This window comes from Enterobacter pseudoroggenkampii (genome assembly GCF_026420145.1).
In the GTDB taxonomy this organism is placed as follows: domain Bacteria; phylum Pseudomonadota; class Gammaproteobacteria; order Enterobacterales; family Enterobacteriaceae; genus Enterobacter; species Enterobacter pseudoroggenkampii.
Window position 1 is genome coordinate 626871 of sequence record NZ_JAPMLV010000001.1, and the last position, 228593, is coordinate 855463.

Annotated in this window: 212 protein-coding genes, 4 tRNA genes, 1 other RNA gene, 1 pseudogene and 2 riboswitches (2 of these 220 cut by a window edge); of the genes and pseudogenes, 122 read left to right on the plus strand and 96 right to left on the minus strand. The window is 56.5% G+C overall.

The window, feature by feature from the left end; translation table 11 throughout:
- From hcp to aqpZ, 3 genes are all read right to left on the minus strand, one after another.
- Positions 1-1047, minus strand: the 5' portion of a protein-coding gene (gene hcp / locus OTG14_RS03040; RefSeq protein WP_048990967.1) for a hydroxylamine reductase. 606 nt of this gene lie to the left of the window's left edge; the window shows 1047 of its 1653 coding nt (coding positions 1-1047); its start codon is at positions 1045-1047; its stop codon lies beyond the left edge, outside the window.
- A 144-nt stretch (positions 1048-1191) separates the two neighbouring features.
- On the minus strand, positions 1192-2091 hold the full coding sequence (locus tag OTG14_RS03045) for a LysO family transporter (protein ID WP_024907818.1): 900 nt from the start codon (positions 2089-2091) through the stop codon (positions 1192-1194).
- A gap of 171 nt (positions 2092-2262) precedes the next feature.
- The gene (aqpZ, locus tag OTG14_RS03050; protein ID WP_023335104.1) at positions 2263-2958 is read right to left on the minus strand and encodes an aquaporin Z; all 696 of its coding nucleotides are present in this window, start codon (positions 2956-2958) and stop codon (positions 2263-2265) included.
- Between the two features lie 291 nt (positions 2959-3249).
- On the opposite strand from aqpZ, the gene OTG14_RS03055 reads away from it, so the two are divergent.
- Entirely contained in the window at positions 3250-4908 is a 1659-nt protein-coding gene (locus OTG14_RS03055) for an ATP-dependent endonuclease (protein ID WP_024907817.1), read from the plus strand.
- Here OTG14_RS03055 and OTG14_RS03060 read toward each other — a convergent pair.
- Positions 4905-5861 (minus strand): VirK/YbjX family protein, encoded by a 957-nt coding sequence (locus OTG14_RS03060; RefSeq protein ID WP_024907816.1) that lies wholly within the window; start codon positions 5859-5861, stop codon positions 4905-4907. The genes OTG14_RS03055 and OTG14_RS03060 overlap by 4 nt on opposite strands.
- Before the next feature lie 159 nt (positions 5862-6020).
- Between OTG14_RS03060 and macA the strand changes: the two genes are divergently transcribed.
- Together macA and macB are read left to right on the plus strand one after the other, a co-directional pair.
- Positions 6021-7136, plus strand: coding sequence for a macrolide transporter subunit MacA (gene macA, locus OTG14_RS03065; protein WP_024907815.1), 1116 nt, complete (start codon positions 6021-6023; stop codon positions 7134-7136).
- Positions 7133-9073, plus strand: a complete 1941-nt coding sequence (macB, locus tag OTG14_RS03070) for a macrolide ABC transporter ATP-binding protein/permease MacB (RefSeq protein WP_090417551.1) — start codon at positions 7133-7135, stop codon at positions 9071-9073. The genes macA and macB overlap by 4 nt, the downstream gene beginning before the upstream one ends.
- Before the next feature lie 70 nt (positions 9074-9143).
- On the opposite strand, the gene cspD is transcribed toward macB, so the two are convergent.
- Positions 9144-9365 carry a cold shock-like protein CspD gene (gene cspD / locus OTG14_RS03075; RefSeq protein ID WP_006809408.1) on the minus strand — a complete coding sequence of 74 codons (222 nt, stop codon included), beginning with the start codon at positions 9363-9365 and terminating at the stop codon, positions 9144-9146.
- Between the two features lie 267 nt (positions 9366-9632).
- Here cspD and clpS point away from each other — a divergent pair, with 267 nt between their 5' ends.
- The 3 genes from clpS to OTG14_RS03090 all read left to right on the plus strand — a co-directional run bounded on the left by clpS (position 9633) and on the right by OTG14_RS03090 (position 12961).
- The gene (clpS, locus tag OTG14_RS03080) at positions 9633-9953 is read left to right on the plus strand and encodes an ATP-dependent Clp protease adapter ClpS (RefSeq protein ID WP_006174393.1); all 321 of its coding nucleotides are present in this window, start codon (positions 9633-9635) and stop codon (positions 9951-9953) included.
- Positions 9954-9980: 27 nt separating this feature from the next.
- Positions 9981-12260 carry an ATP-dependent Clp protease ATP-binding subunit ClpA gene (gene clpA, locus OTG14_RS03085; RefSeq protein WP_008499992.1) on the plus strand — a complete coding sequence of 760 codons (2280 nt, stop codon included), beginning with the start codon at positions 9981-9983 and terminating at the stop codon, positions 12258-12260.
- 251 nt (positions 12261-12511) lie between these two features.
- Entirely contained in the window at positions 12512-12961 is a 450-nt protein-coding gene (locus OTG14_RS03090; protein ID WP_267214570.1) for a hypothetical protein, read from the plus strand.
- 71 nt (positions 12962-13032) lie between these two features.
- Here OTG14_RS03090 and infA read toward each other — a convergent pair whose 3' ends face one another.
- The 5 genes from infA to trxB form a co-directional block, all read right to left on the minus strand.
- Positions 13033-13251 (minus strand): translation initiation factor IF-1, encoded by a 219-nt coding sequence (infA, locus tag OTG14_RS03095; RefSeq protein ID WP_002211347.1) that lies wholly within the window; start codon positions 13249-13251, stop codon positions 13033-13035.
- A gap of 284 nt (positions 13252-13535) precedes the next feature.
- Positions 13536-14240 (minus strand): leucyl/phenylalanyl-tRNA--protein transferase, encoded by a 705-nt coding sequence (gene aat, locus OTG14_RS03100; protein WP_248273099.1) that lies wholly within the window; start codon positions 14238-14240, stop codon positions 13536-13538.
- Positions 14241-14285: 45 nt separating this feature from the next.
- Positions 14286-16007, minus strand: a complete 1722-nt coding sequence (cydC, locus tag OTG14_RS03105; protein ID WP_248273098.1) for a heme ABC transporter ATP-binding protein/permease CydC — start codon at positions 16005-16007, stop codon at positions 14286-14288.
- Positions 16007-17773, minus strand: a complete 1767-nt coding sequence (cydD, locus tag OTG14_RS03110) for a heme ABC transporter permease/ATP-binding protein CydD (RefSeq protein ID WP_267214571.1) — start codon at positions 17771-17773, stop codon at positions 16007-16009. The genes cydC and cydD overlap by 1 nt, the downstream gene beginning before the upstream one ends.
- A gap of 114 nt (positions 17774-17887) precedes the next feature.
- A complete protein-coding gene (gene trxB, locus OTG14_RS03115) occupies positions 17888-18856 on the minus strand; it encodes a thioredoxin-disulfide reductase (protein ID WP_267214572.1) in 969 nt (322 codons plus the stop codon).
- Between the two features lie 545 nt (positions 18857-19401).
- Between trxB and lrp the strand changes: the two genes are divergently transcribed.
- From lrp to OTG14_RS03165, 10 genes are all read left to right on the plus strand, one after another.
- Positions 19402-19896, plus strand: coding sequence for a leucine-responsive transcriptional regulator Lrp (gene lrp / locus OTG14_RS03120; protein WP_000228469.1), 495 nt, complete (start codon positions 19402-19404; stop codon positions 19894-19896).
- A gap of 135 nt (positions 19897-20031) precedes the next feature.
- Entirely contained in the window at positions 20032-23703 is a 3672-nt protein-coding gene (locus tag OTG14_RS03125) for a DNA translocase FtsK 4TM domain-containing protein (RefSeq protein WP_267214573.1), read from the plus strand.
- Between the two features lie 128 nt (positions 23704-23831).
- Positions 23832-24446, plus strand: coding sequence for an outer membrane lipoprotein periplasmic chaperone LolA (gene lolA, locus OTG14_RS03130; protein ID WP_032639238.1), 615 nt, complete (start codon positions 23832-23834; stop codon positions 24444-24446).
- Between the two features lie 9 nt (positions 24447-24455).
- Complete coding sequence (gene rarA / locus OTG14_RS03135) at positions 24456-25799, plus strand: replication-associated recombination protein RarA (RefSeq protein WP_024907805.1); 1344 nt, start codon at positions 24456-24458, stop codon at positions 25797-25799.
- A gap of 92 nt (positions 25800-25891) precedes the next feature.
- Entirely contained in the window at positions 25892-27184 is a 1293-nt protein-coding gene (serS, locus tag OTG14_RS03140) for a serine--tRNA ligase (RefSeq protein WP_047071876.1), read from the plus strand.
- Between the two features lie 210 nt (positions 27185-27394).
- Positions 27395-29839: a dimethylsulfoxide reductase subunit A gene (gene dmsA, locus OTG14_RS03145; RefSeq protein WP_048990985.1), complete on the plus strand. Its 2445-nt coding sequence runs from the start codon at positions 27395-27397 to the stop codon at positions 29837-29839.
- A 10-nt stretch (positions 29840-29849) separates the two neighbouring features.
- Positions 29850-30467, plus strand: coding sequence for a DMSO/selenate family reductase complex B subunit (locus tag OTG14_RS03150; protein WP_021240882.1), 618 nt, complete (start codon positions 29850-29852; stop codon positions 30465-30467).
- 1 nt (position 30468) lies between these two features.
- A complete protein-coding gene (locus OTG14_RS03155; protein WP_267214574.1) occupies positions 30469-31332 on the plus strand; it encodes a dimethyl sulfoxide reductase anchor subunit family protein in 864 nt (287 codons plus the stop codon).
- 275 nt (positions 31333-31607) lie between these two features.
- On the plus strand, positions 31608-32756 hold the full coding sequence (locus tag OTG14_RS03160; protein ID WP_008499979.1) for an MFS transporter: 1149 nt from the start codon (positions 31608-31610) through the stop codon (positions 32754-32756).
- Positions 32757-32879: 123 nt separating this feature from the next.
- Positions 32880-33401 carry an anti-virulence regulator CigR family protein gene (locus OTG14_RS03165; RefSeq protein WP_267214575.1) on the plus strand — a complete coding sequence of 174 codons (522 nt, stop codon included), beginning with the start codon at positions 32880-32882 and terminating at the stop codon, positions 33399-33401.
- A gap of 35 nt (positions 33402-33436) precedes the next feature.
- Here the strand turns inward: OTG14_RS03165 and pflA are convergent, their stop codons facing one another.
- From pflA to ycaO, 4 genes are all read right to left on the minus strand, one after another.
- The gene (gene pflA, locus OTG14_RS03170) at positions 33437-34177 is read right to left on the minus strand and encodes a pyruvate formate lyase 1-activating protein (RefSeq protein ID WP_267214576.1); all 741 of its coding nucleotides are present in this window, start codon (positions 34175-34177) and stop codon (positions 33437-33439) included.
- Between the two features lie 203 nt (positions 34178-34380).
- Positions 34381-36663, minus strand: a complete 2283-nt coding sequence (pflB, locus tag OTG14_RS03175; protein ID WP_023310992.1) for a formate C-acetyltransferase — start codon at positions 36661-36663, stop codon at positions 34381-34383.
- A gap of 51 nt (positions 36664-36714) precedes the next feature.
- Positions 36715-37572, minus strand: coding sequence for a formate transporter FocA (gene focA, locus OTG14_RS03180; RefSeq protein WP_008499974.1), 858 nt, complete (start codon positions 37570-37572; stop codon positions 36715-36717).
- Positions 37573-37978: 406 nt separating this feature from the next.
- On the minus strand, positions 37979-39739 hold the full coding sequence (ycaO, locus tag OTG14_RS03185; RefSeq protein ID WP_090417532.1) for a 30S ribosomal protein S12 methylthiotransferase accessory factor YcaO: 1761 nt from the start codon (positions 39737-39739) through the stop codon (positions 37979-37981).
- A gap of 127 nt (positions 39740-39866) precedes the next feature.
- Between ycaO and OTG14_RS03190 the strand changes: the two genes are divergently transcribed.
- The 13 genes from OTG14_RS03190 (at position 39867) to OTG14_RS03250 (ending at position 54794) form a co-directional block, all read left to right on the plus strand.
- Positions 39867-40559 (plus strand): DUF421 domain-containing protein, encoded by a 693-nt coding sequence (locus OTG14_RS03190; protein WP_023310994.1) that lies wholly within the window; start codon positions 39867-39869, stop codon positions 40557-40559.
- A gap of 162 nt (positions 40560-40721) precedes the next feature.
- Positions 40722-41810: a 3-phosphoserine/phosphohydroxythreonine transaminase gene (gene serC / locus OTG14_RS03195; protein ID WP_024907796.1), complete on the plus strand. Its 1089-nt coding sequence runs from the start codon at positions 40722-40724 to the stop codon at positions 41808-41810.
- Between the two features lie 69 nt (positions 41811-41879).
- Positions 41880-43163 carry a 3-phosphoshikimate 1-carboxyvinyltransferase gene (gene aroA / locus OTG14_RS03200; protein WP_267214577.1) on the plus strand — a complete coding sequence of 428 codons (1284 nt, stop codon included), beginning with the start codon at positions 41880-41882 and terminating at the stop codon, positions 43161-43163.
- A gap of 185 nt (positions 43164-43348) precedes the next feature.
- Complete coding sequence (gene cmk / locus OTG14_RS03205; RefSeq protein ID WP_024907794.1) at positions 43349-44032, plus strand: (d)CMP kinase; 684 nt, start codon at positions 43349-43351, stop codon at positions 44030-44032.
- Positions 44033-44143: 111 nt separating this feature from the next.
- Complete coding sequence (gene rpsA / locus OTG14_RS03210) at positions 44144-45817, plus strand: 30S ribosomal protein S1 (protein WP_008499966.1); 1674 nt, start codon at positions 44144-44146, stop codon at positions 45815-45817.
- Between the two features lie 170 nt (positions 45818-45987).
- Positions 45988-46275 carry an integration host factor subunit beta gene (ihfB, locus tag OTG14_RS03215; RefSeq protein WP_008499965.1) on the plus strand — a complete coding sequence of 96 codons (288 nt, stop codon included), beginning with the start codon at positions 45988-45990 and terminating at the stop codon, positions 46273-46275.
- 214 nt (positions 46276-46489) lie between these two features.
- Complete coding sequence (locus tag OTG14_RS03220; RefSeq protein ID WP_267214578.1) at positions 46490-48754, plus strand: ComEC family protein; 2265 nt, start codon at positions 46490-46492, stop codon at positions 48752-48754.
- 36 nt (positions 48755-48790) lie between these two features.
- Entirely contained in the window at positions 48791-50539 is a 1749-nt protein-coding gene (gene msbA, locus OTG14_RS03225; RefSeq protein WP_024907792.1) for a lipid A ABC transporter ATP-binding protein/permease MsbA, read from the plus strand.
- A complete protein-coding gene (gene lpxK, locus OTG14_RS03230; RefSeq protein WP_267214579.1) occupies positions 50536-51513 on the plus strand; it encodes a tetraacyldisaccharide 4'-kinase in 978 nt (325 codons plus the stop codon). The genes msbA and lpxK overlap by 4 nt, the downstream gene beginning before the upstream one ends.
- Positions 51514-51557: 44 nt before the next feature.
- Positions 51558-52787, plus strand: a complete 1230-nt coding sequence (locus OTG14_RS03235) for a winged helix-turn-helix domain-containing protein (protein ID WP_024907790.1) — start codon at positions 51558-51560, stop codon at positions 52785-52787.
- A 45-nt stretch (positions 52788-52832) separates the two neighbouring features.
- Positions 52833-53015 carry a protein YcaR gene (gene ycaR, locus OTG14_RS03240; protein ID WP_006174474.1) on the plus strand — a complete coding sequence of 61 codons (183 nt, stop codon included), beginning with the start codon at positions 52833-52835 and terminating at the stop codon, positions 53013-53015.
- Positions 53012-53758, plus strand: a complete 747-nt coding sequence (kdsB, locus tag OTG14_RS03245; protein WP_090417527.1) for a 3-deoxy-manno-octulosonate cytidylyltransferase — start codon at positions 53012-53014, stop codon at positions 53756-53758. The genes ycaR and kdsB overlap by 4 nt, the downstream gene beginning before the upstream one ends.
- A 142-nt stretch (positions 53759-53900) precedes the next feature.
- Positions 53901-54794: a YcbJ family phosphotransferase gene (locus OTG14_RS03250; protein ID WP_090417525.1), complete on the plus strand. Its 894-nt coding sequence runs from the start codon at positions 53901-53903 to the stop codon at positions 54792-54794.
- On the opposite strand, the gene elyC is transcribed toward OTG14_RS03250, so the two are convergent.
- Positions 54771-55550 (minus strand): envelope biogenesis factor ElyC, encoded by a 780-nt coding sequence (gene elyC / locus OTG14_RS03255; protein ID WP_090417523.1) that lies wholly within the window; start codon positions 55548-55550, stop codon positions 54771-54773. The genes OTG14_RS03250 and elyC overlap by 24 nt on opposite strands.
- A 124-nt stretch (positions 55551-55674) precedes the next feature.
- Here elyC and cmoM point away from each other — a divergent pair, with 124 nt between their 5' ends.
- The 7 genes from cmoM (at position 55675) to OTG14_RS03290 (ending at position 66312) form a co-directional block, all read left to right on the plus strand.
- Complete coding sequence (cmoM, locus tag OTG14_RS03260; protein WP_032649174.1) at positions 55675-56454, plus strand: tRNA uridine 5-oxyacetic acid(34) methyltransferase CmoM; 780 nt, start codon at positions 55675-55677, stop codon at positions 56452-56454.
- A 3-nt stretch (positions 56455-56457) separates the two neighbouring features.
- Positions 56458-57780, plus strand: a complete 1323-nt coding sequence (gene mukF, locus OTG14_RS03265) for a chromosome partition protein MukF (protein WP_024907787.1) — start codon at positions 56458-56460, stop codon at positions 57778-57780.
- Complete coding sequence (gene mukE / locus OTG14_RS03270; protein WP_008499954.1) at positions 57761-58465, plus strand: chromosome partition protein MukE; 705 nt, start codon at positions 57761-57763, stop codon at positions 58463-58465. The genes mukF and mukE overlap by 20 nt, the downstream gene beginning before the upstream one ends.
- Positions 58465-62916, plus strand: coding sequence for a chromosome partition protein MukB (gene mukB / locus OTG14_RS03275; RefSeq protein ID WP_090417521.1), 4452 nt, complete (start codon positions 58465-58467; stop codon positions 62914-62916). The genes mukE and mukB overlap by 1 nt, the downstream gene beginning before the upstream one ends.
- A 178-nt stretch (positions 62917-63094) precedes the next feature.
- On the plus strand, positions 63095-64918 hold the full coding sequence (ldtD, locus tag OTG14_RS03280) for a L,D-transpeptidase (RefSeq protein ID WP_090417519.1): 1824 nt from the start codon (positions 63095-63097) through the stop codon (positions 64916-64918).
- Between the two features lie 174 nt (positions 64919-65092).
- On the plus strand, positions 65093-65644 hold the full coding sequence (gene mepK, locus OTG14_RS03285; protein ID WP_023335137.1) for a peptidoglycan L,D-endopeptidase MepK: 552 nt from the start codon (positions 65093-65095) through the stop codon (positions 65642-65644).
- Between the two features lie 20 nt (positions 65645-65664).
- Positions 65665-66312 (plus strand): MBL fold metallo-hydrolase, encoded by a 648-nt coding sequence (locus tag OTG14_RS03290; protein WP_267214580.1) that lies wholly within the window; start codon positions 65665-65667, stop codon positions 66310-66312.
- Between the two features lie 51 nt (positions 66313-66363).
- On the opposite strand, the gene aspC is transcribed toward OTG14_RS03290, so the two are convergent.
- From aspC to pncB, 4 genes are all read right to left on the minus strand, one after another.
- On the minus strand, positions 66364-67554 hold the full coding sequence (gene aspC / locus OTG14_RS03295; protein ID WP_024907783.1) for an aspartate transaminase: 1191 nt from the start codon (positions 67552-67554) through the stop codon (positions 66364-66366).
- A 184-nt stretch (positions 67555-67738) separates the two neighbouring features.
- Positions 67739-68830, minus strand: coding sequence for a porin (locus tag OTG14_RS03300; RefSeq protein WP_023615888.1), 1092 nt, complete (start codon positions 68828-68830; stop codon positions 67739-67741).
- A 606-nt stretch (positions 68831-69436) separates the two neighbouring features.
- Positions 69437-70837, minus strand: a complete 1401-nt coding sequence (gene asnS, locus OTG14_RS03305) for an asparagine--tRNA ligase (RefSeq protein ID WP_090417515.1) — start codon at positions 70835-70837, stop codon at positions 69437-69439.
- Between the two features lie 166 nt (positions 70838-71003).
- A complete protein-coding gene (pncB, locus tag OTG14_RS03310) occupies positions 71004-72206 on the minus strand; it encodes a nicotinate phosphoribosyltransferase (RefSeq protein ID WP_267214581.1) in 1203 nt (400 codons plus the stop codon).
- A 254-nt stretch (positions 72207-72460) separates the two neighbouring features.
- Here pncB and pepN point away from each other — a divergent pair, with 254 nt between their 5' ends.
- On the plus strand, positions 72461-75073 hold the full coding sequence (gene pepN, locus OTG14_RS03315) for an aminopeptidase N (protein WP_090417513.1): 2613 nt from the start codon (positions 72461-72463) through the stop codon (positions 75071-75073).
- Between the two features lie 49 nt (positions 75074-75122).
- On the opposite strand, the gene ssuB is transcribed toward pepN, so the two are convergent.
- The 5 genes from ssuB to ssuE are packed head-to-tail and all read right to left on the minus strand — an operon-like array spanning position 75123 to position 79363.
- Positions 75123-75893 carry an aliphatic sulfonates ABC transporter ATP-binding protein gene (ssuB, locus tag OTG14_RS03320; RefSeq protein ID WP_090417511.1) on the minus strand — a complete coding sequence of 257 codons (771 nt, stop codon included), beginning with the start codon at positions 75891-75893 and terminating at the stop codon, positions 75123-75125.
- Positions 75890-76681, minus strand: a complete 792-nt coding sequence (gene ssuC / locus OTG14_RS03325; protein WP_090417509.1) for an aliphatic sulfonate ABC transporter permease SsuC — start codon at positions 76679-76681, stop codon at positions 75890-75892. The genes ssuB and ssuC overlap by 4 nt, the downstream gene beginning before the upstream one ends.
- A gap of 9 nt (positions 76682-76690) precedes the next feature.
- Positions 76691-77836, minus strand: a complete 1146-nt coding sequence (gene ssuD / locus OTG14_RS03330) for an FMNH2-dependent alkanesulfonate monooxygenase (protein WP_024907776.1) — start codon at positions 77834-77836, stop codon at positions 76691-76693.
- Positions 77833-78795, minus strand: a complete 963-nt coding sequence (locus tag OTG14_RS03335; RefSeq protein ID WP_090417507.1) for a sulfonate ABC transporter substrate-binding protein — start codon at positions 78793-78795, stop codon at positions 77833-77835. Before OTG14_RS03335 ends, ssuD begins: the two co-directional genes overlap by 4 nt.
- Complete coding sequence (gene ssuE, locus OTG14_RS03340) at positions 78788-79363, minus strand: NADPH-dependent FMN reductase (protein ID WP_023335146.1); 576 nt, start codon at positions 79361-79363, stop codon at positions 78788-78790. Before ssuE ends, OTG14_RS03335 begins: the two co-directional genes overlap by 8 nt.
- A gap of 248 nt (positions 79364-79611) precedes the next feature.
- Here ssuE and pyrD point away from each other — a divergent pair, with 248 nt between their 5' ends.
- Positions 79612-80622: a quinone-dependent dihydroorotate dehydrogenase gene (pyrD, locus tag OTG14_RS03345; protein WP_267214582.1), complete on the plus strand. Its 1011-nt coding sequence runs from the start codon at positions 79612-79614 to the stop codon at positions 80620-80622.
- Positions 80623-80788: 166 nt separating this feature from the next.
- Complete coding sequence (gene zapC / locus OTG14_RS03350) at positions 80789-81331, plus strand: cell division protein ZapC (RefSeq protein ID WP_023311020.1); 543 nt, start codon at positions 80789-80791, stop codon at positions 81329-81331.
- Here zapC and OTG14_RS03355 read toward each other — a convergent pair.
- Positions 81328-82437 carry a YcbX family protein gene (locus OTG14_RS03355; RefSeq protein WP_267214583.1) on the minus strand — a complete coding sequence of 370 codons (1110 nt, stop codon included), beginning with the start codon at positions 82435-82437 and terminating at the stop codon, positions 81328-81330. The two genes, zapC and OTG14_RS03355, sit on opposite strands and share 4 nt — an antisense overlap.
- 98 nt (positions 82438-82535) lie before the next feature.
- Here OTG14_RS03355 and rlmKL point away from each other — a divergent pair, with 98 nt between their 5' ends.
- The 6 genes from rlmKL (at position 82536) to rmf (ending at position 90463) form a co-directional block, all read left to right on the plus strand.
- Positions 82536-84644 (plus strand): bifunctional 23S rRNA (guanine(2069)-N(7))-methyltransferase RlmK/23S rRNA (guanine(2445)-N(2))-methyltransferase RlmL, encoded by a 2109-nt coding sequence (rlmKL, locus tag OTG14_RS03360; protein ID WP_008499936.1) that lies wholly within the window; start codon positions 82536-82538, stop codon positions 84642-84644.
- Positions 84645-84656: 12 nt separating this feature from the next.
- Positions 84657-86564 carry an ABC transporter ATP-binding protein gene (locus OTG14_RS03365; protein WP_061715629.1) on the plus strand — a complete coding sequence of 636 codons (1908 nt, stop codon included), beginning with the start codon at positions 84657-84659 and terminating at the stop codon, positions 86562-86564.
- 13 nt (positions 86565-86577) lie between these two features.
- A complete protein-coding gene (gene pqiA, locus OTG14_RS03370; RefSeq protein ID WP_024907769.1) occupies positions 86578-87831 on the plus strand; it encodes a membrane integrity-associated transporter subunit PqiA in 1254 nt (417 codons plus the stop codon).
- A 4-nt stretch (positions 87832-87835) separates the two neighbouring features.
- Positions 87836-89476: an intermembrane transport protein PqiB gene (gene pqiB / locus OTG14_RS03375; RefSeq protein WP_061715628.1), complete on the plus strand. Its 1641-nt coding sequence runs from the start codon at positions 87836-87838 to the stop codon at positions 89474-89476.
- Positions 89473-90039, plus strand: a complete 567-nt coding sequence (gene pqiC / locus OTG14_RS03380; RefSeq protein WP_024907767.1) for a membrane integrity-associated transporter subunit PqiC — start codon at positions 89473-89475, stop codon at positions 90037-90039. Before pqiB ends, pqiC begins: the two co-directional genes overlap by 4 nt.
- A 256-nt stretch (positions 90040-90295) precedes the next feature.
- On the plus strand, positions 90296-90463 hold the full coding sequence (gene rmf, locus OTG14_RS03385; RefSeq protein ID WP_013097261.1) for a ribosome modulation factor: 168 nt from the start codon (positions 90296-90298) through the stop codon (positions 90461-90463).
- A gap of 71 nt (positions 90464-90534) precedes the next feature.
- Here rmf and fabA read toward each other — a convergent pair whose 3' ends face one another.
- The gene (gene fabA / locus OTG14_RS03390; protein ID WP_008499931.1) at positions 90535-91053 is read right to left on the minus strand and encodes a 3-hydroxyacyl-[acyl-carrier-protein] dehydratase FabA; all 519 of its coding nucleotides are present in this window, start codon (positions 91051-91053) and stop codon (positions 90535-90537) included.
- Positions 91054-91121: 68 nt separating this feature from the next.
- Positions 91122-92882 carry an AAA family ATPase gene (locus tag OTG14_RS03395; RefSeq protein ID WP_024907766.1) on the minus strand — a complete coding sequence of 587 codons (1761 nt, stop codon included), beginning with the start codon at positions 92880-92882 and terminating at the stop codon, positions 91122-91124.
- Between the two features lie 186 nt (positions 92883-93068).
- Between OTG14_RS03395 and matP the strand changes: the two genes are divergently transcribed.
- Positions 93069-93521 (plus strand): macrodomain Ter protein MatP, encoded by a 453-nt coding sequence (gene matP, locus OTG14_RS03400; RefSeq protein WP_248163785.1) that lies wholly within the window; start codon positions 93069-93071, stop codon positions 93519-93521.
- 63 nt (positions 93522-93584) lie between these two features.
- On the opposite strand, the gene ompA is transcribed toward matP, so the two are convergent.
- Together ompA and sulA are read right to left on the minus strand one after the other, a co-directional pair.
- Positions 93585-94640: a porin OmpA gene (gene ompA / locus OTG14_RS03405; protein ID WP_024907765.1), complete on the minus strand. Its 1056-nt coding sequence runs from the start codon at positions 94638-94640 to the stop codon at positions 93585-93587.
- 354 nt (positions 94641-94994) lie between these two features.
- Complete coding sequence (gene sulA / locus OTG14_RS03410) at positions 94995-95504, minus strand: SOS-induced cell division inhibitor SulA (RefSeq protein ID WP_024907764.1); 510 nt, start codon at positions 95502-95504, stop codon at positions 94995-94997.
- Positions 95505-95721: 217 nt separating this feature from the next.
- On the opposite strand from sulA, the gene OTG14_RS03415 reads away from it, so the two are divergent.
- Complete coding sequence (locus tag OTG14_RS03415; RefSeq protein WP_023311030.1) at positions 95722-96348, plus strand: TfoX/Sxy family DNA transformation protein; 627 nt, start codon at positions 95722-95724, stop codon at positions 96346-96348.
- Here the strand turns inward: OTG14_RS03415 and yccS are convergent.
- Together yccS and OTG14_RS03425 are read right to left on the minus strand one after the other, a co-directional pair.
- Positions 96305-98467 (minus strand): YccS family putative transporter, encoded by a 2163-nt coding sequence (gene yccS / locus OTG14_RS03420; RefSeq protein ID WP_157188863.1) that lies wholly within the window; start codon positions 98465-98467, stop codon positions 96305-96307. The two genes, OTG14_RS03415 and yccS, sit on opposite strands and share 44 nt — an antisense overlap.
- A 19-nt stretch (positions 98468-98486) precedes the next feature.
- The gene (locus OTG14_RS03425; RefSeq protein WP_032649128.1) at positions 98487-98933 is read right to left on the minus strand and encodes a YccF domain-containing protein; all 447 of its coding nucleotides are present in this window, start codon (positions 98931-98933) and stop codon (positions 98487-98489) included.
- Positions 98934-99056: 123 nt separating this feature from the next.
- Between OTG14_RS03425 and helD the strand changes: the two genes are divergently transcribed.
- Entirely contained in the window at positions 99057-101111 is a 2055-nt protein-coding gene (helD, locus tag OTG14_RS03430; RefSeq protein WP_248273074.1) for a DNA helicase IV, read from the plus strand.
- A 58-nt stretch (positions 101112-101169) separates the two neighbouring features.
- Here the strand turns inward: helD and mgsA are convergent, their stop codons facing one another.
- The gene (gene mgsA, locus OTG14_RS03435; RefSeq protein WP_023311034.1) at positions 101170-101628 is read right to left on the minus strand and encodes a methylglyoxal synthase; all 459 of its coding nucleotides are present in this window, start codon (positions 101626-101628) and stop codon (positions 101170-101172) included.
- 80 nt (positions 101629-101708) lie between these two features.
- The gene (gene csgI, locus OTG14_RS03440) at positions 101709-102371 is read right to left on the minus strand and encodes a curli synthesis inhibitor (protein ID WP_032638793.1); all 663 of its coding nucleotides are present in this window, start codon (positions 102369-102371) and stop codon (positions 101709-101711) included.
- Positions 102372-102544: 173 nt separating this feature from the next.
- On the opposite strand from csgI, the gene OTG14_RS03445 reads away from it, so the two are divergent.
- Positions 102545-102958 (plus strand): CoA-binding protein, encoded by a 414-nt coding sequence (locus tag OTG14_RS03445; RefSeq protein ID WP_008499920.1) that lies wholly within the window; start codon positions 102545-102547, stop codon positions 102956-102958.
- Between the two features lie 37 nt (positions 102959-102995).
- Here OTG14_RS03445 and hspQ read toward each other — a convergent pair whose 3' ends face one another.
- Together hspQ and rlmI are read right to left on the minus strand one after the other, a co-directional pair.
- Entirely contained in the window at positions 102996-103313 is a 318-nt protein-coding gene (gene hspQ / locus OTG14_RS03450) for a heat shock protein HspQ (protein ID WP_008499919.1), read from the minus strand.
- A 60-nt stretch (positions 103314-103373) separates the two neighbouring features.
- Entirely contained in the window at positions 103374-104564 is a 1191-nt protein-coding gene (gene rlmI, locus OTG14_RS03455; RefSeq protein ID WP_061715623.1) for a 23S rRNA (cytosine(1962)-C(5))-methyltransferase RlmI, read from the minus strand.
- 174 nt (positions 104565-104738) lie between these two features.
- On the opposite strand from rlmI, the gene OTG14_RS03460 reads away from it, so the two are divergent.
- The 3 genes from OTG14_RS03460 to yccX are packed head-to-tail and all read left to right on the plus strand — an operon-like array spanning position 104739 to position 106388.
- A complete protein-coding gene (locus OTG14_RS03460) occupies positions 104739-105296 on the plus strand; it encodes a kinase inhibitor (RefSeq protein WP_061715622.1) in 558 nt (185 codons plus the stop codon).
- A gap of 10 nt (positions 105297-105306) precedes the next feature.
- Positions 105307-106095 (plus strand): helix-turn-helix domain-containing protein, encoded by a 789-nt coding sequence (locus OTG14_RS03465; protein ID WP_267214584.1) that lies wholly within the window; start codon positions 105307-105309, stop codon positions 106093-106095.
- Positions 106096-106106: 11 nt separating this feature from the next.
- Complete coding sequence (gene yccX / locus OTG14_RS03470) at positions 106107-106388, plus strand: acylphosphatase (protein ID WP_024907755.1); 282 nt, start codon at positions 106107-106109, stop codon at positions 106386-106388.
- Here yccX and tusE read toward each other — a convergent pair.
- The 6 genes from tusE to OTG14_RS03500 all read right to left on the minus strand — a co-directional run bounded on the left by tusE (position 106385) and on the right by OTG14_RS03500 (position 112618).
- Entirely contained in the window at positions 106385-106714 is a 330-nt protein-coding gene (gene tusE / locus OTG14_RS03475; RefSeq protein ID WP_008499913.1) for a sulfurtransferase TusE, read from the minus strand. The two genes, yccX and tusE, sit on opposite strands and share 4 nt — an antisense overlap.
- Before the next feature lie 68 nt (positions 106715-106782).
- Complete coding sequence (locus OTG14_RS03480) at positions 106783-107334, minus strand: LuxR C-terminal-related transcriptional regulator (protein ID WP_267214585.1); 552 nt, start codon at positions 107332-107334, stop codon at positions 106783-106785.
- 10 nt (positions 107335-107344) lie between these two features.
- Positions 107345-108502, minus strand: coding sequence for a CfaE/CblD family pilus tip adhesin (locus OTG14_RS03485; RefSeq protein ID WP_267214586.1), 1158 nt, complete (start codon positions 108500-108502; stop codon positions 107345-107347).
- A gap of 1 nt (position 108503) precedes the next feature.
- Complete coding sequence (locus tag OTG14_RS03490) at positions 108504-111221, minus strand: TcfC E-set like domain-containing protein (RefSeq protein WP_267214587.1); 2718 nt, start codon at positions 111219-111221, stop codon at positions 108504-108506.
- A gap of 72 nt (positions 111222-111293) precedes the next feature.
- Positions 111294-111800 carry a CS1 type fimbrial major subunit gene (locus OTG14_RS03495; protein ID WP_061715619.1) on the minus strand — a complete coding sequence of 169 codons (507 nt, stop codon included), beginning with the start codon at positions 111798-111800 and terminating at the stop codon, positions 111294-111296.
- A 74-nt stretch (positions 111801-111874) separates the two neighbouring features.
- Positions 111875-112618 carry a fimbrial protein gene (locus OTG14_RS03500; RefSeq protein ID WP_248273068.1) on the minus strand — a complete coding sequence of 248 codons (744 nt, stop codon included), beginning with the start codon at positions 112616-112618 and terminating at the stop codon, positions 111875-111877.
- 309 nt (positions 112619-112927) lie between these two features.
- Between OTG14_RS03500 and OTG14_RS03505 the strand changes: the two genes are divergently transcribed.
- Both OTG14_RS03505 and OTG14_RS03510 read left to right on the plus strand, forming a co-directional pair.
- On the plus strand, positions 112928-113683 hold the full coding sequence (locus OTG14_RS03505) for a winged helix-turn-helix domain-containing protein (protein WP_048991044.1): 756 nt from the start codon (positions 112928-112930) through the stop codon (positions 113681-113683).
- Entirely contained in the window at positions 113680-114156 is a 477-nt protein-coding gene (locus OTG14_RS03510) for a hypothetical protein (protein WP_048991046.1), read from the plus strand. Before OTG14_RS03505 ends, OTG14_RS03510 begins: the two co-directional genes overlap by 4 nt.
- Before the next feature lie 53 nt (positions 114157-114209).
- On the opposite strand, the gene yccA is transcribed toward OTG14_RS03510, so the two are convergent.
- Positions 114210-114869: an FtsH protease modulator YccA gene (yccA, locus tag OTG14_RS03515; RefSeq protein WP_023335168.1), complete on the minus strand. Its 660-nt coding sequence runs from the start codon at positions 114867-114869 to the stop codon at positions 114210-114212.
- A gap of 269 nt (positions 114870-115138) precedes the next feature.
- Here yccA and OTG14_RS03520 point away from each other — a divergent pair, with 269 nt between their 5' ends.
- The gene (locus OTG14_RS03520) at positions 115139-116767 is read left to right on the plus strand and encodes an ABC transporter substrate-binding protein (protein ID WP_061715616.1); all 1629 of its coding nucleotides are present in this window, start codon (positions 115139-115141) and stop codon (positions 116765-116767) included.
- 130 nt (positions 116768-116897) lie between these two features.
- Positions 116898-116985 (plus strand) — tRNA-Ser (locus OTG14_RS03525).
- Positions 116986-117050: 65 nt separating this feature from the next.
- On the opposite strand, the gene OTG14_RS03530 is transcribed toward OTG14_RS03525, so the two are convergent.
- Positions 117051-117455 (minus strand): GNAT family N-acetyltransferase, encoded by a 405-nt coding sequence (locus tag OTG14_RS03530; protein WP_024907748.1) that lies wholly within the window; start codon positions 117453-117455, stop codon positions 117051-117053.
- 314 nt (positions 117456-117769) lie between these two features.
- Between OTG14_RS03530 and OTG14_RS03535 the strand changes: the two genes are divergently transcribed.
- A complete protein-coding gene (locus tag OTG14_RS03535) occupies positions 117770-118027 on the plus strand; it encodes a YjhX family toxin (RefSeq protein WP_021240841.1) in 258 nt (85 codons plus the stop codon).
- A gap of 106 nt (positions 118028-118133) precedes the next feature.
- On the opposite strand, the gene OTG14_RS03540 is transcribed toward OTG14_RS03535, so the two are convergent.
- The 5 genes from OTG14_RS03540 to OTG14_RS03560 all read right to left on the minus strand — a co-directional run bounded on the left by OTG14_RS03540 (position 118134) and on the right by OTG14_RS03560 (position 123175).
- Positions 118134-118970, minus strand: a complete 837-nt coding sequence (locus tag OTG14_RS03540) for an alpha/beta fold hydrolase (protein WP_024907746.1) — start codon at positions 118968-118970, stop codon at positions 118134-118136.
- Between the two features lie 155 nt (positions 118971-119125).
- On the minus strand, positions 119126-119344 hold the full coding sequence (locus tag OTG14_RS03545; protein WP_008499867.1) for an acyl carrier protein: 219 nt from the start codon (positions 119342-119344) through the stop codon (positions 119126-119128).
- A 17-nt stretch (positions 119345-119361) separates the two neighbouring features.
- A complete protein-coding gene (locus OTG14_RS03550) occupies positions 119362-120795 on the minus strand; it encodes an AMP-binding protein (protein ID WP_024907745.1) in 1434 nt (477 codons plus the stop codon).
- The gene (locus tag OTG14_RS03555) at positions 120792-121910 is read right to left on the minus strand and encodes an MBOAT family O-acyltransferase (RefSeq protein WP_208763905.1); all 1119 of its coding nucleotides are present in this window, start codon (positions 121908-121910) and stop codon (positions 120792-120794) included. The genes OTG14_RS03550 and OTG14_RS03555 overlap by 4 nt, the downstream gene beginning before the upstream one ends.
- 128 nt (positions 121911-122038) lie before the next feature.
- Entirely contained in the window at positions 122039-123175 is a 1137-nt protein-coding gene (locus tag OTG14_RS03560) for a D-alanyl-lipoteichoic acid biosynthesis protein DltD (RefSeq protein ID WP_267215187.1), read from the minus strand.
- 277 nt (positions 123176-123452) lie between these two features.
- Here OTG14_RS03560 and OTG14_RS03565 point away from each other — a divergent pair.
- Both OTG14_RS03565 and OTG14_RS03570 read left to right on the plus strand, forming a co-directional pair.
- A tRNA-Ser gene (locus OTG14_RS03565) sits at positions 123453-123540 on the plus strand.
- Positions 123541-124003: 463 nt separating this feature from the next.
- Positions 124004-124909 carry a LysR substrate-binding domain-containing protein gene (locus OTG14_RS03570; RefSeq protein ID WP_048989940.1) on the plus strand — a complete coding sequence of 302 codons (906 nt, stop codon included), beginning with the start codon at positions 124004-124006 and terminating at the stop codon, positions 124907-124909.
- Positions 124910-124956: 47 nt separating this feature from the next.
- Here OTG14_RS03570 and cobO read toward each other — a convergent pair whose 3' ends face one another.
- From cobO to glmS, 10 genes are all read right to left on the minus strand, one after another.
- The gene (gene cobO, locus OTG14_RS03575; protein ID WP_024907741.1) at positions 124957-125559 is read right to left on the minus strand and encodes a cob(I)yrinic acid a,c-diamide adenosyltransferase; all 603 of its coding nucleotides are present in this window, start codon (positions 125557-125559) and stop codon (positions 124957-124959) included.
- 9 nt (positions 125560-125568) lie between these two features.
- A complete protein-coding gene (locus OTG14_RS03580) occupies positions 125569-127221 on the minus strand; it encodes a class I fumarate hydratase (protein ID WP_267214588.1) in 1653 nt (550 codons plus the stop codon).
- A gap of 72 nt (positions 127222-127293) precedes the next feature.
- Positions 127294-128295, minus strand: a complete 1002-nt coding sequence (glsA, locus tag OTG14_RS03585) for a glutaminase A (RefSeq protein WP_024907739.1) — start codon at positions 128293-128295, stop codon at positions 127294-127296.
- A gap of 54 nt (positions 128296-128349) precedes the next feature.
- Positions 128350-129642: a dicarboxylate/amino acid:cation symporter gene (locus OTG14_RS03590; protein WP_024907738.1), complete on the minus strand. Its 1293-nt coding sequence runs from the start codon at positions 129640-129642 to the stop codon at positions 128350-128352.
- Between the two features lie 165 nt (positions 129643-129807).
- Positions 129808-130125 carry a DUF4387 domain-containing protein gene (locus tag OTG14_RS03595; protein ID WP_024907737.1) on the minus strand — a complete coding sequence of 106 codons (318 nt, stop codon included), beginning with the start codon at positions 130123-130125 and terminating at the stop codon, positions 129808-129810.
- Positions 130122-131492, minus strand: a complete 1371-nt coding sequence (locus OTG14_RS03600) for an acyclic terpene utilization AtuA family protein (protein WP_048989929.1) — start codon at positions 131490-131492, stop codon at positions 130122-130124. The genes OTG14_RS03595 and OTG14_RS03600 overlap by 4 nt, the downstream gene beginning before the upstream one ends.
- A 3-nt stretch (positions 131493-131495) precedes the next feature.
- Positions 131496-132737 (minus strand): methylaspartate ammonia-lyase, encoded by a 1242-nt coding sequence (locus OTG14_RS03605; protein ID WP_024907735.1) that lies wholly within the window; start codon positions 132735-132737, stop codon positions 131496-131498.
- On the minus strand, positions 132737-134182 hold the full coding sequence (locus tag OTG14_RS03610) for a methylaspartate mutase subunit E (RefSeq protein ID WP_024907734.1): 1446 nt from the start codon (positions 134180-134182) through the stop codon (positions 132737-132739). The genes OTG14_RS03605 and OTG14_RS03610 overlap by 1 nt, the downstream gene beginning before the upstream one ends.
- An 18-nt stretch (positions 134183-134200) precedes the next feature.
- The gene (gene glmL / locus OTG14_RS03615; RefSeq protein WP_267214589.1) at positions 134201-135589 is read right to left on the minus strand and encodes a methylaspartate mutase accessory protein GlmL; all 1389 of its coding nucleotides are present in this window, start codon (positions 135587-135589) and stop codon (positions 134201-134203) included.
- Positions 135589-136038, minus strand: coding sequence for a methylaspartate mutase subunit S (glmS, locus tag OTG14_RS03620; RefSeq protein WP_024907732.1), 450 nt, complete (start codon positions 136036-136038; stop codon positions 135589-135591). The genes glmL and glmS overlap by 1 nt, the downstream gene beginning before the upstream one ends.
- A gap of 518 nt (positions 136039-136556) precedes the next feature.
- On the opposite strand from glmS, the gene cobA reads away from it, so the two are divergent.
- Genes cobA through OTG14_RS03635 form a run of 3 tightly spaced genes read left to right on the plus strand, consistent with a single transcriptional unit; the run spans position 136557 to position 139088 of the window.
- A complete protein-coding gene (cobA, locus tag OTG14_RS03625) occupies positions 136557-137327 on the plus strand; it encodes a uroporphyrinogen-III C-methyltransferase (protein WP_267214590.1) in 771 nt (256 codons plus the stop codon).
- 38 nt (positions 137328-137365) lie between these two features.
- On the plus strand, positions 137366-138436 hold the full coding sequence (gene cobD / locus OTG14_RS03630) for a threonine-phosphate decarboxylase CobD (RefSeq protein ID WP_267214591.1): 1071 nt from the start codon (positions 137366-137368) through the stop codon (positions 138434-138436).
- A gap of 4 nt (positions 138437-138440) precedes the next feature.
- Entirely contained in the window at positions 138441-139088 is a 648-nt protein-coding gene (locus OTG14_RS03635) for a precorrin-2 dehydrogenase/sirohydrochlorin ferrochelatase family protein (RefSeq protein ID WP_248273056.1), read from the plus strand.
- Here the strand turns inward: OTG14_RS03635 and OTG14_RS03640 are convergent.
- Positions 139080-139946 carry an L-threonine kinase gene (locus OTG14_RS03640; RefSeq protein WP_267214592.1) on the minus strand — a complete coding sequence of 289 codons (867 nt, stop codon included), beginning with the start codon at positions 139944-139946 and terminating at the stop codon, positions 139080-139082. The genes OTG14_RS03635 and OTG14_RS03640 overlap by 9 nt on opposite strands.
- A gap of 453 nt (positions 139947-140399) precedes the next feature.
- Positions 140400-140575: riboswitch (cobalamin riboswitch) on the plus strand.
- A gap of 100 nt (positions 140576-140675) precedes the next feature.
- On the opposite strand from OTG14_RS03640, the gene OTG14_RS03645 reads away from it, so the two are divergent.
- From OTG14_RS03645 to cobT, 21 genes are read left to right on the plus strand one after another with little or no spacing between them, the layout of a single operon-like run.
- Positions 140676-142055: a cobyrinic acid a,c-diamide synthase CobB gene (locus tag OTG14_RS03645; RefSeq protein ID WP_267214593.1), complete on the plus strand. Its 1380-nt coding sequence runs from the start codon at positions 140676-140678 to the stop codon at positions 142053-142055.
- Positions 142052-143011 (plus strand): adenosylcobinamide-phosphate synthase CbiB, encoded by a 960-nt coding sequence (cbiB, locus tag OTG14_RS03650; RefSeq protein WP_148768688.1) that lies wholly within the window; start codon positions 142052-142054, stop codon positions 143009-143011. The genes OTG14_RS03645 and cbiB overlap by 4 nt, the downstream gene beginning before the upstream one ends.
- Before the next feature lie 12 nt (positions 143012-143023).
- Entirely contained in the window at positions 143024-143656 is a 633-nt protein-coding gene (locus OTG14_RS03655) for a cobalt-precorrin-8 methylmutase (protein WP_090417459.1), read from the plus strand.
- Positions 143653-144792 (plus strand): cobalt-precorrin-5B (C(1))-methyltransferase CbiD, encoded by a 1140-nt coding sequence (gene cbiD / locus OTG14_RS03660; RefSeq protein WP_267214594.1) that lies wholly within the window; start codon positions 143653-143655, stop codon positions 144790-144792. The genes OTG14_RS03655 and cbiD overlap by 4 nt, the downstream gene beginning before the upstream one ends.
- Positions 144786-145391: a cobalt-precorrin-7 (C(5))-methyltransferase gene (locus OTG14_RS03665; RefSeq protein ID WP_024907723.1), complete on the plus strand. Its 606-nt coding sequence runs from the start codon at positions 144786-144788 to the stop codon at positions 145389-145391. Before cbiD ends, OTG14_RS03665 begins: the two co-directional genes overlap by 7 nt.
- Positions 145381-145950, plus strand: coding sequence for a decarboxylating cobalt-precorrin-6B (C(15))-methyltransferase (locus tag OTG14_RS03670; protein ID WP_024907722.1), 570 nt, complete (start codon positions 145381-145383; stop codon positions 145948-145950). Before OTG14_RS03665 ends, OTG14_RS03670 begins: the two co-directional genes overlap by 11 nt.
- Positions 145943-146716 carry a cobalt-precorrin-4 methyltransferase gene (locus tag OTG14_RS03675; protein WP_024907721.1) on the plus strand — a complete coding sequence of 258 codons (774 nt, stop codon included), beginning with the start codon at positions 145943-145945 and terminating at the stop codon, positions 146714-146716. Before OTG14_RS03670 ends, OTG14_RS03675 begins: the two co-directional genes overlap by 8 nt.
- A complete protein-coding gene (cbiG, locus tag OTG14_RS03680; protein WP_267214595.1) occupies positions 146697-147752 on the plus strand; it encodes a cobalt-precorrin 5A hydrolase in 1056 nt (351 codons plus the stop codon). The genes OTG14_RS03675 and cbiG overlap by 20 nt, the downstream gene beginning before the upstream one ends.
- The gene (locus tag OTG14_RS03685) at positions 147752-148477 is read left to right on the plus strand and encodes a precorrin-3B C(17)-methyltransferase (protein ID WP_024908221.1); all 726 of its coding nucleotides are present in this window, start codon (positions 147752-147754) and stop codon (positions 148475-148477) included. The genes cbiG and OTG14_RS03685 overlap by 1 nt, the downstream gene beginning before the upstream one ends.
- Positions 148474-149259 carry a cobalt-precorrin-6A reductase gene (locus OTG14_RS03690; protein WP_048989906.1) on the plus strand — a complete coding sequence of 262 codons (786 nt, stop codon included), beginning with the start codon at positions 148474-148476 and terminating at the stop codon, positions 149257-149259. The genes OTG14_RS03685 and OTG14_RS03690 overlap by 4 nt, the downstream gene beginning before the upstream one ends.
- Before the next feature lie 10 nt (positions 149260-149269).
- Positions 149270-150064: a sirohydrochlorin cobaltochelatase gene (gene cbiK / locus OTG14_RS03695; RefSeq protein ID WP_267214596.1), complete on the plus strand. Its 795-nt coding sequence runs from the start codon at positions 149270-149272 to the stop codon at positions 150062-150064.
- Positions 150061-150774 carry a cobalt-factor II C(20)-methyltransferase gene (locus OTG14_RS03700; RefSeq protein WP_267214597.1) on the plus strand — a complete coding sequence of 238 codons (714 nt, stop codon included), beginning with the start codon at positions 150061-150063 and terminating at the stop codon, positions 150772-150774. The genes cbiK and OTG14_RS03700 overlap by 4 nt, the downstream gene beginning before the upstream one ends.
- Positions 150771-151508, plus strand: a complete 738-nt coding sequence (gene cbiM, locus OTG14_RS03705; protein ID WP_048989904.1) for a cobalt ECF transporter S component CbiM — start codon at positions 150771-150773, stop codon at positions 151506-151508. The genes OTG14_RS03700 and cbiM overlap by 4 nt, the downstream gene beginning before the upstream one ends.
- Before the next feature lies 1 nt (position 151509).
- Positions 151510-151791, plus strand: coding sequence for an energy-coupling factor ABC transporter substrate-binding protein (locus tag OTG14_RS03710; protein ID WP_024908226.1), 282 nt, complete (start codon positions 151510-151512; stop codon positions 151789-151791).
- The gene (locus tag OTG14_RS03715; protein ID WP_267215188.1) at positions 151778-152455 is read left to right on the plus strand and encodes an energy-coupling factor ABC transporter transmembrane protein; all 678 of its coding nucleotides are present in this window, start codon (positions 151778-151780) and stop codon (positions 152453-152455) included. Before OTG14_RS03710 ends, OTG14_RS03715 begins: the two co-directional genes overlap by 14 nt.
- Before the next feature lie 11 nt (positions 152456-152466).
- Positions 152467-153285, plus strand: a complete 819-nt coding sequence (locus OTG14_RS03720; protein ID WP_267214598.1) for an energy-coupling factor ABC transporter ATP-binding protein — start codon at positions 152467-152469, stop codon at positions 153283-153285.
- Positions 153282-154805: a cobyric acid synthase gene (locus tag OTG14_RS03725; RefSeq protein WP_148768636.1), complete on the plus strand. Its 1524-nt coding sequence runs from the start codon at positions 153282-153284 to the stop codon at positions 154803-154805. The genes OTG14_RS03720 and OTG14_RS03725 overlap by 4 nt, the downstream gene beginning before the upstream one ends.
- On the plus strand, positions 154802-155353 hold the full coding sequence (gene cobU / locus OTG14_RS03730) for a bifunctional adenosylcobinamide kinase/adenosylcobinamide-phosphate guanylyltransferase (RefSeq protein WP_024908230.1): 552 nt from the start codon (positions 154802-154804) through the stop codon (positions 155351-155353). Before OTG14_RS03725 ends, cobU begins: the two co-directional genes overlap by 4 nt.
- The gene (cobS, locus tag OTG14_RS03735) at positions 155344-156102 is read left to right on the plus strand and encodes an adenosylcobinamide-GDP ribazoletransferase (protein ID WP_061715598.1); all 759 of its coding nucleotides are present in this window, start codon (positions 155344-155346) and stop codon (positions 156100-156102) included. The genes cobU and cobS overlap by 10 nt, the downstream gene beginning before the upstream one ends.
- A 3-nt stretch (positions 156103-156105) precedes the next feature.
- Positions 156106-156714: an alpha-ribazole phosphatase gene (cobC, locus tag OTG14_RS03740; RefSeq protein WP_248163833.1), complete on the plus strand. Its 609-nt coding sequence runs from the start codon at positions 156106-156108 to the stop codon at positions 156712-156714.
- An 11-nt stretch (positions 156715-156725) separates the two neighbouring features.
- A complete protein-coding gene (gene cobT, locus OTG14_RS03745) occupies positions 156726-157781 on the plus strand; it encodes a nicotinate-nucleotide--dimethylbenzimidazole phosphoribosyltransferase (RefSeq protein WP_048989896.1) in 1056 nt (351 codons plus the stop codon).
- Positions 157782-157854: 73 nt separating this feature from the next.
- On the opposite strand, the gene OTG14_RS03750 is transcribed toward cobT, so the two are convergent.
- Positions 157855-158712, minus strand: a complete 858-nt coding sequence (locus OTG14_RS03750; RefSeq protein ID WP_267214599.1) for an AraC family transcriptional regulator — start codon at positions 158710-158712, stop codon at positions 157855-157857.
- A gap of 228 nt (positions 158713-158940) precedes the next feature.
- Between OTG14_RS03750 and OTG14_RS03755 the strand changes: the two genes are divergently transcribed.
- From OTG14_RS03755 to OTG14_RS03765, 3 genes are read left to right on the plus strand one after another with little or no spacing between them, the layout of a single operon-like run.
- On the plus strand, positions 158941-160779 hold the full coding sequence (locus tag OTG14_RS03755) for a DUF2264 domain-containing protein (RefSeq protein WP_267214600.1): 1839 nt from the start codon (positions 158941-158943) through the stop codon (positions 160777-160779).
- Positions 160776-162056, plus strand: a complete 1281-nt coding sequence (locus OTG14_RS03760; protein WP_090417435.1) for an oligosaccharide MFS transporter — start codon at positions 160776-160778, stop codon at positions 162054-162056. Before OTG14_RS03755 ends, OTG14_RS03760 begins: the two co-directional genes overlap by 4 nt.
- A gap of 13 nt (positions 162057-162069) precedes the next feature.
- Positions 162070-163260: a glycoside hydrolase family 88 protein gene (locus OTG14_RS03765; RefSeq protein ID WP_090417433.1), complete on the plus strand. Its 1191-nt coding sequence runs from the start codon at positions 162070-162072 to the stop codon at positions 163258-163260.
- Positions 163261-163400: 140 nt separating this feature from the next.
- On the opposite strand, the gene OTG14_RS03770 is transcribed toward OTG14_RS03765, so the two are convergent.
- Genes OTG14_RS03770 through hpxO form a run of 3 tightly spaced genes read right to left on the minus strand, consistent with a single transcriptional unit; the run spans position 163401 to position 166554 of the window.
- Positions 163401-164336 (minus strand): PDR/VanB family oxidoreductase, encoded by a 936-nt coding sequence (locus OTG14_RS03770; RefSeq protein WP_267214601.1) that lies wholly within the window; start codon positions 164334-164336, stop codon positions 163401-163403.
- Between the two features lie 11 nt (positions 164337-164347).
- Entirely contained in the window at positions 164348-165385 is a 1038-nt protein-coding gene (gene hpxD / locus OTG14_RS03775) for a molybdenum cofactor-independent xanthine hydroxylase subunit HpxD (protein ID WP_208763728.1), read from the minus strand.
- Positions 165386-165399: 14 nt separating this feature from the next.
- Entirely contained in the window at positions 165400-166554 is a 1155-nt protein-coding gene (hpxO, locus tag OTG14_RS03780; RefSeq protein WP_267214602.1) for an FAD-dependent urate hydroxylase HpxO, read from the minus strand.
- Between the two features lie 239 nt (positions 166555-166793).
- Here hpxO and uraD point away from each other — a divergent pair, with 239 nt between their 5' ends.
- Together uraD and uraH are read left to right on the plus strand one after the other, a co-directional pair.
- Positions 166794-167294: a 2-oxo-4-hydroxy-4-carboxy-5-ureidoimidazoline decarboxylase gene (gene uraD, locus OTG14_RS03785; protein ID WP_267214603.1), complete on the plus strand. Its 501-nt coding sequence runs from the start codon at positions 166794-166796 to the stop codon at positions 167292-167294.
- Positions 167291-167614 carry a hydroxyisourate hydrolase gene (uraH, locus tag OTG14_RS03790; RefSeq protein ID WP_267214604.1) on the plus strand — a complete coding sequence of 108 codons (324 nt, stop codon included), beginning with the start codon at positions 167291-167293 and terminating at the stop codon, positions 167612-167614. The genes uraD and uraH overlap by 4 nt, the downstream gene beginning before the upstream one ends.
- Here the strand turns inward: uraH and guaD are convergent.
- Both guaD and OTG14_RS03800 read right to left on the minus strand, forming a co-directional pair.
- Positions 167594-168910: a guanine deaminase gene (gene guaD, locus OTG14_RS03795; protein WP_267214605.1), complete on the minus strand. Its 1317-nt coding sequence runs from the start codon at positions 168908-168910 to the stop codon at positions 167594-167596. The two genes, uraH and guaD, sit on opposite strands and share 21 nt — an antisense overlap.
- 102 nt (positions 168911-169012) lie before the next feature.
- On the minus strand, positions 169013-170509 hold the full coding sequence (locus OTG14_RS03800; RefSeq protein ID WP_070533571.1) for an NCS1 family nucleobase:cation symporter-1: 1497 nt from the start codon (positions 170507-170509) through the stop codon (positions 169013-169015).
- A 144-nt stretch (positions 170510-170653) separates the two neighbouring features.
- Here OTG14_RS03800 and OTG14_RS03805 point away from each other — a divergent pair, with 144 nt between their 5' ends.
- The 3 genes and pseudogenes from OTG14_RS03805 to puuE all read left to right on the plus strand — a co-directional run bounded on the left by OTG14_RS03805 (position 170654) and on the right by puuE (position 173058).
- A complete protein-coding gene (locus OTG14_RS03805) occupies positions 170654-171370 on the plus strand; it encodes a GntR family transcriptional regulator (RefSeq protein ID WP_267214606.1) in 717 nt (238 codons plus the stop codon).
- Positions 171370-172238, plus strand: a pseudogene (locus tag OTG14_RS03810) (aspartate/glutamate racemase family protein); the annotation flags it as partial. The gene OTG14_RS03805 and the pseudogene OTG14_RS03810, both read left to right, overlap by 1 nt.
- The gene (gene puuE / locus OTG14_RS03815) at positions 172126-173058 is read left to right on the plus strand and encodes an allantoinase PuuE (protein WP_267214607.1); all 933 of its coding nucleotides are present in this window, start codon (positions 172126-172128) and stop codon (positions 173056-173058) included. The pseudogene OTG14_RS03810 and the gene puuE, both read left to right, overlap by 113 nt.
- 115 nt (positions 173059-173173) lie before the next feature.
- Here the strand turns inward: puuE and hpxZ are convergent, their stop codons facing one another.
- From hpxZ to hpxW, 4 genes are read right to left on the minus strand one after another with little or no spacing between them, the layout of a single operon-like run.
- Entirely contained in the window at positions 173174-173560 is a 387-nt protein-coding gene (hpxZ, locus tag OTG14_RS03820) for an oxalurate catabolism protein HpxZ (RefSeq protein WP_023311059.1), read from the minus strand.
- On the minus strand, positions 173557-174954 hold the full coding sequence (locus OTG14_RS03825; RefSeq protein ID WP_267214608.1) for an AtzE family amidohydrolase: 1398 nt from the start codon (positions 174952-174954) through the stop codon (positions 173557-173559). The genes hpxZ and OTG14_RS03825 overlap by 4 nt, the downstream gene beginning before the upstream one ends.
- Entirely contained in the window at positions 174951-175139 is a 189-nt protein-coding gene (gene hpxX, locus OTG14_RS03830) for an oxalurate catabolism protein HpxX (RefSeq protein WP_061715581.1), read from the minus strand. Before hpxX ends, OTG14_RS03825 begins: the two co-directional genes overlap by 4 nt.
- A gap of 10 nt (positions 175140-175149) precedes the next feature.
- Positions 175150-176733: an oxamate amidohydrolase gene (gene hpxW / locus OTG14_RS03835; RefSeq protein WP_267214609.1), complete on the minus strand. Its 1584-nt coding sequence runs from the start codon at positions 176731-176733 to the stop codon at positions 175150-175152.
- 142 nt (positions 176734-176875) lie between these two features.
- Here hpxW and hpxU point away from each other — a divergent pair, with 142 nt between their 5' ends.
- The 7 genes from hpxU (at position 176876) to hpxK (ending at position 183223) form a co-directional block, all read left to right on the plus strand.
- Positions 176876-177715 (plus strand): MurR/RpiR family transcriptional regulator HpxU, encoded by an 840-nt coding sequence (gene hpxU, locus OTG14_RS03840; RefSeq protein ID WP_023311063.1) that lies wholly within the window; start codon positions 176876-176878, stop codon positions 177713-177715.
- A 191-nt stretch (positions 177716-177906) separates the two neighbouring features.
- Positions 177907-178689 (plus strand): transporter substrate-binding domain-containing protein, encoded by a 783-nt coding sequence (locus OTG14_RS03845; protein ID WP_157188906.1) that lies wholly within the window; start codon positions 177907-177909, stop codon positions 178687-178689.
- 4 nt (positions 178690-178693) lie between these two features.
- Positions 178694-179359, plus strand: a complete 666-nt coding sequence (locus tag OTG14_RS03850; RefSeq protein ID WP_208763738.1) for an amino acid ABC transporter permease — start codon at positions 178694-178696, stop codon at positions 179357-179359.
- Positions 179359-180015, plus strand: coding sequence for an amino acid ABC transporter permease (locus OTG14_RS03855; protein ID WP_072034229.1), 657 nt, complete (start codon positions 179359-179361; stop codon positions 180013-180015). The genes OTG14_RS03850 and OTG14_RS03855 overlap by 1 nt, the downstream gene beginning before the upstream one ends.
- Positions 179996-180733 (plus strand): amino acid ABC transporter ATP-binding protein, encoded by a 738-nt coding sequence (locus tag OTG14_RS03860; protein WP_023327069.1) that lies wholly within the window; start codon positions 179996-179998, stop codon positions 180731-180733. Before OTG14_RS03855 ends, OTG14_RS03860 begins: the two co-directional genes overlap by 20 nt.
- A gap of 13 nt (positions 180734-180746) precedes the next feature.
- A complete protein-coding gene (locus OTG14_RS03865; RefSeq protein ID WP_208763739.1) occupies positions 180747-181988 on the plus strand; it encodes a pyridoxal-phosphate-dependent aminotransferase family protein in 1242 nt (413 codons plus the stop codon).
- Positions 181985-183223, plus strand: a complete 1239-nt coding sequence (gene hpxK, locus OTG14_RS03870; RefSeq protein WP_208763740.1) for an allantoate amidohydrolase — start codon at positions 181985-181987, stop codon at positions 183221-183223. Before OTG14_RS03865 ends, hpxK begins: the two co-directional genes overlap by 4 nt.
- A gap of 44 nt (positions 183224-183267) precedes the next feature.
- On the opposite strand, the gene OTG14_RS03875 is transcribed toward hpxK, so the two are convergent.
- Positions 183268-184269 (minus strand): magnesium transporter, encoded by a 1002-nt coding sequence (locus tag OTG14_RS03875; RefSeq protein WP_024909622.1) that lies wholly within the window; start codon positions 184267-184269, stop codon positions 183268-183270.
- Between the two features lie 60 nt (positions 184270-184329).
- A riboswitch (M-box (ykoK) riboswitch) is annotated at positions 184330-184499 on the minus strand.
- Between the two features lie 160 nt (positions 184500-184659).
- Between OTG14_RS03875 and OTG14_RS03880 the strand changes: the two genes are divergently transcribed.
- Positions 184660-185163, plus strand: a complete 504-nt coding sequence (locus tag OTG14_RS03880) for a DedA family protein (protein WP_208763741.1) — start codon at positions 184660-184662, stop codon at positions 185161-185163.
- 1 nt (position 185164) lies between these two features.
- On the opposite strand, the gene OTG14_RS03885 is transcribed toward OTG14_RS03880, so the two are convergent.
- Positions 185165-185914 carry an SDR family oxidoreductase gene (locus OTG14_RS03885; protein ID WP_024909624.1) on the minus strand — a complete coding sequence of 250 codons (750 nt, stop codon included), beginning with the start codon at positions 185912-185914 and terminating at the stop codon, positions 185165-185167.
- A 100-nt stretch (positions 185915-186014) separates the two neighbouring features.
- Here OTG14_RS03885 and OTG14_RS03890 point away from each other — a divergent pair, with 100 nt between their 5' ends.
- Complete coding sequence (locus OTG14_RS03890; protein ID WP_024909625.1) at positions 186015-186374, plus strand: winged helix-turn-helix transcriptional regulator; 360 nt, start codon at positions 186015-186017, stop codon at positions 186372-186374.
- A 1-nt stretch (position 186375) separates the two neighbouring features.
- Here the strand turns inward: OTG14_RS03890 and OTG14_RS03895 are convergent, their stop codons facing one another.
- Together OTG14_RS03895 and OTG14_RS03900 are read right to left on the minus strand one after the other, a co-directional pair.
- On the minus strand, positions 186376-187170 hold the full coding sequence (locus OTG14_RS03895; protein WP_208763743.1) for an SDR family NAD(P)-dependent oxidoreductase: 795 nt from the start codon (positions 187168-187170) through the stop codon (positions 186376-186378).
- Between the two features lie 125 nt (positions 187171-187295).
- The gene (locus OTG14_RS03900; RefSeq protein WP_047650821.1) at positions 187296-187739 is read right to left on the minus strand and encodes a winged helix-turn-helix transcriptional regulator; all 444 of its coding nucleotides are present in this window, start codon (positions 187737-187739) and stop codon (positions 187296-187298) included.
- Between the two features lie 152 nt (positions 187740-187891).
- Between OTG14_RS03900 and agp the strand changes: the two genes are divergently transcribed.
- Complete coding sequence (agp, locus tag OTG14_RS03905) at positions 187892-189133, plus strand: bifunctional glucose-1-phosphatase/inositol phosphatase (protein WP_208763744.1); 1242 nt, start codon at positions 187892-187894, stop codon at positions 189131-189133.
- Positions 189134-189168: 35 nt separating this feature from the next.
- On the opposite strand, the gene OTG14_RS03910 is transcribed toward agp, so the two are convergent.
- On the minus strand, positions 189169-189396 hold the full coding sequence (locus OTG14_RS03910; RefSeq protein WP_008499832.1) for a YccJ family protein: 228 nt from the start codon (positions 189394-189396) through the stop codon (positions 189169-189171).
- Between the two features lie 20 nt (positions 189397-189416).
- Entirely contained in the window at positions 189417-190013 is a 597-nt protein-coding gene (gene wrbA / locus OTG14_RS03915; RefSeq protein WP_024909629.1) for an NAD(P)H:quinone oxidoreductase, read from the minus strand.
- 391 nt (positions 190014-190404) lie between these two features.
- On the opposite strand from wrbA, the gene OTG14_RS03920 reads away from it, so the two are divergent.
- Both OTG14_RS03920 and OTG14_RS03925 read left to right on the plus strand, forming a co-directional pair.
- Positions 190405-190578: a con-10 family general stress protein gene (locus tag OTG14_RS03920; RefSeq protein ID WP_024909630.1), complete on the plus strand. Its 174-nt coding sequence runs from the start codon at positions 190405-190407 to the stop codon at positions 190576-190578.
- Between the two features lie 117 nt (positions 190579-190695).
- The gene (locus OTG14_RS03925) at positions 190696-191619 is read left to right on the plus strand and encodes a DMT family transporter (RefSeq protein WP_208763745.1); all 924 of its coding nucleotides are present in this window, start codon (positions 190696-190698) and stop codon (positions 191617-191619) included.
- On the opposite strand, the gene rutG is transcribed toward OTG14_RS03925, so the two are convergent.
- The 7 genes from rutG to rutA are packed head-to-tail and all read right to left on the minus strand — an operon-like array spanning position 191607 to position 197041.
- Positions 191607-192929: a pyrimidine utilization transport protein G gene (gene rutG, locus OTG14_RS03930; RefSeq protein ID WP_208763746.1), complete on the minus strand. Its 1323-nt coding sequence runs from the start codon at positions 192927-192929 to the stop codon at positions 191607-191609. The two genes, OTG14_RS03925 and rutG, sit on opposite strands and share 13 nt — an antisense overlap.
- Before the next feature lie 21 nt (positions 192930-192950).
- A complete protein-coding gene (gene rutF / locus OTG14_RS03935; RefSeq protein WP_024909634.1) occupies positions 192951-193445 on the minus strand; it encodes an NADH-dependent FMN reductase RutF in 495 nt (164 codons plus the stop codon).
- Positions 193446-193454: 9 nt separating this feature from the next.
- A complete protein-coding gene (locus OTG14_RS03940) occupies positions 193455-194045 on the minus strand; it encodes a malonic semialdehyde reductase (protein ID WP_267214610.1) in 591 nt (196 codons plus the stop codon).
- Positions 194046-194054: 9 nt separating this feature from the next.
- Positions 194055-194855, minus strand: a complete 801-nt coding sequence (gene rutD / locus OTG14_RS03945; protein WP_267214611.1) for a pyrimidine utilization protein D — start codon at positions 194853-194855, stop codon at positions 194055-194057.
- A gap of 7 nt (positions 194856-194862) precedes the next feature.
- Complete coding sequence (gene rutC / locus OTG14_RS03950; RefSeq protein ID WP_008499822.1) at positions 194863-195249, minus strand: pyrimidine utilization protein C; 387 nt, start codon at positions 195247-195249, stop codon at positions 194863-194865.
- Between the two features lie 11 nt (positions 195250-195260).
- Positions 195261-195950 (minus strand): pyrimidine utilization protein B, encoded by a 690-nt coding sequence (gene rutB, locus OTG14_RS03955; RefSeq protein ID WP_267214612.1) that lies wholly within the window; start codon positions 195948-195950, stop codon positions 195261-195263.
- The gene (rutA, locus tag OTG14_RS03960) at positions 195950-197041 is read right to left on the minus strand and encodes a pyrimidine utilization protein A (RefSeq protein ID WP_023617762.1); all 1092 of its coding nucleotides are present in this window, start codon (positions 197039-197041) and stop codon (positions 195950-195952) included. The genes rutB and rutA overlap by 1 nt, the downstream gene beginning before the upstream one ends.
- Before the next feature lie 245 nt (positions 197042-197286).
- On the opposite strand from rutA, the gene rutR reads away from it, so the two are divergent.
- Positions 197287-197925, plus strand: coding sequence for an HTH-type transcriptional regulator RutR (gene rutR / locus OTG14_RS03965; protein ID WP_267214613.1), 639 nt, complete (start codon positions 197287-197289; stop codon positions 197923-197925).
- Here the strand turns inward: rutR and OTG14_RS03970 are convergent.
- Positions 197922-198317 carry a lysozyme inhibitor LprI family protein gene (locus tag OTG14_RS03970; RefSeq protein ID WP_048989841.1) on the minus strand — a complete coding sequence of 132 codons (396 nt, stop codon included), beginning with the start codon at positions 198315-198317 and terminating at the stop codon, positions 197922-197924. The genes rutR and OTG14_RS03970 overlap by 4 nt on opposite strands.
- A gap of 51 nt (positions 198318-198368) precedes the next feature.
- On the minus strand, positions 198369-202331 hold the full coding sequence (putA, locus tag OTG14_RS03975; protein WP_267214614.1) for a trifunctional transcriptional regulator/proline dehydrogenase/L-glutamate gamma-semialdehyde dehydrogenase: 3963 nt from the start codon (positions 202329-202331) through the stop codon (positions 198369-198371).
- A 423-nt stretch (positions 202332-202754) separates the two neighbouring features.
- Here putA and putP point away from each other — a divergent pair, with 423 nt between their 5' ends.
- Together putP and OTG14_RS03985 are read left to right on the plus strand one after the other, a co-directional pair.
- Positions 202755-204263: a sodium/proline symporter PutP gene (gene putP, locus OTG14_RS03980; protein WP_267214615.1), complete on the plus strand. Its 1509-nt coding sequence runs from the start codon at positions 202755-202757 to the stop codon at positions 204261-204263.
- Positions 204264-204376: 113 nt separating this feature from the next.
- Entirely contained in the window at positions 204377-204796 is a 420-nt protein-coding gene (locus OTG14_RS03985) for a DUF3574 domain-containing protein (protein ID WP_032648964.1), read from the plus strand.
- Positions 204797-204868: 72 nt separating this feature from the next.
- Here OTG14_RS03985 and OTG14_RS03990 read toward each other — a convergent pair whose 3' ends face one another.
- Complete coding sequence (locus OTG14_RS03990) at positions 204869-206053, minus strand: NupC/NupG family nucleoside CNT transporter (RefSeq protein WP_024908972.1); 1185 nt, start codon at positions 206051-206053, stop codon at positions 204869-204871.
- A gap of 251 nt (positions 206054-206304) precedes the next feature.
- On the opposite strand from OTG14_RS03990, the gene efeU reads away from it, so the two are divergent.
- From efeU to phoH, 4 genes are all read left to right on the plus strand, one after another.
- The gene (gene efeU, locus OTG14_RS03995) at positions 206305-207138 is read left to right on the plus strand and encodes an iron uptake transporter permease EfeU (RefSeq protein ID WP_032648962.1); all 834 of its coding nucleotides are present in this window, start codon (positions 206305-206307) and stop codon (positions 207136-207138) included.
- A 40-nt stretch (positions 207139-207178) separates the two neighbouring features.
- Positions 207179-208306, plus strand: coding sequence for an iron uptake system protein EfeO (efeO, locus tag OTG14_RS04000; RefSeq protein ID WP_048989838.1), 1128 nt, complete (start codon positions 207179-207181; stop codon positions 208304-208306).
- A gap of 5 nt (positions 208307-208311) precedes the next feature.
- Positions 208312-209595 carry an iron uptake transporter deferrochelatase/peroxidase subunit gene (gene efeB / locus OTG14_RS04005; protein WP_090417395.1) on the plus strand — a complete coding sequence of 428 codons (1284 nt, stop codon included), beginning with the start codon at positions 208312-208314 and terminating at the stop codon, positions 209593-209595.
- A gap of 499 nt (positions 209596-210094) precedes the next feature.
- Positions 210095-210883 carry a phosphate starvation-inducible protein PhoH gene (gene phoH / locus OTG14_RS04010; protein WP_024908976.1) on the plus strand — a complete coding sequence of 263 codons (789 nt, stop codon included), beginning with the start codon at positions 210095-210097 and terminating at the stop codon, positions 210881-210883.
- Positions 210884-210925: 42 nt separating this feature from the next.
- On the opposite strand, the gene OTG14_RS04015 is transcribed toward phoH, so the two are convergent.
- From OTG14_RS04015 to OTG14_RS04035, 5 genes are all read right to left on the minus strand, one after another.
- On the minus strand, positions 210926-212755 hold the full coding sequence (locus OTG14_RS04015) for an NACHT domain-containing protein (protein WP_248273017.1): 1830 nt from the start codon (positions 212753-212755) through the stop codon (positions 210926-210928).
- Positions 212756-213277: 522 nt separating this feature from the next.
- A non-coding RNA gene (locus OTG14_RS04020) (RtT sRNA) lies at positions 213278-213415 on the minus strand.
- A gap of 44 nt (positions 213416-213459) precedes the next feature.
- Positions 213460-213547 (minus strand) — tRNA-Ser (locus OTG14_RS04025).
- Between the two features lie 137 nt (positions 213548-213684).
- Positions 213685-214362, minus strand: a complete 678-nt coding sequence (locus OTG14_RS04030) for an isochorismatase family protein (RefSeq protein WP_024908977.1) — start codon at positions 214360-214362, stop codon at positions 213685-213687.
- A gap of 20 nt (positions 214363-214382) precedes the next feature.
- Positions 214383-215243 (minus strand): pirin family protein, encoded by an 861-nt coding sequence (locus tag OTG14_RS04035; protein ID WP_267214616.1) that lies wholly within the window; start codon positions 215241-215243, stop codon positions 214383-214385.
- 109 nt (positions 215244-215352) lie between these two features.
- Between OTG14_RS04035 and OTG14_RS04040 the strand changes: the two genes are divergently transcribed.
- A complete protein-coding gene (locus tag OTG14_RS04040) occupies positions 215353-216258 on the plus strand; it encodes a LysR family transcriptional regulator (protein ID WP_024908979.1) in 906 nt (301 codons plus the stop codon).
- A gap of 132 nt (positions 216259-216390) precedes the next feature.
- Here the strand turns inward: OTG14_RS04040 and OTG14_RS04045 are convergent.
- Positions 216391-216478, minus strand: a tRNA-Ser gene (locus tag OTG14_RS04045).
- A 232-nt stretch (positions 216479-216710) separates the two neighbouring features.
- Here OTG14_RS04045 and ghrA point away from each other — a divergent pair.
- The 4 genes from ghrA to OTG14_RS04065 all read left to right on the plus strand — a co-directional run bounded on the left by ghrA (position 216711) and on the right by OTG14_RS04065 (position 219626).
- On the plus strand, positions 216711-217649 hold the full coding sequence (ghrA, locus tag OTG14_RS04050) for a glyoxylate/hydroxypyruvate reductase GhrA (RefSeq protein ID WP_267214617.1): 939 nt from the start codon (positions 216711-216713) through the stop codon (positions 217647-217649).
- Positions 217650-217733: 84 nt separating this feature from the next.
- Positions 217734-218471 (plus strand): phosphatase, encoded by a 738-nt coding sequence (locus OTG14_RS04055; RefSeq protein ID WP_024908981.1) that lies wholly within the window; start codon positions 217734-217736, stop codon positions 218469-218471.
- A gap of 21 nt (positions 218472-218492) precedes the next feature.
- Positions 218493-219047, plus strand: coding sequence for a TorD/DmsD family molecular chaperone (locus OTG14_RS04060; RefSeq protein WP_029740002.1), 555 nt, complete (start codon positions 218493-218495; stop codon positions 219045-219047).
- Positions 219048-219143: 96 nt separating this feature from the next.
- A complete protein-coding gene (locus OTG14_RS04065) occupies positions 219144-219626 on the plus strand; it encodes a DUF1097 domain-containing protein (protein ID WP_139210879.1) in 483 nt (160 codons plus the stop codon).
- Between the two features lie 43 nt (positions 219627-219669).
- Here OTG14_RS04065 and csgG read toward each other — a convergent pair whose 3' ends face one another.
- Genes csgG through csgD form a run of 4 tightly spaced genes read right to left on the minus strand, consistent with a single transcriptional unit; the run spans position 219670 to position 222011 of the window.
- Complete coding sequence (gene csgG, locus OTG14_RS04070) at positions 219670-220503, minus strand: curli production assembly/transport protein CsgG (protein WP_024908984.1); 834 nt, start codon at positions 220501-220503, stop codon at positions 219670-219672.
- A gap of 26 nt (positions 220504-220529) precedes the next feature.
- The gene (gene csgF, locus OTG14_RS04075) at positions 220530-220943 is read right to left on the minus strand and encodes a curli production assembly/transport protein CsgF (RefSeq protein WP_023311106.1); all 414 of its coding nucleotides are present in this window, start codon (positions 220941-220943) and stop codon (positions 220530-220532) included.
- 23 nt (positions 220944-220966) lie between these two features.
- The gene (gene csgE, locus OTG14_RS04080; protein ID WP_048991542.1) at positions 220967-221356 is read right to left on the minus strand and encodes a curli production assembly/transport protein CsgE; all 390 of its coding nucleotides are present in this window, start codon (positions 221354-221356) and stop codon (positions 220967-220969) included.
- 4 nt (positions 221357-221360) lie between these two features.
- Entirely contained in the window at positions 221361-222011 is a 651-nt protein-coding gene (csgD, locus tag OTG14_RS04085) for a biofilm master transcriptional regulator CsgD (protein ID WP_090417387.1), read from the minus strand.
- Between the two features lie 743 nt (positions 222012-222754).
- Here csgD and csgB point away from each other — a divergent pair.
- The 5 genes from csgB (at position 222755) to ymdB (ending at position 225232) form a co-directional block, all read left to right on the plus strand.
- Positions 222755-223210 carry a curli minor subunit CsgB gene (gene csgB / locus OTG14_RS04090; protein WP_048991544.1) on the plus strand — a complete coding sequence of 152 codons (456 nt, stop codon included), beginning with the start codon at positions 222755-222757 and terminating at the stop codon, positions 223208-223210.
- Positions 223211-223251: 41 nt separating this feature from the next.
- Complete coding sequence (csgA, locus tag OTG14_RS04095) at positions 223252-223704, plus strand: curli major subunit CsgA (protein WP_267214618.1); 453 nt, start codon at positions 223252-223254, stop codon at positions 223702-223704.
- A gap of 61 nt (positions 223705-223765) precedes the next feature.
- A complete protein-coding gene (gene csgC, locus OTG14_RS04100; RefSeq protein ID WP_267214619.1) occupies positions 223766-224098 on the plus strand; it encodes a curli assembly chaperone CsgC in 333 nt (110 codons plus the stop codon).
- 164 nt (positions 224099-224262) lie between these two features.
- Complete coding sequence (locus OTG14_RS04105) at positions 224263-224583, plus strand: type 1 fimbrial protein (protein WP_048991547.1); 321 nt, start codon at positions 224263-224265, stop codon at positions 224581-224583.
- Positions 224584-224689: 106 nt separating this feature from the next.
- The gene (ymdB, locus tag OTG14_RS04110) at positions 224690-225232 is read left to right on the plus strand and encodes an O-acetyl-ADP-ribose deacetylase (RefSeq protein ID WP_267214620.1); all 543 of its coding nucleotides are present in this window, start codon (positions 224690-224692) and stop codon (positions 225230-225232) included.
- 33 nt (positions 225233-225265) lie between these two features.
- Here ymdB and mdoC read toward each other — a convergent pair whose 3' ends face one another.
- Positions 225266-226405 (minus strand): glucans biosynthesis protein MdoC, encoded by a 1140-nt coding sequence (gene mdoC, locus OTG14_RS04115; protein WP_024908993.1) that lies wholly within the window; start codon positions 226403-226405, stop codon positions 225266-225268.
- Between the two features lie 254 nt (positions 226406-226659).
- Between mdoC and mdoG the strand changes: the two genes are divergently transcribed.
- Positions 226660-228213 carry a glucans biosynthesis protein MdoG gene (gene mdoG, locus OTG14_RS04120; RefSeq protein WP_021240787.1) on the plus strand — a complete coding sequence of 518 codons (1554 nt, stop codon included), beginning with the start codon at positions 226660-226662 and terminating at the stop codon, positions 228211-228213.
- Positions 228206-228593: the beginning of a glucans biosynthesis glucosyltransferase MdoH gene (gene mdoH / locus OTG14_RS04125; protein ID WP_157188919.1), read on the plus strand. 2141 nt of this gene lie beyond the right edge of the window; the window shows 388 of its 2529 coding nt (coding positions 1-388); it begins with the start codon at positions 228206-228208; its stop codon lies beyond the right edge, outside the window. Before mdoG ends, mdoH begins: the two co-directional genes overlap by 8 nt.

Sequence of the window (228593 nt, forward strand, 5' to 3'; positions counted from 1 at the left end):
GAAATCGTCGCCTTCGAGGTGGCTCACGCCCGGCCAGCCGACGATGCTGCGGGTCCAGATGCGGTCGTCATACGCGCCGACGGTAGGGTCGATGATGCAGTTAGAGGTCATCACGATAGGGCCCGGGAAGCGGGCGAACTCCACCTGCTGGTTCTGCCAGCCGCTGCCGTAGTTACCGATCAGATGCGTAAACTTGCGCAGCTCCGGGTAGCCGTGCGCGGGCAGCATTTCGCCGTGGGTATAGACGTTAACGCCGGTGCCTTCGGTTTGCTTCAGCAGATTGTAGAGATCTTTCAGGTCGTGGCCGGAAATCAGGATGCACTTGCCTTCGGTCGCCTTGACGTTGACCTGCGTCGGCGTCGGGTGGCCGTAGGTGCTGGTTTCACCGGCATCCAGAATGCTCATCACGCGGAAGTTCATCTGGCCGATTTCCATTGAGCACTCAAGCAGGGCATTCATATCGGCAGGCCAGGTGCCCAGCCACGCCATGATTTTGTGGTACTGGGCGTAAATCTCATTGTCGTATTGCCCGAGCACGTGCGCGTGTTCCATATAAGCCGCCGCGCCTTTCAGCCCGTACAGGCACAGCAGGCGCAGGCCGAGAATGTTCTCGCCAATCGCCGCCTTGTCTTTATTCGGGGTGAATTCTGCCGCCTGACGCTGGAGGTCGCCCAGATCGTCGCTGACCAGCTGAAGTTCTGACATCGGGTTTTCCACGCGAGCGCTGGCGTCCGCCTTCAGACACTGTGCTTTCAGCGTTTCACGCAGGGCAATCGCTTCGCGGGCATAGCCGACAATGCGCGGAGAGTCGAAGTTAACGTTGGTCAGCGTGGAGAAGAAGGCGCGCGGGGCGAAGCTGTCGACGTAGTGGTCGACAATACCGTATTCACGGGCCTTGAACGCCCAGGCGGAAAGGCCTTGCAGGGCCGCAATCAGCAGGTCCTGCAGGTCAGATGTTTCTGCGGTTTTGCCGCACATACCCTGTGCGTAAGAGCAGCCATTGCCTGCCGGGGTACGGATGGTTTGTTCACATTGCACACAAAACATAATCACACCTGTTAAAGTTATATTTGATATACATGTTTAAGGTTATGCCTGTGCCAGAACGGTGAAAAGGGCTTTCTGCTACAAAATAGAGGGAGATTGATTTAGCGCAATTTTGGCGGCAGGAAACCTACCGCCAAAGAAGTATCAGGCAGAGAAGAAGGCCATCAGGACCGGAACCAGCAGGCTTAAAATAAAGCCGTGCACGATGGCGGCGGGCACCATCTCCAGCCCCCCGGAGCGCTGTAGTACCGGCAGGGTAAAGTCCATCGACGTTGCGCCGCACAGGCCCAGCGCGGTAGAACGACTGCGGCGAACCAGGCTTGGGATCAGCATGATGGCAATCAGCTCTCGCGCCAGATCGTTAAAGAAGGCGGCGCTGCCGATCACCGGGCCGAATGATTCGGTCAGCAGAATACCGGAGAGGGAGTACCAGCCAAAACCTGACGCCATCGCCAGGCCGGTTTTCAGCGGCAGATCGAGAATAAAGGCGTTAATGACGCCCGCGACCATTGAACTGGCGACAACAATCACGGCAACCATCATTCCCCGACGGTTGAGGACAATTTGCTTCAGGGTCATGCCATTATTTCGCAGCTGAATACCGATCAGGAACAGCAGGAAGATAAGCGTATATTCGCTGGCCTCTGTCGCGTGCTGTAAAAATGCCCAACCGGTCAGTCCAAGAAGAAAACCGAGCACCACGACGCCGCACAGTTTTAATGATTCCAGCGCCATGGCAATTCGTGAAGGGAGTTTTTCCTGATGATGGTGATTTTTCCATGGAATAGTGCGTTCCAGCCACAGCAGCGCGGCAATATTGCACAGCAAAATAACCACCACGGTGACGACAGAATAATGGAGGATGGAGAGTAAATTCGCCGACAGGTTATCCAGGAATGCCAGGCTTATCCCCATAAAGAAAAGAATGACGTAAACAATCCAGCTGAGAAAACGGTTGATAAGCCGTAATGCAGATTCCTGATGCAGCGGGATAAGGTAGCCCACAATCAGGGGCAGCAGAATAATGAGGAGTCCTGAAAACATGAACAGCCGGTCCTTTTGAGTATCTGTTGAGCGCCAGAGACACTACCCAATAAAGGCTGTCAGGTAAAGGAGCAATAAAAAAGCCGGGTGGCGGCTACGCCTTACCCGGCCTACAAAGTGCACTCTAACGTAGGTCGGGTAAGCGTTAGCGCCACCCGACACCGCGCTCGATTAATCGCGTTTTTCCAGCAGGGTGCGGTACAGCACGCCGCCCAGGATACCGCCGATAATTGGCATCACCCAGAACAGCCACAGCTGTTGAAGCGCCCAGCCGCCCTGGAAGATGGCGACGGCGGTGCTGCGTGCCGGGTTAACGGAGGTGTTGGTGACCGGAATCGAAATCAGATGGATAAGCGTCAGCGCCAGGCCAATCGCAATCGGGGCAAAACCGGCTGGCGCGTGTTTGTCCGTTGCGCCGTGGATCACCAGCAGGAAGCCGGCGGTCAGCACAATTTCAATCACGATGGCAGACAGCATGGAGTAACCGCCCGGAGAGTGTTCGCCGAAGCCGTTAGAGGCAAAGCCGCTGGCCGCCGCGTCGAACCCGGCTTTACCGCTGGCAATCACGTACAGAACGCCAGCTGCAATAATACCGCCAACCACCTGCGCCACAATGTAGCCAATCACGTCTTTTGCCGGGAAACGGCCGCCTGCCCATAAACCTAATGTCACTGCCGGGTTAAAATGACCGCCGGAAATATGTCCCACGGCAAACGCCATGGTTAATACGGTTAAACCAAACGCCAGCGCGACGCCGACAAAACCAATACCCAATTCCGGGAATGCTGCTGCCAGAACGGCGCTACCGCAGCCACCAAATACCAGCCAGAATGTACCAAAGCATTCTGCCGCTAATTTTCTAAACATAACCACCTCAAAATAATTATCCGCACGCTTTCCCGCGCGCGGGATATATCGTCATAAAGGGATGACGACTCAAAGAGTCTCTATTCTAAAAAATAACAACACCCCTTCGCCACTTAAATAAATTCTGTTGGTTTGATTTTAGGCAATGCGATGTCAATCCTTGTTCAAATTAGCGGTAAATAGAGCATAGACTAATTCTCGCAAGGGTGAACGTTGTGCTGTCGTGACAGAACGCCTCCCGCTATACTGCTGATAACTTAAAGGAAAAAGTGTTCATTGCGCGGGGGATTTATGCTTCTCGAACGTGTGGAAATTGTCGGGTTTCGCGGTATTAACCGCCTGTCGCTGCAGCTGGAACAGAACAACGTCCTAATCGGCGAGAACGCGTGGGGTAAGTCCAGCCTGCTGGATGCGCTGACGTTACTGCTTTCGCCCGAAGACGATCTGTATCACTTCGTTCGCGACGATTTCTGGTTCCCGCCCGGCGACGTGACGGGGCGCGAGAAGCACCTGCATATCATCCTGACGTTCCGCGAATCCGAGCCCGGACGGCATCGGGTGCGTCGCTTCCGCCCGCTGTCACCCTGCTGGGTGCCGTGCGATGACGGTTTCCACCGGATTTTCTATCGGCTGGAAGGGGAGATGGCGGAGAACGAGGGGGTACTCACCCTGCGTGATTTTCTCGATGAGAAAGCCAACCCGATCCCGCTTGAGAATATCGACGATTTGGCCCGCCACCTGATTCGCCTGACGCCGGTGTTACGCCTGCGCGATGCGCGTTTTATGCGGCGTATTCGTAACGGTACCGTACCCAATATGCCGGACGTGGAAGTCACCGCCCGCGAGCTGGATTTTCTGGCAAGAGAGCTGGTGTCGCGTCCGCAAAATCTGACCGATGGTCAAATCCGTCAGGGGTTGTCCGCAATGGTGCAACTCCTGGAGCACTATTTTTCCGAGCAGGGAACCTCTGAGTCGCGTCATCGTCTGATGCGCCGCCGTTCTCATGATGAGCAGCGCAGCTGGCGTTACCTCGACATCATTAACCGAATGATTGACCGGCCCGGCGGTCGTACCCATCGGGTGATTTTGCTGGGGCTGTTTTCAACGCTTCTGCAGGCCAAAGGCACCGTTCGTCTTGACCGGGACGCCCGGCCGCTGCTGCTGGTGGAAGACCCGGAAACGCGGCTGCATCCCATCATGCTCTCCGTGGCATGGCATCTGCTGAATCTGCTGCCGCTCCAGCGCATTACGACCACCAATTCCGGTGAATTATTATCGCTGACGCCGGTAGAACACGTCTGCCGTCTGGTCCGTGAGTCCTCCCGCGTCTCCGCTTTCCGGCTTGGTCCGGGTGGTTTGAACGCGGAAGACGGGCGGCGCATCGCGTTTCATATTCGCTTTAACCGCGCGTCGTCGCTCTTTGCCCGCTGCTGGCTGCTGGTGGAGGGGGAAACGGAAACGTGGGTTATCAACGAACTGGCGCGCCAGTGCGGCCACCATTTTGATGCGGAAGGCATTAAGGTGATTGAATTCGCCCAGTCGGGACTAAAGCCGCTGATAAAATTTGCTCGCCGGATGGGGATCGAGTGGCACGTTCTGGTCGACGGTGATGAGGCGGGCAAAAAATATGCCTCGACCGTACGCAGCCTGCTGAATAACGAGCGTGAGGAAGAGCGCGACCATTTAACGATGCTCCCTGCGATGGACATGGAACACTTTATGTACCGTCAGGGGTTCGATGACGTCTTCCACCGCATTGCCATGGTGCCGGTCGATGTCCCGATGAACATGCGGCGCGTGATCGCCAAAGCCATTCATCGTTCGTCAAAACCGGATTTAGCCATTGAAGTGGCGACGGAAGCGGGAAGGCGGGGCGTAGAGGCGGTACCGACCCTGCTGCGGAAGATGTTTTCCCGCGTGCTGTGGCTGGCACGCGGGAAAGCGGATTAGCGTTGGGTCGCCTGTTTCACCTGCTGAATCAGGCTATCCAGCAGCTCGTAGCGGCGGCGATATTCGGAGCGTTTTTTGCTGGCGATCTCTTCCATCGGTTTACGCGGCATGACGAGCGGCAGCATAAAGTTACCGTTATCCTGTTTTTCACCGCCGATAGAGATCCAGAAACTGTCGTAATCGGCCAACAGCTTCCCCTCTTTTTTCTTGCGGTAGCGCCAGCTGCGATAAATATGGGTATCGTTACTGACGGCGATAATCTGTTCTACCGGGAAGGCGGTGCCGAGGGTCATGGCGGCCTCGACCAACAGACGTTTCGGGAACAGACCATGGCAGGCTTTCGTCGCACCCTGGATCAGCTCATGGGGAACATGCGCTTTTGCCCCTTGCAAACCGCCAATGAACAGCGTCGATTTTCCCTCAAACTGGCACAGGGTGAAGGTCATCTCGGCCAGCACCGTATTCTGATGGTCGCAGAAGGCGAGGGTGGCTTCCCCTTCTTTATCCAGAAACGCATCGGCGCACAGACGGACGGTAAATTGCTGTTCATCTTTGCCTGTTAAGGTCAGCAGGGTGAAGCCCTTCTTCGAAAAATAACCCGTTAGCAGCGTCACCGGAAGCTGGCGGCTCATCGTCTGATAGTGCCAGTTGAGGGATTCCAGCGCATGCTGTCGATCCATATTCACCGTCAACCAGGGACGATGCAACCGACACGGTAGCCCTGGTTGTACCTGCAGCATCTGCATCAGACGTGGTTGTTTTGCAAGACTTGTTAACAGGCGCGCAGTGCTAATGGGTGTCGCCAGTGAACGTAACATGAATTTACGTCGATAGGCGGGGTTTTGCCACGCCAGTCCTGGTTTGAGCTTACCGAAAGCCAGATTTTTGAAGAGCTGCCAGCCAGATTTAGGCTGAGGCAAGTTTGAAAAAGGTGTATCGACGATGGAAGACATGATAGATCCTGCTTCTTGATGAAGATCTCCATTTCAGCAGGCGAACGTTCAACGTCTCGTAAACAAATTGTGACGATTTCAAGAAGAAGGGGTTTCGTTGAGGAGTCGTTTAGATAGAATCAACACTTATCATTGCCAGAACATTTATTTGGATTATTTATGAACCTCAAGGGAAAACGCAGAACCCTGTTTCTGCTGCTGGCGGTCGTGGTTTTAGCCGGTGGATACTGGTTATGGCAGGTGCTGAACGCGCCGGTGCCGCAGTATCAGACACTGATTGTTCGCCCGGGCGAACTGCAGCAAAACGTCCTCGCGACGGGCAAGCTTGACGCGCTGCGCAAGGTTGACGTCGGCGCTCAGGTCAGCGGCCAGCTGAAAACGCTGTCGGTTGAGATTGGCGACAAGGTGAAAAAAGGCCAGCTGCTCGGCGTTATCGATCCAGAACAGGCTGAGAACCAGATCCGCGAGGTGGAAGCCACGCTAATGGAACTGCGCGCGCAGCGTGCGCAGGCGCTGGCAGAACGTAACCTGGCCCAGGTGACGCTAACCCGTCAGCAGGCGCTGGCTAAAACTCAGGCTATTTCAAAACAAGATTTAGATACCGCCACCACTGAACTGGCGGTGAAACAGGCGCAGATTGGCACGATTGACGCGCAAATCAAACGCAATCAGGCTTCGCTGGATACGGCGAAAACCAACCTCGACTACACCCAAATTGTGGCACCGATGGCGGGCGAAGTGACCCAGATCACCACGCTCCAGGGGCAGACGGTGATTGCCGCACAGCAGGCGCCAAACATTCTGACGCTGGCGGACATGAGCACCATGCTGGTCAAAGCCCAGGTCTCAGAAGCGGATGTGATCCATCTTAAGCCGGGGCAAAACGCCTGGTTTACGGTACTGGGCGATCCGCAGACGCGCTACGAAGGCGTGCTGAAAGACATTCTGCCGACGCCGGAAAAAGTGAACGACGCTATTTTCTACTATGCTCGTTTTGAAGTGCCAAACCCGCAGGGCGTGCTGCGTCTGGACATGACCGCACAGGTGCATATCCAGCTGACCGGCGTGAAGAACGTGCTGACCATTCCGCTCTCTGCGCTCGGCGAATCCGTCGGGGATAGCCGTTATAAAGTGAAAGTGCTGCGCAACGGCGAAACGCGCGAGCGTGAGGTCGTGATTGGCGCGCGCAACGACACTGACGTGGTAGTGGTGAAAGGGCTGGAAGAGGGCGAGGAGGTTGTTGTCAGCGAAAGCCTGCCCGGAGCCGCCAAATGACGGCGCTGCTTGAGCTGAATAACATTCGTCGCAGCTATCCCTCCGGCGATGGCCCGGTGGAGGTGCTGAAGGGCATCTCCCTGCGCGTGGAGGCGGGCGAGATGGTGGCGATTGTCGGCGCATCGGGTTCCGGTAAATCGACGCTGATGAACATTCTCGGCTGCCTGGATAAACCCACCAGCGGTACCTATCGCGTGGCCGGGACGGATGTCTCCACGCTGGATGGCGACGCGCTGGCGAAGCTGCGCCGGGAACACTTCGGCTTTATCTTCCAGCGTTACCATCTGCTTTCTCACCTCAATGCCGCGCAGAACGTGGAAGTACCTGCGGTCTATGCGGGCGTCGAGCGTAAAAAACGCCTCGAGCGCGCGCAGATGCTGCTGACGCGTCTGGGGCTGGCAGAGCGGTTGGAGTACCAGCCCTCGCAGCTTTCCGGCGGCCAGCAGCAGCGCGTGAGTATTGCCCGCGCCCTGATGAACGGCGGGCAGGTGATCCTCGCGGATGAGCCGACCGGCGCGCTCGACAGCCATTCCGGCGAAGAGGTGATGGCGATCCTCCATCAGCTTCGCGATCAGGGGCACACGGTCATCATTGTTACCCACGATCCGCAGGTGGCGGCGCAGGCGGAACGCATTATTGCGATCCACGACGGCGAGCTGGTCAGCAATCCGCCGCCGCGCGAGTCCAGAGCAGCGGCGCCGAAAGAAGCGCTCCCGACATCAACCGGCTGGGGACAGTTTTCCAGCGGCTTTCGTGAAGCGCTGACCATGGCCTGGCTGGCGATGGCGGCCAACAAAATGCGTACCCTGTTGACGATGCTCGGCATCATCATCGGTATCGCCTCGGTGGTGTCGATTGTGGTGGTGGGCGACGCGGCCAAGCAGCTGGTGCTGGCAGATATCCGCGCCATCGGCACCAATACCATTGACGTGTATCCCGGCAAAGACTTTGGCGACGACGAGCCGCAGTATCAGCAGGCGCTGAAATACGACGATCTGGCGGCCATTCAGAAGCAGCCGTGGGTCAACTCCGCCACGCCTGCGGTGTCGCAGAACCTGCGCCTGCGGGTGGGCAATGTCGACGTTGCCGCCAGTGCGAACGGCGTTAGCGGAGACTATTTCAACGTCTACGGCATGACCTTCAGTGAAGGCGCTACCTTTAACGCCGAACAGCTGGCGGGCAGGGCGCAGGTGGTGGTGCTGGACGCGAACTCGCGCAGGCAGCTCTTCCCCAATAAAGTCAATGTGGTAGGCGAAGTGATCCTGGTCGGCAACATGCCTGCCACGGTCATCGGCGTGGCGGAAGAGAAGCAGTCGATGTTTGGCAGCAGCAAGATCCTGCGCGTCTGGCTGCCCTACACCACCATCTCCGGGCGGATTATGGGGCAGTCCTGGCTCAACTCCATCACCGTGCGCGTAAAGGAGGGCTACGACAGCGCGCTCGCCGAACAGCAGCTTGAGCGGCTGTTAATCCTGCGCCACGGGAAGAAAGATTTCTTCACCTGGAATATGGACGGCCTCTTGAAAACGGCGGAAAAGACCACACGTACTCTTCAGCTGTTCCTCACGCTGGTGGCGGTGATTTCGCTGGTCGTCGGCGGCATCGGGGTGATGAACATCATGCTGGTGTCGGTAACCGAGCGTACCCGGGAGATCGGCATCCGCATGGCGGTCGGGGCCCGCGCCAGTGACGTGCTGCAGCAGTTTTTGATTGAAGCCGTGCTGGTGTGTCTGGTCGGCGGGGCGATGGGCATTGCGCTCTCGATGATGATCGCGTTTGCACTCCAGCTCTTTTTACCCGGCTGGGAGATTGGCTTCTCGCCGGTTGCCATTATTACCGCATTTTTGTGTTCGACCTTTACCGGCATTTTGTTTGGCTGGTTGCCCGCCCGCAATGCGGCGCGGCTGGATCCGGTGGACGCGCTGGCTCGGGAATAACCCGAAAATAAAAATGCCAGCCGATCGGGCTGGCATTTTGACTGCGGGATGTACACAATAAAACAGAGAGCTATGCAACCGTCTCTGCTTCAACGGGTACGATTAGGCTTGCATGATTGCCTTTTGGTCCCTGGTGTACATCGAACCGGACGGACTGCCCGGCTTTGAGCGTTCTGTAACCATCCATCTGAATGGTGGAATAGTGAGCGAAGATATCCTCGCCGCCGCCTTCGGGGCAGATGAAGCCAAACCCTTTGGCGTTGTTGAACCACTTAACAGTACCCATTTCCATGCTTCGACATCCTTCGTAAATCTTATAAGTTAAGATGGAATGAACCGGTGGTGGAGTGGGGGCTGTTCAAAACCTCGCCATCTCACGCTTGTACAATTTAGAGAAACGAAAGAAGTCGTCAAGCGTTTGGCGCTGGAGATGGGACAATAATCAACCAAAGTTTGAAGCAGTTAACGCTATTGCAATAGTTTGTGACAGACATCGCGGATGACAGTAATAGATGATTGTTATCTAACATCTGAGGTAGATTCAAAGTGGTTATGCATAATGGGTAAGACCAACGATTGGCTGGATTTTGACCAGCTGGCGGAAGATAAAGTGCGCGACGCGCTAAAACCGCCATCTATGTATAAAGTTATGTTAATGAACGATGATTACACGCCGATGGAATTTGTTATTGACGTGCTACAAAAGTTCTTTTCTTATGATGTAGAACGTGCAACGCAACTGATGCTTACCGTTCATTATCGTGGCAAAGCTATCTGCGGCATCTTCACAGCCGAAGTGGCGGAAACCAAAGTGGCGATGGTGAACGACTATGCGAGGGAGAACGAGCATCCGTTGCTGTGTACGCTGGAAAAGGCCTGATAAGGCATAAAATTGGGGGAGGTGCCTATGCTCAATCAAGAACTGGAACTCAGTTTAAACATGGCTTTCGCCAGAGCGCGTGAGCACCGACATGAGTTTATGACCGTCGAGCATTTACTGCTCGCACTGCTTAGCAACCCATCTGCCCGCGAAGCGCTGGAAGCCTGCTCCGTGGATCTGGTGGCGCTACGTCAGGAACTCGAAGCCTTCATCGAACAAACCACACCGGTGCTGCCAGCCAGTGAAGAAGAGCGCGACACGCAGCCGACGCTCAGCTTCCAGCGCGTGCTGCAGCGCGCGGTATTCCACGTCCAGTCTTCCGGACGTAGCGAAGTGACTGGCGCAAACGTCTTAGTCGCCATCTTCAGCGAGCAGGAGTCACAGGCTGCCTACCTGCTGCGCAAACACGAAGTCAGCCGCCTCGACGTGGTTAACTTTATCTCTCACGGAACGCGCAAAGACGAGCCTAACCAGGCATCGGATTCCAGCAATCAGGTCAATAACAATGAAGAGCAAGCAGGCGGGGAGGATCGTATGGAAAACTTCACCACCAACCTTAACCAGCTTGCTCGCGTTGGCGGTATCGACCCGCTGATTGGTCGCGATAAAGAGCTGGAGCGCGCGATCCAGGTGCTGTGCCGTCGCCGCAAGAACAACCCGCTGCTGGTGGGGGAATCGGGCGTGGGTAAAACCGCGATTGCGGAAGGGCTTGCCTGGCGTATTGTGCAGGGCGACGTGCCGGAAGTGATTGCCGACTGCACCATCTACTCGCTGGATATCGGCTCGCTGCTGGCGGGCACCAAATACCGCGGTGATTTTGAAAAACGCTTCAAGGCGCTGTTAAAACAGCTGGAGCAGGACACCAACAGCATCCTGTTTATCGATGAGATCCACACCATCATCGGCGCGGGTGCGGCCTCCGGTGGCCAGGTGGATGCGGCTAACCTGATCAAACCGCTGCTCTCCAGCGGCAAGATCCGCGTGATTGGCTCCACGACCTACCAGGAGTTCAGCAACATCTTTGAGAAAGACCGTGCGCTGGCGCGCCGCTTCCAGAAAATCGACGTGACCGAACCGTCCGTCGAGGAAACGGTGCAGATCATCAACGGCCTGAAGCCGAAGTACGAAGCGCACCACGACGTGCGTTACACCGCGAAAGCGGTCCGTGCGGCGGTGGAGCTGGCGGTGAAATACATCAACGACCGTCATCTGCCGGATAAGGCGATTGATGTGATTGACGAGGCGGGGGCGCGTGCGCGTCTGATGCCGGCCAGCAAGCGTAAGAAAACCGTTAACGTGGCGGATATTGAGTCCGTGGTGGCCCGCATCGCGCGTATCCCTGAGAAGAGCGTGTCTCAGAGCGACCGCGACACGCTGCGCACCCTCGGCAATCGCCTGAAAATGCTGGTCTTTGGTCAGGATAAAGCCATCGAGGCCTTAACCGAAGCGATCAAGATGGCCCGTGCCGGACTGGGGCATGACCACAAGCCTGTCGGTTCCTTCCTGTTCGCTGGCCCGACTGGCGTGGGGAAAACCGAGGTGACGGTTCAGCTCTCCAAAGCGCTGGGCATTGAGCTGCTGCGCTTTGATATGTCCGAGTATATGGAGCGTCACACCGTCAGCCGTTTGATTGGTGCGCCTCCGGGCTACGTGGGCTTTGACCAGGGCGGTCTGCTCACCGACGCGGTGATCAAGCATCCGCACGCGGTCCTGCTGCTCGATGAAATCGAGAAAGCGCACCCGGACGTGTTCAACATCCTGCTGCAGGTGATGGACAACGGGACGCTGACCGACAACAACGGGCGCAAGGCGGACTTCCGCAACGTGGTGCTGGTGATGACCACCAACGCCGGGGTGCGTGAAACCGAGCGTAAATCCATCGGCCTGATCCACCAGGATAACAGCACCGATGCGATGGAGGAGATCAAGAAGATCTTCACGCCGGAGTTCCGTAACCGTCTGGACAACATTATCTGGTTCGATCACCTGTCTACCGAGGTGATCCATCAGGTGGTGGACAAGTTCATCGTCGAGCTGCAGGTTCAGCTGGATCAGAAAGGCGTGTCGCTGGAAGTGAGCCAGGAGGCCCGCAACTGGCTGGCCGAGAAAGGCTACGACCGTGCGATGGGTGCCCGTCCGATGGCGCGTGTGATTCAGGACAACCTGAAGAAACCGCTGGCGAACGAACTGCTGTTTGGCTCGCTGGTGGACGGCGGCCAGGTGACCGTGGCGCTGGACCAGGCGAAGAACGAACTGACGTACGATTTCCAGAGTGCGGCGAAGCACAAGCCGGAAGCGGCTCACTGAGTTATAAGATAAAAGCAAAACGGCAACTTCGGTTGCCGTTTTTTTTGTTTTCTCCCTCTCCCCGTGGGAGAGGGCCGGGGTGAGGGCTACAGGCCGCAGAGGAATTTTGCGAGGCGCTTTCCAGTTTCTTTCGAAGTCAGTTGCTGGATAAATACACAGTAATAAAATGGCGGCGCACCTGCAAAATCAGGTGCCGGGATTGGCGTCCTGAAAGTGTGCACAAACAATCTTACGTGCATAAAGGATCACATATGACTGATATTAATAATTTCGCCCAACTTTACAGCGAACTCTCCCTCAACCCCGATCTCCCCACCCTTGCCGAGCGCTGCAAACTGCTCACCGAAATCCTTCTCGACTGCAAATCACTCCCTCAAACGCAGCCCGTATGCCGTTGCCTGGGGGCTTATCTGGAAGAGGTGAAAACCGGCCTCACGGAATCCATGCGTGATTTTCAGATACTGGAATTTGAGGAAGAAGCGGCACAGCCGCGGCAAAAAGAGTGGCTGCTGGAAGATACAGAAACGAAATGTGACTACTGCCGGGCGTTAAACCACGTGCTGCTGGTGTCGCATTTTGACCGCGATATGTTGCCGCATCTTACGGGATTACTTCACGACATGGCGCATTCTATGGCAGGAGATTTAATCGCTCCTGTACAACCATGGATGACAATACATCTTCCGACGCAGCAACACTAAAGCCATAAATAAAAAAGGCCGGAATAATCCCGACCTTTTAAATATTCATCTGCCATTACAGGCGAAAACAATTAGCGACTACGGAAGACAATGCGGCCTTTGCTCAGGTCGTACGGGGTCAGTTCAACAGTCACTTTGTCGCCCGTCAAAATGCGGATGTAGTTTTTGCGCATTTTACCGGAGATGTGCGCAGTTACCACGTGACCGTTTTCCAGCTCTACGCGAAACATGGTATTAGGTAACGTATCAAGTACGGTACCCTGCATTTCAATATTGTCTTCTTTGGCCATCTAATCCTCTGGGGTATCACTACCAAGTTTTGAACCGGCAAGATAATGCCGAAATTCATCAATTAAGTAAAGAATTGCGCGATTAAAACGCAGCAAAACAGTTTCGGCGCATTGCCCAAGCGTCACGGTACAACCGAACAGGAAGCGCATTCGTAAAGGGGAGACGACAGGATAAACGTCAGGACGTTATCTGAAGCGAGGGTCCCAAACGGCGGCGGGGCAACAGGCAGAAGCTACTCTGCGGCGTAATTATAACACCCTCACAAAAAATATGCGGAAAACATTTAGGCATTGGGCATAAAGAGCGTTCTCGGTATCCAGAAGTCGCGCGGGAGCTTCTCCTGACGGCTGGTATCAAGCTGTTCGATGTACTGGCGTCGCGGGATTTCAATAGCACCCAGGGAGGCCGTGTGCTCGTTGAGCACCTGACAATCGATCAGGCGTCCGCCGCGCTGGGCAAACGCCTCGCAGAAGACCAGCAGCGCAGTTTTTGAGGCGTTAACCGCACGAGAGAACATCGACTCACCGCAAAACAGCGTCCCCTGCGCCACGCCGTACATGCCGCCAACGAGTGCTCCGCCTTCCCACACCTCGATGGAGTGGGCGTAGCCAAGCTCATGGAGCTGGTGGTAGGCGGTAATGATATCGCGGGTTATCCATGTCCCTTCATAACGGTCTTCAGCACAGCCTTCAATGACCTGACCAAAGGCGTGGTTGAGGGTGACGCGGTAAGGTGATTTCGCATGGAAACGCTTCATGCTGCGGCTCAGGTGAAACTGCGCTGGCCACAGCACGGCACGCGGATCGGGAGACCACCATAAAATCGGATCGCCAGGGGAAAACCAGGGGAATATACCGCGCTGGTACGCCATTAATAGTCGAGCGGGACTGAGGTCACCACCGAGGGCCAGCAGCCCGTTGGGCTCACGCAGCGCCCCTTCCGGAGAAGGGAACGCGATGTTATGACGAGAAAGCTGGACCAGGCGCATGACAGCAAAACTCCAGTACGCGAGTGAGGACGCTACAAATATAGTCTACAGACGCTGTTTAAACTGGTAGTAGCGACCCTGTTTTGCCAACAGTTCTGTGTGACTACCTTGCTCAATAATGTGCCCGTTGTCCATCACAATTATCCGATCAAAGCTCGCCAGTCCGCGCAGGCGGTGCGTGACCATCAGCACGGTTTTGCCGGTCATGACATTCGCCAGTAAATCAAGGATTTGGCTCTCGGTCGTGGCATCCAGCCCTTCGGTGGGCTCGTCAAGCAGCATCAGCGGCGCATCGTGCAGCAGCGCGCGCGCAATCGCCAGGCGGCGCAGCTCTCCGCCGGAGAGCTGGCGGCCACCTTCGCCCAGCCAGCTGTTCAATCCCTCGTCCTCAAGCAGCTTTTGCAGTCCGACCTGCTCCAGCACGGCGCGAAGGGCATCATCAGAGGCCACTGGCGCGGCCAGCAGCAGGTTATCGCGCAGCGTGGCGCTAAACAGATGCACGCGCTGTGGAACGACGCTCACGGTCTTGCGCAGGGCCTGCTCGCTGAAATCAGTCAGCAACGTATTATTAAAACGAATATGACCGCGCTGCGGATCCCAGGCGCGGGTCAGCAGCTGCAGCAGCGTCGATTTACCGCAGCCGGTACGGCCGAGGATCGCAATCCGCTGTCCTGCATTAACTGACAGATTGATACCGTCCAGCGCGTTCTGCGCCTGTTTGTCGTAGGCGAAAGTGACCTCTTCAAGCGTTAGCGCAACCTGCTCAGGTACCACGGTCTGCCCGGAACTGAACGTGACTTCAGGCTCCTGCTCGGCAATCTGGGTGATGCGCAGAGCAGAGGCGATGACCTGCCCCAGATGCTGGAAGGCGCCCGTCACCGGGGCCAGCGCTTCAAACGCGGCCAGCGCGCAGAAGACGAAAAGGGCAATAAGCGGACCCGGCTGTGTATTTCCCCCGATATCGCCGGAGGCCAGCCACAGCATGGCTATTACCGCCACGCCGCCGATTAACATCATCAGCGCCTGAGAGAAGGCCGTCAGCTCCGACTGGCGGCGCTGGGCTTCATGCCAGTTCAGCTCCGTGCTTTCCATCCGCGCGCGGTAGCGCTTGCTGGCACCAAAAATGGTCAGCTCTGCCTGCCCCTGAAGCCAGGAGGTTAGCTGCTGGCGGTAGTCTCCGCGCAGACGCGTCAGGTTTTCTCCGGTGGATTTCCCGGCGCGGTAAAACAGCGGTGGCAGAATGATGAGCGTCAGCAGCATGATCCCGCCCAGCGTCAGCGCCACGGGAACATCCAGAACAGACAGCCCCAGCGTGACAACCACAATCACCACAAATGCGCCCACGATCGGGGAGATCACGCGCAGGTACAGGTGATCCAGCGTGTCGACATCCGCAACGACACGGTTGAGTAGCTCACCCTGACGAAAACGCGCCAGCCCGGCAGGGGAGAGGGGCAGCAGCTTGCTGAAAGTGTAGATGCGCAGGTGCTGCAGCACGCGGAAAGTGGCGTCGTGGCTGACCAGCCGTTCGAAATAGCGTCCGGCAGTACGGGTGATGGCGGTACCGCGAACCCCGGCAGCCGGAAGCATGTAGTTGAAGCTGTATAATCCGGCGAACCCCGCGACGGCCGAGGCCGACAGGAACCAGCCGGAAAGCGTGAGCAGTCCGATGCTGGCGAGCAGCGTGACAATGGCCAGCACAATCCCCAGCGTCAGCATCCATTTGTGGCGTTTATAGAGCGCAAGATAAGGCAGCAGAGCACGCATCAGATGTCCTCCTGACGGTTCGCCAGCAGGGCGGCAAACGGTCCCTGCGCGGCAACGAGAGAGGCGTAATCGCCTTGCTCAACAATACGGCCGTTCTCCATGACCCAGATCTGGTCCCAGTCGGCAATGCCTTCCAGCTGATGGGTGACCATCAGGGTGGTTTGCTGCCGGGAGGCGGCGTTCAGGGCTTCCATTACGCGCTGCTCGCTGTGGGCATCCAGGCTGGCGGCGGGTTCATCCAGCAGCATCAGCTGGCAAGGATTCAACAACGCGCGGGCAACGGCCACACGCTGCGCCTGTCCGACTGACAGCCCGGCGGACTGGTCACCGACCTCGGTATCTACCCCTTGCGGGAGCAGCGGCAGAAACTCGCTGACCCAGGCGCGGTCGAGAACCGATTGCAGTTCATCTTCACGCGCATCCGGGCGCGCCAGCAGGACGTTTTCACGCAGCGTAGCGGCGGGAAGCTGCGGGTTTTGGCCCACCCAGCTGAGCTGTTTACGCCAGGCGTCAGGATCGAGGTTACGCAGTTCGGTTCTGTTGATCCGCAGTGAACCCGTATAGGCCATAAATCCGGATAGCGCATTCAGCAGAGAACTTTTCCCGGAACCGCTGGTGCCGACGAGCACCACGCGTTGTCCGGCAGGTAAGGTAAAGTTCAGCGGACCCGCAAGCACTTTGCCTTCGGGTGACAGAATGGAAAAGTCCTGCGCTTCGATGGTCACGGGCTCTTTAGCATTCAGCGTCACGTCACCGCGCTCCGGGTGTGCCAGCGGCGTTTCCAGGAACGTTTTCAGGCTATCGGCTGCGCCAACCGCCTGGGCTTTGGCGTGATAGAAGGTCCCCAGATCGCGAAGCGGCTGGAAAAACTCCGGGGCCAGGATCAGCGCCAGGAACCCGGCAGAAAGGGTCACCGCCGTGCCGTAATGGCCGAAATCCAGCGCGCCGAGGTAGGAGAAACCGAAGTAGACCGCCACGAGGGCAATCGACAGAGAGGTAAAGAATTCCAGTACGCCGGAAGACAAGAAGGCGAGGCGTAACACTTCCATGGTGCGCTGACGGAAGTCCTGTGACGCCTGGCGAATGTTTTCGGTTTCCGCTTCACCGCGGCCAAAAATGCGTAACGTCTCCATGCCGCGCAGACGATCGAGGAAATGGCCGCTCAGGCGACCCAGTGCCAGGAAGTTACGGCGGTTGGCATCCGCTGCCCCCATGCCGACCAGCGCCATAAACAGCGGGATCAGCGGGGCGGTGCCCATCAGAATCAGCGCAGCCATCCAGTTCACCGGGAAGATGGCGATCACGATCAGCAGCGGAACGAAGACGGCAAGGGCCATCTGCGGCAGATAGCGCGCATAGTAGTCGTGCATATCGTCAATCTGCTCAAGGATCAGCGTCGCCCAGCTACCGGCTGGTTTACCCTGGATCCACGCGGGCCCGGCTTCCTGAAGCCTGTCGAGCACCTGACGGCGGATCTCGTAGCGGATGTGCTGTCCGGCGTGAAAACCGACGCGCTCACGCAGCCATACCACCCAGGCGCGCAGGATAAAAATCAGGATCAGGACAATAAAGGGCAGCAGGAGCGCTTCGCGTGGAATGTTCTCCATGATCATGTGATTAAGAATGCGGGCCAGCAGCCATGCCTGGGCAACAATCAACAGGCCGCTAACGAAACCCAAAAGACGGGAAATCGTAAGCCAGCGGCGGGAAATAACGCTTTGCTGTTTCAGCCAGCGTGTTAACTCTTGTTGACGGGTTTTTTCCATTGCGTACTTTGCAGGTGACGTTATTAGAAATTGGGCAGCGCAATGTTACAACGGGGAGACAATAAAGGCGACTTATCGCCGCCTTTATTTACGTTTGTTACTGACTTGTAAAGATTATTTACCTTGATCAGCCAGTCCATCGAGGTAGCGTTCAGCATCCAGCGCGGCCATACAGCCGGTGCCCGCAGAGGTGATCGCCTGACGGTAAATATGGTCCATCACGTCGCCGGCCGCGAACACGCCCGGGATGCTGGTCTGGGTCGCGTTACCGTGAATGCCGGACTGCACTTTGATGTAGCCATTTTCCAGCTCCAGCTGACCGTCGAAGATCGCGGTGTTCGGGCTGTGACCGATCGCCACAAACAGACCCGCCACTTCCAGCGTTTCGACGTTATCGGTGTTCTGGGTATCACGGATACGCAGACCGGCAACGCCCATCTGGTCGCCCGTCACCTCTTCCAGGGTACGGTTGGTGTGCAGCACGATGTTGCCGCTTGCTACTTTATCCATCAGGCGCTTGATCAGGATCTTCTCCGCGCGGAAGGTGTCGCGACGGTGGATCAGATGCACCTCAGAGGCAATGTTCGCCAGGTAGAGCGCTTCTTCCACGGCGGTGTTGCCGCCGCCGATGACCGCGACTTTCTGATTGCGGTAGAAGAAACCGTCGCAGGTTGCGCAGGCAGAAACGCCGCGGCCTTTGAACGCTTCTTCGGATGGCAGACCGAGGTAACGGGCAGAGGCGCCGGTGGCGATGATCAGCGCGTCACAGGTGTATTCGCCGCTGTCGCCCGTCAGGCGGAACGGACGGTTCTGCAGATCGACCTTATTGATGTGATCGAACAAAATTTCGGTTTCGAATTTAGCAGCATGCTCGTGCATACGCTCCATCAGCAGCGGCCCGGTCAGGTCGTTCGGGTCCCCTGGCCAGTTTTCCACTTCGGTGGTGGTGGTCAGCTGACCGCCTTTTTCCATGCCGGTGATGAGTACCGGGTGCAGGTTAGCGCGTGCAGCATAGACCGCCGCGGTATATCCCGCAGGTCCAGAACCAAGGATTAGCAGCTTACTGTGTTTGGCCGTGCCCATGAGATCCCCATTGTTGTTGGCAGACATTTGGCTGGATTGTAGGGAATTTGTTGTCGTAAAAAAAGAGCGCAGCAATTTTGATATCAATCTGTGTAATAGCCACGGACGATGAATAGCGCGCGATAACATCACGCTTTCTCCTGAAAACCGGTCGTTTGTAAGGCAATAAAATGAGGATTAATACCCTGCCGCAATGAATATCCGGCATGTTGTACTAAAAAACGATGTTTTGCTTTGACAATCCCCTGCGCTTTTGCGAAAACATTCAAGGAAGAAGAAAAAACCGTGTTAACCGTATGCCGCATAGGCATGCACGTAAATGCCATTTTTACCGGGTCAGTGAAATCTACGCATGGCGTGGACAGACGCCATACGTGATGTCGGTGACTGCCTTCGGGCAACGGTCTTCTTACCAACAGAACCCGAATCCGCATCGCGTCTAATACATAATCAGGCGATGTGATGACTAACGGGTACAGGCTCTGAACAGTGATGTGCACAGGGTCCAGGCAGGAGTAGGGAAGGAATACAGAGAGACAATAATAATGGTAGATAGCAAGAAGCGCCCTGGCAAAGATCTCGACCGTATCGATCGTAACATTCTTAATGAATTGCAAAAGGATGGGCGTATTTCCAACGTCGAGCTTTCAAAACGTGTGGGACTTTCCCCGACGCCGTGCCTTGAGCGTGTGCGTCGACTGGAAAGACAGGGTTTCATTCAGGGCTATACGGCTCTGCTGAACCCGCATTATCTGGATGCCTCACTTCTGGTATTTGTTGAGATTACTCTGAATCGTGGTGCGCCGGATGTGTTTGAGCAATTTAACGCCGCTGTACAGAAACTTGAAGAAATTCAAGAGTGTCACCTGGTATCCGGTGATTTCGACTACCTGTTGAAAACCCGTGTGCCTGATATGTCCGCCTACCGTAAGCTGCTGGGTGAAACCCTGCTGCGTCTGCCAGGCGTGAACGACACCCGTACCTATGTGGTGATGGAAGAGGTCAAACAGAGCAATCGTCTGGTTATTAAGACGCGCTAACACGGAACAGGTGCAAAATCAGCGTAGTTTGATTACACTCCTGTTAATCCATACAGCAACAGTGCCGGGGATTCCCGGCACTGTTGTCCGTTTTAGCAAACAGGCAGGATATGCCTGATACCTGGAGAGCCTTTCTTGAGCCAGGAATACACTGAAGACAAAGAAGTCACACTATCGAAGCTAAGCAGCGGACGTCGTCTCCTCGAGGCTTTGCTGATTATTATTGCCCTTTTTGCCGTCTGGCTGATGGCAGCCTTACTCAGTTTCAACCCCTCGGATCCCAGCTGGTCACAAACTGCATGGCATGAGCCTATCCATAATTTAGGCGGTGTCCCCGGTGCCTGGCTTGCGGACACGCTGTTTTTCATTTTCGGTGTGATGGCCTATACCCTTCCCGTCATTATCATTGGCGGATGCTGGTTTGCGTGGCGTCATCGTCAGAACGATGATTACATCGACTATTTCGCCGTGTCGCTGCGCCTGATTGGCGCGCTGGCGCTGATCCTCACCTCGTGCGGACTGGCCGCGATTAATGCGGATGATATCTGGTACTTCGCCTCGGGCGGGGTGATCGGCAGTTTACTCAGTTCTGCACTACAGCCGATGCTGCACAGCAGCGGCGGCACGCTGGCGCTGCTCTGCATCTGGGCGGCCGGGCTGACGTTGTTCACCGGCTGGTCCTGGGTGAGCATTGCCGAGAAAATCGGCAGTTTTATTCTCACTATTCTGACCTTCGCCAGCAACCGTACCCGTCGTGACGATACGTGGGTTGATGAAGACGAGTACGAAGAGGAAGAGGAAGATGACGCGCCTGTGCAGCGTCGCGAGTCTCGTCGTGCGCGTATTCTGCGCGGCGCGCTGGCGCGTCGTCAGCGTGTTGCTGAGAAATTTGCCAACCCGCTTGGCCGTAAAACCGATGCGGCGCTCTTCTCCGGTAAACGCATGGATGAAGACGAGCAGGTGGCGTATCGCGCGGCGGGTGTCGCCGTCGATCCTGACGATGTGCTCTTCTCCGGCAGCCGGGCCACGCCGGGTGACTTCGACGAATACGATCCGCTGTTAAATGGCCACTCGGTTACCGAGCCGGTTGCGGCAGCAGCCGCCGCGACGACCGCTGCGCAGGCGTATGCCGCGCCGGTCGACGCTGTGATGCCATCCGCGCCGGTTTCGCCGCCGGAATCCGTTATTCAGCAGCCGCAGGTTGACTGGCAGACTGCGCCCGGTGTTCACACGCCGGAGCCCGTTATCGCACCTGAACCTGAAAGCTACGTCCCTGTGCAGCAGGAGCAGTGGCAGCAGCCTTATCAGCCGCCGCAGCCTGCGTATGAACCGCAAAATTACCCGCACGATGAACAGCCGGTGGCCCAGCCTTATCAGGAGTATGTGCCTGAACCGGTTGAACCTGTGCAGCCTTATGTTGAGCCGCAGCCTGAACCTGAAATCGTGGAAGAGGTGAAGCCCGCCCGTCCACCGCTGTACTATTTCGAAGAAGTCGAAGAGCGTCGTGCGCGTGAACGCGAGCAGCTGGCGGCCTGGTACCAGCCGGTGCCTGAACCGGTGACGAAAGCGCCTTCTGTTTCCGTTCCACCGATCGACCCGACGCCTGCAGTCGCACCGGTAGCGGAAAGCGTGAAGCAGGCTACTGCGGCCGCTGCCGCACCTGTCTTTAGTCTGGCAACAGGGGGCGCGCCACGTCCTCAGGTGAAGGAGGGGATTGGTCCGCAACTGCCTCGCCCTAACCGCGTTCGCGTTCCAACCCGCCGAGAGCTTGCCTCTTATGGTATCAAGCTGCCTTCCCAGCGTATGGCTGAAGAGAAAGCGCGCGAGCCTGACTACGAAGATGACGCCGATGAAATGCAGCAGGACGAGCTGGCGCGCCAGTTCGCTGCGCAGCAGAATCAGCGCTACGGTGAAGAATACCAGCACGATGAACCGGTGCTGGAAGATGAAGAGGACGCGGCAGAAGCAGAACTGGCGCGCCAGTTTGCCGCCACCCAGCAGCAGCGCTATTCCGGTGAGCAACCGGCGGGTGCAAACCCGTTCTCGCTGTCTGATTTTGAATTCTCGCCGATGAAAGATCTGGTGGATGATGGCCCGAGCGAGCCTTTATTTACCCCGAGCGTGATGCCGGAAGCAGCGCCTCTGCGCCAGCAGCCAGCACCACAGACATACTCGCAGCCTCAACAACCTGTTCAGCAGCCGTATGCTCAACCGCAGCAGGCACCACAGCCGCCGCAGTTCCAGCAGCCTGCGCCTCAGCCGCAGGAGAGCCTGATTCACCCGCTGCTGATGCGTAACGGTGACAGTCGTCCGCTGCAGCGTCCAAGCACGCCGCTGCCGTCTCTGGATCTGTTAACGCCGCCGCCGTCAGAAGTGGAACCGGTCGATACCTTCGCGCTCGAACAAATGGCGCGTCTGGTCGAAGCCCGTCTGGCTGACTTCCGCATCAAGGCGGACGTGGTGAACTACTCACCGGGTCCTGTTATCACCCGTTTTGAACTGAACCTGGCGCCGGGCGTAAAAGCCGCGCGTATTTCCAACCTGTCCCGCGACCTGGCGCGTTCTCTGTCGACCGTGGCGGTACGTGTGGTGGAAGTGATCCCGGGCAAACCGTACGTTGGGCTTGAGCTGCCGAACAAGAAACGTCAGACCGTCTACCTGCGTGAAGTGCTGGATAACACCAAATTCCGCGATAACCCATCCCCGCTGACCGTGGTGCTGGGCAAAGATATCGCGGGCGATCCGGTGGTGGCGGATCTCGCGAAAATGCCTCACCTGCTGGTCGCGGGTACTACCGGTTCCGGTAAGTCTGTCGGTGTGAACGCCATGATCCTCAGCATGCTGTATAAAGCGCAGCCGGAAGATGTGCGTTTCATCATGATCGACCCGAAAATGCTCGAACTGTCGGTCTATGAAGGCATCCCGCATCTGCTGACCGAAGTTGTGACCGATATGAAAGATGCTGCCAACGCCCTGCGCTGGAGCGTCAATGAGATGGAACGCCGCTACAAGCTGATGTCTGCGCTGGGCGTGCGTAACCTGGCCGGTTATAACGAGAAAATCGCCCAGGCGGTGCGCATGGGACGTCCGATTCCGGATCCTTACTGGAAACCGGGTGACAGCATGGATGCCCAGCATCCGGTGCTCGAAAAACTGCCTTATATCGTCGTGCTGGTCGATGAATTCGCTGACCTGATGATGACCGTCGGTAAGAAAGTGGAAGAGTTGATTGCCCGTCTGGCGCAGAAAGCGCGTGCGGCCGGTATTCACCTTGTGCTGGCGACCCAGCGTCCTTCTGTGGACGTTATTACCGGCCTTATCAAAGCGAACATTCCGACGCGTATCGCCTTTACCGTATCAAGTAAAATTGACTCCCGTACCATTCTTGACCAGGGCGGTGCAGAGTCGCTGCTGGGTATGGGTGACATGCTCTATTCCGGCCCGAACTCCACCTCTCCGGTGCGTGTCCACGGTGCGTTCGTCCGCGATGAGGAAGTTCACGCCGTCGTCCAGGACTGGAAAGCGCGCGGTCGTCCACAATATGTTGACGGCATTACCAGCGATACGGAAAGCGAAGGCGGCGGCGGTGGCTTCGACGGCGGCGAAGAGCTGGATCCGTTATTCGATCAGGCGGTTAGCTTCGTTACCGAAAAACGCAAAGCCTCCATCTCTGGGGTGCAGCGTCAGTTCCGCATCGGCTATAACCGCGCGGCGCGTATCATCGAGCAGATGGAAGCGCAGGGCATTGTGAGCGAGCAGGGGCATAACGGTAACCGCGAGGTGCTGGCACCGCCGCCGTTTGATTAACCTTCAGCGATTGCAAAGAAGGGTAAATCAGCCAAAATTAAGCATTTTCTTCTGTCGCCTGCCTTCGGGCAGGTCCAGAATAGAAGACGGAAACCCCATATCGGGAAGACGTATTTTAAGGAATAACAATGAAAAAAATCGCCATCGCCTGTGCATTACTCACCAGTTTTGTCGCCAGCAGCGTCTGGGCTGATGCAGCCAGCGACCTTAAAAGCCGACTGGATAAAGTAAGCAGCTTCCACGCCAGCTTCACGCAAAAAGTGACTGACGGCAGCGGCAACGCGGTGCAGGAAGGCCAGGGAGATTTGTGGGTAAAACGCCCAAATTTGTTCAACTGGCACATGACCCAGCCGGATGAGAGCATCCTGGTGTCTGACGGCAAAACCTTATGGTTCTTCAACCCGTTCGTTGAGCAGGCTACGGCGACTTGGCTGAAGGATGCCACCAGCAATACGCCGTTTATGCTGATTGCCCGTAACCAGGCCAGCGACTGGCAGCAGTACAATATTAAACAGACGGGTGACGAGTTTGTCCTGACGCCGAAAGGCAGCAACGGCAACCTGAAGCAGTTCACCATTAACGTAAGCACCAACGGTACCATCAATCAGTTCGGCGCGGTTGAGCAGGACGATCAGCGCAGCAGCTACCAGCTTAAATCTCAGCAGAACGGCGCCGTTGATGCATCGAAATTCACCTTTACCCCGCCGCAGGGCGTAACGGTGGACGACCAACGCAATAAGTAAGAGGCGTGAGTGGGCAATCTGTCGCTCGATTTTTCAGATAACGCGTTTCAACCTCTGGCCGCTCGCATGCGGCCAGAAAATTTAGCGCAGTACATCGGCCAGCAGCACCTGCTGGCTGCCGGTAAGCCATTGCCGCGCGCTATTGAGGCCGGACATCTTCACTCCATGATCCTCTGGGGCCCCCCTGGTACCGGCAAGACCACGCTTGCAGAAGTGATCGCCCGCTATGCCAACGCGGACGTTGAACGCATCTCGGCGGTCACCTCCGGCGTGAAAGAGATCCGTGAGGCGATCGAGCGTGCGCGGCAGAACCGCAATGCCGGGCGGCGCACCATCCTCTTCGTGGACGAAGTCCACCGCTTCAACAAGAGCCAGCAGGATGCCTTCCTGCCGCATATTGAAGACGGCACGATCTTCTTCATCGGCGCGACCACCGAAAACCCGTCGTTTGAGCTGAACTCGGCGCTGCTCTCCCGCGCGCGCGTTTACCTGCTCAAATCGCTGACGACCGAGGATATCGAAAAGGTTCTTACTCAGGCGATGGACGACAAAGCGCGGGGCTACGGCGGGCAGGATATCGTTCTGCCTGACGACACGCGTCGTGCGATTGCCGAGCTGGTCAACGGCGATGCGCGTCGGGCGCTGAATACGCTGGAAATGATGGCCGATATGGCCGAAGTCGACGATGCCGGGAAGCGGGTGCTGAAGCAGGAGCTGCTCACCGAAATTGCCGGGGAGCGCAGCGCGCGTTTCGATAACAAAGGCGACCGTTTTTACGACCTGATCTCGGCGCTGCATAAGTCCGTGCGCGGCAGCGCGCCGGATGCGGCGCTTTACTGGTACGCGCGCATTATCACTGCGGGCGGCGATCCGTTATACGTCGCGCGTCGCTGCCTGGCGATTGCATCAGAAGATGTCGGCAATGCCGATCCTCGCGCTATGCAGGTCGCGCTTTCGGCCTGGGACTGCTTCACCCGCGTTGGACCCGCGGAAGGCGAACGTGCCATAGCGCAGGCGATTGTCTATCTGGCCTGCGCGCCGAAAAGCAATGCGGTTTATACCGCCTTCAAAGCGGCGATGTCCGACGCGCGCGAACGGCCGGACTACGATGTGCCGGTTCACCTGCGTAACGCGCCGACCAGGCTGATGAAAGAGATGGGTTACGGGCAGGAGTATCGCTACGCTCACGACGAACCCAATGCCTACGCTGCCGGGGAGGAATATTTCCCGCAGGAGATGGCACAAACGCGCTATTATCACCCCACAAACAGAGGTCTTGAGGGCAAGATTGGTGAAAAGCTCACCTGGCTCGCCGGACAGGATCAAAATAGCCCTATAAAACGCTACCGTTAGTTCAATCGTTGCGGTAATGTTGGCAATGTATCCTTGTGGCCGCAGGCTGTGGTCACATTTTCCTATTTTAATTCGATAAGCACAGGATAAGCATGCTCGATCCCAATCTGCTGCGTAATGAGCCAGACGCAGTCGCTGAAAAACTGGCACGCCGGGGCTTTAAGCTGGATGTAGATAAGCTGCGCGCTCTTGAAGAGCGTCGTAAAGTTCTGCAGGTACAAACTGAAAATCTGCAGGCAGAGCGTAACTCTCGATCGAAATCCATCGGCCAGGCGAAAGCGCGCGGGGAAGATATTGAGCCATTACGCCTGGAAGTGAACAAACTGGGTGAAGAACTGGATCAGGCGAAAGCTGAGCTGGACGTTCTTCAGACCGAGATTCGTGATATTGCCCTGGCTATCCCGAATATTCCTGACGACAGCGTGCCTGTCGGCAAAGATGAAAACGACAACGTTGAAGTGAAACGCTGGGGCACGCCTCGTGAGTTTGACTTCGAGGTGCGCGATCACGTGACGCTGGGCGAAATGCACGCGGGCCTGGACTTTGCGGCAGCGGTTAAGCTGACCGGCTCTCGCTTCGTGGTGATGAAAGGCCAGATTGCCCATCTGCACCGTGCGCTGGCGCAGTTCATGCTGGATCTGCACACCGAGCAGCACGGTTACAGCGAAACCTACGTACCGTATCTGGTTAACCACGATACGCTGTACGGTACGGGCCAACTGCCGAAATTTGCCGGCGATCTGTTCCACACCCGTCCGCTGGACGAGGAAGCCGACAGCAGCAACTACGCGCTGATCCCAACCGCGGAGGTGCCGCTAACTAACCTCGTGCGTGATGAGATCATCGACGAAGACGATCTGCCGATCAAACTGACGGCGCACTCTCCGTGCTTCCGTTCTGAAGCCGGTTCTTACGGTCGCGACACGCGCGGTCTGATCCGTATGCACCAGTTCGACAAAGTCGAGATGGTGCAGATCGTCCGTCCTGAAGAATCCATGGACGCTCTGGAAGAGATGACCGGCCACGCTGAGAAAGTGCTGGAGCTGCTGGGTCTGCCGTACCGTCGTATGGCGCTGTGTACCGGTGATATGGGCTTTGGCGCCTGCAAGACCTTCGATCTGGAAGTGTGGGTGCCTGCGCAGAACACCTACCGTGAAATCTCCTCCTGCTCTAACGTCTGGGATTTCCAGGCGCGCCGCATGCAGGCTCGCTGCCGCAGCAAATCTGACAAGAAAACCCGTCTGGTGCATACCCTGAACGGTTCTGGTCTGGCTGTAGGCCGTACGCTGGTTGCCGTGCTGGAAAACTACCAGCAGGCAGACGGTCGTATTGAGATCCCTGAAGTGCTGCGTCCATACATGAAAGGCCAGCAGTACATCGGCTAATATTTGTCTTAAAACAAAAAAGCGCCTCAGGGCGCTTTTTTTATGCCTTTGATTTGATACGAAGCAATAACCTCTCCCTCTAAAGTAGTAATACTCCTCCGAATGAAAGTCAGCACAAAAAGCTGATAACGAAGATATTCGTTATATATAAAACTACATAGCGGTATGCGCCGCCTCTCTTTTCTTTGTGAGCAACCAAAGTGAGTCTCTATGAAAATCAACGCGCCTGAAGCATTAATGGCTGCCGAGGTCACTCGCCGTGGGTTGATGAAAACCACGGCCATAGGCGGCCTGGCCGTAGCCAGCAGTGCCTTCACGCTCCCCTTTACCCGACTGGCGTCGGCGGCAGAGGCTCTGTCCCCGGCCACTGCCCCGGAAAAAGTGGTGTGGAGTGCCTGTACCGTAAACTGCGGTAGCCGTTGTCCGCTGCGTATGCATGTGGTGGATGGTGAAATTAAATATGTCGAAACCGACAATACCGGGGACGATAACTACGAAGGGTTACATCAGGTCCGTGCCTGCCTGCGTGGTCGCTCCATGCGTCGTCGTGTCTATAATCCGGACCGCCTGAAATACCCGATGAAGCGCGTCGGTAAGCGCGGGGAAGGGAAGTTCGAGCGAATTAGCTGGGATGAAGCCTACGACATCATCGCCACCAATATGCAGCGCCTTATCAAAGAGTACGGCAACGAATCCATCTACCTGAACTACGGCACCGGGACGCTCGGCGGCACGCTGACCCGCTCCTGGCCACCAGGTAAAACGCTGGTGGCGCGCCTGATGAACTGCTGCGGCGGTTATCTCAATCACTATGGTGACTACTCTTCGGCGCAGATCGCTGCTGGCCTGAACTACACCTATGGCGGCTGGGCGGACGGCAACAGCCCGTCTGATATCGAAAACAGTAAGCTGGTCGTCCTGTTTGGTAACAATCCGGGCGAAACCCGCATGAGCGGCGGCGGGGTGACCTACTACCTCGAACAGGCCCGCGCTAAATCCAATGCCCGCATGATCATCATCGATCCGCGCTATACCGACACCGGTGCCGGACGCGAAGATGAGTGGATCCCCATTCGTCCGGGTACCGATGCGGCGCTGGTCTCCGCCCTGGCGTGGGTGATGATCACAGAGAACCTTGTCGATCAGTCTTTCCTGGATAAATACTGCGTCGGCTATGACGAGAAAACCCTGCCCGCCAGCGCGCCGGCAAACGGTCACTACAAGGCGTATATCCTCGGTCAGGGCAGCGATGGTGTAGCAAAAACGCCGGAATGGGCGTCCACCATCACCGGCATCCCGCCAGAGCGTATCGTTCAGCTGGCGCGTGAGATTGGCTCAGCCAAACCGGCCTATATCAGCCAGGGCTGGGGGCCGCAGCGTCATGCGAACGGTGAAATCGCGACCCGTGCCATCTCCATGCTCTCCATTCTGACCGGCAACGTCGGCATTCACGGCGGTAACACCGGCGCGCGTGAAGGCTCATATGAAGTGCCGTTCGAACGTATGCCGACGCTGGATAACCCGGTTCAGACCAGCATCTCCATGTTTATGTGGACCGATGCGATCGAACGGGGTCCGGAAATGACCGCCCTGCGCGACGGCGTACGCGGCAAAGACAAGCTGGACGTGCCGATCAAGATGATCTGGAACTATGCCGGTAACTGTCTCATTAACCAGCATTCAGAAATCAACCGCACCCATGAAATCCTGCAGGATGACAAGAAGTGCGAGATGATTGTAGTGATCGACTGCCACATGACCTCCTCGGCGATATATGCCGATATCCTGCTACCGGACTGCACCGCCTCTGAGCAGATGGATTTCGCGCTGGACGCCTCCTGCGGCAACATGTCCTACGTGATCTTTACTGACCAGGCTATTAAACCGCGCTTCGAGTGCAAAACCATCTATGAGATGACCTCTGAGCTGGCGAAACGTCTTGGCGTTGAGCAGCAGTTTACCGAGGGACGTACTCAGGAAGGGTGGATGCGTCATCTGCATGAACTCTCCCGTAAAGCGATCCCTGACCTGCCGGACTTCGACACCTTCCGCAAGCAGGGTATGTACAAACAGCGCGATCCGGAAGGGCATCACGTAGCGTATAAAGCGTTCCGTGAAGATCCTCAGGCGAACCCGTTGACCACGCCGTCGGGCAAAATCGAAATCTACTCCGAAGAGCTGGCAAAAATCGCGTCGACCTGGGAGCTGCCGGAAGGAGACGTTATCGATCCGCTGCCGATCTACACGCCAGGTTTCGAAAACTACAACGATCCGCTGACGGCGAAATTCCCGCTGCAGCTGACCGGTTTCCACTACAAAGCGCGCGTGCACTCCACCTACGGCAACGTCGACGTGCTGAAAGCCGCCTGCCGTCAGGAGATGTGGATCAACCCGATGGATGCTAAAGCACGCGGCATCAGCAATGGCGATCGCGTACGCATCTTCAACGGTCGCGGCGAGGTGCACATTGAGGCCAAAGTGACGCCGCGCATGATGCCAGGCGTGGTGGCGCTGGGGGAAGGGGCCTGGTACAGCCCTGATGCCAACCGCATCGACCAGGCGGGCAGTATTAACGTGCTGACCACGCAGCGTCCGTCGCCGCTGGCGAAGGGCAACCCATCCCACACAAACCTTGTCCAGGTTGAAAAGGTTTAAGGAGTAGCCGATGACAACCCAGTATGGATTTTTTATTGATTCCAGCCGTTGCACCGGGTGCAAAACCTGCGAGCTGGCCTGTAAAGATTACAAAGACCTGACCCCGGACGTCAGCTTCCGCCGCATTTACGAATACGCCGGTGGCGACTGGCAGGAAGATAACGGCGTCTGGCATCAGAACGTCTTTGCGTACTACCTGTCGATTGCCTGTAACCATTGTGAAGATCCGGCCTGTACCAAGGTCTGCCCGAGCGGTGCGATGCACAAGCGCGAAGACGGTTTTGTGGTGGTGGATGAAGATGTCTGTATCGGCTGCCGCTACTGCCATATGGCCTGTCCGTATGGCGCGCCACAGTACAACGCTGCCAAGGGCCATATGACCAAATGCGATGGTTGCCACACCCGCGTAGCGGATGGCAAAAAGCCGATTTGCGTCGAGTCCTGTCCGCTGCGCGCGCTGGACTTCGGCCCGATTGAAGAGCTGCGTCAGAAACACGGTCAGCTCGCCGCCGTGGCACCGCTGCCGTCTGCGCACTTCACGAAGCCGAGTATTGTGATTAAACCTAACGCCAACAGCCGTCCTACAGGTGACACCACCGGCTACCTGGCAAATCCGAAGGAGGTGTGAGATGGGAAGTGGATGGCATGAATGGCCGCTGATGATCTTCACGGTCTTTGGCCAGTGCGTGGCGGGCGGTTTCATTGTGCTCGCGCTGGCGTTGTTAAAAGGGAACCTCAATGCCGAACAGCAGCAGCGTCTGGTGTTGAGCATGTTTGGCCTGTGGGTGCTGATGGGAATTGGCTTTATCGCCTCCACTCTGCACCTGGGTTCACCGATGCGCGCGTTCAACTCTCTAAACCGCGTGGGAGCCTCATCCCTCAGTAACGAGATTGCCAGCGGGGCAATTTTCTTTGCCGTCGGTGGTCTGGGCTGGTTGCTGGCCGCGATGAAGAAATTGCCTGCGGGTCTGCGCAGCCTGTGGCTGATCCTGACCATGGTGCTGGGCGTGGTGTTCGTGTGGATGATGGTGCGTGTGTATAACACTATCGATACCGTTCCAACCTGGTACAGCGTCTGGACGCCGATGAGCTTCTTCCTGACGATGTTTATCGGCGGGCCGCTGCTGGGCTACCTGCTGCTGCGCGTGGCGGGTGTCGACGGATGGGCAATGCGTTTGCTGCCCGCTGTTTCGCTGCTGGCGCTGGTAGTGAGTGCGATGGTCGCCCTGATGCAGGGTTCTGAACTGGCAACCATTCACAGCTCTATCCAGCAGGCCTCTGCCCTGGTGCCGGACTACGGTTCTCTGATGGCCTGGCGTATCGTTCTGCTGGTCGCTGCGCTGGTATTCTGGATTGCTCCTCAGCTCAAAGGCTATCAGCCTGCGCTGCCGCTGTTGTCACTGGCTTTTGTGCTGGTACTGGCGGGTGAGCTGATTGGTCGCGGCGTGTTCTATGGATTGCATATGACCGTTGGTATGGCTGTCGCCAGCTAACGTTGCATTTGGTTATATCAAGCCGGGCCAGAGTGCCCGGCTTTTTCTTTTTTCGATCATGAAATTTTTCGACTGTCGTGTTGTTTTAATTTTGCCCATTAATAAATGAAAACAGAGACATAATTAATATCTATAGCAGGCGTGGCATTAGCAGGATAAGTTTTTTAAATCGACAGGGAACATATTGTGCGAGGCGGCTAAATCAGTGGATTGACTTTGTTTTTGCCAGTGGCATGATGCGCACGAAATCTGAACTTCCTCACGGTTTTTAATCCATGACCACCTATACCCGGCCAGTGCTGCTGTTGCTCTGTGGCCTGCTTCTGTTGACCCTGGCGATCGCAGTGTTAAATACGCTCGTCCCGCTTTGGCTCGCCCATGAAAACTTACCGACCTGGCAGGTGGGTATGGTCAGCTCGTCCTTTTTTACCGGGAACCTGCTTGGTACGCTGGTGACCGGGAGCCTGATTAAGCGCTTTGGCTTTAACCGCAGCTATTATCTGGCCTCGCTGATTTTCGCCGCCGGGTGTGCCGGGCTGGGCCTGATGGTCGGCTTCTGGAGCTGGATGGCATGGCGCTTTATCGCTGGCGTAGGCTGCGCGATGATTTGGGTGGTGGTTGAAAGTGCGCTGATGTGCAGCGGCACCTCCCGCAACCGCGGACGCCTGCTGGCGGCCTATATGATGGTTTACTACGTCGGCACCGTGCTGGGACAACTGATGGTCAGCAAGCTGCCAACCGACCTGATGAGCGTTCTGCCGTGGGTAACGGGCATGGTGCTGGCCGCGATCCTGCCGCTGCTCTTCACGCGCATTGTGAACCAGAACAGCGAGCATCAGGAAGCGACACACGTCTGGCCAATGCTCAGACTCCGTCAGGCGCGTCTGGGCGTTAACGGCTGCATTATCTCGGGGATTGTACTGGGCTCGCTCTATGGCCTGATGCCGCTCTATCTTAATCATCAGGGCGTCAGCGATTCCGGAATTGGCTTCTGGATGGCGGTCATGGTAAGCGCGGGTATTGTCGGGCAGTGGCCGATTGGCCGTCTGGCGGATCGTTTCGGTCGTCTGCTGGTGCTGCGCGTTCAGGTCTTCGTGGTGATCATGGGCTGTCTTGCCATGCTCAGCAACGCCGCGATGGCGCCTGCGCTGTTTATTCTCGGGGCCGCCGGCTTTACGCTCTATCCGGTTGCGATGGCCTGGGCCTGTGAGAAAGTAGAACATCACCAGCTGGTGGCAATGAACCAGGCGCTGTTACTGAGCTATACCATCGGCAGTTTATTAGGGCCGACGTTTACCGCGATGCTGATGCAGAATTACTCTGATAATTTATTGTTTATCATGATCGCCAGCGTATCGTTTATTTATCTCTTAATGCTGCTGCGCAAAGCGGGCGAACACCCAACGCCTGTGGCTCATGCCTGATGAATTAAAAGCCTGTCGATGACAGGCTTTTTTGTCCCCACCACAACTCAGAGTTTTACTTATTGTTTGTTTATTGTGCCGGACGATAATTCAGGTGAGTCCTACCACAATAAGGCAGCAATCATGTCTATTCGTCGTTTTTCCACTACCGCACTGGCCGTAGTGTTGTCTTTAACGTTTGCAACGGCTCCGGTCATGGCTAATCCTGGCAACGGGAATGGCAATGGTCACGGAAACGGTGGCGGACAGGGTAACAGCGGCAGTCATGGAAACGGGAATTCTGGTAACCATGGCAATAAGCAAAATAACGGTCAGGATAACCCTGGAAAATCGGATAAGAGCGTTAAAAGCAGTAAAGATGTCGGTAGCGATGTCGACGCTCGCGTGAGTTTCGATCATGCCCGCCATCTGGCGCTGAATTATGGCTTAACGGGCTATAAGTCTCTGCCTCCGGGTATCGCGAAAAACCTGGCGCGTGGTAAGCCGTTGCCTCCGGGGATTGCGAAGAAGGCCGTGCCAGCCTCAATGCTGGACCAGCTTCCTTCCTATCCAGGCTATGAGTGGCGGGTAGTGGGTGACGACCTGGTCTTAATTGCACTGAGTACAGCTATTGTGACGTCCGTTATTAACGGCGTCTTTAAATAGAATATAAAAAGGCCCGGTTCTCACCGGGCCTTTCTTTAATACATTACCTTGTGGCCGTACTGTTCAAGAATATCTTTGACGCGTTCCATCGTCTCTTTCTTCGGCGGCTTCACGCCATCGAGTTTGTACTCTTCACCCATTGCCACCCACTTATGTTTACCCAGCTCGTGATAGGGCAGAAGCTCGATTTTCTCGACGTTGCCCATATCGCGAGTAAATTCCCCGAGGCGGTGCGCGGAGTCGTCGTCGTCTGACCAGCCAGGCACCACCACGTAGCGGATCCAGGTTTTAATGCCTTTATCGGCAATGTATTTGGCAAATTCCAGCGTGCGGTGGTTTGAAACACCAACGAGGTTCTGGTGGATCTCATCGTTCATCTGTTTGAGATCGAGCATCACCAGATCGGTCACTTCGAGCAGCTCGTCGATAACCGGATCGTAGCGACGTACAAAGCCGTTGGTATCGAGACAGGTATGAATGCCTTCTTTGCGGCAGGCGCGGAACCAGTCGCGGACAAATTCAGCCTGCAGAATGGCTTCACCGCCGGATGCGGTGACGCCGCCGCCGGAGGCGTTCATAAAGTGGCGATAGGTCACCACCTCTTTCATCAGATCGTCGACGGTGACTTCTTTACCGCCGTGCGTGTCCCAGGTGTCTCGGTTATGGCAGTACAGGCAGCGCATCAGGCAGCCCTGGAAAAAGGTGATAAAGCGGATACCCGGGCCATCGACGGTGCCACAGGATTCAAAGGAGTGAATACGACCAATAGTTGACATTGCGGTGATATCTCCATCATCGGCCCGTCCCGGGCCTGTGTATGCACAGCTCAAAGCCGGCTGTGTTAAGTCTGTTTTGGCTGTTATCCATTCAGTATAGATAGCGGACAAAAGAGACTGAGGTGGAGAGGGTGCTAAAAAGGCCCCACTGACGTGGAGCCTTTATTGTACGCTTGTTAACGCGTGATTTCAGTCAATTCCACTTACATGGACTGAGTGAAAGTACGGGTGATAACGTCCTGCTGCTGTTCTTTAGTCAGGGAGTTAAAACGTACTGCGTAGCCAGATACGCGGATGGTCAGCTGAGGATATTTCTCAGGGTGTTCCATCGCGTCGAGCAGCATTTCACGGTTCATAACGTTCACGTTCAGGTGCTGACCACCTTCGATGGACGCTTCGTGGTGGAAGTAACCATCCATCAGACCCGCGAGGTTAGTTTTACGCACTTCGTCGTCTTTACCCAGCGCGTTTGGCACGATAGAGAAGGTGTAAGAGATACCATCTTTCGCGTAAGCAAACGGCAGTTTAGCAACGGAGGTCAGAGAGGCAACCGCACCTTTCTGGTCACGACCGTGCATTGGGTTAGCACCTGGGCCGAATGGCGCGCCAGCACGACGACCGTCTGGGGTGTTACCGGTTTTCTTACCATACACAACGTTAGAGGTGATGGTCAGAACAGACTGAGTCGGGATAGCGTTACGGTAGGTAGTCAGTTTCTGAATTTTCTTCATGAAACGTTCTACCAGGTCAACCGCCATGTCATCAACGCGAGAATCGTTGTTACCAAACTGCGGATATTCGCCTTCGATTTCGAAGTCGATAGCCAGACCGTCTTCGTCACGAATTGGTTTAACTTTCGCATATTTGATTGCAGACAGGGAGTCAGCAGCAACGGACAGACCTGCGATACCACACGCCATGGTGCGGATAACGTCACGGTCGTGCAGCGCCATCAGAGAAGCTTCGTAGCTGTACTTGTCGTGCATGTAGTGGATAACGTTCAGCGCAGTGACGTACTGTTTCGCCAGCCAGTCCATGAAGTGATCCATGCGGTCCATCACTTCGTCGAAGTTCAGAACGTCGCCTTTGATCGGTTCAGACTTAGGACCAACCTGCATTTTCAGTTTTTCATCAACGCCGCCGTTGATTGCGTACAGCATGGTTTTCGCCAGGTTTGCACGCGCACCGAAGAACTGCATTTGTTTACCAACAACCATTGGGCTTACGCAGCAAGCGATAGCGTAATCGTCGTTGTTGAAGTCCGGACGCATCAGGTCATCGTTCTCGTACTGCAGAGAAGAGGTGTCGATGGACACTTTAGCGGCGAATTTCTTGAAGTTCAGAGGCAGTTTTTCAGACCACAGAACGGTGATGTTCGGCTCCGGAGAAGGACCCATGGTGTACAGGGTGTTCAGGAAGCGGAAGCTGTTTTTGGTCACCAGAGTACGGCCGTCAACGCCCATACCGCCGATGGATTCAGTTGCCCAGATTGGGTCACCGGAGAACAGCTCATCGTATTCAGGCGTACGCAGGAAGCGAACCATACGCAGTTTCATGACCAGGTGGTCAATCATTTCCTGAGCGTCTTGTTCGGTGATTTTGCCTGCTTTCAGGTCACGTTCGATGTAAGCATCCAGGAAGGTGGATACGCGACCGAAGGACATCGCTGCACCGTTCTGAGACTTAACTGCGGCCAGGTAGCCGAAGTAGGTCCACTGGATAGCTTCCTGAGCGTTGGTAGCAGGACCAGAGATATCGCAGCCATATTTAGCCGCCATCTCTTTGATCTGACCCAGCGCGCGGTGCTGTTCAGCGATTTCTTCACGCAGACGGATAGTCGCTTCCAGGTTTACGCCGTTTTCCAGATCGGACTGCAGAGACACGAACTGAGCGTATTTGTCTTTCATCAGGAAGTCGATACCGTACAGCGCAACGCGACGGTAGTCACCGATGATACGGCCACGGCCATACGCATCTGGCAGACCAGTCAGAACGCCAGATTTACGGCAGTTCAGAATGTCTTTGGTGTAAACATCGAATACACCCTGGTTGTGGGTTTTGCGGTATTCGGTGAAGATTTTTTTCAGCATTGGGTCCAGCTCGCGGTTATACGCTTTGCAGGAACCTTCAACCATTTTGATGCCACCGAACGGGATGATTGCGCGTTTCAGTGGTGCTTCAGTCTGCAGACCAACGATTTTCTCAAGGGCTTTGTTGATATAGCCAGCATCGTGAGAAGTGATGGTGGAAGCAACGGAGGTGTCAAAATCAACTGGCGCGTGAGTGCGGTTTTCCAGTTTAACGCCTTCCATTACGCTGTCCCACAGCTTGGTGGTCGCGTCAGTTGCGCCAGCCAGGAAGGATTCGTCACCTTCATACGGGGTATAGTTTTTCTGAATGAAGTCACGTACGTTTACTTCATTCTGCCAGTCACCTTTCGCAAAACCTTCCCAGGCTGTGGCTAACTTTTCATTAAGCTCGGACATGTAACACCTACCTTCTTAAGTGGATTTTTTATTTACTGCCTGAGAAAACCATCAATGATGATCGTCGCCACGCAGGTAAATGACCCAGTATGTCAACCCAACTAACAGACCCCCACCGATAATGTTCCCGATAGTGACAGGGATCAGGTTATCAGTAATGAAATTCATAATAGTCAGGTGAGAGAAACTTTCCGGGGATGAACCAACTGCGGTCCAGAACTCCGGGCTCGCAAAGTCGCGGATAACAATGCCCATTGGGATCATGAACATATTCGCGATACTGTGCTCAAAGCCGCTGGCAACGAACATCGCAACCGGCAGAACCATAATTAAGGCTTTGTCCATCAGGCTACGACCCGAGTAGCTCATCCATACAGCCAGGCAGACCATCAGGTTAGCGAGGATGCCGAGAGCAACGGCTTCGATAAATGTGTGGTGCATTTTGTGGTCGGCGGTTTGCAGGACGTTAAGGCCCCAGCCACCGTTGGCGGTCATGTACTCGCCAGAAAGCCACATCAACAAAACAAAGAGCAGACAGCCAACCAGGTTACCCACGTAGACGTTAAGCCAGTTACGTGCCAGCTGACCCCAGGTAATTCTTCCGCTGGCCTTGGCCACGACAATCAGCACCGTTGAGGTGAAGAGGTCGGCGCCGCAGATGACGCAGAGAATCAGACCCAGTGAGAAGCAAATGCCGCCAATCAGTTTGGCCATGCCGAAAGGCATTCCGGCTGTACCGGTGGTGGCGGTGATGTAGAAGACGAAAGCGATAGAGATGAACACACCAGCCGTGATCGCCAGATAGAACGTCTTCATCGGGTGTTTCGTTGCTTTATAGACACCCGCTTCTTCGGCAACTTTAGCCATTGCAGCGGGGAGTAAAAGATCAAAAGGGTTGTCAGCTTTCACACTAACTCTCTCTTTATTAAGTCGGCGACGAGATACTAACAAAGCATTATAGAAGAGAAATTGATATAGATCATATCTCGCCTGGCTTATAGGCCCGCAGTGTGTATGGTTTTACGACAAATGCGGAGTAAGTGCTTGATTATCCGTATAAAAATAAATTTTAAAAGTTATGAAAAGAGTTGAATTTTTTCGTTCAGCCACCTCTGAAGCAGTTAATTAATATGGAGTATTAACCATAAAAAGTAACAGTAAAGCCCAGATCAATATTATTATATTTACCCGTATTTAACTTTATTATTACAATCAACAATCATTGCCGAAGAAAATAAAAAACGGGGCAATGAAATTGCCCCGTAATATAGCCCAGACGATTGAATACGCCTACTGCTGGTAATGTTATGTGCGCTTATTTTGACCAGTAAGCGGCTTTTGCTTTCTGCAGCTTTTCGTAGGCCTTCAGCAGCGACTGATGCGCCGGGAAGGCTTTCAGATCGCTATCAACAGCCTGCAGGCCATAGAACGGCGCTTCGCCGCTCAGGGCCGCGCTGGCTGCTTCTACGGCTTCAGCACCGTACATACGCACGAAAGCATTCAGGTATTGCAGCGGTTCGCGATCCTCTTCCTGTGCAAGCAGCAGCAGGGTTTGCAGGCAGCGGTAATAGTTGGTGCGCTCGGCAGAGAAGACCGACTGGTTGAATTCCATGGTCCACTCGGTCCAGGCCAGAGCCTGATCCAAATCGCCACCCGCCAGGGCCAGCATTGCTTTCAGCTCACCGATACGCAGGGTATACCAGCCGTTGTCTTTACCGGTCGCCAGACCCAGCAGTTCGCGTACGCGGGTGAAGTCATCGTGGCCTTCTTCGTCCAGCTGGGCGATCAGGTTCAGATAATCTTCTTTCTCCCATTCGCTGCCCGGCAGTGCCAGCAGCGTTTCGCGCAGGTGTGCACCCATGCTGTTATTCGCCAGCCACAGATCTTCAGCAGGGTAGATGTCGGACATGCCCGGAACAATAATGCGGCACGCGTAGACGCCAAGATGCTCGTAATCGGCAATATACACTTCCTGATCTTCCGAGTTGAAGATCGCCATCAGCGTGGCGAACTCTTCTTCCGTGGTTCCGGCAAAGCTCCAGTCCACGAACGGATAGTCGGCGTCCTGCTTGAACATATCCCAGGAAATTAAGCCGCTGGAATCGATGAAGTGGGTTTCGAGGTTGGTATGCTCGGCCACTTCTTCGTCGTCAAACGTTGGCGGCGTAAACACGTCGAGATCTTTCAGGCTACGGCCCTGCAGCAGTTCGGTAACGGTACGCTCCAGCGCCACGCCGAAGTCCGGGTGCGCGCCGAAAGAGGCGAAGCAGGTGCCGTTGGTTGGGTTAAACAGCACGACGCAGATAACCGGGTACTTACCGCCCAGAGAGCCGTCATAGGCAAAGATTGGGAAACCTTCTGCTTCCAGTTTGGCGATGGATTCCACCACGCCCGGGTAGCGTGCCAGCACGTCTGCCGGAATTTCAGGCAGGCTGATAGATTCAGCGATGATGCGGTTTTTGATGTGGCGCTCAAAGACTTCAGACAGACCCTGCACGCGTGCTTCATTGCGGGTGTTACCGGCGGACATACCGTTGGACACATACAGGTTGCCGACGATGTTCATCGGGATATAAACGGTCTGCTCGTCAGACTGACGGGTAAACGGCAGGGCGCAGATACCGCGATCCTCGTTACCGGACTGCAGATCGATCAGCATGCTGGCGGTCAGTTCGTTGTCTGGATCGTAGAAGGCACGCAGGCGAGCGTCGAGAATACCTTTCGGCAGTTCGTCATCTTCGGTCAGCGGGAACCATTTTTCATTTGGATAGTGAACGAACGGGCCGTTAGCGATGGTCTCGCCCAGCCAGAAATCAGCGAAGAAATAGTTGGTGGACAGACGCTCAAAATACTCACCCAGCGCAGAGGCCAGTGCCGCTTTTTTTGTCGCGCCTTTACCGTTGGTAAAGCACAGGGCACACTCTTTGTCGCGAATATGCACGGACCAGACATGAGGCACCGGATTGAGCCAGGAGGCTTCTTCGATGTTAAAACCCAGGTCGGTCAGTTTCTGCTGGAAGCGAGCGATGGAATCTTCCAGGGCGGCGTCTTTGCCGGGGATAAACGTTTGAGTCATGGCGGTCACTTTTATCGTACGTAAAGCGCGCAATGATACGGGTTTTGCCTGACGGGTGCTATCTTCGGCGAAAATAAATGGCTGGACTATGCTTAGTGGCAGTAACTGACTGTTAAGGCATAGAAAAATGAAAGCATTTGATCTCCAGCGGATGGCGTTTGATAAAGTTCCTCCTGAATTTCTGGGCGAAGTGGCGCTGCGCAGCCTGTATACCTTCGTACTTGTCTTCCTGTTTCTTAAAATCACCGGCCGTCGCGGCGTACGGCAGATGTCGCTCTTTGAGGTGTTGATTATTCTGACGCTGGGTTCAGCGGCGGGGGACGTCGCCTTCTATGATGATGTGCCGATGGTGCCGGTGTTTATCGTTTTTGTCTCACTGGCGCTACTTTATCGTCTTGTCATGTGGCTGATGTCGAAAAGCGAAAAGCTGGAAGATCTGCTTGAAGGGAAGCCGGTCGTTATCGTCGAGGACGGACAGCTGGCCTGGGAAAATGTACAAAGCGCCAATATGACCGAGTTTGAGTTCTTTATGGAGCTACGCCTGAACAGCGTGGAACAGCTCGGGCAGGTGCGTCTGGCGATCATGGAAACTAATGGGCAGATCAGCGTTTATTACTATTCTGACGACGAGGTGAAGCCGGGGCTGTGTATCCTGCCGGATATGCTCATTGAGCGTTTCAGAACGGTGCCTGAATCAGGCGAGTATGCTTGCGTAAGATGTAGCCATGTTGTAGCGATGCAGCCGGGGGATCGTCAATTATGCCCTCGCTGCGCAAATCCGGAATGGACGAAGGTTAGCCGGGCCAAACGCATCACCTGACAGCCATTTTGTCGGTTTTGTCTTAACGAGGCGGCAGATTGTTTTGTGTGACGCGGGGCACATTTCACGGGTCATAAGTTTTAGACATTGCGGCGCGTGTCACTGAATGATAAAACCGATATCCACAGTTATAACTTATGGCTTTTAGCGTGGTGAGGGGAAATGGCTCAAGTCTTTAATTTCAGTTCAGGTCCGGCAATGTTGCCGGCAGACGTGCTTAAACAGGCTCAACAGGAACTTTGTGACTGGAACGGTCTCGGTACGTCGGTGATGGAAATCAGCCACCGGGGTAAAGAGTTTATTCAGGTGGCAGAAGAGGCAGAAAAGGATTTTCGCGATCTGCTGAATATTCCCTCGAACTACAAAGTATTGTTCTGTCACGGCGGTGGACGCGGCCAGTTTGCGGGTATTCCGCTGAATATCCTCGGTGACAAAACGACGGCTGACTACGTTGATGCGGGTTACTGGGCAGCAAGCGCCATTAAAGAAGCGCATAAATACTGCACGCCGAATGTGATCGACGCCAAAGTGACCGTTGACGGTCTGCGCGCCGTGAAGCCAATGCGCGAGTGGCAGCTTTCTGATAATGCAGCGTATCTGCACTACTGCCCGAACGAAACCATTGATGGGATTGCCATCGACGAGACGCCAGACTTCGGCAGCGATGTCGTGGTTGCCGCTGACTTCTCCTCCACCATTCTGTCTGCGCCAATTGACGTCAGCCGTTATGGCGTGATCTACGCGGGCGCACAGAAAAATATCGGCCCTGCAGGCCTGACGATTGTTATCGTGCGTGAAGATCTGCTGGGTAAAGCACATACATCCTGCCCGTCGATTCTCGATTACACCGTGCTGAACGACAACGATTCTATGTTCAACACCCCACCGACGTTTGCCTGGTACCTCTCCGGCCTGGTCTTCAAATGGCTGAAGCAAAACGGCGGCGTGGCGCAGATGGACAAAGTAAATCAGCAGAAAGCTGAACTGCTTTATGGCGTGATCGACAAGAGTGATTTCTACCGCAACGATGTGGCGAACGCTAACCGTTCCCGCATGAACGTACCGTTCCAGCTGGCGGACAGCAACCTGGACAAAGTGTTCCTGGAAGAGTCCTTCGCGGCAGGCCTGCACGCGCTCAAAGGTCACCGTGTCGTGGGCGGCATGCGCGCCTCCATCTATAACGCGATGCCGCTGGAAGGCGTTAAAGCCCTGACGGATTTCATGATCGACTTCGAACGTCGTCACGGTTAATTTGCTGTTTTTCACCCCCGCAGCGCCCCTGCGGGGTTTTTATTATGTTGAGTTGAGAGTTTAGTTTTCATGGAATCCCTGACGTTACAACCTATCGCGCGGGTAGATGGCACCATCAATCTGCCTGGTTCAAAAAGTGTCTCGAACCGCGCTCTGCTGCTGGCAGCTCTGGCAAACGGCACCACCGTCCTCACAAACCTGCTGGACAGCGATGACGTGCGCCATATGCTCAATGCGCTGAAAGCGTTGGGCGTTCATTACATTCTCTCCGACGATCGTACCCGCTGCGAAGTGACCGGCAACGGCGGCGCGCTGCGCTCGGGTGAAGAGCTTGAGCTTTTTCTGGGCAACGCGGGTACCGCTATGCGCCCGCTGGCGGCGGCCCTGTGCCTGGGAAGCAACAATATTGTGCTGACCGGCGAGCCGCGCATGAAAGAGCGCCCGATTGGTCACCTGGTGGATGCCCTGCGTCAGGGCGGCGCGCAGATTGACTATCTGGAGCAGGAAAACTATCCGCCACTGCGTCTGCGCGGCGGTTTTACCGGCGGTCACGTCGAGGTTGACGGCAGCGTCTCCAGCCAGTTCCTGACGGCACTGCTGATGACCGCGCCGCTGGCCCCGCAGGATACAGTTATCACGATTAAAGGCGAGCTGGTCTCCAAACCGTATATTGATATCACGCTGCACCTGATGAAAACTTTCGGCGTTGAGGTGGAAAACCAGTCTTATCAGCGCTTCGTGGTGCGCGGGGCACAGCAGTACCAGTCTCCGGGCAACTACCTGGTTGAAGGGGATGCGTCATCCGCGTCCTACTTCCTGGCCGCGGGTGCGATTAAGGGCGGAACGGTAAAAGTGACCGGTATTGGCCGTAACAGCGTGCAGGGCGATATCCGTTTTGCGGACGTGCTGGAAAAAATGGGCGCCATTGTCACCTGGGGCGATGACTTTATCTCCTGTACCCACGGTGAGCTGAACGCCATCGACATGGACATGAACCATATCCCGGATGCGGCGATGACCATTGCCACGGCGGCACTGTTCGCCAAAGGCACGACCACGCTGCGTAACATCTACAACTGGCGCGTAAAAGAGACGGACCGCCTGTTCGCGATGGCGACAGAGCTGCGAAAAGTCGGTGCCGAGGTGGAAGAGGGCGAAGACTACATTCGCGTCACGCCTCCTGCAAAACTGCAGTTTGCGGAAATCGGAACCTACAACGATCACCGTATGGCGATGTGCTTCTCGCTGGTGGCGCTGTCAGATACGCCTGTCACGATCCTTGACCCGAAATGTACCGCGAAAACCTTCCCGGACTACTTCGAACAGCTGGCACGCATTAGTACGCTGGCCTGATAACGCCTTGCCGCATCGCCCGATGCGGCATTTGCTTACGCTTCATTACGAACACCTCCGCTCATTTCTTCTACACTCTGCTTCAATCATTCCGTAATTTGCACGCAAAGGTAACAGTTGCGCACGTTGGCGCGTATAATGCGCGGCGTTCATGTAAACGGTATGCCTTATTTAAGGAGAAAAAGATGACGGCAATTGCCCCGGTAATCACCATTGATGGGCCGAGTGGCGCAGGGAAAGGGACTCTGTGCAAAGCGATGGCGGAAGCATTGCAATGGCATCTTTTAGATTCGGGAGCAATCTATCGCGTGCTGGCGCTGGCCGCGCTGCATCATCACGTGGATGTCGCGTCTGAAGAGGCGCTGGTTCCGCTGGCTGCGCATCTGGATGTGCGCTTCGTGTCAACCGATGGCAACCTGGAAGTCATCCTTGAAGGGGAAGACGTGAGCGGCGAAATCCGTACTCAGGAAGTGGCGAATGCGGCCTCGCAGGTCGCGGCCTTCCCGCGCGTTCGCGAGGCGCTGTTGCGTCGTCAGCGCGCGTTTCGTGAAGCCCCGGGTCTGATCGCGGACGGACGTGATATGGGAACCGTGGTCTTCCCTGATGCACCTGTGAAAATTTTCCTTGACGCCTCTTCGGAAGAACGTGCGCAACGCCGCATGCTTCAGTTGCAGGAAAAGGGGTTTAGTGTTAACTTTGATCGCCTTTTATCCGAGATAAAAGAGCGCGATGACCGCGATCGTAACCGCGCCGTCGCCCCACTTGTTCCAGCAGAAGATGCATTAGTTCTGGATTCAACCAGTTTAACTATTGAGCAAGTGATTGAAAAAGCGCTACAATATGCGCGCCAAAAACTGGCACTCGCGTAATCGCGACCGATTTAGCAGTACCCCCGCTGCAATGGATTGACGGCGGGTATGTGAAACAACCCCATCCGGCACGGAGCCAGGTGGACGTTAATATTAACCTGAAGATTAAACATGACTGAATCTTTTGCTCAACTGTTTGAAGAATCCTTAAAAGAAATCGAAACCCGCCCGGGTTCCATCGTTCGCGGTGTTGTTGTTGCTATCGACAAAGACGTAGTACTGGTTGACGCCGGTCTGAAATCTGAGTCCGCCATTCCGGCAGAGCAGTTCAAAAACGCCCAGGGCGAGCTGGAAATCCAGGTTGGCGACGAAGTTGACGTTGCTCTGGACGCAGTAGAAGACGGCTTCGGTGAAACCCTGCTTTCTCGTGAGAAAGCGAAACGTCACGAAGCATGGATCACGCTGGAAAAAGCTTACGAAGAAGCTGAAACTGTGGTCGGTGTTATCAACGGCAAAGTTAAAGGTGGCTTCACTGTTGAGCTGAATGGTATTCGTGCGTTCCTGCCAGGTTCTCTGGTAGACGTTCGTCCAGTTCGTGACACTCTGCACCTGGAAGGCAAAGAGCTTGAGTTCAAAGTAATCAAGCTGGACCAGAAGCGTAACAACGTTGTTGTTTCCCGTCGTGCCGTTATCGAATCCGAAAACAGCGCAGAACGCGATCAGCTGCTGGAAAACCTGCAGGAAGGCATGGAAGTCAAAGGTATCGTTAAGAACCTCACTGACTACGGCGCATTCGTTGACCTGGGCGGCGTTGATGGCCTGCTGCACATCACCGACATGGCGTGGAAACGCGTTAAGCACCCAAGCGAAATCGTGAACGTGGGCGACGAAATCACTGTTAAAGTGCTGAAGTTCGACCGCGAGCGTACTCGTGTATCCCTCGGCCTGAAACAGCTGGGCGAAGATCCATGGGTAGCTATCGCTAAGCGTTACCCAGAAGGTACTAAACTGACTGGTCGCGTAACCAACCTGACTGACTACGGCTGCTTCGTTGAAATCGAAGAAGGCGTTGAAGGTCTGGTGCACGTTTCCGAAATGGACTGGACCAACAAAAACATCCACCCATCCAAAGTTGTTAACGTTGGTGATGTAGTGGAAGTGATGGTTCTGGATATCGACGAAGAACGTCGTCGTATCTCCCTGGGCCTGAAGCAGTGCAAAAACAACCCATGGCAGCAGTTCGCGGAAACCCACAACAAGGGCGACCGTGTTGAAGGTAAAATCAAGTCTATCACTGACTTCGGTATCTTCATCGGCCTGGACGGCGGCATCGATGGCCTGGTTCACCTGTCTGACATCTCCTGGAACGTTGCAGGCGAAGAAGCAGTTCGTGAATACAAAAAAGGCGACGAAATCGCTGCAGTTGTTCTGCAGGTTGACGCAGAGCGTGAGCGTATCTCCCTGGGCGTTAAACAGCTCGCAGAAGATCCGTTCAACAACTGGGTTGCACTGAACAAGAAAGGCGCAATCGTAAACGGTAAAGTAACTGCAGTTGACGCTAAAGGCGCAACCGTAGAACTGGCTGACGGCGTTGAAGGTTACCTGCGCGCTTCTGAAGCTTCACGTGACCGCGTTGAAGATGCCACTCTGGTTCTGAACGTAGGCGACGACGTTGAAGCTAAGTTCACCGGTGTTGACCGTAAGAACCGTGCAATCAGCCTGTCTGTTCGTGCTAAAGACGAAGCTGATGAGAAAGATGCAATCGCAACTGTTAACAAACAGGAAGATGCAAACTTCTCTAACAACGCAATGGCTGAAGCTTTCAAAGCAGCTAAAGGCGAGTAATATCAGGTTCTCAGCATCAGTTGCGCTGTAACGCATTTACAGCGCGAAGGATGAGGAGCAAACTTGACAGATTGCAGGATTCGTCCTGTAATCAATAACAAAGGGCGGCTACGGCCGCCCTTGTTTAATGAGCTGTTCAGCTAATTGGTTTGAAAGGAACCGGAGGAATCATGACCAAGTCAGAATTGATTGAAAGACTTGCCAGTCAGCAACCGCATATCCCTGCCAAGGCAGTGGAAGATGCCGTAAAAGAGATGCTGGAGCATATGGCCTCCACTCTTGCCCAGGGCGAGCGCATTGAAATCCGCGGTTTCGGTAGTTTTTCTCTGCACTATCGTGCTCCACGTACCGGGCGTAACCCGAAAACTGGCGATAAAGTCGAGCTGGAAGGTAAGTACGTTCCACACTTTAAGCCGGGTAAAGAACTGCGCGATCGCGCCAATATTTACGGCAACTGAGTTTAGCCAGCCGGTTAAACTGGGTTCGAAAGAAAGCACCTGCGGGTGCTTTTTTTGTCTCTGTCGCTTTCATTCTGAAGGTGCCCCGCATTTTTCGTTTCGTTTTCTGCAACCCGTTAAATACCTTGCTGCGCTTGCTGTAAATCGCATCCTTCACACCTGACGACCCGCTCAACCTGCTTGCATACTGCCACCCTGAAACAGGGAGGTAGCAATGGGAATTCCCGCGCTTAGCGTCTGCGCCATTCTGGCGATAGTTCCGTTACTCTGGTTACCTGAACTGCCATCACCTTACACCGTGTGGGTCATGGTGGCTGGCGGGATAGTGATTGCTGCATGGCAAAACCATCGAGTGAAGTATGCTGGTATTACGCTGTTATTTTGTGCGTGGGGCATTCTGGCCGCACAGGAGAGCGTCTGGCCGATGCAGCATTTAACAACGGGGGCCGTGCAGGCCGAGGTAGAGCTCACCGCGACCGACGGCGCCACTCTGCATCAGGGAAACATTCGCCGCGTCGATGGCAAGCGCTGGTGGGCCTCCACCGGCGTAACGCTGTATGGCAATTATCTGCCCCAGAAATCGTGCGCCGGTCAGCGCTGGACCATGACGCTCAGGCTCAGGCCTGCCCATGGCGAACTGAACGACGGCGGATATGATTCTCAGCGCAGCGCTTTTGCCCAACATCAAACCCTAAGCGGGCGCTTCACCCGTGCTGAACTCGTCGATGGGCGCTGCAGCCTGCGAGCGCAATACCTGATGTCACTGCAAAACCGACTTTCGGCTTACCGCTGGGGGGCGGTTATCCTCGGACTGGGAATGGGGGAACGTCTGGATGTGCCCCGGGAAATAAAAGACCTGATGCGTGAAACTGGCACGCTGCATTTGATGGCGATTTCGGGTCTGCATATCGCGCTGGCAGCATCCCTCGTCTGGTTACTCGCACGTGGGCTCCAGTTTTTATTACCCAGCCACCGGGTCCACTGGCAGATGCCTCTCCTGGCCGGGTTGTGCTTTGCCGCTTTCTACGCCTGGCTTACCGGTCTGCAACCTCCTGCGCTACGAACGGTCATCGCGCTTGCTGTGCTTGCCATATTGCGGATCGCGGCCCGTCAATGGTCTCCCTGGCAGGTATGGGGGTGCTGTATCGCGGCGATCCTCATAAGCGATCCCCTAGCCGTACTTTCGCAGAGTCTGGCCCTGTCCGCATTTGCCGTCGCCGCGCTGATTTTCTGGTTCCAGTGGCTGCCTCTTCCTGACTGGCACCGGGCACGACGTATACGGCCGCTACTAAACCTGATCCATCTGCAGGTCGGCATGCTGATGCTGCTCATGCCGTTACAGGTCCTGATTTTCCATGGCTTCAGTATCTCCTCCCTGGTCGCGAATCTCTTCGCCGTTCCCCTGGTGACGTTTGTCTCCGTGCCGCTGATCCTGCTCGGTATGCTGCTTCATCTGCTGCCGCTGGCGGCACTGGAAAGCGTCGTCTGGTTCGCAGCAGATAAGTCACTAGCGTGGTTGTTCTGGCTCCTCATGCGCCTGCCTGACGGCTGGCAGAATGTCGACCAACGCTGGCAATACACGACATTACTGCCGTGGTTGAGCATCATTGCCTGGCGTTTTCGCGCATGGAAAACCCTTCCTGCCGTTTGTCTTGCAGGAAGCGTCTTACTGGCATTTCCTCTCTGGCGAACGGCAAAAAGCGAGAGCTGGACGCTGCATATGCTGGACGTGGGGCAGGGGCTGGCCATGGTCATTGAACGACAGGGAAAAGCCATTCTTTATGATACCGGACTCGCCTGGCCGGGCGGGGATAGCGCGCAGCGGTTAATTATTCCCTGGCTGCGCTGGCATCACCTGCGGCCTGAAGGCGTAATTCTCAGTCATGAACACCTCGACCATGCGGGAGGCCTCGCATCGTTGCAAAAAACGTGGCCTGACGTGTGGGTAAGAAGCCCCTTGCGCCAGGCGGGACATCGCCCCTGTTTTCGCGGACAGAGATGGCAATGGCAGGGACTTACCTTCAGCGTCCACTGGCCCCCTGAAAATTACCCGGCTCAGGGAAACAACCGTTCCTGCGTGGTAAAGGTGGACGACGGCAAGCAGAGCGTGCTGCTAACAGGGGACATTGAAGCACAAGCGGAACAGGCTATGCTTAGCCATTACTGGCGTTATCTGACGTCCACGCTCATACAGGTGCCCCATCATGGCAGCAATACCTCGTCTTCATTGTCGCTGGTCCAGCGGGTAGAAGGTCAGATCGCTCTGGATTCAGCGGCACGGTATAACGCATGGCGATTCCCGTCGGCAAAAATTGTCCGACGTTATCGAAAAGAGGGGTATATCTGGCATGATACCCCTCATTCTGGACAAATATCGGTGACATTCTCGCAACATCACTGGCAAATCCGGCGCTTGCGAGAGCAATATTTACCCGTTTGGTATCATCAGTGGTTTGGCGCGCCCGTCGATAACGGGTAGAATATGCGGCTATTTCAACGAATGCTGGTTTTTTGAATGCATAACGACAAAGATCTCTCCACGTGGCAAACCTTCCGCCGACTCTGGCCGATGATTGCGCCCTTTAAAACAGGCCTGATCGTGGCGGGAGTAGCGTTAATCCTCAACGCAGCCAGCGATACTTTTATGCTATCGCTTCTCAAACCGTTACTGGACGACGGTTTTGGTAAAACGGATCGCTCAGTGTTGCTATGGATGCCTCTGGTGGTTATCGGACTGATGATCTTGCGCGGCATCACCAGCTATATCTCCAGCTACTGTATTTCCTGGGTATCCGGGAAAGTGGTGATGACCATGCGCCGTCGCCTGTTCAGTCACATGATGGGGATGCCGGTCTCATTCTTTGATAAGCAGTCTACCGGGACGCTGCTGTCCCGTATTACCTACGACTCAGAGCAGGTTGCCTCCTCGTCATCAAGCGCACTGATCACCGTCGTGCGTGAGGGCGCGTCGATCATTGGCCTGTTCGCAATGATGTTCTATTACAGCTGGCAGCTGTCAATCATCCTTATCGTGCTGGCGCCGGTAGTTTCTATTGCCATCCGTGTCGTTTCAAAGCGCTTCCGCAATATCAGTAAGAATATGCAGAACACGATGGGACAGGTAACGACCAGCGCGGAACAGATGCTGAAAGGACACAAAGAAGTCCTGATTTTTGGCGGTCAGGAAGTTGAAACCCACCGCTTTGACAAAGTCAGCAACAAAATGCGTCTGCAGGGGATGAAAATGGTCTCGGCCTCTTCCATCTCAGATCCGATTATTCAGCTGATTGCCTCCCTGGCACTGGCATTCGTCCTGTATGCAGCAAGCTTCCCGAGCGTCATGGAGACGCTGACGGCGGGTACCATCACAGTGGTCTTCTCCTCTATGATTGCCCTGATGCGTCCGCTGAAATCACTGACGAACGTCAACGCCCAGTTCCAGCGCGGGATGGCCGCCTGCCAGACGTTGTTCAGCATTCTGGATTCCGAGCAGGAAAAAGACGAAGGTACACGCGAAATTGAGCGCGCCCGTGGCGATGTCGAATTCCGCAACGTTACCTTCGCCTATCCTGGTCGTGAAACGCCGGCGCTGCGTAATATCAATCTGTCCATTCCGGCGGGTAAAACTGTGGCACTGGTGGGGCGTTCCGGCTCGGGTAAATCGACCATTGCCAGCCTGATCACCCGTTTCTACGATATTAACGAAGGTGAGATCCTGTTAGACGGTCATGACCTGCGGGAATATACCCTGCAGTCGCTGCGTAATCAGGTGGCGCTGGTTTCCCAGAACGTGCACCTGTTCAACGATACCGTGGCTAACAACATTGCCTATGCGCGCACAGATGAGTACAGCCGCGAGCAGATTGAGAACGCCGCGCGGATGGCCTACGCAATGGACTTTATCAACAAGATGGATAACGGTCTGGATACGATAATCGGTGAGAATGGGGTACTGCTCTCCGGTGGTCAGCGTCAGCGTATCGCCATTGCGCGTGCGCTGCTGCGTGACAGCCCGATTCTGATTCTGGACGAAGCGACTTCGGCGCTGGATACGGAATCTGAACGCGCTATTCAGTCGGCACTGGATGAACTGCAAAAGAACCGTACCTCGCTGGTGATTGCGCACCGCCTGTCGACTATCGAGCAGGCTGACGAAATCGTCGTGGTTGAGGACGGCATCATTGTTGAACGCGGAAGCCATGCTGATTTGCTGGAACACCGCGGCGTTTACGCCCAGCTTCATAAGATGCAGTTTGGCGAATGATTGCACGCATCTGGTCCGGTGAATCCCCGCTGTGGCTGCTGCTTTTGCCGCTCTCCTGGCTATACGGCCTGGTGAGCGGCACAATCCGTCTGCTTTACCGTCTGGGGCTGAAGCGTGCCTGGCGCGCGCCGGTTCCGGTTGTGGTGGTCGGTAATCTTACGGCGGGTGGCAACGGTAAAACGCCGGTGGTGATCTGGCTGGTGGAGCAATTGCAAAAACGCGGCATCCGCCCGGGGGTGGTATCGCGCGGATATGGTGGTAAAGCGGCGCGTTATCCGCTGCTGCTGACGTCGGAAACCACGACCGCCGAAGCGGGTGATGAACCGGTATTGATTTTCCAGCGTACCGGCGCACCGGTTGCGGTCTCCCCGGTGCGCAGCGACGCCGTTCAGGCACTGCTTGCCGAACACGCGGTGCAAATCATTATCACTGACGATGGCCTGCAGCATTACGCCCTGGCGCGTGATAAAGAGATTGTGGTCATCGACGGCGTTCGCCGTTTTGGTAACGGCTGGTGGTTACCTGCAGGGCCCATGCGCGAACGCGCTTCGCGTCTTAAGTCCGTTGATGCGGTGATCGTGAACGGGGGGGAGGCGAAAACGGGTGAAATCCCGATGCACCTTCAGCCGGGTCTGGCGATCAACCTGGTGACGGGGGAACGCCGGTCGGTTGCTGAGCTGCCTTCACTGGTGGCGATGGCGGGGATTGGCCATCCGCCACGCTTCTTCGCGACGCTGGAACAGTGCGGTGCCCGGCTGGAAAAACGCGTTCCGCTGGCCGACCATCAGGCGCTGGTGGAAGGGCAGGTAGACGCCCTGACCGTACCCGGACAGGCGCTGATCATGACCGAAAAAGATGCGGTGAAATGCCGTGCCTTTGCGAAAGATAACTGGTGGTATCTGCCGGTTGACGCTGAACTCAGCGGCGAGCAGCCGGAACAATTGCTCAAGGAACTGATTGCGTTAGTGCAGTAAAGGCTTACGCGGTTCTGGTGGCGCTTTGACTGACAGGAAAACGCATGTCTTTACCGCAACTCTCGCTTTCAGCTGCACGTCATTTACACCTTGCCGCGCAGGGGCTGCTCAAAAAGCCCCGCCGCCGCGCGCAGCCTGCCGATATTCTCTCGACCGTTCAGCGCATGTCGCTACTTCAAATCGACACCATTAACATTGTGGCCCGCAGCCCTTACCTTGTCCTGTTTAGTCGCCTGGGGAGTTATCCTTCTCAGTGGCTGGATGAGGCGCTCAGCAAGGGGGAGTTAATGGAGTACTGGGCGCACGAAGCCTGCTTTCTGCCCCGCAGCGATTTTGCCCTGGTTCGCCACCGTATGCTTGCCCCTGAAAAGATGGGCTGGAAATACCGACAGGCGTGGATGCTGGAACATGCGGCCGAAATTGAGCAGCTTATCGCGCATATTCAGGAAAACGGTCCCGTACGCTCCGCCGATTTTGAACACCCGCGTAAGGGTACAAGCGGCTGGTGGGAGTGGAAGCCGCACAAACGTCATCTCGAAGGGCTGTTTACCTCTGGCAAAGTCATGGTGATTGAACGGCGTAATTTTCAGCGCGTCTACGACCTGACGCATCGCGTGATGCCGCACTGGGACGACGAGCGCGACCTGCTTACCCAGGAGGCGGCCGAGGCCGTTATGCTGGAGAACAGCGCCCGTAGCCTGGGGATTTTTCGCGCGCAGTGGCTGGCAGATTATTATCGCCTGCGTCAGCCCGCGCTAAAACCGCTGCTGGACATGTGGCAACGCGAACAGCGCGTCATCCCCGTCACGGTGGAAACGCTGGGCGAAATGTGGCTGCATGCGGATCTCCTCCCGTTATTGCCTCAGGCTCTGGAGGGGAAACTTCAGGCAACCCACAGCGCGGTATTGTCGCCTTTCGACCCGGTTGTCTGGGACAGAAAACGCGCCGAGCAGCTCTTTGATTTCAGCTACCGGCTGGAGTGTTACACCCCGGCCCCAAAGCGCCAGTATGGTTACTTTGTTTTACCGCTGCTGCATAAGGGACAGCTGGTCGGGCGCATGGACGCCAAAATGCACCGCAAGACCGGCACGCTTGAAATCATTGCGCTTTATCTGCAAGAGGGCGTCAGGGTGACGGCGAGCCTGGAAAAAGGATTAACGTCCGCCATTAGCGAATTCGCGCGCTGGCAGGGTGCCGACGACGTGACGCTGGGCCGGGTACCCGACGGACTGTTTACATCCTGTCGAAGTGGCTGGGAAACAGGCACGCCCTGAAAAGGGAATGTGTTAAGCTTTAGCGATTACCCATACGGAGGAACTATGGATCACCGTTTACTTGAAATTATTGCCTGCCCGGTATGCAACGGCAAACTCTACTACAGCCAGGACAAACAGGAGCTGATCTGCAAGCTGGACAGCCTGGCTTTCCCGCTGCGTGACGGCATTCCGGTACTGCTGGAAAATGAAGCGCGTTCACTGGTGGCAGAAGAGAGCAAACCATGAGTTTTGTTGTCATTATTCCTGCGCGCTACGCGTCTACGCGTCTGCCGGGTAAACCGCTGGTGGATATCAACGGCAAGCCAATGATTGTGCATGTCCTTGAGCGTGCAAGGGAATCTGGTGCCGACCGCGTAATTGTTGCAACCGATCATCCCGACGTCGCCCGTGCGGTTGAGGCGGCAGGCGGTGAGGTATGCATGACCCGCGCCGATCACCAGTCCGGCACCGAGCGTCTGGCGGAAGTGGTTGAGAAATGTGGTTTTAGTGATGATACGGTCATCGTTAACGTGCAGGGTGACGAGCCGATGATCCCGGCGGTGATTATCCGTCAGGTGGCAGAAAACCTGGCGCAGCGTCAGGTCGGTATGGCGACGCTCGCGGTGCCTGTTCACCATGCGGAAGAGGCGTTCAACCCGAATGCGGTGAAGGTGGTCATGGATGCCGAAGGCTATGCGCTCTATTTCTCCCGCGCCACGATCCCGTGGGATCGCGATCGCTTTGCGCTCTCTAAAGAGACCATCGGTGATACCTTCCTGCGTCATATTGGGATCTACGGCTATCGGGCCGGTTTTATTCGTCGATATGTGACCTGGGCGCCGAGTCCGCTGGAGCATATCGAAATGCTGGAGCAGCTTCGCGTGCTCTGGTATGGCGAAAAAATTCACGTTGCCGTTGCCAGCGAAGTGCCTGGTACGGGCGTTGACACGCCGGAAGATCTTGAGCGCGTTCGCGCTGAGTTGCGCTAATACCGCCTGCATCCCTCCTGACGGGGGGATGTTCCTCTCCTCGTTAATTTCCCTTTCTTTTCCCTAATTGATCTCTTCCGGGTGACATCTTCCTTCAGGACGCTCATTATAAAAGCAGTAGTCTTAATGGGGGTAATCTCATATGGAACAGCTGCGTGCCGAACTTAGCCATCTGCTGGGTGAGAAATTAAGCCGTGTCGAATGCGTGAGTGAAAAGGTCGATACCGCGCTTTGGTCGTTGTATGACAGTCAGGGCAACCCAATGCCGCTGATGGCCAGAAGTTTCACCTCACCGGGTGTGGCCAGGCAGCTTGCCTGGAAAATGTCGATGCTGGCGCGGGAGGGAACCGTCCGTATGCCGACGGTGTACGGCGTGATGACCCATGAGGAACATCCCGGCCCGGATGTACTGCTGATTGAGCGCTTGCGCGGCGTGCCCGTTGAAGCGCCCGCGCGCACGCCGGAGCGCTGGGAGCAGTTAAAAGACCAGATTGTCGAGGCGCTGCTGGCCTGGCACCGTCAGGATAGCCGCGGACTTGTCGGTCCGGTCGACAGCACTCAGGAAAACCTGTGGCCGCTGTGGTATCGCCAGCGGGTTGAGGTTCTGTGGGGGACGCTTAACCAGTTCAACAATACCGGTTTAACCATGCAGGATAAGCGAATTCTGTTTCGCACCCGCGAGTGTTTACCGGCGCTGTTCGACGGTTTTAATGACAACTGCGTGCTGATCCACGGTAATTTCACCCTGCGCAGCATGCTCAAAGACTCCCGCAGCGATCAGCTTCTGGCGATGCTGGGGCCGGGGATCATGCTCTGGGCTCCGCGCGAATACGAGCTGTTCAGGCTCAACGACAGCGGGGCGGCGGAAGGTTTACTGTGGCATTACCTTCAACGCGCGCCCGTTGCAGAAGCGTTTCTCTGGCGGCGCTGGCTTTATCTGCTCTGGGACGAAGTTGCGCAACTGGTCAATACCGGACGTTTTAATCGCGCAAACTTCGATCTGGCAACAAAATCACTCCTGCCCTGGCTCGCCTGACGATCCTTTCAGCCACTGCCAGAGGCGTCCGAGCGTCTCATAACCGACGCGATCGCTATGCATCAGCCACGCCGGGGACGGTATCGCCCGTTCCCACGGGTTGAGCGGCGCGTCGATAGCCATCTGGTTTGCCGGTGCGGGAAGCGGGTGCAGGCCTTGCTTCTCAAAGAAAATCATCGCGCGTGGCAGGTGCGAGGCGGAGGTCACCAGCAAGAACGGGACATCGCCAATCGCCTGCTTCACTGCGACAGCCTCTTCTTCGGTATCTTTTGGGCTGTCCAGGGTGATGATGGAGGAACGCGGTACGCCGAGCGATTCCGCGACTCTGGCGCCCGCTTCAGCCGTACTCACCGGGTTCGTTTTGGCCGCCGCGCCGGTGAAGATCATTTTTGATCCCGGATTCGCCAGCCACAGGCGAATGCCTTCGTTTAGCCGTGGCAGGCTGTTGTTGATCAGGTTTGAACTGGGGGCCCAGTCAGGATCCCAGGTATATCCGCCTCCCAGTACCACGATGTACGCCACTCTCTGATTTCCCTGCCATGTCGGGTACTTGTTTTCGATGGGGCGTAACAAACCATCCGCGACCGGTTGCAGGCTCAACAGCAGCAGGATAAACCAGCCGAGCGTGATAAGCGTTTTGCCACTCTTCTGAAAGCGACTGAACCACACCAGCGCCAGCCCCAGCGCGATGATGATGAGCAGCAGCGGAAGGGGAAGCATCATCCCTCCAATGTATTTCTTAAGGGTAAAAAGCATCCTTTTTGGTTCCTTTTTTGACCATATAGCAGGTGATTACCGGTGATATTACACCAGAGAGGTTCATTCTCCGCGCGGGTGTGACAAAATAGCGGTTTTGCAGTTAGCGAGTGGAACTCTCCCAATGCGGGATCGCAATTTTGATGACATCGCGGAAAAGTTTTCGCGCAACATTTATGGCACCACGAAAGGGCAGCTCCGTCAGACGATCCTCTGGCAGGATCTGGACACCATTCTGGCTACCTTTGGCGGTCAAACGTTGCGCGTGCTGGACGCTGGTGGCGGTGAAGGGCAGACGGCGATAAAAATGGCCGAGCGCGGTCATCACGTCACGCTTTGCGATCTTTCTGCTGAAATGGTCGCCCGCGCGACGCGTGCGGCAGAAGAGAAAGGTGTGAGCGACAACATGCATTTTATACAATGCGCCGCTCAGGACATCGCGCAGCATTTGGAAACCCAGGTTGATCTGATATTGTTTCATGCGGTGCTGGAGTGGGTTGCCGATCCGCAAAGCGTGTTACAAACCCTGTGGTCGATGTTGCGCCCGGGCGGCACGCTGTCGCTGATGTTCTACAATGCTAACGGCTTCCTGATGCACAACATGGTTGCGGGAAACTTCGACTATGTTCAGGTCGGGATGCCCAAAAAGAAAAAGCGCACGCTTTCCCCGGACTATCCGCGCGATCCACAGCAGGTTTATGGCTGGCTGGAAGCGATTGGCTGGCAGATTGTCGGGAAGACGGGCGTCAGGGTGTTTCATGATTATCTGCGTGAAAAACACAAACAGCGTGACTGTTTTGACACCTTAACAGAATTGGAAACGCGGTATTGCCGTCAGGAGCCTTTTGTCAGCCTTGGCCGCTATATTCACGTCACCGCGCACAAGCCGCAGATGCAAGGATAACCTATGAGTGAATTTTCCCAGACAGTCCCCGAACTGGTTGCCTGGGCCAGGAAAAACGATTTCTCCATCTCGCTGCCGGTAGACAGACTCTCTTTCCTGCTGGCGGTCGCCACGCTGAACGGCGAGCGGCTGGATGGTGAAATGAGCGAGGGTGAACTGGTGGATGCGTTCCGCCACGTCAGTGATGCGTTTGAGCAAACCAGCGAAACCATTAGCGTGCGTGCCAACAACGCGATCAACGATATGGTGCGTCAACGTCTGCTGAACCGCTTTACCAGCGAGCAGGCGGAAGGAAACGCCATCTATCGCCTGACGCCGCTGGGCATCGGCATCACCGATTACTACATTCGCCAGCGTGAATTTTCCACGCTGCGTCTTTCCATGCAGCTGTCGATCGTGGCGGGTGAGCTTAAGCGCGCCGCCGACGCGGCGGATGAAAACGGTGACGAATTCCACTGGCACCGTAACGTCTACGCGCCGCTGAAATATTCGGTGGCGGAAATCTTCGACAGTATCGATCTCACCCAGCGCCTGATGGACGAACAGCAGCAGCAGGTGAAAGACGATATCGCGCAGTTGCTGAATAAAGACTGGCGAGCGGCTATCTCCAGCTGTGAACTTCTGCTGTCAGAAACCTCCGGCACGCTGCGCGAACTCCAGGATACGCTGGAAGCCGCAGGGGACAAGCTGCAGGCTAACCTGCTGCGCATCCAGGACGCGACGCTGGCGCATGACGATCTGCATTTTATCGACCGTCTGGTATTCGATCTGCAGAGCAAACTCGACCGCATTATTAGCTGGGGCCAGCAGTCGATCGACCTGTGGATCGGCTACGACCGACACGTGCATAAATTTATCCGTACCGCGATTGATATGGATAAAAACCGCGTCTTTGCCCAGCGTCTGCGTCAGTCGGTGCAGACCTATTTCGATGCGCCGTGGGCGCTGACCTACGCCAATGCCGATCGTCTGCTGGATATGCGCGACGAAGAGATGGCGCTGCGCGATGAAGAGGTGACCGGTGAACTGCCACCGGATCTGGAATACGAAGAATTTAACGAAATTCGCGAGCAGCTTGCGGCGATGATCGAAGAACAGCTCGCTGTCTACAAAACCAGACAAGTGCCGCTGGATCTTGGGCTCGTGGTGCGCGACTATCTGGCGCAATATCCGCGCGCGCGCCACTTCGACGTTGCCCGCATTGTGGTAGACCAGGCGGTGCGCCTGGGCGTCGCGCAAGCAGATTTCACCGGACTGCCGCCGAAGTGGCAGCCAATTAACGATTACGGAGCCAAGGTACAGGCGCATGTCATTGACAAATATTGAACAAGTGATGCCGGTTAAGCTGGCACAGGCGCTGGCGAATCCGTTATTTCCGGCGCTGGACAGCCAGCTGCGTGCCGGTCGTCACATTGGCTTAGACGAGCTGGATAATCACGCCTTTTTGATGGACTTCCAGGAGTACCTGGAAGAGTTTTACGCACGCTACAACGTGGAGCTTATTCGCGCGCCGGAAGGGTTTTTCTACCTGCGTCCACGCTCCACGACGCTGATTCCGCGTTCCGTGCTCTCGGAGCTGGATATGATGGTCGGCAAAATTCTTTGCTACCTCTATCTCAGCCCGGAACGTCTGGCGAATGAAGGGATCTTCACCCAGCAGGAACTTTACGACGAGCTGTTGACGCTGGCAGATGAGAGCAAACTGCTCAAGCTGGTGAACAACCGCTCCACGGGGTCGGATCTTGACCGTCAGAAATTACAGGAAAAGGTTCGCTCTTCCCTGAACCGTCTGCGTCGTCTGGGGATGGTCTGGTTTATGGGCCACGACAGCAGCAAATTCCGCATCACGGAATCTGTCTTCCGCTTTGGCGCCGACGTGCGTGCGGGTGATGACGCGCGTGAAGCGCAGCTTCGCATGATCCGCGACGGTGAAGCGATGCCGGTGGAAAACCATTTGCAGCTCAATGATGAGCATGAAGAGAATCTGCCGGATAGCGGGGAGGAAGAGTAATGATTGAACGCGGTAAATTTCGCTCACTGACGCTGATTAACTGGAACGGCTTCTTTGCCCGAACGTTCGATCTGGATGAGCTGGTCACGACGCTCTCCGGCGGTAACGGAGCGGGTAAATCCACCACCATGGCGGCCTTTGTCACGGCGCTGATCCCTGACCTGACGCTGCTTCACTTCCGTAACACCACCGAAGCGGGGGCCACAAGCGGTTCCCGTGATAAAGGTTTGCACGGGAAGCTGAAGGCCGGCGTCTGTTATTCGGTTCTGGACGTCATTAACTCCCGTCATCAGCGTGTGGTGGTGGGCGTGCGCCTGCAGCAGGTCGCTGGTCGCGACCGTAAAGTGGATATCAAACCGTTTGCGATCCAGGGGCTGCCAACGTCCGTGCAGCCGACGGCGCTGCTGACGGAAACCCTGAACGAACGTCAGGCGCGTGTGCTGACGTTGCAGGAGCTGAAAGATAAGCTCGAAGCTATCGAAGGCGTGCAGTTCAAACAGTTCAACTCGATTACCGACTACCATGCGCTGATGTTTGATCTGGGCGTGGTGGCGCGTCGTCTGCGCTCGGCATCAGACCGTAGCAAATACTATCGCCTGATCGAAGCGTCCCTTTATGGCGGTATCTCCAGCGCCATCACCCGCTCCCTGCGCGACTACCTGCTGCCGGAAAACAGCGGCGTACGTAAGGCCTTCCAGGATATGGAAGCGGCGCTGCGTGAAAACCGCATGACGCTGGAAGCGATTCGCGTTACCCAGTCCGACCGCGACCTGTTTAAACACCTGATCAGCGAAGCTACCAACTACGTGGCGGCGGACTACATGCGTCACGCCAACGAGCGACGCGTGCATCTCGATCAGGCATTAGAATATCGCCGCGAGCTCTTTACCTCCCGTAAACAGCTGGTGGCCGAGCAGTACAAGCACGTCGAAATGGCGCGCGAGCTGGGCGAGCACAACGGTGCCGAAGGCGACCTGGAAGCCGATTACCAGGCCGCCAGCGATCACCTGAACCTGGTGCAGACCGCGCTGCGTCAGCAGGAAAAAATCGAGCGCTATGAAGCGGATCTCGACGAGCTGCAAATTCGTCTCGAAGAGCAAAATGAAGTGGTGGCCGAAGCCGCCGACATGCAGGAAGAGAACGAAGCCCGCGCCGAAGCGGCCGAGCTGGAAGTGGATGAGCTGAAAAGCCAGCTTGCCGATTACCAGCAGGCACTTGACGTGCAGCAGACGCGAGCGATTCAGTACACCCAGGCATTGCAGGCATTACAGCGTGCGAAAGAGCTGTGCCATCTGCCTGACCTGACGCCGGATAGCGCCGACGAGTGGCTGGACACCTTCCAGGCCAAAGAGCAGGAAGCCACCGAGAAACTGCTGTCCCTCGAACAGAAAATGAGCGTCGCGCAAACGGCGCACAGCCAGTTTGAGCAGGCTTATCAGCTGGTTGTGGCGATTAACGGTCCGCTGGCGCGTAACGAAGCCTGGGACGTTGCCCGTGAACTGCTGCGCGACGGTGTGAACCAGCGCCATCTGGCCGAGCAGGTTCAGCCGCTGCGGATGCGTCTGAACGAGCTAGAACAGCGCCTGCGCGAGCAGCAGGAGGCCGAGCGTCTTCTGGCGGAATTCTGCAAGCGTCAGGGAAAAAATTACGATTTCGACGAGCTTGAGGCCCTGCATCAGGAGCTGGAAGCGCGTATTGCGGCCCTGTCCGATACCGTATCAAACGCCAGCGAACAGCGTATGACGCTGCGTCAGGAGCTGGAGCAGATTCAGTCTCGTTCGAAGACGCTCTTGCAACGAGCGCCGGTCTGGCTGGCGGCTCAAAGCAGCCTGAATCAGCTCAGCGAACAGTGCGGCGAGCAGTTCGAATCCAGCCAGGACGTGACCGAATATCTGCAGCAGCTGCTGGAGCGCGAGCGCGAAGCCATTGTTGAGCGTGACGAAGTCGGCACGCGCAAGCGTGAAGTCGACGAAGAAATTGAACGCTTAAGTCAGCCGGGCGGTGCGGAAGACCCGCGCCTCAATGCCCTGGCCGAGCGTTTTGGCGGCGTGCTGCTGTCCGAGATTTATGACGACGTTGGCCTTGACGATGCCCCGTACTTCTCCGCGCTGTACGGTCCATCCCGTAACGCGATTGTGGTCCCGGATCTGTCACTGATTTCTGAGCAGCTTGCCGGCCTGGAAGATTGCCCGGAAGATCTCTACCTGATCGAAGGAGATCCGCAGTCGTTCGATGACAGCGTCTTCAGCGTCGACGAGCTGGAAAAAGCGGTGGTGGTGAAAATCGCCGATCGTCAATGGCGTTATTCCCGCTTCCCTGAGCTGCCGCTGTTTGGCCGCGCCGCGCGCGAAAGCCGCATCGAAAGCCTGCACGCCGAGCGTGAAACGCTGTCTGAACGTTTCGCGACGCTGTCGTTTGACGTGCAGAAAACCCAGCGCCTGCATCAGGCGTTCAGCCGCTTTATCGGCAGCCATCTGGCCGTGGCCTTTGAAGCTGACCCGGAAGCGGAAATTCGCAAGCTCAATACCCGCCGTGGCGAGCTGGAACGTGCCATTGCCAGTCATGAAAGCGACAACCAGCAGAGCCGCGTCCAGTTCGAGCAGGCGAAAGAGGGCGTCGCGGCCCTTAACCGCATTCTGCCGCGCCTGAATCTGCTGGCGGATGACACGCTGGCTGACCGTGTGGATGAGATCCAGGAGCGTCTGGATGAAGCGCAGGAAGCCGCGCGTTTCGTTCAGCAGCACGGCAATCAGCTGGCGAAGCTGGAGCCCGTCGTGTCTGTACTGCAGAGCGACCCGGAACAGTTCGAGCAGTTAAAAGAAGACTATGCCTGGTCACAGCAGGTGCAGCGCGAGGCGCGTCAGCAGGCGTTTGCCCTGACGGAGGTGGTGCAGCGTCGCGCCCACTTCGGCTACTCCGATTCGGCTGAAATGCTGAGCGGTAACAGCGACCTGAACGAAAAACTGCGTCAACGCCTTGAGCAGGCGGAAGCGGAACGTACTCGCGCCCGTGAAGCAATGCGCAGCCACTCCGCTCAGTTGAACCAGTACAACCAGGTGCTGGCCTCGCTGAAAAGCTCCTTCGACACCAAGAAAGAGCTGTTAAACGATCTTCAGAAAGAGCTTCAGGACATCGGCGTTCGTGCCGACAGCGGGGCAGAAGAGCGCGCGCGTATTCGTCGTGACGAGCTGCATGCACAGCTCAGCAATAACCGCGCGCGTCGTAATCAGCTGGAAAAAGCGCTGACCTTCTGCGAAGCGGAAATGGATAACCTGACCCGTCGCCTGCGCAAGCTGGAGCGCGACTACTTTGAGATGCGTGAGCAGGTTGTGACCGCGAAGGCGGGCTGGTGCGCGGTGATGCGCATGGTGAAAGACAATAACGTTGAGCGTCGTCTGCACCGTCGTGAACTGGCATATCTCTCAGCCGACGAGCTGCGTTCCATGTCGGATAAGGCGTTGGGTGCGCTGCGTCTGGCGGTGGCGGATAACGAACACCTGCGCGACGTGCTGCGTATGTCGGAGGATCCTAAACGTCCGGAACGTAAAATCCAGTTCTTCGTGGCGGTTTACCAGCACCTGCGCGAACGTATTCGTCAGGACATCATTCGTACCGACGATCCGGTCGAGGCTATCGAACAGATGGAAATCGAACTGGGTCGCCTGACGGAGGAGCTGACCTCCCGCGAGCAGAAGCTGGCTATCAGCTCCCGCAGCGTGGCGAACATCATTCGTAAAACCATTCAGCGCGAGCAGAACCGTATCCGCCAGCTGAACCAGGGTCTGCAGAGCGTGTCGTTTGGCCAGGTGAACAGCGTGCGCCTCAACGTCAACGTGCGCGAAGCCCACGCGACGCTGCTGGAAGTGCTGTCTGAGCAGCACGAGCAGCATCAGGATCTGTTCAACAGCAACCGTCTGACCTTCTCCGAAGCGCTGGCTAAGCTGTATCAGCGCCTGAATCCGCAGATTGATATGGGCCAGCGTACGCCGCAAACCATCGGTGAAGAGCTGCTGGATTACCGTAACTACCTGGAAATGGAGGTAGAGGTAAACCGTGGCTCAGACGGCTGGCTGCGTGCGGAATCCGGGGCGCTCTCTACCGGTGAAGCGATCGGTACCGGGATGTCAATTCTGGTGATGGTTGTCCAGAGCTGGGAAGATGAAGCGCGCCGTCTGCGCGGCAAAGACATCTCGCCATGCCGACTGCTGTTCCTGGATGAGGCGGCGCGTCTTGATGCCCGCTCCATTGCCACGCTGTTCGAGCTTTGCGAACGTCTCGATATGCAGCTCATTATTGCGGCGCCGGAGAACATCAGCCCCGAGAAAGGCACTACCTACAAACTGGTGCGTAAAGTGTTCCAGAACAGCGAACACGTTCACGTTGTGGGGCTGCGTGGCTTTGCGCCGCAGCCGCCAGAGTCATTGCCAGAAACCACAGCCGACGCTTCCTGAAGTATCTTCTGACCCGAAGCGGCGCCCTGGCGCCGCTTTTTTTTTAAACTTAACTTGTGCTTAGGGCTGCGTTATCTTTAAACTTCTTTACATAAGGTAAGGCAACAGCTTAGCCGTCTACCTATAATGAAAGAAAGCCCCAACGTGATGGGCATGTCGTGAAAACAGGGGGCAAGGGATGTTGCTTAAGAAAGAATGTGGTCGTCAGCTGTCGGCGCTAAGTTTATGCCTGGCAGTGATGTTTGCTCCACTGTTAACCGCCCAGGCCGACGAGCCTGAAATTGTGCCGACTGACAGCTCGGCAACGACAGGCGCACAGCCTACGTCGTTGTCCCAGCCGCTGGACCAGTCTCCGGCGACGGCTGTCATGGCCGGTATTAAACCGCTGCCGGAAGGCATCGATGCCGAATCGCTCAGTCAGCAGCTGCAGTCAGGGCTGCCGTCAGGCTACACGCCTGTCTATATCAATCAGCTCACGCTCCTCTATGCTGCCCGCGATATGAAACCGATGTGGGAAAACCGCGATGCCGTGCGCGCCTTCCAGCAACAGCTGGCGGAGGTCGCGATTGCAGGGTTTCAGCCGCAGTTTACAAAATGGGTTGAGCTGTTAACCGATCCTGCTGTCACCGGGCAGGCGCGGGACGTGGTGCTTTCCGATGCCATGATGGGCTACCTGCAGTTCGTGGCGGGTATTCCTGTCAATGGCAACCGCTGGCTGTACAGCGATAAACCTTACAAACTGGCGACGCCAGCGCTGTCGGTGATTAATCAATGGCAGCTAGCGCTGGATAATGGCGAACTGCCGCGCTTTATCGCCAGCCTGGCACCGACGCACCCACAATATGCCACTCTGCACCAGTCGCTCCTCGCGCTGGTGGGGGACACGCGTCCGTGGCCGCAAATGCGCGGTACCGCGACGCTGCGTCCGGGGCAGTGGAGCAGCGATGTGCCCGCCCTGCGCGAGATCCTGGTGCGTTCCGGTATTCTGGAAGGCGGGCCAAAGATTGCTCTCCCGGGTGATGATCCACAAAACGTCGCCGTCAGCCCGTCAGCGCCCGTGAAAGAGAAGAAAGCCGTTGTCCTGAGCGACAAACCCGCGGCTTACGATCGCGAGCTGGTTGCGGCCGTTAAGCAATTCCAGGCCGCTCAGGGGCTGGGGGCCGATGGCGTCATTGGCCAGACGACGCGTGACTGGCTGAACGTATCGCCTGCGCAGCGGGCAGGGGTGCTGGCGCTCAATATCCAGCGTTTGCGCTTGCTGCCGGGAACGCTCTCTACCGGGATTATGGTTAACATTCCGGCGTATTCCCTGGTCTATTACCAGGACGGTAGCGAAAAACTGGCATCGCGCGTGATTGTCGGGCGTCCGGATCGCAAAACACCGATGATGAGCAGCGCGCTGAATAACGTGGTGGTAAACCCGCCGTGGAACGTGCCGCCGACTCTGGCGCGAAAAGACATTCTGCCGAAGGTCTGGAACGACCCGGGTTATCTGGAACGTCATGGCTATACGGTGATGCGTGGATGGAACAGTAAAGAGGCCATCGATCCTTATATGGTCGACTGGTCGACGATCACAGCGTCAAATCTGCCGTTCCGTTTCCAGCAGGCTCCCGGGGCGCATAACTCTTTAGGGCGCTACAAATTCAATATGCCGAGTTCAGAAGCTATCTATCTGCACGATACGCCGAACCACAACCTGTTCCAGAAAGATACTCGCGCGCTGAGTTCTGGCTGCGTGCGCGTGAACAAAGCCTCGGAGCTGGCCAACATGCTGCTTCAGGATGCGGGCTGGAACGATACGCGTATTTCGGATGCCCTGAAGCAGGGGGATACGCGTTACGTTAATATTCGCCACAATATTCCGGTCAATCTTTACTATCTGACGGCGTTTGTGGGCGAGGACGGGCGTACCCAGTATCGTACAGATATTTACAATTATGATCTCACCGCGCGATCCGGCGCACAAATTTTGCCAAAAGCGGAACAATTAATCAGGTAAATGAAGCAGTTCGGGAAAAATGATTGTCGTAAGTTATGGTGAATAAGCGGCTATATCGCTGCAAGCCGCGTATTCACTGGGGTTGGGCGCCTTGACGTACCTGGTTTTGCCAGTTATGGTGCCCTTCGTGCGCTAAGCATATTACGATTTCTTTTACCTGTAGACCTGATTATCATGGACAAATTTGACGCTAATCGCCGCAAACTGCTGGCGTTAGGTGGCGTTGCGCTCGGCGCAGCGGCCATCCTGCCGACGCCAGCATTTGCCACCCTCTCGACACCTCGTCCGCGAGTTTTAACGCTCAACAATCTTCATACCGGTGAGTCGCTAAAAGCGGAGTTTTTCGATGGCAGAGGCTATATTCAGGATGAATTAGCAAGACTTAACCATTTTTTCCGTGATTTCCGCGCGAATAAAATAAAAGCCATCGATCCAGGACTGTTTGATCAGATTTTCCGCCTTCAGGGCCTGCTGGGCACCAGCAAGCCGGTGCAGCTCATTTCTGGCTATCGCTCGATTGATACCAACAATGAACTGCGCGCCCACAGTCGCGGGGTAGCGAAAAAAAGCTATCACACGAAGGGACAGGCAATGGATTTCCATATTGAAGGCGTTTCGTTAGCCAATATTCGCAAAGCTGCGTTATCTATGCGTGCAGGTGGTGTAGGATATTACCCCAGCAGCAACTTTGTACATATTGATACCGGTCCGGTTCGGCACTGGTAATAACGAAACACAGGAGCAGTATGAACTATCGTATTATTCCGGTTACCGCGTTCTCCCAGAATTGTTCATTGATCTGGTGCGAACAGACTAAACTGGCCGCGCTTGTCGATCCCGGCGGTGACGCTGAGAAAATCAAGCAGGAAGTCGCAGCAAGCGGCGTCACGCTGATGCAGATTTTGCTCACTCATGGTCATCTTGACCATGTAGGCGCTGCCGCTGAACTGGCTGAACACTACGGTGTGCCGGTGATCGGCCCGGAAAAAGAAGATGAGTTCTGGCTGCAGGGGTTACCCGCCCAAAGCCGCATGTTTGGCCTTGATGAGTGTCAGCCCCTGACGCCCGATCGCTGGCTGAACGAGGGAGAGCGCGTTAACGTAGGGAATGTGACTTTACAGGTGTTGCATTGTCCTGGGCATACGCCAGGCCATATCGTCTACTTTGATGACCAGTCTCGTCTGCTGATTTCCGGCGATGTGATCTTCAAAGGTGGCGTAGGACGCAGCGATTTTCCGCGCGGCGACCACGGGCAGCTGATTCAGTCGATTAAACAAAAGTTATTGCCGCTGGGTGATGACGTTACGTTTATCCCTGGGCACGGTCCGATGTCGACGCTGGGCTATGAACGGCTCCATAACCCGTTCCTTCAGGATGAAATGCCTGTCTGGTAACCCGAATAAAAAAAAAGCCTGCATAACGCAGGCTTTTTTTATGGGCGCAAATTACAGTACGGCGACAATCGCTTCGCACAGTGGCGCCATGTTGTCAGGCGTCATGCCTGCAACGTTCACGCGGCCAGAGGCCACGGCGTACACGCCAAACTCTTCACGCAGACGCAGAACCTGCTCTTTGGTCAGGCCGCTGAACGAGAACATGCCGTTCTGTTTGATGATAAAGCTGAAGTCGCGGTCTGCGCCTTTCTCAGCCAGGGTGTTCACAAACAGCAGGCGCATGCGCTGAATACGCTGGCGCATATCGTTCAGCTCTTGTTCCCAGATAGCGCGCAGCGCATCGTTGCTCAGGATAGTGGCAACAACAGACGCACCGTGTGCCGGTGGGTTAGAGTAGTTAGCGCGGATAACCGATTTCATCTGGCTGAACGCACGATCGACGGTCTCTTCGTTAGCAGCAACCAGCGTACAGGCACCCACACGCTCATTGTACAGACCGAAGTTCTTGGAATAGGAGCTAGCGACAATCAGCTCCTGATGCACGGCTGCGAACGCGCGCAGGCCTTCGGCATCTTCTTCCAGACCACGGGCGAAGCCCTGGTAGGCAAAGTCAAACAGCGGCAGCCAGCCGTTTTCTACGGACAGCTTCGCCAGGTGTTGCCACTGCTCAAGCGTCGGATCGATACCGGTTGGGTTATGGCAGCAGCCGTGGAACAGCACCACGTCACCCGCCTGTGCTTCGCTCAGGCTCGCCAGCAGGCCGTCAAAGTCGAGAGAGTGGTTTGCCGCGTCGTAGTAGGCGTATTCACGCACTTCCAGACCCGCAGAGTTAAACACGCTCTTGTGGTTCGGCCAGCTTGGGTTGCTCACCCAGACACGCTTAACAGAGGTGTTTTTCGCCAGGAAATCCGCCGCCACTCGCAGCGCACCGGTACCGCCTGGGGTCTGTGCTGTGCGGGCACGTTTGTCACTCACAATTGCACTGCCTTTACCGAACAGCAGCTCCTGGGTGCAGCGACCAAATTCAGGGATACCATCAATACCGAGGTAGTTTTTGGTGGTTTCGTTTTCCAGCAGATACTGCTCAGCTTTCTTGACGCTGGTCAGTACCGGAGTTTTGCCGGTTTCATCTTTATATACACCAATACCCAGGTTGATTTTGCCAGGGCGGTCGTCGGCACGAAACAGATCGGCCAGGCCCAGAATCGGGTCGGCAGGAGCGGCGGTAATGTTCTCAAACATGACGAAGTTCCATTGTGATTACAGAAGTGAAATCCGCTATCAGGTTAACGGTAGATTTACAAAATGCCAACCGTTTGCGACGAAAAGCGTGCGGCTTTTCAAAAGTCGCCATTATTTTCTATCACACATAAAAAAACAGGGCCGAAGCCCTGTTCATTAAGCATATAACAAAGTGGTGTTCTGATTAGAACTGGTAAACGATACCAACACCAGCCTGGTCGTCGGTAGACAGAGCTGTTGCACGGGTGTAATCATTCTCATCCAGCAAGTTGAACTTGTACGCAGCATAAACGTTCATGTTCTTGTTGAAGTAGTACCAGGTACCCACTTCGATGTATTTAACCAGATCAGCATCGCCACCTGCGAAAGTAGCACCGTTAGCAGTACGGCCTGTCAGGTCTTTACCCTTAGACTGCACATAGCCAATGGATGGACGCAGACCAAAGTCGAACTGGTATTGAACCACAGCTTCGAAGTTCTGCGTTTTGTTCGCGAATTCGTCATCGTTTTCACGAGTCATGTTACGGGATTCACCGTACATAACAGATGCGTATACGCTGTTCGCATCATATTTCAGTGACGTTGCCCAACCTTCAGCACGTTCACCTTTACCATCGGCAGTCTGCTTAGTGGAACGGTCAGAGTTGGTGTATGCCGCGGTTACGTTGAAGCCGTCTGCGAAGTCATAACCCAGAGAGTAGCTGCCGCCATCGCCGTTCTGGCGAGAAGTGGTGTGGCCGTTTTCATTTTTACCCTGGTACTGCAGGCCCAGTGCCAGACCATCAACCAGACCGAAGAAGTTAGAGTTACGGTAGGTAGCTAAACCGGTGCTACGTGAGGTCATGAAGTTATCAGTTGCGGCCAGAGAGTCGCCACCCCAGATAACCAGCATATCGGTTGAAGCCAGCGCATCATAGAACACACCGTAGTTACGGCCGTAATCAAATGAACCGTATTCACCCGCTTTCAGACCCGCGAAAGCCAGACGGGTTTTGGTACCCTGAGCACCTTCCTGAGAGGAAGCGTCCATGTTGTATTCCCACTGGCCGTAACCTACCAGTTGGTCGTTAACCTGGGTTTCACCTTTGAAACCGATACGGGCATAGGTGGTATCGTTGTTATTAGATGCACCGTTAGTAGTCCATTGATGCTCACCTACAGCTTTACCGTAGAAGTCCAGCTTGTTAGCGTTTTTGTTATAGATTTCTGCAGCGTTAGCTGCACCAGCTACCAGCAGAGCAGGGATAACCACTGCCAGAATATTGCGCTTCATCATTATTTATTACCCTCATTGGTTTTTTTATGACACTCGCCACTGCCGTCAATAAATTCTGTCAATAAATATTTCCGGAACTATTGATGAGAGTTTGGTGTCTTTATGTATCTGACAGGCATCTTTCCATTCGGCGAAGCGTTTCGCTAGCCTGAAAGTGCTACAATTCTCAAGATTAAGTAACCGAAAGAAAATATGTGTAACTAAATATTTATTTTTGGGAACTTTGTGAACCACCTCAAACTTCAGAGTGCCCTGGCGAATTAAGCGACAGGACATATCCTATATATATGAATTCCTTATGATTAATTGAGATAACGGCGATTCATATAAACAGAGGCTAAACGACTCAGTTTTTCTTATGACTGCAGAAAGACTTCTGGATGGCTGAAAAAGTGGTTGAAATTTGTGCTATCGCTTGAGGATGTAATAATCGCAATAAGAATGGGGTTTATTTTTTGTGGCTGGATATTTCGCGGAAACAAAACGTAACAGGTAGTGGTTGTGACGGGGTGAAGGTTTAAAGATGCTGACTTTGCGCTGACGAAAACTGACAATGCAGAATAAAATAATGGCCAGCACAGGCTGGCCATTTTAGTCTTTTACCGATTAGAAGCTGGCGTTACGTGGTGTACGTGGGAATGGAATCACGTCGCGAACGTTCTGAACTCCGGTAACGTAGGCGATCAGACGCTCGAAGCCGAGACCAAAACCGGCGTGCGGTACGGTACCGTAACGACGCAGATCGCGGTACCAGCTGTAGTCAGCTGGGTTGAGCCCCATCTCTTCCATACGCGCGTCCAGCACGCCAAGACGCTCTTCACGCTGAGAGCCTCCGATGATTTCACCGATGCCCGGCGCCAGGACGTCCATCGCTGCCACGGTTTTACCGTCTTCGTTAAGGCGCATATAGAAGGCCTTAATGTCTTTCGGGTAGTTTTTAACGACAACCGGCGCTTTGAAATGTTTCTCGGCCAGATAGCGTTCGTGTTCAGACGCCAGGTCAACGCCCCAGTAAACCGGGTTCTCGAACGTCTCACCGCATTTCTCGAGGATCGCCACCGCGTCGGTATAGTCCACCTGCGCAAAGTCGGCAGACACAAAACGCTCCAGACGCGCCACAGCATCGCTGTCCACGCGTTCTGCGAAGAATTTCATGTCGTCAGGACGCTCTTCCAGCACCGCTTTGAACACGTACTTCAGCATCGCTTCCGCCAGACCCGCAACATCGTCCAGGTCGGCGAACGCCACTTCCGGCTCCAGCATCCAGAATTCCGCCAGGTGACGGCTGGTGTTGGAGTTTTCGGCACGGAAGGTTGGGCCAAAGGTGTAGATCTTAGACAGCGCACAGGCGTACGTTTCGCCGTTGAGCTGACCGGATACCGTCAGGAAAGCTTCTTTACCAAAGAAGTCTTTGTCATAGTCCACTTTACCTTCCGGCGTGCGCGGCAGGTTTTCCATGTCCAGCGTCGAGACGCGGAACATCTCACCCGCACCTTCTGTGTCGGACGCGGTGATCAGCGGGGTAGACACCCAGAAGTAACCCTGCTCGTCGAAGAAACGATGCAGCGCCTGCGCAAGCGTATGACGCACGCGCGCCACCGCACCAATCAGGTTGGTACGTGGACGCAGGTGCGCCACTTCACGCAGGTATTCAATGCTGTGACGTTTTGCTGCCATCGGGTAGGTATCTGGATCTTCAACCCAGCCGGTGACTTCAATGGCTGAGGCCTGAATTTCGAAACTCTGGCCCTGGCCCGGGGATGCCACAACCACGCCGGTGACAATAACGGAACAGCCCGTCGTCAGGCGCAGAACGTCATCATTGTAATTGGGCAGAGAATTATTAATGACGGCCTGTACAGGATCAAAGCAGGAACCGTCATAGACGGCAAGGAAGGAGATGCCAGCTTTAGAATCTCGGCGGGTACGCACCCATCCGCGCACGGTGACCTGTTGGTCAACGGCGACACGGCCCTGGAGTACGTCGGCTACAGGCACAACGCTCATAATATTCTCTCTGTTAATAGTCGGAAAAAATAAACACTTGTCCACCCTTATGGGGGGATATCTATGTTACCTGCCATCCGCTATCAGACAAGTAAATTTCGCAGTCAAAAGAGAAGAATTAAGAAATAAATAAGAAGAGGGGAGCCATAGAGGCTCCCGTAAGCGCTTAACTGGCTTTTTTGATCTGAGGAAGATCGAAGGCTTTGCGCAACGCGCGAACAAACGCTTTGTCATGGCAGATGGTTTTGCCCGGGCTGTCGGAGAGCTTCGCCACCGGCTTGCCGTTACATTCCACCAGTTTGATGACAATATTCAGAGGTTTTACCTGAGGAATATCGCAGGTCAGACGGGTTCCGATCCCGAAGCTCAGGTTCACCCGGGTGTTGAAATGGCGATAGAGTTCGACGGCTTTCGCCAGGTCGAGATTATCGGAGAAGACCAGCACCTTGCTCATCGGATCAATGCCGAGTTTCTCGTAATGGGCAATGGCCTTCTCGCCCCATTCAACCGGATCCCCGGAGTCGTGGCGTAATCCCTGGTAACGTTCAGCGAACTCGGGACCAAAGTCGCGCAGGAAGGCATCCATCGTAATACAGTCGGTGAGGGCGATCCCGAGTTGATTCGGGTACTCCTCAAGCCATGCGGCCAGTGCCGCGCGCTGGCTGTTAGCCAGATCGGGGCTGATCTGCTGATGCGCCTGGAACCACTCGTGCGCCTGGGTACCCATTGGCGTCAGGCTGAGGCGACGTGCCAGATCGTAGTTACTGGTGCCTACAAACCACGGCTCCTGCTGAAGACGTTTAACGATGGCCTCCTGAACGTCGCGCGAGAAACGACGACGGGTGCCAAAGTCCATCAGGCGGAAGCGGGACATGTCTAACCCTTCGGTCAGCTTGGAGAAGGCCGCGAGTTTATTTTCCAGCGCGGCGACCGCCTGCTCGACGCCCGTTTCCGGCGAACGATAGCGGTGAGCCAGCTCACTGATCACCGCCAGAAGCGGCACTTCCCACATGATCACTGCCCGCCATGGACCTTCAAGGCGAATATCCAGCTTGCCGTTATCGTTAAGCACGGTGACCTGCTCCGGCTTATAGCGGAAATCGCGCAGCCAGTTCAGGTAGTCGGCTTTGAAGAAAGGCAGGCCAGAAAGCCACTGATATTCCTCGTCCTGCAGCGTCAGATGCTGCATAGCATTGACCTGTTCACGAATGGCGTCTGCGTAGATACCGAGCAAGTCGTCGCCACGGCAGCGGAATTCCGCCGCGACATGAACGTCATAGTAATGGTGGAAAACGGCTTGCTGCATATGCAGTTTATACGCGTCGGTATCCAGCAACGTATGCAGAACTGGAGAAGCGAATTGAGTCATAGGTGCGCAGTAGCATCCTCTCACAGGAGCGTTTAGTACAATAAACAACTCCGGAGTATACCTTGTTTAGTGATTTATTGAACCCCGATCACAACATAAGCGCGTTTTATGGTCGAGGGCATTTTGTGCCCCGTGTTATACAAATGTAGCAAAAAAAGGTTTTGACCCTGAAAAGATGAACATTCTGCATAGCGCGTTTTGCGCAACAGGAATATATTGAAACGTTACTCGACAAACGATGCATAAGGTTTTCTATGACACAACAGCCACAAGCCAAATACCGCCACGACTACCGTGCGCCGGATTACCTGATTAGCGAAATCGATCTGACTTTTGACCTGGATGCCACTAAAACCGTTGTCACGGCGGTAAGCAAGGTGACGCGCCACAGCGCAACTGCGGTGCCGCTGCGTCTGGATGGTGAAGACCTGACGCTGGTCTCCCTGCATATTAATGATGAAGCCTGGTCAGACTATAAAGAAGAAAACAACCAGCTGGTCATCGACAACCTGCCGGAACAGTTTACGCTGCGCATCGTGAATGAAATCAGCCCGGCTGCCAACACCGCGCTGGAAGGGCTTTATCAGTCAGGCGTGGCGCTGTGTACCCAGTGTGAAGCGGAAGGGTTCCGCCACATTACGTGGTATCTCGACCGTCCGGACGTCCTGGCGCGCTTCACCACCAAAATCATCGCCGATAAAACCCTGTATCCCTTCCTGCTCTCCAACGGTAACCGCGTAGGTGAAGGCGAGCTGGAGAATGGCCGTCACTGGGTGCAGTGGCAGGATCCGTTCCCGAAACCGTGCTACCTGTTTGCGCTGGTGGCGGGGGACTTCGACGTGCTGCGCGACACCTTCAAAACGCGCTCAGGCCGTGAGGTGGCGCTGGAGCTGTTTGTTGACCGCGGCAACCTTGACCGCGCGCCGTGGGCGATGACCTCCCTCATCAACTCCATGAAGTGGGACGAGGAGCGCTTCGGCCTCGAATATGACCTCGACATCTATATGATCGTCGCCGTCGATTTCTTCAACATGGGCGCAATGGAGAATAAAGGCCTGAACGTCTTTAACTCCAAATACGTTCTGGCGCGTACCGATACTGCAACGGACAAAGACTACCTCGATATCGAACGCGTCATCGGCCACGAATATTTCCACAACTGGACCGGCAACCGCGTCACCTGCCGCGACTGGTTCCAACTGAGCCTGAAAGAGGGCCTGACCGTCTTCCGTGACCAGGAGTTCAGCTCCGATCTGGGTTCACGCGCGGTAAACCGCATCAACAACGTGCGTACCATGCGCGGCCTGCAGTTTGCGGAAGATGCCAGCCCAATGGCGCATCCGATCCGCCCGGATAAAGTCATCGAGATGAACAACTTCTACACCCTGACGGTGTACGAGAAGGGCGCCGAAATTATCCGCATGATCCACACCCTGCTGGGGGAAGAGAACTTCCAGAAAGGGATGCAGCTCTACTTCGAGCGTCATGACGGCAGCGCGGCCACCTGCGACGATTTTGTGCAGGCAATGGAAGATGCCTCTAATGTCGATCTCTCTCACTTCCGCCGCTGGTACAGCCAGGCCGGTACGCCGATTGTTACCGTCAAAGACGACTACAATCCTGAAACCGAGCAGTACACGCTGACCATCAGCCAGCGCACGCCGCCGACGGCAGAGCAGGAAGAGAAATACCCGCTGCATATTCCGTTCAGCATTGAGCTGTACGATAACGAAGGCAAAGTCATTCCACTGCAGAAGGGCGGTCACCCGGTACACCACGTGCTGAACGTGACCCAGGCCGAGCAGACCTTTATCTTCGATAACGTCTATTTCCAGCCGGTGCCTGCGCTGCTGTGTGAATTCTCCGCGCCGGTGAAGCTGGAGTACAAGTGGAGCGATCAGCAGCTGACGTTCCTGATGCGTCACGCGCGTAACGATTTCTCCCGCTGGGATGCCGCACAAAGCCTGCTGGCGACCTACATCAAGCTCAACGTAAACCGTCATCAGCAGGGCCAGCCGCTGTCGCTGCCTGTTCACGTAGCTGACGCGTTCCGCGCGATCCTGCTGGATGAGAAGATTGACCCGGCATTGGCCGCAGAAATTCTGACTCTGCCGTCAGCGACTGAAATCGCGGAGTTGTTCGAGATTATCGATCCGATCGCGATCGTGGCGGTGCGTGAAGCGTTGACCCGTACGCTGGCTGCTGAGCTGGCGGACGAGTTCCTCGCCATTTATAACGCCAACAAGCTTGACGCTTATCGCGTTGAGCACGCGGACATTGGTAAACGTTCTCTGCGCAACACCTGCCTGCGCTATCTGGCGTTTGGTGAAACCGAGCTGGCGAACACCCTGGTGAGCAAGCAGTATCACGAGGCGGATAACATGACCGACGCCCTGGCCGCGCTGGGCGCAAGCGTTGCTGCCGAACTGCCGTGCCGCGATGCGCTGATGCAGGAGTACGACGATAAGTGGCATCAGGATGGCCTGGTGATGGACAAGTGGTTCATCCTGCAGGCGACCAGCCCGGCGGCCGATGCACTCAGCAACGTACGCAGCCTGCTGAAGCATCGTTCCTTTACCCTGAGCAACCCAAACCGCGTGCGTTCGCTGATTGGCGCGTTTGCCAGCAGCAACCCGGCGGCGTTCCACGCCGAAGACGGCAGCGGTTATCAGTTCATGGTGGAAATGCTGACCGAGCTGAACAGCCGTAACCCGCAGGTGGCGTCGCGCCTGATTGAGCCGCTGATCCGTCTGAAGCGTTACGATGCGAAGCGTCAGGCGAAGATGCGTGCCGCGCTTGAGCAGCTGAAAGGGCTGGAAAATCTGTCTGGTGATTTGTACGAGAAGATTGCTAAAGCGTTAGCGTAATATAAGTTAACCCTCCCTCTCCCTGTGGGAGAGGGCCTGGGTGAGGGCATCAGGCATTAGCCTTAGCTCGCTGTAACTCCGTGCTCCCGCGCTTCATCACTCGATCTAATACCTCAGCTTCGAGCTCCCCCAGTCTTGCCGAGCCCACGCGACGAGGCCGCGGAAGATCCACCGTCAGATCCAGACCTATTTTCCCGTCCTCTATTAACAGCACCCGGTCCGCCATCGCGACGGCTTCGCTCACGTCATGCGTCACCAGCAGTACCGTAAAGCCGTGCGCCTGCCACAGGGATCCAATCAAATCCTGCATTTCGATTCGCGTCAGGGCGTCCAGCGCGCCGAGCGGTTCATCAAGCAGCAGCAGGCCAGGACGGTGAATCAACGCCCGCGCCAGCGCCACGCGCTGCTTCTGCCCACCCGAGAGGGCGGCAGGCCATTCATCGGCTCGATTTTCCAGCCCAACGGCGGCCAGCGCCTGGCGGGCTTCATCCCGCCAGCTGCCCTTAAGACCGAGCCCGACATTGTCGATAACCGTTTTCCACGGCAGCAGCCGCGCGTCCTGAAACATCATGCGGGTATCGTCCTGAATATTCGAAAGCGGCGTTGTTCCTGCCAGAATGTCGCCGCCGTTAGGGGCTTCCAGTCCGGCCAGCAGCCTTAGCAGGGTACTCTTGCCGCCGCCGCTGCGCCCGACAACGGCCACAAATTGTCCGGCGGGAATATGCAGATCCAGCCCGTTAAGAATGGTGTTTTCGCCGTAGCGTTTGGTCACGCCGTTCAGCAGTAACGGTGTTCCCTGGTTCAGTCGTGCAGTATTCATGCTTTCGCCTCCTGAAGAGTGTAGGCCGGATTCCAGCGCAGCCAGCTGCGCTCCAGCCACTGGGCGCTAACGTCGGCGAGTTTGCCGAGAAGGGCATACAGAATGATGGCAACCACCACCACGTCCGTTTGCAGGAATTCGCGGGCGTTCATCGCCAGGTAACCAATGCCTGAATTGGCCGAGATAGTCTCTGCTACAATCAGCGTCAGCCACATCAGGCCGAGCGCAAAACGCACCCCGACCATAATGGAGGGCAGGGCGCCCGGCAGGATCACGTGTATAAAGAGAGAAAAACCCGATAAGCCGTAGCTGCGCGCCATCTCCACCAGACCGCGATCGATATTGCGGATCCCGTGCCAGGTGTTGATGTAGATCGGGAACAATGTGCCCAGCGCCACGAGGAAGATCTTGGCGCTCTCATCAATCCCAAACCACAGGATAACCAGCGGGATCAGCGCCAGATGCGGCACGTTGCGCAGCATCTGAATTGAGGTATCCAGCAGCCGCTCGCCCCAGCGGGAAAGGCCACTGATCAGGCCCAGAACCAGACCGATGCCGCCGCCGATGGAAAACCCAATCACGGCGCGCCAGGAGCTGATCGCCAGATGCTGCCACAGCTCACCGCTCACGCTCAGCGACCAGAACGCTTCTACGACGCCCTCCGGGGAGGGCAGAATGCGGCTCGACAGCCAGCCGGTGGACGACGCGAGCTGCCAGAGTGCCACAATGCCGACGGGTAAAAACCACGGCGCGGCGCGCAGCAGCCATTTTTGTGAGGTGGCAGACATGGTCACTCCTTAGCTCTGCGCGGCTTTGCGTGGAATAAACTCGTTCGCCACGGCTTCGCCCTGAAGCTGAAGCCGCTGCGGCTGTGGAATTTCCGGAATGGCGACATCCAGATGCGGGAATAACAGCTCGCCCACCTTGTACGCCTCTTCCAGATGCGGATAGCCGGAGAGAATAAAGCTGTCGATGCCCAGCTCGGCGTATTCATTAATTCGCGCGGCCACGGTCGGGCCGTCGCCAACCAGCGCCGTACCCGCACCGCCGCGCACCAGACCGACGCCTGCCCACAGGTTCGGGCTGATCTCCAGGTTCTCGCGCTTGCCGTTGTGCAGGGACGCCATTCGGTGCTGCCCGACGGAGTCGGTTTTGGCAAATGCGGCCTGGGCTCTGGCGATCGTTTCATCATCCAGATGCGAAATCAGGCGGTCCGCCGCCTGCCAGGCTTCTTCATTGGTTTCGCGGACAATCACATGCAGGCGAATGCCGAAGCGCACCTTGCGGCCATGGGCGGCCGCCTTAGCGCGGACCTGGGCAATTTTTTCTTTCACCAGCGCAGGCGGTTCGCCCCAGGTCAGATAGAGATCGACCTGCTCTGCCGCCAGATCCTGGGCCACATCCGACGATCCGCCAAAATAGAGCGGCGGGCGCGGCTGCTGCACCGGCGGGAAGTAGAGTTTCGCGTCGCGAACGTGGATATGCTTGCCTTCAAAGGTAACGGTTTCACCTTCCAGCAGACGTCGCCAGACGCGGGTGAACTCGGCGGAGGCTTCATAGCGCTCGGTATGGTCGAGAAATACCCCATCGCCCGCCAGCTCCTGCGGATCGCTGCCCGTCACCAGGTTAAACAGGGCGCGGCCGTTGGACAGTCTGTCCAGCGTTGCCGCCTGACGCGCCGCCACGGTGGGGGAGACAACGCTCGGGCGTAACGCAACCAGGAACTTCAGACGCTGGGTGACCGGGATCATCGACGCGGCCACGAGCCAGGCATCTTCACATGAACGTCCGGTCGGGATCAGCACCCCGGTGAAACCGATTCGGTCCGCCGCCTGCGCAATCTGCTGCAGGTAGCCGTGGTCAACCGGGCGCGAACCCTCTTCTGTACCAAGATAGTGTCCATCACCGTGGGTGGGTAAAAACCAGAAAAGATTCAGACTCATGATTTAGCTCCTTCTTTGCCTGCGGGCTGCCAGATGCGTTCGCGAATAGTGACCTGTTTCGGCACCAGGTGGTTTTGATAGAAAAGGTCAGCCGTTTGTTGCTGAAGCGCGGCGACGTGGGCGTCCACGGGCGTGATGGTGGTCGGTGGACGGTGGTTGAGATAGCTCGCGATCACCGGCTCAGGTAAGCCCATGGTTTTCGCCAGCAGGGTAATGCTCTCCTGGCGCTGGGTCTGGGTCAGCGCATCGGCCTGGGTAAAGGAATCCAGTACGCCCTGAATAAATGCGCCGTTCTTTTCCGCATAAGGACGCGCGGCCAGATAGAACGAACCGGTCTGCTTCAGCGTGGTGCCGTCTTTCAGCACGCGAACGCCGCCCTGCAGTAATGCGGCGGAGTAGTACGGATCCCAGATGGCCCAGGCATCAACGTTCTTCTGCTGGAATGCGGCGCGCGCGTCGGCAGGCGTCAGGTAAACAGGTTGAATGTCAGTGAACTTGAGTCCGGCTTCTTGCAGGGCACGCAGCAGCAGGTTGTGTGAGCTGGAACCTTTCTGGAAAGCAACTTTATGCCCTTTAAGATCGGCGACGCTTTTAATGTCGCTGTTTTCTGGCACCAGAATCACTTCGGCCTTCGGTTTGGGCGGCTCAACGCCAACATAGACGAGGTCCGCTCCCGCCGCCTGGGCGAATATCGGCGGAATATCACCCGTACTGCCGAGATCGATACTGCCGACGTTCAGGGCCTCCAGCATCTGCGGGCCAGCCGGGAACTCCACCCAGGAGAATTTGGTGTCCGGGAAGCGTTTTTCCAGAAGCTGGTGGCTTTTCGCCAGCACCATGCTGACGCTGCCTTTCTGATAGCCAATGCGTAAACTTTCCGGAGCCGTTTCTGCGGCATGGGCCAGCGAGGAAAGCGCCATCAGACCTGCCAGGCCGATACGGGTTAACGTTTTAAACATGTGCGACTCCTTGAGGCTGACCAAACGCCGGCGCCTGGATATCCCTGCGGTGCAGAGCATGCCAGAAGGTTTCCAGGGCAGTATCGAGGCGGGTTTGCAGGTTCGGCGTAAAATGAGGTTTATGTTGATAATCGATAACCTGGGAGTCATCGGCGAAAACGCCGTGGAGGATCTCCTGCGCTTTCAATGCGTTCAGCACCGGCTTCAGGGCATAATCCACGGCCAGTAGATGGGCAACCGTACCGCCTGTTGCCAGCGGCAGCACGACTTTGCCGTCCAGGGCACGTTCCGGAAGCAGATCGAGCAGGGTTTTCAGCGCCCCGGAAAAAGAGGCTTTATAAATGGGCGTTGCCACAATTAGGCCGTCAGCGCCGTTAAGCTGCTCGATGAGCGTTTTAAGCGCAGGGCTGTCGAAACGGGCATAAAGCAGATCTTCAGGTTCGAAGTTATGCAGGTTCCAGTGGCACACTTCCACATCTAGGGCATTGAGTTTTTCGCGGGCATATTCCAGCAGGGCGCTGGAGCGCGAAGGGAATCGTGGACTTCCGGCCAGGGTAATGACGCGCATACTTCCTCCTTATAACTAATTGTTTGCTTTTATCTAACATTCATAACAATTTTCAGGAGTGTGACACCGCGCGGTTATTCCACTAAATGATTTATCTGCAATTAAAATGCGAAAAAGTGCATAAGAAATAGACAGGGAGGTAAACGATTGCGTTTTACGCTGATTTTTTGCCGCAGGTCAATTCCCTTTCGCGCGTGGATCGCCCATAATCCCCTCCCGGTTTGCACACCGGGAATCCAGGAGAGTTCATGTACTACCCCTTCGTTCGTAAAGCTCTTTTCCAGCTCGACCCTGAGCGCGCTCATGAATTTACAATGCAGCAATTACGTCGTATTACCGGAACGCCGCTGGCCGCGCTGGTGCGCCAGCATGTCCCGGTAAAACCTGTGCAGTGCATGGGTCTGACCTTTAAAAACCCGCTGGGTCTGGCGGCTGGTCTGGACAAAAATGGCGAGTGTATTGATGCCCTGGGCGCGATGGGCTTTGGCTCTATTGAAATCGGGACCGTCACGCCGCGCCCGCAGCCGGGAAATGACAAGCCGCGCCTGTTCCGCCTGGTTGAAGCCGAAGGGCTGATCAACCGCATGGGCTTTAATAACCTTGGCGTTGATCACCTTGTTGAGAACGTTAAAAAAGCCCACTTTGACGGAATTCTGGGCATCAATATCGGCAAAAATAAAGACACGCCGGTCGAGCAGGGTAAAGATGACTATCTGATTTGTATGGAAAAAGTCTACGCCTATGCCGGTTATATTGCGGTGAATATTTCTTCACCCAATACTCCGGGGTTGCGCTCCTTACAATATGGCGAAGCGCTGGACGATCTTCTGAGTGCCATTAAAAATAAGCAAAATGAACTCCAGACGATCCACCATAAATATGTTCCGGTCGCGGTTAAGATCGCCCCGGATCTTTCTGTCGAAGAATTGATCCAGGTTGCCGACAGTTTAGTTCGCCATAATATTGATGGTGTGATTGCAACCAATACCACCCTCGATCGCTCCCTCGTGCAGGGAATGAAAAACTGTGACGAAGCGGGTGGGTTAAGCGGACGTCCGGTACAATTAAAAAGCACCGAGATTATTCGCGCCCTGTCTGCGGAATTAAAAGGACGCCTGCCGATTATTGGCGTCGGTGGCATCGACTCCGTGATTGCTGCGCGCGAGAAGATGGCGGCGGGTGCGTCACTGGTGCAAATCTATTCCGGCTTTATTTTTAAAGGACCGCCGCTGATTAAAGAAATCGTTACTCATATCTAATCTTTTCTCTTAATCAGACAACCAGGGCTTTATTTCCAGCCCTGGTTGTTTTATATTCCGTCACTGTTGCTTATTTAGACATTATAGTCTTTTATTAATGGTGTTATAAACGAAGCGGCGATCAGGACATTTTTAGTACAGGACGTTTCGGGGACGGGAGAGAAACATGCGAATTAAACCTGACGATAACTGGCGCTGGTATTTTTGCGACGAGCATGATCGAATGATGCTCGATTTAGCCAATGGCATGTTGTTTCGCTCTCGTTTCGCCCGCCGAATGTTAACCCCGGACGCGTTTTCCCCGTCGGGCTTTTGCGTTGACGATGCGGCGCTTTATTTCTCTTTCGAAGAAAAATGCCGCGATCTGGTGCTTTCTAAAGAGCAGCGTGCCGAGCTGGTATTAAATGCGCTGGTGGCTATCCGCTTCCTGAAACCGCAAATGCCAAAAAGCTGGCATTTTCTTGCGCACGGTATGAGCTGGACCCCGGCAACGGGTGACGCGGCGAGCGTCAATCTGAGCGATACCGCAGAAGAGGTAAGCCTGCTGGTGGTTGAGCCTGGTGAAAATGCTGCGCTCTGCCTGCTGGCCCAGCCCGGCGTAACCATTGCCGGGCGGACGATGCAGCTTGGCGATGCCATTAAAGTGATGAACGACAGGCTGAAGCCACAGCTGCGCGTAGATTCTTTCAGCCTCGAACAGGCGGTTTAAGCTTCCAGCTGTACGGACGTTTTCGGTATGCAGCTACAGCACAGAATTGTGCCGTCATTTCCAATTGCCGATTTTTTCAACGCACTTACTTCGCCATCCACCAGCCTGATGCGGCAGCATCCGCAAATGCCTGCGCGACAGGAATAGGGGACGCGAATACCTGCCTGCTCCAGTTGCTCCAGTAATACCTGCTGGTTGTTGCCACGGATGATGTTTCCCTGCCAGTGAATATCTACCGCAGAGGCGACATTCGTCACAACGTCGACCATTTCTTCTTCCTGACCTGAGCCGTACACTCTTGCAGGCCCTCGGGCAAGGATCTCTACCTCATCACCGACGCGGATTGCACCGCTGGAGCGCGGGATCAGGTTCTGACCGAAATCCACATCGCCGTTGTCCTGCGCGGTGCGGAATGACTGCAGCGTCTTCAGCGGTTCGCCGGAAGGGTGCTTCTGGCCTTTCTCCGGGCTCACCGTGGTGAAAATGCAGCGGCTACAGGGTTTTACGACATCAAAGATGACGCTGCCAATGCGGATCACTTTCCAGGTGTCTTCGTCCCAGGCGTCGACACCGGTCACCACCAGGTTCGGACGAAACTGTTCCATCTGAACGCTGGCTTTGCAGCGGCCTTGTAAATCACGCAGCGAGGCTTCGTTAGTCAGCAGGAACGGGAAGCCATCGGCGAAGGAGAGGGGAACGGCGTCGTGGCGCTTCACGCGTCGCGTCGGTTCAGGCCCAACCCAGCGCAGCTGCACGTCGCGGGAGAAGAAGCCGCTCAGCCAGCGGTTAATCTCATCCGGGGCGATGCGCGCGGTAAAATGGTTGCCCCACACTTCCGTTGGCGCATCGACGGGCGCAAAATCCGCAAAGCGAATCACCGCGCTGGAACCGTCCGGCGCGGTCAGGTGCAAACCGTCATGAAGCGGGGAAGGGGTAAAGCGAACCATCTGCGGGAACTGGCGTGCGGTAATGAACGTACCGTCAGGCTCGGTGACCATAAAAATACGATCGAAGGCGAATCCGCTCATGTCGGCCAGCGCGTGAGAGACGCCGATGCCGCGCATGGATTTCACCGGATGAATAAAAAGCCTGGATAACGTCGCCACTGCACACTCCCACAAATGAAAATAAGCCTTCAACTTTATGACATACACGCCATATTAGCTATAATGCGCGACAATTTTCTAAGAGTAAAAGTGACGATATGAATTCTCTGTTTGCCAGTACGGCCCGTGGGCTGGAAGAGCTGTTAAAAACTGAACTGGAAAGCCTGGGCGCACAAGAGTGCCAGGTGGTTCAGGGTGGTGTCCATTTTGAGGGCGACACGCGGCTTATTTACCAGAGCCTGATGTGGAGTCGCCTGGCGTCGCGCATCATGCTGCCGATGAAGGAGTGCAAGGTTTATAGCGACCTTGACCTCTATACCGGCGTACAGATGATCGACTGGACAGAGATCTTCACCCCGAATGCCACCTTTGCGGTGCATTTCAACGGCGTGAACGACGAGATCCGCAACAGCCAGTACGGTGCCCTGCGCGTAAAAGACGCCATTGTGGACTGCTTCACGCGTAAAAATAAGGAACGTCCGAACGTCGATCGTGAAAACCCCGATCTGCGTATTAACGTCTGGCTGAACGGTGACACGGCGAGCATCTCTCTTGATCTGAGCGGTGCAGGCCTGCATCTGCGCGGCTACCGCGATCGTACCGGTATGGCGCCAATTAAAGAAACGCTGGCGGCTGCCATTGTCATGCGCTCCGGCTGGCAGCCGGGCACGCCGCTGCTCGATCCGATGTGTGGTTCCGGTACGTTGCTGATTGAGGCGGCCATGCTGGCAACCGATCGCGCGCCGGGCCTGCATCGCGGTCACTGGGGCTTTAAAGGCTGGGCACAGCACGATGAAGCGCTCTGGAAAGAGGTCAAAGACGACGCGCAAACCCGCGCACGCAAAGGCCTGGCAGAGTACACCTCCCACTTTTATGGTTCGGACAGCGACCCGCGCGTCATTGAACGCGCGCGCAGCAACGCCCGTCGCGCCGGTATCGGCGAGCTGGTCACCTTCGAAGTGAAAGACGTGGCGAACCTGACCAACCCGTTGCCGAAAGGCCCGTACGGTACCGTGATCAGTAACCCCCCATACGGCGAGCGTCTCGACAGCGAGCCGGCGCTGATTGCCCTGCACAGCCTGTTGGGCCGCAATATGAAGGACCACTTCGGCGGCTGGAACCTGTCTCTGTTTAGCGCCTCGCCGGAGCTGCTGAGCTGCCTCCAGCTGCGCGCCGATCGCCAGTTTAAGGCCAAAAACGGCCCGCTGGACTGCGTGCAGAAGAACTACCATCTGGCGGAGAAGGCGGCCGACAGCAAGCCGTCCGGCGTGGCGGAAGATTACGCCAACCGCCTGCGCAAGAACCTGAAGAAATTTGAGAAGTGGGCGAAGCAGGAGGGCATTGAATGTTATCGCCTGTACGATGCCGACCTGCCGGAATACAACGTGGCGGTTGACCGCTACGCGGACTGGGTGGTGATTCAGGAATATGCGCCACCGAAAACCATTGATGCGCAAAAAGCGCGTCAGCGCATGCTGGACGTTATCGCGGCCACCATCGCCGTGCTCGGCATTGCGCCGAACAAGCTGGTGCTGAAAACCCGCGAGCGTCAGAAAGGGAAAAACCAGTATCAGAAGATGGGCGAGAAGGGCGACTTTATCGAAGTGGGCGAATACAACGCGCGCCTGTGGGTCAACCTGACCGACTATCTGGATACCGGTCTGTTCCTCGACCACCGTATCGCCCGACGCATGCTGGGCCAGATGAGTAAAGGCAAGGACTTCCTGAATCTCTTCTCCTATACCGGCAGCGCCAGCGTGCATGCCGGTCTGGGGGGCGCGCGCAGCACCACCACGGTGGATATGTCCCGCACCTATCTGGAATGGGCGGAGCGCAACCTTCGTCTTAACGGCTTAACCGGACGTCAGCATCGCCTGATGCAGGCTGACGTGCTGGGCTGGCTGCGCGACACCGACGAGCAGTTTGACCTGATCTTTATCGATCCGCCGACCTTCTCCAACTCCAAGCGTATGGAAGATAGCTTTGATGTACAACGCGATCACCTGCGCCTGATGACCGACCTGAAGCGCCTGCTGCGCAAAGGCGGCACCATTATGTTCTCGAACAACAAACGCGGCTTCCGTATGGATCATGACGGCTTAGCAGCCCTGGGACTGAAAGCACAAGAAATCAGCCAAAAAACGCTGTCTCAGGACTTTGCCCGTAACCGTCAAATCCATAACTGCTGGTTGATTACCGCGGTCTGAAAGGAAAAATAAATGTCTTTAATTAGTATGCACGGCGCGTGGCTCTCTTTCAGCGACTCACCGCTTCTCGACAATGCAGAACTGCATATCGAAGATAACGAGCGCGTCTGTCTGGTGGGCCGTAACGGCGCGGGTAAATCCACGCTGATGAAAATCCTCAACCGTGAACAGGGTCTGGATGACGGGCGTATTGTTTACGAGCAGGATCTGATTGTCTCCCGCCTGCAGCAGGATCCACCGCGTCACGTGACCGGCAGCGTTTACGATTTCGTGGCGGAAGGGATCTCCGAGCAGGCTGAATACCTGAAGCGCTATCACGAGATTTCGCATCTGGTGATGACCGATCCGAGCGACAAAAACCTCAACGAACTGGCGAAAGTGCAGGAGATGCTCGATCACCACGGTCTGTGGCAGCTTGAAAACCGCATTAATGAAGTACTGGCGCAGCTCGGTCTGGAACCCGATATGGAGCTGTCGGCGCTCTCCGGCGGCTGGCTGCGTAAAGCGGCCCTGGGCCGCGCGCTGGTCAGCGGGCCGAAGGTGCTGCTGCTGGACGAACCGACCAACCACCTGGATATCGAAGCGATCGACTGGCTGGAAGGTTTCCTGAAAACCTTCAGCGGCACCATCATCTTTATCTCGCACGACCGTTCGTTTATTCGCAACATGGCGACGCGCATTGTCGACCTCGACCGCGGCAAGCTGGTGACCTATCCCGGCGATTACGATACGTATCTGCTGGAGAAAGAAGAAAACCTGCGCGTGGAAGAGTTGCAGAATGCCGAGTTCGACCGCAAGCTGGCGCAGGAAGAGGTCTGGATCCGCCAGGGCATCAAAGCCCGTCGTACCCGTAACGAAGGCCGCGTGCGTGCCCTGAAGGCGATGCGTCGCGAGCGCAGCGAACGCCGTGAAGTGATGGGCAGCGCCAAAATGCAGGTAGAAGAGGCTTCCCGTTCCGGCAAGATTGTCTTCGAAATGGAAAACGTCAACTATCAGGTTGACGGTAAAGTGCTGGTGAACGATTTCTCCGCGCAGGTGCAGCGTGGCGATAAAATTGCGCTCATCGGCCCGAACGGCTGCGGTAAAACCACGCTGCTGAAACTGATGCTGGGCCAGCTGCAGGCCGACAGCGGCCGCATTCACTGCGGGACCAAGCTGGAGGTCGCCTACTTCGACCAGCACCGCGCGGAGCTGGATCCGGACCGTACGGTGATGGACAACCTCGCCGAAGGTAAGCAGGAGGTGATGGTAAACGGTAAGCCGCGTCACGTGCTGGGCTACCTGCAGGACTTCCTGTTCCATCCGAAACGCGCCATGACGCCGGTGCGCGCGCTGTCCGGCGGTGAGCGAAATCGCCTTCTGCTGGCGCGCCTGTTCCTTAAGCCAAGCAACCTGCTGATCCTCGATGAACCGACGAACGACCTCGATGTCGAAACGCTGGAATTGCTCGAAGAACTGATTGACGGCTATCAGGGGACCGTGATGCTGGTCAGCCACGATCGTCAGTTCGTGGACAACACCGTGACCGAGTGCTGGATCTTCGAAGGTGAAGGGCGAATTGGACAATACGTAGGCGGTTATCATGATGCAAAAGGGCAGCAATTGCAGTCTCAGGCGCAGAAACAGTCAAAGTCCAAAATAAGTTCTGAACCTGCTGTAACAAAAGCAGAAACTGTCAAGAAAACCTCGGCTAAACTAAGCTATAACCTGCAGCGCGAACTGGAGGGGCTACCGCAGCGTCTTGAAGAGCTGGAAGCCGCGCTTGAGGATCTGCAAAAACAGGTTGCTGATGCGTCATTCTTTACTCAATCGCATGACTATACTCAGAAAGTACTGTCAGAAATGTCCGCGGCTGAAAAAGCCCTGGAAGAAGCATTTGAGCGCTGGGAGTACCTTGAGTCTCTGAAAAACGGCGCATAAACAGGGATAACATATGTGTGACCAGCACCATGCCGACAGGCATATTTTATGCTCGCAATGCGATATGCTCGTGGCGTTGCCAGAGCTTGGTCACGGACATAAAGCCCTGTGTCCACGTTGCGGTGCGACGTTGACAACCGAGTGGGACGCGCCGCGGCAGCGTCCCACTGCTTACGCTCTGGCAGCATTGTTCATGCTGCTGCTCTCCAATCTCTTCCCCTTCATCTATATGAAGGTGGGGGGGATCACCAGCCAGGTAGATTTGCTTGAAATTCCGGGCGTGATGTTCTCGGAAGATTACGCCAGCCTGGGTACCTTTTTTCTCCTGTTTGTCCAGATAGTCCCGGCTTTTTGCCTGGTCGTTATCCTTTTGCTGGTCAACCGCGTCAGGATGCCGGCACCGCTGAAAATCCGACTGGCGCGTATCCTTTTTCAACTCAAAAGCTGGGGGATGGCCGAGATCTTTCTGGCGGGGATTCTGGTCAGCTTCGTGAAGCTCATGGCATACGGCGACGTGGGGATTGGCAGCAGCTTTATTCCCTGGTGTCTGTACTGCGTTCTGCAGCTGCGTGCCTTCCAGTGCGTGGACAGGCGCTGGGCGTGGGACGATATCGCGCCAGCGCCGACGCTTGCACAGACGGTGAAGGTCGGCGTACCCGGTATTCGTCAGGGGCTGCGTTCTTGCCCATGCTGCACCGCCGTGCTGCCCGCCGATCTCGACGTTTGTCCGCGCTGCGAAACAAAGGGGCACGTACGCCGTAAAAATAGCCTTCAGTGGACGATGGCGCTGCTGGTCACATCCATCATGCTGTATCTGCCAGCCAATATTCTGCCGATCATGATCACCGATTTGCTCGGTGACAAAATGCCCTCGACGATCCTCGCCGGGGTGATACTGCTCTGGGGCGAAGGTTCTTATCCGGTCGCCGGCGTCATCTTTATCGCCAGTATTATGGTGCCCACCTTAAAAATGATTGCCATTGCCTGGCTCTGTTGGGATGCGAAAGGGCATGGAAAACGCGATAGCGAACGCATGCACCTGATTTATGAAGTGGTCGAGTTTGTCGGACGCTGGTCAATGATTGACGTGTTTGTCATCGCCGTTCTCTCTGCACTGGTGCGGATGGGCGGTTTGATGAGTATTTATCCCGCGATGGGGGCTTTAATGTTTGCACTGGTCGTGATTATGACCATGTTTGCGGCCATGACCTTCGACCCTCGTTTATCGTGGGATCGTGAGCCTGAATCAAGCCATGAGGAAGAGTAAGAGCATGGAAAATAAGAGTGGAGAGGCGAAAGTGCAGAAGGTCAAAAACTGGTCGCCGGTGTGGATTTTTCCCATCGTGACTGCGCTGATCGGTGCATGGATCCTGTTTTATCATTACAGCCATCAGGGACCGGAAGTCACGCTGATAACCACCAATGCCGAGGGGATTGAGGGCGGTAAAACGACTATCAAAAGCCGAAGCGTGGATGTGGGCGTGGTGGAAAGTGCAACCCTGACCGACGATTTAACCCATGTGGAGATCAAGGCGCGCCTTAATGCCGGCATGGAAAAACTGCTGCACGGCGATTCCGTTTTCTGGGTCGTTAAGCCGCAGGTGGGGCGTGAGGGAATCAGCGGCTTAGGGACGCTGCTTTCGGGCGCCTACATTGAGCTGCAGCCTGGCGCTAAGGGTAACCAGCCAGCCAAATACCAGCTTCTGGATTCACCGCCGCTTGCACCACCTGATGCCAAGGGTATCCGCGTGATCCTCGACAGTAAAAAAGCAGGTCAGCTTACGGCGGGCGACCCGGTCCTGTTCCGCGGCTACCGCGTGGGATCGGTTGAGAAAAGCACGTTTGATCCGCAGAAACGCGCGATCAGCTATCAGCTCTTCATCAATGCGCCAAACGATCGGCTGGTCACCAGCAATGTCCGTTTCTGGAAAGACAGCGGGATCGCGGTGGATCTGACCTCGGCAGGTATGCGCGTTGAAATGGGTTCGCTGACCACGCTGTTTGGCGGCGGCGTAAGTTTTGACGTGCCGGAAGGCCTGGATTTAGGGCAGCCGGTCGCAGAGAACACCGCTTTCCGTCTCTTTGACGATCAAAAAAGCATTCAGGATGCGCTCTATACCGATCACGTCGACTTCCTGATGTTCTTCAAAGATTCTGTCCGCGGTCTGCAGCCGGGGGCACCTGTTGAGTTCCGCGGTATTCGTCTCGGTACGGTTGGACAAGTTCCGTTCTTCGTCCCGGGCCTGAGCCAGATGCTGGATGATGACTATCGTATTCCGGTGCTGATCCGCATCGAACCGGAGCGTCTGCTAAACCAGATTGGCGAAAATCAGGATATTGCTGCCCATATCTCTCAACTGATGGAACGCGGCCTGCGTGGATCGTTGAAGACGGGTAACCTGGTGACCGGTGCGCTGTATGTGGATATGGACTTCTACCCGAAAGCACCGCCGATTACCGGTATCCGTGAATTCGGTGGCTATAAGATCATCCCAACGGTGAGTAGCGGCCTGGCGCAGATCCAGCAGCGTCTGATGGAGACGCTGGATAAGATCAACAATCTGCCACTGAATCCGATGATTGAAGCGGCGACGAACTCTTTGAGCGAAAGCCAGGCAACGATGCGTCGTCTGCAAACCACGCTGGATAACATCAACAAGATTACGGCGAGCCAGAGCATGCAGCAGCTTCCGCAGGACATGCAGAAAACGCTGCGTGAGCTGAACCGCAGTATGCAGGGCTTCCAGCCGGGTTCAGCGGCCTACAACAAGATGGTGGCAGATATGCAGCGTCTTGATCAGGTCTTACGTGAACTGCAGCCGGTGCTGAAAACGCTCAACGAGAAGAGCAATGCGCTGGTGTTCGAAGCGAAAGATAAAAAGGATCCTGAGCCGAAGAGGGCAAAAGAATGAAAAAGTGGCTATTGATGGTTGGTGCTCTGCTGTTAACGGCGTGCAGTTCAGGAGTAGATAATAAAAGCTACTATCAGCTGCCTGTGGCGACCCATAGCGGTGGGCAAAGCACGGCCAGTCAGGGAAACCGTCAGCTGTGGGTTGAGCAGGTTGCGGTGCCGGATTATCTGGCAGGAAACGGCGTGGTCTATCAGACCAGCGACGTTAAATACGTGATTGCGACGAACAACCTGTGGGCCAGCCCGTTGGATCAACAGCTGCGCAACACGCTGGTGGCCAATCTGGGCAGTCAGCTACCGGGTTGGGTTGTCGCGTCGCAGCCGTTGGGTAACGACCAGGATACGCTGAACGTCACCGTAACGGGCTTCCACGGCCGTTATGATGGTGCGGTCGTGATCAGCGGGGAGTGGTTGCTGAATCATCAGGGGCAGCTGATTAAGCGTCCTTTCCATCTGGAGCTCAAGCAGCAGAAAGATGGTTATGACGAAATGGTGAAAGTCCTGGCTCAGGGTTGGGCACAGGAGTCGGCCAGCATCGCGAGGGAAATCTCCCGGCTGCCATAAGTAAAATTCATCATCAAAAACCGCAGTTGGCCTCTCGCTGATTGCGGTTTTTTTTTCGTTTTCACTTCAGTTTGTTACTTGTGCTGCGTCACAATTTTTGTACAAATGAACTTCCAGGTAGCTCACAAATATGACACCCGTATGAATTTTGAACATTGACGATGGGGCTAATTCGGGGTATTCGTTATCTGTGCCTGTACATTGAGTGCAGACACTGTTTTCTTTCCACCAGACAAAAGAATGAGGGAAACGAGGCATGAAGAGACAGAAACGAGATCGCCTGGAACGGGCTCATCAACGTGGTTATCAGGCCGGCATCGCTGGACGTTCTAAAGAAATGTGTCCTTATCAGACGATAAATCAAAGGTCACAATGGCTTGGAGGCTGGCGAGAAGCCATCGGCGACAGGGCACTCATAGCCTGATAACGTCTCTTTCAAAAAAGAAACCTCCGCAATGCGGAGGTTTCGCCTTTCCGGGGGTGCAAAAAGCACGATCAGAACGCAGAAGTATCCTGGAACAGGCCAACTTTCAGGTCGCTTGCGCTATAGATCAGACGCCCGTCTACCAGCACTTCGCCATCTGCCAGGCCCATAATCAGGCGGCGGTTAACGATGCGCTTGAAGTGAATACGATAGGTCACTTTCTTCGCTGTAGGCAGAACCTGGCCAGTGAATTTGACTTCGCCCACGCCCAGCGCGCGGCCTTTACCTTCGCCGCCCAGCCAGCCCAGATAGAAGCCAACCAGCTGCCACATGGCATCCAGGCCCAGACAGCCAGGCATTACCGGATCGCCAATAAAGTGGCAACCGAAGAACCACAGGTCCGGGTTGATATCGAGTTCTGCTTCTACGTAACCCTTATCGAAGTTGCCGCCGGTTTCGGTCATTTTCACGACACGGTCCATCATCAGCATGTTCGGGGCCGGTAACTGTGGGCCTTTTGCGCCAAACAGTTCACCGCGACCAGAGGCAAGAAGATCTTCTTTTGTATAGGATTCGCGTTTATCTACCATGTTCTCAGTAAGCCTTATTTTAGTGAAGGACGCAGGATAGCTAACACGTGTACGCTGAACAAGTCCGATCAGTTCGAACTAAACCAGCCCAGCCAGCGTAACGGCCATGGATAACGATGACGAGCATCCTGCTGTGTCGCCTGAGCAATGCGCTCCTGGATAGTCTGCATCAGGGTGGTTTGCCCTTCGCCATCCCATACCAGGTTTGTCAGTAAGGGTAGTGCATCCTCAATCCCTTCGATGGCCCAGATAGCGAACTGCTCTTGTTCCACCGCATCCAGAATTTCCTGACTGAGGCTTAAATGGCGTGCGTTGGGAGCCGGGATAATCACACCCTGCTTGCCGTTTAAACCGCGCTGCTGACAGATAGAGAAGAAGCCTTCAATTTTCTCGTTGAGGCCCCCCACTGGCTGGGCGCGGCCGAACTGGTCCACCGAACCGGTGATCGCGATGTTCTGATTGATGGGCACTTCCGCCAGGGCGCTGATTAAGGCGCACAGCTCGGCCATAGAGGCGCTGTCGCCATCCACTTCGCTGTAGGATTGCTCAAACGTCAGCGAGGCGGAGAAGGGGATCTGTTGCTCAAGCTGCAGCTCTGACATCAAAAACGCCTGCATGATCATCATGCCTTTGGCGTGAATGTTTCCGCCCAGCTCGGCTTTCCGTTCAATATCGGTGAACTCGCCATCGCCAATGTGCACAACGCAGCTGATACGGGATGGCTCCCCGAATGCGCGCGGATGGCCAGGAAATTCAATCACAGACAGGGCGTTAATCTGCCCGACGCGTTCGCCTTCGGTTTCCACCAGAATTTGTTCGAGCAGAATTTCATCCTGCATGCGGTCAGCAAGATAACCTTCTCGCCACTCACGCTGTGCCAGCATCTGAGTGAGCTGTTCGCCGGTGAACGCCCCGTCACCGCTAATCACACCCACTTCACGCAGCTGTTTGCCGATCCAGAGCGGGCAAAGCGGCAGCGTTTCCTGGTCACCGGTGTAGCGTACCGCTTCGCGGATTAAGCCCGGCCACGCGTCAGCCGCAGGGGTTGGCAGCGCAAAACGTTCGGCAACGGCCATCACCCACTGACACCACTGCGCCATATCGTCGGCGTCAGCAATCTGGATGTTGTCTTCGTATTCGCTATACACGGCCTGCTCAGCCAGTTCCGGCTCCATTTCCTGGAAGTCCGCCAGCGATTCACGGTCGCCCGTCAGCACGACGGTCAGCGACAGCGGCATAGAGGGAACAGAGACGGGCAGAGGACGAGACTCATCGTAGCCGACCCAGTCGAAACGCTGCTGGTGCACGATGGTTTTCAGACGCATCCACAGCAGCGGCTGCGAGAGCAGGGTGCGCAGTGAGATGATCAGAACACCGCCATTTGCGCGATGTACCAGCCCAGGCTGCAGCGAAAGCTCGCCGTTAAACTGGCGCAGACAACCAAAGAGTTGTTCAGCCTCGACCCAGTTAGCGGTAATCACCTCGCCCTTAGCGGCAAAATGGCCGTCGGCCTGTGCCGCCGGTTCGAAAGTGACATCATGTCCCGCGATACGATACTGGCCGCCAAAAACGGCGTTCGCTTCCGGCTTTAACTGACGCACGGCATCCCCGAACAACGTCAGGTATTCCGCTTCTTCCGGGGCTTTGAGCAGCATGAAAGGCGCAGTTGCCCATGGGCTTAAGACCTGCTCCAGCGCGTAATGCAAACGGGGCTGCGTATCGCTAAGGATGAATTCGTGTTCTTTTGCGAGTTCGGGCTGTGCAAACAGTTCCTGATAACTTTCGGTATCCGGAACAAGGTCACGCCATGCAAGTTTCGTAATGGTCAAAGTTGATGTTTTTTAGTCAGATGTAAAAGCGTGGAGTATACCGTAAGCGGGGGGCTGTACCCAAGCGGGATTGGGTATTTCGACAGGGCGATTGGCTGCATTCACTCACAGGATATGATTTCTTTTCAGCAGATTGCTAAAAAACTGATATTCTGAACAGAGTTACGTGGTAACACTGAGATCGCAATGAAATATCAACAACTGGAAAATCTCGAAAGCGGCTGGAAATGGAAGTACCTGGTCAAAAAGCACCGTGAAGGGGAGCTGATCACCTGCTACATCGAAGCCAGCGCTGCGCAAGAAGCCGTGGATATTTTGCTGACCCTCGAAAATGAACCGGTACAGGTTAACGGCTGGATTGAGAAACACATCAATCCTGCCTTGTTAAACCGGATGAAGCAAACTATCCGTGCGCGACGCAAACGGCATTTTAATGCTGAGCATCAGCACACTCGAAAAAAATCAATCGACCTTGAGTTCGTTGTCTGGCAACGTCTGGCTGGGCTGGCACAACGACGGGGTAAAACGCTTTCGGAAACCATCGTGCAGTTGATTGAGGATGCCGAACATAAAGAGAAGTACGCCAACCAGATGTCGACGCTGAAGAGCGACCTTCAGGCGCTGTTGGGTAAAAAGTAGATTTTTCTTTTCTTCAGACAATAAAAAACCCCGCATGGCGGGGTTTTTTTATAAGACGTTAACTTATGCCGCTGGCTGAGTTACAACGTCTTTGATGCCTTTAACTTCGATCTCTACGCGACGATCTGGAGCCAGGCAGTCGATCAGTGCAGCGCGAGCTTTCACGTTGTCACAGGTGTTGCCAGTAACTGGGTTAGATTCGCCCATACCACGTGGGGAGATCTTGTTAGCTGGGATACCTTTAGAGATCAGGTAATCAACAACAGACTGAGCACGTTTCTCAGACAGTTTCTGGTTGTAAGCGTCAGAACCGATACGGTCGGTGAAGCCCAGAACCACTACAGAACCGTCTTTAGGATCCAGGTTGCTCAGCTGAGAGTACAGCTGATCCAGTGCCTGCTGACCTTCTGGTTTCAGAGTCGCTTTGTTGAAGTTGAACAGAACGTCAGACTTCAGAGTGAAGTGCTTGGTCTGTACTTCTGGAGCTGGAGCCGGCGCTGGAGCAACAACTGGTGCTGCTTCTTCCTGCTGGCCGAAACGGTAGGAAACACCTACGCTCAGCATGCCGTTGTCTGGACGAACACCAACGGTGTTGCCGTCGCCGATGTTGTTAACCCACTGGTATTCCAGACGGGTAGCGATGTCACGGGTCATAGCCCACTCAACGCCACCAGCGAATACTGGGGAAACACCGGTGTCATGGTCGCTACCAACCTGGTTGTTGCTGGAGTCAGCGCGCCATACCATGCCGCCCAGACGGGTGTACACGTCCAGATCGTCAGTTACTGGGTAACCCAGTTTAGCGGTCAGCTGAACGCCCTGTGCTTTGAAAGCGCCGTTTACGGTGTCGCCTTTGTATGGCATACGACCTAACCAGTCGTAACCCATTTCAAAACCAACATACGGGTTAACCTGATAGCCACCGAACGCACCTGCACCAAGCTGGCTCTCGTGAGTCGGGCCATCGTTGTTCAGGTCTTTGTTGTACCAGCCGGTGTCGTGGAACTGAGACCAGCCCAGTTTACCACCTGCATACCAGGTATTATCTTTCGGAGCGGCCTGCGCTACGGTAGCGAAGCCAGCCAGTGCCACTGCAATCGCGATAGCTGTCTTTTTCATTTTTTGCGCCTCGTTATCATCCAAAATTCGCCATGAAAGTCTCAAGAGAGAATCACGGTTAAATCCTTCACCGGGGGGCGTGGTCAAATATAAATCTACCGATATCTTCGGCTTAGGCCGAGCACCCCTGGCGATGTAAAGTCTACAACGTAGCTGAAAACTTACAAGTGTGAAGTCTGTCAGGCATATGAAAAAAAAAGTTCCGTATACCGATTATTTAACATTTTTAGAACGAATTTTGTGCAATAAAATGAAGGAGAACCGCACCAGACAAGCCTTGCCGCAATTTTCAGACCGGGAACTTTAATGCCATCTTGTGGTCGAAAAAAATTCCAGGAAAAATCTTAATTTCACTCAATGATACAAATTTGAGTGAATTTTTAGCCCAGAAAGTTGTCCTCTGCGGTAAGAATCCGATCGAACCGGACGCATAATGAACCCGATCGCACTCCCTTCTTCAGCGGCTTCAGTCAGACGGAAATGTTCCTCTTCCGTCAATTCTTCGGGTAACCATCCAATTACCACGCTGTAATTTCCGGTGCGTAACGCGCGGATCATCGACTCAACGGTATCGCACGGTGAGAGCTGATTAATCTGCATGACCTTGGTCAGCGGAAGGCCAGCGGACTGAACCCACTCACGGCTCAGTTTTTGCTGAGGCGTTAGCCAAAGCTGCCAGCGCGATTGCTGACCAAGCTGTTGTAATAACGGCAACAACAGAAGTTGCGTCAACAGGGGCTGGTCTTCACGATAAACCACTTCACTGATAAGCCCTGTGGAAACACGCTCGACGGAATTCTGCGCGACATTGCCTGCGGCAGAAGAGAGAGAGATTGCGCGATTTGCATAGCCTGAAGTGTGCATATTCATTCCAGCCCTGTAGTTACTGTATGGATATACAGTAACCCCTGTATGCATAAAGATCAACCTCATTTTCGGAAAGCGACTCGCAAAATTCATTCAATCTTGATGCCCCTGGAAAAATCATCTTGCTCAACGGCGATAAGTTGCCTATTTTCCTGCTAACGGATCCGCTAGTAAGAAATTTCGTTGTTACTTTATGATTTTGAAGGGAAATATCATGAAAAAGATATCTTATGAACGGATTTATAAATCCCAGGAATACCTCTCCCCGTTGGGCGAGATTCATCATCGCGCGCTGTTTGGCGGCTACACCCTGGCGGTGGATGATGCGGTTTTTGCCATGGTGTCTGATGGCGAGCTTTATCTTCGGGCTTGTGAGGAGAGTGCGAAATACTGCGTAAAGAATGCCTCCTCATTTTTGACATTGATGAAGCGAGGCCGCCCGGTGCTGCTCAACTATTATCGTGTGGATGACGGATTATGGCAGGACAGGGAGCGGTTGCTTCAGCTCTCCTCGTTTGCGCTCAGTGCGGCAAGAAAAGAGCGCTATCAGCGCCATCAACGAAACCGACTCAAGGATCTGCCAAACCTGACCTTTCAGCTTGAAGTCTTGCTTTTTGAAGCCGGTATCACTAATGAGGAAACGCTGCGGGCGCTGGGCGCCAGAGCCAGCTGGCTGAAGATGCGGGCGAAAAATAAAGCGCTCAGTATTAAAGTCCTCTTCGCGCTCGAAGGGGCTATTGAAGGGCTGCATGAGGCGGCACTCCCGGCAGGCATTCGCCGGGAGCTAACGGAGTGGTTTAATGCGCTGCCTGAGCCACAGGAGAATCACTCCTCCAGGTAGCGATTTGCTGTTGCAGCCGGCAAATTTCAGGCAGCAGAGCGATAAGCAGGCCTATCTGCTGAAGAACCAGCGGCGCTTTGCTGTCGTTTCCCGGGTCAAGATGCGCAATGCGTTGCGCCAGTTCATTCAGCGCCTGTTGTACGCGCGGTTCATCGGCTGGGCGGTGATGAAGCGCGTCATCGACATAACAGACGGCGTCATCGAGCAGGTTGAGAATACCCGGGTTGGTGAGTTTCTCGCGGTGTGCACCCAGCGTCGAAATATAGCTGGTAAACGTATGGTTCAGGCAGAGCAGGCGGAACGCGGTCTCACGAATTTCCGCCGTGGCGCGAGGCTCCGTTGACATGTTAGAGACAACGGAGGCCAGTTCTGCATCACTGTTGTGCGCATCACGACGTGCTATCCGGTAAGCCAGGCGGTTATCGCGGCCCTGGTGGTACTGCTCCAGAATAGCGTCAAGGTAACGACAGTTGGCATTCATCGCCCTGTCGACCACGCGCGGCAAATTGCGGAAACGCCAGTCCGGCCAGATAAAGCTGACCGCGGCCCAGGCAATCGCGCAGCCTATCAGGGTATCGATCACGCGGGGCAGGGCGACTTCAAAGCCTTCACCCAGCAGGTTAAAGCAGAGCAGTACCAGCAGCGTGATAAACATGGTGGCGTGGGCATACTGCACGTTGCGAAACGCGAAGAACAGCACGCCGGTGATGACGATCAGAATCAATTGACCTTCGACGGAAGGCACGAAATAGAGCACCGGAAGGCCGATCGCGACGCCAACCAGCGTACCGATAATACGCAGCGCAAGACGATGTCGGGTGGCGTTATAGTTCGGCTGGCAGACGAACAGGCTGGTGAGCAGGATCCAGTAGCCGTGGTGCAGTCCGGTTATCTGAATAAAGGCATACCCCACGCACAGCACCAGCGACATTCTCACCGCGTGGCGAAAGAGAGCCGACTCCGGCGTAAAGTTCCGGCTCAGGCGTAGCCACATATCGCTAACGCCGTGCACGCTGTCATCAGCAAGCTGGTTTTCCACCTCACTGCCCGGCAGTGCCATCGCCTGTTCGGACTCAATGGTTGCCAGCTGTGCATCAATCGCCCGCAGGTTGTTCAGCAAAAAGCCCAGCGCTTTGATATGTTCCGGTGACGTTCCGCTGGCCTGAACGCGGTCGAGCGCCGCATCAAGGTGGCTGAATACGCGTTCAAAGCGGGGATCATGCTGATAGGGCGTGCGCAGCAGAATGGAGCGCGAGAGCCGCTGACACGCCTGAGACTGCATGGAGAGCAGGCGCTGGAAGCGGAACATCACGTCGCTGTAGCGGAATCTCTCGCGCAGGGCGGCATACTGAACGTGCGAGGAGCTGGCACGTTCATGAATATCCTGGGCGGCAAAATAGTAGTGTAAGGTCCTTCGCGTTCCGCGCTGACCGCGATCGCCGCGCAGACGGGTCAGCAGAGAGGCTTTTGTCTGGTTAAGGGTGGCAACCAGCTGGCCGTTTGCCAGCGCCAGATCGTAGAGCGGAGCCTGGCTTTCTTCCTCGATATCCGGGTCGAACAGCCGGGATTTCAGTTCCAGATAGTGGGCTAACTGCTCAAAGCTGCGGGCAAGATTATCCTGCAGAGGGCGAACCGGGAAGATCAGATGACCGGTTAGCGTCAGCAGGTTATACCAGATGGCACCCAGCAACAGCAGAACCGGCTGCTGGTACCACTGGTCGTACAGGGAAACGCCCAGCATAGTGTAGATGGCGATCAGCAATGCACCAAAAGCGATGGTGGCATAGCGCTGCCCAAGGCCACCCAGCAAAATAAACCCGCTGGTTGAGAGGGTAAGACCCAGGGCAAACAGCCAGGGCCACGGGAAAAGCAGCTCAACGGACGCTGACGCAATAAAAAAGCAGACAAGCGTAATGACCAGATTACGCAAACGCCCGGCCAGACGATCGTCCAGGTCCGCCAGCGCCCCGGCCACCACTCCCAGCGTGAGCGGAATAGTGAGTTTGACATCATTCAGCCACCAGGGCAGAGCAACCGTGCCGCAAAGCGCGATGAATATCCTGACGTTATAAAGCCAGGTGCTGTTCCAGGTATAACGGCGAAGCAGTGGGCTTAGCATAAACGCGGCCAGTCCTTATTTACTGAAAACGACGACGAGCGTTTGCTTCACGCGCCGCCTGGGCCACTTCTACCGGAACAACCCTGCGACCGACGGGCCAAAGGGCGATAGCGGCGATCTTAAAGTTCGCGATCCCCACCGGAATACCAATAATCGTGATGCACTGTGCAATACCGGCAAAAATATGCATGATGCACAGCCACCAGCCGAAGAAAATGAGCCACAGAATGTTCAGCAGGGTTCCGCCCGTATTCATCAGGGCGTTTTTGTTCTCCGGATTCAGCTCGTCAACGTGGATGGCTTCATTCCCGTAGGGGATTAAGGAGAGTTTTGTGATTTCCCAGCAGGAACGGGTCAGGGGAAGCGTGAAAATCAGGACGATGCTCACCAGCGTGGCAAAAAGCCAGGAAAGGGTGGTGGCAAAGCCGCCCAGCACAAAATTCAACACATTCAGAACGGTACGCATAAACCCTCACTTCCTTTCGATAAAATTAACGCCCAATGATTGTAACGTTTTTTTAGGCTGGAGCACCTTAAAACTGGCAGTTAAACTGTCAGGTAAATTATCTCTTCGTGGATTTGGCGGAACATGGAACTGAAAGCAACGTCGTTAGGCAAACGCCTGGCGCAACACCCTTACGACAGGGTTGTTCTCCTTAATGCCGGGGTGAAAGTCTCCGGGGAACGCCACGAATACCTTATTCCGTTTAATCAGCTTCTGGCTATCCACTGCAAACGCGGGCTGGTGTGGGGCGAGCTGGAGTTCGTTCTGCCTGACGATAAAGTCGTGCGTCTTCACGGCACCGAGTGGGCGGAAACTCAGCGTTTCCACCATCACCTGAACGCACTCTGGCAGCAGTGGAGCCAGGATATGAGCGTGATTGCCGCCCAGGTGCTCCAGCAGGTACTGGACGATATCGCGCAAAGCAACGCGCAACACGCGTGGCTAACCCGTCAGCAGACCGCCGGGCTGCAGCAAAAGATCCGACAGGCACTCTCGGCGCTGCCGCTCTCCGTGACGCGTCTTGACGAGTTTGACAACTGTCGCGACGCCTGGCGCCAGTGTCAGGCCTGGCTGAATGATAAGGATAAAAGCCGTCTCGCCCATAATCAGGCCTGGACGGACGCCATGCTCACCCAATACGCCGACTTTTTCAGTACGGTGGAATCGTCACCGCTCAATCCGGCCCAGGCGCGCGCGGTGGTCAACGGCGAGCAGTCGCTGCTGGTGCTGGCGGGGGCCGGTAGCGGTAAAACGTCGGTGCTGGTGGCGCGTGCCGGCTGGCTGCTTACGACCGGTGAAGCGGTAGCCGATCAAATTCTGCTTCTGGCCTTTGGCCGCAAGGCTGCGCAGGAGATGGACGAACGTATCCAGGAACGCCTGCACACCCGGGATATCACGGCCAGAACCTTCCATGCCCTTGCGCTGCATATTATTCAGCAGGGCAGTAAAAAAGTGCCTTCCATCAGTAAGCTCGAAAACGACGCGCAGGCGCGTCAGGCGCTGTTCATCAAAACGTGGCGCCAGCAGTGCAGTGAGAAAAAGGCGCAGGCAAAAGGGTGGCGTCAGTGGCTGGAGGAGGAGCTCAACTGGGACGTGCCGGAGGGCAGCTTCTGGCAGGATGATAAGCTGGCGCGTCGGCTGGGTTCACGGCTTGACCGCTGGGTCAGCCTGATGCGAATGCACGGTGGATCGCAGGCAGAGATGATTGAAAGCGCGCCGGAGGCGATCCGCGATCTGTTTTCGAAGCGGGTCAAGCTGATGGCTCCGCTACTGAAAGCCTGGAAAACCGCGCTGAAAGCGGAAAATGCCGTTGATTTCTCCGGCCTGATCCATCAGGCCATCATCATTCTTGAGAAGGGACGTTTTGTCAGCCCGTGGAAGCATATTCTGGTGGATGAGTTCCAGGACATCTCTCCGCAGCGTGCTGCGTTGCTCTCAGCGCTGCGGGCGCAAAATAAGCATACCTCTCTGTTTGCGGTGGGGGATGACTGGCAGGCCATCTATCGCTTCAGCGGGGCACAGCTTTCGCTGACGACCGCATTCCACCACTATTTTGGCGAAGGCGATCGCAGCGATCTGGACACGACCTACCGCTTCAATTCACGGATTGGTGAAATCGCCAACCGCTTTATCCAGCAGAACCCTCATCAGCTGGCAAAACCGCTCAATAGCCTGCGGGCAGGGGATAAAAAAGCCGTGACCCTGCTGGCGGACGATCAGCTGGAACCGCTGCTGGACAAGCTCAGCGGCTATGCGAAGCCCGATGAGCGTATCCTGGTGCTGGCGCGCTACCATCACCTCAAACCCGAGGCGCTGGAAAAGGCGGCCACCCGCTGGCCGAAGCTGCAGCTTGAATTTATGACGATTCACGCCAGCAAAGGGCAGCAGGCCGACTATGTGATTGTCATGGGGTTGAAAGAGGGCAGCGACGGTTTCCCGGCTCCGGCCCGCGAGTCGGTAATGGAACAGGCCTTGCTGCCGGTGCCGGAAGACTTCCCGGATGCCGAAGAGCGGCGTTTGCTGTATGTGGCTATGACCCGCGCGCGCCATCGCGTGTGGCTGCTGTTCAATAAAGAGGAGCCATCCGTGTTTGTCGATATCCTGAAGAGTATTGATGTGCCGGTAGCGCGTAAACCATAACGACGCCAGGCAAGGTTTTGTAGGCCGGGTAAGGCGTAGCCGCCACCCGGCAAAAAAGCTACTTCAATCTGTCGGAAAGATAACGCTGATAGTCCGGAATAAGGATATCAACCGGCGAGTTAAACTGCGGCGATTCGATGATGAAATCCGCCGTCGACAGGTTCGTCGCCACCGGAATATTCCACACCGTCGCCAGACGCAGCAGGGCTTTGACATCCGGGTCGTGCGGAACCGCGTTCAGCGGGTCCCAGAAGAAGATCAGCACATCAATCTTCCCTTCGGAAATCTGCGCGCCGACCTGCTGATCGCCGCCCATCGGGCCGCTCAGCATGGCATTCACCTGCAGACCCGTTTCGCGCTGGATCAGGTTACCGGTGGTACCGGTCGCCGACAGAGCGTGCTTTTCCAGCGAAGACTGATGGCGGCGAACCCAGTTAAGCAGCATTTGTTTACAGTGATCGTGCGCCACCAGCGCAATGTGTTTGCGTTCAGGCAGCGTGCGTGTTGTCAGTTCCATAATCATATCCATCAGGTTAACTGCCTACACGATGACGGGAACCGTCTGACGCTGCAAGAGAAAGGCGTAAAAAATGTGGCTTATGATGAAGGTTGTTGTTTTGCCCACTGTAAAAACCGGGCCCGCGTGTCGGGATCGGCCTGCTGGAACCAGAATTTTAGGCGCTGTTCCGTCAGGGTCTGGGACTGGGGAGGAATGACGTCCAGTTCAGAGACACCAGATAGCAGCGTACTGTCGTCAGCCATCATGGTGGCAAACTGAGGAAGCGACGCGCGTTTACCCGCTTTGTTATAGGTCTGGGTCGCGGCCTCGTAGTCCGGACCTTTTGGTGAGGTCGTCAGCGCCAGAATATCCAGCTTCACCGGAATCGGCATCGCATCCCCGTCCAGCAGTTCAATGCGGGGAGACGCGTCGAAGGCCGCCGATTCTTTCTCCGTTTCAAGACGAGGCAGGGTAATGTTCACCTGACTGATTTGCCGGGTATTAAAGCTGACGATCAGCGGCGGCGAGATATACATCCTTTGCTCGTGATTCGCCAGACCGATCGATTTTTCCACCCGGAATACCAGCTGATGCGGCCCGTTATCCAGCTCGATGCTGTCCGCACCGCGCAATAACGAACTGGAAACCTTTTTTCCGTCCAGTACCAGGAGATCAATATCGGTAGAGAGCCGGAGCGTGGTCGCAAAAACGCAGACCGGCATCACTAACGCAATCAGAGCAGTGGCAATACCGGTTTTCATAGAAGGCTCCCGTCAGAAATCCTGTCGCCGCATTAATGTATCTAAATTTTTCGAGAATCACGTTTACTAACATATAGACATATTTCGCCGTTTTGCCCTCATGCGTCGGTATGGGATGGATGGTTGAGATGTGCGGTTTGGCGTACACTTTTAAAAAAGCCAGGAGAAAAACCATGAAAGAGAACGATATTGCCGAGATTCTGACATCCACGCGTACCATTGCGCTGGTGGGCGCGAGCGATAAACCCGATCGTCCAAGCTATCGGGTGATGAAATACCTTCTCGATCAGGGCTACCACGTCATCCCGGTCTCGCCAAAAGTGGCGGGGAAAACCTTACTGGGCCAGCAGGGTTACGCCACGCTCGCTGACGTGCCGGAAAAAATTGATATGGTCGACGTCTTTCGTAATTCCGAGGCGGCGTGGGAAGTGGCGCAGGACGCTATCGCCGTCGGGGCGAAAACGCTGTGGATGCAGCTGGGCGTGATTAACGAGCAGGCTGCGGTGCTGGCGCGGGATGCGGGGTTAAACGTCGTCATGGATCGCTGTCCGGCGATCGACATCCCCCGTCTGGGGCTGGCGAAGTAATAAAAAAAAGCCCGTTCATCGGGCTTTTTTTACACGCTTAGTTCCGCAGGCGCGGAGCCTGTAACTGTTTGCGGATAGTCTGAGCAAGTTCATCCATAGTGGGTTGCTCCGGATGCTCTTCCTGCAGCTCGCTGCTCAGCTGCGCTTCAGCAAGATAGGTGTGAACGGGTTGTCCATCATCACCTTCCATCACCACATGGTACCAGGGCGCGGCGCGAAGCTCTGCATTCACCGCCAGCTCGTCTGCTGACGGTTCATCAAGGGAATACTCCGGGTCGATATCCACGACCACACCCAAATACCCGAGCAAAGTGTGGCGGACCTGCTGGCCGATACCGAATTTGCTGGCAATCATAGTCACCTCCCGGGAAATACGACTTACACGTTATGTGCGGGCAATATTTCTCTTTTCAAGTTACATGACGCGACAGGCAAACCCTTTCAGATACAGTCCTTCCGGGTAGGTAGCAATCACGGGGTGATCGGCTGCCTGACGGAACTGCTCTATAAATTGTACATCACGGCCAGCATCTATTGCGGCATCGGCGATGATTTTCTGAAATAAATCTGTGGTCATCAGGCCTGAGCAAGAGAAGGTGAGCAGAACCCCGCCCGGGTTCAGCAGCTGGATAGCCAGCATGTTGATATCTTTATACCCACGGCACGCGCCCATCAGCTGGCTTTTGTTTTCCACAAACTTGGGTGGATCCATCACGATGACGTCGAACTTTTCGCCCTGATCGCGATATTTACGCAGCAGCTTGAAGACATCATCACGCACAAACTCCGCTTTGCTCAGATCCAGCTTATTCAGCTCGACGTTCTGTTTTGCCACGTCGAGTGCTTCCTGTGAGGTGTCCACGCTGACCACCTGGGCACAGCCGCCCATCAGTGCCGAAACGGCGAAACCACCGGTATAGGAGAAGCAGTTCAGCACGCGTTTGTCGGCAACGTACTGACGCGTAGCCAGACGGCTGTCGCGCTGGTCGAGGTAGTAACCCGTTTTGTGCCCGCCCTGAATATCCACCAGCAGCTTCATGCCGTGCTCTTCAATCGGCAGCAGGGCAGGCGGCAGTTCACCCGTGACCGGACCCTGCGTCAGCTCCATGCCCTCTTTTTTGCGCACCGCCACATCGCTGCGGTCGTAAATGGCGCACTGCGGGAACAGCGTTTGCAGCGCGCTAATCAGCGCGGCACGCTGGTATTCCGCTCCGGCGCTCAGGAGCTGCAGGACAAGGAAGTTACCAAAGCGATCGATGGTCACGCCCGGCAGGCCGTCGGACTCACCGGCAATCAGACGGTAGCTGTCCAGCCCGTCGCGTTTTGCCAGCCAGTCGCGCCACTGCTGCGCCTGCTGCAGACGACGCACAAAGAAGTCGATGTCGATGGTTTCGTCTTTATCGAACGTCCAGACGCGCGCGCGGATCTGGGACGCTGGCGAGTAAGCGCCTCGCGCTAACCATTTCCCCTGATGGTCAACGATATCAATGGTTTCACCGAGGCTGGCTTTGCCTTCCATACGGGCAACCGCGCCGGAAAAGACCCAGGGATGACGGCGCAGTAATGATTTCTCGCGCCCTTTGGCTAACACTAAACGTACACTCATAATTTGCTGTTCTGTCGATTTCAGGGAAATGGCGCGTAGATTACCACATTCAGCAAGGCGCAATCATCTGCGGATGCCGTTGAGCGTTTCGGCACAAAATCAAATCGCTTAGGCACATTACGGGATTGCAGCAGGCTTTACAGTAGGGCCTCCAGTTCAGCAGAGGAAGCACCCATGAAAAAGCGCAGTGTCATCACAATAGCCGCTCTGACGGCAATGAGTTTTCAGGTTTTCGCAGCAACGTCTTTCAGCATGACCAGCCGGGATATTTCCGGCGATCGGCGGTTGGCGCAGCAGCAGGTATTTGAGGGATTTGGCTGCCATGGTGGGAATACCTCTCCCCAGCTGGCATGGAAAAATCCGCCCGCCGGTACAAAAAGTTTTGCCGTTACGGTCTATGACCCTGATGCGCCCACCGGCAGCGGCTGGTGGCACTGGACCGTAGCCAATATACCGGCGAATACAATGACGCTGCCCGCTGATGCCGGTAACCCGAACGGCGAGAAATTACCTGCCGGCGTGGTGCAGGGGCGCAATGATTTCGGCTATTCTGGATTCGGCGGCGCATGTCCACCTGCCGGGGACAAGCCTCACCGCTATCAGGTGACCGTCTGGGCGCTGGACGTGGATACACTGCCCGTCGACAAAAATGCCAGCGGCGCGCTGGTCGGTTTTATGATTAATAGTCACACTCTGGCAAAGGCTCAGTTAACAGCAACCTACAGCAGATAAGGATGACAGGGTGCAGGAGTTCCATTTTCGACATAAACATCTTACTGCGGGTGAAGTGACTGCCAGCAAAATGCATCGCCTGCACCAGGTTAAACTCTTCTTTCCGGCTATTTGTCATATCACTCACGGCAGTAAGGTGATTGTTCAGGACGATAACCGCCTGGAGGCGACACGGGATCAACTCATCATTATCCCTGCCAATACGGTGATGGAGATTATCAATCAGCCCGCGAACGGCATGTTTCGCTCGGACTTGCTCATGTTATCTCCGGAGATCGTTGCCGAGTTTAAAGCGCATTACCTGAAATCCTGGCCGCGCACGACGTTGCATTCGCTCTGCGCGCCGCTGAGCGAGGGGCTGGCGTTTATGTGGGATAACCTGCTGCACGCCGTGCGTCAGGATTTACCGGAGGCGCTGCAAAAACATCAGGCCTTCGGTCTGTTGCTGGCATTGCTGCATGACGGCGTGGCAGGTCCGCTGCTTATTGAGCGAAACAATAACCTGACCGAGCAGGTGCGACAGTTCATCATGCTGTCGCCCGCCAGAGCCTGGACCGCGCAGGATGTCGCCAGCCGTCTCGCATTAAGCGTGCCGACGCTGCGCAGGCGGTTACGCGAGGAGTCACAGAGTTTTCGCCAGATTGTGGAGGAGGTGAGGATGGGCGTTGCGCTGTCACAGCTACAGTCAACCCGATTACCGATTGGCGAAATCGCATTACAATGTGGGTATCTTTCCAGCTCTCGTTTCACCGCCCGTTTCCGGCAGCACTACGGCTGTTTGCCGAAAACGCTACGTTAAGGAGAAAAAGAATGTCTAAAGTCTGCACCATTGCCTGGGTTCACGGCGTTGTTCAGGGCGTGGGGTTCCGCTACAGCACTCAGCGCGAGGCCGTTCAGCTTGGGCTAACGGGATACGCGCGAAACATGGACGACGGCAGCGTTGAGGTGGTCGCCTGCGGCGAAGCGGAGCAGGTCGACAAGCTGGTGGCGTGGCTGAAAGCGGGTGGGCCGCGCAGCGCACGGGTTGATAAGGTCTTAACAGAACCGCATCAGCCCGGGCGGGAATATATGAACTTCGGTATTCGCTACTAAATGCACTTCACCGGTTTTGGCAGGCCGGCAATTTTGGTGGCCTGTTTTGCCGGGCCTTTCGGGAACAGACGATAGAGATAGCGGCTGTTGCCTTTCTCTTCACCGAACTTATTGGCCATCGCCTTGACCAGCATGCGGATGGCCGGAGAGGTGTTGAATTCAAGGTAAAACTCGCGGACAAAACGCACCACCTCCCAGTGTTCGGGGGAGAGGGTAATCCCTTCGTTTTCCGCAATTTTCTCCGCCAGCGGTTCGCTCCAGAGCGTCGTATCTTTCAGATAGCCTTCGCTATCGGTCTCAATTTCCTGGCCTGCAAAAATGAACATAATCTTCTGTCGTAGGTGAAAAATCGGCGACAGTGTAGCAAAAAAGCGGGCTCAGGATAAACCGTGACCTACAGGAGCAGCTGAAGCAGGTTGTTGGCATTGAGCTTCTTCAGCGCGTTGCATTTATGGGTTGAAACCTGTTTCTCCGACATGTGCGTCACGATGGCAATGTGGCGGACCGGCAACCCGGTCAGCATCAGATCGAGTACGTTGAATTCAGGAACGGTCAGGCAACAGTCCAGGCTTCGAACGCGGCGGGGCTCTTTTGCCAGCAAATACGCCGCATCGGCAACGGCGATCCGGTCGTCGATGATATAAATAGTTAACGTACTGAAACGCTTGCGTAAATGCGTCGCCAGCGCCCACCCCTTTTCGTTGCAGACCAGATAAAGGCTGCCTTTCCAGCGGGCGGCTTCAAGCCTGAGCAAAATGTTGATCAGCGCCTGATGCGTCGCCGCCACGGAAAAACGGCAGCGGACGACCACCACGCGGCGGGTAAGCAGCGTTGGCTGCCATTGTACGGTATCGCTTATGACCTCTGGCTGGACGCCCCGACGCAGCAGCGCATAGCGCAGTCCTTCGGCGTAAAATCGATTATTGTCGAGAATGGCGTAACTCACGGTGACCTCGTTATAACGTGCTGGGCGTATAGATAACGCGCAGCGTGCCGGTGTAGTCACCCGCGTTTTTGCTGCTGGCGGCAAACGCAGGGGTTTTCAGGATAATAGGTGCAGGAATGCACAGTACGCTCTCGCGCCCGCCGGGCAACACGACCTGGCGCAGATACTGCGGATCGTGGGTACCTTGCCAGACCAGGGTTTTACCGTTCGCGACGGTTTCGGTTGCGCCTGTGATGGGATTAGTGACGGAGACCCGATAGTCGAGTCGATCCCGCGCGTCGGTCTGGCTTCCTCCGCGCCGCCGGATAGAAAATGCGCCTTCGGCACGGTCCGCTGAGGGGAGTCCGTCGTCCTCAAAGCGAAGATAGGCGCGGGTGCTGGTACTGTTTTTGCCGTCGTACAGGCACATATCCAGCGTGTTTTCCCCCTGGATCTCGCTGCCCCCGGGGCGCCCCGGGAAGTTGGTCAGGTTGAGGTTAACGATGGGCGTGGAGTGCGGAAAGGCCGGCAGATAAATCTGCTGGTTTCCCGGGTCGACCACCTCAATGCGAATATTGGCCTGCCATTTGGCGATGGTGAGATAGCCCGGACAGCCGACATTCACGTCATTGAAGTTCCCGCCGCAGTCGGCGCTTCCCCACTGGCGCAGGTTCTGCTTCAGCGTGGCGGTCCAGATCCCCGGCAGGGTGAGCTTATCCAGTTCGCTTTTTACGATGTAGAAATCGAAGTAAGGCTCTCTGTTCCACGCTGGGAGGTCGACAGTTCCTCCAGTCACGAAGCTGGCGAAAGTAAACACTCTGTTATTGATAAACATGTAATGATCGCCATACACCTTGATATCCACCGTCTTGCTGGTGAGGGCATGCGTAAAACGCAAGTTGATGGCATAAGGCGCGGCCGGGTTCGCCGAGAACCAGACCGGGGCGTTCATGCAGGCGCCGTTCGTGGTGTCAGTCCGGGACTCACAGGTCAGGGTATTACGCCCCCACTTTTGCGGATCGGCGGGGTCATAACCGCCCGATTCATGAAACCAGATGTCAAAACGCGCAGGCGGTGCCATACGATCGAAGCTGATCCCAACGCTGGAGTTACGTCCCGCGGGGGCGCCCGCCAGCGTCTGGCCGGCCCACAGGCTTAACAGCAGTAAAATAAAGAGGCGTTTAATCACATCATTTCCCTTTAGTGAGGCTATCGGTATTCATGGCAGTCGGGCCAGCAGGGACCGACCGTCCGGCCAGCATCAGCTGCGCCTGCTGCTGGACTGCATCCGGCAGGGCGGAGAAGGTTAATTCCTTACAGGGAATCGAACCGACGTAACGCACGACGTCGCGCATGCTCTTCACGTTCAGCGCGCACTGATAAAATTGCTGCTGACGCACCAGGTAGAGGTTATGCAGCAGGGCGTCGCTTTGCGCGCTAAACCCGCCATTGCCAAGGTCGCTCCAGCCGTTCACGTTCAGCGGCACGCCGCCGATAAACGGCGAATGGCGCTCGTCGGTTAACTGGCCAAGCCAGGTGTAGCTTGCGGTAGTTTGCACGTCCCGGCGCAGCAGTTTGCCTGGCACCATAAACAGCGTTCTGCTGCCCGATCCTTGCGTGATTTCACTGCTGGCTCCCCGGGAGACGTCCAGCGATTCGTTAATCGTCAACGTCGTCTGCTGATAGCCCGGTACCGCGAAGAGGGCGCGGCTATTGCCCGGAATGTCTGCACTGCCGCTATTATCCAGCGATACGGCGACGCGCGGATCCTGAGCATCTTCCGGCGTGGCTACATTCACCGCGACGGCGGAAGCAGGGCGACCGTCGCTCCAGCGGCCCAGCCACAGGCCAGAACGGGACAGCGCGAGCGTTGAGCTGTAGTTACCGCTGCTGCTCAGCGTATGGCGCCGATCCTGTCGATCCCAGGCATCGCTGACCGTCAGGCTTCCGTTGCCATATCGTCCGCCCTGGCGCGTATAGGCTGAGGTATTCAGCGAGTCGCTGTTAATGCCCGACGCGCTCAGGCCATACTCATTTTCCCCGCGCGCATCGGCATACCAGTTATGCGCCACGCTGTAGCTCAGCTGGTTTTTTTCACGCTGCTGGTGCTGCCATGTCGCGCCCAGAGAGGTGTAGCTTGACGCATCACCCTGACGGTTATGCGCCATGGACAGGCTCACGCTCAGGTAGCCGCCTTTATCCCTGCCGTCGCGGGAGTCATCGTTACGCATAAACAGGTTAATGCTGCTGTTAATGTTCAGGCCATGGGTACTGAAGGCGTTGCTCAGGCCTCCCTGCCAGGCCCGCGTGCGCGTGCGGGTCATATAGACCGATTCCCACGGCAGACCCGCATCGTGGCGATCGTCGCTGTCCGGGAGCTCACGGCGTGAAACGTACCGGCCTTCGTTGCGGTTATCCGAATACCCCAGGCTCGCATACCAGGCGCCGACCGGGACGGAGAACATCACCGAGAGGGTGCGATAACAGCCGTTCACGGCGTCAAATCCCGCGCTTTGGGTGGTGCAGTTTTCAGCGGATAACGCGTTGCGATAGACGCTCAAAGAAAAACCGTCGTTGTAGCTGATTTGCTGAATATTGCCGCGCTGACCTTCGCTGCCGTAGAGGTAGCTAAACCGGGTACTCAGCACGCCATCGATCGGGCCCGCGTTGAAGCCCCGGCTCCAGTCGATCGCATTTTCTAGGAAACGCTGGTTTTTCTTGAACGTTGCGCCGCTGGTCAGCGCCAGCGTCGGGGTCACGGGCAGACGAACGCCCGCCTGCGCAACCGCGCGGCGTTCTTCGTTTTGATCGCTATTATCGGTTTCGCCCGCCTGCAGGAACCACTCGACGCGGTCGAATGGCGTAATGCCGGTTCGGGTAAACGGCACCTGCTCGGTGCGCGTCAGCCGGTTATTTTCATAGATGGAGAGCGTCACGGTGTAGCTCCCGTCCGGGAACGAACGCGTGTCCAGGGTTTGCGCCCCGGCATTCAGATAAAAGCTCGCCAGCAGCTGATTGCCCCGGCGGGCGTCGATACGCGCGTCATGGGAAAGCAGCACGGTCACTGGGGTTCCCTTCGACTGCTGAACCGGGTTCATCCATGCCCTTGTTGAACCCGTGCGCAGGCCGCGAATTTTGCCCAGCGGCAGCTGGCTGAGGTTGATATTCCCACCGGCGTTGCTGAACAGATCGCGGGTATCCATCTCGCCCAGCTGAACATAGTACTGACGCAGGATATCCTGGCGAAACCAGGCGTTGTTGACGGTGACCTCCTGCAGCTGCTTCTGCCGTGAACGCTGCCCCAGCCAGGTCCAGTCGAGATTCGCATAGCCGTCCTGCGTGAGCGCCAGCGCGCCGTTGCCCTGCACGGTTGCCGACTGATAATCCCTGTCGGCAACGAAGTTAATGTTTTGCTGATGGATCAGCGCATTTTCGGTGCCCTGAGTAGGCTGATACCATTGATTCTCTGCCGTCTGCTTAGGCAGAAATTTCTTGTCCAGGAACAGGTTAATGCGGGCGTTATTCTCGTCATAAATAATGGCCGCGCGGTCGGTATCGATGTAATCACAGCCCGCTGCGGAGCCGTTGCTGCTGCAGGCCAGGTTGCCGTTACGGGCAAGCGGAACGGCCAGAGCGGCAGACACGGTGGCAACAAGCGATGGGTCGTCATTAAACCGGCGTTTGATGGCCGCTACCACGGTTTCAGGTGCGACAAAGCTGACCGTTTCAAGCGTGATATCCGTTTCAAAAAGGCCAAGCGCCTCGCCATAGAGGTTCACCTCTGTCCACAGGCGCTGCGTCTTCGCCAGATCTTCAAAACCTGGCGGGACGGCCATTCCGGCGCAGGCGAGTTGGATGGAAGCGGGTAACAAAGCAACAAAGAGGAGGGTATTTCTGTGAAACGCCATGAACGAGCCTCGACATCATCCTGACGTCAGAGGGTGAGCACCCTCTGACGTTATTCCTTAGGTGCAGTGGTGTTACGCACCGCCTTCCGTGGTCGTCGCCTGCGTCAGCATCAGGCTGACAACGCCGCTGTACTGACCGGTTTTCAGAATGCCTTTGGTGGTCTGGGAAATGGTCAGCGGCAGTACCGCTGAACCGTTTTCAATGCTCCCCGGGAACAGTTCGGCGCCTGTATATTCCACATCTGCGGTAGAGAGGGTTTTATCACCCAGAATCACCGTCATTGGGATGGTCTCAGCACCGTCAGCATTCGCCAGCTTCGCGGCGCTAACCAGACGGACTTTTACGTTGCTGGTCGCGGAGTTAGACCACACCTTGGTATTCAGGCGGTAGCTTTCCAGGCCACGGCCAGGCAGGTACTGCATATCGATGCTTGCCGGCAGCGGTGTGTTATCGGCCTGGGTCATATCCAGCTGTGAATCAACGCTGGCGTTGACGGTAATATCTTTTTGAATCGCCAGCGCGCTAACGGACGTGGTCATCGCGGCAACAATCATCAGAGGTTTAAAATACTTACGCATTGATATCTCCATATTTACAAATGAGCACCCTGGCTCTTTAAACAAACCCTTTGGGTCTTTACGGTAACGTCGTGTTATTGCACGACGGGTAAATCAGCTTCTTCAGCGGTTTTATTCAGCCAGTTGAAGTAGCGGAATTTATATTTCTGGCCTTGTACCTTCGCGAGCGTTTTTAATTTCCGTTCGGTGTCCGGATAAATCGTCGCGTCTTCTTTAATCCATCTGCACGACGAATCCGCATCACAAATACCGATCTCTCTGAGCGGCACGCGCAACGTGCCGCTGTTTTTTAACGTTCCCCTCTGAGGGTCAATTGACAGCGCAACCACGCTTTTTTTCGGTGCGAGATGGATCAGGGCACCCCAGATCACATTGACGCCCAGCCTTGCCGTCGCAGCAGGGCTTTCTGCTTTGCCCGCAATAATGCTGTCAGGCTGCTTGACCCCTTCAAAATAGACGCGCCAGGTCGTCTCTTTTTCCGGGGGCGTAAGCGATACCAGGCGAACCACGCGCATTGCGCCTGCCGCAAGGGCGAATTTTTCCGGCGTGACAACAACGCCACCCTCTTTCCACGACGCCACATCAATTTCTTTTTCCAGGGCCGTGCCGGGATTAAGAATTTTCTTTTGCCTCACCCGAATGAACTGAATATCATCCGTTTTTGACGCCACCTTAATTTGCGCCGCACCGGACTTATCTACGTTAAGTTCCATGGGATACACGCTCATATTGGCCAGTGCCATTTCCGGGAAAAATGGCAGTGACAGCGCGGCGACATAAAGGGCGGTTGTGACGCTCACTCTTTTTTTCTGTTTCACAATCAAGTCTGCCTGCTCTGAGTTTAAAGGCGGCGCGTTAACACCAGGACACCGTCTGCTTTCGTATCGCTTCAGGGCAGGGAAACTTTAACCAGAACAGCGGTTTGTGAAAATTTGTATTAATTAACTCGTTATATACAGTTTTTTATCCTGATTTTCTGGCTTTAAGGTTGTATAGTTAAGCGAAAATACCGCGACCAGGGATGGGGAGAAAATTCCTTCTGATGAGAAAATAAGCAAGTCAGGAGAGGGTTTTCATGTCGATGTACCAGGGATTAAAAAGCATGCGGTAACAGCCGAGAATAAAAGATGTTTTTTATATGCAATAATTCGTTGTTATTTGATCCTGAAGCACATGCAATAAGTCTTGTTGGACAACCGGAATCTGTATTAACGCTTTCGGCACCCGCCGTTCGCCTTTTACAGGAATTTATTAAACACAAAGGGCATGACCTGAGTCGGGAGGAATTGATTACCCGCGTGTGGGAGGAGTTTGGCTTTACGCCATCGGGAAATAATCTCAATAAAGCGGTGAGCGAATTACGTAAAAGCTTCCAGGCACTGGGAGAGGGGTACGAATTTATCGTAACCGTACCTCGTTATGGGTTTCGTTTTGAGGCCGATGTGATTTTTCAGCCCGGAGAGAGTATTCAACCCGCTGAGCCGCAGCCTCCGTCTGCACCGCAAGTGGAAAAGCCTCAGCGCGCTTCCCTGAAAAGGTGGGGGATTCCGGCCATATTGATTATTGCTGCATTGGGGGCGAGCTTCTACTTTAGCCGGCAGCAGGGGATATTCGTCCCGGCGAAACTCATGCCGGTTAAGGAGAAAATCGCGCGTTGTCGTCTCTGGATTATCAACGATCACGGAAGACCGCTGGTGTTATCGAAATTAGCGGCGCAGCTGGCGGCCAATAACGTGGCGTGCGAACGTGAGGAGTACGACATTTATTATTTCAGCGCCCGTTTTTCTATTGCCGCCGCAGATGAGGTGTTCATTGGCGCCTGCCCGGTCAGTAAATCCAGCCTGTGTAAAACCATCCGTTATAAAAGCGGGGCCCAAAAATGAAAATAAAACTTCTCTTTGGTCTGGGTGGTGTGTTGGTCGGCAGTGCCCTGGCGCTGTTTTACTATTCCGGCTGTGTGTTTAAAAAGGATGTGCTGGCCTGTAGCACCGAATTTAACTTTACGCGCAATGAGGGAAAAACCAGCGAAGTGAAGGTCAATACCGTTGCCCAGTTCTATTTTCATCGGGACGGTACCGGAGTGACCACCTATAAAGGCGCGGCAAGGGCTGACGGGCAAAATCTGATCGTTGACAGGGACGTGGACTTTACCTGGCAGCAGCGGGACGATGATAACGTCATTGTATTGAGCTACACCGAAACCTGGCGTCGACACAACGACAATACGCCTGACGCCCAGTGGGGGAGCTTTGCCAGTCCGACTGCACGCTACTACCTCACGATCTCTGAACTCTCGCCTTCCGTGTGGCTGATTCAGGACCGGCGCTATCCGACCTATATTTGCCGGGGTGAGTAGGGCATAAAAAAAGGAGAATGCCGGGGCATTCTCCTTTTTCATATCCGTTGTGCTTAATCCCGACTGGCGAAGCCCAGGATGCTCAACAGGCTGACGAAGATGTTGTACAGCGACACATAGAGGCTCACGGTGGCGCGGATATAGTTCGTCTCACCGCCGCGAATGATGTTGCTGGTTTCAAACAGGATCGCGCCAGAAGAAATCAGAATAAACACGGCGCTGATCGCCAGATGCAGGGCAGGCAGCTGCAGGAAGATGTTTGCCACCATACCCACCAGCACAACTACCACACCCGCCATCAGCATACCGCCGAGGAAGGACATGTCCTTACGCGTGGTCAGCACGTAGGCCGAGCAGCAGAAGAACACCAGCGCGGTACCGCCCAGCGCCATGCCGATAAGATCGCCCATACCGGCAGACAGATACGCGTTCAGCATCGGCCCCAGGATGTAGCCCAGGAAGCCGGTGAAGGCAAACGCGGACAGAATACCGACCGGTTTGTCAGCGGTTTTGTAGGTCAGGAACATCAGACCATACATGCCCACCAGGGTCAGGATCAGCCCCGGAGACGGCAGCATCAGCACGGTGCTGGCGGTGGCGGTGATCGCCGAAAACGCCAGAGTCAGGCTAAGCATGAAATAGGTATTGCGCAGCACCTTGTGGGTACTGAGTAGCGATGTGCGGTCGCGCGAAGAAGTAATTATACGATCCATGAGTCACTCTCTTATGACAGATGTAATTAGCGGAAAGAATAGGAAACGGGGCGCCAGTCTCAAAGTGGTTTTACCCATCTTTACTCAGCACGTTAGCGCTGGAGGTGGTTATTTCTTCTGCAGAAGTGCGTTTCACCAGTATGAATAGCGGTTTGCGACAATTTACCAGATCAAGCTCTTATAGGTTACTGAAAAATATTGCGTTATTACCATTCGAACGCTAAGAGTTATTTCCGGATCGTCATAAAACAGACAATAAGGCGAAGGAAATGAAACCACAAACACGCACGAACTTTACGCTCTCTTTGTTAACCGCAGGGATCCTGTGCGCCAGCACGGCTGCCTGGGCGGCTAACGTGCCGGCAGGAACCGCGCTAGCCGATAAACAGGAGCTGGTCAGAAACAATGGCAGTGAACCGGCTTCGCTCGACCCGCATAAAGTCGAAAGCGATGTCGAATTCAATATTATCAGTGATTTATTCGAAGGGCTGGTCAGCGTCTCTCCTGCAGGAGAAGTCCAGCCCCGACTGGCGGAAAAATGGGAGAACAAGGACAACACCGTCTGGACGTTCCATCTGCGCCCGGGCATCACCTGGAGCGACGGCACGGCGATTACCGCAGAGGATGTGGTCTGGAGCTGGCAGCGTCTGGTTGATCCTAAAACCGCTTCTCCGTATGCCAGCTATCCAGGCAACATGCACATTGTGAATGGTGCGGATATTGCGCAGGGGAAAAAAGCCCCCGATACGCTGGGCGTGAAAGCGATAAACGACACCACGCTGGAAGTCACATTGACGCAGCCTAATGCGGCATTCCTGGCCATGCTGGCGCACCCGTCGCTGGTGCCGGTGGATAAAGTGCTGATTGGCCGCTTTGGCGACAAGTGGACCAAGCCGGAACATTTCGTCAGCAGCGGGGCGTATAAGCTGTCCCAGTGGGTGGTTAACGAACGCATCGTGGCGGAGCGTAACCCGCGCTACTGGGATAACGCGCACACTGTGATTAACAAGGTCACCTACCTGCCCATCACGTCCGAGGCCTCGGATGTGAACCGCTATAAAGCGGGCGAAATTGACATTGTCTACACGGTGCCGATTAACCAGTTTGCCCAGCTCAAGAAAACCCTGGGCAGCCAGTTGGACGTTTCACCTCAGCTTGCGACCTATTACTACGAATTCAATACCACCCGTCCGCCGTTCAACGACGCCCGCGTGCGCAAGGCGCTGAACATGGCGCTCGATAAAGACATCATTGCCGGAAAAGTATTAGGGCAGGGGCAGCGCCCGGCGTGGCTCATCAGCCAGCCGGATATTGGCGGCGTTAAGCTCCAGAACCCGGATTACGCCAGTTGGCCTCTGGACAAGCGCATCGCGGAGGCGAAAAAGCTGCTGAACGAGGCCGGATATAATGCCAGCCATCCTCTGAGCTTCAACCTGCTCTATAACACCTCTGAATCGCACCAGCGCATCGCGATTGCGGCCAGCTCCATGTGGAAGAAAAACCTCGGCGTGGACGCGAAGCTGCAAAATCAGGAGTGGAAAACCATGCTGGATACCATGCACACCCACAATTTTGATGCGGTGCGGTACGCGTGGATTGCCGATTACGACGATGCGGCGACCTTCCTGAACAACTTCCGCACCGGGGACAGCGAAAACACCAGTCAGTACAGCAATCCGGAATACGACCAGGCGCTGCTCAATGCCGCAAAAGCCAAAACTGCGGAAGAGCGGGGTAAGTACTACCAGCAGGCGGAAGATCTGCTGGGTCGTGATGTGCCTGCCATTCCGGTTTATCACTATGTCCGCACGCACCTGGTTAAACCGTGGGTCGGTGGATTTACGCCGGATAAGCTCGGGTACTATTACACGAAAGACATGTACATCAAAAAACACTAAGCCTGTGCTGATAAAATCGTCGATGTGTCGTCAGTTCAACCGATTAAACACGTTTTGACTATTTTTACAGCGAACGAGTGCCACCACTCTTTACAGCACGCGGTGAGGTGTTTATAGTTCGCCTCACTTAGGAAGTGTGGCCGAGCGGTTGAAGGCACCGGTCTTGAAAACCGGCGACCCGAAAGGGTTCCAGAGTTCGAATCTCTGCGCTTCCGCCAGATATAAACCCCAGGTTACTCGTTAACCTGGGGTTTTTCTTTTTGTCTTAACGCGGATTTGCCCTTCACCAGACTCTGGCCATCCCTTCGCTTGCCGGGCGAACGAGCGTAAAACCAAATTTTGCATAAAGCTCAGGAACATCGGCCATTAAGCAAACGTACGCTCCTTTACAGGCGTGGTTATCCAGCCAGGCAACAAGCGTTTCCATAATGATTCTGCCCAGCCCTTTCCCCTGATGAAGCGGATCAACCGCGACGTCGACAATATCAAAATTCAACGCACCATCCCCCACGATGCGCCCCATACCGACCGGTTTTCCCTGAAACACTATATGCATGCCATAGCAGCTGCCGGGCAGCGCTTTTTGTGCCGCTTCCAGCGGGCGAGGGCTAAGACCCGAGATTTCGCGCAGCCGGCAAAACGCTTCTGCAGTGGGGACGGTTTCAACCACGGTATAGTTATCAGGCATAAGAGGAGCTCCAGTCGGTGTTCAGTAAAGGGTTTCAGTCTGGCAGTAAAATTGACGAAAGACGATTTTACGGACCGATCCCGTTCACACTTTTAACTTCCCGCTATTCTCCTGTAAAAAACTCGCGTTATCATTCACCCCGTAAATACCTTTTCATCTCTTACCGAGGCTTTGATGCTGGAGAATGTTTTCATCAGATAATCAGCTTCCCGCCCTTTTCAGGACGGACTGGTTATCGCTGCGCTTAAACCTTACGCACGCACCTGCGGGTGTGGGCTCGTTTTTACGCATGATGATTACACAGGTTTTCCAGTATGAATTTATCCCGTCAGGAACAACGTACCTTACACGTTCTCGCCAAAGGTGGACGTATTGTGCACGTCCGCGACAGTTCTGGCCGCGTCACGTCCGTTGAGTGCTACACCCGCGAAGGGCTGGTGCTGAGCGACTGCACGCTCAGCGTCTTTAAAAAACTCCGCACCAAAAAGCTGATCCGTTCCGTGAACGGGCAGCCTTACCGCATCAACACCACCGGTCTGAACAACGTTCGCGCCCAGCTGGATAATCGCTGAGCAGAATAAACAACGCCACCCTCGGGTGGCGTTGATGCATTGAACGGGATATCGTGGCGGAATGTAGGCCGGGTAAGCGCAGCGCCACCCGGCAAGAAACGCGGCGTTATGAGCGAATAAAAGCCAGAATGTCCGCGTTGATGGTATCCGCATGGGTGGTATGCATCCCGTGCGGGAAGCCCGGATAAATTTTCAGTACGCTGTTCGCCAGCAGCTTGTCCTGCAGCAGGGCAGCATTTTTATACGGCACGACCTGATCGTCATCGCCCTGCAACACCAGAACGGGCACCGTGATGGTTTTTAAATCTTCCGTCTGGTCGGTCTCTGAAAACGCCTTAATCCCCTCGTAGTGGGCCTTAGCGCTCCCGATCATCCCCTGACGCCACCAGTTCTGGATCGTCCCCTGCGAAACGTCCGCGCCATCGCGATTAAAGCCGTAGAACGGACCGCTGGCAACGTCGAGGTAAAACTGGGCGCGGTTAGCCGCCAGCGCTTTGCGGAAGCCGTCGAAAACCTCAATGGGCGTGCCGCCGGGGTTAGTTTCGGTTTTTACCATCAGAGGGGGAACGGCGCTGACGAGCACTGCTTTGGCGACGCGCCCCTGCGGTTGGCCATACCGCGCAACATAGCGGGCGACCTGGCCGCCGCCGGTGGAGTGACCGACGTGCACGGCATTACGCAGATCCAGGCTTTCAACCACGGCTGACGCATCGGCCGCATAATGATCCATATCGTGGCCTTCACTCACCTGGTCCGATCGTCCATGTCCGCGGCGATCGATAGCGATAACGCGATAGCCTTCTGCAAGGAAGAAGAGCATCTGGTTATCCCAGTCATCGGCACTCAACGGCCAGCCGTGGTGGAAGACAATGGGCTGGGCCTCTTTTGGGCCCCAGTCTTTGTAGTAAATATTGACGCCGTCTTTCGTGGTTACGAATGCCATACCGCAGACTCCTCTGTTAAGAACAACACGACCCCTAAAGTGTAGGAGAAATCACAAAAGCGGTTGGTTTAATTCCGGTGATGGATATTCATTTTGCGTCTGGGCTCTGGCGCGATGCGCCAGAGCCTTCAGGACAGGATTAACAGCAGGGGCGTTTAGCGGTTTTCTTCAATATAACGGGCCAGGTCCGCCGGGGTTTTCAGCACCGTCGCCACGTCAGTTGGCGGGATCATGCAGCCATAAACGTCCTGCACTTCCAGCACCATATCGACTGCCAGGATGGAGTCGAGAATGTCGGATTCAATCAGTTCATCGTGAAAGCCCACCTTACGGGATAACACTTTTTCGAACAGGGCGAGAATTTCTTGTTCCATAATTTTTCCTGGAGTCATTAATTTGTGCGGGCGTAAGCGTCCAGCAGCTTGCGGTCAATTTTGCCGTTAGGATTCAGCGGCAAAGCGTCTTTTACGATAATTTGTGAAGGCACCATATAGTGCGGGACCACCTTCGACAGCGACGTTTTGATGGTATCCGGCGCCATATCCGTCACGCAGAACGCGGCAATGCGCAGCACGCTGCCGCAGGATTTCATCAGCGGCAGAACCACCGCTTCATTGATGCCGGACATGGCCAGAAGGCGGTTTTCAATCTCATTGATTTCAATACGGTAGCCATTCAGTTTGACCTGGCTATCGTTGCGGCCCTGGCAATAGATAAGCCCCGCTTCATAGCCCAGATCGCCTGTCCGGTAGCCGCGAAATGCTTCATTTTCCCGACGGAGTAATTTTTCTGCATTCTCCTGCGGCAGGCCGAGGTAGCCGCGCATGACGTTTTTACCCCAGATAATCAGCTCGCCCTCAGAGGAAATTTCCATTCTGCTCTCAGGCATCATGACCCCCACCGGCAGCACGGCGCTGTCGCTGTTCAGGATCTCATCCGTGATTTCAACCACGGTCGTCGCGATGGTCGCTTCCGTTGGGCCATAGGAGTTGATGATTTTGGCCTGCGGGAAACGGCGGCGGAGCTGTTTAACCAGCGCCTTATTTAACACTTCACCAATGAAGATAAAGACGTTGAGCGCAGGCAAATACTCGCTGTTGAACTGCGGGGAAAGCAGCTGCTGGTATGCAAAAGAGGGGGTGGAAACCCAGGCGGAGACCGCATTACTTTTCAGTCGCTCCAGCCAGTTCTCTTTCTGAATATCGTCTTTGGCGTTCAGCACAATGTGTCCGCCCATCGCCAGATTCGCCAGCAAAGGGATCAGGGAGAGGTCAAAACTGAACACCGCGTGGTTCATCAGCACCGGTTTTTCCGGCAGCGAAAAGTCCTGGCTGACCCATTTCATGAAGTGCCATACGCTTTCACGCCCAATCTGCACCCCTTTAGGCTTGCCGGTGCTGCCTGAGGTAAACATGATATAGGCCAGATCCTGCTCCTCCAGCACCTTGCCTGGTTCACCCGTGGCGATGAACTGCCGGGTCGCGACGTCGTAATAGTAAGGGGCATTGGCCAGATGGCAGATCTCCCGCAGGCGCTCCTGTGGGTAGATGCAGTCCACCGGGATGTACGGAATGTTGTGCAGCAGACAGCTATAAATCGCCACGGCGAACTCGGCCTGCTGGTGTCCGTACAAGACGACCGGCGTACCGGCAACAGGCTGGCAACGCTGATAGCGCTGTGCCCAGTCCGTCACGGCAGCAGAAAGCTGTAGCCAGCTTAAGGCTTCGTCGCTGCCGCTGATGGCCAGTTGCTGCGGGGAGGCGGGATCGCATAATGCCGCACGTAAGAAATCCTGCAGTTCCTGAAGATCGGAGTGATTTTTCATAGAGGTGACATTCCACTAAAGATGTAAAGGGATCCCGCGGCGCTTCCCAGCGTCAGAATTCTCCCTAAAAACGCAACGGCCGGATACTGCAAACCGCGGTGCAATGCCGGGCTGCGCTTGGCTGACCACAGCAGCATGTTATGAGTAACGGAAATCGCGCCAAACAGCGCGCCGCTGATGACGTAATGGCGTTCCAGGCCATTCCATGCCCCCATGCAGAACAGGGTGCAAAAAATACCGATATTTTGCGCCAGCGTTTTGTTCTGACGGAAAAAGTTGAACTTCATCAGGTTCATATAGACGGGCATAAAGACCACATCGCGCAGCCATTCAGACAAACTGATGTGGAAGCGGCGCCAGAAGTCCTGCGGGTTCTTTGCCAGAAGGGGCATATTGAAGTTTGCCGGAATGTTCAACCCAAACAGGCGGCCCGCACCGATGGCCATATTGCTGTAGCCCGCAAAATCAAAGTAGAGGTAGGCGCTGTAGGCAATCGACATCACCACGCCCACGGTCAGCGTAAACGGCTTATGGCTCCAGGGCTGCACGACAAGTGAATCAACCAGCATGGCAAACAGGAACTTCTGGATAATGCCGGTAACGATTTGCTCTAACGCGACCAAAAACTGTTCACGGTTAAGGGCAAACACGGGCTTGCTGACGTCACTCATCCATGTCCGCCAGCGGTACATCGGGCCTGCCAGGATGATAAAGGGCATAAACAGATAGCAGAAATAGTGCAGGAAATTCTGGCCTTCTTTTTTACTGCGATAGAGCAGCACGTCCACTGCGCGGAACGTCATAAAAGAGAGGCCGATCATGCCGAGATGATGATTAACGTGCAATTTCACTAAAAATAAAGGAAGCAGCGTTAATACAATAGCTTGCCAGGTTTTTAACCATCCTTTTTCTTTTAACGCGGCGACAAGGTAAAAACTGATAAAAACGACCGCGGGAACACGGTAATCACCCTGAAAAATATAGCCCCAGCCTAATGCAGCCAGGACAGATAAGGCCGATAAATAAGTCAGGCGATGACGTAATACGCGATTGACCAGCGCAAACACCAGAGCGGATGAAAACAAATAGACAAAAAACATTCCTGAGCTATACATCATTCGGCCTCAGAACTTTTGATATTCAAAATGCAGCTGCATACTCATGCTGTCATCGACAGAGGTCCACGCGACGATAGTGATCGCGAGCAGGAGATAAAGGAAAAAAAGACGGATCGCGATTTTCATTATTTAAAGCTCTGTGCAATAAAGCGAATCATAGGAACCCAGGCCAGTTCGGAAGGGTGCAAACGATCCCAGTTCCAGCCATTCTGATAAGGCATGGCGTACATATCTAAATAAGGGATCTGGTTCTTTTCCAGAATGGTTTTAATTTGCTTATCAACCGGGCGGAAGGTATCGGTATTGTAAAGCGCCCAGGGGTTAACCGGGTCGACGATAGCAATTACCTGCACGTGACGTTCCTTCAGCAGCTGGACGGTTTTACTGAACGCAGCGATTTGCGCAGGCACGACCGGCGTGTCATCCCACTGTTGCGGCTTACCGTCCTCTTCGTAAATCGTTTTGTCCATCCACAGCGTGGCCGCGCTCTGCTGGCGTTTTTTATTTAACTCGCGCGCATTCGCCAGCTCTTTATCCCAGTCAGGGGTAATGTGGGTGGTGGGCTGCTGCGGCCACGGCTGTACCGTCTGGGGCGTGACGTTGAGCAGCGCCAGCCAGTCGTTTTTTATCATTGTGCAGACGTTCGCAAACTGGAAGCTCAGCTCGTCCCACATCAGATCGGGGTGCCAGCCAAAGACGCGCATTTGACCAAAGGTTAAATGGCTTATCTCTTTACTATTAATATGCTTTAAATAATTAACCAGCAGCGGGCGCGCCTGCGGGTCCTTCATCAGCGGATTAAAAATAGAACCGGGGAAATTATCGGCGTAGATAGCCGGTGGCAGCCCTTTTGAGTAAAAGCTGTCAGGTGCCAGAAGTAAAACAACTTTACTGTTTGCGTTAAGGCTATTTTTAAAACGCGAGAACAGTAAAAACTGCGTTTCGTCATCGACAAACGCATCGCCATACGCCACAACGGGTGTGTGTAATTGCTTATTAAAGTAATTATATACAGCGTAATGTTCATCTTCTGAGGTGGCAACCTCAGACGCGCCAATGAAGAAAATCGCATTACCTTGTAAGGCATGGGAAATAGTCGCAATTTTTTCCGCTTGTTCTTTCGGCGTGCCCTCCATTGATTTAATCAGCGGCTGGAAGGTGAGGGGCGGATCGAAGCTCGTCACCAGCGGGTGAACACACAGGAACAAAATGGCCAGAGTCGCCATCAGGATATGTAAGCAAAGCGTATTTTTGATTTTCATCATCAACCAGTAACACTGCATGGCAGTAATTTCTAAAATCTGTCGGTACTCAGATTTATAACAATTACACAACAAATGGCCGTCTATTTTTGTGGCATTCTATACCAGAGCGATTTAAAAGGATGAGCGTTGCTGTGTAACGGTATGTACAAGGGAGCAGAGACCGATGCGCGGTAAGCGCCTGGGTGATTTTTGCGCAGTCAAACGCCGGTGGCTAAAAATAGAAAAATTCCTGCTTTACAAGGCGCTAATAGATGTTTATAGTGCGCCTCACTTTGGAAGCGTGGCCGAGCGGTTGAAGGCACCGGTCTTGAAAACCGGCGACCCGAAAGGGTTCTAGAGTTCGAATCTCTACGCTTCCGCCAAATTCGAAACCCAGATCGTTATGCGATCTGGGTTTTTTGTTTTGAGCCGGTTTCTGCTTGCGTGCTGAAGAGGCGCTGGAACGGTGCTCTGGCATCCGTCACGCGGGTGCGCCGCTGATCAAAAGACGTACACAGAACCCTGTTCTATTTTTAGCACAACGTTTTGTTTTATATTTTTTAACGTCCAGCCCTATGCTATTCCTGTTTTTAATGGCCATATGATTTTTCATATAATAAGACGCTGTCTCCATTACACGAGGCACAAAAGAGAACAGGTTCTTAATAATCTTTCATGTTTCATTTCATTTTCTGCAAGTAGTTTGGCCTGACGCGCAAAACTGATTAAATCATGGTGTGGATCACTGCCGACAGAGCATAACTAAAATATAATGGCGGTATCGTTCTGAAGCAGGGTTTATTCGCTTCAAAAAATTACTGTTACCCACCATGAATGGAAGACATGATGAGAGGAAAAATCCCCAAGAGCGAGCTGCTGGTGACGTTCGAAGTTGTGGCGCGTCACGAAAGCTATACCCGCGCGGCAGAAGAGCTGGCGTTAACGCAGAGTGCAGTGTTCAGACAGGTGACGGCCCTGGAGGAGTTTTTACACACCTCATTATTCAATCATGCCAAAAAGCGGATTTTTCTGAATGCAGCAGGCAAGCATTATTTGAATATCGTCAAAGAGACGCTTAATAAGCTGGAACGCGATACAAATATGATAATGTCCTGGCAGCCTGCCGTTCAGGTTGTGGAGCTGGCGGTAAATCCCACCTTCAGTACGCATTGGCTGATCCCTAATTTATGGGAGTTTAATAAATTAAATCCTGATATTATTGTTAACATTCACTCGCTGGCCAATATCGGCGATTTTTTAAATCGTGAATACGATGCGGCTATTATGCGCGCCGATTTTTGTCCCCCGTGGTCGGAAGTCGATTATTTATTTGAAGAGGAGATCCTGCCGGTCTGCAGCCGAAGCTTGCTCCCCAGCGCGGAGCAGAAGCTGGGGGTTGAGGAGCTGCTCAGTGAGTTTCCGCTGTTACACCAAAGCACTCGCATCAATGGCTGGCAGGAGTGGTTTGCGCTGTCCGGTATTACCAGTCCGGACGTGAATCTTGGCCCGCGTTTTGACCTCCTCTCGATGCTGATTGCCGCAGTACGATCGAATCTTGGGGTCGCGCTGCTTCCCCGCTTCGCCATCCAGCATGACCTGGACTGCGGCGAGATGGTGATCCCCTGTGATGTTCCTATCCGCACCGGCAACCGCTTCATCATGACGTGGCGGGAGGAAAAGGCTCAGTCCCTGCCGTTACAAACCTTCCGCGAGTGGCTATTACAAAAATCAGTGGTATCGCCGGCCGCGTAATAACATCGGATGGCGGCAGTGCGGCGCGCCATCCGGTACCGACATGCTTACCAGTCAATGCCCTCCTGCGCCTGAATACCGCTGTCAAATGCGTGTTTTACCGGGCGCATTTCGCTGACCGTGTCGGCAAGCGCCAGTAACTGCGAGTGACAGCCGCGTCCGGTGACGATCACAGTCTGCTGCACCGGACGGTTCTCAACTGCCGCGATCACCTCCTGAGTATCCAGATAGTGATAAGCCAGCATATAGGTGAGCTCATCCAGAACCACCAGGTCGTAGCTCGGGTCAGCCAGCATGCGCTTGCTCTCCTGCCACACCGCCGCTGCGGCCTGAATATCCGTCTCCCGGTTTTGTGTCTCCCAGGTAAAGCCGGTGCCCATAATGTGAAACTCGACGCCGAGCGGATGCAGGGTGTTGTATTCACCATTATCCCACTGGCCTTTAATAAACTGCGCGACGCCAACGGTTTTACCGTGGCCGACGGCACGCGTCGCCGTACCGAAGGCGGCGGTGGACTTGCCTTTTCCGTTGCCGGTGAAGACGATCAGAATGCCTTTCTTCTCTGTTGCCGCCGCCACGCGGATATCAACCTGCTCTTTGCGCTTTTGCTGTCGTTGGCGGTGTTTTTCTGCGTTAGCTCGCGCTTCCATAGTGGCTCCTTAATGTCCGGCAGGGCAGGATGCACAGCGATGCTGCTGCTCAAACTGGCTGAAGAAATTATTCCCTTTGTCGTCAACCAGCACAAAGGCGGGCAGATTCTCGACCTCCATCATCCATACCGCCTCCATGCCCAGTTCGGGATACTCAAGGCAGCGCAGGCTTTTCACATACTGCTGCGCCAGCAGCGCCGCCGCACCGCCGATGCTGCCGAGGTTGAAGCCGCCGTGCTTATGGCAGGCATCGGTAACCTGCTGGCTGCGGTTGCCCTTGGAAAGCATGATCAGGCTTCCGCCTGCGGCCTGGAAAGCATCGACGTAGCCGTCCATGCGCCCGCCGGTGGTCGGACCGAGGGAGCCGCAGGCCTGATTCTCCGGTGTTTTCGCCGGACCGGCGTAATAGACGATATGGTTTTTCATGTACTCCGGCATCGGCTCGCCATTATCCAGCCGGGCTTTGATTTTTGCGTGAACAATATCGCGTGCGACCACGATCGGACCGCTTAACGACAGCCGGGTGCCGATCGGCAGGGCAGACATATCACGCAGGATCTCGCGCAGCTGGCGGTTCAGGTTGATCTGTACGGTTCGGACGTCGTGTTCCTCACGGCTGGCGTCGGGGATGTATTTCCCTGGATTATGTTCCAGCTTCTCCAGCCAGATACCGTGCTTGTTGATTTTCGCTTTGATATTGCGGTCGGCGGAGCAGGAGAGCGCCATGGCGACAGGGCAGGAACCGCCGTGACGCGGCAGGCGGATGACGCGAATATCGTGCGCGAAATACTTGCCGCCAAACTGGGCACCGATGCCGAATTCGCGGCTGGCGTTGAGCAGCGTGGCTTCCAGCGCCGTATCGCGGAACGCCTGGCCCAGCTCGTTCCCGCTGGTGGGCAGGTTGTCATAATATTTTGTTGAGGCCAGCTTCGCCACCTTCAGCGCCTGGTCGGCAGAGAGGCCGCCGACCACAAAGGCAATGTGATACGGTGGACAGGCCGCGGTACCGAGCGACTTCATCTTCTCGATCAGGAACGCGGTGAGCTTCTCCGGCTGCAGAATCGATTTCGTTTCCTGGAACAGCGCGGCTTTGTTAGCCGATCCGCCGCCTTTATTGACAAACAGGAAGCGATATTCGCTCCCCGGCGTCGCGCTGATGTCTATCTGCGCCGGCAGGTTGGTTTGGGTATTAACCTCGGTATACATGTCCAGCGGTGCGTTTTGCGAGTAGCGCAGGTTACACTCGCTAAAGGTGGTATAAATCCCTTTGCTCAGCGCTTCGGCATCATCACCGCCGGTCCAGACGTGCTGGCCTTTGCTCGCCACAACGGTGGCCGTGCCGGTATCCTGACAGTTTGGCAGGACGCCTTTTGCCGACACTTCGGCGTTGCGCAGCAGCTGCAGGGCGACATACTTATCGTTACTGCTGGCCTGCGGGTCATGCAGGATGCTGGCTATCTGCGTTAAATGTCCGGCGCGCAGGAAAAATGAGGCTTCATAAAAGGCCTGCTGTGCCAACAGGGTCAATGCCTCAGGCGCCACCTTAATGACCTCCTCGCCCTCTAACTCCGTCACCGTAACGTGCTGTGTGCTGAGGAGTTCATATTCCGTCGTATCGTTACTCTGAACAAACAGTTCCTGCCAGACAAATGGTTTAGACATAGTACTTCTCACTTTGTGGTTGTTTTTGCCGGGCGCTGGCGCAGCTGCCGCGCCCGGCTGACAAAATCACAGTCAATGGGCTAAAAAGAGGCTGGCCTGCGTCGCCCCGGCAACATACGCAATCGTCTGCTGGGCGCGGACGCTATTCCCGGCGGCATCCAGCGGTGGCGAGTAGACCGCGATGGCGTATTGACCGGGCACGATGGCAACCATGCCACCGCCGACGCCGCTCTTCGCCGGGATCCCAACGGTGTACAGCCATTTGCCGCTGCCGTCGTACAGCCCGGCAATCGCCATTTCCGCCAGAACCTGCGGCACGTAGCGTTCATTCAGCAGTTGCTTACCGTTGAAAGGCGATTTGCCCTTGTTTGCCAGCACCGCGCCCATTTTGGCGAGCTGCTCAACGGTGATGTCTACGGAACACTGGCGGGTGTAGATTTCGACGGCTTCCCGGGTATCGCCATAAAAGCTGTTGTAGGAGGCCATCAGCATCGCCAGCGCCTGGTTATGCTGATTGGTCTCCATTTCCGATTTGAACACCGGCTCGTTGACGGTCAGCGAGGCATCGGCCCACGCGTTCAGGTTATTGAGGATCGTGTTCCAGCGGTCAGTCTTATCTTTCGCCTCAATCAGGCTAACCGTGCTCATCGCCCCCGCATTCACCAGCGGGTTTTCCGGCGCACCTTTGGTCAGCTCAATGGCTAAACCGGAGTTGAAGGGCAGACCGGTCGCACTGGCGCCGAGTTTATCCAGTACCTCCTGCGGACCGCGCTGCTCCATCGCCAGCGCCAGGGTGAAAACCTTGCTCAGCGACTCCATTGGAAACGCTTTTTTCACATCGCCAACCTGGTAAATCTTGCCGTCGACCGTGGCGAGGGTGATGGCGAAATTGTCGGGGCTATAGGTCGCCAGGGCAGGGATGTAGTCGGCGACCTTCCCCTCATGATTACCTTTGAATTTTTGGTGAGCCTGTTCAAGCAGCTGCGCATAGTCCGGCGCGGTTTGCGCCAGCGTGGCAGCGCTAAACATCAGGCTGACGGATAAGAGGCTGACGCCGAAAATGTTTATCTTCATGGGGCTTTCCTGTACATCGGAAGACGAAAGGCCAACCACGGTTGGCCTTTGTAATCAATACATGGCGATTTCAGTTTCTGAAGCAGTGCTTTCTTTGGCCGGAACCTTGCCGCGGCAGCCGGCGCCGAAGTGCTCGCCTTCCCAGCGACCGACGATAGCGGCACCCATTGCGTTACTCATCACGTTGGTGGCGGAACGGCCCATGTCGAGGAACGGATCGACGCCCATCAGCAGAATCAGACCCGCTTCCGGAATGTTGAACTGGTTGAGCGTGGCGGCAATAACCACCATCGATGCGCGCGGCACGCCCGCCATCCCTTTAGAGGTCAGCATCAGGATCAGCAGCATGGTGATCTGCTCGCCAATGCTCAGTTCGATGTTGCACGCCTGGGCGATAAACACGGTCGCAAACGAGCAGTAGGCCATTGAGCCGACCAGGTTAAAGGAGTAGCCGATGGGCAGGACAAAGCTGGCAATCCTGGAGGAGACGCCGAATTTTTCCAGTTTGTTCAGCGTGCCCGGGAAAGCCGCTTCTGAACTTGAGGTCGTAAAGGCCAGCAGCGCAGGTTCGAGAATCGCTTTAGTCAGACGACTGATGCACGGACCGACAATCATCGTGGACAGGCCAATCAGAATCGCCCACAGCAGGCCGAGCGTCATGTAGAACTCACCCATGAAAATACCGGCGCTGACCATCACGCCCAGACCGCGTTCGGCAATCAGTCCGGAGATCGCGGCAAATACGGTCAGCGGGGCAAACAGCATGACGTAACCCGTCAGCTTCAGCATCACATGCACCAGAGAGTCGAGCACCTTAATGATGGGGTCGGCTTTCTCACCAATGGCTGCCAGGCTGCAGCCGAGGAAAATCGAGAACACCACGATTTGCAGAATCTCGTTGCGGGCCATCGCATCAACGATGCTGGTCGGTACCGCGTGAGAGATAAACACTTTCAGCGTGAACGGCTCGGACTGAACGGCCGCAACGGCCCCGGCGTCATGGGGAACAAAGTTAATGCCTGCGCCAGGCTGGAAGATGTTGACGATAACCAGCCCCAGGGCGATGGACAGCAGCGAGGCGCAAATAAAGAGGAAAAAGGTTTTGGAGAATATACGGCCAAGCGTTTTAGCATCACCCATTTTGGCTATACCGACCACCAGGGTGGAAATGACCAGCGGGGCAATAATCATTTTCACCATGCGTAAGAATATGGTGGTGAAAATAGAGATATCCTGTGCGTACGTTTTTGCTGTATCTGCTGATGCCATATTATTAATGACCACCCCGGCAATCATGCCGAGTATCAAACCTAATATGATCATTTTCGTTAAGCTTATTTTTTTCATGTTTACTCCATCGGATAAAGGTTGGTTAATGTGTAGGGTCGCGTGCGCCTGAGCCCTGATGAACCGCTCAGACGCACGTTTGTTGTGACCAACCGCATGAATTATCTGGAATACAGTGATACAGCAAATATCTATATCCCAATGGACGCTGTTGTATTTGTAGTGTTACAGATCAAACTCGATACTTAATAACGGTGCATGCTGCTGGGCACCATAGACATCATTGTCACCGACGTTGCCGGAGATAATATCGCGAGGCATGACGATTTTGACCGCATTGGCCGGATCGAACCAGATAATGCGATGAATAAAGTCAGGCTTGACGTTATATAAACGGGCAATAAGCTGCGGCGTTAATTGCTCCGAGGCTTTTACCCGCTGATAGTCTTCACGCGTTTTAAATAAAATATCCAGAACCAGCTCATACGGTCCGGCGTTTTTAGAACGAATGACCTGCGCCAGTGAGCAAATACCCTGTTTCATAGCTGAACTCCTTCTGGCGTGACCTGCTCGAGGTGGAAATCAAAACGCAGCGCGTCGCTCGCTTCGATCAGGTGGTAGATTGAGAACTCATACACCGGGCCGCTCTGAATGTCGGAAGGGGAGAAAGGGAACGCGAGGTTGCCCGCTGTTGCGATCCGGTTTTCATAGCCGTAGTGCAGCAGGGTAGAGCGCACCAGCGAACAGACGCTGTTGGCGATATCCTGGGTGGGGGCCACTACGTCCAGCAAAATACCCAGTTCGTGCCCGGCGGACTGCATCGGCTCATGGTTGCCCATCACGCCATTCTTTCCGTACAGGTGGAACGTCATGCGGATGCTGTCGTCATTCAGCGAGAGGTTGCGCTTCACGCTGACCTGCACTTCTTCTAGGATATTATCGATCCCGGCAATCATGATCGGGTCGCGCGTACCGGCAATGGTCAGGCAGCGGAAGCCGACCCGGCGGGCGCCTTCCAGCTTCAGCGCGTACGGCGTTTCTTCGTGGCGGGAACCGCTGACGTACACTTCGCCCTCGTTGACCGCTTTGAAGCTGCACCCTTTCAGGTTCAGAACGCCGCCCGGCCCCGGCAGGAAGTACGGGTCAGATTTCTCGTACAGGGTGTGCGCCGCCGCCGACGTTTCGGTGAATTTACGCTTCGGATTAAACGTTTTCAGCGTAAAGCCGTTATCGTCAATGATGCCCATCGCGCAGTCGGAGCCGGACCCCGGCGTAGCGGCAATCGCCGCGCACTCGAGGATCTTACCGCAGTGCAGCGCCAGACCTTCATCGAAGCCCTGCATGATGGGCAGCGCGGCAAAGCAGGCCGGATCGTACGCCCGTCCGCCCAGCACCACCTGCGCCCCGGCCGCCAGCGCCCGCTGGAAAGGCTCGATACCCATCTGCGCCACGATATAGGTGCTCTCTTCGATAGCCTCGTGGGTCAGTTCCGGGACGAAATCCAGGGCGGTGATTTTCCCGTCATCCAGCGCCTGATGCACGGTGGCTTTATCGACATCCGACGGGATCAGCGCCATGGAGAATGAGAGTTTCTCTTCCTGAGCAATCTCAAGGATTATCTGGCGGCACCACTCCAGATGAGGCGCGGCGCCGGACCCACCGGCGGTACCGATCACCACCGGAATGTTGTGCTTAACGCCAGCCACGATCATATAGCGTAGATCGCGTTTTACCCCCGCCCGGTCGGTGAAAGGCTTACCTGCCCCCAGGTAGTGGGGGCCAGGGTCGGAAGAGCCTGCGTCGACCGCAATAAGATCCGGCGACGCTTCCATGGCCTTCCGAAAGCTCTCTTCCGGGAAGCCATAGCCCAGGATAGCCGTTGGCGATAAGATCTTAAATGTACGTGCCATCTTTTAATCCTTAGTCTGCAACAGTGCGATGGTGCGGTTCATTTCGTTAAACACGATGTTAAGACCTTCATCGAAGCCCATGCCCGGTTTGATCAGCATGCGCATCGGGCGAGCGGCGAGGGCCACGTGCACGCAGGTGCGGGCGCTGATTTCCGTTTCGTTACAGGTACCGCCCTGATAGGCTTCCATGCCGTGCTTGTTGCAATACAGCACCGCATCAACGATGTTGTGAATACCGCCCAGGTCCGGGGTTTTAATCTGCACCATGTGGCAGCTGCCCGCATCGGTGAAGTCCACAATGTCCTGATAGGTGTTACACCACTCATCGGCAACGATTTTCACGCCGGAACCCAGACGCATCAGCTCGTGGGTGATGGCGGTCAGCAGGCGGATCTGATCCGGCTTGTTACCCGCATCCACCGGCCCTTCAATGTACAGCGGCAGGCCCTGGGCTTCTTTTTCGAGGCTGGCGATATAGGCGGCGCAACGTACCGGATCCATATCGAAAATCAGACCGATGGTGCCGTACACGTCAATGTGCAGCGTCGGGCGATAGCGCGGGCTGGTGCGCAGGCTCAGGATGCGGTCGGATAACCAGCGCACATACTCCCGCAGTTTTTCCCCTTTCAGGCCCAGCTTCTCTTCCACGTTGTTGATAAGCGCATGTGGCAGTACGTCAACGCCTTTGAGGATCATCTTGTCGACGGCGATATAGCGGTCGTCGCCGCTCTGACCAAATAACGGAATGGCCTCCGGAACGCACGGCAGCTGCCATTCATCACACACGACTTCCGTTTTCAGGCGGCCGGTCGCCAGTGCCGCCGCGTCGAGCAGCGCCTGCGACAGACCATAGCGTACGGCGGTATGCAGCAGATGGCCGTCTATACGCAGTTCGTCAAAGAAACGGGCATTCGTCAGGAACCGGTCAACGTCACGGCCTTCCAGCAGCGGCTTGATGTGATCGTTGAGGAACGGAATGAAGTGTTCAGCCAGGAACAGCGGATCACGACCGCCTGCCCCTGAATATTGCACCGCTGCACAATCGCCCACCGCCACCGCGCCGTTTTCCAGAATCAGCTGTACGGATACGCATTCACCCGCCTGACGAACGGACGTAAATCCAGGCGTTACCGGATTGCCGGTATAGATAAACCCGTCATGACCGGCGCCGTTTTTGATGGCCTGCTGATCGTCGAAATAGAACGAGGAGTAGCCTGCGGTGAAAAGGGCCTGCTTAATTTTCATTATGGTCTTCCTATTAATTTACTGTGGGATACCGCGTTGATGTCATCAACAACCATCTGGAATGAGGGCTTACGGCCTTCAAAACGCGCGCGCTCGGCGACGTAATCGTGATGCAGGGCGAGGATATCTTTCGGCAGCGGAACCGCACCGGCTTCCAGCACGCGAATGGCACCGGCGTTATCACGCACCGGCAGAATTTTGCCTGCGTTGCAGGAGGCAGGGGCGAACGGTACGTCCAGCACGCCCGCTTCAAACGCCAGCACCGTCCCGCGCGCGACATCGCCGTTGCCCAGTTCGAAGACTTTCTTCAGCACGGCGCGGACTTCGCTCTTAATGAGCTCGACTTCCTGCTCGACGGCGGCGCACGGCGGGAACTTCTGATCGCTGACCATGTTGAGCATCTGACGCGAGGCCTTCAGCCCCTGGGCATTTGCGGCGGCGGTCGGAATGCCGAACGCTTCGTGCGGGCTCTTGGTGATCACTTTGGTCGCCCCGGACATACCGGCAACCGCTGCGCCCCAGGAGATAATGGCAAACGCTTTCGACTCATCTTCCGGGAAGCCGCCCATCCACTGGTGGAAGACGGTACTCAGCTCGTAATCGTCAAAACCGTGGTTATGGAAATATTCGTGGGACAGCTCGCGCAGAGCCTGAATCGCGGCGATATCCTGCGTCAGGCTACCGACCTGGCCGTAGCCGACGGTAATTGACTTCACGCCCTGTTCCAGCGCCAGCAGACCTTCGATAATCGCCACCGAGTGGGACACAAACGGCGGGATCAGGGTGCCGGTCAGCGGACCAAACGGTTCACGGTTAATGCGAATGCCGTTCTCCTCGTACAGGCCCATCAGACGGTCGCAGTACTGCCAGTCGCGGATAGATTTTTCCAGAGTGACGCGCTTGGCGTACGGAATGTTGTAGGAGATACCGCCGCCTTCATAGCTGGTAAAGCCGCTGGCCATCGCGATCTCCGCCAGCAGGCGCGCATCCGGCGTGCCGTGACGTACCTGAATCGGTTTCTCCAGCGCTTCAGTCATGCGGCGGCAGGCGGCGACGCCGTGGTTGACGACCGGTAAGCCGTTAAGTTTGGAGGTGCCCGCTTCGATGGATTTTTGGATCCCTACCGCCGCCTCTTCATAGCGATTCAGACGGGTGTAGGCATCGATGGTGCTGGGCAGCAAATCGCAATCTTCCTGCAGCGTTTTGAGCAGGGCGATATGTTCATCCATCAGCGCTACGCCTGCGCGCGGCTGGCTCAGGGTTTTACCTTCCTGGTCCGCCTTCAGTAGGGCGTGAGAAAAGCGTTTTTGCTCAGGAATGGTTTGCTGGTACTTCACGCCATCTTCGAAGTTCTCAACGTCCTTGCCGGTTTGCCAGGTCTGTAAGACCTGTTGCCGCTCAGTCATGAATTCGTCATGGGTTAGCTTTTTATTTCGAAGTTCCATTCGTTGCTGCCTTAGGTTTTATAGGGTTAAACATTGAATACTGGTGCGAGCCGCCGCCTGCGGGTCCAGCCTGGCGACGTTCGCCAGCAGAGGAAGCAGACCTTTTGCATCGCGGTAATAGTCAAACTGCCCGGGTAAAAGAACGCGTCTGCTGCCGTCGTCCAGCTCGCGGTACTTCAGCCAGCGGTGAATATCGAACTGGCTGGCACGGGAGAGCCATCCCCCGGAACCCACCACTTTGCGCACGGTGGTCAGATCGCGCCCCATCTGCAAATCGACGTTGCCTACGCAGGTACAGACCTGTTTTTTGGTGCCGGCATGGCGCTCGCTGGCGTACCCCACGCACAGCCCGGCCAGCAGCGTGTCGAAATGCTTTTCTTCTTCGGTAGCAGGGAGGTAGTCCGGATGCGCGACCAGATGGCGCAGATAGCCATAGAACGCTTCCCTGCGCTGAGGCTGGTGGGTGAACACCGCGTTCACCAGTTCCTGCGTACTTTCGCCAACCACCACCGCCGAGACGCGCATGCCGAGGTCGCCCTCTACGGTGCGTTTCACAAACGGCTCAGGCACGCCGTGCAGGACGGTATCCGGGGAGAGCATGTTGGCGCTGGCGGAATAGACGTCGGTGGTGGCTCCGCCCATGTCGATCAGCATGAATTCTTTCCACGCGCTGTCGACATCACTGATCGCTTTCACCAGCTCGTAGACGGTCCACGGCGTAGGCATCGGCTCTTCGCCGGTTTCCCCGACGATAACGTCCAGCCCTTTCCCCTTCACGATGCGGGAGAGAAAGACATCGCAGATAGCCTTGCGGGCGGCATACGGATTCGGGTGATCGAGGTCAGGCAAAACGTTGTCGACCACGATCAGATCTTTGTGGCCAAGAATGGCCTGCACGTCGTCCTGAATATCGCGATTTCCGGCGTAAATAATGGCGCAGTCCAGCGTTGACGCAGCCAGCGCGCGGGCATTGGCCAGTCCGTAGCTCTCTTCGCCGCCGTCCGTACCGCCCGTGAACAGCAGAATGTCCGGCGGGGAGTCCTCCAGCGCCTGGATATCGTGACGGTTCAGTTTGTACGAGTAGTACTGGGCGATTTTGGCACCCGCTGAATGGGCGGTGACTTTGGCTGATTCCAGGGTTATTGACGGCACCAGACCCATTGCGGCAACGGCGAGCCCGCCTTTTGCCGACGACGAGTATTTCAGCGTAACGTCCCCGCTGTTCAGCAACGGTCGCGCATCGGCAACGTTTAGCACCTGGTTCAGGCTGGTAAAGAAACCCTCCGCCAGATGGTGGGTCGTCGTCGGGGTCAGAACGTGGTTGACCAACGTTAGCGCATCACCCTCCGGCGTGAAGAGCGCGGCTTTGGTCCACGTCGAACCAATGTCGACTGAGACGATTTGCATCAGAAGCCCTCTTCAAGACAGAGCTCTTCAACGCGCTGACGCTGCTGTATATCGTTCGCCATCAGCTGACAGACGTCTTCCAGGTCGTGGCTCGGAGCGAACACGCGGTTGAAACCCATCTCTTTGAATTTGGCTTCGACATCGGCGAAATCGTGCTTACCCACGACCAGGTTACCGCCAACAAAAAGCAGAATGTCGCCGATACCGCGTTCGATGCAGCGCTCGCGCAGCCCCAGGCAGTCGATGTCGCCATGGCCGTAGATGGATGAAACGACAATAGCATCAGCACCCGTTTCGATGGCCGCATCAATATATTCATCCTGGCTCACCATCACACCAAGATTGATGACGTGAAAATCATGGGAAGTAAAAACACGATCCAGAACTTTATTGCCTACCGCATGGCAGTCAGCACCAATGACGCCAATAACAAGTGTTGATTTCTTCATGGGTAATCCTCTGTAGGGCTGATAGTGAAAATAAAATGGGTATTAAAAACGGTTAATGTACATTGGGTCTGTTAATGGTTTTGGAGTGTGTTTTGAAGACGAAAGGGATGCAATTGATCTATTTTCAAAAAATCCTTCCAAAAATGATGATGGTAATGGTGTTGCATTGAAAAATGTTTTATATCAGTTACTTGTGTGCGCTTTATTTTAGGGTTGATATTTGTCTGTAAACGTCGCTGACAAAACCATTTTAATATTTGTGATCGCGCGCCTGTTTTATTGCTGAAGGCGATTTATATGTTTTTTTAAGCATGATGACCAAAGCAATAATGTCGTAATGGCAGAGGGAAGGCGGTATTCACTGTTTTATTGATATTGGTCATAAACGCCATTCGTAAAATTAAGAAAGAGTGATAAATACATCAAATTTTTGACGTGTGGAGGGGATGTATAATTCAGCACTAATTTTAATTACCCGCTTTCTTGCGTCTTTAAATATTTAATCTGAGGATATAACGATGAGTAAAGGGAAGGTTTGGCTTGTAGGGGCAGGGCCTGGCGATGCATCTTTGATTACGGTAAAAGGTTTGCACTGTATCCGCCATGCGGAGGTGATTGTTCACGATCGCCTGGTAAACCCTGAACTTCTGGCTCAGGCTCCGGCAGGCTGTCTGATTATTGATGTCGGTAAAACCCCAAGCCATCATCCGGTGCCTCAGGAACAAATCAATGCCCTGCTGGTCAAGCATGCCGGGGAAGGGCGCCAGGTGGTGCGCCTGAAAGGCGGGGACCCCTACGTTTTTGGCCGCGGGGGCGAAGAGGCCGAGCAGCTGGCGAAAGCCGGCCTGACGTTCGAAATTGTGCCGGGGATCAGTTCCGCGATTGGCGGACTGGCCTATGCCGGGATCCCGGTCACGCACCGTCATTACGCCTCCAGCTTTCATATTGTGACCGGTCATATGTGCCAGGGGAACGACCCGCAAAACTGGCATGCCCTGGCGCAAATCAACGGAACGCTGATCGTTCTGATGGGAATGACGCGGCTGACGGAAATCTGCCAGCAGCTCATCGAGGGAGGCATGTCCGCTGAAACGCCGGTAGCGGTGGTGATGTATGCCAGCCAGTCTCGTCAGCAGATCGCCAAAGGTACGCTGACCGATATCCACCTCGAGGTTGAACGTCAAAAACTGCATGCTCCGGCGCTTATCGTCATTGGTGAGGTGGTCAGCCTGCAGGAGATACTGGCGTTTACCGCATCACATATCGCGCTGAATCAGATTGTTGTCTGATGTTATCCTGACATTTTCGAAATGGACGAGTGAAACGAATGAGTGAGCATGGTGGTAACGTTCTGGAAGCGGGGCTGCAGTTGGGGATCGATCCCGAGCTGCTGGTGGACTTTAGCGCGAACATCAATCCGTTAGGGCTGCCCGATCGCGTCAGGTCGCTCATTGTGTCCCACCTGGATATCATCATGCAGTACCCGGACGTTGAATACCGCCATCTTCATCAGGCGCTGGCCACCGCCAGCCGGTGTGACTATGACCAGACGATTGCCGGGAATGGCGAAACGGAGCTGATCTATGGCCTGGTGCGAACGCTTGCCCCTCGCCGGGCGATGCTGCTGGTACCGGGCTTCGCCGAATATCGCCGGGCATTACAGCAGCAGGGTTGCGAGATAATTGACTATGCGCTGAGTGAGCAGAACGGGTTCCAGGTGGATGTTTCCATACTGGACGCCGTTCGCGCGCACAGGCCCGATTGCCTGTTTATCGCGACGCCAAACAACCCTACCGGACTCATGCCTGATGCCGGTCTTCTCGACCGGCTGGCCTCACTGTGCGAATCGCTGCAGATTGCGCTGATTGTGGATGAGGCGTTCATCGATTTTCTGCCGCAGGGCTCCACGCTGGCGCCGCGGCTGGCGGAGTCACGCTATCTTTACCTGCTGCGATCCCTGACCAAGTTTTTTGCTATTCCCGGGCTGCGTCTTGGGTATCTGCTGAGCGGCAATACGCAAACCATTCACCAGCTGAAACGCACCCGTGAGCCCTGGTCCGTGAATGCCTTCTCGGCGCTTGTGGGGCAATATTTGCTGTCGGATGAGGACTATATTGCTCGCAGCCACGCCTTTATCGCCCGGGAGCGGGATTTCCTGTGGCAGGCGATGGCGCGCTTTTCATCGCTGGCGGTCTGGAAGCCGCAGGCCAACTTTATTTTCTTCCGCTGTCTGCGTCCGGGTTTCGACCTGAAGGCGGCGCTGCTCGGCCATCACATCCTTATCCGCCACTGCGAAAACTATCCAGGGCTCGATCGCGACTACTACCGGATTGCCGTGCGTACCGAGGCGGAGAACCGCCGGTTTATTGCCGCGCTGACTCACGTTTTACAAGGCTAAGGCGATGGACTATTTCCCGATTTTTTGCAACCTGAAGGGGAAACGCTGCCTGATCGTCGGTGGCGGGCAGGTGGCGACGCATAAGGCGAAGGGGCTGCTGGCGGCCGGGGCGGTGCTGCATCTGGTTGCGCCCACCCTGACGCCGGAACTCGCCAGCCTGCACGCGAGCGGTGACATCGAGTGGTTTCCGGCGACGTTTTCGCCGCAGTATCTGCAGTCGTGCTGGCTGGTCATTGCCGCGACCAGCGATCCGCAGGTGAATCGTCAGGTCGCCGCGGCCGCCAGCGCGGAGCGTATCTTTTGCAATGTCACGGACGACCCTTCTGCTGCCACCTTTATCTCACCGGCCATAATCGACCATTCGCCGGTCATTATTGCGCTGAGCTGCGGGGGCAACGCGCCGGTGTACAGCAAGATCCTCAAAGCGCATGTCGCAGCCCACCTTCCTCCGGGCATGCGGGAAAGCGTGCGGCTGGCGGGGACGCTGCGTGAACGGATTAATCGCGCATGCGGTGACCGGGAGCGCAAGCGTGCATTTTGGGCCGCGTTCTTCCGGCATGCTCCGCTGCAGCAGGCTTTAGCGCAGGAGCACGAGCAAGAGGTCAGGCAGCAGGTCGAGTGGCTCATTCAGCACAGGCTGCTATCAGAGTAGCGTCACGCCGCCTTTTACCATCCGCAGCAGGTGTTGTTCAGGCCAGTGGCGGGTGAGCTGTTTTTTTACCAGCAGCCATTTCACATAATCGACATCGTCTTTATTTCTGTCCAGCATCAGACCCACGACGCTACCGCTGTGCGCCACGTTCACCCCGTAAATACCGCACTCCTCCACCAGTGAGAGCAGTGCGTCAAAATCCGGTTTAGGCAACAGCGTCTGGCTGGCGATGGCGCTGAGGGTGGCCGCTTCGCCCATCCGATAAGGGTTTTGCGTTATGCAGGACTCCTGGACTTTTCCCCACGCGCGTTCCAGCGCTGGCGCACCGGCCAGTAGCCCCGCCTGACGCGGGATGCGGTGGTAATCTGCCGTACGCAGCGTTTGCGGACTTTCCAGAACGAGCAGGTCGAGAGCGGGCTGGGCGTGGCAGGCGATCTGCGTGGAAGCGTCGTTATGGTCGAAAAGGGTCAACTGGCGAAACACGGTGCTGTCGGTGGGTTCGAGCGAAACGCAAAGCGTTGCCAGCGTGCTTTCGTCGAGCTGACGCCCCAGATGGTGGGCGGTGGCGACGGCGGTGGCGGCGATATCCGCGGTGCTGCTGGCCATCCCTTTGGCAACCGGGATGGTCGAGTGCACGTCAATGCGGATATCCTGGCTTAGCTGCGCCGGATAATGCCAGTGCTGCAACAATCGCTCGACCATCGCGCGCGAAAGCGGGCGTTCATCCGCCACGGGTGAGCCGTGGCTCACCTCAACGGTGCTGTACCATTCGACAGGGCAGGAGACCAGCTTCTCACTGCCCAAAATCCAGCCCTGGATAAGCTCACCGCACGACGCGGGGCACTGCGCAACAGCCACGTTTCCACCTTACTGGTCAGAAATTTCTGGAGCATAGTGTCATGAGGATATTCCTCTTACCTTGATATACCGCAAATTCCGACCTGGATAGTCTCCATATTATTTTGCGATCCTGCTGAACGCGTAATGCATCAATGAAATCACACTGACTTACGTTGAACAGCAATATTATGTTTTTACCGGGCTTTAATATCCTGATGAATTTTGATCACAATAAAATGAAAAAATATCAAGTAGTGCAATAACTTGTCATAGAACAATAAATATTGAGATTTTAAGCGTGATTATCTTTGCTTTTTATTTTTTGTGATAAAACGTTGAGTTATTGAGAAAGGTGTCAATTATTCTGGCGCCACGTTTTACTCAGCATGGTTTTCATTTGTGGTTAAGTATTTGCCTAAGGTGAATTGAAGCGCCGCAAATAGCATTGCTGTTTTGAGAACGAACTCTTTCTCATAATGTAAGCCGACAGGTTTTGCCACATTTGTGGCAGGGAAGGGGGTGACAATCCCCCGCAGCCCCCGCTGCTGTGATGCTGACGACCCCGTAATGACCACTGATCGTGAGATTGGGAAGGACGGGCGAGGAGGACGCTAAGCCAGAAGACCTGCCTGTCGGGAACGTTCAACAACTTCGGTGGGAAGTGGGTTGTACTGATGCATCATACAGTCGAAAGACTGGGACGACGTGTATCTATACCTCCCAACCACCCTGGACAGGATCGGGGTCATGGCGGCAAAGCAGTACGCGTTTGTTCTGGCAGGTACCGGAAGCGGTTGTGGTAAAACCACGGTGACGCTTGGCCTGTTGAGTCTGTTAAAACAGCGTGGATTACGCGTCCAGCCGTATAAAGTGGGCCCTGACTATCTTGATACCGGCTGGCATACCAAAGTCAGCGGCGCCTCCTCCCGCAACCTCGACAGCTTCATGCTTCCTGAGCCAATACTCAACGCGCTGTTTTGCGAGCATATGCAGCAGGCGGATATCGCGGTCATTGAAGGCGTGATGGGGCTGTATGACGGCTACGGCACCGATCCGAACTATTGCAGCACCGCCGCGATGGCAAAACAGCTGGGCTGTCCGGTGGTTCTGCTGGTGGACGGCAAGGCGGTATCTACGTCGATTGCCGCGACCGTAATGGGCTTTCAGCGGTTCGACCCTACCCTCAATATTGCCGGGGTGATTGTCAATCGCGTCAACAGCGAATCACATTATCAGCTGCTCAAAACGGCCATTGAGCACTACTGCACGCTACCCGTCCTGGGCTATGTGCCGCACGTTGAGGGCGTCGGTTTGCCCGAGCGCCATCTTGGGTTGGTCACCGCCCGGGAGTCGGCCGCAGACCCGCAGACCTGGCAAAATTTTGCCGCCATTCTCGAACGTACGCTGGATATCGAACAACTTCTCGCGCTCAGCCAGATGGCGTCGCTGCCGCAGGGCGCCTGGCCCGCGCGCCCTGACGGGGACGCCGGGCGCGGGTTAACGCTCGCGATGGCCGATGACGAGGCCTTCAACTTCTATTACCCGGATAACATCACGCTGCTTGAACGTTCCGGGGTCGACATTATCCGCTTTAGCCCGCTGCGCGATAGCCGCTTACCTGACTGCCAGATGGTCTGGCTCGGGGGCGGTTACCCGGAGCTGCATGCGGCACGGCTTGCGGAAAACACCGCGATGCTCGCCAGCCTGCGGGAGGCGCATCGTCGCGGGGTGGCGATCTACGCCGAATGCGGTGGGCTGATGTACCTCGGCAGCACGCTGGAAGATAGCGAGGGGGTTACCCACCGGATGGCCAATATTATCCCCGGCCACAGCAGGATGGGTAAACGGCTGACCCGTTTTGGCTATTGTGAGGCGCAGGCGCGCCAGCCCACGCTGCTGGCCGATAGCGGGGAGGTGCTGCGAGGGCATGAGTTTCACTATTCTGACTTCTCCCCCCAAACCCCTGCGGTACTGGCGTGCCGCAAAGTGCGTGATGGCGTGACGATGCAGGAATGGGCGGGGGGCTGGCAGGTTGGCAACACGTTCGCAAGCTACCTGCACCTCCACTTTGCCCAACGCCCCACGATGCTCAGCCGCTGGCTGACGGCGGCGAGGGGGGCGCTATGACCCTGATGGCATGGTGCGTCGCGTGGCTGCTCGATGTCATCATCGGCGACCCGCAACACTGGCCGCATCCGGTGCGCTGGATAGGCAACCTGATCAATGCGGTGCAGCGGGGTGTACGCCGCTGCTGCCATAGCGACGCGGCGTTACGCATTGGCGGCGGCGTCATGTGGCTGGCCGTCGTGGGGCTGACCTGGGGCATAGCCTGGGGCGTGCTGGCGTTCGGACGGTGGGTGCATCCCTGGCTGGGCTGGGCGATTGAGGTGTGGATGATATTTACCGTGCTGGCCGGGCGCAGTCTGGCAAACGCCGCGCGGGACGTTGAACGCCCGCTGCGGGCAGGCGACCTTGATGAAAGCCGCGAAAAGCTCTCCTGGATAGTGGGGCGCGATACCTCTCAGCTTCAGCCGGAACAGATCAACCGGGCGGTGGTGGAGACCGTCGCGGAGAACACGGTCGACGGCGTTATCGCCCCGCTGTTCTTCCTCCTGCTGGGCGGCGCGCCGCTGGCGATGGCCTATAAGGCGGTGAATACCCTCGATTCAATGGTGGGCTACAAGCATGAAAAATACCGCGCGATCGGCATGGTCAGCGCCCGTATGGATGACGTGGCGAACGCTATCCCCGCGCGCCTGAGCTGGCTCTTACTGAGCGTTGCGGCGTGGCTATGCCGCGAGGATCCCTCCCGCGCGCTGCGCGTCGGCTGGCGCGACCGCTACAACCACAGCAGCCCCAACTGCGCGTGGGCTGAAGCAACGGTTGCCGGTGCGCTGGGCATCCGGCTTGGCGGACCCAACACCTATTTTGGCCAGCGCGTGGAAAAGCCGTGGATCGGCGACGCGCTGCGCCCGATTGCGGTAGACGACATTTCCCGAACGATTCGACTGATGTGGGTTTCCTCCACCCTGGCGCTGGCGCTGTTTATCGCAGCACGCTGGCTGATGGCTGGCGCGGCCTGAGGACAAAAGACAATGCAATACATCCAGCAACCCCAGGCGATTGAAGCCAAAAGTTTCGACATCATTGGCGAAATCATTCGCGAAACGCGGCCGGAGTACCGGTTCGCCAGCCCGCTGCATGAGGCGATCGTCAAGCGGGTGATCCATACCACCGCAGATTTCGACTGGCTGGATATTCTCTGGTTTTCAGATGACGCGCTGGATCAGCTTTGCGCGGCGCTCCGTCGCCCGTCCGTTATCTATACCGATACCACGATGGCGCTCTCCGGGATCAACAAAACGCTGCTGTCCACATTCGGGGGCGAATGCCGCTGCTATATCAGCGACCCGCGGGTGGTGGCGCAGGCAAAGGCCCAGGGAATCACCCGCTCGATGGCGGCCGTGGATATCGCGGTGACGGAAGAGAGCGAGAAGATCTTCGTCTTTGGCAATGCGCCCACGGCGCTGTTTCGCCTGCTTGAGCATGATGTTGCCGTCAGCGGCGTGGTGGGCGTCCCGGTGGGGTTTGTGGGGGCGGCGGAATCGAAAGAGGCGCTGACGCACAGCCATTTGCCCGCGATTGCGGCACTCGGGCGCAAAGGCGGCAGCAATGTGGCGGCGGCGATTGTAAACGCCATGCTCTATTACCTGCAGGGGGCGCGATGAGCGATTCCACTTTCGATTCCCCGGTATGGCATAACGGGAAGGCATTACGTAAAGGCTACACCACCGGCTCCTGTGCGACCGCGGCAGCGAAAGTCGCCGCACTGATGGTGCTGCGCCAGCACCTCATTCATCAGGTCTCCATTGTGACACCCTCCGGCGTCACGCTGTGTCTGAACGTGGAATCGCCGCACATTGAAGGGCAGCAGGCGATTGCGGCCATCCGCAAAGACGGCGGTGATGACGTCGACGCCACCCACGGCATGCTGATTTTCGCCCGTGTGACGCTCAACGACAGCGGCGAGATTACGCTGGCGGGCGGCGAAGGCGTGGGGACCGTGACGCGCAAAGGCATTGGCCTGCCCATCGGCAGCGCGGCGATCAACCGCACGCCGCGTCACACCATTGAGTCCGCCGTGCGCGAGGCGATTGGCCCGACGCGCGGGGCCAACGTGGAAATCTTCGCCCCTGAAGGCGAAGAGCGGGCGCAGAAAACCTACAACTCACGCCTCGGGATCCTGGGCGGTATTTCGATCATCGGCACCACCGGCATTGTCACGCCGATGTCAGAGGAGAGCTGGAAACGCTCGCTTTCTCTGGAGCTGGAGATTAAACGCGCGGCCGGGTTGGAGCGGGTCGTGCTGGTGCCGGGCAATCATGGCGAGCGCTTTGTGCGCGAGCAGATGGGCATTGATCAAGATGTCGTGGTCACCATGAGCAACTTTGTCGGCTACATGATCGAAGAGGCGGTGCGGCTGGGGTTTCGCCAGATAGTGCTGGTCGGCCACCCCGGCAAGCTCATCAAAATTGCCGCCGGGATATTCCACACCCACAGCCATATCGCCGATGCGCGCATGGAAACGCTGGTGGCGCATCTGGCACTGCTCGGTGCGCCGCTGGAATTACTCACCGTCGTCAGCGAATGCGATACCACCGAAGCGGCGATGGAACATATCGACACCTGGGGTTTTCAGGCGCTTTACAGCCATCTCGCCGAACGGATCTGCCTGCGCGTAATGCAGATGCTGCGCTTTACCAAAAATCCGCCGACCTGTGACGCCATTCTGTTTTCCTTTGATAACCAGGTGCTGGGCAGCAACCGCCCGGTCGAGGCGATTGCCTGGGCGCTGCAATGTTAACGGTCGTAGGAATGGGGCCTGCGGGGTTGCGCCTGATGACGCCCGCCGCGCGTGAAGCGATCGATCGCGCCGATGCGCTGGTCGGCGGAAAACGCCATCTGCTGCAGTTCCCGGCGTTTTGCGGCGAGACGTTTGTCCTGGGGGCCAACATTCCGGCGCTGCTTGCCTGGGTTGAGGCGCGTCAGGAGAAAAAGGTGGTGATTGTGGCCTCCGGCGATCCGCTCTTTTACGGCATCGGATCGCGGATGGTGGCGCATTTCGGTATGGCGCGCGTGCGCATTATTCCCGGTATCAGCGCGGTGCAGTACCTGTGCGCGCAGGCGGGCATTGATATGAATGAGATGTGGCTCACCAGCAGCCATGGCCGCAACGTGAACGTTGACGAGCTGGCACGGCATCGCAAAGTGGCGATGGTCACCGATAGCCAGTATGGGCCGAAAGAGATTGCCGCGCAGCTGGTGGCGCGCGGGAAGGGCCATCGCTGGATGGTGATTGGTGAAAACCTGGCGATGGAAAATGAACGGATCCACTGGCTGCCCGTCAGTGAGGTCAGTGCCGACTATGAGATGAATGCGGTGGTGATCCTCGATGAAAGATGAACTGTTTCTGCGCGGCGAAACGGTGCCGATGACCAAAGAGGCGGTACGCGCGCTGGCCCTCACGAAGCTCGAGCTGCATCGCGCCAGCCACCTGATTGACGTCGGTGCGGGAACCGGGAGCGTGTCGATAGAGGCGGCGCTGCTGTTTCCCTCGCTGCACGTGACGGCCATAGAGCGTAACCCTGCGGCTCTGCAGCTGCTTGCGGAAAATCGCCAGCATTTTGCCTGTCGCAATATCGCGATTTTGCCGGGCGTTGCGCCCTTACCCGTGGCGGATAAGGCCGATGCGGTCTTTATGGGCGGTAGCGGCGGCCATCTGACCTCGCTTATCGACTGGTCCCTGCGCCAGCTACATCCAGGCGGACGTCTGGTGATGACGTTTATCCTGCAGGAAAACCTCACTACTGCGCTGGCCCATCTGCAGCAGATCGGCGTCCAGAACATTGATTGCCTGCAAATGCAGGTCTCCGCGCTGACCCCGCTCGGCAGCGGTCACTATTTCAAACCGAATAATCCCGTTTTTGTTATCGCCTGTCAGAAGGAAGAACACCATGTCTGAGACGTTTGATTCCCGTTGCGTGTGGTTTGTCGGTGCCGGTCCCGGTGACCGTGAGCTCATCACGCTCAAGGGCTACCGGCTGCTGCAGCAGGCGCAGGTGGTTATCTATGCCGGTTCGCTGATCAATACCGAGCTGCTGGCGTATTGCCCGCAGGGAGCCGAATGCCACGACAGCGCGGAACTCCATTTAGAACAGATAATCGACCTGATGGCGGCGGGCGTGAAGGCCGGAAAAACGGTGGTACGTTTGCAGACCGGCGATGTCTCGCTCTACGGCTCCGTTCGTGAGCAGGGCGAAGAGCTGACCAAACGCGGCATTGCCTGGCAGGTGGTGCCCGGCGTCAGCGCTTTCCTCGGCGCCGCGGCGGAGCTTGGGGTGGAATACACCGTCCCTGAAGTCTCGCAGAGCCTGATTATTACCCGCCTCGAAGGCCGCACGCCGGTGCCGGAACGTGAACAGCTGGAGTCATTTGCCAGCCATCAGACCTCCATGGCGATTTATCTCTCGGTCCAGCGTATTCACCGGGTGGCGGAACGCCTGATTGAAGGCGGTTATCCGGCCACCACGCCCGTTGCCGTCATTTATAAAGCGACCTGGCCGGAAAGCCACACCGTACGCGGCACGCTGGCGGATATCGCCGACAAAGTACGCGAGGCGGGGATCCGCAAAACGGCGCTCATTCTGGTCGGGAAGTTCCTGGGCGAGGAGTATCACTACTCAAAACTCTATGCCGCGGATTTTAGCCATGAATACCGTAAAGCCTGAGCCCATCGCGCTGTTTTGCCTGACGCCGGGCGGCGTGCGGCTGGCGAAGCGTCTGGCGGCAATGTTGCCGGTCACCTGCTTTACCAGCGAGGCCCTGCGGGAAGAGGGCTTTATCTCCTTCGACGGCGGCTTTGCCCCGGCGGTGCGCGAGGCGTTCACGCGCTACCCGGCGCTGATTTTTATCGGCGCCACCGGCATTGCGGTGCGCGTTCTGGCGCCACTCATCCACGACAAGCTGAGCGACCCGGCGGTGGTGGTGATCGACGAGCGTGGGCAGCACGTGATTAGCCTGCTTTCCGGCCATGCTGGCGGGGCGAATGCGCTGACCCGCTATCTGGCGGAAATGCTGGGGGCGGATCCGGTGATTACCACCGCCACGGACGTCAACGAGATGGCCGCGCTGGATACCCTTGCCTTCCAGCTGAATGCCCGAATGCGCGATTTCCGAACGACGGTGAAAATCGTCAACCAGATGCTGGTGAGCCATCAGCGGGTAGGGCTGTGGTGGGATGCGGAACTCGACGACGACGTCAGCCGGTGCGATCGGCGCGGGTTTATCACCGTGAGCGACCTGCAGCACCTCCCGGAAATGGATGCGCTGGTGTGCATTACGCTGCGCAACACGCTGCCGGAACTGCCGTTACCGCACTGGACGCTGGTTCCCCAGCGGGTCGTGGCGGGCATCGGCTGTCGACGCGACACGCCGTATCCGCTGCTGGCGACCCTGTTGATGCGCCAGCTTGCGGCGCAGCAGTTCGATCCGCTGGCGCTGAAAGCGATTGGCAGCGTCTCCCTTAAAAAAGACGAAGCGGGCCTGCTTCAGCTTGCCGCCTGCTGGGGTGTGCCGTTTGAAACCTTTACCGCTGACGCGCTGCGTGAGCACGAACACCGCTTTCCAGCTTCACCGTTTGTACGCCAGACGGTTGGGGTGGGGAGCGTCTCGGGACCGGCAGCGTGGCTGCTGAGCCATGGGCAACTACAAGGAGAAACCCTGCGCGAACAGGGCGTCACTATCACTTTGGGAGTTTCACACTGATGTTAACCGTAATTGGAATCGGCCCGGGCTCGCAGGCCATGATGACCATGGAAGCCGTAGACGCGCTGCAGGCGGCAGAAATCATCGTTGGCTACAAAACCTATACCCATCTGGTGAAGGCCTTCACCGGCGACAAACAGGTGATCAAAACCGGGATGTGCAAAGAGATTGAACGCTGTCAGGCGGCGATCGAGCTGGCGCAGGCCGGGCATAACGTCGCGCTTATCAGCAGCGGCGACGCCGGTATTTATGGCATGGCGGGGCTGGTGCTGGAACTGGTCAGCAAACAGAAGCTGGACGTTGAGGTTCGCCTGATCCCCGGGATGACGGCCAGTATTGCCGCCGCGTCTCTGCTTGGCGCGCCGCTGATGCACGATTTTTGCCACATCAGCTTAAGCGATCTGCTGACGCCGTGGCCGGTCATTGAAAAACGCATTGTTGCTGCGGGAGAAGCGGACTTCGTCATCTGTTTCTATAACCCGCGCAGCCGGGGTCGCGAGGGCCATCTGGCACGGGCGTTTGAGCTGCTGTCCGCCAGCAAAAGCCCGCAAACGCCGGTAGGGGTAGTGAAGTCTGCCGGGCGCAAAAAGCAGGAGAAGTGGCTGACCACGCTGGGCGACATGGACTTTGAGCCGGTCGATATGACAAGCCTGGTGATCGTCGGAAATAAGGCCACTTACGTTCAGGAGGGGCTGATGATCACACCCCGGGGCTATGTGCTGTGAACTATGGCGACGTGCTGGTCATGGGCGGCACCAGCGATGCCCGCGCGATCTGCCAGCAGCTGGATGCGGCCGGCGTGGCCTACACCCTGTCGGTGGCGACGGCCACCGGGCAGCGGCTGGCGGGCGACATTAATGGCCGGGTGCGCTGTGGCCGCCTGGAGCCGCAGCAGATGGTTGACTGGCTTGCGCAAAACAGGACCCGCTGGGTGATTGACGCATCGCATCCCTACGCTGAGGTGGTCAGCCGCAACATCCTGGCGGCCTGTGAAACGGTGGGCGTGTTGCTTAGCCGCTATCAGCGCCCCGAACAGCTCAGCGAGCTGACGCATCCGCTGCTCTACAGCGTGCCGGGCATAGAAGAGGCCTGCGACATCGCGCGGCGGCTGGGCGAACGCGTGCTGTTGACCACCGGCAGTAAAGATCTGGCGCGCTGGCGCGCCGGGCTGCCGGAGAAAACGCTGCTGGCCCGGGTGCTGCCGGTGCCCGAGGTCCTTGAGCAATGCGCCGGGCTTGGCTTTGGCGTTACCGAGATCTTCGCGATGTGCGGGCCATTCAGCGCTGAGTTTAACGCGGCGTTTTATCGCCAGTGCCGGGCTGACGTGATGATCACCAAAGCGTCCGGTGCGGAAGGCGGCTATCGGGAAAAGGTTCAACCCTGTCTGGATGCGGGCATCCCCTGCATCGTGATTACACGCCCGGCGCCGCTGGTGACGGGAGACGAGTTACTGGAAAGTCAGGCCGCATTCGCCGGGCGCTTAGCCCGCTGGCTGGCCGCTGCTTAAGGAGTTAGAGATGAAAAAGGCGCTTCTGGTGGTCAGCTTTGGTACCAGCTACCACGATACCTGCGAGAAAAACATTGTGGCCTGCGAGCGTGCGCTGGCGGAAAGCTGCCCTGACCGCGAGCTGTTTCGGGCATTCACCTCCGGGATGATCATTCGCAAGCTCAAACAGCGTGACGGCATTGAGATCGATACGCCGCTGCAGGCGCTGAAAAAGCTTGCGGCTCAGGGATATCAGGACGTGGCGATCCAGTCCCTGCACATCATCAACGGCGATGAGTACGAGAAAATCGTCCGTGAAGTGCAGAGCCTGCGCCCGCTGTTTACCCGCCTGACGCTGGGGGTACCGCTGCTGAGCAGCCACGACGATTACGCGCAGCTGATGTGCGCCTTGCAACAGCAGATGCCGACGCTTGGGGCCACGGAAAAAGTGGTATTTATGGGCCACGGCGCCAGCCATCACGCCTTTGCGGCCTATGCCTGTCTCGACCACATGATGATGGCCCAGGGCTTCCCGGCCCGCGTCGGCGCGGTGGAGAGCTATCCGGAAGTCGACATCCTGATTGAGAGCCTTGGTAAAGAAGGGGTCACCGCCGTGCATCTGATGCCGCTGATGCTGGTGGCGGGCGATCACGCCATTAACGATATGGCCTCTGATGACGAGGACTCCTGGAAGACGCTGTTTAACGCTGCCGGGGTCCCGGCAACGCCGTGGCTGAGCGGGCTGGGCGAAAACCCGGCGGTGCGCGCGATGTTCGTCGCCCATTTACAGCAGGCGCTGAGCGTGGCGATGGAGGAGGCAGCATGAGCGGCAAACTGTACGCCCTCAGTACCGGGCCGGGCGCGTCTGACCTTATCACCGTGCGCGCCTCACGGATCCTCGGTTCGCTGGATATTCTCTACGCCCCGGCGGGACGAAAAGGGGGCGACAGTCTGGCGCTTTCTATCGTTCGTGAATATGTCGGTGAGCAGACTGAAATCCGCTGCTGCCACTTTCCCATGAGCGCCGACAGCGCTGAAAAGGAGGCGGTGTGGGATGCGGTGGCCGACGCGTTAGTAACGGAGGTGAACGACGGAAAACAGGTTGGCTTTATCACCCTGGGCGACGCCATGCTGTTCAGTACCTGGGTGTTCTTACTTCAGCGCATCGGCAGCCCGGACTGGCTGGAAATTGTGCCCGGCGTGACGTCGTTTGCCGCGATTTCCGCGCGGTCCAAAACGCCGCTGGCGATGGAACAGCAGTCGCTGGCGGTGATCGCATGCACCGCGCCGGAAGCGGAGATTGCGCAGGCGCTGCAGCAGCACGACAGCCTGGTGCTGATGAAGGTCTATGGCCGGTTTGCGCGCATCAAAGCGCTGCTGACGCAGGCCGGGCTGCTGAACTGCGCGCTGATGATGTCAGAAGCCACGCTCCCCGGCGAGCAGTGCTGGCGGCATCTGGATGAGGTTGCTGACGACCAGCCGTTACCCTATTTCTCGACCATTCTGGTCAACAAACAGTGGGAGTATGCGCAATGAAACTCGAACAACAGCTTAAACAGCTGTCATTAAGTGGCCTGGCGGCGGCGCTATTGCTGATGGTGGTGCCGGAGCAGGCGTTCGCGATGCACATCATGGAAGGCTTTTTACCGCCCATGTGGGCGCTGGCGTGGTGGCTGATCTTCTTGCCGTGTCTGTGGTATGGACTGGTGCGCCTGCGCCGTATCGTGCAGGAGGATAGCCACCAGAAAGTCCTGCTGGCGCTGTGCGGGGCGTTTATTTTCGTGCTGTCGGCGCTGAAGATCCCCTCGGTGACCGGCAGTTGCTCGCATCCGACCGGCGTGGGGCTCGCCGTGATTCTGTTCGGGCCGGGCGTCGTCGCCATTCTCGGCGCCATCGTGCTGCTGTTTCAGGCGCTGCTGCTGGCGCACGGCGGGTTAACCACGCTTGGCGCGAACGGCATGTCGATGGCGGTGATTGGGCCGGTTGTCGGGTACATGGTGTGGAAAATGGCCTGCCGTGCCGGGCTCCGTCGTGACGTTGGGGTATTTTTGTGCGCGATGCTGGCGGATCTGGTGACCTATTTTGTCACCTCAGTCCAGCTTGGCGCGGCGTTCCCGGACCCGGCGACGGGTGCCGCGGGCTCGATTGTGAAATTCATGGGCATTTTCTGCCTGACGCAGATCCCCATCGCCATCGCGGAGGGACTGTTAACCGTCATGATTTATGACCAGTTGACCAAACGTCAGCTGATTACCGCACAAGGACACTGAGATGAAAAAGACGCTGATGCTGTTGGCGATGGTGCTTGCTCTGATCGTACTGCCATTTTTTATCGATCACGGGGGGGAATTTGGCGGCTCGGATGGTGAAGCCGAAAATCAAATTCAGGTTGTGGCGCCGCATTACACGCCGTGGTTCACGCCGCTCTATGAACCCGCCAGCGGCGAAATTGAAAGCCTGCTGTTTACGCTCCAGGGCTCCATTGGCGCAGCGGTGATTTTCTATATTTTGGGCTACACCAAAGGCAGACAGCGCCGTGATGACCGGGCTTGACAGGCTAAGCTATCAGAGCCGCTGGGCTCACGTTGCGCCGGAACGCAAGTTTCTGCTCTGGCTGGCGCTGATGACGCTGGCGTTTGCGCTGCCGCCGCTGGGGCAGGGGGTCGTCCTGGCGTTGACGGCGGGACTGACCTGCTGGCTGCTGCGGATGACCTTCAGGCGCTGGTGCCGCTGGATGGCGCTGCCGTTTGGCTTTCTGCTGGTCGGCGTGCTGACGATCCTCTTTAGCGTCACCCGTGACCCGCACACGCTGGCGGCAGGCGTCCCGGTGGGGCACTACTGGTTGGGGATAACCGCGTCCGGGCTGACTGCCGCCAATGAAACCTTCTGGCGCAGCCTTGCCGCGCTGGCGGCGACCTTCTGGCTGGTGCTGAATCTGCCGTTTCCGCAGCTGATTGTGCTGCTTAAGCGGGCGCGCGTGCCGCGCCTGCTTACCGAGCAGATCCTGCTGACCTGGCGCTTTATTTTTATTCTGTTAGACGAAGCGCTGGCAATTCACCGCGCGCAGACGCTGCGTTTTGGCTATCGTAGCCTGCCAAAGGGCTATCGCTCGCTGGCGATGCTGGTTGGTTTGCTGTTTACCCGGGTGCTGATTCGCTATCAGCAGATGGCGACCACGCTGGATATTAAACTCTATCAGGGTGATTTTCCCCTGTAAGGAATCGCACCATGCTTACCACCGCCGATCTCTGGTTTCGCTATCAGGAGGCGCAGGTGCTCAAAGGGCTGACGCTGGATTTTTCGACCCATCCCGTCACCGGGCTGGTCGGAGCTAACGGCTGCGGAAAGTCGACGTTATTTATGAATCTGAGCGGCCTGCTGAAGCCGCAGCAGGGTGCGGTGCTGTGGCAGGGGAAGCCGCTGGACTACAGCAAGCGCGGACTGCTGGCGCTCCGTCAGCAGGTGGCAACGGTGTTTCAGGATCCCGATCAGCAGATCTTTTATACCGATATTGATAGCGACATCGCCTTCAGCCTGCGCAATCTGGGCGTGGCGGAACCGGAGATTGCACGGCGCGTCGACGATGCGCTGACGCTGGTTGACGCGCAGCGTTTTCGCCAGCAGCCGATCCAGTGCCTGAGCCACGGGCAAAAGAAGCGCGTCGCCATTGCCGGGGCGCTGGTGCTGGGCGCCCGCTATCTTCTGCTGGACGAGCCCACGGCCGGGCTTGATCCTTCAGGACGCACGCAGATGATCAAGATCATCAGGCGCATTGTGGCGCAGGGGAACCATGTGGTGATCTCCAGTCATGATATTGACCTGATTTACGAAGTGAGCAATGCCGTTTACGTGCTGCGTCAGGGAGAAGTGCTGGCGCACGGCGCGCCGGGTGAGGTCTTTGCCCGCGGCGAACTGATTGAACGGGCCGGATTAACGCAGCCCTGGCTCGTCAAGCTGCACGCGCAGCTTGGCCTGCCGTTATGTAAAACCGAAGATGAATTTTTCAGCCGTATGCGACAAAAAAACGTAATGAAGGAGGCCTCATGACGCAGGCAATTATGTTGCAGGGCACCGCTTCTGACGTGGGTAAAAGCGTCCTGGTGGCGGGGCTGTGCCGGATTTTTTATCAGGATGGCCTGCGTACCGCACCGTTTAAGTCGCAGAATATGGCGCTCAACTCCGGTATTACGCCGGAGGGAAAAGAGATGGGCCGCGCGCAGATATTTCAGGCTCAGGCGGCGGGGATAACGCCGGACGTACGGATGAATCCGGTGCTGTTAAAGCCGACCAGCGATCGTAAAGCGCAGGTGGTGTTGATGGGGCAGGTGGCGACCGATATGGACGCGGTCAGCTACCACGAATACAAACCGCGCCTGCGGGAGCAGATCCGCGACGTCTATAACAGCCTGGCCGGAGAGTATGACGTGGTGGTGCTGGAAGGCGCGGGCAGCCCGGCGGAGATTAACCTGCGCGATCGCGATATCGTCAACATGGGGATGGCCGAAATGGCGCAGTGCCCGGTGATCCTCGTGGCGGACATTGACAGAGGCGGCGTGTTTGCCGCCATCTACGGCACGCTGGCGCTTTTGCACGATCGCGAGCGGGCGCGGGTGAAAGGGGTCATCATCAATAAATTTCGTGGCGATGTTGCGCTGCTTTACTCGGGTATTGAGCAGATAGAAAACCTGACCGGCGTGCCGGTGCTGGGCGTGATGCCATGGCTGGATGTGGATCTGGAAGATGAAGACGGTGTGGCGCTGCAAAAGGGAAAATACCTGCGAACCGCCCAGCGCGATATCGACATTGCCGTGGTGCAGGTACCGCATATCTCCAACTTCACCGATTTTAACGCCCTGGCGGCGCAGCCCGATGTTCGCGTGCGCTATGTCCGTTATCCCCAGGAGCTGGCGGGGGCCGATCTCGTGATTCTCCCCGGCAGTAAAAATACGCTGGGCGATCTGGCCTGGCTGCGGGAAAGCGGCATGGCGCACGCGGTGCTCCAGACCCACCAGCAGAACGTGCCCGTCATGGGCATTTGCGGCGGCTACCAGATGCTTGGCGATACCATCATTGATGAGGTGGAGTCGGGGCTGGGAACCCAGCCGGGGCTGGGTCTGCTCCATACCGTGACCCGCTTCGCGCAGCGAAAAACCACGACGCAGGTCTCGGCGCAGATGGCGTCGGCGCTCCCGGCGTGGCTTAAGTCGGCAGCGGGCATTAAGGTGCAGGGCTACGAGATCCATATGGGAGAGACCCAACTGACATCCGACGGTAGCCCGGCGCTGTTTCTGGAAAAAGAGGGCGAGCGCATCGCGGACGGTGCCATCAGCGCTGACGGGCAGGTGATAGGGACCTATCTACACGGGCTATTCGATAACGATGCCTTCACGCGCGCGATGGTGGACGGCTTGCGCCAGCGCAAAGGACTGGCGCCCTTAGACGTTGCGGTAGATTACGCCGCCTGGAAAGCGCAACAGTTTGATATCCTGGCGAGCGCGATGAGAGAACATATTGATATTAAAAAGATCTATCAAATAATGCGGGAGCATCAGGAGGAAGGCGCATGATTTTGGTCACCGGAGGCGCGCGCAGCGGGAAAAGTGCGCACGTCGAGCAGCTGGCGGCGCAGCAGTGCGAGCGCGTGCTGTATATCGCGACGTCGGTGATTACCGATGAAGAGATGGCGCTGCGCGTTGACAAGCACCGCGCCCAGCGTCCTGCGCACTGGCGAACCTGGGAAGGGTATCGCGATCTGGGCGACGTGATTCGCCACCAGGTGCAGCCGGGCGAAGGCGTGGTTCTGGAATGCGTCACCACCCTGCTGTCGAACCTGCTCTATGACGCCAGCGGCGGCGCGTCGCCGGAGACCCTCGATTTTTCCGCGCTTGAGGCGGTGCTGCAACAGCAGGTGGACGACCTGATTGCGGCCTGCCAGCAGTCGGCGGCGCCGGTTTATATTGTGACCAATGAGCTGGGCATGAGCATCACGCCAGAGAATCGGCTGGCGCGTCATTTTGTTGATATTGCCGGGCGCGCGAACCAAAGGCTGGCGCAGGCGGCGCAGGAAGTGTGGCTGGTTGTCTCGGGAATTGGAGTAAAGATTAAATGCCGTTAAAAATGTTGTGGGCGACGCTGGGATTCATTACCCGCATTCCGGTGCCGCAAAAGTGGAGCGACGGCGTTGAATTTTCGCAGTATGGCCGTGGCGTCCCTTGGTTCCCGGTAGTGGGCCTGATCGTTGGCGTGCTGGCTGCCCTGGGCTATCTGGCGGTGAGCCAGACCGGCGGGGGGATCTATATCGGCGCGGTCGCCTGGGTTCTGGCGCTGGTGCTGCTGACCGGCGGGTTTCATCTGGACGGTCTGGCGGACACCTGCGATGGCGTCTTTTCTGCCCGCACCCGCGAACGGATGCTGGAGATTATGCGCGATAGCCGGTTGGGAACCTATGGCGGTCTGGCCATCGTATTCTGCATCCTTATCAAAGTCGCTGCGGTAATTTCCCTGGCCCACCTTCCGGTTAATACCCTGTTTGCGCTGCTGGTCTGCGCGCCGATCGTCGGGCGAACGGCAATGGTGTTGGCCATGTACCGGCAGCGCTATGCGCGCGAAGGGGCTGGAATGGCAAACGCCTATCTTGGCCATATCAGCGGCAAAGAGACGGTCATCACCCTCTGCATCGGCGTGGCGCTCGTGGGGCTATTGGCCGGGGCGCACGGGCTTATCGCCAGCGTCATCACCTGGATTGTCGTCAACGCGGTAAAGACATTTTTAAGCCGCCGACTGAACGGGCTGACGGGAGATACCCTGGGCGCGATGGAGGAGATCGGTGAAATGGTCTTCCTGCTGTCGCTACTGTGGGTCTGATGTATGCGTCTGTTTCTGGTTCGTCACGGTCAAACAGCCGCTAACATCAGCGGCGTATTTTACGGGAGTACCGATCTGGCGCTCTCGCCGCAGGGCATTGCCCAAAGCCAGCGTGTTGCCGGGTACCTGTCCGGGGTCGCGTTCGGGCACGCGCGCGTCAGCGCGCTGCAGCGTTCGCAGCAAACGGCGCGGCTTATCGTGCCGACAGCCCATGATGTCCACGTCGATGCGCGGCTTAACGAGCTGGATTTTGGCGAATGGGAGATGCGTCACTTCAGCGACATCGAAAAAGAAAGTCCCGCGTCGTGGCAGCGCTGGATGGATGACTGGCAAAACGCAACGCCAGACGGCGGCGAAGCCTTCCCGCATTTCGCCGCGCGCGTCAGGGCGGCGGCGGATGAGATGAGTCAGCTGCAGCAGCGCGAAGACATGCTCATTGTGGCGCATCAGGGCGTGCTGAGCCTGTTGCTGGCAACCTGGTTAGGGATGCCCGTGGCGGCGATGTGGCATTTCCCGTTCAGTCACGATGCCTACACGGTCGTTGAAAATCGGGGCGGGCATTGGGTGTTACGGGTATTTAATGGCAGAAGCGTTTGGCAAACAGAAGAGTGAGGGTGATGAGGATGGGGACAGTGAAGGCGCTGGCGGCGGCCATCAGACCGCTTGATAAACAGAAGATTCAGGCGGCCTCAAGGCATGTTGATGGCTTAATAAAGCCGACAAACAGCCTGGGTCGGCTGGAAAGTCTGGCAATACAGCTTTCGGGAATGTGGGGCATCGACAGGCTCGATAATCTGCAAAAAGAGATTATCGTCATGTGCGCCGACCATGGCGTGTTTGATGAAGGCGTGGCCGTGACGCCGAAAGTGGTGACCTGGCTTCAGGCCGTCAATATGCAAAAGGGGTTGACCGGAGTGTGCGTGCTGGCCCGCAATAGCCAGACGTCGGTACTGCCCGTTGACATCGGTATTGACGGCGAGCCTATCGACAATATGCTCAGCCTTAAACTCTCGCGCGGCTGCGGGAATATCGCTCAGGGACCGGCGATGAGCCGTCAGGATGCCGAGCACCTGCTGCTGGCGAGTGCCAGCCTCGTTAAAAAACGCGCGCAGGAGGGGATCTCCGTCTTTGGCGTAGGCGAGCTGGGTATTGCCAATACGACGCCGGCCTCGGCAATCATCAGCGTGCTGACCGACAGCGATCCGCATGATGTGGTGGGGATTGGGGCCAATTTGCCGCAGGACCGGGTGCAGCATAAGGAAACCATAGTCCGGCAGGCGATACGCATAAACCAGCCGGATGCGCGCGATGCGGTTGATGTGCTGGCCAAAGTCGGCGGCTATGACCTGGTGGGCATGACCGGGGTGATATTGGGCGCTGGCGCATGCGGACTGCCCGTGGTGTTAGACGGTTTTCTCTCGTATGCCGCCGCCATTGCCGCCTGTCAGATTGCGCCAGAAGTGAAGAACTACTGTATTCCCTCTCATTTTTCCGCCGAAAAGGGGGCCAGGCGCGCGCTGGAGCACCTTGGGCTGGCGCCGTTTATCCATCTTGACATGCGTCTTGGCGAAGGGAGCGGTGCCGCGCTGGCAATGTCTATCGTCAGCGCGGCCTGCGCAATGTACTGCGAGATGGGGCAACTGGCGCAAAGCGGCATTGAGTTGCCCGTTCCGGCATGACGGAAAGGCAAAAACCCCAGCCAGGCTGGACGCCGGAAAGCGTCCAGCTTTGGGCCAGCGGTCAACCCCCCCCTTAACAGGGCATTCTGGTGCAGCGGATACGACGTCGATACTGCAGCGGCGTCTGACGCATCATCTTTTTAAAGCAGGTAATGAAATAGGTCACCTCGCTAAACCCGACTGCCAGCGCAATAGCGTCAATTGGCTCATCGCTGTACCGCAACAGCTCGCAGCTGCTTTTTATCCGCCGGGTCAGCAAATATTCGTGGATGCTACCGCCGGTCTGCTGGCGAAAAATGCGTGAGGTATAGCTGCGCGAAAGCCCCAGGTCGTGCGCTAGCTGGTCGAGTGAAAACTTGCTGGCATAGTGGGCTTCGACCCAGCTCATAATCCGCGAGGCGACGGTCTGCTGGCGCGGCGGGTATGGCTGCGGCTGCTCGGGCAGAAACGTCATGAGCTGCATCATCAGAAAGGCCACCTCGCACGCCTCGGTCTGCTCGCTGCCCTCCAGGCGCTGAAACTGTTCAAGGATCCTTTCGATAAACGCTGCGTGCTCGCTGAGATCGTAGATTTGCGCCGGAAGATTGCTGGCGGCCAGCGCGGCGAACCGGGCCTGATGGCGCGGGAAGGCGCCGAGCGCACTTTCGACCACCGATTGCTCAATGTGCATGGTGGTGCGGTGATAGGAATTCTTATCGCTATGATCGACCTGCACTTTGTGCAAACGGAAGGGCGGGAAGATAAATAATCGCCCCGGACGGGCGGTGTAGTGCTGATTATCCACCACCACGATGCCGTAGCCGCTGGAGATATAGAGCAATTCAACGCATTGATGCCAGTGGTAGTAAATCGCGCTGGTGGTGGACATGCGGTTAAAAGAAATGGCCTGCCGATCGAGCGTAATTCGTTCCAGCAGCTGCGTTTCACCCATATTACCTCCAGGACAACAGATTTAAATTTTTAGGCCATCATTTGTAATTTATCCCCCTCGCGTTCGACAAAATCCAGCAAAAATGAAATGGCGGTTTAATTTTGTGAGTCTGCTCACTCAGCGCCGGGAATAAAAGCAGTTACTCTTCATTCAGACGTCGCACTCGTGGCTTTAAAAAGCCTAATAACAATAACTTATCTCTACCCTCGTGTAATGCGGGAGGACCCTGTGCAACCTGAAAATATTCATCTGGATAACCCACTGACAAGCCGGGAAGAGGTGCTACGGCTGGTTAACGACATGCTGAACGCGGTGTCGCCCTGGTTTAAAAAAGACGCCAGCCGCATTGATTTAGCGAACTTTACCGCTCACTACGGCCAGCAGGTGGCGAACATGGAAACGTTTTCCCGCCTGCTGTGGGGCGTGACGCCGCTGTTGGCTGGCGGCAGCGAGCCGCAGCACTTCTCATTCTATTTACAGGCGATAAAAAACGGCACCGATCCGCAGCATGCCGATTACTGGGGCGACGTCGGGCCTTACGATCAGCGAATCGTCGAGATGGCGGCCTACGGGCTGCTGCTGGCGCTGGCGGGTGAAACCGTACTGGCACACTTCACCGAGACGGAGAAAGAGAATTTATGGCGCTGGCTAAAGCAGTGCGAGACCCGGGAAATCCCCGATAACAACTGGCACTTCTTCCCGATTCTGGTGCAGGTCGGCTTCCATTATTGCGGCATGCCGACCAACCCCCAGGCGCTGGAAGATCATTTTGCTGCCATGGAGCACTACTACCTCGGCGATGGCTGGTACTCCGATGGTCCGGGACGGCCGCGCGACTATTACATCTCGATGGGCTTCCATTTCTATGGCCTGATTTACGCGAAGCTCATGGCTGGGGTCGATCCACAGCGCTGTGCAACGCTGCGTGACCGGGCCGCGCGTTTCTCCTCTGACTTCATCCATTTCTTTGCCGAAGACGGCGCGGCGATCCCGTTTGGCCGTAGCCTGACCTACCGCTTTGCCGAGGCGGCGTTCTGGAGTGCGGCGGCCTTCGCCGGGCTGGAGGTCTTTTCGCCCGGCGCGATTAAGGGCATCGTTCTGCGTCATCTGCGCTGGTGGCTAAAGCAGCCGATATTCGACCGCGACGGCGTGCTGAGCGTCGGTTACAGCTACCCGAATCTGGCGATGGCGGAAGACTACAACGCGCCGGGGTCGCCGTACTGGGGCCTGAAGACCCTGCTGGTGCTGGCATTAGATGAGGGCGATGCTTTCTGGCAGGCGGCCGAGCTGCCGCTGCCGCCGTTGCCCGTGCAGCACACGATAGCCCACGCGGATCAGGTGGTGGTGCATCAGGCCGATCACCTGTGGATGCTGACGTCCGGCCAGCTGGAGCTGAACAACTTCGTGAATACCGAAGCGAAATACTGCAAATTTGCCTATTCCACCCGCTTTGGCTTCACCATCGAACGCGGGCGCTACGGACTGAACCATGCCTCGCCCGATTCGATGCTGCTGCTGGCCGAAAAGGATAACTACTGGCGTGGCCGCCGCGAATGCCAGCACGTGGTCACCGCTGACGGCACCATTTACAGCCGCTGGCTGCCGTGGCGCGACGTGGAGATTGAGAGCTGGCTGCTGGCACTGGGCGACTGGCAGCTACGCGTCCATCGTATCGATACCCGGCGCGCGCTGGACTGCGCGGAGGGGGGCTTTAGCCTGGCGAACCGCCCGCAGCCGCAGGTACACGAGAGTGACGGTGCCTGCTGGTTACGCAGTGCCCGGGATGTCTCAGCCATTTTCTGTCTACACCCGCACGCCCGCCGCGGCGAGGCGGTGGTGACGCCGCCAAACAGTAATCTGCTGTTCGCCGAGCGCGCGGCGGTGCCGGTGCTGCGCGGCGAGCTCGACCCCGGTAAGCATGTGTTAATCAGCGCGGTGTGGGCAGGAAATGCCGCCGACTTCGATCCGCAACGCTGCCCGCAGGCCTTCATTAGCGATGACGCGGTACGCTTCGTGACGGCACGACAAGAAACGACGCTCGTTCTGGCTCCGGAGGCATTGCTATGAGCACATCATCGTCCGTACGCGCCGCACAGTACAAAATGAGTACCTTTATTTTTCTTTACTTCTTCACCTGGTCATCCAGCTTTGGCCTGTACGCCCTATGGCTGAGCCAGAAAGTGGGCCTCGATAGCGTCACCATCGGCAGCGTGTTCGCCATCAACGGTGTCTTCGCGGTGGTTCTGAAACCAGTGTACGGCTACATCATGGACAAAATAGGTATGAGCAAATGGCTGCTCTATTTTGTCTGCGCCATTTCCGCGCTGATGGCGCCGTTCTTCGCGCTGGTGTACCAGCCGCTGCTGCAAAGCCATGCGATGGCGGGGATTATCATCGGCGCGCTGTATCTGAGCCTGGGCTGGTACGCCGGCGTGGCGGCGTCTGAATCTTACGCCGACCGCTTTAGCCGCCTGTACGGGCTGGAGTTTGGCCGCATCAGAATGTGGGGTTCACTGGGCTGGGCGATGGCGGCGTCGGTCTCCGGGCTGTTGTTTAACGTCACCCCGCTGGCCAACTTTCTGCTTAGCAGCGGGACCTCGGTACTGATGCTGCTGGTGCTGATTAGCCTCAAAATCGGCGACGAGCAGCTGCGCAATAACAGCGTTATTTCCGCAAATAAGATCGTCTTCGCCGACGTGCTGATGCTCCTGAAAAACCGCAAATTCTGGATGTTCAGCCTCTACGTCGCCGGGGTGGCGTGGATGATGTTTATCGCCGAACAGCAGTTCCCGCGCTACTTCGTGTCGTTCTTCGCCACCAAAGAGCAGGGGAATGCCTGGTACGGCTACCTGAGTACCGTCCAGTCGGGGATGGAATTCGTGATGATGATGTTTATCCCGTGGCTGGTGAATCACTACGGCGCCAAGCGCGGCCTGCTGTTCTGCGGCTGTGTGGTCGGAGCGCGGCTGATCGCCTCCGGGCTGACCAGCGACCCGATTGTTATCTCCATCATCAAACCGTTTTATGGCGTCGAGATCGCGCTGCTGCTCATCTCGGTCTTCAAATACATCGCGGAGCATTTCCATCGTCGGGTTAACGCCACGATGTACCTGCTGGGCTACCAGGCGATGATTTACGTGGGTTCGATTGTGGTCGCCCCACCTGCCGGCTATCTGTACGACAGGATTGGCTTTGAGCATACCTATCTGCTGATGGGCTGCTGCGCCCTGGTATTTACGCTGATTTCCGCCTTTACGCTGTCGCGCTGCCAGTCGACGCGCGATGACTCACGATCCTTTGCTCCGGCTTTAGATACCGCCCCGGTTGAACCGGCCAAACATTAATTCAGGAGTTGTTATGACCAAATCTGTTATCACCGAAGCGCTGCGGCCAATCGAACTGCATCAGGTCGATCGCCTGGCACTGAGCCAGAAGCTGGAGGCGGCGTTAGCCCGCGTCACGCGCAAGCTCGACAAAAATATTGTCGCCTTCGGCGATAAGTTCCCCGGTGAGGCCTGTGAGAAGGGGGTCTGGCCGCGCACCGATAACGTGGAATGGACCACCAGCTTTTGGCCTGGCCAGCTGTGGCTGGCGTGGGAGATGACCGGCAAAGCGCATTATCGCGAAGCCGCAGAGCGCTATTTACCGTCGTTCGCCCGGCGTATTGAGCAGCGCATCGACACCGCAACGCACGATCTCGGGTTCCTCTATTCGCTCTCCTGCATCAGCGCCTGGCGCCTCACCGGCAACGAAGCCGCTCGTCAGTCGGCGCTGCTGGCTGCCGATCGCCTGATGGAGCGCTTTAATCCGACGGCCAACATTATTCAGGCGTGGGGTGATTTAAACGACCCGGAGCAGCAGGGAAGAATGATCATCGACTGCAATATGAACCTGCCGCTGCTGTACTGGGCCAGCGAACAGACTGGGGATCCGCGCTATGCGCAGGCGGCGACGGCGCACGCAGGACAGGCCGCGGCCTATATCGTGCGTGAAGATGCCTCGACGTATCACACCTACTATATGGATGTGCAGACGGGCGAGCCGCGCTTTGGCAACACCCATCAGGGCTACAGCGATACCTCGTGCTGGTCGCGCGGCCAGGCATGGGGCATTTACGGTTTTCTGCTCAGCTATCAGCACACCGGCGATAAGCAGATGGTTGAGCTGTCGCGCAGCCTGGCGCATTACTTCCTCAACCGTCTGCCGGAAGATGATGTTTGCCACTGGGATCTGGCGCTGCTCGGTACCGACGCCGTGCGCGACAGTTCAGCGGCGGCGATTGCCGCCTGTGGCCTGCTGGAGCTGGTTAAGGCGCTGCCGACGCTCGACGCAAACCGTGCATATTATGAAGAGATGGCGCTGCGTATCGCGCTGTCGCTGACCGATAACTACCTTGCTCATGACGACGATCCGACTGAAGGGCTACTGCAGCACTCGGTTTATCATATGGGCAGCGGTAAGGGGGTCGATCAGTGCTGTAGCTGGGGGGACTATTTCTATCTTGAGCTGCTGGCGCGGCTGCGACAGATTTGGCACCCGTACTGGTAATCCTTAAGCGCTTGTGCGTTTCGCCCGGCGGCGCTACGCTTGCACGGGCCTACAATGAATAGTGCAATATATTGATATTGTTACGGATTGTAGGCCGGGTAAGCGCAGCGCCACCCGGCAAGAAAGCGTGTGCAGACGGTTTACAGCCCAATCACCAGCTCCCCGGAATGGCTCCGCGAACAGCACAGCGCCACCTGCTGGTCCGTTGCGCTTTTTTCCGCCTCCGACTGCACGCTATCCCGGTGATCCACTACGCCGTCAATCACCGGCGTCAGGCAGGCGCCGCAGATCCCCATTTCGCAGGAAAGCGGGACCGCCACGCCATTTTCCTGCAGCACCTGGGCGATGGTTTTGTCCGCAGGCACCGGCCAGCGCTCCCCGGTGGAGGCCAGCTTGACCGTAAAGATCTCGCCCGCGACGTCGCCTGTGGCAGGGGACGCGGGCTGAAACGCCTCGCTGTGAAGATGGGCGTCATCCCATCCCTTCGCCGTGGCGACCTCACGCACTTTTTCCATGAACCCCGCAGGTCCGCAGACCCAGGCTCGCAAACCCGCTTCAGGCATGGGGAGATGCTCTGCCAGCGCTGTGCGCGGGCTGATAGTATGAATGATGCACTCACCGCACTGCGAAAGTTCGCGCGCAAACGCCGCGCTTTCGCGCTTCCTGACGTAATAGTGCAGCGAAAACGACATGCCGGCGGCCTTCAGCTGCAGGGCCATCGCATACAGCGGCGTAATGCCAATCCCCGCCGCCAGCAATAAAACCCGTTCTGCCTGAACCAGCGGAAACAGATTGCGTGGGGCTGAAATTAGCAGCTTCTGCCCCGGACGCAGCGTCTCGTGAACGTAGCGCGATCCGCCGCGCGAGGCGGTTTCCCGCCCCACGCAGATCAGATAGCCCTCTTCCTCACAGGCCCCGGTCAGGGAATACTGGCGCACCACGCCGCAGGGCAGGTGGACATCAATGTGCGCGCCGGGCTGCCACGGCGGCAGCGCTTCGCCGTCTTCAGCCACCAGCCTGACGGCGAGGCTTTTGTCGCCCTCACGCCACAGCCCGTCAACAATTACGCTCAGCATAGCGGCCTCCGTCATACCAGGAAAAACTCGCCAAAGCCCATCTTCTTCAGTCCCCGACGGTAGGCAATCGAGCTTTTATCTGCGGGGATATGCGCTTCCAGGGTCAGGTCCAGCGGCAGGCTTTCCGGGCGCTGGGTTTCCACCATCAGACGGTCCTCTTCAAAAATCCGCAGATTGAAGGCATGCACGTCCTCCACCGGAATATGCAGGTCAAAATTGCGGGCGATAGGGGCGAACATGCGGGTCACGCGCGACGACACGGGCGACGCGGCGTTCATAATGACCAGTCTCGATTCACCCGGAAAATGAATCGTCAGGGTGGCGGTGAACGGCAGGTGCATCTCAAAATGGCGCAACCACTGGAACCCTTCCGGAGCCTGCACGGGGGAACTGGCGGGATAGTTGCTCACGGAGCTCCAGTAATCCGCCACGAAGCCAAACGGCGTCTCCTGCGGCTGATAGTGGGGCACCAGCGGGTTATTGGGGTCCGCAAAGGTATCGGTGTGGATCCAGGCAAAGTGCGCCACGTCCAGAAACCCCTCTACCTGACGTCCGGCAAAGCCGTTGACCTCAAACGCCGGGCAGTTAATCTGCTGAAATCCGGCGTCATCCCAGTGCGGCATGGCGGGCAGCGGCGCAGGGTTATCCGGATCAAAGGCCAGGCAGGTCCAGATCAGGCCGAAGCGCTCCTCCACGGCGTAGTTAATCAGGTTCAGCTTTGCCGGAACGGGCTGGTCGGGGCTGGAGGGAATACGGTTGCAGCGCCCGTCCTCTCCAAAGCGTAAGCCGTGATAGGGGCAGATAATCCCGTGCTCGTCGTGAAAGCCGAGCGTCAGCGGCACGCCGCGGTGCGGACAGACGTCACGGGCGACCACGACCTGGTCGTTAATCCGGTAAATCACCAGCTGTTCATCCAGTAGCGTCGCTTTGACCGGCGCCGGGCCGACGTCGCAGGCGCGCGCGACCGGATGCCAGCATTTCGCCAGACGCAGCCAGTCCTCTGGCTCAAACGTGCAGTGGGCGGGTGGAGTCGGTTCTCTTTTCATCATTATCCCTCTTACGTTCAGCCTAACGGGCCGCCCTGAATGGTCTCGCACAGACCGTTGATGATGCGCTCTCCGGTCTCCTCTCGAAGCTCCTGATACCAGGCCTGCGTCAACGCCATGTCTTTGCCGTGGGTGACGTCGCAGCGCTTACGCGCCTTCAGCACCAGGTCGCGCACCCGGTCGCAGCGCAGCGCCTCGTACTGCCGCAGCGCCAGCGTGATGCTGTGGTTTTCACGCAGGCATTCCCCCAGCACTACCGCATCTTCCATGGCCGCACAGCCGCCCTGGCCGATATCCGGCGTGGTGCTGTGAGCGGCATCGCCGAGCAGCGCGACGTTGCCGCGCACCAGGCTGTCGAACGGCTCAATGTCGTGGATCTCAATGCGATTGGTGGTGTCAGGATCCAGCGCCGCGATAAGCGTCTGCACAGGCGGCGCCCAGCCGCGGAAGTAGCCCGTGAGATCGGCGCGCAGGGTGGTGCGATCCTCCGCCAGGCCCGCAGGGAGCGGCACGTCAAAAAAGAAGTAGAAGCGTCCGCCGGAGACGGGCATCAGCGACACGCGCTTGCCTTCGCCAACGAAGGTGGTCCACTGGTGCGCCGGGGCGATCTCTTCGTCAATCTTCACCAGCCCGTTCCAGTTCACGTAGCCCGCGTAGCGGCGCTCGGGGGTATACCCCAGCACGTACGGGCGAACCGCCGAGTGGCTGCCGTCGGCGGCAATCAGGAAATCGCCGGATGTCGTGGTGCCGTCGGTGAAGGTCACGCTCACGCCCGAGTCGTCTTCATTTACGCGTTCGACGCGCTTGCCGAACTGCACTTTGTCGCGCCCCCAGAAGTCCAGCATTTCCCGCTGAAGCTCAGCGCGCGAGACGGGGCAGGGACGCCCGCCGGTACGCTCAACCAGCGGAGCAAGGCTAAAGCGGGTCAGGGTATCGCCGCGCCGGTAATCCTTATAGGCCATAAAACGCATCGGTCCGCCGTAGGTCTCGATGATCTCGCCCATGCCGAGGTGCTGCATGCATTTCACGCCGTTAGGCCAGATGGAGATGGCCGCCCCGACGGGCCTGATCTCCTTTACGGCTTCAAATACGGTACAGTCGATGCCCGCTTTTTTCAGCGCGACGGCGGCGCTCAGGCCGCCAATACCCGCACCAATAACGATTGCTCTCATGCTTCTCTCCTTTTGCAGGGTGTAAAGATGTTCAGCAATTTGCGTACCAGGCTGCAGAGTGGCGAAAACGGCGTTGTGAGTGAGAGGTTTGCACTGCTAAGGTGCGCAAACGCGGTGAGCGTGCCTTTTTTTGAATCAAAAATTTCCTGGTCAGCCATCCGGAATCGACTGTTTCACACCTGCCTCACGAGTGGCGTGGTTTGTGCAATAACCTGAAGGAGGATAATCAAGGAGAACCTATGATCGCACTGCACGAATTCAATCAGCTTCCTGAGAAAGACGCTCTTACGCTGCTTCAGCCCTGCGTGGCGATACCCGGCTGGGCCGACGCGTTGGTTGACGGGCGGCCTTATTCGAGCCGGGAAGCCTTGTTCATTGCGGCGCAGGCACTGACGCAACGCTGGGACGAAGCGGCATTAACGCAAGCATTGAGCGCCCATCCGCGCATCGGGGAAAAGCCCGCGGGCGCGCAGGCGGAGGCGGCGCTGTCGCGCCAGGAGCAGGGGGCGGTGAACGATCGCGATGCCGCCCTTGCGCAGGCGCTGCGTGAAGGCAATGCCCGCTACGAGGCCCGCTTTGGGCGCGTCTTTCTGATCCGCGCGAAGGGCCGCAGCGGCGAGGAGATATTACGGGCCCTGCACGCGCGGCTGGAGAACAGCGACGCGCAGGAAATCCGTGCCGCGCTGGAACAGCTGCGGGAAATTACGCTGCTACGGCTGGAAGGAGTCATTAGCGAATGAGCACACTCAGCACCCATATTCTTGATATTTCGACGGGCAAACCCGCAGAGGGCGTAACGGTTCATCTGCAACAGGGCGGGAAGACGCTGGCCACGGGGGGGACCAACGCCCAGGGGCGCATCGCCGCGTTCGTTCCCTCTCTGCCCGCGGGCCGTTACCAACTGGTGGCGGAGATCGGCGCGTGGTTTCGCGAAACCGGTCGCGACACGCTCTACCCCTGTGCGCAAATTGATTTTGTGACGGGAGAAACGGCAGACGAGCATTTCCATCTGCCGTTTGTGATTGCGCCCGGCGGGTGGTCAACCTACCGGGGCAGTTGACCATACCCGCTCGCCGTTGACCCAGGTCTCGCTGATGTTGCGCTCGTCGCCCAGGGTCATCAGCACGAAAAGCTGCTCGTAGATATCCTGACAGCGGCGATTGCGCAGGCGCTGCAGCGGCGTTACGTCAGGATCGATAACCACGAAATCCGCCTCTTTGCCGGGCGTGAAGTTGCCAATCTTATCGTCCAGCCGGAGGGCGTGCGCGCCGCCCAGCGTGGCGTGATAAAACGCCTCGCTGGCGCGCAGGCGGTAGCTCTGAAGCTGGCCCACCTTGTAGGCTTCCCCCAGGGTGCGCAGCATGCTGAAGGTCGTGCCCGCCCCGACGTCGGTGCCGATGCCCATCCGCACCCTGTGCTGCCAGCAGGCGGGCAGGCGGAACAGCCCGCTGCCGAGAAACAGGTTCGAGGTGGGGCAAAACGCCACCGCCGAACCGGTGTCATGCAGGCACTGCCACTCGCTGTGGTGAAGGTGAATCGCGTGGGCAAACACGCTGCGCTCGCCGGTCAGGCCGTAGTGGTGATACACGTCCAGATAGCGCTCGTGCTCCGGCCAGAGGTCGCTTACCCAGGCCACTTCGTTGGGGTTCTCGCTCAGGTGGGTCTGCAGCCAGGTATCCGGAAACTCCTCTCTGAGCAGGCTGACCGCCGCAAGCAGCTCGGGGGATGAGGTCGGCGCAAAGCGCGGCGTAATCGCATAGCCCAGGCGTCCACGGTGATGCCAGCGCTGGATCAGCGCCCGCGTCTGTCGGTAGCTCTGCTTCGCGTCTTCGCTCAGGTAGTCCGGCGTGTGTCTGTCCATCATCACCTTTCCGGCGATAAGGCGCATGTTCAGGCGCAGGGCCTCGGTAAACAGCGCCTCGACCGATTCCGGATGCAGCGTGCAAAACACCAGTGCGGTGGTGGTGCCGTTGCTCACCAGCTGCTGTATGAAAAATTCGGCGATCTCTTTCGCGTAGGCTTCATCGGAAAACTGGCTCTCCACCGGGAAGGTGTAGGTGGTCAGCCACTCCAGCAGCTGTTCGCCAAAGGCGCCGATCATCTCCGTTTGCGGATAGTGGACGTGGGTGTCAACAAAACCGGGCAGCAGCAGCCTGCCGCGCAGGTCGGTATAGCCTATGTGCGGGTCAAGATACTGCTCGCCCTCCTGCCATGGCATCTGTGCCATAATTTTTCCATTCTGGATAAACAGCAGTCCGTCCTCAAGGTAGCGCGCGTGCTCGGCAATGGCGTCTGCGCTGTCGCAGACCCGGGCAATATCAAAAAATGCACCGCGGATCGCAGTCTGGTATTCCATCATGGTTCCTGCCTTCGTGTTTGCGTAGCGGGGGTAAGAAGGCTCAGCAAGAACGGTGCCAGAATGAACGGGCCGCAGATACGCTGCGGCCGGAGGGAGGGGTTACTCTTTTTGCGTCGCCACGCGGGAACCGAACGACGTCGCGCCTGCCGTTTCGCGCTCTTCCCGCGCCAGCCAGCGGTAGGTGACGCCGCCCAGGAAGACGCCGATAAACCAGCTGAAGTTCGCCACCTCATGCAGGGCCGGGATAAAGCTGATGATCAGGCCCACGGCAACGGACGGGATCAGCGCGCCAATGGCTTTCGGGTTAAAGCCGTTGCGGTACCAGTATTTGCCCTTTGGCGTGTCGTCGAACAGATCGTCGACCGACACCTTGCCGCGTTTAATCAGGTAGAAGTCGGCAATCAGAATGCCGAACAGCGGGCCGATAAACGCCCCGAGCACGTCCAGGGTGTAGTGGATAAGCTCCGGCGAGTTGAACAGGTTCCACGGGGTGAGCAGGATCGAGCCGACGGCGGCGATCATGCCCCCGGTGCGGAAGCTGATTTTTTGCGGCGAGCAGTTAGAGAAATCAAACGCCGGGGAGACGAAGTTCGCCACGATGTTGATCCCGATGGTGGCGGTGATCATCGTCAGCAGGCCAATCGCCACGGCCAGATCGTTGCCTACGCGGCTGACGGTCTCGATCGGATCGGTGATCATGCGGCCAAACAGCGACTGGGTGCCGGACACAATCACCACGGTGACGATGGAGAACAGCAGGAAGTTAAACGGCAGCCCCCAGCGGTTGCCGCGGCGGATCTCGCCCATGCTTTTGCCGTAGCGGGAGAAATCGCCAAAGTTGAGCAGCGGGCCGGAGAAGTAGGAGACCACCAGCGCCGTGGCGGTGATCATCTGCCAGGTCTGCTCGCCCGCGCTCAGGGATTTGCTGGCGAGGGTGAAGGAGATCCCGTCAAAGCCGGTCTTGTATACAATCCAGCCGGCGAGGGCCAGCATCACCACATAGACCGCCGGACCGGCGATATCAATAAAGCGCTTGATGGCGCTCATGCCGTGCCAGAAGACCATCGCCTGCAGGACCCACATAATGGCAAAGCAGATCCAGCCCAGATGCGACAGGCCCAGGAACGCGCCGGTGGTGAGCGAAGAGAGCGACGGCCAGAACTTCAGCGCCACCAGCATCAGCGCGTTGGCGGCGAGATAGGTCTGAATGCCGTACCACGCAAAGGCGATAAGCCCGCGGATCACCGCTGGAATATTGGCCCCGAAGACGCCAAACGCCTGACGGCTGATCACCGCGTAGGGCACGCCTGCCATCTGGCTCGGTTTGGCCACCAGGTTGGCGCACAGCTGCACGATGCAAATCCCCACCAGCAGGCAGAGCAGCACCTGCCAGCTTGCCAGCCCGAGCGTAAAGAAGCTCGCGGCGACAACATAACCCCCCATGCTGTGAACGTCCGACATCCAGAACGAAAAGATGTTGTACCAGCTCCAGTTCTGGTCACGCGTCGGTGCCAGATCCTCATTGCAAAGACGTGGGCTGTAAACCGCACCGGAATCAGCGGCCGTACCCTGCTGCGCGTTTTGACTGTTTGGCATGAAACCTGCTCCTGTGAATGAAAACCCGTTGAGTGGGAGTGCAGTCGGTGTTGCAGGATCCAGGCCAAAATAATAAATCTTGTATGCAATATTTTATTTTTATGTATACGATTCGATAACGGAAAGTAAAATTCGGAGTGGTAAATGAACAACATAAACGCCCTGCAGACCGCGCCAGACCTGCATGACAAAGACGAATCCATCTTTCAGGCGCTGATGACCGCGATTGTCGAACACCAGCTGCTGCCGGGGAGCAAACTGCCGGAAGAGGCGCTGGCCGAGGTCTTTGGCGTGAGCCGCACGGGCATCCGCAAGGTGCTTCAACGACTCGCCGCTGTGCAAATGGTCACCCTGACGCCCAAGCGTGGTGCACACGTCGCCAGCCCGACGGTGGAAGAGGCGAGGCACATCTTCCGCACCCGCGCCCTGCTGGAGGTCGCCAACCTGCCGGACGTGCTGGCGCACTGCCAGCCGCCGCATCTTGCCGCGCTGGAGGCCATTATTCGCCAGGAGCAGCAGGCGCACGAGGCCTATGACGGCCCGGCGGCGATTCGCCACTCCGCCAATTTCCACATTCAGCTGCAGGCCATCTCCGGCAACCAGGTGATCACTGAGATGGTGACCGGCCTGAGCCAGCGCTCGTCGCTGGTGATTGCCACCTGGGGAGCGCCGTGGCGTCAGGGCTGCCGCTGCAACGATCATGAGCAACTGGTGGATCTGCTGCGCCAGAAGGCGCTTGAGCCGCTCAGCGATGCCTTAATGCACCATTTTGAACATATCGTCGCCAGCCTCTGCTTCGAGCGGGCGGGCGAGTGCCTGCCTGATTTTGCCCGGCTGTTTGCCGGCCACAAGGAGTCGTAATGTCTGTCTGTATACAAGTGATCAACCCCAACACCAGCCTCGCGATGACGGAAACCATCGGCGCGGCGGCCCGCGCGGTAGCGGCACCGGGAACGGAGATCCTCGCGGTCTGCCCGAGCGCGGGCGTGCCGTCGATAGAAGGCCACTTTGATGAGGCCATCGCCGCCGTTGGTGTCCTGGAACAGATCAAAAAAGGCAGGGAGCAGGGCGTGGACGGTCACGTGATCGCCTGCTTTGGCGATCCGGGCCTGCTGGCGGCGCGCGAGCTGGCGCAGGGGCCGGTTATAGGCATCGCCGAAGCCGCTATGCATATGGCGACGCTGGTCGCGACGCGCTTTTCGGTGGTCACCACGCTGCCGCGCACGCTGATTATTGCCCGTCATCTGCTGCACCAGTATGGCTTTCAGGACCATTGCGCGGCGCTGCATGCCATCGACCTTCCGGTACTGGCGCTGGAAGACGGTAGCGGTCTGGCGCAGGAAAAAGTGCGCGCGCGCTGTATACAGGCGCTGAAAGAGGACGGCTGCGGCGCCATCGTGCTGGGCTGCGGCGGCATGGCGACGCTGGCGCAGGAGCTGACCCGCGAGCTGCGCGTGCCGGTAATCGACGGCGTCAGCGCGGCGGTGAAGATGGTGGAATCGCTGGTGGCGCTGGGGTTGTCGACCAGCAAGCATGGGGATCTGGCGTTCCCGGAGAACAAAGCGTTAAGCGGGCATTTTCAGGCACTGAATCCATTTTAATTTGTGGGGGTGGCAATGGGGCTTTTCGAACAGGATTATCCGCGGGATCTGCGCGGCTACGCGGGCAACCCGCCGCACGCGCGGTGGCCGAATCAGGCGCGCATCGCCGTGCAGTTTGTGCTCAATTACGAAGAAGGGGCGGAAAACCACGTTCTGCACGGCGATGCCGGTTCCGAGCAGTTCCTGTCGGACATCATCGGCGCGGCCAGCTACCCGGACAGACACATGTCGATGGACTCCCTCTACGAATACGGCAGCCGCGCCGGGTTCTGGCGGATCCACAATGAATTTCAGAAACGCGGCCTGCCGCTGACGGTCTTCGGCGTGGCGATGGCGCTGGCGCGTCACCCGGAGATCGTCGAGGCAATCAAGGCGGCGGATTACGACGTGGTCAGCCACGGCTGGCGCTGGATCCACTATCAGCACATGGATATCCAACAGGAGCGCGAACACCTGCACAAAGCGGTACAGGTGCTGACCGACCTGTTCGGCAAGCCGCCGACAGGCTGGTACACCGGGCGCGACAGTCCCAACACCCGCCAGCTGGTGGTGGAGCACGGCGGCTTCGACTACGACAGCGACTACTACGGCGACGATTTGCCCTTCTGGACGGAGGTGGCCTGCAGCGATGGCTCCCGTAAACCGCACCTGATTGTGCCTTATACGCTGGATGCGAACGACATGCGCTTCTCCACCGCGCAGGGGTTTAACACCGCCGAGCAGTTTTATACGTATCTGAAGGACAGTTTTGACGTGCTGTACGAAGAGGGGGAAAGCGCGCCGAAGATGATGTCCATCGGCATGCATTGCCGCCTGCTGGGGCGACCGGGGCGTTTTCGCGCGCTGCAGCGGTTCCTGGATTATGTGCAGCAGCACGAGCGGGTGTGGGTCTGTACCCGCCAGCAGATTGCCGACCACTGGCGGGAGGTGCATCCGTTTCAGAAGTAATTGAGCCGTGTTTTGCCGGGTGGCGGCTGCGCCTTACCCGGTCTACAGGGCCCACAGGGCATACGGGACATCATAGGCCCGGTAAGCGCAGCGCCACCGGGCAGGTTTTTCAGCGTTACACCATCAAACTCACCTGCGCCGCCACGATCCGCCACCCATAGGCAAACCGCACCCACGTCTGCTGCTGGCGGCCAATACGTTCTGTGCCCTCCCGCGTAAACTCGGTGCTGCACACGGCATAATCCTCTCCGAAGGTGGTGATGACGGTGTGGCGCAGCGTCCGCTGCAGCCCGGCGGCGGGGCGCGCCGCACGAAAGGCGCGGATTTCATCAATCCCGTACAGGTTTTCACCCGCCCCCAGCCGCACCGTGTTTTTGTCGTGCCAGAACAGCTCGTCCAGCACCGCAACGTTGTTGCTCACCAGCGCGTCCTCATAGCGGTAAAACGCGGCCGTCACCTCGGCAACCACCCACGGGAGGTTAATATCATCGTGATTCATCATGCTGCTATCTCCGCCGGACGGGCATCGGTGATGCCGCTCTCCTCCAGAACCCGCGCGACGCGCAGGCAGGCCTGCTCGTTAAACGGCGCGGCAATCAGCTGCAGGCCGATAGGCGCACCCTGCGCGGTACGCAGCGGAACGGTGGTCACGGGCAGGCCCAAAAACGAAATTGGTTGAGTCAGCATCCCCATGCTGGCGCGAATGGGCAGCAGCTGACCGTTAATTTCCATGGTCTGCTCGCCCGCCAGCGTGGCGCTGCGCGGTGTGGCCGGGGCGATCAGCACGTCGGCCTGCGCGAACAGGGTTTTAAACGCCTGCCGGGCGTGTGCGCGGAACCGCTGGGCCTGAATGTACCAGGCGGAGGGGATCATCGCCCCGGCCAGCAGGCGTTCGCGGGAGTGCGGCTCAAAGCGCTCGGGCTCGCGGCGAAGCGCGGGCAGGTACTGGTTTCCCCCTTCCGAGGCGCTGATGATAAACGCCGCAGAGCGCGCCAGCTCGGCGTCCGGGAACTGCAGCTCATCCTGCACATCGAGCGCCTTCGCCACCCGCGCCACGGCGTCTCTGGCGTCCGTGTCGCACCAGGTGGTGAAGTAGCCGCCGAGCACCGCGCAGCGCAGGCCGTCAAGCCCGCGATCGAGCAGGGGGCGCGTCTGCTCGCGGGAGCTCTCTGCCTGAAAACCGTCGCTGCTGTCCCGCCCCTGCAGCGCGTCGTACACGGACGCCAGGTCGCACACGCGGCGGGCAAAGGGGCCGATATGATCCAGGCTTGCGACAAACGGATGGCTGCCGGATCGCGACAGGCGGCCAAAGGTGGGCTTCAGGCCATAGATGCCGCACAGGGAGGCCGGAACGCGAATTGAGCCGTTGGTGTCGGTGCCGAGCGAGAAGTGCACCAGCCCGGCGGCCACCGCGGCCGCTGAACCGCCGGACGACCCGCCCGCAATGCGCTCCAGGTCGTGCGGGTTACGCGTCGTGCCGTAGTGGCTGTTTTCGGTGGTAAAGCCGTAGGCGTAGGCGTCCATATTCACCATCCCGGTCAGCAGCCCGCCCGCGCTGCGCAGCTGGCGCACCGCGAAGCCGTCAGCCGCGGCGGCAGGGCGCTGGCTGAACAGCTCGGCCCCGGCGAGAGTGGTATGGCCGGCAACGTCGAACAGGTTTTTCACCGCATAAGGCACGCCCGCCAGCGGCGGCAAGGGACGCTTTTCCCGTCGCAGGGTATCAATATTGTCGGCTTCGGCGAGCATGCGTTCTTCGGTCACGGCGGTCCAGGCGTTGATCTGTGGGTTCACGCGCGCAATCCCCTCCAGCGTCTGGCGGGCAATCTCACGAGCGCTCAGCTCTCCCGCGTTCAGCGCATGCTGGATCGCGCCGATACTCATCTCGTGTAGCTTCATGCTTTATACACTCCTGCGATCTCCTGACGGTCATCGAGCGGCAGCGCCATCAGCGGGGCGGCCATGCTGGCAATGCGGCTGAACTGCAGCTGCAGCTCGGCGCGGCGGGCGTCATCCAGCGTCACGCCGAGTACGGTTTCCATTTGCGCCAGGTACGCCTGCCAGTCGGGTTGGTGTGTCGTCATTGTTTTCTCCTCAGAATCCGGCGGCTGTGCCGTTGCTGCGCGGGTCAAATGCCCCTTCGAACAGCCCGTTGGGGTGGTGGACAATCGCGCCCGCGTGGCCCATGGCTTCACTAAAGTCAGGGAAAAGCTCCACCTCGTGACCGAGTGCCTGCAGGCGCGCGACCGTCTCGGGTGAAAAACGCCCTTCAAGCTTTAGGGTGTCCGAGGTTTGTCCCCAGGTGCGCCCCAGCAGCCAGCGCGGGCGGGTGATGCTCTCCTGCAGGGGGACGCCCTGAACAACGTAGCGGGTAAAGAGCGCAGCCTGGGTTTGCGGCTGCCCGTCGCCGCCCATCGATCCGTACACCATCACGCGACCGTCCTTCAGACGCGCCGCCGCCGGGTTCAGGGTGTGGAAAGGCTGTTTGCCCGGCGCGAGGGCCAGAAGATGGGCGGGATCGAGGCTGAACGATGCGCCCCGGTTCTGCCAGACGATGCCGGTATCGGGCAGCACCACGCCGCTGCCGAACTCGTGATAGATACTCTGGATAAACGACACGGCGAGCCCGCTTTTATCCATTACCCCCATCCACACCGTATCGCCGGGGCCTTTGCCGGCTCCCCACGGCGCGGCGCGGCCGTCGTCAACCCTGTCGGCAAGCGCCTGCAGGGCGGCGGGAGCCAGCAGACCCTGAATATCGGTTTTCAGCGCGCGCGGGTCGGTGATGTGGGCATCCCTCAGGCCAAAGGCCAGCTTGGTGGCTTCAACGATACGGTGAAGGGTTTCGGCGTCGTCGGCTTCCGCCATGTTCAGGCGGTCGGTAATGCCGAGTATCGCCAGCGAGACCAGCCCCTGCGTCGGCGGGGCGTGGTTAAAGATCTCCCCCTGCTGATGCTGCAGCTTCAGCGGCGCGGTGCGTCGGGCGGCGTGAGCGTTGAGATCGGCCAGCGTCACGGGGAGATCCAGCGTCTCCATGCCGTGCGCCAGGACTTCCGCCAGCGGGCCACGATAAAAGCTGTCCAGACCGTCTTCCGCCAGGCGCGTCAGGGTCGTGGCCATGGCGGGCTGATAAAAACGGCTCCCGACCTGCGGCGGCTTGCCGTCCACCAGCCAGGTTTCCGCGAAGCCGGGAACGTCCTTCAGCTCGTCGAATTTACTGGCCGTGGCGTGGGCCTGAGAGGCCGTGACCGGCGTACCGTTCTGCGCATAGTCAATGGCGTCGGCCAGCAGGCGAGCCAGCGGCAGCGCCCTGTCGGTCATCTCGCGCGAGACCTTCAGCGCCTCGTCCCAGCCGCTCACCGTGCCAGCGACGGTTAGCGCCGCACGGGGGCCGCGATGGGGAATATGCGCCAGCCCATCGTAGGCGACCAGCGTCGCGCGCGATCCCGCCGCACCGCTGGCATCAATGGCGACAGGTTCGCCTTCCGGCGGCACGATAAGCCAGAAGCCATCGCCGCCCAGCCCGTTCATGTGCGGGTAAACCACGGCGATGGTGGCCGCCGCCGCGACCATCGCCTCTATCGCGCTGCCGCCTTCGCGCAGCACGGCCAGCGCGCTCTGGCTGGCGAGGTGGTGGGGCGCAACCGCCATACCGTGTGTGGAGACATTACTTTGCATGAGGAGTCCTCGTAACCCTGAAGGTCACAAGGTGCTGCAAAAGCTGTTCCAGTTCTGAAAGAAAAGTTTCAGTAAACTGGCACGTATAATGAAAGGTAGAATGAAAGGCAAAATGTGATGAAACAAAAGTTACAGAGGCGCTATGGAACAACTGGATGAACGTCTGAAAGCACAGTACCCGTCGCTGTCGCCGCAGGAGCAGCGGGTGGCGGACTTTATTTTCGACCATTTTGACGATCTCATTAGCTACAACAGCGCCGAGCTGGCGCAGCTGAGCGGGGTGTCGAAAGCCACGGTGAGCCGTCTGTTTAAGCGTCTGGGCTATGAGAAATATAAGGATATGCGCGACGAGCTGCGCACCCTGCGCCAGAGCGGGATGCCGCTCACCGATAACCGCGATGCGGTGCAGGGCAATACGCTGCTGGCGCGTCACTATAAGCAGGAGATGGCGAACCTGACCCAGTGGGTCAATGCCCTCGACGCGCAGCAGTTTGCCGACGCCATGGCCTGCATGGTTAAGGCGCGGCGCATCGTCATTATCGGCATGCGTAACGCCTATCCGGCGGCGCTGCACCTGCGCCAGCAGCTGCTGCAGGCGCGCGGTCAGGTGCTGGTCCTGCCGCAGCCGGGGCAGAGCCTGGGCGAGGAGCTGGTGGATTTAACGCCGGACGATCTGGTGGTGATGATGGCCTTCCGCCGCCGCCCGCGCATTATCCGCCCGCTGATGCAGCAGCTTCAGAGTAGCGGTATTCCGGTGCTGCTGATGTGCGAGCCGCAGGCGCACAGCCTGTTCCCGCTGGCGAGCTGGCAGCTCTGCGCCCCGCTGGACAGCGTCTCGGCCTATGACAGCTATTCCTCGGTCAACAGTCTGATCAACCTGCTGGCGAACGCCTTCCTGCATGAAATTCTCGATAAAGGCCGTCCGCGCATTCACGAAATTGCCTCCCTCTACCAGCAGCTGGACGAACTCGAACAGCGATAATGGGGCATCAGGCTGGTGCTTTGCATTGAAATGGTGCAGGCGACGGGGCGAAGAAACGCACGTTTTTTCGACCCGCCCGCGTTTTATCAGGCTTCTCAACAATATTCCCCGCTTCGCCTTATCTGGCACATTAGTTGCAAAATCACATTCAAAGAATCTTTTGTTTCATGTTAACGTTACGGGGAAGCACCATGAAAAAATTGTTGATTGCACTGGCCGGGGCCGCATGCCTCTTCACACAGCTGCCGGCAAAGGCTGACCAGCTTCAGGATATCGAGAAGCGCGGCACCATTCGCATTGCCGTGCCGCAGGACTTCCCGCCGTTTGGCTCGGTGGGGACCGATCTGCAGCCGCAGGGCTATGACATCGACATGGCGCGCTATCTGGCCAGCCAGATGAAGCTCAAGCTGCAGCTGGTGCCGGTGACCAGCGCCAACCGCGTGCCGTACCTGCAAACCGACAAGGTGGACCTGGTCATTTCCAGCCTCGGTAAAAACCCGGAGCGCGAGAAGGTAATCGACTTCAGCCGCGCCTACGCGCCGTTCTTCCTCGGCGTGTTTGGCCCGAAAGGGGCCGAGCTGAAGGACGCCGCCGCGCTGAGCGGAAAAACCATCGGCGTGACGCGCGGGGCGGTGGAGGACATGGTGCTGACCGGCCTGGCGCCGAAAGACGCGGAGGTGAAGCGCTACGAAGACAACAACACTACGCTGTCGGCATATCTGTCCGGCCAGGTGCAGTACGTGGCAACCGGCAACCTCGTGGTGGCGGCCATTTCGCGCCAGAACGCGGCGAAAGCCCCGGTGCCGAGCTTTATGCTGAAAGATTCGCCGTGCTTTATTGGCCTGAAGAAGAACGAACCGGCCCTGAAGGCAAAAGTGGATGCGCTGATCGAGCAGGGCATCAAGGACGGCACGCTGAACGGCCTGTCTGAGCAATGGCTGAAGGCTCCGCTGCCGGCAAACCTTGGCGCCTGAGCCGATGACTGAGCAACTTGATTTTTCAGCCCTCTGGCCGCACTGGCCGGAACTGCTGGCGGGGCTGTGGGTCACCGTTCAGCTGACGGTGATGGCCACCGTCGGCGGGCTGGCGACGGGGATTGTCGGGGCGGCAATCCGCAGCGGACGCACCACCTGGTTCAGCCGCATCTGGGGCGCGTACGTGGAAATCATCCGCAACACGCCGTTTGTGGTGCAGCTGTTTTTCATCGTCTTCGGCCTGCCGAATCTGGGGCTGAAGATGACGGCGGGGGAAGCGGCGCTGCTGGCCATGGTGGTGAACCTGGGCGCCTACAGCACCGAGATTATCCGCGCGGGCATTCAGGTCACGCCGAAAGGGCAATGGGAGGCCGGTCGCGTGCTGGGGCTGACCCGCCTGCAGACCTTTATTCGCGTGGTGCTGCCGCCCGCGCTGCAGCGCATTTACCCGGCGCTGGTGAGCCAGTGCATCATCGTGATGCTCGGCTCGTCGGTGGTATCGCAGGTCTCCTGTGAAGAGCTGACCTTCGCCGCCAACCTGATCCAGTCCAGAACGTTTTTAAGCTTTGAGGTTTATCTGGTGACCACCGGGATTTACTTAGCGCTGTCGATTACCCTGCGCCAGCTGATGATGGCGGCGGGACGGAAATGGCTGGGGGTGCAGGCATGATGACCACCTTTACCGACTGGGACATTATTCGCAATCTGCTGCTGGCCGGGCGCTGGACGGTACTGCTGTCGCTGGTGGCCTTCGTCGGCGGGGCGGCGGTGACGCTGCCGCTCCTGCTGCTGCGCCTGACGGGCGGGCGCACGGTGAAGCGCATCATCCGCGGCTATATCGAGCTGTTTCAGGGCACGCCGCTGCTGATGCAGCTGTTCCTGGCCTTCTTTGGCGTGGCGCTGTTCGGCATCGACGTCTCGCCGTGGACCGCCGCCTCGCTGGCGCTGACGTTCTACACCAGCGCGTTTCTGCTCGATATCTGGAACGGCAGCATTCGCGCCCTGCCGAAAGGGCAGTGGGAAGCCTCGCGCTGTCTGGGGCTGACCTTCGGCCAGACCCTGTTTCGCGTGGTCGCCCCGCAGGCGCTGCGCATCGGCATTGCGCCGACGGTCGGCTTTGCCGTGCAGGTGATCAAGGGCACCGCGCTGGCGTCGATTATCGGCTTTATCGAGCTGACCAAGGCCGGGACCATGCTGACCAACGTAACCTATCAGCCGTTTAAGGTCTTTGCGCTGGTGGCGCTCGGCTACTTTATTCTGTGTTATCCGCTGTCGCGCTACAGCCGCTATCTGGAGACGAAATTCAATGCCTCTCATCACCATTAATCAGGTGCAGAAGTACTACGGCGATAACCACGTGCTCAAGGGCGTCGATCTGGATATCGACATGGGCCAGGTGATCTCCATTATCGGGCGCAGCGGATCGGGTAAAAGCACGCTGCTGCGCTGCATCAACGGGCTGGAAGGGTATCAGGACGGCAGCATCAAGCTGGGCGGCATGACCATTACCGACCGGGATTCCCAGGCGCGTGAAATCAGCCGCTCGGTCGGGATGGTGTTCCAGAGCTTCAACCTGTTCCCGCACATGACGGCGCTGGAGAACGTGATGCTCGCCCCGCGTCGGGTGCTGAAAAAAAGCGCCGCCGAATGCCGGGCGCTGGCGCAGCAGATGCTGGAGAAGGTTGGCCTTGGCGATCGTCTGGATTACTACCCGTCGAGCCTCTCCGGCGGCCAGCAGCAGCGCGTGGCGATAGCCCGCGCGCTGGCGATGTCGCCGAAAGTATTACTCTGCGACGAGATCACCTCCGCGCTGGATCCGGAGCTGGTGGGCGAAGTGCTCAAAGTGCTGGAGCAACTGGCGGCCGAGGGGATGACGCTCATACTGGTTACCCATGAAATGAATTTTGCCCGCGAAGTGGGCGACCGCGTGGTGTTTATGCACCAGGGGAAAGTCTGGGAGCAGGGCGACAGCAAAACGCTGTTCGCCAACCCGCAGACCACGGAACTGAAGCAGTTCATCTCCTCCGTGCGCGGCCTCAACTGATAAGGACTGAACAATGGATATCGCACGCTTTCCGCAAATCAACCCGCCGCAGCGCCTGCTGATGGGCCCGGGCCCGATCAACGCCGACCCGCGCGTGCTGCGCGCCATGTCGAGCCAGCTGATCGGCCAGTACGATCCGGCCATGACCCACTACATGAACGAGGTGATGGCGCTCTATCGCGGCGTATTCCGCACCGAAAACCGCTGGACGATGCTGGTGGACGGCACCTCCCGCGCGGGAATTGAAGCCATTCTGGTTTCCGCCATTCGACCGGGAGATAAGGTGCTGGTGCCGGTCTTTGGCCGCTTTGGCCACCTGCTGTGCGAAATTGCCCGCCGCTGCCGCGCGGAGGTGCATACCATCGAGGTGCCGTGGGGCGAGGTGTTTACCCCGGACCAGGTCGAGGATGCGATAAAACATATTCGTCCGCGCCTGCTGCTGACCGTGCAGGGCGACACCTCCACCACCATGCTGCAGCCGCTCGCGGAGCTGGGCGCGATCTGCCGCCGCTACGACGTGCTGTTTTACACCGACGCCACCGCGTCGCTCGGCGGTAACGCGCTGGAGACCGACGCCTGGGGGCTGGACGCCGTCTCGGCCGGGATGCAGAAATGCCTCGGCGGCCCGTCGGGCACGTCGCCGATCACCCTGAGCGCGCGGATGGAAGAGGCGATCCGCCACCGCAAGTGCGTGGAAGAGGGCATTCGCACCGACGCCCACCGCGACGGCGATGAGGAGATGATCTACTCCAACTACTTCGATCTCGGCATGGTGATGGACTACTGGGGGCCGGAGCGGCTGAACCACCACACCGAAGCAACTACCGCGCTGTTTGGCGCCCGCGAATGCGCGCGGCTGATCCTGCAGGAAGGACTGGATAACGGCATCGCGCGTCATAAGCTGCACGGCGATGCGCTGCTGAAGGGGATTCAGGCGATGGGGCTGGAGACCTTCGGCGACCTGACGCACAAGATGAACAACGTGCTGGGCGTGGTGATACCGCAGGGCGTCAACGGCGACCAGGTGCGTAAGCTGATGCTGGAGGATTTCGGGATTGAAATCGGCACCTCGTTTGGCCCGCTGCACGGCAAAGTGTGGCGCATTGGCACCATGGGTTATAACGCGCGCAAGGACTGCGTGATGACCACCCTGAGCGCGCTGGAGTCGGTGCTGAACTACCTCAAATTTACCACCACGCAGGGGGCCGCCATGCAGGCCGCGTGGGACCACTATCGCCGCGAGACGCCGCAATGAGCCCGGCGGCAGAACGGGTGATGGCGCGCGCCGACGCGCTGGCCGCCATCAGCGAAACCCCGGATGCGCTGACACGGGTGTATCTCTCCACGCAGCATCTGCAGGCCAACCAGCTGGTCGGGGAGTGGATGCGCCAGGCGGGCATGACCGTCTGGCAGGACAGCGTGGGCAATATCTGTGGACGCTACGAAGGCGCGCAGGAGGGGGCCCAGGCGGTACTGCTTGGCTCGCATCTGGACACCGTACGCAACGCCGGGCGCTACGACGGCATGCTCGGGGTGCTCACCGCCATCGAAGTGGTGGATAGCCTGCACCAGCAGGGTGTGCATCTGGCACAGGCCATAGAGATTGTCGGCTTTGGTGACGAAGAGGGAACCCGTTTTGGGATCACTCTGCTAGGCAGCCGGGGGCTGACGGGCACCTGGCCGCAGGGCTGGCTGGAGACGTGCGATGCTCAGGGCATCAGCGTGGCGCAGGCGATGGTGCAGGCGGGGCTCGATCCTGCCCGCGTGGCGCTCGCGGCACGTCATCAGGCCGATTTCAGCGCCTGTCTGGAACTGCACATCGAACAGGGGCCGTGTCTGGAGCAGGAAGGGCTGGCGCTGGGCGTGGTGGAAGCCATTAACGGCGCGCGCCGCCTCAGCTGCCGCTTCACCGGCGAGGCCGGACACGCGGGTACCGTGCCGATGAGTCACCGTAAGGATGCCCTGGCCGCCGCCGCCGAATGGATGGTGCTGATCGAAAACATCACCCGACAGCAGGGCGGCAACCGGGTGGCGACGGTCGGTGAGCTGCGCTGCCTGCCCGGCGCGGTCAACGTGATCCCGGGCGAGGTTGCGCTCTCGCTGGATATTCGCGGCCCGCAGGATGCCCCGCTTGACGCGCTGCTCGCTGAACTGCTGGCGCAGGCGCAGGCGATTGCCGCGCGTCGCGGGTTGAGCTTCAGCGCCGAGGAGTTTTACCGTATCGCCGCCACGCCGTGCGATGCGCGTTTGCAGGATCTGCTGGGGCAGGCCGTTGAAACGGTGCAGGGGCGCTCGTTATCCCTGCCCAGCGGCGCCGGCCATGACACCATCGCCCTGGCGGAACGCTGGCCGGTGGGGATGCTGTTTGTGCGCTGCAGGGGCGGGGTCAGCCACCATCCGGCCGAATCGGTGATGGCTGAGGATGTCGCCCTGGCGATTGAGGCATTTGGGCGGGCGGTGAGAACGCTGGCTGACGGCGGTGCGCGTTAATTTGTAGGCCGGGTAAGCGGTAGCGCCACCCGGCAAAGTCCGCGTTACTCCAGCCCCAGCGTATATTGCGCGATCTTAAAGTAGATAATCAGCCCGGTACCGTCGATCAGCGTCGCGATAAACGGCGCGGAGACGACCGCCGGGTCAATGCCGCAGCGCTTAAGCACCATCGGAATGACGGACGACACAATCGCACTCCACAGCGTAATGCACACCAGCGTCAGGCTGACGATAAGCGTGATTTCCAGCCCAATCCCCATCATCCAGGCGCGAATGCACCCGGCAATACCGAGCGTGGCGGCAATCATCAGCGAGGTGGTCATCTCTTTACGCAGCACGCGGCCAACGTCGCGCAGACGGACTTCCCCCAGCGCCATGGCGCGCACCAGGGTGGAGGTGATCTGCGTCCCGCTGTTGCCGCCCGTGCCGATCAGCAGCGGAATAAAAAACGCCAGCGCGATGGCGGACTCCAGCGCCTCTTCAAAATGCTGGATCACCGAGCTGGTGTAGGCCTCCGCGACAAACAGCAGCAGCAGCCAGACGGAGCGTTTTTTCCACAGGCTATACGGGCTGGTGTCCAGATAGGGCTTCTCCAGCGGCAGCGTCGCCCCCTGAAGCTGAGCATCCTCGGTGACGTCATCTTCCAGCAGATGGGCGATTTCGCGCTCGGTCAGACAGCCGACGAGCTTGCCGTGGGTGACCACGGGCACCACGTCCGCGCCGCCGTGCGCCAGCAGTCCGGCTACGTCGGCACGTTCATCCTCCGGTTTGACCTGCAAAAACTGCGAAATCATCAGCGATTTCACCGGCTGTACCGTGTCGGCGGTCTGCAGCAATTTACGCACGGCAATCATGCCCGCCAGGCGGCCATTGTCTTCAATAAAAATATGAGACGGAATATCGTCGTCTTTTAATTTTTCGAAGAATTGCTCGCGCGCCAGCGCCACGCATAATGCAATATCGAGGACAATAAAATCGGTATTCATATATTGCGCGATCGCGCTGTCATTGAATGCCAGGTTTTGGTTGTGAATAGCGTAAGACATAGTGAATTCCCTTTGAATAATAAAATCTCTCAGGGGCGAGCAAGACAGGGCATGTCGAAGAGGAGATCCCCACGTCCTGGGTTCAGCACTGTACACCGTATCCCGTGAGGGAAGTTATACTGACAAAGCCTTGATTCGACAGTGCCTGTTTTACCCTGTGTCGATTCTCTCGAACCTACCAGAGCGATAACGTGTATTTGTACAGGAGCCTCGCCATAACGAGATCGTTGAAAAACGAGGGAAATAATACGCTTATTTGATATTGCCGCTCGGGAAATTAAATAATGTTTAAGAACGGTTTAGGAGAATCTTATTTAATAAAGCGTTGATGGTTTATTTAAGGTCATTCATTTCTAATGGAGGATTATATAATCAACGGAGGAGAAGCAAATGGCGTGGTTTGATAATCTGCTGAATCATTTTGCGCTGTATCCGGCACATCTGTTCGCGCTGTTATTTATGATGGCGCTGAGCAAGTCGACGGTGCTGATCTCCTCCGTGCTGCCGCCCGCCTCGGTGATGCTGCTGGCGGGCATGACCGTCAGCCAGGCGAGCATGCATCCTGCGCTGGCGTGGCTGGCCGTGGTGATGGGGGCAACGGCGGGTTCGGTGCTGAACTACCATATCGGCCAGATGATGGGGCACACCCGGCTGGTCACGCGTTTTACCTCAAAGCATGCCGACAAGTTCTTGCGGGTACAGCATCAGCTGCAAAAGAACGGTGTCATCGTGCTCTTTACGTCGCGATTTCTGGCGGTGTTGCGTTACATCGTCCCGCTGGCGGCGGGGATGCTCAGGCTGAATGCAGCAAAGGTCTACGCCGTCAGCCTGCTTTCCGCCTGCGTATGGGCGGCGCTGTATGTCGGCATCGTCACCGGCATCAGCGCCTTTTGAGTTACAAACTCCCCATGCCGCCGTCCACCAGCAGCTCCGTTCCTACCGTGTAGCTCGACTCGTCGGAGGCCAGATAGAGCGCGGCTTTTGCCAGCTCCGTCGTTGAGCCCATTCTGCCGAGCGGCACCAGCTTGATGATCTCCGCCATCATCGCGTTAAGCGCTTCTTCGCTTAAGCCCGTTTTGGTAAAGGCCGGGGTTTCCACCGGACCTGGGCTCAGACCGTTAACGCGGATCCCGCGCGGCAGCAGCTCCGCCGACAGCGTGCGCGCCAGCGACAGCAGGGCGGCCTTGCTCGCGGCATACACGCTGCTGGTGGGCAGGCCGATGCGCGCGCTCACGGAGCCGCAGAGGATCACCGACGACGGGTTATTCAGCAGCGGCAGCAGCGCCTGAATTAAAAAGAACGGTCCCTTCAGGTTGATGTTCATCAGGCGATCCCACGCATCCTCCTGCCAGGCTTCCAGCGGCGCGTGCGTTACGTCGCCGGCGTTGAGAAACACCGCGTCGAGGCGCGGCCAGCGGGCGGCGAGGGTTTCCGCCAGCGCTTTCTGCGACGCGATATCGCCCGCATCGGTTGGGATCACCCAGGCCTTATCGCCCAGAATGCGCTCTGCTTCGGCGAGGGTGTCCGGGTTGCGTCCGGTCACGGCGACGCGCGCCCCTTCGGCGATAAACGCCTGCGCGGTGGCAAGACCGATGCCGCTGGTGCCGCCGGTAATCAACGTATACTTATCGGTTAAACGACCCATGTTCTTCTCCTGAAATGTCTCTGGAGAAAGCACTATAGAAACGTTAGTATCGAAAGGAAACCAGGTACCAAATGGATACTAAAGAGGCAAGAGGTGTGCTATGGCAGAAATGCTGGAGGAGTGCTGTGAAAAAAAATCTGAGGCGTATACCTGCCCGATGACGCAGTTTGTGAACCTGATTTCCGGTAAATGGGCGATCCCCATTCTCTATCGCCTGATTGTCTTTAATACGCCCGTACGCTTTGGCGACCTGCTGCGGGCGGCTGCACCCATCACCCAGAAAGAGCTGACGAAGCAGCTGCGCCTGTTTGAACAGCGCGGGCTGGTGACGCGGACGGTCTACCCGGAGATCCCGCCGCGCGTGGAGTATCAGATCACCGGGCTGGGGTTAACCTTGCAGGACGCACTCTCGCCGCTGGCCGCCTGGATGAGCGAGTACGGCGACCAGCTTCAGCGTTAGGCTACTGTTTTACGTAGCGCGGTGCCGGAATGCCGGTGCGTGCGCTGCTAAACAGCTCAAGGCGCGCCGCTTCGTAGCGCTCCCACAGGCCTGCATCATGCATCGGCGGGATGGTGATCGGTTCACCCTGATCCAGACCCGCCAGCGACGCATCCACCATATCGTCGGTGGTCATTACCGAACCTTCCGGCAGATCGTCCACCGTGACGCCTGAATGGCTCCAGATTTCCGTCGCCGTGGCGGCGGGCAGCACGGCCTGAATGCGCACGCTGCTGTCGGCAAATTCTTCCTGTAACCCACGGGTAAAGCTCAGTACCCACGCCTTGGTGGCGCTGTAGAGGGCGCTGCCCGCCCGGACGTGCAGGGCCAGCACGGAGGCGATATTGATCAGCGTGCCGCGATTGTTCTGCGCCAGACGGGGCAGGATGGCGTAGGTCAGACGCATCAGCGCCGTGGTGTTCAGGGTGTTAATGGCCTGATGCTGCGCTATCTCGCCCGCGAGGAACGGTGCCATTTGCGCGGTGCCCGCGTTGTTGATGAGCGTATCAATGGCGGCATTGCTGCGCAGTTCTTCTTCCACGGCGCGGATCCCGGCTTCATCGGTAAGATCGGCCACCAGAATATCGACGGCCACGCCATAGCGTGCGCGCAGGTCGGCGGCGAGGGTTTTCAGGCGATCTTCGCGGCGAGCGACCAGCACCAGGTTGGCACCGCGCGCGGCAAGACGATCGGCATAAACGGCGCCAATCCCGGAGGAGGCACCCGTGATCAGGGCGGTGGTGATTTGCGTAGTCATCGTGTGTTACCTCAAAGCAAAGTGGGTTATTTGGTTTCAAGATGAAACTGAATTAACTCTCTGCTATTTGGTTTTATAATGCAACCATATTGGCGATCATTTTGTGCTTTTGCCGTCGGGAACGGTCAGGAGGGGAGTTTAGCCACGATCTCTTCAGGCGTCAGTTCGCGCCCATCGTCGGCGATAAGCGCCAGTTTGCGCAGGGGTTTGCGCTGTTCGGCATCGACCAGCACGGTGCCGCATTCGTTTTCCGCGAACAAAAATTCATTCCCCCACTGGGACAGGGCAACCAGCACGGTTTGCAGGGCACGCCCCTTTTCGGTCAGGACGTATTCCTGCCAGGCGCTGCCGTCGGATGCGGGTTGAAGCCGGAGGATGCCTTCATCAACCAGCAGCTTCAGCCGCGTGGTCAGCATGTTTTTCGCGATACCGAGGCTTTTCTGGAACTCGCCGAAGCGTTTAATCCCGCGCAGCGCGTCGCGAACAATCAGCAGCGACCACCAGTCGCCGATGATATCCAGCGAACGGGCGACGGGGCAGGTGCTCTCTTCAAGGCGGGTACGTTTCACAGCGAATTCTCCAGTGGGGTATGGTTTTATTATAAAACTAATCCGTACACACCGTAAGCACGTTAATCATCAGTTTGAGAAATGCTTCCCGGAAAATTGTGACGAATCTGTCACACTGAGCGCGATATTTTAAAACGAGTGAGGAATTAGGGATGAGAAAAGCACTACTCGCGCTGGCAGTCGCCGGTTCCATTTCAGCAACGTTTGGCGTGCAGGCGCAAGAGACGCCGGAAGGGTATCAGCTGGAGCAAGTTTTAATCATGAGCCGCCATAACCTGCGCGCGCCGCTCGCCAACAACGGCAGCGTGCTGGAGCAGTCCACGCCGAAGCAGTGGCCGGAGTGGGAGGTCCCGGGCGGTCAGCTCACCACCAAAGGGGGCGTGCTGGAAGTGTATATGGGCCATTACATGCGCGAGTGGCTGGCGCAGCAGGGGATGGTGAAGACGGGAGAATGTCCAGCGGCGGATAGCGTTTACGCTTATGCCAACAGCCTGCAGCGTACCGTCGCCACAGCGCAGTTCTTTATCACCGGCGCGTTCCCGGGCTGCGACGTTCCTGTGCACCATCAGGAAAAAATGGGCACCATGGATCCGACCTTCAATCCGGTGATTACCGATAACTCACCTGAATTCCGCGAAAAAGCGCTGGAGGCGATGGAGGCCGAGCGGCAGAAAATGCAGCTCGCAGACAGCTACAAGCTGCTGGAGCAGATGACGAACTACGCCGACTCGCCGTCGTGCAAAGAGAAAAAAGTCTGCTCGCTGGCGGATGCGAAAGATACCTTCAGCGCCGACTATGAAAAAGAGCCTGGCGTATCCGGGCCGCTGAAGGTGGGTAACTCGCTGGTGGATGCGTTCACGCTGCAGTATTACGAAGGCTTCCCGGCCGACCAGGTCGCCTGGGGTGAAATCAAAACCGACCAGCAGTGGCGCGTGCTGTCGAAGCTGAAGAACGGCTATCAGGATTCGCTGTTTACCTCCACCGAGGTGGCGCAAAACGTGGCGAAGCCGCTGGTGAAATATATCGATAAAACCCTGGTCACCGACCAGGCGAAAGCGCCGAAAATCACCCTGCTGGTGGGGCATGACTCGAACATTGCTTCCCTGCTCACCGCCCTGGATTTCAAACCGTATCAGCTGCACGACCAGCAGGAGCGCACCCCGATTGGCGGCAAAATTGTCTTCCAGCGCTGGCACGACAAAAATGCCAACCAGGAGCTGATGAAAATTGAGTATGTCTACCAGAGCTCAGAGCAGCTGCGTAACGCCAGCGTGCTGTCGCTGCAGTCTCCGGCACAGCGCGTGACGCTGGAGCTGAAGGGCTGCCCGGTAGATGCGAACGGCTTCTGTCCTGTCGACAAATTCAATGCGGTGATGAATAACGCGGCGAAATAAAAGAGAACCCCCCGCGTGATGGCGGGGGGAAACGCTTAGACGTTTTTACGTTCGATGGTTTGCTCGCCCCAGAAGAGCGAGTCTTTGTCCGTTTTTTCGAAGGCGCGCACCAGCACCTCATCGTTACCTTCCTCCCAAATTTGCTCGGCCAGCTTTTCATCGTACTTCGCGACTTCAAAGATAGCTTCGGCAATCTCCGGAGAGGTGTTGCGTAAACTTGCCCATTCGCCCACGTGGTGAGCTTTGGATTCTTGAGTTGGCATGCTTGTCCTCCTGTTGGGTGTTAGCCGTTCAGTTTTTTGGCCAGACCCGCGACATATTCACCCTGATAGCGGGCAATAGACAGTTCTTCATTGCTTGGCTGACGTGAGCCATCCCCACCGGCAATGGTGGTTGCGCCGTACGGCGTACCGCCGCGCACCTGGGAAACGTCAAACAGCTCCTGTGCGCCGTAGCCAATCGGCACAATCACCATCCCGTGATGAGCAAGGGTAGTCCAGGTTGAGGTAATCGTCTGCTCCTGGCCGCCGCCGGTCCCGGTAGAGCTGAATACGCTCGCGAGTTTGCCGTAAAGCGCCCCGGATGCCCAAAGTCCGCCGGTTTGATCGAGGAAGGTGCGCATCTGGCCCGACATATTGCCGAAGCGGGTCGGGGTGCCGAAGATAATGGCATCATAATCCGCCAGCTCCTGCGGGGTGGCGACCGGGGCGTTTTGTGTTTTACCCCCGGCTTTCAGGAAGGCTTCCGCCTGCATGGTTTCCGGTACGCGTTTGACCACAACCTCAACGCCATCAACCCTGTTTGCACCTTCTGCTACCGCGTGAGCCATGGTTTCAATGTGTCCATACATGGAATAATAGAGCACCAGAACTTTTGCCATTTTGCATCACTCCTCGTTGGTTTTTCTGACAGCGGATCGCTGCGTTCTTTTAAAGATATGTCATCACAGCCAGACTGCAAAAATGAACGCCATTTATTTGATTTATAACAACATGCGTAGAAAAATGACTTTGTAGCAAAATGATACAACTTTCCCGGTGCGGATTTTTAAAATGATAAGAAAGGTTTATGCATCCCCGTCGCGTCATCTCACCTGAAAGGCTGAGTTCATGTTGCAGAATATTACCTGCGGCTTGCCGGATAGCGGCATTCCACTAAGCTTAGTTTCACGCGGCACAGATAAAGGCACTGTCCTTGTGTTGCGAGGTGAAAGAATCCTCTTTTACTGAATGCAATATGATGTCTAATGTTTCACATTCTGGAGGTTAGAGATGGCAAACCATCGTGGTGGTTCAGGTAATTTCGCAGAAGACCGTGAAAGAGCATCAGAAGCAGGCCGTAAAGGTGGCCAGCATAGCGGGGGCAACTTCAAGAATGACCCGCAACGCGCATCTGAAGCTGGCAAGAAAGGGGGTAAAAACAGCCACGGCAGCAGCAGTAAGTAACACGCCGGGTTGAACCCCTGCCGCCGGGATCTCCCGGCGGTTTTTTTATTTCTGCAACATTGAACTGTAACCAAAGGCAACGCACACTACAGAATTGTTCTCACTTGCTGGTGCCGCATGTCTGTCTCACGCTTTAAATTCTCCGTAAAACCGCAGGAAGCCATCCTCATTCTCATCACCATGTTCTGGGGCGGGACGTTTCTGGCCGTTCAGTACGCGGTGACCCTCAGCGATCCGTTCTTCTTCGTTGGCCTGCGCTTTGCGACGGCGGCGCTTGCCGTAGGGCTGATTTCGCTTAACACGCTGCGGGGTCTGACGCTCAAAGAGCTGAAGGCCGGCGTGGCCATTGGTGTCGCGATAGCGATGGGCTACAGCCTGCAGACGTGGGGATTGCAGACCATCTCCAGCAGCAAATCCGCGTTTATCACCGCGATGTACGTGCCGCTGGTGCCGCTACTGCAGTGGCTGTGCCTGGGGCGGCTGCCCGGTCTGATGTCGTGTATTGGGATCGTGCTGGCGTTTATCGGTCTGATTTTGCTGGCCGGGCCGGAAAACAACCTCCTGGCGCTGGGGCCGGGCGAGATCATCACCCTCGTCGGGGCGGTTGCGATTGCGGCGGAAATTATTCTGATCAGCGCCTGGGCGGGCAAGGTGGACGTCAAGCGGGTGACGGTAGTGCAGCTCGCCACCGCGTCGCTGGTGGCGTTTGCGACGATGGTTCCGGCTGGCGAGTCCATACCGCCGATGTCCACCGGTCTGGTGGTGGTCGCACTGGGGCTGGGTATCTTCAGCGCCATTATCCAGGTCACCATGAACTGGGCGCAGCGCAGCGTATCGCCAACCCGCGCGACGGTGATTTATACCGGTGAACCGGTCTGGGCGGGCATTTTCGGGCGACTGGCCGGGGAACGTCTGCCGCTGCTGGCCCTGGTGGGGGCGGCATTTATTGTCGCCGGGGTGCTGGTGAGCGAGTTGAAGCTCAAACGGAAGAAAAACGCGCTGCCAGAAAATGACAGCGCGACGTTAAATCAGGAATCCTGATGCACGACGGCGCCCTGCGGCGCATCAGCCATCCGGCGGCTCAGCAGGGCGTTAAGCAGGATCGCGCCGAAGGTCGCCGTGCCAATCCCGCCGATCGTAAAGCCGCCCAGCGTCAGGGCAAAATCGCCCGCGCCCAGCACCAGCGTGACCGCCACCATAATCAGGTTGCCGTTCTGGCTGAGATCGACCCGGTGCTGCACCCAGATGCGCGCGCCGGCCACGGCGATCAGCCCAAACACCACGATTGAGGCCCCGCCGATCACTGGTGACGGAATGGTGTGGATCAGCGCGCCGAACTTCGGTGAGAAGCCGAGCAGCATCGCCATTACCGCCGCCGCCACGAAGACCAGCGTCGAGTAAACTTTGGTCACCGCCATCACGCCGATATTCTCGGCATAGGTGGTGACGCCGCTGCCGCCCACGGAACCAGAGAGCATGGTTGCCAGCCCGTCGCCGACGAACGCGCGGCCCATGTATGGATCCATGCTGCGCCCGGTCATTCCCGCGACCGCCTTCAGGTGACCTAAGTTCTCTGCCACCAGGATCACCGCCACCGGTGCGATAAGCATCATCGCTTGGGTGTTAAAGGTGGGCGAGGTCACTTTCGGCAGGCCGAACCAGGCGGCCTGATGCAGCAGGGTAAAATCCACCGGCTTGCCGAGACCAAAAACGTTCGCCAGCAGGGCATACACCAGACAGGCAACAATCAGCCCGACCAGAATCAGCAGCCGCTGGATCATGCCTCGCGTGAACACCGCCACCAGGCCGATACACAGCACGGTGATCACCGCCATCCAGCTTTCAAACGGCGAGACGGAGACGCTCCTGACCGCAATCGGGGCGAGGTTCAGGCCAATCGCCATCACCACGGCGCCCGTTACGACCGGGGGCATCATGCGCTCGATCCAGCGCGTGCCGATCTTCATCACCACCAGACCAATCAGGGTATACACCAGACCGCAGGCGATGATGCCGCCGAGGGCCACGCTCAGGTTGGGGTTGATCCCCTGGCCGTTAAACCCGGTGGTGGCGATAACCACGCCGACAAAGGCGGCGCTGGATCCCAGATAGCTGGGCACGCGCCCGCCGGTGACAAAAAAGAACAGCAGGGTGCCGATACCCGACATCAGAATAGAGAGGTTGGGATCGAGCCCCATCAGCATCGGCATCAGCACCGTGGCGCCAAACATCGCAACCGCGTGCTGGACGCCCATCACCATCGTCTGCCCGAGCGGGAGGCGTTCATCCGGCGCGACCACGCCTGCTTCTGTGGAGGTCGATTTCAACTGCCAGTGGGGAAATCCGAACATGGTCTGTCTCCTTAAAGCGGGTTAACAGGCGGGGCGCATAAGCGCGTGGTAGCCGCGGTCAAACCACACCAGCCCTTGCGGCGCGGGGTGGCGAATAATCGAAACAATGTCGCAAAACAGAATGTCATGGGTACCGACGCTCACCACCTGGCTGATGCGGCAGTCAAACGAGGCCAGCGCATCCTCCAGGCGCGGGCAGCCGGTGTCGCCCGTCTGCCAGCGGGCGGCGGCGAAGCGTTCTTTCATCGGCGTTTTGCCGCCAAACAGGTTTGAGAGCGGCTCCTGCCCGGCGCTCAGGGTATTCACGCACAGCGTGCGGTTTTCGCTGAACGTCGCCCAGACGGACGCGCCGCGGTTCAGGCACACCAGCAGGGTGGGCGGGGAATCCGTGACGCTGCACACCGCGCTGGCGGTGAAGCCTGCCATCCCCGCGGGACCGTCGGTGGTGATGATATTCACCGCCGCGCCGACGCAGGCCATGGCGTCGCGAAAGGTTTGTTTATCCGGTGTCGTCATCATCGCTCCTTACGCCAGCCCGCAGGCATCGTCGAAGGTCAGGCGCGGCAGGCGGCCGTAAAGTTTGCCCGGGTCGCCGTAGCCAATGTTGATCAGCAGATTGCTTTTAAGCGTCGTGCCGGTGAAAAAGGCCTCGTCGACCTTTTGTCGGTCAAAGCCCGACATCGGGCCGGTATCCAGCCCCAGCGCGCGACAGGCGAAAATCAGGTAGGCGGCCTGCAGCGAGCTGCTGCGAAAAGCCGTCTCTTCCGCCAGCGCGGGGCTTGCGGTAAACCAGCTTCTGGCATCGCCGTGCGGGAACAGTTCAGGCAGGCGCTCGTAGAATTCACTGTCCCAGGCGACAATCGCCGTGACCGGAGCGGTGAGCGTTTTCTCCAGGTTGCCGCTGGAGAGCGCCGGGCGCAGCTTCTCTTTTCCCTCCGCGCTTCGCACAAACACAATGCGCGCCGGGGAGCAGTTGGCGGAGGTTGGCCCCCATTTCATCAGGTCGTAGATTTCGCGCAGCGTCTCGTCGCTGACGGCAATATCCTGCCAGCCGTTATGGGTGCGGGCGCCGGTGAACAGCGTTTCCAGCGCGGTGGAATTAATGGCTTCGCTCATTACAGCTCCTTATAAAGCGTGTTCATGACTGTGCAGCAGGCTGGCCAGCCCGTTCAGCAGCAGGGTGTTAAAGGTGTCCGGCTCGGTGACGTTGCAGGCATGTCCGCCCTGGCGCATCACCGCGCTGTGGCTGTGCGGGATCGCTGCCTGCAGCTCAGACGAGCAGACAGAGGGCACCAGCATGTCGTCGGCGGAACAGATGATCTGGACCGGGCAGCGGATGCGTGCGGCGTGGCGGCTGAAGTCGGCCTTTTTCAGGGCGCTGAGCCGGTGCAGCAGGTTGGCTTTGCCCTGGAAATGTGCCAGCGCCAGGGCCTCTTCGGCCTCCAGGCGGGGGGCGCGGGCGGCCATCCAGTCTGCCGGGTAGAGAAACAGCGGCTGCGCCTCAACCCACGCCTGCGGGCCGCCGTAATGCAGCAGGCGCTCGCGGATCTGAAAGCAGCGGCGGGTGTGGGCGTTGAGGGTCAGCCAGCCGTTGACGCACACCAGCGCGGTGAGGGCGTCGGGCCTGTCGAGGGCCAGCTGCAGGCCGACCAGCCCCCCCAGCGCGTGGCCGACGATGCTGTAGCGCGCGATCCCGGCCTCAGCCAGCGCCTGGGCCAGTTCGTCCGCCATCTGTGCCAGGCTGTAGCCTTCCGGCAGGGCGTCGGGGTTATTGCCCGTTCCCCGCTGGTCATAGCACACCACCTGATACTCCGGTTCCAGCGCGGCCAGCTGGGGCAGCCAGTAGCTGCCGCTGCCGCCGAGACCGGCTATAAGGACCACCACGGGCGCACCCTCATACGGGGGCGGTGAGACGGAGAGTTTCATGGCCGCCTCACTTCGCAATGTGCGCAACGGTGGCGATTTCCACCAGCGCGTCCGGCTTCACCAGCCCGCACTGAATGCAGAAACGGGCCGGCTTATCGCCGGGGAAGAACTCCGCGTAGATTTCATTAATCGCGGCGTAGTTTTTCCAGTCGGTGATAAAGATGCTGTTGAAGGTCACATCCTCCATCGTGCCACCCGCCGTTTCGATCACGGTTTTGATCGTCTCCAGCACGTGGCGGGTTTGCGCCTTTGGGTCGTTGATAAACACCACGTTGTTGTCTTTATCAAACGGCAGCGTGCCGGAGACATACACCACGCCGTCGGCAAGGGTGCCGGGGACAAACGGGGCGATGGGCGTGCTGGTGCCCGGCGGGATAATTACGGATTTCGGCATCGTGTGTCTCCTCAGGCGATACGGGCGAGCGGGGGATTCAGGGCGTCGCAGAAATGCGCAACGTTACTGACCCAGCCAAAAAAGGTTTCGATATTGAACAGGGCCGCCTTCTGGGCGAAATCCGGCCCGGCCTGATGGGTCGCGTCTTCCAGCACCACGCCGAAATACTCGAGGAAAAAGCCGTCGCGCAGGGTCGACTCCACGCAGACGTTGGTGGCAATCCCGGTGAAGACCAGGTGGCGAATGCCCCGGCTGCGCAGCAGGCTGTCGAGCGGCGTGTTGAAAAAGCCGCTGTAGCGCGGTTTCGGCAGGACAATATCACCCGCCTGCGGGACCAGCTCATCCACCAGCTGATAATCCCAGCCGCCCTTCGCCAGCAGCTTGCCCTGCAGTTCGGGCCGCTTGCGCATGGTTTTCAGGGCGTTCGACTTGTGGAAGTTCGGTGAACCGGGGCCGCCTGCTTCAACGTACTGGTCATCCCAGCCGTTCTGGAACCAGATAATGAGCATCCCCGCGGCGCGCGCGGCGGCGACGGCGGTTTTAATGTTCTCAATCACCGGCCGGGTGGCGGAGACGTCGAACCCCGCCAGATCCAGATAGCCGCCCTGGCTGGCGTAGGCGTTTTGCATGTCCACCACGATCAGCGCGCTCTGCTGTGGCGTGAAGGTAATGGCTTCCGGGCGTGCGTTAAGGGTTGTCATTACGCCACCTCCTTCGTGACGGCAGGGATGTGGGCGCGGCACTGCATCAGCGGTTGGATGCGCTCGCCGAAGGTCTCCACGCCGGTGAGGAAGTCATCGAAGGTCAGCAGGACGCCTTCCGCCCCGGGAACGGCCGCCACTTCATCGAGCATTCTGGCAACGCTGGCGTACGAGCCGACCAGCGTGCCCATGTTGATATTGACGGCGGAGGTCGGGTCGGCCATCTGACGAACGTTGGTGTCCGCGCCGGAGCGGGTATCCTTCTGGCTCTGCTCGGTGAGCCAGCTCAGGGCTTCCTCGTCGGCGCCGTCCTTATAGCGCTCCCATTTCGCGCGCGCCGCGTCGTCGGTTTCGTCGGCAATCACCATAAACAGCACGTAGGAGCCCACGTCGCGCCCGGTTTTGTCGGCGGCTTCTTTCATGCGCGCGGCGGTCGGGGCGAAGGCGGCAGGCGTGTTCACACCTTTACCGAAGCAGAAGTTAAAGTCGGCGTATTTCGCCGAGAATTCCATTCCCGCGTCGCTCTGCCCTGCGCAAATCACCTTCATCGGCACCGACGGCTGCGGGCTGACGCGGCAGTCGTTCATGGTGAAGAAGTCACCCTTGAAATCGCTTTTGCCGGTACCCCACAGATCGCGCAGGACCTGCACGTACTCGGTCAGGTAGTCGTAGCGACGCGAGAAGTAATCGTCCCCCGGCCAGAGCCCCATCTGCTCGTACTCCGGTTTTTGCCAGCCCGTGACCAGGTTGACGCCAAAGCGCCCGCCGGAGATGGAGTCGATGGTGGAGGCCATGCGCGCCACGATCGCCGGGGGCAGGGTGAGCGTGGCGGCGGTGGCGTAGATTTGGATCCGCGAGGTGACTGCGGCCAGCCCGGCCATCAGGGTGAAGGACTCCAGGTTGTGGTCCCAGAATTCGGTTTTGCCGCCGAAGCCGCGCAGCTTGATCATCGAAAGCGCAAAGTCGAAATGGTAGTGCTCCGCTTTCTGCACGATGGCTTTATTCAGCTCAAAGGTCGGCATGTATTGCGGTGCAGTGGTCGAGATAAGCCAGCCGTTGTTGCCGATGGGTACAAATACGCCAATTTTCATCACGAACCTCTCTTCATTACGTCGCAGGTGTAACGGTGTTTTTGCAAAGGCAGTGCCAGTTTTGAAAATGGCTGTGTTATTAATGTGTTAATCAGAAGTTGGTGGATTGATGTGGCTAAATGTGGACTAACTGGTCAAAAACATTGCACAGAAAACAGGCATTCATGCGCGATCGGGGTGCAGGATGTCGTGACGAGACGGGGGTTTTGCTATGCTGAGGGCAACGCAGAATAAGGAGAGCGGGAATGGCACAAGGCGCAGTGAAAACACCAGGTAAACGTTCGCAGGCGGTGAGCGCTAAGAAACAGGCGATCCTCAGCGCGGCGCTGGAGACCTTTTCGCAGTTTGGTATTCACGGCACGCGCCTGGAGCAGGTGGCGGAGCAGTCCGGGGTATCCAAAACCAATCTGCTCTACTACTACCCGTCGAAAGAGGCGCTGTATGTCGCGGTGATGCAGCAGATCCTCGATATCTGGCTGGCGCCGCTGAAAGCGTTCCGCGAAGAACTGGCCCCGCTGGTGGCGATCAAAGAGTACATTCGCCTGAAGCTGGAGGTGTCACGCGATTACCCGCAGGCATCACGGCTGTTTTGTCTTGATATGCTGCAGGGGGCGCCGCTGTTGCAGGCGGAATTAACCGGAGATTTAAAACAGCTGGTGGACGATAAGTCGGCCATTATCGCCGGATGGGTGGCCAGCGGAAAACTGGCCCCGGTCGATCCGCATCATCTGATCTTTATGATTTGGGCCTCAACCCAGCATTACGCTGACTTTGCGGCCCAGGTTGAGGCGGTGACCGGAAAAACGCTGCAGGACGAGGCGTTTTTCCACAGCACCCTGGAGAACGTGCAGCGGATGATTATTGAAGGGATCCGCTTGCGTTAGTTCCCCGGTGGGAGAGGGCAGCTTAAGTCGCCCTCTTCACACTGCATCAGCGAGGCCAGAAACGCTTCGCGCTCCACGGTTTTTTCCGCCAGGCACTGATTCACGATCATCGGCTGAACGCTTCCCCCTTCCGTCCCCGAACCGATAAACGCGCAGTCCGCGTCGCGCAGGGCAATCCACGCCTGCTGCGCCTTTTTCAGCAGCTCGCGCTGGGGGGCAGCCGCACGCTTGATGGCGGCCTGATAGGTCTGGTTGAGCTTTTTATCGGCAGCCTGGTACTGCTGCGCGCTACAGGTATTCAGCTCAAGCTGGGTGGTCGCTTTGTCGCACTCGTCGGCCAGCGCGCTGGCGCTTAGCAGCAGTGCTGCGCCTGCGATAAGAAATCGTTTCATACACTCCCCAATAAAATAAGGCTCCGTCTCCGGAGCCTTATTAGCACAGCGTTAGCCGATTGTCATCAGGCTGGCGTTACCGCCTGCCGCCGCGGTATTGACGCTGAGCGAGCGCTCTACATACAGGCGTTCCAGCAGCAGGTTGGTTTCCCCACGGGCGAAGCCCTGTACCGAAACAATCGGCCCGCTGCGGGCCGCAACCTGCTCGCAGAGTTCGCGCAGCTGGTCGGAATCACCGTGATAAATCACCGCATCAAACGGCTGCGTCAGCAGCGCATCGGCTTTCGCGAAGTGAATGCGGGCCGAGACCGCTTTCGGCAGCTGTTTGGCGAGATCGCGATGCAGCGCATCGTCCGGCCACAGCACTTCACACCCGGTTGCCATCGCGGCAGCCAGCTGCACCAGCGCGTCCTGCTCGTTATCGGCCACGCACAGTACGCGTTCGCGCGGCATCAGCGTCCAGGTGTTGCGCTCGCCGGTCGGCCCCGGCAGCAGACGCTGGGTGCCGGCCTGTGCCAGCTCGCCGTACTGCTGCGCAACGGCACGCAGCTCAGGACGTTTCTCCGCCCAGGCGATCAGGGCCTCCAGCGGCTGCGTCAGTACGGTTTTCAGCTGTGCATCCACCGGATACTCCGCATCCTGACGTGCCAGGGTGACGCCCAGCGCGTTCTCCGGACGGTTCGCCAGCAGACGGTACAGGTAGAGCGGACCACCCGCTTTCGGGCCGGTGCCGGAGAGGCCTTCACCGCCGAACGGCTGCACGCCCACGACCGCGCCAACCATGTTGCGGTTAACGTACAGGTTGCCCACTTTGGCGCTGCCGGTTACCTGCGCGATGGTCTCGTCGATACGGGTATGTACGCCGAGCGTCAGGCCATAGCCGGAGGCGTTGATCTGCTCAACCAGCTCGTTGAGGTTGTTACGGTTGTAGCGCACCACGTGCAGCACCGGACCGAAGACCTCTTTTTTCAGCTCGTCGAAGCTTGCCAGCTCGATAAGCGTAGGCGGCACAAAGGTGCCGGAACGCCACTCGCGGGCATCTTCGCTGTTGTCTCGCACCGCCTGGAACACCGGACGGCCTTTCGCGCGCATGGCCTGAATGTGGTTTTCAATATTGGCTTTGGCTTCCGCGTCGATCACCGGCCCGATGTCGGTGGTGAGACGGCCCGGGTTGCCCATGCGACATTCGGCCATCGCGCCGCGCAGCATCTTCAGCGTGTGGTCCGCCACGTCATCCTGCAGGCACAGCACGCGCAGGGCGGAGCAGCGCTGACCGGCGCTGTCGAAGGCGGAGGCCAGTACGTCAACCACCACCTGCTCGGTGAGGGCGGAGGAGTCAACGATCATGGCGTTCATGCCGCCGGTTTCCGCGATGAGCGGAGTAGGACGACCCTGTGCATCCAGACGAGTGGCAATGTTGCGCTGCAGCAGCGAGGCCACTTCGGTCGAACCGGTAAACATCACGCCGCGCACGCGGTTATCAGAGGTCAGTTTGGCGCCCACGGTTTCACCGCGGCCCGGCAGCAGCTGGACCACGCCCGCCGGTACGCCGGCTTCCAGAAGAATGTTGATGCCCTGTGCGGCAATCAGCGGGGTCTGCTCTGCCGGTTTTGCCAGCACGCTGTTGCCTGCGGCAAGCGCGGCGGCAATCTGACCGGTGAAGATCGCCAGCGGGAAGTTCCACGGGCTGATACAGACGACCGGACCGAGCGGACGGTGGGTTTCGTTGTCGAAATCATCGCGCACCTGACCGGCGTAGTAGTGCAGGAAGTCGACCGCCTCGCGCACTTCGGCGATGGCGTTGCTGAAGGTTTTACCCGCTTCGCGCACCAGAATACCGATGAGCGACTGCATCTGATCTTCCATCAGCACCGCCGCGCGCTCCAGAATGGCGGCACGCTCCTGCGGCGGCGTGGCGAACCAGATAGGGGCGTTATTCACCGCGCTGTCCAGCGCCTGATCCACTTCCGCATCGGTGGCTTCACGCACGTAGCCGACGATATCTTTTGGCTCTGCCGGGTTGATAACAGGCTGCATGTCGCCGTCAGCAGCGGGCTGCTCCAGCATCGGTTTGGCCTGCCACTTCTGCAATGCGCTGTTGAGCAGGGCAGAGGAGAGGGATGCCAGACGGTGTTCGTTGGCGAGATCCAGGCCCGCCGAGTTAACGCGACCTTTGCCGTACAGCTCGCGCGGCAGGGCAATCTTCGGATGCGGCAGGCCAATCTGGCCTTCCTGGGCCGCCATCTTCTCTACGGCCTGCACCGGGTCGGCGACCAGCTCGTCCAGCGGCAGCGTGGTGTCGGCGATGCGGTTAACGAAGGAGGTGTTCGCGCCGTTTTCCAGCAGTCGACGCACCAGGTATGCCAGCAGGGTTTCGTGGGTTCCCACCGGGGCGTAAATACGGCACGGACGGTTCAGCTTGCCGTCAGCCACTTTACCGGTGACCTGCTCGTACAGCGGTTCGCCCATGCCGTGCAGGCACTGGAACTCGTACTGGCCCGGATAGTAGTTCTGTCCCGCCAGGCTGTAGATTGCCGCCAGGGTGTGGGCATTGTGGGTGGCGAACTGCGGATAGATCAGGTTCGGCACGCCGAGCAGCTTTTTCGCGCAGGCGAGGTAAGAGACGTCGGTATAGACCTTGCGGGTATAGACCGGATAGCCTTCCAGCCCTTCCATCTGGGCGCGTTTGATTTCGCTGTCCCAGTAGGCCCCTTTCACCAGACGGATCATCAGGCGACGGCGGCTGCGGCTGGCCAGGTCAATCAGGTAATCAATGACGAACGGGCAGCGCTTCTGGTAGGCCTGGATAACGAAGCCGATGCCGTTCCAGCCCGCCAGCTCCGGCTCGAAGCACAGTTTTTCCAGCAGGTCGAGGGAGATCTCCAGACGGTCGGCCTCTTCGGCGTCGATGTTGATGCCGATGTCATACTGGCGCGCCAGCAGGGTCAGGGACTTCAGGCGCGGGTAGAGCTCTTCCATCACCCGGTCGTACTGCGCGCGGCTGTAGCGCGGGTGCAGGGCGGAAAGCTTAATCGAGATGCCCGGGCCTTCATAAATACCGCGACCGTTGGACGCTTTACCGATGGCGTGGATCGCCTGCTGGTAAGAGACCATATAGGCCTGCGCGTCGGCGGCGGTCAGGGCCGCTTCGCCGAGCATGTCGTACGAGTAGCGGAAACCTTTATCTTCCAGCTTGCGGGCGTTCGCCAGCGCTTCGGCAATGGTTTCCCCGGTGACGAACTGCTCGCCCATCAGACGCATCGCCATGTCCACACCTTTGCGGATCAGCGGCTCGCCGCTCTTGCCGATGATGCGGTTCAGGGAGCGTGACAGGTTGGCTTCGTTATGGGTCGAGACCAGCTTGCCGGTAAACAGCAGGCCCCAGGTCGCCGCGTTAACGAACAGCGACGGGCTGCGGCCAATGTGGGAATGCCAGTTACCGTTGCTGATCTTGTCGCGGATCAGCGCGTCGCGGGTGGCTTTATCCGGAATACGCAGCAGCGCTTCCGCCAGGCACATCAGCGCCACGCCTTCCTGTGAGGAGAGGGAAAATTCCTGCAGCAGACCCTGAACCATCCCGGCGCGGCCGGTGGCGGTCTTCTGGTTACGCAGTTTGTCAGCCAGCTGGTACGCCAGGCTGTGCGCCTGGGCAGCAACGGCTTCCGGCAGGCGAGCCTGCTCCAGCAGCATCGGCACGGCGTCGGTTTCGGCGCGGCGGTACGCGCCGGTGATGCCGGCACGGCTGACGGACTGCGGCAGGATCTGCTCGGCAAATTCAAGGAACGGCTGATGGCTCTCGTCGCCAGCGGCTGGCGCTTCCTCGCTTTCGTTCGCTGCACCGGCCAGCAGGGCAGGCAGCTCCGGCAGCCCCTCGTCGCTCTCGAGTCTTTCGAGATAGTTAAAAATCGCCTGCTTAATTAACCAGTGCGGCGTGCGGTCAATGCGGGTTGCTGCGGTCTTAATCCGTTCGCGGGTTGCGTCATCCAGCTTAACCCCCATGGTGGTCATACCCATGCCAAAGCTCCTGTTGTGCTTTCATCGTGTTTGGTCGTTAGCGTGAAATATCCACCATGTTGCAACTTTGTGCAACCGTGTTAAATGTGACCTGGTTTGCAACCCGGGAAATGAATGAATTGTTAACGGGTGGTTAGCTGGAAAAACATGCTGCCTTTGTCCCGGGAAGCCTGTTTTTATGCGGGAGTTAACACTTTTAAAAGGTGCAACCCGTAAAAGCGTGAGCGAGTGCAACCTATAGGAAACTCGTATCAAGCCGGGGATGAAATTGATGTAAATGCAGTGTTAAATCGTTTGTCAGCGGAGGGCGCATACGGCAGGATAGCGCGCCTCACCGAAACACAAGATACCGTCACCACGTTCCGGTGATCATATAACAAGGCAACCCGGACGGTTGTCGCTCGACACTTTTGGAGAATTTGAATGGCTATTAGCACACCGATGCTGGTGACATTTCTCGTTTATATATTTGGCATGATCCTGATAGGGTTTTTGGCGTGGCGTTCAACGAAAAACTTTGACGACTACATTCTGGGCGGACGCAGTTTAGGCCCAATGGTGACCGCACTCTCTGCGGGCGCTTCCGACATGAGCGGCTGGCTGCTGATGGGGCTTCCGGGCGCGATTTTCATTTCCGGTATCTCGGAAAGCTGGATTGCCATCGGTCTGACCGTCGGTGCATGGATCAACTGGAAGCTGGTGGCAGGCCGTCTGCGCGTGCACACCGAGGCCAACAACAACGCTCTGACGCTGCCGGATTACTTCACCGGACGCTTTGAAGATAACAGCCGCGTTCTGCGTATTATCTCGGCGGTGGTGATCCTGGTATTCTTCACCATCTACTGTGCCTCCGGCATCGTGGCCGGTGCGCGCCTGTTCGAAAGCACCTTCGGCATGAGCTACGAAACTGCCCTGTGGGCCGGTGCGGCGGCAACCATCCTCTATACCTTCGTGGGCGGCTTCCTGGCCGTAAGCTGGACCGACACCGTGCAGGCGAGCCTGATGATCTTCGCCCTGATCCTGACCCCGGTGATTGTGATTTTCACCGTTGGCGGCTTTGGCGATTCGCTGGAAGTGATCAAGCAGAAGAGCATCGAAAACGTCGACATGCTGAAAGGGCTGAACTTTGTCGCCATCGTCTCCCTGATGGGCTGGGGTCTGGGCTACTTCGGTCAGCCGCACATCCTGGCGCGCTTTATGGCGGCGGATTCTCACCATACCATCGTTCATGCGCGCCGCATCAGTATGACGTGGATGATTCTGTGTCTGGCGGGCGCGTGTGCGGTCGGCTTCTTCGGTATTGCCTACTTCAGCAATCACCCGGCGCAGGCGGGCGCGGTAAACCAGAACGCCGAGCGCGTGTTTATCGAGCTGGCGCAGATTCTGTTTAACCCGTGGATTGCCGGTATTCTGCTCTCCGCGATCCTGGCGGCGGTGATGTCCACCCTGAGCTGCCAGCTGCTGGTCTGCTCCAGTGCGATCACCGAAGACCTCTATAAGGCCTTCCTGCGCAAGGGCGCGAGCCAGAAAGAGCTGGTATGGGTAGGGCGCTTTATGGTGCTGCTGGTGGCGCTGATTGCGATTGCGCTGGCGGCCAACCCGGAAAACCGCGTGCTGGGTCTCGTGAGCTACGCGTGGGCGGGCTTTGGTGCGGCATTTGGTCCGGTCGTGCTGTTCTCCGTCATGTGGTCACGTATGACCCGTAACGGCGCGCTGGCGGGAATGATTATCGGTGCGCTGACCGTTATCGTCTGGAAACAGTTCGCGTGGCTGGGCCTGTACGAAATCATCCCAGGCTTCATCTTCGGCAGCATCGGTATCGTGGTCTTCAGCCTGCTGGGTAAAGCACCGTCTGCCTCCATGCAGAAACGCTTTGCGGAAGCAGACGCGCACTACCACTCCGCACCGCCGTCTAAGCTGCAGCCGGAATAATTCTCCCCTCACCCTAACCCTCTCCCCAAAGGGGAGAGGGAATAAACCTCTCTTGCTAAATTCTGCAATTTACGTTGATATCGCTGTGCTTATAACAATGAGGATAGCGAAGCATGACAATCAAAACAGGGTTAATGGCGGCGGCATTGTTGATGCTGGCGGGCTGCAACGCGCCATCGCAACATGCGGCGGTAGAAACCTGCAAAGCGGATAACCAGATGCAGCAAACCACGCTCTATTTCGGCTTAAACCGTCCTGCCGGGGCGCAGATCACCAGCAACGAATGGCAGCAGTTTGTTGACCAGGACGTGACGCCGCGCTTTCGCGATGGCTTAACGGTATTTGATGCCCGCGGACAGTGGCTGGGGAACGACGGAAAAGTGGCGCGTGAACCGAGCAAGGCGTTGATGCTGATCCACGGTAAAGATGCGCAGAGCGAGAAGAACATCGAAGCGTTGCGCGGGATTTATAAGTCACGCTTCGCGCAGGAGTCGGTAATGCGTGTCGATCAGCCGGTGTGCGTGCAGTTTTAATGAAAACGGCGGGATAACCCGCCGTTGTTGTATCGTAGGCCCGCGCAAGCGAAGCGCCACCCGGCACAAAACTTACAGCACCAACCCCGCAAAGCTCGCCGACAGCAGGCTCACCAGGGTCGCACCATACACCAGACGCAGACCAAACCGCGATACCACGTTACCCTGCTGCTCGTTCAGGCCCTTAATCGCCCCGGCCACGATGCCGATGGAGGCGAAGTTCGCGAACGACACCAGGAAGACGGATAAAATGCCCAGCCCGCGCGGGGACATCTGGTGCGCTATTTTTTGCAGCTCAATCATCGCCACAAATTCATTCGCCACCAGCTTGGTTGCCATAATGCTGCCCGCGTTTAAGGCATCGCTCAGCGGAATCCCCACTAGCCATGCCAGGGGATAAAATACATAGCCGAGGATCTGCTGGAAGCTCATGCCAAATACGCTGGAGAAGAGGGCGTTAACGGCACTAATAAGCGCGATAAAACCAATCAGCATCGCCAGAATAATCATCGCCACCTTAAAACCGGCCAGAATATACTCGCCAAGCATCTCGAAGAAGCTCTGCGATTCATGCAGTTTTTCCAGTTTGATATCCGGCTCCGCTTCCGGGCGCGTCGGGTTGATGACCGTGAGAATAATAAAGGTGCTGAACATGTTCAGAATCAGCGCTGCGACGACAAATTTAGCGTCGAGCATGGTCATATACGCCCCGACAATCGACAGGGAGACCGTCGACATCGCCGTGGCTGCCATGGTGAAGAGACGACGAGAGGAGAGATCGCCCAGAACGCCTTTGTAGGCAATGAAGTTTTCCGACTGGCCGAGGATCAGCGAACTCACCGCGTTAAAGGATTCCAGCTTGCCCATACCGTTCAGTTTTGACAGCAGCGTACCGATTACCCGAATAAAAATCGGCAGGATCCGCCAGTGCTGAAGAATACCAATCAGCGCGGAAATAAAAATAATCGGGCAAAGTACGCCGAGGAAAATGAACGCCAGACCTTTTTCTCCCATGCCGCCAAAGACGAAATTGGTGCCTTCACCGGCAAATTTGAGCAGCGACTCAAAAAATCCTGAGACGTATTTAATCAGGAATAACCCGCTTTCGGCGTGCAGGAAAAAGAACGCCAGGGCAATTTCTATGACAATCAGCTGTAAAACAAAACGAATGCGAATTTTTCGGCGGTCGAAACTCACCAGCCAGGCAAGCGCGAGAATAATGACCAGCGCCAGCAGGAAATGGACAATTTTAAACATAATTTAATTTCACCAGGTGTTTGAGGCGGTTATTTAGCCACAGCCCTGAATCAGCGTAAATGGGCATTTTCGTTATAACTTATAAACTTAACGATAACGCCTGAAACTATTATCAGGCTGGGCGTTTACAACTCGTTATCAAAACACCGCACATTTCGCTTGTGTTTCTTTCTGTCGTAATGATAATCACTATCACAAGAATTTACCTTTCTTTGCATCAGTTGACCGCGATAAACATTTAAGGTGTCGGCATGTTTGTTCCATTTCTCATTATGTTACGTGAAGGGCTCGAAGCCGCCCTTATCGTGAGCCTCATCGCCAGTTATCTGAAGCGAACCCAGCGCGGGCGCTGGATTGGCGTCATGTGGATCGGGGTATTCCTTGCCGCGGCGCTCTGTCTGGGCCTCGGTATTCTCATCAACGAAACCACCGGCGAGTTTCCGCAGAAAGAGCAGGAGCTGTTTGAGGGTATCGTCGCCGTGATTGCGGTGGTGATCCTCACCTGGATGGTGTTCTGGATGCGTAAGGTCTCCCGTAACGTGAAGGTGCAGCTGGAGCAGGCGGTGGATAACGCGCTGCAAAAGGGCAATAACCACGGCTGGGCGCTCATTATGATGGTCTTTTTCGCCGTCGCGCGCGAAGGGCTGGAGTCTGTTTTCTTCCTGCTGGCGGCGTTTCAGCAGGATGTGGGGATCTGGCCGCCGCTGGGGGCCATGCTGGGCCTCGCCACGGCCGTGGTGCTCGGTTTTCTGCTGTACTGGGGCGGTATCCGCCTGAACCTGGGCGCCTTCTTCAAGTGGACCAGCCTGTTTATTCTGCTGGTGGCCGCGGGTCTGGCGGCAGGGGCGATTCGCGCCTTCCATGAAGCGGGCCTGTGGAACCACTTCCAGGACGTGGCGTTCGACCTCAGCAACGTCCTCTCCACGCACTCTCTGACCGGCACCCTGCTCGAAGGTATCTTCGGCTATCAGGAAACGCCGAGCGTCAGCGAAGTGGCGATGTACTTTATTTATCTGGTTCCGGCGCTGGTGCTGTTCGCTATGCCGCCGCGTACCGGCACGCAGGCGTCGCGCGTTGCGCCGTAATCTTAGATTTAGTTACAACATACTTTTAAAGGGAAGAGTCATGGCAATTCAGTTCCGTCGTAGTGCGTTATGCGCAGGCATTGCCGCGCTGTTCGCTTCTGCATTCTCCGCCTGGGGCGCGGATGTTCCACAGGTAAAGGTCACCGTCAACGACAAGCAGTGCGAGCCGATGACCCTCACGGTGAACAGCGGCAAAACCCAGTTCATTATTCAGAACCACAGCCAGAAGGCGCTGGAGTGGGAGATCCTGAAAGGGGTTCTGGTGGTGGAGGAGCGTGAAAATATCGCCCCTGGCTTCAGCCAGAAGATGACCGCCAACCTGCAGCCGGGCGAGTATGAGATGACCTGCGGTCTGCTGACCAACCCTAAAGGGAAGCTGATCGTCAAAGGTGAAGCGACGGCCGATGCGGCGAAAGGCGCTGCGGTGCTGAGCCTGGGCGATGCGATTACCGCGTATAAAGCCTACGTCACCAAAGAGACGGCGGAGCTGGCGACGGCAACCAAAGCCTTTACCGATGCGGTGAAGGCCGGGGATATCGAAAAAGCGAAATCCCTCTATGCGCCAACCCGTCAGCATTACGAGCGCATCGAGCCGATCGCCGAGCTGTTCTCTGACCTTGATGGCAGCATTGACGCCCGCGAAGATGATTTCGAGCAGAAAGCGGCCGATCCGAAATTCACCGGTTTCCACCGTCTGGAGAAAGCCCTGTTTGGCGATAATTCTGCCAAAGGGATGGAGAAGTATGCCGACCAGCTGAACAGCGACGTGCTGGAGCTGCAAAAGCGCATCAGCGAGCTGGCCTTCCCGCCATCAAAAGTGGTGGGCGGTGCGGCCGGGCTGATTGAAGAAGTGGCCGCGAGCAAAATCAGCGGCGAAGAAGATCGCTACAGCCATACCGACCTGTGGGACTTCCAGGCTAACGTCGACGGCGCGCAGAAAATTGTTAACCTGCTGCGTCCTCAGCTGCAGAAAGAGAACGGCGAGCTGCTGGCCAAAGTGGATGCCAACTTCAAAAAGGTCGACACCATTCTGGCGAAGTACCGCACCAAAGACGGGTTTGAGACCTACGACAAGCTGACCGATGCCGACCGCAACGCGCTGAAAGGTCCGATCACCGCCCTGGCGGAAGATCTCTCTCTGCTGCGTGGCGTACTGGGTCTGGACTAAGCACGATGAATAAGCATAGCGAGAACGACGTGGTTGAGCCTTCACGTCGTCGGTTGTTAAAGGGAGTAGGGGCGCTGGGGGGCGCGCTTGCTCTGGCCGGTGGTTGTCCGGTGGCGCATGCGGCGAAACCGCAAAGCGCACCCGGCACGCTGTCACCCAATGCCCGCATGGAGACGCAGCCGTTTTATGGCGAGCATCAGTCGGGTATCCTGACGCCGCAGCAGGCGTCTATGATGCTGGTGGCCTTTGATTCGCTGGCCAGCGATAAAGCCGATCTGGAACGCCTGTTCCGCCTGCTGACGACGCGCATCGCGTTTCTTACCGCCGGTGGACCGGCGCCCGATACGCCGAACCCGCGTCTGCCGCCAATGGACTCCGGCATTCTGGGGCCGTTTATCGCCCCGGATAACCTGACCATTACCGTTTCGCTCGGTGAATCGCTGTTTGACGCGCGCTATGGGCTGGCAAAACAGAAGCCGAAGGCGCTGCAAAAAATGACGCGCTTCCCGAATGACTCCCTGGATGCGGCGCTGTGTCACGGCGACCTGCTCCTGCAGATCTGCGCCAATACCCAGGACACGGTGATCCACGCCCTGCGCGACATCATCAAGCACACGCCGGATCTGCTGAGCGTGCGCTGGAAGCGGGAAGGGTTTATCTCGGACCACGCCGCCCGCAGCAAAGGAAAAGAGACACCGGTGAACCTGCTGGGCTTTAAGGACGGTACGGCCAACCCGGACAGCCACGACGGTGCGCTCATGAAGGAGGTGGTGTGGGTCACTGCCGATCAGGGCGAACCGGCATGGGCGGTGGGCGGCAGCTATCAGGCGGTGCGGATTATTCAGTTCCACGTGGAGTTCTGGGACCGCACGCCGCTGAAAGAGCAGCAGACGATCTTTGGTCGGGATAAGCAAAGCGGGGCACCGCTCGGTATGAAGAACGAGCATGATGTGCCTGACTACGCCCGCGATCCCAATGGCGATGTAATTGCGCTCGACAGCCATATTCGCCTTGCCAATCCGCGAACCAAAGAGACGCAGTCGAGCCTGATGATGCGTCGGGGCTACAGCTACTCGCTCGGCGTGACCAACTCCGGTCAGCTTGATATGGGGCTACTGTTCGTCTGCTATCAGCACGATCTGGAAAAGGGCTTTCTCACCGTGCAGAAGCGGCTCAACGGTGAAGCGCTGGAAGAGTACATTAAACCTATCGGCGGCGGCTATTTCTTTGCCCTGCCAGGGGCGCGCGACAGTAACGCGTACCTCGCTCAAGGGCTGATCGAAGCCTGATAATCGTCCCTGCGATAGTTCGCGGGGACATTATTTTTTCATATGACTATCTTGTTGTTATATTTCTGTAATATTTCTATATAAGACTGAATCTACTGCAGGTGCAGTCTTAAAAGTTGCATTCAGGTAAAATAAATGTTGCATTTGTGATAACTCCTGATGTACTTAAGATAAGACAGCGGTAGTTCCCGGCAGTGATGCTGAATCACTATGGAGATCGCGAATGGTTGCGTCCTGTACTGGACAAGGTAAACATAACAACCGCAGCACCCGGCGCGGAGGCTCAGACTCCGGCAGCGATTTCCTCACCACTAAATTCTCCCCCCTTCCTCAAGAATCTGATTCGACCGACGTGCAGAACGGTGCGCGTAGCTGTTCCGTATCGTCATCCGATAAAGCAAGCAATGGCTTACAAGGAAGCCAACCCTCTGATGTTCGTGCGCATAATCGTGCCGAAGCTGGCGCGTGTGATGAATACCAACAACTCAAGGTGCTATCCATGGGAAGACAAAAAGCAGTGATCAAAGCTCGTCGCGAAGCAAAACGTGTGCTGAGACGGGATTCACGTAGCCATAAACAGCGTGAAGAAGAATCGGTCACCTCGCTTGTGCAGATGAGTGGCGTAGAGGCAATTGGCATGGCCCGAGACAGCCGTGATAATTCTCCAATTGTGGCGCGCAATGAGGCTCAGGCGCACTACCTGAATGCTATCGAGAGTAAACAGCTCATCTTTGCAACCGGTGAAGCCGGATGCGGGAAAACCTGGATTAGTGCAGCCAAAGCGGCGGAAGCGCTGATCCATAAGGACGTGGAAAGAATCATTGTTACCCGTCCGGTACTGCAGGCTGATGAAGATCTCGGCTTCTTGCCCGGAGATATTTCGGAGAAGTTTGCCCCGTACTTCAGGCCCGTCTATGACGTGCTGGTGAAGCGGCTGGGTGCATCCTTCATGCAGTACTGCCTGCGACCAGAGATTGGCAAGGTGGAAATCGCGCCGTTCGCCTATATGCGCGGACGTACATTTGAAAATGCGGTCGTCATTCTTGACGAGGCTCAGAACGTGACCGCTGCGCAAATGAAGATGTTCTTAACGCGCCTCGGGGAGAACGTGACGGTTATCGTTAACGGCGATATTACCCAGTGTGACCTGCCATCCGGCGTGAAATCCGGGCTGAGCGACGCCATGTCACGTTTTGAGGAAGATGAGATGATTGGGGTGGTACGCTTCACCAAAGAGGACTGCGTGCGTTCGGCGCTCTGCCAACGCACGCTGCAAGCGTATTATTGAGTTTGCTGTTGTGTTCAAGGCCCGGGAAACCGGGCTTTGTTATTAAAAGTCAAAAAACTCGGTATCATCAAGGGAGGCTTTTCGGCTTTTTATTTTGTCATTAGCTAAAGCTAATTTGCGACGTATTAGTACATCAAAACTAAGTTGTAATAATTCCTGTATTCTTGATAGGGGGATTCTTTTTTGCATGAGTGCGGTTCGCAAGGATAATTTATGCCAACCATCATCGTCTTTTTTCGCAGTTGTTAATATTAAATCCGCAAGTTCTTTGTCTGAAAAATCTATTTTTAATTGTTCTAAGCAAAAGTTAAATACTGTTACGTAAAGGCTTGGTGGAGAGATTTCTGATTCAAAAGCAAAATTATTTATTTCAATATCAAAACTTTCATTGCCTTTTGTTTTGAATATGGAAATTCTTGCTTTCATAAATGTATTGTCTAAGAAAATATCTTCTATTTTTTGAGGGATTGAAATCTCTTCAAAATTCAGTTGATGCCCAAGGGAGAACATATCTTTCACGGCTGGAATAAAGCCGTAGTTAAAATAATCATGGTAATCCAATTCTTCCAGAAAAAAAAGAACATTATGAAAAATAATATAAAATGAATGTTCATTAAAACATTTACTATAAAAACCTATTTTCTTACTATGCTCTAATGACAAAACGAATGAAGCAGCAAAAAATTCTTGGATGGATTTATGAACGTAACGGTACTCATTGAATCCGTCTTCGATAATTAAATTCGTAATTGTTGATAATTCCATCGCTATCTTATCTGAAATGTTAATATCTTCACCCACATGGGTTAATGAGTGAGACACGAAATCTATTAATATATCTTTTTTGAAGCTTATTACACCCGCGCGAAGAGAGATAAAGCATAGACAATTAAATAAATCTCTGTATATACGTCTGTTATCATTCCAGTGACGTTGCCTGTTTACTTTTCCTTTAATGTTATCATGCCTATGGAAAACAGTATCAAATATATTTGAATAAAATTGTGATAGTGTGGTTGGTATCTGTTCCCCTAGGTTGTAACTAATGCAAAAAAGAACGACAAGTATTGGTGATTTTAATATTGAGTCTTGTTTTGAATGCAAGGGGCTATGTGTTAGAGCCTCACAAAGTTCGCTAGATTTCTCATTGTCAGAGGCAGTGTTTTTTATGATGCCGAATATTTGTTGTTCAGTTAACTCACAAACTGAATATGTTTCAAATTCAGAAAGAGTATCAATTTCAGTATCAGGGCGACTTGTACAAATAACATGACATTTAAAGGAGTTAACTAATCGTCTGATTTGATCTAATAATTGATTTCTAAATTCTGGTTTAGTTTCGTCAAAAGCATCAAGATAAACTTTAACATTGCTGTCGAGTAATAATTTTGATAAAGCATGCTCTTGTATTTTTACTCCTGCATTATTAAGTGAAATTGTAATTTCTTGTTCAATTCTACCACCTGTATAGTTTTTTAATTCGTAAAATATTGGAAGTCGATGAAAACGTTTAGCGTTGTTAGACAATAATTTTCTTAAAAGAGTTGATTTTCCTTGGCCTGCCAATCCTTTAATTAATAGAGCCTTATCATTATCCAAAGTCGTTGAATCAGTGATTGGTATTCTTAACTGCGAACCTGATGGCAAAAGATCAACATTTACATAAATGTCGTCAATGTGAAATACTCGATCCGGTGAGACTAATGTTTTAACTTGTAATATCTTTTCACAGTAATTAAGATAGTTTTTCTTAAATTTCAAAATTTCTAATAATTGATATTTTTTAGCTAGGAAATCAAATGTTCCACTGATTGTTTTTTTTGCGGTTTCATCTATTATTGGTTTTAGTGCTGAATTTATAATTGGGTCCACAGTAAAGTTCCTTAATTATATGGTAATATACTAACTTAACATGAGATGGTTATATTTGTTGATTATGAACTCCAATAAGGAATTGGGAATTGAATTTGTGCATATAATAATTTTTACCCAAAAAAATATAAATGTCAATGTCTATATTTAATGCTTCCTATATAGATCCAGGGAAATATAGTAGGAGTTAAGACTTTAATAGATGAAATTTTAAACAGAAATCCATCGTAGGTCTAGTATGGATTATGCAGATTTTTAAAAATGAGGGAATTCTCATGTCTTAGCGGCCTTTAATATACTAAAAAAGCACTTTAATACGAGCCCTCATGTTGGATCTGGCGGAGAATAGAGATTGATTCGCTTCGCATCCCGTTACTAGGGGCCGACTCAGGCGTTATGCTCTCAGTCTGTCCAACTGGCTGTCGCCAGTTGTCGAACCCCGGTCGGGGATTCTCATCCCCCCGCAGGCATGCAATATGCGAAAAAAAAGCCCGCATTTTCATGCGAGCTCTTCTTTAAATATGGCGGTGAGGGGGGGATTGACTCGCTTCGCTCGCCCTGCGGGCAGACTGTTCGCTACGCTCTCAGTCTGTCCAACTGGCTGTCGCCAGTTGTCGAACCCCGGTCGGGGATTCTCATCCCCCCGCAGGCGTGCAACATGCGAAAAAAAAGCCCGCATTTTCATGCGAGCTCTTCTTCAAATATGGCGGTGAGGGGGGGATTCGAACCCCCGATACGTTGCCGTATACACACTTTCCAGGCGTGCTCCTTCAGCCACTCGGACACCTCACCATATTGTTTTGCTGCCTGACCGCTTGGGGGGCAACGGGGCGCTACTATAGGGAGTTGCGCTAAAACGGTCAAGCAGATTTTCTGTATTCGTGTGCGTTCGGTTAAGCCTTAATCAGCTCTTGTCGCAGCACGGGTTATTAACGCTGAGAATCGAGCACTTCGCTGTTTTTAACCACTTCCTGTGCTTTGCCGTAGCTTTCGATCAGCAGCTGGTAAGCCGGGAAGATGTGGGTGTACACCTCAGCCCACTCAGCCGCGTCCTCACGGTTCCAGGTTCGCTGGATCTCAGAGGCCACCGCCGCCGTATCCATCGGAACCACACCGGCCTGCACCACGCGCGCCAGGGTGATCTCCTGCGCCATCTTGCTGTAGGTGCCGGAGGCATCAATCACCGCAAATACTTTGTACCCGTCCGCCACCGCGCTAATTGACGGGAAGGCCATGCAGACGCTGGTGATAGTGCCAGCAATAATCAACGTTTTGCGCCCGGTGGCTTTTACCGCAGCCACGAACTCCGGGTTATCCCAGGCGTTGATTTCACCTTTACGGGCAACATATTGCGCATGCGGCGCGTTGGCGTGGATCTCCGGGATAAGCGGTCCGTTCGGTCCCTGTGGAACGGACGCGGTGGTGATCACCGGGATCTTCGCCAGGGTCGCGATCTTCGCTAACGCTGCCGCACGAGCGCGCAACTCTGGCATTGGCATATCTCCGACGGTCTGGAACAGACCGCTCTGGTGATCGATAAGCAACATCACCGCATCGTTCACATCAATAACCGGACGGGAGCCATTAAAATTCGCAGGTGTAGACATCTTCTTCTCCTTTATTACGTTCAGATCTGGCCGAAGCGGCCGGAGTTGAAATCACGAATGGCTTCGTTGATTTCGCTTTTACTGTTCATCACAAACGGGCCATAGCCCACGATGGGTTCATTCAGCGGCTCGCCGGCCATCAGCAGCACTTTTGCATCGCTGCTTGCCTCAAGGTGCAGTTTGTCGCCTTCCTGACTCAGTACGACCAGCTGGGCTTCACCTGCCTGAGTGGTACCGTTCACCGTGATGTTGCCCTCAAGCACCACCAGCGCGGTGCTCCAGCCTTCGGGCTGATTGAGCGCCAGATGGCTTCCCTGGTTCAGCGCGATGTCCCAGACGTTGAGCGGTGAGAAGGTGTGCGCCGGGCCGGTAACCGTGTCGTAGCGACCGGCAATGACCCGCAGCGTTCCACCGTTGTCAGGCAGCGTCACCACCGGGATGTCGGCTTTCGTGATGCTCTGGTAGCCCGGTGCGGCCATCTTGTCTTTCGCAGGGAGGTTGACCCAAAGCTGCATCATTTTCAGTTCTCCGCCTTTCTGCGAGAACGCGCTGGAGTGGAACTCCTCGTGCAAAATACCTGCGCCTGCGGTCATCCACTGCACGTCGCCGGGGCCAATCACGCCGCCTTTGCCCGTGGAGTCGCGATGCTCCACTTCACCGGAATAGACGATAGTGACCGTTTCAAAACCCCGGTGAGGGTGCTGGCCTACGCCGCGTTTCGCACCATCTGCCGGAAAGGTGTACGGGCCTGCGTAGTCCAGCAGCAGGAACGGACTCAGCGGCTCGCCGTGGGTTTGATAAGAGAACATTGAACGGACCGGGAAACCATCGCCAACCCAGTGCTGACGAGGAGCGGTATAAATGCCTGTTACGTTTTTCATGATTAACTCCTGATGTTCTGTTGATGTAATTAGCTTATATTCAGGGTTAATATCCCGGTAGATAGTGAAAATGGCATTCACTGTTCCGAAAATAGAACAATGAGGACTTATGCAGGATCTCAATGACTTCGTCTGGTTTGTGAAGGTGGTGGACTACGGGGGGTTTGCGGCGGCGGGAAGGGCGCTTGACCAACCCAAGTCCAAACTGAGCCGCAGGATCGCGCAGCTGGAGGAGCGGCTTGGCGTACGGTTGATACAGCGCACGACGCGGCAGTTTACGGTGACGGAAGTGGGGCACACTTTCTATCAGCACTGTAAGGCAATGCTGATAGAAGCAGAAGCGGCAGAGGAGGCCGTTGCTGCGCTGCAGGCTGAGCCGCGCGGCGTCGTCAGGATCACCTGTCCCGTCACGTTACTGCACGTCCACGTGGGACCGATGCTGGCGCGGTTTATGGCGCGCTACCCCGGGATTAATCTCCAGCTTGAGGCCACCAATCGTCGGGTCGATCTTGTTGGCGAAGGTATTGATGTCGCTATCCGCGTGCGTCCGCGTCCGTTTGATGATAGCGATCTGGTCTTAAGGGTGCTGGCTGACAGGGGGCATTGCCTGGTGGCAAGTCCGCAGTTGATTGAACGTATGGGTAAACCGCGAATGCCTTCCGAGCTCAGTGAATGGCCTGGATTAAGTATGGGGGCCGGTAAACAGGTGCATAAATGGGAGCTCAGTGGTCCAGAAGGGGCGAAAGCGGAGATCCACTACGCACCGCGCTTTATTACCACCGACATGCTGGCACTGCGGGAAGCGGCGATGGCGGGCGTGGGCGTTGTACAGTTGCCGATATTAATGGTGAAGGATCAGCTTGCGTCAGGGGAACTGGTACGGGTGCTGGACGCGTGGGAACCCCGACGGGAAGTGATTCACGCGGTTTATCCTTCGCGGCGCGGCATGCTGCCGTCGGTCAGGACGCTGGTGGATTTTCTGACTGAAGAGTATGCGAAGATGGTGGAAGAGTAGCTTTTCGTAGGTCGGGTAAGCGCAGCGCCACCCGACATAAAGAGCGCAGGGAGTTTCAAGGTTCGAATCCCTCCTTTCGGAGAATATAAAAGAAAAAAGCCCGTACTTTCGTACGAGCTCTCATCTCGAATATGGCGGTGAGGGGGGGATTCGAACCCCCGATACGTTGCCGTATACACACTTTCCAGGCGTGCTCCTTCAGCCACTCGGACACCTCACCATATTGTCATCCCGTTGTTGCCGGGACGGGCGCTAATGTAAGGAAAAGCCGAACTGGCGTCAACTCACTTTTTCAGTAATTTAGCGTATTTAGACAAACTTCAGGCAACTTGATTCCTAAATGTGCACAAAGCGCCTCTTTTATCAGCAACGCGGTTTCCTGATAAATTTGTTATGCTGGAAATCCACTTGAAAATGAAAACAAAACAGCGCAATAAAAGGCAGGAATAACTATGGATATACTCTTCTATCACCCCACGTTTGATACGGCATACTGGATCAAGGCGCTTACGGCGGCGTTACCCGGCGCACGCGTTCGCGAGTGGAAGCGTGGCGATAATGAACATGCCGACTATGCGCTGGTCTGGCATCCACCGGTTGAGATGCTGCAGGGCCGCAAGCTGAAGGCGGTTTTCGCCCTGGGCGCGGGTGTTGATTCGATCCTCAGTAAACTGAAAGCGCATCCCGAAATGCTGCCTGAAAATATCCCGCTGTTCCGTCTCGAAGATACCGGAATGGGCCAGCAAATGCAGGAATATGCCGTCAGCCAGGTACTGCACTGGTTCCGCCGCTTTGATGACTATCAGGCCTTTAAACAGCAGGCCCACTGGGAGCCGCTGCCTGAGTACCGTCGCGAAGACTTTACGATCGGCATCCTCGGTGCGGGCGTGCTGGGCTCAAAAGTGGCAGAAGCACTCGCTCCATGGGGCTTCCCGCTGCGCTGCTGGAGCCGTAGTCGCAAGGACTATCCGGGCGTCGAGAGTTTTGCCGGAACGGATGAGCTTCCGGCCTTTCTGAACGGCACGCGCGTGCTGATCAACCTGCTGCCAAACACGGCGGAAACGGTAGGGATCATCAATGAAACCTTGCTCAATCAGCTCGTCGATCAGAGCTACCTGATGAACCTGGCGCGCGGAGTCCATGTTGTGGAAGGCGATCTGCTGAAGGCCCTGGACAACGGAAAGCTAAAAGGCGCCATGCTGGATGTCTATAGCCGTGAACCGCTACCCGCGGAAAGCCCGCTGTGGAAGCACCCGCGCGTCGCGATGACGCCACATGTGGCTGCCGTGACGCGTCCGGCAGAAGCGGTGGCCTATATATCCCATACCATCAGCGAAATGGAAAAGGGTCACGCGGTCACCGGGCAGGTCGACAGGCAGCGCGGCTACTGAGACAAACCCGGCGTTCGCCGGGTTTTTGCTAATATTCGCCGCTGATAACTGCTATCCTTTGGAAAAACCGCAGAGGAGAAAGAGATGTATCCCGTTGACCTGCATATGCACACCGTCGCCAGCACCCACGCGTACAGCAACCTCCATGATTATATCGCCCAGGCGAAGCTTAAAGGTATTAAGCTGTTCGCGATCACCGATCATGGTCCGGACATGGCGGATGCCCCGCACTACTGGCATTTTGTGAATATGCGGATCTGGCCACGTCTGGTGGACGGCATTGGGATACTGCGCGGCATTGAGGCGAACATCAAAAATATCGACGGTGAGATCGACTGCACCGGCCCGATGCTGACGTCTCTGGACCTTATCCTCGCCGGTTTTCATGAGCCGGTTTTCCCGCCTCAGGATAAAGAGACCAACACCGCGGCGATGATTGCCACTATTGCCAGCGGCAATGTGCACATTATCAGCCACCCCGGTAACCCGAAGTATCCGATTGATATTCAGGCTGTCGCGCAGGCGGCAGCAAAACACCGCGTGGCGCTGGAGATTAATAACTCCTCCTTTGTTCACTCGCGTAAGGGCAGCGAAGACAACTGTCGCGCCGTGGCGGCCGCCGTGCGTGATGCGGGTGGCATGGTGGCGTTGGGCTCAGACTCTCATACCGCGTTTACGCTGGGTGATTTCAGCGAGTGCCTGAAAGTGCTGAATGATGTTAACTTCCCGGAAGCGCAAATCCTGAACGTGACCCCACGCCGCATGCTCGATTTCCTCGAGTCGCGCGGAATGGAACCGATTGCCGAATTTGCCGATCTTTAATTGTGTAATGGAATAAAAAAAATGAACGAGTTTTCCATCCTCTGCCGCGTGCTGGGTACGCTCTATTATCGCCAGCCGCAAGACCCGCTGCTGGTGCCACTTTTTACGTTAATTCGTGAAGGTAAACTGGCGCAGAACTGGCCGCTGGAACAGGATGATTTACTGGAACGTCTGCAAAAAAGCTGCGACATGCAGCAGATTGCGACCGACTACAATGCGCTGTTTGTCGGCGATGAGTGCCGCGTTTCGCCATACCGTTCTGCCTGGCAGGAAGGGGCGACGGAAGCGGAAGTCCGTGCTTTCCTCTCCACTCGTGGTATGCCGCTGAGCGATACGCCAGCCGATCATATCGGTACGCTGCTGCTGGCAGCGTCCTGGATTGAAGATAACGCCGGTGATGATGAGAACGAAGCCATTGAAACCTTGTTCGAAACGTACCTGCTGCCGTGGGTCGGGACGTTCCTGGGTAAAGTTGAAGCGCATGCCACCTCGCCATTCTGGAGAACGCTGGCGCCGCTGACCCGCGACGCTATCGCGGCAATGTGGGATGAGCTGGAAGAAGAGAACGAAGAGTGATGTAAGTCACATAAATTCTGCAACTCATCAGTTCATTTTGCATGTAATGTGCTGATGATCTCATTTCTATGGTGCGCTTCTGCTAAGATGCGCGCCATGAACATATTACTTTGTATCGCAATAACGACAGGTATTCTCTCCGGGCTCTGGGGATGGGTAGCCGTGTCTCTCGGATTGCTCAGCTGGGCCGGATTCCTCGGCTGTACCGCCTATTTCGCCTGTCCGCAGGGGGGCGTAAAAGGGCTCTTTATCTCAGGCTGCACGCTAATGAGCGGCGTTATCTGGGCGCTGGTGATCATGAAAGGCAGCGCGCTGGCACCGCATCTGGAGTTGCTGGGGTATATCATGACGGGCGTCGTCGCCTTTTTAATGTGCATCCAGGCTAAGCATCTGCTGCTTTCATTTGTGCCGGGAACCTTTATGGGGGCGTGCGCGACCTTTGCAGGGCAGGGTGACTGGAAGCTGGTGGTCCCTTCACTGGCGCTGGGGTTGCTGTTTGGCTATGCCATGAAAAACAGCGGCCTATGGCTGGCGTCGCGGCGGGAAAAAGCGCAAAACATCACGGCAGTGAGTGAATAAAAAAAGGCGAGATAATCATCTCGCCTTTTTTATGCGCTTCCTGTCAGGATTCCGGAGGGACTGACATATCGCGGTATTTCACCAGTATCGGGTTCTGCACGTCTGCTTTGTTTTGCAGATCCCACAGCCCGCGGTCGATACCGTCGTTGATTAAGTAGATCACGCCGGTTTCAATGGCTGACATCAGACACATCATGACCGGCTCGTTAGAGGTGTAGCCAATTTCACCTTCCAGTAAACGCTGGTAATCGATGAAGCGGAATACCCCAGCCTGAACTTCATAAGACAGAATGGTTTTGCTGGTGTTCACCGAAGAGAGCACTTCGCCTGTACTGACGTTGACCACACGCAGGTTAACGGCGATCTGGTCAAGCTGGTACTGGGTATCCGCACCGATACCGAAGTACCGCGCGCCCGCACCACCCGATTTAACGTTACTTTCGTAACCAATAATCGATCCTTCAATCATTACGTTCGCTGCCGCCAGAGATTCCAGAGGCGTGCGGTTATTGGCCGCGACGGTACCATTTTCCTGTGCGGCACGAATGATTTTTCGTTCATTCAACAGGTTCTGAAGACCCTGACGTTCCAGCGGAATAAACCAGTGCGAATCCTTGAGCGCGGTAACCAGCATCGCGGTGGCGCTCTGCGGCACTGCCGTGGAGAAGTTACTTGCCGGGTAAGGTTTGAATTGCCCGGTTTCATCCTGAATATTGTATACGGAGACAAATATTTTCCCCGTTGGAGCAGGTAAATGCGTTAAATCACGATAACTCTGGGCCCGAGGCATTAATGTTGGTTTTGCAGCTTCTTTAGGTGGAGCAGTTAAACAACCGCTCAATAAGCACACTGCAACAAATATCAGGAAGCGCTGCATGATCGTTGTCCTTATTTAGCTATTGTTTAAAAGTCAGTTGAATTACTTTGAAGACCGGAAACCTGAATGGTGGAAATCCTTCCGGTTTTACGATCGGTCACGTTCAGCTGAAGCTGTCCGTCCGTGTTGGCGATATCAACGATAAAATCGTTGGTCACCATTCGGCCGGGTTTACCGGTATTAATGTTGGTCAATAACCCGCCTAAAATCTGCGACTGGATAGCCTGCGTGAAGTTGTCCAGGGCGGATGGGGTATCAATGCTAAAATCCTTTAAGCTTGGGTCCTTATAGGAGTTTTGCGCCTGAGCTTCATTCAGCAGGAACGCACCGTTGTTAGGGTTACCGCCAAAGTTAGGGTTACGGAACTGAAACGTCATGTTTCCGGCCCAGCTGATGGGTGTGATCAGCATTATCGAAACAACTGCATATGCAATACGCATGACAGCCTCCGCATATCGGTTCGCTAGAACTCGTCTTTTGCTAAATCGCTGGTGCTTAATAGGGCTTTATCTATTTGCAGGCGATTAATAGCGTCTTCTGATTGTGCCAGTGCTAAGACTACGTTTTTATCGAAGTCTATTTTGGTCGGGAATAAAAACGTTTGATAAATAACGTACTGATTAGCCGTTATTGTTATCCAACTTCCCCATCGTGCACTGGGCCGCTCGTTGATTGTTATATTACCCGTGTAGGTACTGTCCCATTTGTCGCTGAAGGCACGGTAAAAACTGTGCCCGACCGATGAGACAGTGTGGTCTGTTAACAATCCGGGAACTTCGACCTCGACGGCCTTCAGATTCCCAGCAGCGAGCAGGAAACTCGCTGCGGCGATCCAACTCAACGTGCGCTTCATGTGATTAACGCCTGAGGTTATCGTTTGCCCACGAAACCGCCTGAGTTCGGTTTTTCACAGCTATCTTCTTGAAAAGATTATAAAGGTGCGTCTTTACCGTATTTTCGCTGATAAATAACGAACGGGCGATTTCAATATTTGAAGCACCAATGCGTAACTTATTCAGGATCTCTTTCTCACGGTGCGTGAGCAGTGCTGACTCTGTGCTGTTATAGCGATAATTTCCGGAGTGTGTGATGAGATAGCTGGCAAGCTTTTGCGAAAAATAACACTCTCCGCGCAATATACCTTGCAGCCCCTCTACCACCCGGTCTTCTTCTTCCGTGACGTAGAACACGCCATTGATATGCGGCCAGCTTTCAATATCTCTGAAAGGATATTCATCAGGCGTATTCAACAATAGCACGCGGATATTATTGTTTTTCCTGCTTAAAATATCCTGCCAGTAATGGATAAGCTTTTTATCAGCTTCCATCATATCGAAAAGAATGATGCTGCCAGGTGCAATATCATCAAAAGAACGTTGAATATTATGCAATTTCCCGTTCAGTGATAAAGATTGCTTTAAATGTTGTAATAATGCTGTCGCTTGCAAAGAAGGTTTTGTGATCAACAGTAATGTATGACCATGTAAACTATGGACTTCATTATACATGATGAAACCCCACTTTATTTTGGCACCTGACAGCTGTCCTCCTGTTTAAAAGAGGACACCAGAAGTACTGACAGATGTTGCACTGCTGTGTGTAGAATCAGACCATAACCTCCACAGGGAGGTAAATATAAAACCAATTTCGTACATCTAATTTCAATCTAGCTTTTACGAAGTTTAAAGCAAGTGTTAAACATGTAACAGGATGTAAAAATCAATATTAATTTGTGAAATTAGGTTGTTTGCAATGGCAATAATTGATGAGAAAGTTGTACACAGAAATAGATGTGCACAGATTTTAAAAATCATACAAATATTTTTAATTATTTGATTTTTAATGTTATTTGCTATTTTTGTAAAGCATTAATTAAGTATGAGTTTCAGATTATTTCTAAGCCCGCGAATGAGCGACTTTCTGGCTTAAGAAAAGAAGCTCCGTGTCACGCGATGGGAAAAATGTTCTCCTGCCGTTACGTTTAAACAACCCGGGAGGAAGCGTGGACAGCCTTCGTCTCGTTGTACAACCCTTTCGCAACACACTTTTAATAAAAAATATAAGCTGGCCTGATTAAAGTGATTTTTGATGTAAATTACGACTTTGTGGTGACCCGATAAATAAAAATAAGCCACGCGGGTGAGATATTTAAAATGTTTCAGCGGACATACTCTTCACCGTAACGACGCGTTAACACAATACGAGTCGTTTAAACATGGAGTGATTAAATAGCCAGGTCCAGGGTGACAACATGAAAAACGCATCGTTAATTATGATGTTTACATTACTGGGTGCGCCTGGATTTGTAGCCGCAGCGAATTCAGATTTGGCAAATTCTGAATATAATTTTGCGGTTAACGAATTAAGTCTTTCATCACTAAATCAGGCAGCCATTATTGGTCAACGGGGCGTTTTCAATAACGCTGAGGTTCGCCAGGACGGTTCAAGACTCTTATCCATTGTTTCCCAGGATGGGGCAGGCAACAGAGCGAGGGTTGATCAATCAGGGAGTTACAATTTAGCCTGGATCGATCAGAGCGGTAACGCGAATGATGCAGGTATTACGCAAGATGGATACGGTAATAGCGCGAAAATTATCCAGAAAGGGTCGGGTAATAGAGCAAATATTACGCAGTACGGTACGCAGAAAACCGCAGTTGTAGTGCAGAAACAGTCGCAAATGGCTATTAACGTTATTCAACATTAGCGCTTTCGCGACGACTTTAATCAATCCGATGGGGGTTTACCATGAAATTTATCAAAGTGGCAGCACTTGCAGCAATCGTAGTTTCTGGTAGTGCTATGGCGGGTTCTATTAATCAGGGTGGTTGGGGTCATGGACATGGTCACGGTGGATACAGTGGCCCTAATTCAACCCTGAATATTTATCAGGACGGTGGCGGTAACTCCGCGGTTGCTCTGCAGACAGACGCCAGAAATTCCGTGCTGAATATTAGCCAGAAAGGTGGCGGTAACGGTGCTGACGTTGGTCAGGGTTCTGATGACAGTAAAATCAACCTGACCCAGAAAGGATTTGGCAACAGTGCGACACTTGATCAGTGGAACAGTAAAAAATCCGTCATGAATGTTAGCCAGACCGGCGGCTTTAACGGTGCACTCGTAGACCAGACTGCGTCCAACTCAACTGTTAACGTTACCCAGATCGGTTTTGGTAACCACGCGACAGCTCATCAGTACTGATACTGAAATCTGTGCTACAAAAAAACAGGGCATCAGCCCTGTTTTTTTTCGGGAGTTCATCATGAATACCTTAATTCTACTCGCCGCGCTTTCCAGCCAGATAACCTTCAAAACGTCGCAGCAGGAAAACATGACCACCATTATTCCGCAGGTCACTCTGGCGAAGTCGTGTGATTGTCAGGTTCAAATTGTTTCTGTTCGGGAAGGGCAGGGGGGACAAAGTTCGTCCCGACAGCAAAATACCCTTTTTATACCCGCTAATCAGACGATTGAATTAATGCGCCTGAGTTTAAATATTAACGCAGGAGACACGGTAAAAATCGTGGTCACCGTTTCAGATGGAAAATCGCTTCATTTATCACAACAGTGGTCACCGGCGGGAAGTTCGATCTAAATATTCATGAAATCAATGCGTTGCGAATGTGGCGGGTCTGTGCCGTTGAGCTATGCTGATATCAGGGACCTGGTCGTTATGTTCCTTAACGTGAGACTTCGTTTGCCGTAATAAATGAAGCGCGTTTACCCCTCATGGACGATTTTCATTGAGGAGTACCTATAATGAATAACTATTTTGCTCGACTCGCGGCAGGTCTGGGTCTGGTCGTTTCTGCTTTGAGTATCCCGGCTTATTCGGCCACAGTTGTTGACGGTGGTGTCATTCATTTTCGCGGTGCCATTGTCGCAGACCCCTGTGAAGTCACTCCCCAGAAGCAACAGTTTGCAATGTCATGTCCAGATAATAACCGTATGCAAACGCGTATGGTGAGCTATGAAGAGGCGCTTAACGGGAAAGTGAGTGACTCAAACCTGGCGACGCTCAATATGAAATACCTTAATCCTGAAAAAACGCTCGCGGTTGTCGAAATCCAGTATCGCTAATGCGCACTCTCCCGCCCAGCGGTGGAAGAGGATTTTTTCTGATAGTTTTTTCTCCCGGTCTCCTCTGCGATACACTTAAGAAAAAGGCGGGTTGCAGAGGGGCTTTATGAAACCGCAAATTGACATTATTCATGGCGATATTACGACCATGCACGTCGACGTTATCGTCAATGCGGCCAATCCCTCCCTGATGGGGGGAGGCGGCGTGGACGGGGCTATCCACCGGGCTGCCGGACCGCAGCTGCTGGAAGCCTGTAAAACCGTGCGGCAACAGCAGGGCGAATGTCCTCCCGGTCACGCGGTGATTACGCTTGCGGGCAATCTGCCTGCCAGAGCGGTTATTCATGCCGTAGGGCCCGTCTGGCATGGCGGGCACCAGCACGAAGCGAGTATTCTGGAAGAGGCTTACCGGAACTGTTTGCGGCTGGCCGCCGACAACGGCTATAAAACGATGGCGTTCCCGGCCATCAGCACCGGCGTGTATGGTTACCCTAAGGCCGCCGCCGCAACGATCGCCGTAGAAACCGTTTACCGCTACCTGTCGTTAAAACCGCTGCCGGAGAAGGTGATTTTTGTCTGTTTCGACGACGACACCACGCATCTTTATCAGCGGCTGCTAACTCAGCGCAGACAAGAGCTGGAAAGCTGAAGCAAACGCGGCGCATCCGGTGCGCCGCGTGTTCTAAGAGGCTTTCGCCTGCGGTTTTCCTGAAAAGAGGAAACGCAGCAGCGGGATCCGCAGATGGATTTCGTAGAGTACGATCGCCACCCCCACAACGAACACCAGCCCGGTAAAGAAGCCCAGCGTGTTGGAGGCGATGTGCGGTGTGATGTAAGCTCCGAAGAAAAGCGTCAACGGGTGATGCACCAGATAGATAAACAGCGAAGCATTAACGAAGTAGGTCACGCGGTGAGACTTAAAGTTCAGCAAACGGTGGCCCAACGCGAATACTACGTTCACCATCCACAGGCCCAACAGCATCGTGATCACGCTTTCCGTTTCATACATCCAGGCGTCGCCGCTCCCGTAGCGCTGATTTAGCAGATAGGCCGCGAACGCGAGAGTGGCTCCCAGTGCGCACCACGGTGACGGGGTGACAAACAGCGATTTAAGCTTCGGATGAATAAACGCCAGCGCGCCGATTAAAAAGAAGGGAATGTAGAACAGCGACTGCATCACCACAAAATTAAATAACCCGTCGCTCAAAATCGGCGGGTAGACGATAAGCAGGGTCCGTCGCACAGCGGCATAGGCAATCCCCAACAGCAAGAAGAGCACTGACAGTTTGCCCATCGTAACGTTGGCGAAAAAGACGTCGGCTTTCGTACTTAGATGGTGGCGCAGGCGGCTGAAAATCAACAGACTCACCGTGGTGAGCACCACCAGGACCAGCAGGAACCACAGGTGGGATACCAGCTCCCAGACTAGCGTATTGTACTTTTCATACAGTGTCAGATTCGGCCAGTTCTCCGCTTTACCCTTCACGTACTGCAACATAATGAACTGGGGCAGCGTCAGCAACGGAATGGCGGTCAGCATGGGGATCCCCACGCGCTCTACGCGCACTTTCCACCAGCGCTTGAGCGGGTATCGCAGAAACAGCATGTAAGAGAAATAGCCGGATATGACAAAAAACACCTGCATACGGAAGGCGTGAATAAAGTCATTAAACAGCGTCAGCCACCAGGAGGGCATCTGGCTATTCACGTGCCAGGTGTGGCTGGAGTAAATCAGTGAAATGTGAAAGGGGATCCCCAATAGCATCAGCCATGCCCGGATCGAGTCGAGGAAATATTCACGTTCTGTTGGTGTTGTGCTCATATAACGTTGTGCATTCTCAGACTTTTCGTCTTATCCCTAAGACTCATAATGGTTACATTCGAAGGCAACCCTACACCAAGACCGACACCCTGTCTCCAGGATAAGCACGCAAAGTGAATAGCGGGTTCTTTCATTTGCTTAATCCCTGAGCCAGCAGCTGAACAAAGCAGTGATAATGTTGTCGGATTGCCTGAGTTTCCATTAAAATGGATCGGATCGATATAAGCACACAAAGGGGGAAGTGCTTACTTATTATGAAACATAAACCACAGATGATGAAAATGCGTTGGTTGGGTGCTGCAGTGGTGTTGTCACTGTATACCTCATCGGCACTGGCCTTTAACATCGACGATGTCGCAAAACAGGCAAAATCGATGGCAGGCAAGAGCTACGAAGCGCCGAAAAGTAACTTGCCCTCCGTTTTCCGCGACATGAAGTATGCGGACTATCAGCAGATCCAGTTCAATCACGATAAAGCGTACTGGAGCAATATCAAAACCCCGTTCAAGCTTGAATTTTATCATCAGGGTATGTACTTCGACACGCCTGTTGCCATCAATGAAGTGACGGCGACAGCGGTTCGTAAGATTAAGTACAGCCCGGATTATTTCAATTTTGGCAATGTGCAACACGATAAAGATACGGTGAAAGACCTGGGCTTCGCAGGCTTCAAGGTGCTTTACCCGATCAACAGCAAAGATAAAAACGACGAAATCGTCAGCATGCTGGGTGCCAGCTATTTCCGCGTCATTGGCGCGGGGCAGGTATACGGGCTTTCTGCGCGTGGTCTGGCTATTGATACCGCGCTGCCATCAGGTGAAGAGTTCCCACGTTTCCGTGAGTTCTGGATTGAGCGTCCAAAACCAACTGACAAACGTCTGACCATTTATGCGCTGCTGGATTCCCCGCGTGCAACCGGCGCCTATCGCTTTGTGATTATGCCGGGTCGTGACACGGTGGTTGACGTACAGTCCAAGGTTTACCTGCGTGACAAAGTAGGCAAACTGGGCGTTGCGCCACTGACCAGCATGTTCCTGTTTGGGCCGAACCAGCCGTCTCCGGCAACCAACTTCCGCCCGGAACTGCATGACTCCAACGGTCTGTCTATTCATGCCGGTAACGGTGAGTGGATCTGGCGTCCGCTGAATAACCCGAAACATCTGGCGGTGAGCAGCTTCGCAATGGAAAACCCGCAAGGTTTCGGCCTGCTACAGCGTGGTCGTCAGTTCTCCCGCTTTGAAGATTTGGACGATCGTTATGACCAGCGTCCAAGCGCCTGGGTCACGCCAAACGGTGACTGGGGTAAAGGTAAAGTCGAGCTGGTAGAAATTCCAACCAACGATGAAACCAACGATAACATCGTCGCTTACTGGACACCGGATCAGCTGCCGGAAGCCGGTAAAGAGATGAACTTCAAGTACACCATTACCTTCAGCCGCGACGAAGATAAGCTGCATGCGCCGGATAACGCGTATGTGATGCAGACTCGCCGCTCAACGGGTGATGTGAAGCAGTCTAATCTTATCCGTCAGCCTGACGGGACCGTGGCGTTTGTCGTGGACTTCACCGGCCAGGATATGAAGAAACTGTCGCCGGACACCGCCGTTGCCGCTCAGGCCAGCATCGGTGATAACGGTGAAATCGTTGAGAATACCGTGCGTTACAACCCGGTAACCAAAGGCTGGCGTCTGACCCTGCGCGTGAAAGTGAAAGATCCGAAACAGACCACTGAAATGCGTGCTGCGCTGGTCAGTAACGATCAGCCGCTGAGTGAAACCTGGAGCTATCAGCTACCTGCCAATGAATAATACATCTGAATATATTGATGCCATGCCGCTGACGGATATCGAAAAAGCGGCACTGCCTAAGAGCGACATCCGCGCGGTTCACACCGCGCTGGATGGTGAACATCGTCAGTTTTCCCGTGATGATGATACGCCGCTCGGGTCAGTCAAGGCCCGTCTGGAGCAGGCCTGGCCGGACTCGCTGGCGGAAGGGCAGTTGATTAAAGACGATGAAGGACGCGATCAGCTTCAGGCGATGCCGAAGGCCACGCGTTCCTCAATGTTCCCCGATCCATGGCGCACCAACCCGGTGGGCCGCTTCTGGGATCGCCTGCGCGGGCGTGATGTGACGCCGCGCTATCTGTCGCGCCTGACAAAAGAAGAGCAGGCGTCCGAACAGAAAT

Excerpts from the sequence above, each read along its gene's own strand:
- OTG14_RS03045 (WP_024907818.1), bottom strand. The coding sequence starts at position 2,091 with ATGTTTTCAGGACTCCTCATTATTCTGCTGCCCCTGATTGTGGGCTAC.
- aqpZ (WP_023335104.1), bottom strand. The coding sequence starts at position 2,958 with ATGTTTAGAAAATTAGCGGCAGAATGCTTTGGTACATTCTGGCTGGTA.
- OTG14_RS03055 (WP_024907817.1), top strand. The coding sequence starts at position 3,250 with ATGCTTCTCGAACGTGTGGAAATTGTCGGGTTTCGCGGTATTAACCGC.
- OTG14_RS03060 (WP_024907816.1), bottom strand. The coding sequence starts at position 5,861 with ATGTCTTCCATCGTCGATACACCTTTTTCAAACTTGCCTCAGCCTAAA.
- macA (WP_024907815.1), top strand. The coding sequence starts at position 6,021 with ATGAACCTCAAGGGAAAACGCAGAACCCTGTTTCTGCTGCTGGCGGTC.
- macB (WP_090417551.1), top strand. The coding sequence starts at position 7,133 with ATGACGGCGCTGCTTGAGCTGAATAACATTCGTCGCAGCTATCCCTCC.
- cspD (WP_006809408.1), bottom strand. The coding sequence starts at position 9,365 with ATGGAAATGGGTACTGTTAAGTGGTTCAACAACGCCAAAGGGTTTGGC.
- clpS (WP_006174393.1), top strand. The coding sequence starts at position 9,633 with ATGGGTAAGACCAACGATTGGCTGGATTTTGACCAGCTGGCGGAAGAT.
- clpA (WP_008499992.1), top strand. The coding sequence starts at position 9,981 with ATGCTCAATCAAGAACTGGAACTCAGTTTAAACATGGCTTTCGCCAGA.
- OTG14_RS03090 (WP_267214570.1), top strand. The coding sequence starts at position 12,512 with ATGACTGATATTAATAATTTCGCCCAACTTTACAGCGAACTCTCCCTC.
- infA (WP_002211347.1), bottom strand. The coding sequence starts at position 13,251 with ATGGCCAAAGAAGACAATATTGAAATGCAGGGTACCGTACTTGATACG.
- aat (WP_248273099.1), bottom strand. The coding sequence starts at position 14,240 with ATGCGCCTGGTCCAGCTTTCTCGTCATAACATCGCGTTCCCTTCTCCG.
- cydC (WP_248273098.1), bottom strand. The coding sequence starts at position 16,007 with ATGCGTGCTCTGCTGCCTTATCTTGCGCTCTATAAACGCCACAAATGG.
- cydD (WP_267214571.1), bottom strand. The coding sequence starts at position 17,773 with ATGGAAAAAACCCGTCAACAAGAGTTAACACGCTGGCTGAAACAGCAA.
- trxB (WP_267214572.1), bottom strand. The coding sequence starts at position 18,856 with ATGGGCACGGCCAAACACAGTAAGCTGCTAATCCTTGGTTCTGGACCT.
- lrp (WP_000228469.1), top strand. The coding sequence starts at position 19,402 with ATGGTAGATAGCAAGAAGCGCCCTGGCAAAGATCTCGACCGTATCGAT.
- lolA (WP_032639238.1), top strand. The coding sequence starts at position 23,832 with ATGAAAAAAATCGCCATCGCCTGTGCATTACTCACCAGTTTTGTCGCC.
- serS (WP_047071876.1), top strand. The coding sequence starts at position 25,892 with ATGCTCGATCCCAATCTGCTGCGTAATGAGCCAGACGCAGTCGCTGAA.
- dmsA (WP_048990985.1), top strand. The coding sequence starts at position 27,395 with ATGAAAATCAACGCGCCTGAAGCATTAATGGCTGCCGAGGTCACTCGC.
- OTG14_RS03150 (WP_021240882.1), top strand. The coding sequence starts at position 29,850 with ATGACAACCCAGTATGGATTTTTTATTGATTCCAGCCGTTGCACCGGG.
- OTG14_RS03155 (WP_267214574.1), top strand. The coding sequence starts at position 30,469 with ATGGGAAGTGGATGGCATGAATGGCCGCTGATGATCTTCACGGTCTTT.
- OTG14_RS03160 (WP_008499979.1), top strand. The coding sequence starts at position 31,608 with ATGACCACCTATACCCGGCCAGTGCTGCTGTTGCTCTGTGGCCTGCTT.
- OTG14_RS03165 (WP_267214575.1), top strand. The coding sequence starts at position 32,880 with ATGTCTATTCGTCGTTTTTCCACTACCGCACTGGCCGTAGTGTTGTCT.
- pflA (WP_267214576.1), bottom strand. The coding sequence starts at position 34,177 with ATGTCAACTATTGGTCGTATTCACTCCTTTGAATCCTGTGGCACCGTC.
- pflB (WP_023310992.1), bottom strand. The coding sequence starts at position 36,663 with ATGTCCGAGCTTAATGAAAAGTTAGCCACAGCCTGGGAAGGTTTTGCG.
- ycaO (WP_090417532.1), bottom strand. The coding sequence starts at position 39,739 with ATGACTCAAACGTTTATCCCCGGCAAAGACGCCGCCCTGGAAGATTCC.
- OTG14_RS03190 (WP_023310994.1), top strand. The coding sequence starts at position 39,867 with ATGAAAGCATTTGATCTCCAGCGGATGGCGTTTGATAAAGTTCCTCCT.
- serC (WP_024907796.1), top strand. The coding sequence starts at position 40,722 with ATGGCTCAAGTCTTTAATTTCAGTTCAGGTCCGGCAATGTTGCCGGCA.
- aroA (WP_267214577.1), top strand. The coding sequence starts at position 41,880 with ATGGAATCCCTGACGTTACAACCTATCGCGCGGGTAGATGGCACCATC.
- cmk (WP_024907794.1), top strand. The coding sequence starts at position 43,349 with ATGACGGCAATTGCCCCGGTAATCACCATTGATGGGCCGAGTGGCGCA.
- rpsA (WP_008499966.1), top strand. The coding sequence starts at position 44,144 with ATGACTGAATCTTTTGCTCAACTGTTTGAAGAATCCTTAAAAGAAATC.
- ihfB (WP_008499965.1), top strand. The coding sequence starts at position 45,988 with ATGACCAAGTCAGAATTGATTGAAAGACTTGCCAGTCAGCAACCGCAT.
- OTG14_RS03220 (WP_267214578.1), top strand. The coding sequence starts at position 46,490 with ATGGGAATTCCCGCGCTTAGCGTCTGCGCCATTCTGGCGATAGTTCCG.
- msbA (WP_024907792.1), top strand. The coding sequence starts at position 48,791 with ATGCATAACGACAAAGATCTCTCCACGTGGCAAACCTTCCGCCGACTC.
- lpxK (WP_267214579.1), top strand. The coding sequence starts at position 50,536 with ATGATTGCACGCATCTGGTCCGGTGAATCCCCGCTGTGGCTGCTGCTT.
- OTG14_RS03235 (WP_024907790.1), top strand. The coding sequence starts at position 51,558 with ATGTCTTTACCGCAACTCTCGCTTTCAGCTGCACGTCATTTACACCTT.
- ycaR (WP_006174474.1), top strand. The coding sequence starts at position 52,833 with ATGGATCACCGTTTACTTGAAATTATTGCCTGCCCGGTATGCAACGGC.
- kdsB (WP_090417527.1), top strand. The coding sequence starts at position 53,012 with ATGAGTTTTGTTGTCATTATTCCTGCGCGCTACGCGTCTACGCGTCTG.
- OTG14_RS03250 (WP_090417525.1), top strand. The coding sequence starts at position 53,901 with ATGGAACAGCTGCGTGCCGAACTTAGCCATCTGCTGGGTGAGAAATTA.
- elyC (WP_090417523.1), bottom strand. The coding sequence starts at position 55,550 with ATGCTTTTTACCCTTAAGAAATACATTGGAGGGATGATGCTTCCCCTT.
- cmoM (WP_032649174.1), top strand. The coding sequence starts at position 55,675 with ATGCGGGATCGCAATTTTGATGACATCGCGGAAAAGTTTTCGCGCAAC.
- mukF (WP_024907787.1), top strand. The coding sequence starts at position 56,458 with ATGAGTGAATTTTCCCAGACAGTCCCCGAACTGGTTGCCTGGGCCAGG.
- mukE (WP_008499954.1), top strand. The coding sequence starts at position 57,761 with ATGTCATTGACAAATATTGAACAAGTGATGCCGGTTAAGCTGGCACAG.
- mukB (WP_090417521.1), top strand. The coding sequence starts at position 58,465 with ATGATTGAACGCGGTAAATTTCGCTCACTGACGCTGATTAACTGGAAC.
- ldtD (WP_090417519.1), top strand. The coding sequence starts at position 63,095 with ATGTTGCTTAAGAAAGAATGTGGTCGTCAGCTGTCGGCGCTAAGTTTA.
- mepK (WP_023335137.1), top strand. The coding sequence starts at position 65,093 with ATGGACAAATTTGACGCTAATCGCCGCAAACTGCTGGCGTTAGGTGGC.
- OTG14_RS03290 (WP_267214580.1), top strand. The coding sequence starts at position 65,665 with ATGAACTATCGTATTATTCCGGTTACCGCGTTCTCCCAGAATTGTTCA.
- aspC (WP_024907783.1), bottom strand. The coding sequence starts at position 67,554 with ATGTTTGAGAACATTACCGCCGCTCCTGCCGACCCGATTCTGGGCCTG.
- OTG14_RS03300 (WP_023615888.1), bottom strand. The coding sequence starts at position 68,830 with ATGATGAAGCGCAATATTCTGGCAGTGGTTATCCCTGCTCTGCTGGTA.
- asnS (WP_090417515.1), bottom strand. The coding sequence starts at position 70,837 with ATGAGCGTTGTGCCTGTAGCCGACGTACTCCAGGGCCGTGTCGCCGTT.
- pncB (WP_267214581.1), bottom strand. The coding sequence starts at position 72,206 with ATGACTCAATTCGCTTCTCCAGTTCTGCATACGTTGCTGGATACCGAC.
- pepN (WP_090417513.1), top strand. The coding sequence starts at position 72,461 with ATGACACAACAGCCACAAGCCAAATACCGCCACGACTACCGTGCGCCG.
- ssuB (WP_090417511.1), bottom strand. The coding sequence starts at position 75,893 with ATGAATACTGCACGACTGAACCAGGGAACACCGTTACTGCTGAACGGC.
- ssuC (WP_090417509.1), bottom strand. The coding sequence starts at position 76,681 with ATGTCTGCCACCTCACAAAAATGGCTGCTGCGCGCCGCGCCGTGGTTT.
- ssuD (WP_024907776.1), bottom strand. The coding sequence starts at position 77,836 with ATGAGTCTGAATCTTTTCTGGTTTTTACCCACCCACGGTGATGGACAC.
- OTG14_RS03335 (WP_090417507.1), bottom strand. The coding sequence starts at position 78,795 with ATGTTTAAAACGTTAACCCGTATCGGCCTGGCAGGTCTGATGGCGCTT.
- ssuE (WP_023335146.1), bottom strand. The coding sequence starts at position 79,363 with ATGCGCGTCATTACCCTGGCCGGAAGTCCACGATTCCCTTCGCGCTCC.
- pyrD (WP_267214582.1), top strand. The coding sequence starts at position 79,612 with ATGTACTACCCCTTCGTTCGTAAAGCTCTTTTCCAGCTCGACCCTGAG.
- zapC (WP_023311020.1), top strand. The coding sequence starts at position 80,789 with ATGCGAATTAAACCTGACGATAACTGGCGCTGGTATTTTTGCGACGAG.
- rlmKL (WP_008499936.1), top strand. The coding sequence starts at position 82,536 with ATGAATTCTCTGTTTGCCAGTACGGCCCGTGGGCTGGAAGAGCTGTTA.
- OTG14_RS03365 (WP_061715629.1), top strand. The coding sequence starts at position 84,657 with ATGTCTTTAATTAGTATGCACGGCGCGTGGCTCTCTTTCAGCGACTCA.
- pqiA (WP_024907769.1), top strand. The coding sequence starts at position 86,578 with ATGTGTGACCAGCACCATGCCGACAGGCATATTTTATGCTCGCAATGC.
- pqiB (WP_061715628.1), top strand. The coding sequence starts at position 87,836 with ATGGAAAATAAGAGTGGAGAGGCGAAAGTGCAGAAGGTCAAAAACTGG.
- pqiC (WP_024907767.1), top strand. The coding sequence starts at position 89,473 with ATGAAAAAGTGGCTATTGATGGTTGGTGCTCTGCTGTTAACGGCGTGC.
- rmf (WP_013097261.1), top strand. The coding sequence starts at position 90,296 with ATGAAGAGACAGAAACGAGATCGCCTGGAACGGGCTCATCAACGTGGT.
- fabA (WP_008499931.1), bottom strand. The coding sequence starts at position 91,053 with ATGGTAGATAAACGCGAATCCTATACAAAAGAAGATCTTCTTGCCTCT.
- matP (WP_248163785.1), top strand. The coding sequence starts at position 93,069 with ATGAAATATCAACAACTGGAAAATCTCGAAAGCGGCTGGAAATGGAAG.
- ompA (WP_024907765.1), bottom strand. The coding sequence starts at position 94,640 with ATGAAAAAGACAGCTATCGCGATTGCAGTGGCACTGGCTGGCTTCGCT.
- sulA (WP_024907764.1), bottom strand. The coding sequence starts at position 95,504 with ATGCACACTTCAGGCTATGCAAATCGCGCAATCTCTCTCTCTTCTGCC.
- OTG14_RS03415 (WP_023311030.1), top strand. The coding sequence starts at position 95,722 with ATGAAAAAGATATCTTATGAACGGATTTATAAATCCCAGGAATACCTC.
- yccS (WP_157188863.1), bottom strand. The coding sequence starts at position 98,467 with ATGCTAAGCCCACTGCTTCGCCGTTATACCTGGAACAGCACCTGGCTT.
- OTG14_RS03425 (WP_032649128.1), bottom strand. The coding sequence starts at position 98,933 with ATGCGTACCGTTCTGAATGTGTTGAATTTTGTGCTGGGCGGCTTTGCC.
- helD (WP_248273074.1), top strand. The coding sequence starts at position 99,057 with ATGGAACTGAAAGCAACGTCGTTAGGCAAACGCCTGGCGCAACACCCT.
- mgsA (WP_023311034.1), bottom strand. The coding sequence starts at position 101,628 with ATGGAACTGACAACACGCACGCTGCCTGAACGCAAACACATTGCGCTG.
- csgI (WP_032638793.1), bottom strand. The coding sequence starts at position 102,371 with ATGAAAACCGGTATTGCCACTGCTCTGATTGCGTTAGTGATGCCGGTC.
- OTG14_RS03445 (WP_008499920.1), top strand. The coding sequence starts at position 102,545 with ATGAAAGAGAACGATATTGCCGAGATTCTGACATCCACGCGTACCATT.
- hspQ (WP_008499919.1), bottom strand. The coding sequence starts at position 103,313 with ATGATTGCCAGCAAATTCGGTATCGGCCAGCAGGTCCGCCACACTTTG.
- rlmI (WP_061715623.1), bottom strand. The coding sequence starts at position 104,564 with ATGAGTGTACGTTTAGTGTTAGCCAAAGGGCGCGAGAAATCATTACTG.
- OTG14_RS03460 (WP_061715622.1), top strand. The coding sequence starts at position 104,739 with ATGAAAAAGCGCAGTGTCATCACAATAGCCGCTCTGACGGCAATGAGT.
- yccX (WP_024907755.1), top strand. The coding sequence starts at position 106,107 with ATGTCTAAAGTCTGCACCATTGCCTGGGTTCACGGCGTTGTTCAGGGC.
- tusE (WP_008499913.1), bottom strand. The coding sequence starts at position 106,714 with ATGTTCATTTTTGCAGGCCAGGAAATTGAGACCGATAGCGAAGGCTAT.
- OTG14_RS03490 (WP_267214587.1), bottom strand. The coding sequence starts at position 111,221 with ATGGCGTTTCACAGAAATACCCTCCTCTTTGTTGCTTTGTTACCCGCT.
- OTG14_RS03495 (WP_061715619.1), bottom strand. The coding sequence starts at position 111,800 with ATGCGTAAGTATTTTAAACCTCTGATGATTGTTGCCGCGATGACCACG.
- OTG14_RS03505 (WP_048991044.1), top strand. The coding sequence starts at position 112,928 with ATGTTTTTTATATGCAATAATTCGTTGTTATTTGATCCTGAAGCACAT.
- OTG14_RS03510 (WP_048991046.1), top strand. The coding sequence starts at position 113,680 with ATGAAAATAAAACTTCTCTTTGGTCTGGGTGGTGTGTTGGTCGGCAGT.
- yccA (WP_023335168.1), bottom strand. The coding sequence starts at position 114,869 with ATGGATCGTATAATTACTTCTTCGCGCGACCGCACATCGCTACTCAGT.
- OTG14_RS03520 (WP_061715616.1), top strand. The coding sequence starts at position 115,139 with ATGAAACCACAAACACGCACGAACTTTACGCTCTCTTTGTTAACCGCA.
- OTG14_RS03530 (WP_024907748.1), bottom strand. The coding sequence starts at position 117,455 with ATGCCTGATAACTATACCGTGGTTGAAACCGTCCCCACTGCAGAAGCG.
- OTG14_RS03535 (WP_021240841.1), top strand. The coding sequence starts at position 117,770 with ATGAATTTATCCCGTCAGGAACAACGTACCTTACACGTTCTCGCCAAA.
- OTG14_RS03540 (WP_024907746.1), bottom strand. The coding sequence starts at position 118,970 with ATGGCATTCGTAACCACGAAAGACGGCGTCAATATTTACTACAAAGAC.
- OTG14_RS03545 (WP_008499867.1), bottom strand. The coding sequence starts at position 119,344 with ATGGAACAAGAAATTCTCGCCCTGTTCGAAAAAGTGTTATCCCGTAAG.
- OTG14_RS03550 (WP_024907745.1), bottom strand. The coding sequence starts at position 120,795 with ATGAAAAATCACTCCGATCTTCAGGAACTGCAGGATTTCTTACGTGCG.
- OTG14_RS03555 (WP_208763905.1), bottom strand. The coding sequence starts at position 121,910 with ATGTATAGCTCAGGAATGTTTTTTGTCTATTTGTTTTCATCCGCTCTG.
- OTG14_RS03560 (WP_267215187.1), bottom strand. The coding sequence starts at position 123,175 with ATGAAAATCAAAAATACGCTTTGCTTACATATCCTGATGGCGACTCTG.
- OTG14_RS03570 (WP_048989940.1), top strand. The coding sequence starts at position 124,004 with ATGAGAGGAAAAATCCCCAAGAGCGAGCTGCTGGTGACGTTCGAAGTT.
- cobO (WP_024907741.1), bottom strand. The coding sequence starts at position 125,559 with ATGGAAGCGCGAGCTAACGCAGAAAAACACCGCCAACGACAGCAAAAG.
- OTG14_RS03580 (WP_267214588.1), bottom strand. The coding sequence starts at position 127,221 with ATGTCTAAACCATTTGTCTGGCAGGAACTGTTTGTTCAGAGTAACGAT.
- glsA (WP_024907739.1), bottom strand. The coding sequence starts at position 128,295 with ATGAAGATAAACATTTTCGGCGTCAGCCTCTTATCCGTCAGCCTGATG.
- OTG14_RS03590 (WP_024907738.1), bottom strand. The coding sequence starts at position 129,642 with ATGAAAAAAATAAGCTTAACGAAAATGATCATATTAGGTTTGATACTC.
- OTG14_RS03595 (WP_024907737.1), bottom strand. The coding sequence starts at position 130,125 with ATGAAACAGGGTATTTGCTCACTGGCGCAGGTCATTCGTTCTAAAAAC.
- OTG14_RS03600 (WP_048989929.1), bottom strand. The coding sequence starts at position 131,492 with ATGGCACGTACATTTAAGATCTTATCGCCAACGGCTATCCTGGGCTAT.
- OTG14_RS03605 (WP_024907735.1), bottom strand. The coding sequence starts at position 132,737 with ATGAAAATTAAGCAGGCCCTTTTCACCGCAGGCTACTCCTCGTTCTAT.
- OTG14_RS03610 (WP_024907734.1), bottom strand. The coding sequence starts at position 134,182 with ATGGAACTTCGAAATAAAAAGCTAACCCATGACGAATTCATGACTGAG.
- glmL (WP_267214589.1), bottom strand. The coding sequence starts at position 135,589 with ATGCAAATCGTCTCAGTCGACATTGGTTCGACGTGGACCAAAGCCGCG.
- glmS (WP_024907732.1), bottom strand. The coding sequence starts at position 136,038 with ATGAAGAAATCAACACTTGTTATTGGCGTCATTGGTGCTGACTGCCAT.
- cobA (WP_267214590.1), top strand. The coding sequence starts at position 136,557 with ATGAGTAAAGGGAAGGTTTGGCTTGTAGGGGCAGGGCCTGGCGATGCA.
- cobD (WP_267214591.1), top strand. The coding sequence starts at position 137,366 with ATGAGTGAGCATGGTGGTAACGTTCTGGAAGCGGGGCTGCAGTTGGGG.
- OTG14_RS03635 (WP_248273056.1), top strand. The coding sequence starts at position 138,441 with ATGGACTATTTCCCGATTTTTTGCAACCTGAAGGGGAAACGCTGCCTG.
- OTG14_RS03645 (WP_267214593.1), top strand. The coding sequence starts at position 140,676 with ATGGCGGCAAAGCAGTACGCGTTTGTTCTGGCAGGTACCGGAAGCGGT.
- cbiB (WP_148768688.1), top strand. The coding sequence starts at position 142,052 with ATGACCCTGATGGCATGGTGCGTCGCGTGGCTGCTCGATGTCATCATC.
- OTG14_RS03655 (WP_090417459.1), top strand. The coding sequence starts at position 143,024 with ATGCAATACATCCAGCAACCCCAGGCGATTGAAGCCAAAAGTTTCGAC.
- cbiD (WP_267214594.1), top strand. The coding sequence starts at position 143,653 with ATGAGCGATTCCACTTTCGATTCCCCGGTATGGCATAACGGGAAGGCA.
- OTG14_RS03665 (WP_024907723.1), top strand. The coding sequence starts at position 144,786 with ATGTTAACGGTCGTAGGAATGGGGCCTGCGGGGTTGCGCCTGATGACG.
- OTG14_RS03670 (WP_024907722.1), top strand. The coding sequence starts at position 145,381 with ATGAAAGATGAACTGTTTCTGCGCGGCGAAACGGTGCCGATGACCAAA.
- OTG14_RS03675 (WP_024907721.1), top strand. The coding sequence starts at position 145,943 with ATGTCTGAGACGTTTGATTCCCGTTGCGTGTGGTTTGTCGGTGCCGGT.
- cbiG (WP_267214595.1), top strand. The coding sequence starts at position 146,697 with ATGAATACCGTAAAGCCTGAGCCCATCGCGCTGTTTTGCCTGACGCCG.
- OTG14_RS03685 (WP_024908221.1), top strand. The coding sequence starts at position 147,752 with ATGTTAACCGTAATTGGAATCGGCCCGGGCTCGCAGGCCATGATGACC.
- cbiK (WP_267214596.1), top strand. The coding sequence starts at position 149,270 with ATGAAAAAGGCGCTTCTGGTGGTCAGCTTTGGTACCAGCTACCACGAT.
- OTG14_RS03700 (WP_267214597.1), top strand. The coding sequence starts at position 150,061 with ATGAGCGGCAAACTGTACGCCCTCAGTACCGGGCCGGGCGCGTCTGAC.
- cbiM (WP_048989904.1), top strand. The coding sequence starts at position 150,771 with ATGAAACTCGAACAACAGCTTAAACAGCTGTCATTAAGTGGCCTGGCG.
- OTG14_RS03710 (WP_024908226.1), top strand. The coding sequence starts at position 151,510 with ATGAAAAAGACGCTGATGCTGTTGGCGATGGTGCTTGCTCTGATCGTA.
- OTG14_RS03715 (WP_267215188.1), top strand. The coding sequence starts at position 151,778 with ATGACCGGGCTTGACAGGCTAAGCTATCAGAGCCGCTGGGCTCACGTT.
- OTG14_RS03720 (WP_267214598.1), top strand. The coding sequence starts at position 152,467 with ATGCTTACCACCGCCGATCTCTGGTTTCGCTATCAGGAGGCGCAGGTG.
- OTG14_RS03725 (WP_148768636.1), top strand. The coding sequence starts at position 153,282 with ATGACGCAGGCAATTATGTTGCAGGGCACCGCTTCTGACGTGGGTAAA.
- cobU (WP_024908230.1), top strand. The coding sequence starts at position 154,802 with ATGATTTTGGTCACCGGAGGCGCGCGCAGCGGGAAAAGTGCGCACGTC.
- cobS (WP_061715598.1), top strand. The coding sequence starts at position 155,344 with ATGCCGTTAAAAATGTTGTGGGCGACGCTGGGATTCATTACCCGCATT.
- cobC (WP_248163833.1), top strand. The coding sequence starts at position 156,106 with ATGCGTCTGTTTCTGGTTCGTCACGGTCAAACAGCCGCTAACATCAGC.
- cobT (WP_048989896.1), top strand. The coding sequence starts at position 156,726 with ATGGGGACAGTGAAGGCGCTGGCGGCGGCCATCAGACCGCTTGATAAA.
- OTG14_RS03750 (WP_267214599.1), bottom strand. The coding sequence starts at position 158,712 with ATGGGTGAAACGCAGCTGCTGGAACGAATTACGCTCGATCGGCAGGCC.
- OTG14_RS03760 (WP_090417435.1), top strand. The coding sequence starts at position 160,776 with ATGAGCACATCATCGTCCGTACGCGCCGCACAGTACAAAATGAGTACC.
- OTG14_RS03765 (WP_090417433.1), top strand. The coding sequence starts at position 162,070 with ATGACCAAATCTGTTATCACCGAAGCGCTGCGGCCAATCGAACTGCAT.
- OTG14_RS03770 (WP_267214601.1), bottom strand. The coding sequence starts at position 164,336 with ATGCTGAGCGTAATTGTTGACGGGCTGTGGCGTGAGGGCGACAAAAGC.
- hpxD (WP_208763728.1), bottom strand. The coding sequence starts at position 165,385 with ATGATGAAAAGAGAACCGACTCCACCCGCCCACTGCACGTTTGAGCCA.
- hpxO (WP_267214602.1), bottom strand. The coding sequence starts at position 166,554 with ATGAGAGCAATCGTTATTGGTGCGGGTATTGGCGGCCTGAGCGCCGCC.
- uraD (WP_267214603.1), top strand. The coding sequence starts at position 166,794 with ATGATCGCACTGCACGAATTCAATCAGCTTCCTGAGAAAGACGCTCTT.
- uraH (WP_267214604.1), top strand. The coding sequence starts at position 167,291 with ATGAGCACACTCAGCACCCATATTCTTGATATTTCGACGGGCAAACCC.
- guaD (WP_267214605.1), bottom strand. The coding sequence starts at position 168,910 with ATGGAATACCAGACTGCGATCCGCGGTGCATTTTTTGATATTGCCCGG.
- OTG14_RS03800 (WP_070533571.1), bottom strand. The coding sequence starts at position 170,509 with ATGCCAAACAGTCAAAACGCGCAGCAGGGTACGGCCGCTGATTCCGGT.
- OTG14_RS03805 (WP_267214606.1), top strand. The coding sequence starts at position 170,654 with ATGAACAACATAAACGCCCTGCAGACCGCGCCAGACCTGCATGACAAA.
- puuE (WP_267214607.1), top strand. The coding sequence starts at position 172,126 with ATGGGGCTTTTCGAACAGGATTATCCGCGGGATCTGCGCGGCTACGCG.
- hpxZ (WP_023311059.1), bottom strand. The coding sequence starts at position 173,560 with ATGATGAATCACGATGATATTAACCTCCCGTGGGTGGTTGCCGAGGTG.
- OTG14_RS03825 (WP_267214608.1), bottom strand. The coding sequence starts at position 174,954 with ATGAAGCTACACGAGATGAGTATCGGCGCGATCCAGCATGCGCTGAAC.
- hpxX (WP_061715581.1), bottom strand. The coding sequence starts at position 175,139 with ATGACGACACACCAACCCGACTGGCAGGCGTACCTGGCGCAAATGGAA.
- hpxW (WP_267214609.1), bottom strand. The coding sequence starts at position 176,733 with ATGCAAAGTAATGTCTCCACACACGGTATGGCGGTTGCGCCCCACCAC.
- hpxU (WP_023311063.1), top strand. The coding sequence starts at position 176,876 with ATGGAACAACTGGATGAACGTCTGAAAGCACAGTACCCGTCGCTGTCG.
- OTG14_RS03845 (WP_157188906.1), top strand. The coding sequence starts at position 177,907 with ATGAAAAAATTGTTGATTGCACTGGCCGGGGCCGCATGCCTCTTCACA.
- OTG14_RS03850 (WP_208763738.1), top strand. The coding sequence starts at position 178,694 with ATGACTGAGCAACTTGATTTTTCAGCCCTCTGGCCGCACTGGCCGGAA.
- OTG14_RS03855 (WP_072034229.1), top strand. The coding sequence starts at position 179,359 with ATGACCACCTTTACCGACTGGGACATTATTCGCAATCTGCTGCTGGCC.
- OTG14_RS03860 (WP_023327069.1), top strand. The coding sequence starts at position 179,996 with ATGCCTCTCATCACCATTAATCAGGTGCAGAAGTACTACGGCGATAAC.
- OTG14_RS03865 (WP_208763739.1), top strand. The coding sequence starts at position 180,747 with ATGGATATCGCACGCTTTCCGCAAATCAACCCGCCGCAGCGCCTGCTG.
- hpxK (WP_208763740.1), top strand. The coding sequence starts at position 181,985 with ATGAGCCCGGCGGCAGAACGGGTGATGGCGCGCGCCGACGCGCTGGCC.
- OTG14_RS03875 (WP_024909622.1), bottom strand. The coding sequence starts at position 184,269 with ATGTCTTACGCTATTCACAACCAAAACCTGGCATTCAATGACAGCGCG.
- OTG14_RS03880 (WP_208763741.1), top strand. The coding sequence starts at position 184,660 with ATGGCGTGGTTTGATAATCTGCTGAATCATTTTGCGCTGTATCCGGCA.
- OTG14_RS03885 (WP_024909624.1), bottom strand. The coding sequence starts at position 185,914 with ATGGGTCGTTTAACCGATAAGTATACGTTGATTACCGGCGGCACCAGC.
- OTG14_RS03890 (WP_024909625.1), top strand. The coding sequence starts at position 186,015 with ATGGCAGAAATGCTGGAGGAGTGCTGTGAAAAAAAATCTGAGGCGTAT.
- OTG14_RS03895 (WP_208763743.1), bottom strand. The coding sequence starts at position 187,170 with ATGACTACGCAAATCACCACCGCCCTGATCACGGGTGCCTCCTCCGGG.
- agp (WP_208763744.1), top strand. The coding sequence starts at position 187,892 with ATGAGAAAAGCACTACTCGCGCTGGCAGTCGCCGGTTCCATTTCAGCA.
- OTG14_RS03910 (WP_008499832.1), bottom strand. The coding sequence starts at position 189,396 with ATGCCAACTCAAGAATCCAAAGCTCACCACGTGGGCGAATGGGCAAGT.
- wrbA (WP_024909629.1), bottom strand. The coding sequence starts at position 190,013 with ATGGCAAAAGTTCTGGTGCTCTATTATTCCATGTATGGACACATTGAA.
- OTG14_RS03920 (WP_024909630.1), top strand. The coding sequence starts at position 190,405 with ATGGCAAACCATCGTGGTGGTTCAGGTAATTTCGCAGAAGACCGTGAA.
- OTG14_RS03925 (WP_208763745.1), top strand. The coding sequence starts at position 190,696 with ATGTCTGTCTCACGCTTTAAATTCTCCGTAAAACCGCAGGAAGCCATC.
- rutG (WP_208763746.1), bottom strand. The coding sequence starts at position 192,929 with ATGTTCGGATTTCCCCACTGGCAGTTGAAATCGACCTCCACAGAAGCA.
- rutF (WP_024909634.1), bottom strand. The coding sequence starts at position 193,445 with ATGACGACACCGGATAAACAAACCTTTCGCGACGCCATGGCCTGCGTC.
- OTG14_RS03940 (WP_267214610.1), bottom strand. The coding sequence starts at position 194,045 with ATGAGCGAAGCCATTAATTCCACCGCGCTGGAAACGCTGTTCACCGGC.
- rutD (WP_267214611.1), bottom strand. The coding sequence starts at position 194,855 with ATGAAACTCTCCGTCTCACCGCCCCCGTATGAGGGTGCGCCCGTGGTG.
- rutC (WP_008499822.1), bottom strand. The coding sequence starts at position 195,249 with ATGCCGAAATCCGTAATTATCCCGCCGGGCACCAGCACGCCCATCGCC.
- rutB (WP_267214612.1), bottom strand. The coding sequence starts at position 195,950 with ATGACAACCCTTAACGCACGCCCGGAAGCCATTACCTTCACGCCACAG.
- rutA (WP_023617762.1), bottom strand. The coding sequence starts at position 197,041 with ATGAAAATTGGCGTATTTGTACCCATCGGCAACAACGGCTGGCTTATC.
- rutR (WP_267214613.1), top strand. The coding sequence starts at position 197,287 with ATGGCACAAGGCGCAGTGAAAACACCAGGTAAACGTTCGCAGGCGGTG.
- OTG14_RS03970 (WP_048989841.1), bottom strand. The coding sequence starts at position 198,317 with ATGAAACGATTTCTTATCGCAGGCGCAGCACTGCTGCTAAGCGCCAGC.
- putA (WP_267214614.1), bottom strand. The coding sequence starts at position 202,331 with ATGGGTATGACCACCATGGGGGTTAAGCTGGATGACGCAACCCGCGAA.
- putP (WP_267214615.1), top strand. The coding sequence starts at position 202,755 with ATGGCTATTAGCACACCGATGCTGGTGACATTTCTCGTTTATATATTT.
- OTG14_RS03985 (WP_032648964.1), top strand. The coding sequence starts at position 204,377 with ATGACAATCAAAACAGGGTTAATGGCGGCGGCATTGTTGATGCTGGCG.
- OTG14_RS03990 (WP_024908972.1), bottom strand. The coding sequence starts at position 206,053 with ATGTTTAAAATTGTCCATTTCCTGCTGGCGCTGGTCATTATTCTCGCG.
- efeU (WP_032648962.1), top strand. The coding sequence starts at position 206,305 with ATGTTTGTTCCATTTCTCATTATGTTACGTGAAGGGCTCGAAGCCGCC.
- efeO (WP_048989838.1), top strand. The coding sequence starts at position 207,179 with ATGGCAATTCAGTTCCGTCGTAGTGCGTTATGCGCAGGCATTGCCGCG.
- efeB (WP_090417395.1), top strand. The coding sequence starts at position 208,312 with ATGAATAAGCATAGCGAGAACGACGTGGTTGAGCCTTCACGTCGTCGG.
- phoH (WP_024908976.1), top strand. The coding sequence starts at position 210,095 with ATGGGAAGACAAAAAGCAGTGATCAAAGCTCGTCGCGAAGCAAAACGT.
- OTG14_RS04030 (WP_024908977.1), bottom strand. The coding sequence starts at position 214,362 with ATGTCTACACCTGCGAATTTTAATGGCTCCCGTCCGGTTATTGATGTG.
- OTG14_RS04035 (WP_267214616.1), bottom strand. The coding sequence starts at position 215,243 with ATGAAAAACGTAACAGGCATTTATACCGCTCCTCGTCAGCACTGGGTT.
- OTG14_RS04040 (WP_024908979.1), top strand. The coding sequence starts at position 215,353 with ATGCAGGATCTCAATGACTTCGTCTGGTTTGTGAAGGTGGTGGACTAC.
- ghrA (WP_267214617.1), top strand. The coding sequence starts at position 216,711 with ATGGATATACTCTTCTATCACCCCACGTTTGATACGGCATACTGGATC.
- OTG14_RS04055 (WP_024908981.1), top strand. The coding sequence starts at position 217,734 with ATGTATCCCGTTGACCTGCATATGCACACCGTCGCCAGCACCCACGCG.
- OTG14_RS04060 (WP_029740002.1), top strand. The coding sequence starts at position 218,493 with ATGAACGAGTTTTCCATCCTCTGCCGCGTGCTGGGTACGCTCTATTAT.
- OTG14_RS04065 (WP_139210879.1), top strand. The coding sequence starts at position 219,144 with ATGAACATATTACTTTGTATCGCAATAACGACAGGTATTCTCTCCGGG.
- csgG (WP_024908984.1), bottom strand. The coding sequence starts at position 220,503 with ATGCAGCGCTTCCTGATATTTGTTGCAGTGTGCTTATTGAGCGGTTGT.
- csgF (WP_023311106.1), bottom strand. The coding sequence starts at position 220,943 with ATGCGTATTGCATATGCAGTTGTTTCGATAATGCTGATCACACCCATC.
- csgE (WP_048991542.1), bottom strand. The coding sequence starts at position 221,356 with ATGAAGCGCACGTTGAGTTGGATCGCCGCAGCGAGTTTCCTGCTCGCT.
- csgD (WP_090417387.1), bottom strand. The coding sequence starts at position 222,011 with ATGTATAATGAAGTCCATAGTTTACATGGTCATACATTACTGTTGATC.
- csgB (WP_048991544.1), top strand. The coding sequence starts at position 222,755 with ATGAAAAACGCATCGTTAATTATGATGTTTACATTACTGGGTGCGCCT.
- csgA (WP_267214618.1), top strand. The coding sequence starts at position 223,252 with ATGAAATTTATCAAAGTGGCAGCACTTGCAGCAATCGTAGTTTCTGGT.
- csgC (WP_267214619.1), top strand. The coding sequence starts at position 223,766 with ATGAATACCTTAATTCTACTCGCCGCGCTTTCCAGCCAGATAACCTTC.
- OTG14_RS04105 (WP_048991547.1), top strand. The coding sequence starts at position 224,263 with ATGAATAACTATTTTGCTCGACTCGCGGCAGGTCTGGGTCTGGTCGTT.
- ymdB (WP_267214620.1), top strand. The coding sequence starts at position 224,690 with ATGAAACCGCAAATTGACATTATTCATGGCGATATTACGACCATGCAC.
- mdoC (WP_024908993.1), bottom strand. The coding sequence starts at position 226,405 with ATGAGCACAACACCAACAGAACGTGAATATTTCCTCGACTCGATCCGG.
- mdoG (WP_021240787.1), top strand. The coding sequence starts at position 226,660 with ATGAAACATAAACCACAGATGATGAAAATGCGTTGGTTGGGTGCTGCA.